192 protein-coding genes, 1 tRNA gene and 1 pseudogene (1 of these 194 cut by a window edge) are annotated in these 230,686 nt (G+C 55.1%); 99 read left to right on the plus strand and 95 right to left on the minus strand.

Features of this window, described 5'->3' with window-relative positions; genetic code table 11:
- Positions 1-41 precede the first annotated feature (41 nt).
- The 3 genes from H6F46_RS02000 to H6F46_RS02010 all read left to right on the plus strand — a co-directional run bounded on the left by H6F46_RS02000 (position 42) and on the right by H6F46_RS02010 (position 3,451).
- Positions 42-785, plus strand: a complete 744-nt coding sequence (locus tag H6F46_RS02000) for a restriction endonuclease subunit S (protein WP_190353369.1) — start codon at positions 42-44, stop codon at positions 783-785.
- 547 nt (positions 786-1,332) lie between these two features.
- Positions 1,333-1,884: a heme NO-binding domain-containing protein gene (locus tag H6F46_RS02005; RefSeq protein WP_099532412.1), complete on the plus strand. Its 552-nt coding sequence runs from the start codon at positions 1,333-1,335 to the stop codon at positions 1,882-1,884.
- Positions 1,885-1,888: 4 nt separating this feature from the next.
- A complete protein-coding gene (locus H6F46_RS02010) occupies positions 1,889-3,451 on the plus strand; it encodes a sensor histidine kinase (protein WP_255508882.1) in 1,563 nt (520 codons plus the stop codon).
- Between the two features lie 131 nt (positions 3,452-3,582).
- On the opposite strand, the gene H6F46_RS02015 is transcribed toward H6F46_RS02010, so the two are convergent.
- Together H6F46_RS02015 and H6F46_RS02020 are read right to left on the minus strand one after the other, a co-directional pair.
- Complete coding sequence (locus H6F46_RS02015) at positions 3,583-4,989, minus strand: DNA (cytosine-5-)-methyltransferase (protein WP_190353371.1); 1,407 nt, start codon at positions 4,987-4,989, stop codon at positions 3,583-3,585.
- 253 nt (positions 4,990-5,242) lie between these two features.
- On the minus strand, positions 5,243-5,839 hold the full coding sequence (locus tag H6F46_RS02020) for a hypothetical protein (RefSeq protein ID WP_190353372.1): 597 nt from the start codon (positions 5,837-5,839) through the stop codon (positions 5,243-5,245).
- 316 nt (positions 5,840-6,155) lie between these two features.
- On the opposite strand from H6F46_RS02020, the gene H6F46_RS02025 reads away from it, so the two are divergent.
- The gene (locus H6F46_RS02025) at positions 6,156-9,497 is read left to right on the plus strand and encodes a leucine-rich repeat domain-containing protein (protein ID WP_190353373.1); all 3,342 of its coding nucleotides are present in this window, start codon (positions 6,156-6,158) and stop codon (positions 9,495-9,497) included.
- A 649-nt stretch (positions 9,498-10,146) separates the two neighbouring features.
- Here the strand turns inward: H6F46_RS02025 and queC are convergent.
- Complete coding sequence (queC, locus tag H6F46_RS02030; RefSeq protein ID WP_190353374.1) at positions 10,147-10,902, minus strand: 7-cyano-7-deazaguanine synthase QueC; 756 nt, start codon at positions 10,900-10,902, stop codon at positions 10,147-10,149.
- A gap of 141 nt (positions 10,903-11,043) precedes the next feature.
- On the opposite strand from queC, the gene H6F46_RS02035 reads away from it, so the two are divergent.
- The 4 genes and pseudogenes from H6F46_RS02035 (at position 11,044) to ilvD (ending at position 15,466) form a co-directional block, all read left to right on the plus strand.
- Entirely contained in the window at positions 11,044-12,066 is a 1,023-nt protein-coding gene (locus H6F46_RS02035; protein WP_255407512.1) for a Gfo/Idh/MocA family protein, read from the plus strand.
- 58 nt (positions 12,067-12,124) lie between these two features.
- Positions 12,125-12,319: a hypothetical protein gene (locus tag H6F46_RS02040; RefSeq protein WP_190353375.1), complete on the plus strand. Its 195-nt coding sequence runs from the start codon at positions 12,125-12,127 to the stop codon at positions 12,317-12,319.
- A gap of 329 nt (positions 12,320-12,648) precedes the next feature.
- Positions 12,649-13,431 (plus strand): annotated as a pseudogene (locus tag H6F46_RS02045) (site-specific DNA-methyltransferase); the annotation flags it as partial.
- Between the two features lie 349 nt (positions 13,432-13,780).
- Positions 13,781-15,466, plus strand: coding sequence for a dihydroxy-acid dehydratase (ilvD, locus tag H6F46_RS02050; RefSeq protein WP_190353376.1), 1,686 nt, complete (start codon positions 13,781-13,783; stop codon positions 15,464-15,466).
- Between the two features lie 184 nt (positions 15,467-15,650).
- On the opposite strand, the gene H6F46_RS02055 is transcribed toward ilvD, so the two are convergent.
- The 5 genes from H6F46_RS02055 to H6F46_RS02075 form a co-directional block, all read right to left on the minus strand.
- Positions 15,651-16,022: a hypothetical protein gene (locus tag H6F46_RS02055; protein ID WP_190353377.1), complete on the minus strand. Its 372-nt coding sequence runs from the start codon at positions 16,020-16,022 to the stop codon at positions 15,651-15,653.
- Positions 16,019-16,696: a hypothetical protein gene (locus H6F46_RS02060; RefSeq protein ID WP_190353378.1), complete on the minus strand. Its 678-nt coding sequence runs from the start codon at positions 16,694-16,696 to the stop codon at positions 16,019-16,021. Before H6F46_RS02060 ends, H6F46_RS02055 begins: the two co-directional genes overlap by 4 nt.
- Positions 16,697-16,729: 33 nt before the next feature.
- On the minus strand, positions 16,730-17,596 hold the full coding sequence (locus H6F46_RS02065) for an ABC transporter permease (protein WP_190353379.1): 867 nt from the start codon (positions 17,594-17,596) through the stop codon (positions 16,730-16,732).
- An 84-nt stretch (positions 17,597-17,680) separates the two neighbouring features.
- Entirely contained in the window at positions 17,681-18,697 is a 1,017-nt protein-coding gene (locus H6F46_RS02070) for an ABC transporter ATP-binding protein (protein ID WP_099533043.1), read from the minus strand.
- A gap of 355 nt (positions 18,698-19,052) precedes the next feature.
- Positions 19,053-20,078: a DUF2325 domain-containing protein gene (locus tag H6F46_RS02075; RefSeq protein ID WP_099533045.1), complete on the minus strand. Its 1,026-nt coding sequence runs from the start codon at positions 20,076-20,078 to the stop codon at positions 19,053-19,055.
- A 259-nt stretch (positions 20,079-20,337) separates the two neighbouring features.
- Between H6F46_RS02075 and H6F46_RS02080 the strand changes: the two genes are divergently transcribed.
- On the plus strand, positions 20,338-21,546 hold the full coding sequence (locus H6F46_RS02080; RefSeq protein ID WP_190353380.1) for an aldo/keto reductase: 1,209 nt from the start codon (positions 20,338-20,340) through the stop codon (positions 21,544-21,546).
- A gap of 196 nt (positions 21,547-21,742) precedes the next feature.
- On the opposite strand, the gene H6F46_RS02085 is transcribed toward H6F46_RS02080, so the two are convergent.
- On the minus strand, positions 21,743-22,225 hold the full coding sequence (locus H6F46_RS02085; RefSeq protein WP_099533047.1) for a TerB family tellurite resistance protein: 483 nt from the start codon (positions 22,223-22,225) through the stop codon (positions 21,743-21,745).
- A gap of 168 nt (positions 22,226-22,393) precedes the next feature.
- On the opposite strand from H6F46_RS02085, the gene H6F46_RS19505 reads away from it, so the two are divergent.
- On the plus strand, positions 22,394-22,525 hold the full coding sequence (locus H6F46_RS19505; RefSeq protein WP_255508862.1) for a hypothetical protein: 132 nt from the start codon (positions 22,394-22,396) through the stop codon (positions 22,523-22,525).
- A 40-nt stretch (positions 22,526-22,565) separates the two neighbouring features.
- Positions 22,566-23,780: a M20 family metallopeptidase gene (locus tag H6F46_RS02090; protein WP_099533048.1), complete on the plus strand. Its 1,215-nt coding sequence runs from the start codon at positions 22,566-22,568 to the stop codon at positions 23,778-23,780.
- 122 nt (positions 23,781-23,902) lie between these two features.
- Here the strand turns inward: H6F46_RS02090 and crtB are convergent, their stop codons facing one another.
- From crtB to H6F46_RS02135, 9 genes are all read right to left on the minus strand, one after another.
- Positions 23,903-24,877 carry a cyanoexosortase B gene (gene crtB / locus H6F46_RS02095; RefSeq protein ID WP_190353381.1) on the minus strand — a complete coding sequence of 325 codons (975 nt, stop codon included), beginning with the start codon at positions 24,875-24,877 and terminating at the stop codon, positions 23,903-23,905.
- Positions 24,878-25,048: 171 nt separating this feature from the next.
- Positions 25,049-25,513, minus strand: a complete 465-nt coding sequence (locus tag H6F46_RS02100) for a CBS domain-containing protein (RefSeq protein ID WP_190353382.1) — start codon at positions 25,511-25,513, stop codon at positions 25,049-25,051.
- Between the two features lie 129 nt (positions 25,514-25,642).
- Entirely contained in the window at positions 25,643-26,419 is a 777-nt protein-coding gene (gene nth, locus H6F46_RS02105) for an endonuclease III (protein ID WP_190353383.1), read from the minus strand.
- A 51-nt stretch (positions 26,420-26,470) separates the two neighbouring features.
- Positions 26,471-27,736, minus strand: coding sequence for a gamma-glutamyl-phosphate reductase (locus tag H6F46_RS02110; protein ID WP_199291350.1), 1,266 nt, complete (start codon positions 27,734-27,736; stop codon positions 26,471-26,473).
- 4 nt (positions 27,737-27,740) lie between these two features.
- Complete coding sequence (locus H6F46_RS02115) at positions 27,741-28,133, minus strand: hypothetical protein (RefSeq protein ID WP_099533052.1); 393 nt, start codon at positions 28,131-28,133, stop codon at positions 27,741-27,743.
- Positions 28,134-28,938: 805 nt separating this feature from the next.
- On the minus strand, positions 28,939-31,095 hold the full coding sequence (locus H6F46_RS02120) for a polyribonucleotide nucleotidyltransferase (RefSeq protein ID WP_190353384.1): 2,157 nt from the start codon (positions 31,093-31,095) through the stop codon (positions 28,939-28,941).
- 305 nt (positions 31,096-31,400) lie between these two features.
- Positions 31,401-32,705, minus strand: a complete 1,305-nt coding sequence (locus H6F46_RS02125) for a hypothetical protein (RefSeq protein ID WP_190353385.1) — start codon at positions 32,703-32,705, stop codon at positions 31,401-31,403.
- Positions 32,678-33,106 (minus strand): DUF2203 domain-containing protein, encoded by a 429-nt coding sequence (locus H6F46_RS02130; protein ID WP_190353386.1) that lies wholly within the window; start codon positions 33,104-33,106, stop codon positions 32,678-32,680. Before H6F46_RS02130 ends, H6F46_RS02125 begins: the two co-directional genes overlap by 28 nt.
- A gap of 332 nt (positions 33,107-33,438) precedes the next feature.
- Entirely contained in the window at positions 33,439-34,032 is a 594-nt protein-coding gene (locus tag H6F46_RS02135) for a peroxiredoxin (RefSeq protein ID WP_099533057.1), read from the minus strand.
- 91 nt (positions 34,033-34,123) lie between these two features.
- Between H6F46_RS02135 and pip the strand changes: the two genes are divergently transcribed.
- Entirely contained in the window at positions 34,124-35,074 is a 951-nt protein-coding gene (gene pip, locus H6F46_RS02140) for a prolyl aminopeptidase (protein ID WP_190353387.1), read from the plus strand.
- Positions 35,075-35,161: 87 nt separating this feature from the next.
- Positions 35,162-35,380, plus strand: coding sequence for an NAD(P)H-quinone oxidoreductase subunit O (locus tag H6F46_RS02145; protein WP_099533059.1), 219 nt, complete (start codon positions 35,162-35,164; stop codon positions 35,378-35,380).
- A gap of 552 nt (positions 35,381-35,932) precedes the next feature.
- Here H6F46_RS02145 and H6F46_RS02150 read toward each other — a convergent pair.
- Positions 35,933-37,651, minus strand: coding sequence for a methyltransferase domain-containing protein (locus H6F46_RS02150; RefSeq protein WP_190353388.1), 1,719 nt, complete (start codon positions 37,649-37,651; stop codon positions 35,933-35,935).
- Between the two features lie 573 nt (positions 37,652-38,224).
- Here H6F46_RS02150 and H6F46_RS02155 point away from each other — a divergent pair.
- The 3 genes from H6F46_RS02155 to H6F46_RS02165 all read left to right on the plus strand — a co-directional run bounded on the left by H6F46_RS02155 (position 38,225) and on the right by H6F46_RS02165 (position 43,916).
- A complete protein-coding gene (locus H6F46_RS02155; protein ID WP_190353389.1) occupies positions 38,225-38,977 on the plus strand; it encodes a peptidylprolyl isomerase in 753 nt (250 codons plus the stop codon).
- A 250-nt stretch (positions 38,978-39,227) separates the two neighbouring features.
- Complete coding sequence (locus tag H6F46_RS02160) at positions 39,228-42,296, plus strand: ABC transporter transmembrane domain-containing protein (RefSeq protein ID WP_190353390.1); 3,069 nt, start codon at positions 39,228-39,230, stop codon at positions 42,294-42,296.
- 81 nt (positions 42,297-42,377) lie between these two features.
- Positions 42,378-43,916, plus strand: coding sequence for an HlyD family efflux transporter periplasmic adaptor subunit (locus H6F46_RS02165; protein ID WP_099532034.1), 1,539 nt, complete (start codon positions 42,378-42,380; stop codon positions 43,914-43,916).
- Between the two features lie 267 nt (positions 43,917-44,183).
- Here the strand turns inward: H6F46_RS02165 and psaB are convergent, their stop codons facing one another.
- Both psaB and psaA read right to left on the minus strand, forming a co-directional pair.
- On the minus strand, positions 44,184-46,397 hold the full coding sequence (psaB, locus tag H6F46_RS02170; RefSeq protein ID WP_099532035.1) for a photosystem I core protein PsaB: 2,214 nt from the start codon (positions 46,395-46,397) through the stop codon (positions 44,184-44,186).
- A gap of 74 nt (positions 46,398-46,471) precedes the next feature.
- Positions 46,472-48,730, minus strand: a complete 2,259-nt coding sequence (gene psaA, locus H6F46_RS02175; protein WP_190353391.1) for a photosystem I core protein PsaA — start codon at positions 48,728-48,730, stop codon at positions 46,472-46,474.
- Between the two features lie 630 nt (positions 48,731-49,360).
- On the opposite strand from psaA, the gene H6F46_RS02180 reads away from it, so the two are divergent.
- On the plus strand, positions 49,361-51,154 hold the full coding sequence (locus H6F46_RS02180) for a hypothetical protein (protein WP_190353392.1): 1,794 nt from the start codon (positions 49,361-49,363) through the stop codon (positions 51,152-51,154).
- Between the two features lie 138 nt (positions 51,155-51,292).
- Here H6F46_RS02180 and H6F46_RS02185 read toward each other — a convergent pair whose 3' ends face one another.
- The 7 genes from H6F46_RS02185 to H6F46_RS02215 form a co-directional block, all read right to left on the minus strand.
- Positions 51,293-53,182 carry a glycosyltransferase family 39 protein gene (locus H6F46_RS02185; protein WP_199291351.1) on the minus strand — a complete coding sequence of 630 codons (1,890 nt, stop codon included), beginning with the start codon at positions 53,180-53,182 and terminating at the stop codon, positions 51,293-51,295.
- Between the two features lie 40 nt (positions 53,183-53,222).
- Positions 53,223-54,104: a glycosyltransferase gene (locus H6F46_RS02190; RefSeq protein WP_190353393.1), complete on the minus strand. Its 882-nt coding sequence runs from the start codon at positions 54,102-54,104 to the stop codon at positions 53,223-53,225.
- 143 nt (positions 54,105-54,247) lie between these two features.
- Entirely contained in the window at positions 54,248-55,321 is a 1,074-nt protein-coding gene (locus H6F46_RS02195; protein WP_099532039.1) for a glucose-1-phosphate thymidylyltransferase, read from the minus strand.
- Between the two features lie 197 nt (positions 55,322-55,518).
- Complete coding sequence (gene rfbD, locus H6F46_RS02200; protein ID WP_190353394.1) at positions 55,519-56,397, minus strand: dTDP-4-dehydrorhamnose reductase; 879 nt, start codon at positions 56,395-56,397, stop codon at positions 55,519-55,521.
- A 12-nt stretch (positions 56,398-56,409) separates the two neighbouring features.
- Positions 56,410-56,967, minus strand: a complete 558-nt coding sequence (gene rfbC / locus H6F46_RS02205) for a dTDP-4-dehydrorhamnose 3,5-epimerase (protein WP_190353395.1) — start codon at positions 56,965-56,967, stop codon at positions 56,410-56,412.
- 252 nt (positions 56,968-57,219) lie between these two features.
- On the minus strand, positions 57,220-58,344 hold the full coding sequence (locus H6F46_RS02210; RefSeq protein ID WP_099532042.1) for a diguanylate cyclase domain-containing protein: 1,125 nt from the start codon (positions 58,342-58,344) through the stop codon (positions 57,220-57,222).
- A 1,059-nt stretch (positions 58,345-59,403) separates the two neighbouring features.
- Positions 59,404-61,083 carry an Hsp70 family protein gene (locus tag H6F46_RS02215; protein WP_190353396.1) on the minus strand — a complete coding sequence of 560 codons (1,680 nt, stop codon included), beginning with the start codon at positions 61,081-61,083 and terminating at the stop codon, positions 59,404-59,406.
- Positions 61,084-61,978: 895 nt separating this feature from the next.
- Here H6F46_RS02215 and H6F46_RS02220 point away from each other — a divergent pair.
- The 3 genes from H6F46_RS02220 (at position 61,979) to H6F46_RS02230 (ending at position 64,467) form a co-directional block, all read left to right on the plus strand.
- Positions 61,979-62,524: a thioredoxin family protein gene (locus H6F46_RS02220; protein WP_242027746.1), complete on the plus strand. Its 546-nt coding sequence runs from the start codon at positions 61,979-61,981 to the stop codon at positions 62,522-62,524.
- The gene (locus tag H6F46_RS02225; protein WP_190353397.1) at positions 62,521-63,237 is read left to right on the plus strand and encodes a flavin prenyltransferase UbiX; all 717 of its coding nucleotides are present in this window, start codon (positions 62,521-62,523) and stop codon (positions 63,235-63,237) included. The genes H6F46_RS02220 and H6F46_RS02225 overlap by 4 nt, the downstream gene beginning before the upstream one ends.
- Before the next feature lie 189 nt (positions 63,238-63,426).
- Positions 63,427-64,467 carry a hypothetical protein gene (locus tag H6F46_RS02230; RefSeq protein WP_190353398.1) on the plus strand — a complete coding sequence of 347 codons (1,041 nt, stop codon included), beginning with the start codon at positions 63,427-63,429 and terminating at the stop codon, positions 64,465-64,467.
- 203 nt (positions 64,468-64,670) lie between these two features.
- Here the strand turns inward: H6F46_RS02230 and petH are convergent, their stop codons facing one another.
- Positions 64,671-65,897, minus strand: coding sequence for a ferredoxin--NADP reductase (gene petH, locus H6F46_RS02235; RefSeq protein ID WP_190353399.1), 1,227 nt, complete (start codon positions 65,895-65,897; stop codon positions 64,671-64,673).
- 824 nt (positions 65,898-66,721) lie between these two features.
- On the opposite strand from petH, the gene H6F46_RS02240 reads away from it, so the two are divergent.
- From H6F46_RS02240 to H6F46_RS02265, 6 genes are all read left to right on the plus strand, one after another.
- Positions 66,722-67,723, plus strand: a complete 1,002-nt coding sequence (locus H6F46_RS02240) for a phosphoribulokinase (protein WP_099532239.1) — start codon at positions 66,722-66,724, stop codon at positions 67,721-67,723.
- 105 nt (positions 67,724-67,828) lie between these two features.
- Positions 67,829-67,975: a hypothetical protein gene (locus H6F46_RS02245; RefSeq protein ID WP_190353400.1), complete on the plus strand. Its 147-nt coding sequence runs from the start codon at positions 67,829-67,831 to the stop codon at positions 67,973-67,975.
- A gap of 136 nt (positions 67,976-68,111) precedes the next feature.
- On the plus strand, positions 68,112-72,095 hold the full coding sequence (locus H6F46_RS02250) for a PAS domain S-box protein (protein ID WP_190353401.1): 3,984 nt from the start codon (positions 68,112-68,114) through the stop codon (positions 72,093-72,095).
- Between the two features lie 444 nt (positions 72,096-72,539).
- On the plus strand, positions 72,540-73,325 hold the full coding sequence (locus H6F46_RS02255) for a hypothetical protein (protein ID WP_190353402.1): 786 nt from the start codon (positions 72,540-72,542) through the stop codon (positions 73,323-73,325).
- Positions 73,326-73,642: 317 nt separating this feature from the next.
- Positions 73,643-73,978, plus strand: coding sequence for a hypothetical protein (locus tag H6F46_RS02260; protein WP_190353403.1), 336 nt, complete (start codon positions 73,643-73,645; stop codon positions 73,976-73,978).
- Positions 73,979-74,097: 119 nt separating this feature from the next.
- Positions 74,098-75,039: a cation diffusion facilitator family transporter gene (locus H6F46_RS02265; RefSeq protein WP_099532243.1), complete on the plus strand. Its 942-nt coding sequence runs from the start codon at positions 74,098-74,100 to the stop codon at positions 75,037-75,039.
- A 280-nt stretch (positions 75,040-75,319) separates the two neighbouring features.
- On the opposite strand, the gene guaA is transcribed toward H6F46_RS02265, so the two are convergent.
- Complete coding sequence (guaA, locus tag H6F46_RS02270) at positions 75,320-76,927, minus strand: glutamine-hydrolyzing GMP synthase (RefSeq protein ID WP_099532244.1); 1,608 nt, start codon at positions 76,925-76,927, stop codon at positions 75,320-75,322.
- Between the two features lie 595 nt (positions 76,928-77,522).
- Between guaA and moaA the strand changes: the two genes are divergently transcribed.
- The 9 genes from moaA (at position 77,523) to rpoD (ending at position 88,257) form a co-directional block, all read left to right on the plus strand.
- Positions 77,523-78,515, plus strand: a complete 993-nt coding sequence (gene moaA, locus H6F46_RS02275; RefSeq protein ID WP_099532245.1) for a GTP 3',8-cyclase MoaA — start codon at positions 77,523-77,525, stop codon at positions 78,513-78,515.
- 318 nt (positions 78,516-78,833) lie between these two features.
- Positions 78,834-79,580 (plus strand): DUF928 domain-containing protein, encoded by a 747-nt coding sequence (locus H6F46_RS02280; protein WP_190353404.1) that lies wholly within the window; start codon positions 78,834-78,836, stop codon positions 79,578-79,580.
- Positions 79,581-79,638: 58 nt separating this feature from the next.
- On the plus strand, positions 79,639-81,981 hold the full coding sequence (locus H6F46_RS02285) for a CHASE2 domain-containing protein (RefSeq protein ID WP_190353405.1): 2,343 nt from the start codon (positions 79,639-79,641) through the stop codon (positions 81,979-81,981).
- A 144-nt stretch (positions 81,982-82,125) separates the two neighbouring features.
- Positions 82,126-83,589: a cyclic nucleotide-binding domain-containing protein gene (locus tag H6F46_RS02290; protein ID WP_190353406.1), complete on the plus strand. Its 1,464-nt coding sequence runs from the start codon at positions 82,126-82,128 to the stop codon at positions 83,587-83,589.
- A 263-nt stretch (positions 83,590-83,852) separates the two neighbouring features.
- Positions 83,853-84,185, plus strand: a complete 333-nt coding sequence (locus H6F46_RS02295) for a DUF2605 domain-containing protein (RefSeq protein WP_099532249.1) — start codon at positions 83,853-83,855, stop codon at positions 84,183-84,185.
- 64 nt (positions 84,186-84,249) lie between these two features.
- Positions 84,250-84,582 carry a DUF2973 domain-containing protein gene (locus H6F46_RS02300; RefSeq protein ID WP_099532250.1) on the plus strand — a complete coding sequence of 111 codons (333 nt, stop codon included), beginning with the start codon at positions 84,250-84,252 and terminating at the stop codon, positions 84,580-84,582.
- Positions 84,583-84,595: 13 nt separating this feature from the next.
- Positions 84,596-85,489 (plus strand): tetratricopeptide repeat protein, encoded by an 894-nt coding sequence (locus tag H6F46_RS02305; RefSeq protein ID WP_190353407.1) that lies wholly within the window; start codon positions 84,596-84,598, stop codon positions 85,487-85,489.
- Between the two features lie 92 nt (positions 85,490-85,581).
- Positions 85,582-86,367, plus strand: coding sequence for a polysaccharide deacetylase family protein (locus tag H6F46_RS02310; protein ID WP_190353408.1), 786 nt, complete (start codon positions 85,582-85,584; stop codon positions 86,365-86,367).
- A 729-nt stretch (positions 86,368-87,096) separates the two neighbouring features.
- Positions 87,097-88,257, plus strand: coding sequence for an RNA polymerase sigma factor RpoD (gene rpoD, locus H6F46_RS02315; protein ID WP_099532253.1), 1,161 nt, complete (start codon positions 87,097-87,099; stop codon positions 88,255-88,257).
- 255 nt (positions 88,258-88,512) lie between these two features.
- On the opposite strand, the gene H6F46_RS02320 is transcribed toward rpoD, so the two are convergent.
- Positions 88,513-89,601, minus strand: a complete 1,089-nt coding sequence (locus H6F46_RS02320) for an alpha/beta fold hydrolase (protein ID WP_242027747.1) — start codon at positions 89,599-89,601, stop codon at positions 88,513-88,515.
- Between the two features lie 199 nt (positions 89,602-89,800).
- Between H6F46_RS02320 and sat the strand changes: the two genes are divergently transcribed.
- Positions 89,801-90,985, plus strand: coding sequence for a sulfate adenylyltransferase (sat, locus tag H6F46_RS02325; RefSeq protein ID WP_190353409.1), 1,185 nt, complete (start codon positions 89,801-89,803; stop codon positions 90,983-90,985).
- 181 nt (positions 90,986-91,166) lie between these two features.
- On the opposite strand, the gene mutY is transcribed toward sat, so the two are convergent.
- From mutY to H6F46_RS02340, 3 genes are all read right to left on the minus strand, one after another.
- Entirely contained in the window at positions 91,167-92,294 is a 1,128-nt protein-coding gene (gene mutY / locus H6F46_RS02330; RefSeq protein WP_347278266.1) for an A/G-specific adenine glycosylase, read from the minus strand.
- 41 nt (positions 92,295-92,335) lie between these two features.
- Complete coding sequence (locus H6F46_RS02335) at positions 92,336-92,683, minus strand: DUF760 domain-containing protein (protein WP_190353660.1); 348 nt, start codon at positions 92,681-92,683, stop codon at positions 92,336-92,338.
- A gap of 277 nt (positions 92,684-92,960) precedes the next feature.
- The gene (locus H6F46_RS02340; protein ID WP_099532257.1) at positions 92,961-93,167 is read right to left on the minus strand and encodes a DUF2949 domain-containing protein; all 207 of its coding nucleotides are present in this window, start codon (positions 93,165-93,167) and stop codon (positions 92,961-92,963) included.
- Here H6F46_RS02340 and H6F46_RS02345 point away from each other — a divergent pair.
- The gene (locus H6F46_RS02345) at positions 93,162-93,326 is read left to right on the plus strand and encodes a hypothetical protein (protein ID WP_190404972.1); all 165 of its coding nucleotides are present in this window, start codon (positions 93,162-93,164) and stop codon (positions 93,324-93,326) included. The genes H6F46_RS02340 and H6F46_RS02345 overlap by 6 nt on opposite strands.
- A gap of 403 nt (positions 93,327-93,729) precedes the next feature.
- On the opposite strand, the gene H6F46_RS02350 is transcribed toward H6F46_RS02345, so the two are convergent.
- A complete protein-coding gene (locus tag H6F46_RS02350; protein WP_099532275.1) occupies positions 93,730-94,542 on the minus strand; it encodes an ABC transporter permease in 813 nt (270 codons plus the stop codon).
- A gap of 604 nt (positions 94,543-95,146) precedes the next feature.
- On the opposite strand from H6F46_RS02350, the gene H6F46_RS02355 reads away from it, so the two are divergent.
- From H6F46_RS02355 to H6F46_RS02365, 3 genes are all read left to right on the plus strand, one after another.
- A complete protein-coding gene (locus H6F46_RS02355; RefSeq protein WP_199291352.1) occupies positions 95,147-96,190 on the plus strand; it encodes a 1-acyl-sn-glycerol-3-phosphate acyltransferase in 1,044 nt (347 codons plus the stop codon).
- 295 nt (positions 96,191-96,485) lie between these two features.
- Positions 96,486-96,797 (plus strand): DUF433 domain-containing protein, encoded by a 312-nt coding sequence (locus H6F46_RS02360; RefSeq protein ID WP_099532259.1) that lies wholly within the window; start codon positions 96,486-96,488, stop codon positions 96,795-96,797.
- Between the two features lie 199 nt (positions 96,798-96,996).
- Positions 96,997-97,335: a DUF5615 family PIN-like protein gene (locus H6F46_RS02365; RefSeq protein ID WP_143472930.1), complete on the plus strand. Its 339-nt coding sequence runs from the start codon at positions 96,997-96,999 to the stop codon at positions 97,333-97,335.
- A gap of 110 nt (positions 97,336-97,445) precedes the next feature.
- Here the strand turns inward: H6F46_RS02365 and H6F46_RS02370 are convergent, their stop codons facing one another.
- The 6 genes from H6F46_RS02370 to H6F46_RS02395 all read right to left on the minus strand — a co-directional run bounded on the left by H6F46_RS02370 (position 97,446) and on the right by H6F46_RS02395 (position 102,302).
- Complete coding sequence (locus H6F46_RS02370; protein ID WP_143472931.1) at positions 97,446-97,718, minus strand: hypothetical protein; 273 nt, start codon at positions 97,716-97,718, stop codon at positions 97,446-97,448.
- Between the two features lie 112 nt (positions 97,719-97,830).
- A complete protein-coding gene (gene msrP, locus H6F46_RS02375; RefSeq protein ID WP_190353661.1) occupies positions 97,831-98,829 on the minus strand; it encodes a protein-methionine-sulfoxide reductase catalytic subunit MsrP in 999 nt (332 codons plus the stop codon).
- A gap of 226 nt (positions 98,830-99,055) precedes the next feature.
- Positions 99,056-99,613, minus strand: a complete 558-nt coding sequence (locus H6F46_RS02380) for a GNAT family N-acetyltransferase (protein ID WP_190353410.1) — start codon at positions 99,611-99,613, stop codon at positions 99,056-99,058.
- Positions 99,614-99,761: 148 nt separating this feature from the next.
- Entirely contained in the window at positions 99,762-100,742 is a 981-nt protein-coding gene (locus tag H6F46_RS02385; RefSeq protein ID WP_190353411.1) for an NAD(P)-dependent alcohol dehydrogenase, read from the minus strand.
- Positions 100,743-101,051: 309 nt separating this feature from the next.
- On the minus strand, positions 101,052-101,531 hold the full coding sequence (locus H6F46_RS02390; RefSeq protein ID WP_190353412.1) for a hypothetical protein: 480 nt from the start codon (positions 101,529-101,531) through the stop codon (positions 101,052-101,054).
- A gap of 420 nt (positions 101,532-101,951) precedes the next feature.
- The gene (locus H6F46_RS02395; RefSeq protein WP_190353413.1) at positions 101,952-102,302 is read right to left on the minus strand and encodes a 2Fe-2S iron-sulfur cluster-binding protein; all 351 of its coding nucleotides are present in this window, start codon (positions 102,300-102,302) and stop codon (positions 101,952-101,954) included.
- A 470-nt stretch (positions 102,303-102,772) separates the two neighbouring features.
- On the opposite strand from H6F46_RS02395, the gene H6F46_RS02400 reads away from it, so the two are divergent.
- Together H6F46_RS02400 and H6F46_RS02405 are read left to right on the plus strand one after the other, a co-directional pair.
- On the plus strand, positions 102,773-103,990 hold the full coding sequence (locus H6F46_RS02400) for an ABC transporter permease (RefSeq protein WP_190353414.1): 1,218 nt from the start codon (positions 102,773-102,775) through the stop codon (positions 103,988-103,990).
- A gap of 14 nt (positions 103,991-104,004) precedes the next feature.
- A complete protein-coding gene (locus H6F46_RS02405) occupies positions 104,005-105,126 on the plus strand; it encodes a glycosyltransferase family A protein (RefSeq protein WP_190353415.1) in 1,122 nt (373 codons plus the stop codon).
- Positions 105,127-105,472: 346 nt separating this feature from the next.
- Here the strand turns inward: H6F46_RS02405 and H6F46_RS02410 are convergent, their stop codons facing one another.
- Positions 105,473-105,793: a hypothetical protein gene (locus tag H6F46_RS02410; RefSeq protein WP_206753568.1), complete on the minus strand. Its 321-nt coding sequence runs from the start codon at positions 105,791-105,793 to the stop codon at positions 105,473-105,475.
- Here H6F46_RS02410 and H6F46_RS02415 point away from each other — a divergent pair.
- From H6F46_RS02415 to H6F46_RS02435, 5 genes are all read left to right on the plus strand, one after another.
- Complete coding sequence (locus H6F46_RS02415; protein ID WP_206753569.1) at positions 105,786-106,832, plus strand: Calx-beta domain-containing protein; 1,047 nt, start codon at positions 105,786-105,788, stop codon at positions 106,830-106,832. The genes H6F46_RS02410 and H6F46_RS02415 overlap by 8 nt on opposite strands.
- Positions 106,833-107,407: 575 nt before the next feature.
- Entirely contained in the window at positions 107,408-109,732 is a 2,325-nt protein-coding gene (locus H6F46_RS02420) for a Calx-beta domain-containing protein (RefSeq protein ID WP_190353418.1), read from the plus strand.
- A 44-nt stretch (positions 109,733-109,776) separates the two neighbouring features.
- Complete coding sequence (locus H6F46_RS02425; protein ID WP_190353419.1) at positions 109,777-111,033, plus strand: hypothetical protein; 1,257 nt, start codon at positions 109,777-109,779, stop codon at positions 111,031-111,033.
- A 78-nt stretch (positions 111,034-111,111) separates the two neighbouring features.
- Positions 111,112-112,623: a cobyric acid synthase gene (locus H6F46_RS02430; RefSeq protein WP_190353420.1), complete on the plus strand. Its 1,512-nt coding sequence runs from the start codon at positions 111,112-111,114 to the stop codon at positions 112,621-112,623.
- A 4-nt stretch (positions 112,624-112,627) separates the two neighbouring features.
- Complete coding sequence (locus H6F46_RS02435; protein ID WP_190353421.1) at positions 112,628-113,173, plus strand: hypothetical protein; 546 nt, start codon at positions 112,628-112,630, stop codon at positions 113,171-113,173.
- A gap of 47 nt (positions 113,174-113,220) precedes the next feature.
- Here H6F46_RS02435 and H6F46_RS02440 read toward each other — a convergent pair whose 3' ends face one another.
- Both H6F46_RS02440 and H6F46_RS02445 read right to left on the minus strand, forming a co-directional pair.
- Positions 113,221-114,123, minus strand: a complete 903-nt coding sequence (locus tag H6F46_RS02440; RefSeq protein ID WP_190353662.1) for a metal ABC transporter permease — start codon at positions 114,121-114,123, stop codon at positions 113,221-113,223.
- A gap of 63 nt (positions 114,124-114,186) precedes the next feature.
- The gene (locus tag H6F46_RS02445; protein WP_190353422.1) at positions 114,187-114,936 is read right to left on the minus strand and encodes a metal ABC transporter ATP-binding protein; all 750 of its coding nucleotides are present in this window, start codon (positions 114,934-114,936) and stop codon (positions 114,187-114,189) included.
- A gap of 462 nt (positions 114,937-115,398) precedes the next feature.
- Here H6F46_RS02445 and ilvN point away from each other — a divergent pair, with 462 nt between their 5' ends.
- Positions 115,399-115,917 carry an acetolactate synthase small subunit gene (gene ilvN, locus H6F46_RS02450; protein ID WP_099533066.1) on the plus strand — a complete coding sequence of 173 codons (519 nt, stop codon included), beginning with the start codon at positions 115,399-115,401 and terminating at the stop codon, positions 115,915-115,917.
- A 174-nt stretch (positions 115,918-116,091) separates the two neighbouring features.
- Entirely contained in the window at positions 116,092-117,399 is a 1,308-nt protein-coding gene (locus H6F46_RS02455; RefSeq protein ID WP_190353663.1) for a dihydrolipoamide acetyltransferase family protein, read from the plus strand.
- Positions 117,400-118,055: 656 nt separating this feature from the next.
- On the opposite strand, the gene H6F46_RS02460 is transcribed toward H6F46_RS02455, so the two are convergent.
- The 4 genes from H6F46_RS02460 to H6F46_RS02475 all read right to left on the minus strand — a co-directional run bounded on the left by H6F46_RS02460 (position 118,056) and on the right by H6F46_RS02475 (position 120,070).
- Complete coding sequence (locus H6F46_RS02460) at positions 118,056-118,430, minus strand: hypothetical protein (protein WP_190353423.1); 375 nt, start codon at positions 118,428-118,430, stop codon at positions 118,056-118,058.
- Positions 118,427-118,726: a hypothetical protein gene (locus tag H6F46_RS02465; RefSeq protein WP_190353424.1), complete on the minus strand. Its 300-nt coding sequence runs from the start codon at positions 118,724-118,726 to the stop codon at positions 118,427-118,429. The genes H6F46_RS02460 and H6F46_RS02465 overlap by 4 nt, the downstream gene beginning before the upstream one ends.
- Before the next feature lie 38 nt (positions 118,727-118,764).
- Positions 118,765-119,292: a hypothetical protein gene (locus H6F46_RS02470; protein WP_190353425.1), complete on the minus strand. Its 528-nt coding sequence runs from the start codon at positions 119,290-119,292 to the stop codon at positions 118,765-118,767.
- 130 nt (positions 119,293-119,422) lie between these two features.
- Complete coding sequence (locus H6F46_RS02475; protein WP_190353426.1) at positions 119,423-120,070, minus strand: hypothetical protein; 648 nt, start codon at positions 120,068-120,070, stop codon at positions 119,423-119,425.
- A 219-nt stretch (positions 120,071-120,289) separates the two neighbouring features.
- Here H6F46_RS02475 and H6F46_RS02480 point away from each other — a divergent pair, with 219 nt between their 5' ends.
- From H6F46_RS02480 to H6F46_RS02500, 5 genes are all read left to right on the plus strand, one after another.
- Positions 120,290-120,805, plus strand: a complete 516-nt coding sequence (locus H6F46_RS02480) for a hypothetical protein (RefSeq protein WP_190353427.1) — start codon at positions 120,290-120,292, stop codon at positions 120,803-120,805.
- 14 nt (positions 120,806-120,819) lie between these two features.
- Positions 120,820-122,496 carry a hypothetical protein gene (locus H6F46_RS02485; protein WP_190353428.1) on the plus strand — a complete coding sequence of 559 codons (1,677 nt, stop codon included), beginning with the start codon at positions 120,820-120,822 and terminating at the stop codon, positions 122,494-122,496.
- A 64-nt stretch (positions 122,497-122,560) separates the two neighbouring features.
- Entirely contained in the window at positions 122,561-122,863 is a 303-nt protein-coding gene (locus H6F46_RS02490) for a hypothetical protein (protein WP_190353429.1), read from the plus strand.
- Between the two features lies 1 nt (position 122,864).
- Positions 122,865-125,801, plus strand: coding sequence for a hypothetical protein (locus tag H6F46_RS02495; protein WP_190353430.1), 2,937 nt, complete (start codon positions 122,865-122,867; stop codon positions 125,799-125,801).
- A gap of 107 nt (positions 125,802-125,908) precedes the next feature.
- Complete coding sequence (locus tag H6F46_RS02500) at positions 125,909-126,310, plus strand: hypothetical protein (protein ID WP_190353431.1); 402 nt, start codon at positions 125,909-125,911, stop codon at positions 126,308-126,310.
- Between the two features lie 332 nt (positions 126,311-126,642).
- On the opposite strand, the gene H6F46_RS02505 is transcribed toward H6F46_RS02500, so the two are convergent.
- From H6F46_RS02505 to H6F46_RS02520, 4 genes are read right to left on the minus strand one after another with little or no spacing between them, the layout of a single operon-like run.
- Positions 126,643-126,915 (minus strand): hypothetical protein, encoded by a 273-nt coding sequence (locus H6F46_RS02505; protein WP_190353432.1) that lies wholly within the window; start codon positions 126,913-126,915, stop codon positions 126,643-126,645.
- Positions 126,912-127,121 (minus strand): hypothetical protein, encoded by a 210-nt coding sequence (locus H6F46_RS02510; RefSeq protein ID WP_099533984.1) that lies wholly within the window; start codon positions 127,119-127,121, stop codon positions 126,912-126,914. Before H6F46_RS02510 ends, H6F46_RS02505 begins: the two co-directional genes overlap by 4 nt.
- On the minus strand, positions 127,114-127,386 hold the full coding sequence (locus H6F46_RS02515) for a hypothetical protein (RefSeq protein WP_190404973.1): 273 nt from the start codon (positions 127,384-127,386) through the stop codon (positions 127,114-127,116). The genes H6F46_RS02510 and H6F46_RS02515 overlap by 8 nt, the downstream gene beginning before the upstream one ends.
- Positions 127,364-127,645, minus strand: a complete 282-nt coding sequence (locus tag H6F46_RS02520; protein WP_099533988.1) for a hypothetical protein — start codon at positions 127,643-127,645, stop codon at positions 127,364-127,366. The genes H6F46_RS02515 and H6F46_RS02520 overlap by 23 nt, the downstream gene beginning before the upstream one ends.
- A gap of 162 nt (positions 127,646-127,807) precedes the next feature.
- Between H6F46_RS02520 and H6F46_RS02525 the strand changes: the two genes are divergently transcribed.
- The 4 genes from H6F46_RS02525 (at position 127,808) to H6F46_RS19195 (ending at position 132,184) form a co-directional block, all read left to right on the plus strand.
- Entirely contained in the window at positions 127,808-128,014 is a 207-nt protein-coding gene (locus H6F46_RS02525) for a hypothetical protein (RefSeq protein WP_190353434.1), read from the plus strand.
- 20 nt (positions 128,015-128,034) lie between these two features.
- Positions 128,035-128,235: a hypothetical protein gene (locus H6F46_RS02530; RefSeq protein WP_190353435.1), complete on the plus strand. Its 201-nt coding sequence runs from the start codon at positions 128,035-128,037 to the stop codon at positions 128,233-128,235.
- A 63-nt stretch (positions 128,236-128,298) separates the two neighbouring features.
- A complete protein-coding gene (locus H6F46_RS02535) occupies positions 128,299-131,106 on the plus strand; it encodes a phage/plasmid primase, P4 family (protein ID WP_190353436.1) in 2,808 nt (935 codons plus the stop codon).
- Positions 131,099-132,184, plus strand: coding sequence for a site-specific integrase (locus H6F46_RS19195; RefSeq protein WP_190353437.1), 1,086 nt, complete (start codon positions 131,099-131,101; stop codon positions 132,182-132,184). Before H6F46_RS02535 ends, H6F46_RS19195 begins: the two co-directional genes overlap by 8 nt.
- Before the next feature lie 87 nt (positions 132,185-132,271).
- Here the strand turns inward: H6F46_RS19195 and H6F46_RS02545 are convergent.
- Positions 132,272-132,344 (minus strand) — tRNA-Met (locus tag H6F46_RS02545).
- 164 nt (positions 132,345-132,508) lie between these two features.
- Positions 132,509-132,685: a hypothetical protein gene (locus H6F46_RS02550; protein WP_158234469.1), complete on the minus strand. Its 177-nt coding sequence runs from the start codon at positions 132,683-132,685 to the stop codon at positions 132,509-132,511.
- 68 nt (positions 132,686-132,753) lie between these two features.
- Here H6F46_RS02550 and H6F46_RS02555 point away from each other — a divergent pair, with 68 nt between their 5' ends.
- Entirely contained in the window at positions 132,754-133,716 is a 963-nt protein-coding gene (locus H6F46_RS02555; RefSeq protein ID WP_099533996.1) for a protochlorophyllide reductase, read from the plus strand.
- Between the two features lie 124 nt (positions 133,717-133,840).
- Here H6F46_RS02555 and H6F46_RS02560 read toward each other — a convergent pair whose 3' ends face one another.
- From H6F46_RS02560 to H6F46_RS02590, 7 genes are all read right to left on the minus strand, one after another.
- Complete coding sequence (locus tag H6F46_RS02560; RefSeq protein ID WP_190353438.1) at positions 133,841-135,529, minus strand: glycosyltransferase family 39 protein; 1,689 nt, start codon at positions 135,527-135,529, stop codon at positions 133,841-133,843.
- Between the two features lie 25 nt (positions 135,530-135,554).
- Entirely contained in the window at positions 135,555-136,130 is a 576-nt protein-coding gene (locus H6F46_RS02565) for a Uma2 family endonuclease (protein ID WP_190353439.1), read from the minus strand.
- Positions 136,131-136,243: 113 nt separating this feature from the next.
- A complete protein-coding gene (locus tag H6F46_RS02570) occupies positions 136,244-137,242 on the minus strand; it encodes a zinc-dependent alcohol dehydrogenase family protein (RefSeq protein ID WP_190353440.1) in 999 nt (332 codons plus the stop codon).
- A gap of 44 nt (positions 137,243-137,286) precedes the next feature.
- The gene (locus H6F46_RS02575) at positions 137,287-137,964 is read right to left on the minus strand and encodes a TIGR02646 family protein (protein WP_190353441.1); all 678 of its coding nucleotides are present in this window, start codon (positions 137,962-137,964) and stop codon (positions 137,287-137,289) included.
- Positions 137,951-139,315 carry an AAA family ATPase gene (locus H6F46_RS02580; protein ID WP_190353442.1) on the minus strand — a complete coding sequence of 455 codons (1,365 nt, stop codon included), beginning with the start codon at positions 139,313-139,315 and terminating at the stop codon, positions 137,951-137,953. The genes H6F46_RS02575 and H6F46_RS02580 overlap by 14 nt, the downstream gene beginning before the upstream one ends.
- Positions 139,316-139,518: 203 nt before the next feature.
- Entirely contained in the window at positions 139,519-139,725 is a 207-nt protein-coding gene (tatA, locus tag H6F46_RS02585; protein WP_190353443.1) for a twin-arginine translocase TatA/TatE family subunit, read from the minus strand.
- Complete coding sequence (locus tag H6F46_RS02590) at positions 139,692-139,955, minus strand: hypothetical protein (RefSeq protein ID WP_190353444.1); 264 nt, start codon at positions 139,953-139,955, stop codon at positions 139,692-139,694. Before H6F46_RS02590 ends, tatA begins: the two co-directional genes overlap by 34 nt.
- A gap of 47 nt (positions 139,956-140,002) precedes the next feature.
- Here H6F46_RS02590 and ispG point away from each other — a divergent pair, with 47 nt between their 5' ends.
- The 6 genes from ispG (at position 140,003) to H6F46_RS19050 (ending at position 146,809) form a co-directional block, all read left to right on the plus strand.
- Positions 140,003-141,247, plus strand: coding sequence for a (E)-4-hydroxy-3-methylbut-2-enyl-diphosphate synthase (gene ispG, locus H6F46_RS02595; RefSeq protein ID WP_099532671.1), 1,245 nt, complete (start codon positions 140,003-140,005; stop codon positions 141,245-141,247).
- Positions 141,248-141,560: 313 nt separating this feature from the next.
- Positions 141,561-143,354: a translational GTPase TypA gene (gene typA, locus H6F46_RS02600; RefSeq protein WP_099532669.1), complete on the plus strand. Its 1,794-nt coding sequence runs from the start codon at positions 141,561-141,563 to the stop codon at positions 143,352-143,354.
- A gap of 171 nt (positions 143,355-143,525) precedes the next feature.
- Positions 143,526-145,025: an AAA family ATPase gene (locus H6F46_RS02605; protein ID WP_190353445.1), complete on the plus strand. Its 1,500-nt coding sequence runs from the start codon at positions 143,526-143,528 to the stop codon at positions 145,023-145,025.
- A gap of 12 nt (positions 145,026-145,037) precedes the next feature.
- The gene (locus H6F46_RS02610) at positions 145,038-146,063 is read left to right on the plus strand and encodes a hypothetical protein (RefSeq protein WP_190353446.1); all 1,026 of its coding nucleotides are present in this window, start codon (positions 145,038-145,040) and stop codon (positions 146,061-146,063) included.
- Positions 146,060-146,389, plus strand: coding sequence for a DUF29 domain-containing protein (locus H6F46_RS02615; RefSeq protein ID WP_347278267.1), 330 nt, complete (start codon positions 146,060-146,062; stop codon positions 146,387-146,389). The genes H6F46_RS02610 and H6F46_RS02615 overlap by 4 nt, the downstream gene beginning before the upstream one ends.
- A 105-nt stretch (positions 146,390-146,494) precedes the next feature.
- Entirely contained in the window at positions 146,495-146,809 is a 315-nt protein-coding gene (locus tag H6F46_RS19050; protein ID WP_199291354.1) for a hypothetical protein, read from the plus strand.
- A 115-nt stretch (positions 146,810-146,924) separates the two neighbouring features.
- Here the strand turns inward: H6F46_RS19050 and H6F46_RS02625 are convergent, their stop codons facing one another.
- Complete coding sequence (locus H6F46_RS02625) at positions 146,925-149,132, minus strand: Calx-beta domain-containing protein (RefSeq protein ID WP_190353447.1); 2,208 nt, start codon at positions 149,130-149,132, stop codon at positions 146,925-146,927.
- Positions 149,133-149,461: 329 nt separating this feature from the next.
- Here H6F46_RS02625 and H6F46_RS19510 point away from each other — a divergent pair, with 329 nt between their 5' ends.
- Positions 149,462-149,590, plus strand: coding sequence for a hypothetical protein (locus H6F46_RS19510; RefSeq protein ID WP_255508868.1), 129 nt, complete (start codon positions 149,462-149,464; stop codon positions 149,588-149,590).
- Entirely contained in the window at positions 149,587-149,724 is a 138-nt protein-coding gene (locus H6F46_RS02630; RefSeq protein ID WP_190353448.1) for a hypothetical protein, read from the plus strand. Before H6F46_RS19510 ends, H6F46_RS02630 begins: the two co-directional genes overlap by 4 nt.
- Before the next feature lie 473 nt (positions 149,725-150,197).
- Here the strand turns inward: H6F46_RS02630 and H6F46_RS02635 are convergent, their stop codons facing one another.
- The 4 genes from H6F46_RS02635 to trpB form a co-directional block, all read right to left on the minus strand.
- A complete protein-coding gene (locus H6F46_RS02635) occupies positions 150,198-150,869 on the minus strand; it encodes a hypothetical protein (protein WP_199309216.1) in 672 nt (223 codons plus the stop codon).
- 189 nt (positions 150,870-151,058) lie between these two features.
- Positions 151,059-152,555 carry a 4-alpha-glucanotransferase gene (malQ, locus tag H6F46_RS02640; RefSeq protein ID WP_199291355.1) on the minus strand — a complete coding sequence of 499 codons (1,497 nt, stop codon included), beginning with the start codon at positions 152,553-152,555 and terminating at the stop codon, positions 151,059-151,061.
- Between the two features lie 70 nt (positions 152,556-152,625).
- Positions 152,626-153,306 (minus strand): sulfotransferase family protein, encoded by a 681-nt coding sequence (locus tag H6F46_RS02645; protein WP_190353449.1) that lies wholly within the window; start codon positions 153,304-153,306, stop codon positions 152,626-152,628.
- Between the two features lie 213 nt (positions 153,307-153,519).
- A complete protein-coding gene (gene trpB / locus H6F46_RS02650; protein ID WP_190353450.1) occupies positions 153,520-154,755 on the minus strand; it encodes a tryptophan synthase subunit beta in 1,236 nt (411 codons plus the stop codon).
- Between the two features lie 429 nt (positions 154,756-155,184).
- Here trpB and H6F46_RS02655 point away from each other — a divergent pair, with 429 nt between their 5' ends.
- Both H6F46_RS02655 and H6F46_RS02660 read left to right on the plus strand, forming a co-directional pair.
- Positions 155,185-155,385, plus strand: a complete 201-nt coding sequence (locus H6F46_RS02655; protein WP_099532685.1) for a DUF2811 domain-containing protein — start codon at positions 155,185-155,187, stop codon at positions 155,383-155,385.
- A gap of 298 nt (positions 155,386-155,683) precedes the next feature.
- The gene (locus H6F46_RS02660; RefSeq protein ID WP_190353451.1) at positions 155,684-156,196 is read left to right on the plus strand and encodes a hypothetical protein; all 513 of its coding nucleotides are present in this window, start codon (positions 155,684-155,686) and stop codon (positions 156,194-156,196) included.
- 197 nt (positions 156,197-156,393) lie between these two features.
- Here the strand turns inward: H6F46_RS02660 and H6F46_RS02665 are convergent, their stop codons facing one another.
- The 3 genes from H6F46_RS02665 to H6F46_RS02675 all read right to left on the minus strand — a co-directional run bounded on the left by H6F46_RS02665 (position 156,394) and on the right by H6F46_RS02675 (position 160,786).
- On the minus strand, positions 156,394-156,966 hold the full coding sequence (locus tag H6F46_RS02665) for a Uma2 family endonuclease (protein ID WP_190353452.1): 573 nt from the start codon (positions 156,964-156,966) through the stop codon (positions 156,394-156,396).
- 282 nt (positions 156,967-157,248) lie between these two features.
- Positions 157,249-158,700 (minus strand): 9,9'-di-cis-zeta-carotene desaturase, encoded by a 1,452-nt coding sequence (gene zds / locus H6F46_RS02670; RefSeq protein WP_190353453.1) that lies wholly within the window; start codon positions 158,698-158,700, stop codon positions 157,249-157,251.
- 133 nt (positions 158,701-158,833) lie between these two features.
- Complete coding sequence (locus tag H6F46_RS02675; protein ID WP_190353454.1) at positions 158,834-160,786, minus strand: hypothetical protein; 1,953 nt, start codon at positions 160,784-160,786, stop codon at positions 158,834-158,836.
- Between the two features lie 751 nt (positions 160,787-161,537).
- Between H6F46_RS02675 and H6F46_RS02680 the strand changes: the two genes are divergently transcribed.
- The 7 genes from H6F46_RS02680 (at position 161,538) to proB (ending at position 168,337) form a co-directional block, all read left to right on the plus strand.
- A complete protein-coding gene (locus H6F46_RS02680) occupies positions 161,538-161,897 on the plus strand; it encodes an iron-sulfur cluster assembly accessory protein (RefSeq protein WP_099532656.1) in 360 nt (119 codons plus the stop codon).
- Positions 161,898-162,396: 499 nt separating this feature from the next.
- Entirely contained in the window at positions 162,397-162,876 is a 480-nt protein-coding gene (locus H6F46_RS02685) for a hypothetical protein (RefSeq protein WP_190353455.1), read from the plus strand.
- A 326-nt stretch (positions 162,877-163,202) separates the two neighbouring features.
- Complete coding sequence (locus tag H6F46_RS02690) at positions 163,203-163,397, plus strand: hypothetical protein (RefSeq protein WP_099532654.1); 195 nt, start codon at positions 163,203-163,205, stop codon at positions 163,395-163,397.
- 540 nt (positions 163,398-163,937) lie between these two features.
- Complete coding sequence (locus H6F46_RS02695; RefSeq protein WP_099532653.1) at positions 163,938-164,495, plus strand: DUF3727 domain-containing protein; 558 nt, start codon at positions 163,938-163,940, stop codon at positions 164,493-164,495.
- 12 nt (positions 164,496-164,507) lie between these two features.
- Positions 164,508-165,605: an endolytic transglycosylase MltG gene (mltG, locus tag H6F46_RS02700; RefSeq protein ID WP_190353456.1), complete on the plus strand. Its 1,098-nt coding sequence runs from the start codon at positions 164,508-164,510 to the stop codon at positions 165,603-165,605.
- 109 nt (positions 165,606-165,714) lie between these two features.
- The gene (locus tag H6F46_RS02705) at positions 165,715-166,281 is read left to right on the plus strand and encodes a YqeG family HAD IIIA-type phosphatase (protein ID WP_190353457.1); all 567 of its coding nucleotides are present in this window, start codon (positions 165,715-165,717) and stop codon (positions 166,279-166,281) included.
- A 946-nt stretch (positions 166,282-167,227) separates the two neighbouring features.
- Positions 167,228-168,337 carry a glutamate 5-kinase gene (gene proB / locus H6F46_RS02710; protein WP_190353458.1) on the plus strand — a complete coding sequence of 370 codons (1,110 nt, stop codon included), beginning with the start codon at positions 167,228-167,230 and terminating at the stop codon, positions 168,335-168,337.
- A 56-nt stretch (positions 168,338-168,393) separates the two neighbouring features.
- Here proB and H6F46_RS02715 read toward each other — a convergent pair whose 3' ends face one another.
- Positions 168,394-169,572 (minus strand): transposase, encoded by a 1,179-nt coding sequence (locus H6F46_RS02715; RefSeq protein ID WP_190353666.1) that lies wholly within the window; start codon positions 169,570-169,572, stop codon positions 168,394-168,396.
- The gene (locus H6F46_RS19735) at positions 169,475-170,050 is read right to left on the minus strand and encodes an IS607 family transposase (protein ID WP_190353459.1); all 576 of its coding nucleotides are present in this window, start codon (positions 170,048-170,050) and stop codon (positions 169,475-169,477) included. The genes H6F46_RS02715 and H6F46_RS19735 overlap by 98 nt, the downstream gene beginning before the upstream one ends.
- A gap of 229 nt (positions 170,051-170,279) precedes the next feature.
- Here H6F46_RS19735 and H6F46_RS02725 point away from each other — a divergent pair, with 229 nt between their 5' ends.
- The 6 genes from H6F46_RS02725 to H6F46_RS02750 all read left to right on the plus strand — a co-directional run bounded on the left by H6F46_RS02725 (position 170,280) and on the right by H6F46_RS02750 (position 176,486).
- Positions 170,280-170,474, plus strand: a complete 195-nt coding sequence (locus H6F46_RS02725) for an NAD(P)H dehydrogenase subunit NdhS (protein WP_099532648.1) — start codon at positions 170,280-170,282, stop codon at positions 170,472-170,474.
- 64 nt (positions 170,475-170,538) lie between these two features.
- The gene (locus H6F46_RS02730) at positions 170,539-171,270 is read left to right on the plus strand and encodes an HAS-barrel domain-containing protein (RefSeq protein ID WP_190353460.1); all 732 of its coding nucleotides are present in this window, start codon (positions 170,539-170,541) and stop codon (positions 171,268-171,270) included.
- Positions 171,271-171,557: 287 nt separating this feature from the next.
- Positions 171,558-172,304: a response regulator transcription factor gene (locus H6F46_RS02735; protein ID WP_099532646.1), complete on the plus strand. Its 747-nt coding sequence runs from the start codon at positions 171,558-171,560 to the stop codon at positions 172,302-172,304.
- Positions 172,305-172,647: 343 nt separating this feature from the next.
- Positions 172,648-174,174 (plus strand): ferredoxin:protochlorophyllide reductase (ATP-dependent) subunit B, encoded by a 1,527-nt coding sequence (gene bchB, locus H6F46_RS02740; RefSeq protein ID WP_190353461.1) that lies wholly within the window; start codon positions 172,648-172,650, stop codon positions 174,172-174,174.
- Positions 174,175-174,264: 90 nt separating this feature from the next.
- Positions 174,265-175,008 (plus strand): HAD-IIB family hydrolase, encoded by a 744-nt coding sequence (locus tag H6F46_RS02745; RefSeq protein ID WP_190353462.1) that lies wholly within the window; start codon positions 174,265-174,267, stop codon positions 175,006-175,008.
- A 326-nt stretch (positions 175,009-175,334) separates the two neighbouring features.
- Positions 175,335-176,486, plus strand: coding sequence for an NAD-dependent epimerase/dehydratase family protein (locus tag H6F46_RS02750; protein WP_099532643.1), 1,152 nt, complete (start codon positions 175,335-175,337; stop codon positions 176,484-176,486).
- Between the two features lie 123 nt (positions 176,487-176,609).
- Here H6F46_RS02750 and H6F46_RS02755 read toward each other — a convergent pair whose 3' ends face one another.
- Complete coding sequence (locus H6F46_RS02755; protein WP_190353463.1) at positions 176,610-177,917, minus strand: pitrilysin family protein; 1,308 nt, start codon at positions 177,915-177,917, stop codon at positions 176,610-176,612.
- A gap of 504 nt (positions 177,918-178,421) precedes the next feature.
- Here H6F46_RS02755 and H6F46_RS02760 point away from each other — a divergent pair.
- A complete protein-coding gene (locus H6F46_RS02760; RefSeq protein WP_190353464.1) occupies positions 178,422-180,593 on the plus strand; it encodes an ATP-binding protein in 2,172 nt (723 codons plus the stop codon).
- A 61-nt stretch (positions 180,594-180,654) separates the two neighbouring features.
- Here the strand turns inward: H6F46_RS02760 and H6F46_RS02765 are convergent, their stop codons facing one another.
- Complete coding sequence (locus H6F46_RS02765) at positions 180,655-182,289, minus strand: FAD-binding oxidoreductase (protein ID WP_190353465.1); 1,635 nt, start codon at positions 182,287-182,289, stop codon at positions 180,655-180,657.
- A gap of 117 nt (positions 182,290-182,406) precedes the next feature.
- Between H6F46_RS02765 and ftsE the strand changes: the two genes are divergently transcribed.
- Positions 182,407-183,144 carry a cell division ATP-binding protein FtsE gene (gene ftsE / locus H6F46_RS02770; RefSeq protein WP_099532638.1) on the plus strand — a complete coding sequence of 246 codons (738 nt, stop codon included), beginning with the start codon at positions 182,407-182,409 and terminating at the stop codon, positions 183,142-183,144.
- A 107-nt stretch (positions 183,145-183,251) separates the two neighbouring features.
- Here the strand turns inward: ftsE and H6F46_RS02775 are convergent, their stop codons facing one another.
- A complete protein-coding gene (locus H6F46_RS02775; RefSeq protein ID WP_190353466.1) occupies positions 183,252-184,526 on the minus strand; it encodes an FAD-dependent hydroxylase in 1,275 nt (424 codons plus the stop codon).
- A 259-nt stretch (positions 184,527-184,785) separates the two neighbouring features.
- The gene (gene psbA / locus H6F46_RS02780) at positions 184,786-185,868 is read right to left on the minus strand and encodes a photosystem II q(b) protein (RefSeq protein WP_099532637.1); all 1,083 of its coding nucleotides are present in this window, start codon (positions 185,866-185,868) and stop codon (positions 184,786-184,788) included.
- A gap of 148 nt (positions 185,869-186,016) precedes the next feature.
- Here psbA and cofG point away from each other — a divergent pair, with 148 nt between their 5' ends.
- From cofG to H6F46_RS02800, 4 genes are all read left to right on the plus strand, one after another.
- A complete protein-coding gene (gene cofG / locus H6F46_RS02785; RefSeq protein WP_190353467.1) occupies positions 186,017-187,159 on the plus strand; it encodes a 7,8-didemethyl-8-hydroxy-5-deazariboflavin synthase subunit CofG in 1,143 nt (380 codons plus the stop codon).
- Between the two features lie 42 nt (positions 187,160-187,201).
- The gene (locus H6F46_RS02790) at positions 187,202-188,332 is read left to right on the plus strand and encodes a GNAT family N-acetyltransferase (protein ID WP_190353468.1); all 1,131 of its coding nucleotides are present in this window, start codon (positions 187,202-187,204) and stop codon (positions 188,330-188,332) included.
- Between the two features lie 483 nt (positions 188,333-188,815).
- The gene (gene cimA, locus H6F46_RS02795; RefSeq protein ID WP_190353469.1) at positions 188,816-190,492 is read left to right on the plus strand and encodes a citramalate synthase; all 1,677 of its coding nucleotides are present in this window, start codon (positions 188,816-188,818) and stop codon (positions 190,490-190,492) included.
- Positions 190,493-190,960: 468 nt separating this feature from the next.
- Positions 190,961-193,381, plus strand: a complete 2,421-nt coding sequence (locus H6F46_RS02800; protein ID WP_190353470.1) for a CHASE4 domain-containing protein — start codon at positions 190,961-190,963, stop codon at positions 193,379-193,381.
- Between the two features lie 100 nt (positions 193,382-193,481).
- Here the strand turns inward: H6F46_RS02800 and H6F46_RS02805 are convergent, their stop codons facing one another.
- Positions 193,482-194,240 (minus strand): ABC transporter permease, encoded by a 759-nt coding sequence (locus tag H6F46_RS02805; protein WP_190353471.1) that lies wholly within the window; start codon positions 194,238-194,240, stop codon positions 193,482-193,484.
- 1,122 nt (positions 194,241-195,362) lie between these two features.
- Here H6F46_RS02805 and H6F46_RS02810 point away from each other — a divergent pair.
- A complete protein-coding gene (locus tag H6F46_RS02810; protein WP_190353472.1) occupies positions 195,363-197,828 on the plus strand; it encodes an ATP-binding protein in 2,466 nt (821 codons plus the stop codon).
- A 517-nt stretch (positions 197,829-198,345) separates the two neighbouring features.
- On the opposite strand, the gene H6F46_RS02815 is transcribed toward H6F46_RS02810, so the two are convergent.
- The 4 genes from H6F46_RS02815 to rpsP all read right to left on the minus strand — a co-directional run bounded on the left by H6F46_RS02815 (position 198,346) and on the right by rpsP (position 202,563).
- Positions 198,346-200,688 (minus strand): GUN4 domain-containing protein, encoded by a 2,343-nt coding sequence (locus H6F46_RS02815; RefSeq protein WP_190353473.1) that lies wholly within the window; start codon positions 200,686-200,688, stop codon positions 198,346-198,348.
- Between the two features lie 117 nt (positions 200,689-200,805).
- Positions 200,806-201,762, minus strand: a complete 957-nt coding sequence (locus H6F46_RS02820) for a PhoH family protein (protein ID WP_099533796.1) — start codon at positions 201,760-201,762, stop codon at positions 200,806-200,808.
- 2 nt (positions 201,763-201,764) lie between these two features.
- Positions 201,765-202,139 (minus strand): KH domain-containing protein, encoded by a 375-nt coding sequence (locus H6F46_RS02825; RefSeq protein ID WP_190353474.1) that lies wholly within the window; start codon positions 202,137-202,139, stop codon positions 201,765-201,767.
- 166 nt (positions 202,140-202,305) lie between these two features.
- Positions 202,306-202,563 carry a 30S ribosomal protein S16 gene (gene rpsP, locus H6F46_RS02830; RefSeq protein WP_099533799.1) on the minus strand — a complete coding sequence of 86 codons (258 nt, stop codon included), beginning with the start codon at positions 202,561-202,563 and terminating at the stop codon, positions 202,306-202,308.
- A gap of 413 nt (positions 202,564-202,976) precedes the next feature.
- On the opposite strand from rpsP, the gene bchM reads away from it, so the two are divergent.
- Together bchM and H6F46_RS02840 are read left to right on the plus strand one after the other, a co-directional pair.
- Entirely contained in the window at positions 202,977-203,681 is a 705-nt protein-coding gene (bchM, locus tag H6F46_RS02835) for a magnesium protoporphyrin IX methyltransferase (RefSeq protein WP_190353475.1), read from the plus strand.
- A gap of 1,326 nt (positions 203,682-205,007) precedes the next feature.
- Complete coding sequence (locus H6F46_RS02840; RefSeq protein WP_234406970.1) at positions 205,008-205,208, plus strand: replication restart DNA helicase PriA; 201 nt, start codon at positions 205,008-205,010, stop codon at positions 205,206-205,208.
- 114 nt (positions 205,209-205,322) lie between these two features.
- On the opposite strand, the gene H6F46_RS19740 is transcribed toward H6F46_RS02840, so the two are convergent.
- The 11 genes from H6F46_RS19740 to bioB form a co-directional block, all read right to left on the minus strand.
- Complete coding sequence (locus tag H6F46_RS19740) at positions 205,323-205,814, minus strand: SH3 domain-containing protein (protein WP_190353476.1); 492 nt, start codon at positions 205,812-205,814, stop codon at positions 205,323-205,325.
- A 343-nt stretch (positions 205,815-206,157) separates the two neighbouring features.
- Positions 206,158-207,669, minus strand: a complete 1,512-nt coding sequence (locus H6F46_RS02850) for an AAA family ATPase (RefSeq protein WP_190353477.1) — start codon at positions 207,667-207,669, stop codon at positions 206,158-206,160.
- Between the two features lie 246 nt (positions 207,670-207,915).
- Positions 207,916-208,578, minus strand: a complete 663-nt coding sequence (locus H6F46_RS02855; protein ID WP_190353478.1) for an ABC transporter ATP-binding protein — start codon at positions 208,576-208,578, stop codon at positions 207,916-207,918.
- A gap of 11 nt (positions 208,579-208,589) precedes the next feature.
- The gene (locus H6F46_RS02860; RefSeq protein ID WP_199291358.1) at positions 208,590-209,852 is read right to left on the minus strand and encodes an ABC transporter permease; all 1,263 of its coding nucleotides are present in this window, start codon (positions 209,850-209,852) and stop codon (positions 208,590-208,592) included.
- Positions 209,853-209,943: 91 nt separating this feature from the next.
- A complete protein-coding gene (locus tag H6F46_RS02865) occupies positions 209,944-211,494 on the minus strand; it encodes an efflux RND transporter periplasmic adaptor subunit (protein ID WP_347278269.1) in 1,551 nt (516 codons plus the stop codon).
- A 284-nt stretch (positions 211,495-211,778) separates the two neighbouring features.
- Entirely contained in the window at positions 211,779-212,429 is a 651-nt protein-coding gene (locus tag H6F46_RS02870; protein ID WP_242027750.1) for a TetR/AcrR family transcriptional regulator, read from the minus strand.
- Between the two features lie 161 nt (positions 212,430-212,590).
- Positions 212,591-214,354, minus strand: coding sequence for an N-acetylmuramoyl-L-alanine amidase (locus tag H6F46_RS02875; RefSeq protein ID WP_242027751.1), 1,764 nt, complete (start codon positions 214,352-214,354; stop codon positions 212,591-212,593).
- Positions 214,355-215,185 carry a thioredoxin domain-containing protein gene (locus tag H6F46_RS02880; RefSeq protein ID WP_190353480.1) on the minus strand — a complete coding sequence of 277 codons (831 nt, stop codon included), beginning with the start codon at positions 215,183-215,185 and terminating at the stop codon, positions 214,355-214,357.
- A gap of 173 nt (positions 215,186-215,358) precedes the next feature.
- Entirely contained in the window at positions 215,359-215,838 is a 480-nt protein-coding gene (gene lspA / locus H6F46_RS02885; protein WP_190353670.1) for a signal peptidase II, read from the minus strand.
- 124 nt (positions 215,839-215,962) lie between these two features.
- On the minus strand, positions 215,963-216,520 hold the full coding sequence (locus tag H6F46_RS02890) for a biotin transporter BioY (protein ID WP_199291359.1): 558 nt from the start codon (positions 216,518-216,520) through the stop codon (positions 215,963-215,965).
- Between the two features lie 137 nt (positions 216,521-216,657).
- A complete protein-coding gene (gene bioB / locus H6F46_RS02895; RefSeq protein WP_190353481.1) occupies positions 216,658-217,773 on the minus strand; it encodes a biotin synthase BioB in 1,116 nt (371 codons plus the stop codon).
- A gap of 110 nt (positions 217,774-217,883) precedes the next feature.
- Between bioB and H6F46_RS19515 the strand changes: the two genes are divergently transcribed.
- The 6 genes from H6F46_RS19515 (at position 217,884) to H6F46_RS02920 (ending at position 223,141) form a co-directional block, all read left to right on the plus strand.
- Positions 217,884-218,015, plus strand: coding sequence for a hypothetical protein (locus tag H6F46_RS19515; RefSeq protein ID WP_255508484.1), 132 nt, complete (start codon positions 217,884-217,886; stop codon positions 218,013-218,015).
- 108 nt (positions 218,016-218,123) lie between these two features.
- Entirely contained in the window at positions 218,124-218,528 is a 405-nt protein-coding gene (gene psb27, locus H6F46_RS02900; RefSeq protein WP_099532375.1) for a photosystem II protein Psb27, read from the plus strand.
- A gap of 319 nt (positions 218,529-218,847) precedes the next feature.
- Positions 218,848-220,425 (plus strand): ATP-dependent DNA helicase, encoded by a 1,578-nt coding sequence (locus H6F46_RS02905; RefSeq protein ID WP_190353482.1) that lies wholly within the window; start codon positions 218,848-218,850, stop codon positions 220,423-220,425.
- 235 nt (positions 220,426-220,660) lie between these two features.
- Positions 220,661-220,876: a DUF2839 domain-containing protein gene (locus H6F46_RS02910; protein WP_099532373.1), complete on the plus strand. Its 216-nt coding sequence runs from the start codon at positions 220,661-220,663 to the stop codon at positions 220,874-220,876.
- Positions 220,877-221,692: 816 nt separating this feature from the next.
- Positions 221,693-222,085, plus strand: coding sequence for a DUF1815 family protein (locus tag H6F46_RS02915; protein WP_099532372.1), 393 nt, complete (start codon positions 221,693-221,695; stop codon positions 222,083-222,085).
- Between the two features lie 312 nt (positions 222,086-222,397).
- Positions 222,398-223,141: an FHA domain-containing protein gene (locus tag H6F46_RS02920; RefSeq protein WP_099532371.1), complete on the plus strand. Its 744-nt coding sequence runs from the start codon at positions 222,398-222,400 to the stop codon at positions 223,139-223,141.
- Positions 223,142-223,243: 102 nt separating this feature from the next.
- On the opposite strand, the gene H6F46_RS02925 is transcribed toward H6F46_RS02920, so the two are convergent.
- Complete coding sequence (locus H6F46_RS02925; RefSeq protein WP_242027752.1) at positions 223,244-224,884, minus strand: Ppx/GppA phosphatase family protein; 1,641 nt, start codon at positions 224,882-224,884, stop codon at positions 223,244-223,246.
- A 156-nt stretch (positions 224,885-225,040) separates the two neighbouring features.
- Here H6F46_RS02925 and H6F46_RS02930 point away from each other — a divergent pair, with 156 nt between their 5' ends.
- Positions 225,041-226,621, plus strand: coding sequence for an NAD(P)/FAD-dependent oxidoreductase (locus tag H6F46_RS02930; protein ID WP_190353484.1), 1,581 nt, complete (start codon positions 225,041-225,043; stop codon positions 226,619-226,621).
- A gap of 12 nt (positions 226,622-226,633) precedes the next feature.
- On the opposite strand, the gene H6F46_RS02935 is transcribed toward H6F46_RS02930, so the two are convergent.
- From H6F46_RS02935 to H6F46_RS02945, 3 genes are all read right to left on the minus strand, one after another.
- On the minus strand, positions 226,634-227,224 hold the full coding sequence (locus tag H6F46_RS02935) for a biopolymer transporter ExbD (RefSeq protein WP_190353485.1): 591 nt from the start codon (positions 227,222-227,224) through the stop codon (positions 226,634-226,636).
- Positions 227,225-227,320: 96 nt separating this feature from the next.
- Complete coding sequence (locus tag H6F46_RS02940; RefSeq protein WP_099532368.1) at positions 227,321-227,731, minus strand: biopolymer transporter ExbD; 411 nt, start codon at positions 227,729-227,731, stop codon at positions 227,321-227,323.
- Positions 227,732-227,760: 29 nt separating this feature from the next.
- Complete coding sequence (locus H6F46_RS02945; protein ID WP_190353486.1) at positions 227,761-228,507, minus strand: MotA/TolQ/ExbB proton channel family protein; 747 nt, start codon at positions 228,505-228,507, stop codon at positions 227,761-227,763.
- Positions 228,508-229,879: 1,372 nt separating this feature from the next.
- On the opposite strand from H6F46_RS02945, the gene H6F46_RS02950 reads away from it, so the two are divergent.
- Positions 229,880-230,686, plus strand: partial view of a PstS family phosphate ABC transporter substrate-binding protein gene (locus tag H6F46_RS02950; RefSeq protein ID WP_190353487.1) — the 5' portion only. It continues 171 nt past the right edge of the window; the window shows 807 of its 978 coding nt (coding positions 1-807); the start codon lies at positions 229,880-229,882; its stop codon lies off the right edge, out of view.

A 230,686-nucleotide genomic window follows, 5' to 3' on the forward strand; every position in this document is an offset into this window, starting at 1 on the left:
GAGAATAGGTTTGACGATTTGAGAGAATGAGCGTAACATTGGTGTATTACTTTTTGATTGTTTGGGGTAAGAATTACATCTTCTTACCCCTTTTTTATAACCTGAATCTGTCATTCAACACTTCTGCAAAAAAATGTGACTATTTTCCTATTCATACGCCTGTTCTTCGCATCCCAAATATCGGTGATGGTCATGTCATTAAGGATGATCTAAAATATGCAGCATTCAACTCCCGAGAGATAGAAAATCTCCAGCTTTGCTCTGGCGATATTTTGGTAATTCGATCTAATGGCAGTTTAGATCTTGTTGGAAAAGCTGCAATTGCTTCAGACAAAGAAGAGGGATTTCTTTACGCAGGCTATTTGATTAGGATTCGCCCTGATTTAAAAGCAATACTACCCAAATATCTATATTTTCATCTAACCGAACCTCAGACTCGTGCTGAAATCGAGGCATTGGCTAAGTCAACAAGTGGCGTAAACAATATAAATAGCCAAGAGCTAAAATCTTTAAGACTATTTTTGCCTGACTTGACTGAACAAAAAGAGATTGTACGGCGCGTTGAAGAACGATTCAAAGCGATCGAGGCGATCGAACAACACTATCAGAAAGCAATCCAACTGCTCGATCGACTCGACCAAGCCACCCTCGCCAAAGCCTTTCGCGGTCAGCTCGTGCCCCAAGATCCCAACGACGAACCCGCCTCGGTGCTCCTAGAACGGATTCGCGCCCAACGGGCCAGCCAGCCCCCCGCCCGCAAACGCAAACCCAAAGCCACCAAATGACCCCAGCCGATCGGGGCATTCTGGGTGGCGTAAATTGGTGAAACCTTGAGCCAACCCCTCCGCCACTGAGTGAATCATCATCATCTTTAATCACTGATAGAGCATGAAGCGATTAAAGAATTCATCATTAAGTCATGCAGTGTCGCACGATCGCCCAGATCATTTATTTCTCAACTGGGAATGGATCCAGATCGCCAAACTTCGTTACCAACCCTCCCGTACCAAGCCAACCTAATGCCGCAATGTCACAGACACAAAACTTTTTGACGGAAATAATTAAGCTTTATTTTTAATTTATGTTCGATTGCTTACGAAAGTCCTCAAAAATAACCATGATTGGCTAGGCAGTTTCCGTAACTGATTTTGACCGTAGGCATTAATTTTAACCAAGTTAATCTCATAAATTCCTGAGCACCATTCAGATAACCAGAAAGATCCCTTGACGCTCAAAACTGCCGTCTTTATATAATGAACGTGATTAAGCAGAATTGCTGATCATGTGCTCAAAACTCCCTACTCCGTCAGATCAGGATTTCACGTTATTTTTATGTATGGCTTAATTAACAGCGCCTTGCGGATGATGATGTGCGAGCAATATGGCCAGGAGATTTGGGACGACATCATGGCCCATGCTCAGCTTTCGGAGGAGCATTTTTTTGTGATGAAGTCCTATCCTGACGACATCACCCACAACATTGTGCAAGCGGCGACCACTATTCTGGATATTTCTGCAACGGAATTGTTACGCAAATTTGGCCACTATTGGGTGGGTTACACCAAAACAGCGGGCTACCAAGAAATCATGAATATGTGCGGTGATAACTTGGTGGATTTTTTGGGCAATTTGGATGATTTGCACACGCGGCTAGGGGTGCAGTTTCCCGCGTTTCGTCCCCCGTCCTTTGACTGTGATCAGGTGGGCCATCACACGGTGGAATTACACTATCGATCGACCCGCCAAGGGTTGGGGCCGATGGTGGAGGGATTGATTGAAGGGCTGGGCGATCGCTTCGATACGGAAGTGGAAATTACCCAAATTGCCGATCGCGCCCAGGGTGACGAATGCGACACCTTCCTCATCCACTACACCACTGACTAGGGCTATGGATCAGTTGCCCTTACCCCCATTCCAGCTTTCAGCAGAGTTGCTGGTGCAGCTCTTTCCGTTTCATTTGGCTCTCAATCATCAACTGCAAATTGTTCAGGTGGGGCAGGCGCTCGATCGAATCTATCCCCACCCCTTGAGGGGACGCTCATTTGCGGATCATTTTTCGATTAACCGTCCTCGCATGTCTATTAACATTGAGGACTTTCTTAAAAAAAGACAATCCCTTTTTCTGCTGGAGTCTCGAGATTTATCTTTGGTTTTGAAGGGGCAGATGGTGGATTTGCTGGAATCAGAAATCTTTCTTTTTCTGTGCTCACCATCCGCGATCGATGCTAAAAAACTAACAGATGTAGGAATTCAACTGAAAGATTTTCCGCTTCATGATGTAACCCCAGACCTGGTTTTTCTGCAACAAACCACCCAGATGTCCGTGAAGCAGGTGGAAACTCTCAATCAGCAATTGATTGCTAGCCAAGAACAGTTAAAAGACGCTTTATCCATTCAGGAACATTTGCGATTTAAGGCGGAAAAACAAGCCCGCCAGCTTGAACAACAACTCAAGGAGCTAAAAGAAACACAAATTCAACTTGTACAAGCTGAGAAGATGTCCACTTTGGGGCAAATGATCTCGGGCATTGTTCATGAAATCAATAATCCTTTACATTTCATTTATGGCAACTTAGATCATTGCCTCAATTATGCTCAGGCTCTATTAGAGGCTTGTCAGGTTTTATTAAAAGCCTCTCCCCGAGCAAGGGAATGGCACGAGATATCCCATGCCAATTCATCCAGGGGTTGGTTGAGCGAAGCCACATTAGGCTCAAATACTGAAGATCAAGCCATTGATACTGAGCATTCTTTGGATGATGCTGTGGCTTTGGCTAGTTTGGACTTGGAAAACCTTGCTTTTGCTTTGGATGATTTTCCAAAGGTGCTTCAGTCCATGCGGATTGGCAGTCAGCGAATTCGTGAAATTGTGGAGGGGTTACGTCAATTTTCACGCTTGGATGCTAGTGCGCTTGATTGGTTTGATATTCATGAAGGTATTGATAATACATTAATGATTCTGAAGAGCCGACTCAACAAAGCTAAAGTTTCCTCGAACATTGAAATTATTAGAAACTATGGTAATGTGCCACCGATTTCTTGTTATGGGGGACAGATTAATCAGGTTTTTATGAATATTTTAGCGAATGCGATCGATGCCCTGGAAGACCATAATCAGGCTTGTGAGTTACCGGCGCGATCGGGCACAAAACGAGAATCACCCAAAATTTGGATTGAAACAGCTTTGATTAATTCTGGATGGCTGCGCATCTCGATCCGTGACAATGGGTGCGGAATGCCCAGGGATATTCAATCGAAGATGTTTGAGCCGTTTTTCACAACAAAGTCCGCCCATCGAGGCACGGGTCTGGGCATGTCAATTAGCTACAAAATTGTGACGGAACGCCACGGGGGCCGGTTGCGCTGCATTTCGGAACCTTGCCAGGGCACGGAATTTGTGATTGAGCTGCCGATCGAGCCGGCCCAACTGCAAGGCAAGAGCGCGGTTTAGGAATAGTCCCAAAATTAAGAATTAAGAATTGAGAATTAGGAATTAAGAATTGAGAATTAGGAATTGAGAGAGCTGGTTGATCCTAACTAGGAAATAGCTGGGAAGTAGCCGGGAAATTCGCAAAACGCAGCTCAGGAAAGTGCTTCCGCAGGGGCCTGATCCCTTTGACGACGACGCGGGGCGATCGCATGGCGGCTGACCGCATAAAAATCGGCGGCTTGGCTCATGGTGTAGCTCAACCACTGAGGATCGCCGATCGGGATGGGGCGATCGGGCAGGGTGGGTTCGCCCGGCAGGCACGATCGCACCTGGGCAGCCACAGCCCGCGCCAACAGGGGCGGCACTGAGTTACCAATTTGCCGCATTCCATGCCATTTCGTGCCGTGGAAACAGAACCAGTCGGGGTAGGAGTGGAGGCGGGCCGCTTCGCGCACGGTGATGCAACGCCCTTGGATGGGGTGAATGGGCCGGGGCGAGGTGAACGCACCGCGATTGCTGGGGGTTCCGGCCCGTAGGGTGTTGCAAATGCCTTCGGGATGCAGTTTTAAAAAGCGACTGATCCGATCGACTTCGCCGGGGGGCGTGGTTTGGAACCGGGCCACTGAGGCGGCGCTGTGGTCGGTGCGCAAACAACCGGACAGGCCCGATCGAGGCGATCGACGGGGATGGCTGAAATCAGCGGGATCCCGCAATGCGCCCCGTAACCAGCGGGCATAGTCGCCGGGGGGATCGGCCAGTTGGCCCAAGTCCAACCAATCGCTCGATCGCAGCTCGGGATATTGATCCACGTCGGGCAAATCCCCGATCGCCCCGGCCACGGTGGGGCAAATGGGCAAATGGGCCAGGGTTCGATCGCGCTTGGTGCTTTTGCAAACCGGCGGGCGGCGGGTTTGGGGCGCTGGATAGCTGGGCAGCGGCCAGCCCGATCGGGCCCCCAACAGAAACAAACGTTGGCGATCCTGCGGTACGCCGTAATGGGCCGCATTCAAAACCTGATAGTTGGCTTCCACTTGGTAGCCAAAATCGGCAAATAACTCAATTAATTCGCTCAAAAACGCCCGATGTTTGCCCAGGGTCATACCCCGCACATTTTCAATCACAAAATACTTGGGCCGCAGCTCATTCACCAACCGAGCAAAGTGGAACATCAAGGCATTTCGCGGATCATCAAAGGCCCGCTTTCCCATCATGGAAAATCCCTGGCAGGGCGGCCCCCCAAACAGCACATCAATTTCCAGCTCTGGTTCTTCTAGCCCTAGGTGGCTGGTCAACGCTGAATCACGAACCCGTTCGGAATCACTCGGGCGATCGCCCCGCAACACCGCCGCCAATTGCTGCCGAATTTCCGCCCCCGTCACCTCCGCCGCACTCCGACAAAGCACCGCCCCCTGCGGAAAGTTGTACTGATGGGTTAAACAGTGAATCGGGTCAATTTCCACCGCCACCGCCACATCAAACCCCGCCATCTCGAACCCTAAGGACATCCCTCCGGCTCCGGCAAACAGGTCAACGGCGATCGGGCGGCGGGAAACGGTCACGGCAAGGGGGTCAACTTTCAGCAACAGCGGTCAAGCGACCCATATGGTAGCGGAATTCCGAGCGATTGATCGATCCACTGCCCCTACCCTTTCTTGGGCGATCGGGCAACAAACTGATTACTCAATCAATCTTGTGGATATTTAATCTATAGGTTGAGTTGAGGGACGAAACCTAACAGCCACAAAGTTGATGCAGATCGAGTTGAGCTTCGCGCGGCTCAACCCAACCTACAGGGCTACAATTTGGGGAGACTTATCGTACTTGTCGATCGCATTGCCTCAGCAGTTGGTGCAACACTCCCAACAACTCAGCCGGGTTGCGATTGGAATAGAGGCCGGTTTCATAAACCTGACCTGACGAATCGAGCCGATAAAATCGCCAGCCGTCGCCATTGGTGACAATTCCCAACACTTCAATGGTTGGATCGCCGTTGCAATCTTGGCAGGCTTTCATTTCCACTAAGCATTGGGCTAATCCCTGCTCGAAGTCGTCTTTTTTGGCTTCGACAATGCACAAAAAAGGTGCGGCTACATAGTCTCGGCGCTCTGTGATTAAATAATCGACATTGCCGGTAACTTGTGCCGTTTCCAGCTTAACGCCTTTCCAAATTTTGAGATTTTCTAGATCAGTAATGGCTTCTTCGCAAAATGCATCAATAATCAGTTCTTTGGATTTTTCACAGTAGCGTAGATCAAAATGGGCCTGTAGGCGGCGGAGGCGTTCTTGAAAGAATGTGCTAGGCGATCGGGGTTGGCTTTCGAGTTCCCAGGGCTTGAGTTCTTTCAAGTTGAGATATTGATAGGCTTCTTTTAGGTTAAATCTGGAGAAGTTTTTGCGTTTTTTAGTCATTGAATTGGATCGCTGGACTCCAGATCTATTGATCATTATCGATCATTGCGAAATGGTCGATCGGCTGGTCTGGCCCTACTCCACCATCCACCGCTCGATCGACCCGTAGGGTGCATGGGAGAACGCTCGGAAGGAAATAACAATCTCAATTCATCTCCCATGTACCGCCACCCATCACGCATTCAACGACCATCATGCGGTTGGGTGGCGATCGCTCTGCGGTGCATGGGAGTACAAATGAGGCGTTTCGTCGCCATTGGAGGTTGCTCCCATGCACCCTACAATTGGGGGAGACACAACGGTGAGAGTCTGACCCATGAGCCTCGAAGTCGCCCAACAACGAATTGCTGCTGCCTTGGCTGAGGGTGAAACGTCTTTGGATTTGAGCGAGTTGGGCTTAACGGAATTACCTATTGAATTATTTGCATTAACGCATCTAGAAGAACTCTGGCTCTACAACAACCAACTGACGAGCATTCCTGAGGCGATCGCCCAACTGCAAAACCTGCAAACACTCTGGCTCTCCAATAACCAACTAACGAGCCTTCCCGAATCGATCGCCCAACTGCAAAACCTGCAAGAACTCCGGCTTGGCGACAACCAACTGACGAGCATTCCTGAGGCGATCGCCCAACTGCAAAACCTGCAAACACTCTCGCTCAACAACAACCAACTGACGAGCATTCCTGAGGCGATCGCCCAACTACAAAACCTGCAAACACTCTCGCTCAACAACAACCAACTGACGAGCATTCCTGAGGCGATCGCCCAACTGCAAAACCTGCAAGAAATCGATCTCGATAGAAACCAACTAACGAGCATTCCTGAGGCGATTGCCCAACTGCAAAACCTGAAAATTCTCTCGCTCGACAACAACCAACTAACGAGCGCTCCTGAGGCGATCACCCAACTGCAAAACCTGAAAATACTCTATCTCAGCGACAACCAACTGACGAGCTTTCCTGAGGCGATCACCCAACTGCAAAAACTGCAAATACTCTTGCTCAACAACAACCAACTAACGAGCATTCCTGAGGTGATCGCCCAACTACAAAGCCTACAAATACTCACGCTCGCCAACAACCAACTGACGAGCTTTCCTGAGGCGATCGCCCAACTGCAAAACCTGAAAATACTTTGGCTCAACAACAACCAACTGACGAGCATTCCTGAGTGGATAGATCAGCTATCAAGGCTTCAGGCGGAACCTTCAGAAAATTGGCAAAAACAGCTTTCCAATCTGAATTTACAAGGAAACCAGATTCAAGAAATTCCGTTAAAGCTAGTTCCTTTTTTGAAAGGTGTTTACAACGTTGCGATCGATCAAAATCCCTACTCTGCCTATCCGCCCGAAATTGTCGAGCAAGGACAGCAAGCGATCTTTGATTATCTCGATGAACGGATTGAAGGCTACGAGCAAAAATGGGTTTCTAAACTGCTCGTTGTTGGTCAAGGCGGCACAGGCAAAACCGCCCTGCTGAATGCCCTGCGTGGCCAAGCATTTGTCCCCACAGACACCACCCACGGCATGGCGATCGCCCCCTTGGAACTCGCCCACCCCACCCGCGCCGACGTGACCATGACCCTGAATGCTTGGGACTTTGGCGGCCAGGAGATTTATCACGCCACTCACCAGTTTTTTATGAGCGAGCGATCGCTTTTTGTAGTGGTTTGGAGCGCCCGATCGGGCCATGAAGAAGGCAAGCTCGACTATTGGTTAAACACGATCACCACCCTTGCCCCCAACGCCCCGATCGTCCTGGTGGCCAGCCACACCGACCAACACGCGGCCGCCTTTCCCGATCGCGCCTTCCGGGAAAAATACCCCCAAATCCAGGCGATCGCCCGTGTCAGCAACCGCACCAACGACGGCATTGATGACCTTCGCACCACCTTGGCCCAGCTCGCCGCCGAGCTGCCCCTGATGGGCGAAACCTGGCCCGCCACTTGGTTGCGCGCCGCCGACAGCCTGGCCGAGCTGCCCGACCCCTACATCGGCCCCAAAGCGTTTTATCGCCACTTGGCCGCCGCCGGAGTCGCCGAAACCAGCCGCCCCGTGTTGGCCCGCTGGCTCCATGAGCTGGGGCAAATTTTGTTTTTTCAAGATCGCCCCGCCAACAGCGATTTGGACTTAAGTGATTTGGTGATTTTGCAACCGGCTTGGGCCAGCCAAACCATCAGCCGCGTGATTGACGATCGAGAAGTGGAAGAAAAGCGCGGCATCTTTACCCATTGCTGCATGGAGCGGCTGTGGTGCGACCTCGATCGCCATGTGTGCGACCACCTGTTGCGGCTGATGGAACGGTTTGACCTGTCCTATCGGCTGCTGGACGATCGCGACGCGGATCGATCGCTCGTGGTGGAGCGCGTGCCCCACAATCCCCCGCCCTACGAAACCGACTGGGACGCGCTGGCCGACGGGCCGCAAATCGCCTTTCGCTACCATCTCAACTTCGTGCCGCCGGGGATTCCCACCTGGTTCATTGCCCGCCAATCGCGGTTCAGCATCGATCGCCACTGGCGCTACGGAGCCCTGTTTGCCTACGACGATGGCGGTGTGCGTCATCTGGCTCTGTTGGACTTGCCCCTCGGCGAGCGATCGTTACGGCTCACCGTGCGCGGCCCCCACCCCCAGAATTTTTGTACATTGCTGCACGACGGGATTACGCAACTGCTGGCGGAACGGTTTCCGGGGTTGCAAGTCACGCCCAAGGTGCTTTGTCCGGGCCACGACGGCCAGCCCTGCACCCACGAATTCGACTATCAGCAGTTGCGAACCCGCAAAAAACCGCTGATTGAATGTCCGAGCGCGGAAGAGGATTTGGTGGTCGATCGCTTGCTTTATGGAATCGATCGCCGCACCGAGCAGCAGGTGTTGCAACGAATTGAATCCCTCACCGAAACGGTGCTGAAAAATCAGGCAGAAACGCGATCGGAATTGCAATCCTTGCGCGAGCAAACCAGTCGGGAATTCACCAAACAATTCGCCGCCGACCAAAGCAAAGTCGATCGCTGCTGTCCGACCATTTTTACGATTCAACCCTGCTCTGGTGGCGATCGGTTCAGCAGCCTCAAGCAAGCGGTGTTGGGTCAAAAACTGGAATTGCAGCTCTATTGTGAGCATCCCGGCTGTTGCCATCCCGTGGAGCAATGCCGCTACGAACTCACCGACGGGGCCCGCTGGCTCAAGAGTCTCAGCCCCCACCTGAACAAACTGGTGACGCTGCTGAAGGTGGTGGCTCCCTTGGCCGGCCCCACGGCGGGACTGACGGCGGCGATCGACAACGAACGCTGGAAAGCCGGCCTGGAATTTACCAAGGAGCTAGCCGGCCAGTTACCACACCTGTCGATCGCCGATCTCGACCCGGACTTGGCCGAGGGCGATCGGGGCCGGTTCGATCGCCTAGCCGAGGAACCGATCGCCGCCGACGATCGCCAACTCTGGGCCCTGCGCCAATTCCTCAAAGACCGCGAACCCGACTTCGAGCGATCGGGCCTGGGCAAGGGCGAGCTGCAACTGGTGCTCACCCCGGAATATCACTACCTGTGGCTCTGCCCGGAACACCGCGAACCCTACCGCGGCCGGGAAACCTACCCCCACGCCACCTTCAATCCCTTCTCGTTGGACGAAACCAGCGAACGGGCGATCGGTCTGTAGAAATTTGAGCGGGCGATCAAGGAAGCTGCAAGCACAGGTATGGAGTAAGTCAAGGATGGATTTAAGGTAAGTTAGAAGCTATATTTTTTAGAGCATGAATCAAATGTGCGCGCTTATCATTGCTGCTGACTTTAATACGCTCTAGGATTTGGGTAATTAGAGAATCAGAACAAAAAACTGCTGGCCAAGTTGCCGAATAGATTAGCGCTGATCCAGATTGACAGTTGGGACATTGTACAGAGTCTGTATCTGATGTTGAACAACCATCTCGCTCAACAAAAACAGCTGTTAGTGATGTCTCACAAGTTTTACAAGTCCAGTGACAGTATGCATAGATTCGAAAACTAACTCCGTTAATCTCATCAGAGAAATAATTTTCTGTTAGTAGCTCGTGAGATTGTGGACGAGGTAGATTTTGTTTATTCATGCTTTTGTAATTAATATGCTTGCTTGGGCGGGGTATGGAGTCTAACTCTCGCATGGTTCATTTCGCTTCTAAGCAAGACTACCGCTAATCTCATTACTCACAACTTTTTCACCCAGGAAACTGCGGCAATCCTAAATAAACACCACGTCTTCACCGATCAACATCAGGGAAGTCAAACCCTAACCGCTCATAGGGGCACACGACGGTGTGCCCCTATGGGATCTATCCCCGCACCTCATAGGGCACTGGATCGGTCAGCCCCAACTCGGCAAAGGCCGCCAGCCGCAGCCGACAGGAATCGCAGCGGCCACAGGAGCGATCGCCCCCCGCATAGCAAGACCACGTATCCGCCCAAGGCACACCCAACCGATTGCCCAGCTCGATGATGTCCGTTTTGCGGAGTTCCACCAAGGGCGCGATGATTTCGATCGGCTGGCCTTCCCGGCCCTGGCGCGTGCCCAACTGAAATACCGATTGCATGGCCGCCAAGTAGTCGGGCCGGCAGTCGGGATAGCCGGAATAGTCCAGGGCATTCACGCCGATATAAACCCGTTGCGCGTCGATCGCCTCCGCGTAGGCCAGGGCAAAGCTCAGGAAAATCGTGTTGCGCGCCGGTACATAGGTGATTGGAATTTCTGCTGCCATGCCGTCCAAGGGGCGATCGCTCGGCAAATCAAGCTGATTATCCGTCAGCGCCGAGCCACCCCATTGGGTTAGGTCAAACCGCACCACTTGATGGGCCACCACGCCGGCCGCTTGGGCGATCGCCACAGCCGCTTGCAGTTCTCGACGGTGGCGCTGCTGATAATCAAAAGACAGGGCGTAGCAGTCGCACCCATCGGCCTTGGCTTGATAGAGCACCGTGGATGAGTCCAAACCACCGGAGAGCAACACAACGGCTTTGGGCGGTTGGCACTGGGGCGATCGGGCAGAGGGCGTTGGGGCGGCTTCCGGAGTTCCAGGCGGTACGACGGTCATGGGTCAAGAATTCTTGCGAAAATCCACCCTATGGTAGGATGTGGCCGGCCGACGCTGGCGGCATCACTCCTCGCCCCATTGCCCCTTCACTGCTGCTGTTAAACGCGCGTGCAATCCCGTAGCGAATCGCTCGATGCTCAAATTCGGCCTGCCCTTGCCCGGCCGAGCCACCATCCCATCCGCGTTGGCGCGATCGGGGTCGGCAACATGGGACAACACCACGCCCGGATCCTGAGCTTGCTTAAGGATGCCGAATTGGTGGGAATTTCAGATCTGAATGTGGAACGAGGGCTGGAATTGGCCAGCAAATACCGCGTTCGGTTTTTTGAAGACTACAAAGACATGCTGCCCTTGGTGGATGCGGTTTGCATCGCGGTTCCCACCAAGCTGCACTACACCGTGGGCATGGATTGCCTGCGGGCCGGGGTGCATGTGCTGATGGAAAAACCGATCGCCGCCAGCATCATTGAAGCGGAGGCCCTGGTGAATGCGGCGGCCGAACGTCAATGCATTTTGCTGGTGGGACATATTGAGCGATTTAACCCCACGTTTCAAGAATGCTTCAACGTTCTGAAAACGGAACGGGTGTTAGCGCTCGAAGCCCATCGCATGAGTCCCCACGCCGATCGCGCCAATGATGTGTCGGTGGTGTTGGACTTGATGATCCATGACATTGATCTGATTTTGGAAATTGCCAACTCCTCGGTGGTGCGTCTGTCGGCCAGCGGCAGCCGGGCCGCTTCCGGTCAGTTGGACTATGTGACGGCAACCCTGGGCTTTGCCAATGGGATTGTGGCTACCCTAACGGCCAGCAAGGTGACACACCGCAAAATTCGCCGGATTGCCGCCCATTGCCAGGATTCACTGGTGGAGGCGGATTTCCTGGCGCGTCAAATTTTGGTTCATCGCAAAACCTCCAGCTATCCGGCGGGCGATCGCGCCAGTCAGGCTTGCTATCGATTGGATGGGTCGATCGAGTCGGTGGCGATCGGGAACACAGAGCCGCTCCATGCGGAATTGGAGCATTTTGTGAACTGTGTGCGGGGCGAGATGCAACCCTCGATCGGCGGCGAACAGGCCCTGAAGGCCCTAAAAATTGCCAGCGCGATCGAACAAATGGCCCTGGACGAACCCTTGGGCAAAGGCGACGATCGGTGGGGTTAATCAACCGTTAGACCATCGAGCATCCCCTTCGTGACGGGCCCAGCGGCCCAATTTGCCCGTGAAGTTTTGGTGCGATCCGTTGGCTCGGCTCGATCAGATCGATCGGCCCAATCGGATCGATCGGCCCAATCAACTGAACCGGCCTGTTAACCGGCGATCGCTACTCACTCGGCGGGCGATCGCCCATCAACCGGTGGCCATGGATGCCCTCCGACCACAACTTGGCTCCCGTTCCAAAATTTTCAGGCCGTGAACAGCGGCATCGGTCTTAATTTGTCGTTTCCCAAAAGCCCTCAAGCGCTGGCCCAGCGTCAAGATTAGCCCATTGATCCGTAAACAAAGTTGGCAAATTACCTAGCCAGATTGTTATTTTCTGGCTAACCTAGCTACGGTTCCCTGCATTAGATTAGGGTTGATAGTAGAGTTAACCAACGGTTTAGATTAGGTTTGCGACTAAGTTTAAGCAGCGGATTTAGCTAGCCACAATCTTGCTTTCTCGATAAGCTGATCTTTCTATGTCGATCGGGGCGTGGTTTTGTCCCGTTCCAGCCTTCCTTTTGGTGTGTCGTTTGGCCTAGAACCATGTCCGAGCCTTCTGTGGCAGTCCAGCCGTTCTACCAGCGCGATCGATGCACCCTTTACCAGGGCGATTGCCTTGAAATTTTGCCCCTGTTCCCGGCCAATAGTGTGGATCTGATCTTTGCTGATCCGCCCTATAACCTGTCTAATAACGGGTTTACCTGTCATGGCGGCCGGGCCGTCAGTGTCAATAAAGGCGATTGGGATCGCAGCAATGGCATTGAACAGGATTTTGAATTTCACCGCGCTTGGATTCAGGAATGTCGGCGGATCTTGAAACCCAATGGCACGATTTGGATTTCAGGAACCTATCACAATATCTACGCCTGTGGCTTTGCACTGCAATGTTTGGATTTTCATGTTTTGAACGAGATTTGTTGGTACAAACCCAACGCTAGTCCCAATTTATCCTGTCGCTTTTTTACGGCCAGCCATGAAACCCTAATTTGGGCCCGCAAAAGCAAAAAAGGAAAACATGTCTTTAACTATGAAGCCATGAAGCTGGGAGATTTTCCCCGCGATCCCCTCAAGCTTTCTGGCCGACAAATGCGGAGTGTTTGGTCAATTCCCACCCCACCGGCTTCGGAGAAATTGCAAGGCAAACATCCCACCCAAAAGCCTCTGGATTTACTCGATCGAATCATTTCCGCCAGCACCAATCCGGGAGATTTGGTGCTCGATCCCTTCAGCGGCAGCGGCACAACGGGCCTTTCAGCCCTACGAGTCGATCGCGCCTTTATTGGCATTGAAAAAGAAGCGGCCTATCTGCAATTGGCGGTCGATCGCTTCACCACCGCCCCCCTCCCAGGCTCCGAGACCAGCGCGGGCGATCGCGTTCTGGCCAATGGCAAATCCAGTTCTCAACCGGGCCATCAACCCAGCCAGCAACCCGATAACCAGACCAACAGCAAGGCCAGCGGCAAGGCCAACAACCCAGCCAGCAGCAAAACCAGCAATCAACCGGCGGGAGCGTCAATTATGGAACCAAACAGCTCCTCAGCAAGCTATTCCAGTCCCCCAAACCATCCAAACCATTAAGAAACCAGGCGATCGAGATTTGTTCAGCTTGATTCGACAGACCCAGTGCGACAATTAAAGATCGCTTTTCTGGATCGGCTAGAGAGAGCAAAACCCCATGTCCGACAATTTCCGCAGCCAACAGATCACCAGCGGTGTGCAGCGATCGCCCAACCGCGCCATGCTCCGTGCAGTGGGCTTTGGTGACAATGACTTCAGCAAACCGATCGTCGGCATCGCCAGCGCCTACAGCACCATCACCCCCTGCAACATGGGCATTGCCACCCTGGCCGACAGCGCCATGGCCGCAGCCCGTGAAGCTGGCGTGATGCCCCAAATTTTCGGCACGATCACGATCAGTGACGGGATCTCCATGGGCACTGAAGGGATGAAATATTCCCTGGTGTCGCGGGACGTAATTGCCGACTCGATCGAAACCGTCTGCAACGGCCAAAGTCTGGATGGCATCCTGGCGATCGGCGGTTGCGATAAAAACATGCCCGGAGCCATGATCGCTATGGCCCGATTGGATATTCCCGCCATCTTTGTCTATGGCGGCACGATCAAACCCGGCCATCTGCACGGAGAAGATCTCACTGTCGTCAGCGCCTTTGAAGCCGTGGGCCAATTCAGCGCTGGCAAAATTGACGAAGCCCGGCTGATGGCCGTGGAACACAACGCCTGTCCCGGTGCGGGTTCCTGCGGGGGCATGTTCACCGCCAACACCATGTCCAGTGCCTACGAGGCCATGGGCATGAGCCTGCCCTACTCCTCAACCATGGCCGCTGAGGATGACGAGAAGAACGCCAGCGCGGCCGAGTCTGCCCGCGTGTTGGCCGAAGCGATCAGAGCACGCCGCACACCGAAGCAAATTTTGACCCGCAAGGCCTTTGAAAACGCCATTTCCGTGATCATGGCCGTGGGTGGTTCCACCAACTCGGTGTTGCACCTGCTGGCGATCGCCAACACGATCGGGGTGCCCCTCACCCTGGACGACTTTGAAGAAATCCGCGCCCGCGTGCCCGTTTTCTGTGACCTGAAGCCCAGCGGTCGCTATGTGGCCACCGACTTGCACAAGGCCGGCGGCATCCCCCAAGTGATGAAAATTTTGCTGAATCAGGGGCTGCTGCATGGGGATTGCTTGACAATCACCGGCAAGACGATCACGGAAACCCTGGCGGAGATCCCCGACGAACCGCGCCCCGACCAAGATGTCATCCGTCCCTTCGACAAGCCCCTTTATCAACAGGGTCACTTGGCCATTCTGAAGGGCAACCTGGCCAGCGAAGGTTCCGTGGCCAAAATCAGCGGCGTGAAAAATCCCGTGATCACCGGCCCGGCAAGGGTGTTTGAGTCGGAAGAGAATTGCTTAAAGGCGATCTTGGCGAATCAAATCAACCCCGGTGATGTGGTGGTGATTCGCTATGAAGGGCCCAAGGGCGGCCCCGGAATGCGGGAAATGTTGGCTCCGACGGCGGCGATCATCGGTGCGGGTTTGGGCGACTCGGTGGGGCTGATCACCGATGGGCGCTTCTCGGGTGGAACCTATGGCATGGTGGTGGGTCACGTGGCTCCCGAAGCGGCCGTGGGTGGCACGATCGCCCTGGTGCAAGAGGGTGACAGCATCACGATCGATGCTCCGAACCGCAAGCTGCAACTGAATGTGTCCGATGAGGAGCTGGCGGCCCGCCGGGCTAACTGGCAACCGCCGGAACCGCGTTACAAACGAGGCACGTTGGCAAAATATGCCAAGTTGGTCTCTTCCAGCAGCCTGGGAGCCGTGACGGATTTGAACTTGCTGTAGGGTTTAGGGCTGGGTCAGGTCAGCAATTCAGCTCAGCAATTCAGCCCAGCAATTCAGCGCGACCCAATCCACCCAGTTATTTCCGATCGTTATTCAGATCCGCATTTCGATCCGCATTTCGATCCGCAAAACCCCGCCCGATCGCGACTCGATCGAGCGGGGTTTTTGTAGACCGCATCGCGAATTAATTGCGAGTTGGGCTACTGGGGGTCACGCTAGCACCGCCTTGGCCGTTTTGTTCCAATCGCTGCTGGCGCTGGCGCAAAAACTCACTGGCAGCGTTGTCAATCCGTCCCGACTGTTGTTGATTGAAATCATCCAGGGTTTGCCCCGGGGCCAACATGATGTTGCGAATCAAGTCTTGGGCAGAAACGCCGGAGCCTTGAAACACTTCATTGGGGCGCACATCACCGGACGATCCATTGGCATTTGGGTCACCCAGAGCCGAGGATTGGGCGATCGCGGGGTTGCTGCCCAAGGCCAGAATGCTCAAGACGGTGACGATCGAGGATCCCGACAACCAGGCGATCGAGGGAGCGATCGAGGGATGGCTCATGATTCAGCTAACTCCAATTCAGGGATATTAACGGGTTCGTTAGAATGCACCAGCAAATCGGACAGGGGAACCGCAAACAGCGAATCCTGTTGAGGGTTGCCGGAAGTGGCGCGAGCAACCATGGGCGATCGGGACTGGTTTTTTTCGTAGCCCACCAACAGCAGAGGGGTGCCCCCCACATCGCCAATCACCCGCCTTTCACTGTGAGGCAAAAAGTCCGCCTTCGGTTCCCAGTGGTTGCGATTCACGATGTTGTCGCGACGGCCGGAAACCGCCAACCCCGATCGCGGTGGATGGGTTGATGCCAATAGGCTAGCGTCTTCGATCGCATCCTGGCTGAGGTCAAGGCCCGGGCGATGGAGTTCCAAGGTCTGTCGCAGTCGGCCGCTGGTTTGGGCCAACAGGGGCCCCCTCCGCTCCAGCAACAGGGACATGGTTTTGCGATCGGTTTCCAGGGTTCCGGCATCGGTCAAACTCGCGAAAATCTCCGCCGACTCTTGCCCCAACTCCAACAGGAGGAGCAACCAATCCGGCAAGTTCGCCATTGCGCCGGCCGCTTCGCAATATTGTTGCAACCATTCCGAGGCATGGAGGTAAGCGTATTCCCCCAGCATCGTGCGTCCATAGGGGGATGCTAAAAAGCAATCCAGCTTGTCTTTTAGATTCTGCTCCATGCCACGTCTAGCCTGCTCCTGCGATCCAGCGCCCTATGCCATCCGCCGTTGCAGCAATGGCCGCACAAGCCCGATCGCCACCAAATCAAAAATGAATAGAACCCCGAGGGCCATACCAAAACTAACCGATCCAAAGGGCGCTTGCATGACAATGCTGCTAAAACTCCAGTCCGGATGCAGATAAAGATAGCGAATGGGTTCGATCGCGTAGCTCAAGGGATTCAACACCGCCACCCACTGCAACCAACCGGGCATGAATGACAAGGGAGCCAAGGCCGTGCTGGCAAAGAGCAGGGGCAAGTTGGTGATAAAAATGGCGGCAATTAATTCCACGTGGCCCGGCAGCGCAAAGGCCAGACCCAAGCTGAGGGAGGTGACCCCCGCCACCAACAGCAGCACGATCGCCCCGACCACGGCCAACCCCGCCACCCCCGGCAGCCCAGCCCCCAAAACAGCCGCCGCAATCACGATCGCCACGGTTTGGATCAAGGCCAGCAAGCCAATATACAGGGCTGAGGCGGTGATGATCGAAAAGCGCGACACCAAGGGAGCCACCAACAGCCGATTCAGAAAGCCAAATTCCCGATCGAACATCACCGGCAAGCCCGCATTCAGCGCCCCGCTAAAGGCCGCAAAGGCGATCGTCCCTGCCCCCAAAAACTGCCCATAGCCCACATGATCGCCAAACAAATCAGCCGGGACATTTTGGAACAGGGCCCCAAACAAAACCAACCACATCAGGGGCTGAATAGTGCCGGCCACCAAGGTCACCGGCCGCCGTTGCAGTTGAATTAACAACCGTCGCAGCAGGGCCGCCGTTTCTTGCCAAAATTCCGCCAGGGGCGAGGGTTCCAGGGCGGGCGATCGGGTGGGACTGTCCGTGGGCAAAGTCGTGCTCATGAGGCTTAGGGGAATCTGGAGGGTAAGGGTGAATATGGAGAACTAGATGGAGAACTGGAAACTCTGGAAGGAATGGTCTGAGGCCTAGCGCATATTTTGCTTGCGGGCCAGCTTAGGATCCCGATCGCCCGCTGCCAAATCCGCATCGAGCAATGTCCGGCCCGTCGCCGCCAGATAAACATCATCCAAACTCGGGCGCGATTGGGCAATGCCAAACACCGGCAACCCCGCCTGTTCCAAGGCCTGCTGCACCAGGGTCAACCCCCGATCGAGATCATCCACCACCAAATTCAGCGTATTTCCCTGGCTCCGGTTGATCATCGCATCCTTGACACAGGGCAGCGCCGTTAGCAGGGTTTGGGCCGTTTCCGCCTCGGCAGCGGGGGTAAACTCCCGAATGCGCAGGGAAATGCGATCGCCCCCCAACCGAGCCTTCAACTCCGACGGTGTGCCCAGGGCAATCACCTGGCCCTGATCCAAAATCGCCACCCGATCGGCCAGCGCATCAATCTCTTCCAGGTAATGGCTGGTGATCAAAACCGTTGTCCCCCACTGGGGCAACTTCCGCAAAAACTCCCACACGGCCATCCGGCTTTCGATATCCAGCCCCGCCGTGGGTTCATCCAACACCAGCACATCTGGCTCGTGGAGCAGCCCCGTGGCCAAGTCCAGGCGCTTGCGAATGCCGCCGGAATAGGTTCCCGTTTTGCGATCGAGCCAGTCGCCCAGCCCCAGCAGATCCGCCATGGCTGCAATCCGCTGCCCGATCGCCTCGCGTCGCAAGTGATAGAGCGCACCATGCAACTCCAGCATTTCCCGCCCGGTCAACACCTTGTCCAACGCAGCATCCTGAGCCACATAGCCCAACCGCTTACGGGCCGATCGGGGTTCCCGCAACACCGACACCCCCGACACAAAAATTTCTCCCCCGTCCGGCTGGGCCAAGGTACAAAGACAGCGAATCGTGGTGGTTTTGCCCGCGCCGTTGGGCCCCAACAGGCCAAAAATCTCGCCGGGTTTCACCTCCAGCGATACGTGATCAACGGCGGTAACATCGCCATAGCGTTTTTGTAGGTTCCGAATCGCAATTGCAGGGGTCATAGGCCGCGCGAGAGTCAGGGGCGATCGCCCGGCCCCAGGGTCTGACACCGTTGGATAGCAACCAGAACAGAGACCGGGGCTGGCAGGTAGCTAAAACAGCAGCCGAAAACCGGAGCAAGGCAAGACGAGCAGGATTTCTCAGGAGCCGTCTTCCAGGGAAAAGCTCTCCAGGGAGATTGCGCAGGAAATTCCTTGGATCATCGGCAGGGGCTAGATCCTCCCCACTCCGGCGATCGCACCCCCTCGCCATTCCTCAACAAATCTTCAAACTGATGCGCAATCCATTCTAAACCGCCGGGCAACGGCCGGGGCCGCCGGCCCGCCAACCAACGCTGAACCCAAGGGGCGATCGCCCCTAACCCCCCAAGCGCTTCGCCAGCAACTTCGCCTTCAGCCCAAACTCGATCGTCTCCAGCAGCTTGGTCATCCCCGTGGTGTTCACCATCTCCGGTGAAATGCCCATTTTCTTGGCTGACTGAATCGCCTTTTCCGTCAAGGAATGGCTGGCATAACCGGTCACGATGATCACCAAGTCCGCGCTGGAGATGTGGCTTTCCCCCTGCTGAGCCATGTTCAGACCCGCCTGAGCCGTACACCAAACCAATTCCACCTTCGATTCCCGCAAGCGATTGCGCACCGCCGACTCCAAGCGATCGTGGCCCCCAAAAACCACCACCTTACCCGCCAACTCCGAGTAGGGATTGGGACGGCGCTCAGACGATCGATGCCGCGTTTGGGGCCGCACATCGGGACTGCGCTCCACCCGCGCCCGATTCTGCATCGCCTTTTCATAAATAAACATCAGCGTCTGTTCATCATTGCCCCGACGCTTGGCCACCGGCCCTTCTTCACTGTGTTGGTTAATTTGATCCATCAAGGCTTCCAGCACTTCCGTGAGGGCATCGATCGCCTTCAGGTCATGCATATAACCCCGAATCGCCACGGCCGCGTCCGTTGCGCTATAAAAATCCTGCTGGTCGCGAATCATGTCCAGCAGGTCTTCCCTTAGCTCATAGCGCCACCGGTTTGTTTGATCCAGTAAGCGTTCCTCAATCAGTCGTTCTTCTTGCAAAATCAACTGCCGATCGGCCGCTTCTGAAGCCAAGCGCGGCGCATCGGCCAGTTGCTGCAAAATATCCGCTTCCTTCTCTTGGAGTTTGCGGCGGGTTATGCTGTCGCCAAACTCATCGGCCGGCAACTCTTTGAGGGTGGTTTGCACTTGCGCTAACACCGCGTTCAACCGGGCTTCGATTTCCGCAAGGGCATGTTGATAGTATTCGTCTCGCTGCTTTTCTAGGCGTTTCGCTTCTAGCTCGACCTTTGCCGCCGAAATCAGGTCTTGGACGGAACTTTCGAGTTCATTCAGTTCTGTGATATCCATGGGAAGACTCCTAACACAAGGGGTTGGGGATTAGGAAATGGGCGGCCATTTTAAACATGACTTAATCCTATCGCTTCCCTTCAACGGTGCGTTATGGGCCACGGATCCAGTCCGCCCCAGCCAACATGGCTGAACTGGCGATCCGGCGCGGCATTCAGCATCGCTGTCTAGCATGGGGTATGGCTGTCTAGCATTGGGTTATTGAACCTTGCCACGCATTCCCTTGTTTCTAAAACAATTCCTCAGATCCCAAAAACCCATGCTTTATCGACGGTTTGGGCGCACAGAGCTATCGATGCCGGTGTTTTCCTGTGGTGGAATGCGCTACCAACAGGCCTGGCAAGACCTCTCACCCACACAAATTGACGCGGCGGGCCAAGCCAATTTGGCCGCCACGATCGAGCGGGCCCTTGCTTTGGGCATTAACCACATTGAGACGGCGAGGGGCTATGGCAGCTCCGAGATGCAACTCGGTTGGGTGCTGCCGCAATATCCCCGCCAGGATTTGATTGTGCAAACGAAGGTGGGGCCTGCTGCCCAGGTGGCCGACTTTGAGCGGGACTTTGAACAGTCCATGGGCTACCTCAAGCTCGACTATGTGGACTTGCTGGGCATTCACGGAATTAACACCCGTGAGCATTTGGACTGGACGTTGCGGCCGGGGGGCTGCCTCGATCGCGCCAGACGCTGGCAGGCGGAGGGGCGAGTGCGGTTCATTGGATTTTCCACCCACGGGCCCCTGGACGTAATTATGGAGACGATTCAGTCCAACCAATTTGATTACGTCAATTTGCATTGGTATTACATCAACCAAACCAACTGGCGGGCGATCGAGGCGGCCACCCAGTTGGATATGGGCGTGTTTATTATCAGTCCAGCCAATAAAGGGGGGCTGCTATACGAGCCATCGCCCAAATTGGTGGAACTCTGCAAGCCCCTGAGTCCGATGGTGTTTAACAATTTGTTTTGTTTAAGCCATCCGCAGGTGCATACCCTGAGCCTGGGGGCCGCTCGGCCTAGCGATTTTGATGAGCATCTGAAAACCCTGTCCTTTTTGGATCAACCGGGTCAGTTGCTGCCCATGATTACGCGACGGTTGGAGCAAGCGGCGATCGAGGCGTTTGATCGCGAGTTTGGCCCCGGAGAAGGGAAGGCCTGGCTGCGCACTTGGGAACAGGGGTTACCAAAGCCGGAAGAAGTGCCGGGCGAAATCAGTGTGCGGACGATCGTGTGGCTTTGGAATTTGGTGAAGGCCTTTGACATGGTGGCCTATGGCAAGATGCGCTACAACCTGTTGGGCAATGGGGGCCACTGGTTTCCGGGGCAACGGGGCGATCGCCTGTCGGAGCTAGATTTGCGCCCCTGTTTAGCCCGCAGTCCCTATCCCGATCGGGTCTTGAATATTCTGACGGAGGCGCACCAGTTACTGGCGGGCGGGGCGGTGAAGCGCCTTTCGCAATCGTCTTAGCTGAGGTCTTGGGGGAGATCTTGGCGGAGGTCTTTGTTGAGATCTTGGCGAAGGTCTTAGCAGAGGCCTGATCAGTATTTTGGGAGACTGATCAAGCACCAACCCTCGCGGGGACAAGGGGCTTAAGCCCCTTGTCTGGGTCAGATCTGGGGGGCAGGCGGCGGATCGTTGCTTCCGGTCTGCTCCCGATCGAGCCTTAGGACAGGTCGGTTTCTGCGAGCTTTTGAGCCAAGAACTCAATTAGGTCTTGCTTGGAAGCCCCGGCCTGATTGCTGTTCGATTCAATCCGTTTCACCACGTCCGGCGACAGGGCCAACAGCCGCACCAATTCACCATAGGCGGCAGATTCTTCGGCATTAATCACCGCTTCATCGGGCGTGCGGGCGCTGGAGGCAATGGTTTCATAGGCCAATTCCAGGGCCAATTCTTTGTCAGCGTCGTTGGTGAGCTTAGGCACAATTTCTGCCAGGGGCAGATTTTGCACCAAATATTCCCGCAAGTCTTGTTTCAGTTCGATCGATTGTTGGCCGTCGCGGGCAAACAGTTGGCTGAAGCGATCGAGCATCACTTCAATTTCTTCGTCGGCCAAATGTCCGTCGGCCCAGGCCATGGCAGCAACCACCCGCAGCAGGTTCATTTGCTTGGGGGCGATCGGGGGAGGTGGTGGCGGTTTTAGCATGGTGGCTCCCTCCGGTTTGGGATCCGGTGATTAGCGCTGAATTCTCTTTTCGATCTAGCCAATGGCCAGGGCGATCGGGGCGTTCTGGATCAATTCGCGATGGAAGTTGATGAAAGTCCACAATTGATCGTCACCGACCGTCACCTTGGGATGATTGCATCAAGATTTATGGCAGATCTCAGGGTTTCCAGACCGAGTACTTTCCGCATTTTCAAGGCGATCGCGCTGTTTTGGATTCTGCCCCTGTCCCGATCGCTCTCCCGATCGCGGTTCGTACAAGGCCCAACGGAAAAACTCTAAGCTAAGGTCTAAGGAAAATCTAAAAAGTATCTGAACTTCCGTGATTTCCACCTTACCCACCGCTCCAGGAATTGACCTATCGAAGTTACGGTTAGATGTGCGAAATTTGTTGCCGCAGTTGGTGTCTTGGCGGCGACAGTTTCATCAATACCCAGAGTTGGGATTTCAAGAGGCCCTGACGGCCGCTTTTGTGTGCGATCGCCTGCGAGAGTGGGGTATTGATTACCAAGCGGGCATCGCCAAAACCGGCATTGTGGCAGTCATTGAAGGCAGCCAACCGGGCCCAACCATTGCCTTGCGGGCCGATATGGATGCCTTGCCCGTGCAAGAGCAAAACGAAGTGCCCTATCGATCGCGCCACGAGGGCAAAATGCACGCCTGCGGCCACGACGGCCACACGGCGATCGCCCTGGGCACGGCCTATTATTTGGCCCACCATCGATCGCAACTGGCCGGAACCATCAAGCTGATTTTTCAGCCAGCCGAAGAGGGGCCCGGCGGCGCAAAGCCGATGATCGAAGCCGGGGTGCTGCACAATCCCGATGTGGATGCCATCTTTGGGTTGCATTTATGGAATAACTTGCCGCTGGGTACGGTAGGCGTGCGGCCGGGGCCATTGATGGCGGCGGTGGAACTGTTTGCTTGCACCCTGTTTGGGAAAGGCGGCCATGGAGCCATGCCCCACCAAACGATCGACTCGGTGTTGGTGGGGGCGCAAATTGTCACGGCCCTGCAAACGATTGTGGCTCGCAACATTGACCCGATCGATTCAGCAGTGGTGACCGTGGGCGAATTTCACGCGGGCACGGCCAAAAACGTGATCGCAGATCAGGCCCGCTTGGCCGGCACGGTGCGCTATTTCAATCCGGCCCTAGAAGGGGTGATTCGGGAGCGGGTGGAGTCGATTATTGCGGGCATTTGCGCCGCCCACGGGGCCCGGTACGAACTGGACTATCGATCGATTTATCCGGCCACGGTCAACGATCCGGCCGCAGCCGATCGGGTGCGACGGGTGGCCGAAACGGTGATTGAAACGCCGATCGGGGTTGTGCCCAACTGCCAAACCATGGGCGGTGAGGATATGTCCTTTTTCCTGAAGGAAGTCCCCGGCTGCTATTTCTTTGTGGGGGCGGCCAATCCCGATCGGGGCTTAGCGTTCCCCCATCACCACCCCCGTTTTGATTTTGATGAAACGGCGCTGGCCATGGGAGTGGAGTTGTTTTTGCGGATCATCGAATCCTTTAACACGCCCTAAACTCAAAGTCCTAGGCCCAATCTCTCCACTCCCGATCTCGCCACGTCCCGATCGGGGGGGCAAGGGTCTGAATCCCTTTTTCTAGGGTTTATCTAGGGTTTTGCAGCCCCAGGAGCCGATCGCTAGAAATCGGGATCTCGTTCTGCGGCTTCCGATTCATCCTCCGGCGCGATCGGGTCAGGTCGGGGCGCAACCTTCGAGGGCGATGGGGCCAGGGCAGCATCCGGCCCTTCGCCCACAAACCGCTCAATGATTCGGAACCAAAGCACCACAGTCAGCAACATCACGGCTGAATACAGGTCGCCGCCGGTTCCCTCATGCATGAAGTCGAACAGGCCATCCTGACCCGTACCGTGCAAGTAGGCCAAAATCGTGTTCCGAAAGACATTCATCAACACGCTGATGACCGTGGTTCCCACCAAAAACAGGGCGATGGGCGATCGCCCCCGCACCGTGCCGCACCAATAGATGGCCATCAGTCCCACATACCAACAGGTCAGGAGCATTTTCAGGCCCGCGCAGTGGGGAGCCACTTCCACCGCCCGATCGCGCACGTAGAGATAAATGCCCTCCACCTGCGCTTCCAGTCCCACTTGGTTCAGCAAAAAACCAGCCATGGCGGCAATGAACCGCTGCAACCCCACCACGTAGGGCGAAATGAGGTAGGGAACCTCGTTGGGCGTGGCCAGGGTGGTGAAGACCAAGGGGGCCGCCATCAACCGCCAACCGGCAGCCCCTTTCCAAACACCACAAAGCCCCCAGAGGGCGATCGGGAACGACAGGTTCACCCAATCGGCCACGCCGCTCAGGTAAAACGCCACGCTCAACCCCAATAGCCCCCAGCCCACCGGGTGCGATCGATCCGCCAATCGCTGCCAGCGCGATCGCTTTTCCCATGCCAAATAGGCCGCAAAGGGCAACCCAATCAGGCCGTAGCTGAAATATTCATGCTCAATGCTGATGTCTTTGGTGAGCCAACCGCGCACCCAATGCACCAACAGCGGCCCATAGGCCAGGGCCAAGCAGGCCGCCCCCGCTGGCAACAGGGCCCGATCGAGCCAGTCAGAACGATTTGCAACGGGGCGATCGGCAGTCATGAACTTCAACCTCAGCGATCAGCAAATTCCAGCGGCCTCTTCCAAAATGCCACAGCCGCCGAACCCTAACCACTGTTGATGCTGGGCGATCGGCCACAAATCCGGCTCGATCGGCCCAAACGGTTCAAGATCATGCCTCAGCCATCACTCAACAGCCCAGACAATGCTGGCCTATTGCAGCCCGTTGGCCATGGCTCGAATGATGTCGCCCCGAGTCAGGATGCCCACGATCGCCCCCGCATCATCTACCACGGGCATTCGGTGAATATTGCCTTCCAGCAAATGCCGCGTGGCATCGCGCAGCAATGTATCGGGCTTGGTGGTTTTCACCCGATCGCTCATCACATCGGCCACCGTACTGCCCAAGGCCTTGTGCAATTCCTTTTCAAATTGCAGGGGATTTTTGAGATAAATCACACTGTCCAAAATGGTGATGAACGGCGGCACATCCACGCCGGTCTCTTGCCACATCAGATCGCTTTCCGACACGACCCCAATCAACTGCCCCGCTTCATCCACCACGGGCACGCCGCTAATGCGCTGTTCCGCCAGGAGTTTGATGACCTCGACGAGGGAGGTGTCACGACGGACGACGATCGGATCGCGGCTCATTACATCGGCAACCGTTGCAGCCATTCGCTCGATCCCTAAATGCTTCTGCCCTCATTCTAGGACAGGCGATCGGTTGGAGAGCGCAACTGGTAACGATTTGACACGCTCTGTGGCCCCAGCTCGGAAGCGAAGGACTCGATCGCTGAACGGAGGCTAGGGTTTGGGGGGCGTTTTGGTCTTAGCTGTGCTGGAACTGGCTTTGCTATTAGATTTGCTGCTGGTTTTGCCGGTCGATCGGGCAGTGGATTGGGGTTTGGCCTTGGTTGTCGTTGCACCCAGTCCCTTTTGGGGACACAGATCCGCCAACTGGCAGCGATCGCAAGCCGGTTTCCGGGCATCGCAAACGGCCCGCCCGTGATAAATCAGCCGAATCGACCAATTTTCCCAGTCCGGTTGGGGCAACAGCCGCATCAAATCGCGCTCAATCCGCACCGGATCCTGATGCTCAGTCATGCCCAAGCGATAGGCCAGGCGCTTCACATGGGTGTCCACCGTCACGCCCGCATTGATGCCAAAGGCGTGGGCCAGCACCACATTCGCCGTTTTACGCGCCACCCCCGGCAGCAACAGCAGTTCCTCCATCCGCTTGGGCAGTTCGCCGCCAAATCTGTCCAGGATCATTTGGCAAGCGCCCTGGATATTCTTGGCTTTGTTGCGATAGAAGCCGGTCGATCGCACCAAGGCTTCCAACTCGGCCCGATCGGCCCCGGCCAGGGCCACCGCGTCGGGAAACCTTGCAAACAGCGCTGGTGTGACCAGGTTCACCCGCTCATCGGTGCATTGGGCCGACAGAATTGTCGCCACCAACAATTGCACGGGGGTTTCATAATTCAGGCTGCATGTGGCATCGGGATAGAGCACTTTCAGGCGATCGAGAATTTCGATCGCCACCTGTTGTTTGGCGGCCCACTTACGAGTGCTTACCGGCATGGTTGGGAATCAGTTGAAAGGAGCCTGAACGAGTCAAACCAAGGGGCCAAATTAGCCGTCCCCTTGGACAATTTGCTTGATGGTGGTCAACATGTCCAGGCCGATCGCCCCGCGTCGATAGCCCTTTTGATTCGACATACCCAAAAACACCGAAGCACTACCCCGGGGATTGCGCTGGAATCGGGGTGAGGCATTGATGTAGGTGGAGGCGCTGTCGAGGCGGGAAGCAAATTGGTGGGCTTCTCGATAGGATTCGGTGGCGATGCAGTCCGCATGGCCGCTGCTTTGGGTGTGAATCACCGCGATCGCCTCTTCCACGCTGGCCACGGTGCGAAACGCAACGGTTTTGGTTAAATAGGGCCGATTCCACTCATCATCGGCCGCCAAGGGCAAGTCGGGAAAATCCTGTTGCAAATGGGCATCGACCCGCACTTCAAACCCATCCGTTTGCAAGGAGCCAAAGAGCACCCCCAGCATCGATCGATTGTGGCGCTCGTGAACTAGCACCTTTTCGATCGCGTTCACCGCTTCCGGATCGCCCTGGTGGCTGTCGGAAATGGCCCAACGCACCACATCTAACTCGCCGGACAGGGCCCAGTAGAGATAGCAATTGCCGATCGCTGCGCCCAGAATAGGCACGGTGGCAAACTGACTGGCCTGTTGCACCAGCTTTGGCCGGCCATAGGCCACAATCAGGTTCAAGTAGCGCTCCTGGGCCAGCAGGTCGCGCATGGAAATATCCCGATCGGGCGGAATGGCTGTGACACATTCGGGCGGCAATTCTCCAGCCGTCAGCCCATCGGTGAGGGCCGCCGCGATCGCCGCGTTGGTGTGCTTGGTGTCGCTGCTGCCATACAAAATCATGCTGTTGCCGGTTTTGATGCCCATGCCCGCCGCGATTGCCCCCAGTTCCGGCAGGCCCTCATGCACCAGGGCGATCGTCCCCAGGGGCATCAGTTGGCAATAGCTTTGTAGGTATTGGGTTTGGTGGGTGGCGCGAATGGCCTGTCGGGTGGGGTCGGGCAAATCCGCCAGCCGATCGAGCATATCGGCCACCTGTTGCAGTCGATCGGGCGTGAACTTAATCCACAGGGACGGCAAGCCGCTGTTGGCCTTTTCGCGGCTGGCTTCCAAGTCCAGCGTGTTGGCTTCCAAAATTTCGTTTTGGGCGGCTCGCAAAGCCTTGGCCATCACCTTCAGCGCCCGCGATCGCTCGCCACCACGCATGGCCACCAGGGCCGATCGCCCTCGGGCCGCCGCCGCCAATGCCCCAAATAAATCCAGCGCTCCCGAATTAACCAGGGGATTTCCAACCATAATCTCAGCGCCGGTATGCCAGCCATAACAACAACAGCGGTAGCCCAATCACCAGCAATCCCGGCAACAGCCAAGCCGCCGTGCCTGCCAGTCCTTTGACAATCAGGGGCAACCAAGCCAACACCAAGACAAATCCAGCCCAAAGGGTAATGGGCAAATAATTTTCACGCAAGGGTGGACGCACGGAGAGCCAGCGCGTTCCTGTCCATCGCCACAGCCGTCGGTAGATTGCCCCAGAAGACACCTGCTCAATTTGATCGCCCGATTCGGTCACCACAAAAATTTGCTGGCAGCGATCGCAGCCAAATGCGTCCATGAGTGCGATCGGCCGCAGGGTGCCCCGTTGCCGACAGGGACAAGGGTAGGACTCCGTTAGCTCAATCTGAGAAGTCTTCAACGATCGCCCGATCGCCCGGTGGGAATAAACGACTTGGCCAGGGGTTTCTCATGCTCTTAGCTTAACAGGGCCGCCCCAGCCGCAAGGAAACACCCCTGATCCAAACCCCAATCACCCGCGGATCCCATCCGAATTCCATAGGAGTTCCATAGGCGTTCAATACGAATTCAATCTTGATTCAAGACTCAAGACTCAAGATTTAAGATCCAAGATTCAACCGGCTTCGGTTTTGTTTCAAGTTGATTTCAAGGCTACAAAAGGCGGCTCATGTCCGCATTTCACCACAATTCGAGCCGAATACCAACCGTCAAAAGGCCACGCGCTGGCAAAGTCGGGCTTGAGCAAATTCTTTGGTTAATATGGAGGCTTGACCCCACCCATGGGGAACATTCCCACAAGGATGAGGTCAGGCATCGAGAGATTGGTAACAGCGGAGGGAAGCGTCACAACGAAGATTCCCTCCGTTCTGCTAAGGAGCTATGGTCAAGGATTTCGGGAGCTGAGTCCTGCGATCGCCATCATCATTCCCTGTGATTCTGGTTAACCTCGCTAGTGATTTTTGCCTAGAGGCCTGACGGCATGGGGCGATCGGCGTTTTTGTTCGATCGCCTGCAATTGTTGAGCGCCGTTCTGCAAACAATTCAGAACCAATTCAGAACAATGCCCACAAAAAACCGGAGATCGAACAGTCGATCTCCGGTTTCAGGTTGGTTAGCCCTCATGCAAGAGCCATGGAATTGGCCCCATACCTCTCGCCACTGGACTAATAGGAGAGGACGGGGCGGGGGATTTCAGCCCAAGTTCCTTAGGTGGCCGCCGCTTCGGCCGCATCGCGGGCCGCCGCCGCTTCGTCGGGGTGGATGCCCAAACGGGTCAGGTTAATCCGGCCGCGATTGTCGATTTCGCGCACCTTGATAATCACCTCATCACCCACGGCCACCACGTCTTCGACTTTGCCCACGCGCCGATCGGCCAGTTGGGAAATGTGGATCATGCCTTCTTTGCCGGGCAGGAATTCCACAAAGGCCCCGATCGGGATCGTGCGGGTGACTTTGCCCACAAACACGCTGCCCACTTCGATCTTGCGGGTCATATTTTGGACAATTTGGGCCGCGCGCTTGGCCTTTTCGCCATCGTTCGAGGACACAGTGACTAAGCCGCTGTCTTCGATGTCGATTTTCGCGCCGGTTTCTTCGACGATGCCCTTGATCGTTTTGCCGCCGGGCCCGATCACCATGCCGATGTCGCTCGGGTCGATCCGGAAGGTCAGCAGGCGCGGGGCAAACTTCGACAGGTCGCCACGCGGTTGATCGATCGCCGCCATCATCTTTTCCAGGATGTGCAGACGCGCCGGGCGGGCCTGTTCGATCGCCTTGGCGATCGTGCCCATGTCTAACCCGGTGATCTTCATGTCCATTTGCAAAGCAGTGATGCCGCTGTCGGTGCCCGCCACCTTGAAGTCCATGTCACCCAGGAAGTCTTCCAGACCTTGGATGTCCGTCAGGACGCGAATTTCGTCGCCTTCCTTAATTAGGCCCATCGCTGCGCCGCTGACGGGCTTGGCGATCGGCACACCGGCATCCATCAGGGACAGGGTAGAGCCGCAAACCGACCCCATGGAGGTGGAGCCATCGGAGGACAATACTTCCGACACCACGCGCAACACGTAGGGGAAGGCATCCTTGGGCGGCAACACGGGAACCAGGGCCCGTTCTGCCAAGGCCCCGTGACCGATTTCCCGGCGACCGGGCGATCGCATCGGGCGGGTTTCCCCAACCGAGTAGGGCGGGAAGTTGTAGTGGTGCAGGTAGCGCTTCTGCTCGTCCGGGTGCAGATCGTCCAGTTCCTGGGCATCGCCGGGAGTTCCCAGCGTCACCACGGACATCACCTGGGTCAAGCCCCGTTGGAACAGGCCGCTGCCATGGACGCGCGGGGGCAACACCCCAGCCCGGCAAGAGACCTGGCGCACTTCGTCCAGTTTGCGCCCATCGACGCGCACGCCATCTTCAACAATTTGGCGACGCATCAGGGATTTGGTGACGGCCTTGAAGACCTTGGGCAGGGCCTTGGGGTCGGCGGTGGCGGCCACTTTGATCGCGTCATCGTCGGCCCGATCGGCAATTTCCTGGGCCACGGTGGCTTGCAGGGCATCTAAGGCCGCGTCGCGCCGGGTTTTGCCCAGCTCAAATTGCGACAAGATGCCTTTGATTTCGCTTGTGGTGCGCGATCGAATGAAGTCTTCGAGGGTGGTGTCGATCGCGGGGGGTTCCGCCGTCACCAGCTCTAGACCCAATTCAGCGATGATGTCCCGTTGCGCTTGGATCAGGTCGCGCACGGCTTCATAGCCAAAGTCGATCGCCTCGATGATGTCCGCTTCGGGCAGTTGATTCGCCCCCGCTTCCACCATCACCACGCCATCGGGCGATCCGGCAACCACCAGATCCAATTCACCCTTTTCAATTTCCGCATAGGTGGGGTTGATGATGAACTCGTCACCCACCAAACCCACGCGCACCGCCGCCATCGGCCCCTGGAAGGGAATTTGGGCCAGCAAGGTGGCGATCGAAGCACCCGTCACGGCCAGCACATCCGGCGGCACGTCGGGATCGAGGGACACGGTGGTGGCCACCACTTGGATATCGTCGCGCAACCAATTCGGGAACAGAGGGCGCAGGGGGCGATCGATTAAGCGCCCGGTCAAAATTGCCTTTTCGGGCGGCCGGCCTTCGCGGCGTTGGAAGCTACCCGGAATGCGACCGGCGGCATACAGCCGTTCTTCGTAATCAACAGTGAGGGGAAGAAAATCAATGCCCTCGCGCGCTGAGGAACGGGTGGCGGTTACTAACACTGCGGTATCGCCCGACCCAATCAGTACCGATCCACCAGCTTGGGGTGCGAGCAAACCGATCTTCAGCCGAATATCCCTTCCATCAAAGGATATTGACTTGTCAATTTCTTGCATGAATGATGATGATCCTTGGAGATTCTTTCTATTACTGTGGCAATCCTAACACCGTTTGTTAGATACTAGACCGTTTGTTAATTCACGGCCAACTGTCTCGACAAAACAACGTAAAACAAGACTCCATAAGGATTTAGACCCGATCGCCTCGGTGGCTCATTCAGCCGATCGTTCCCCTTCGGGTTCCACTCACCTACCCGATCACGGTTCATGATCCCGCCCCCGATCGAAGCGTTGATTCCAAGGGCAATTTCCCACAATAATTTCCCAAGACAATTCGGATTTCTAACGCAAAAGCCAATCCTTTAAGGGGCTGGCCGCAGTGGCCCCGATCGCCCATTGTTCCCCCGATCCGGCGCTCCATTCAAAACCGGTGAGGGCCAACCGGCGATCGGGGTTAAATTCCAACGCAGCCAGGCATCCTGGGCCAAGTCCAGGGCGATCGCGGCGGCTCCATAGCGGTTGATGTGGCTGGGGTCTGCGAAATAGTCGTGGCGATCGGGCCAGCGCAACAACCAATCTTGAACGGTTAACCCCTGATCCCGCAGTTGTGCCAAATAGGTCTGGAATTCCCGTTCATAGGTCAGCCGGGCCGGATCCAAATAATCCTGACTGAGGGGCAAGTTCACAAAACTCAGGCGAATGCCGCGCGATCGAGCAAAGGTGATCAACTGGCGCACTGCTCGATCTTGAACACCGCCTGCCAACTGAAAACCGCTGTACATATCGTCATAGCGACCGGGCACTTTCGGAAATTGTTGGTAGTAGCGATCGGGCGCAAAACGGCGCAAATCAGCCAAAAATCCCAGCCGATCGAGTTCTGGCTCTGGGCGCAGTGGCAAGGGTGGTTGTCGTTGAAGCCAACCGGGCATCAGGCCGGGCATCAGGGCCGCGCCGGGATAGGTGCTGCTGTTGAGGGTCAGGGATGGCAACCCGTTGACCGATCGCCCCCAAGGAGATTCCCGCCACCGCGCCACAGACCAGGGGTGACCGCCCCGGGCGCGGGCCATGGCCAGTTGTCGAAAGCCCTCGGAAGCCGCAATGCTGGCAAAGGTGCGATCGATCCGACCACTGTTAAAGGCCCGCGAGCCATCGCCCCAAACCACCACCCGAGGCAACCAGTCCGGCGGAAACAAATCCATCAGCAACCAGCGCACCACCTGGGCCGTTGCGCCGTTAATGCCAAAGTTAAACACCCGCACGGGCCGCCGCAGGGTTGTTGACAACGAACGGGCCAAAACCGTCGGGTCAATGCCCTGGAGCGATCGGGAACTGCCCACAATCAACAAATCCGGCGGCTGGCCATGGGTCGCCAAATATTGCCGATAGAGCCGCAACTGCGATTCCAACCGAGGACTCCCCCACCGGGCGCGATCGAGCGAAACCGGCGATCGCGGAGTCAGGGGCCACAGGGGCCGCCGACGCTCCGGGGGCAAGGGCGCTTCCCAGTTTTTGAGCAAGGTTTGCGCATCCAGGGTTTGCGCATCCACGGGGGGTTGAGGCGGCTCGATCAGCCGATCGGCATCAGCTCGATCGATCCCCAAACCCAACAGAACCGCCCACACCAGCGCCCCACCCGCCATTAACCGGCCCATAGCTTGAGCAACCAACCCAACACCACTCCCAAACTGCCAAACCGCACCGCTTGCCAAAACACTTCCTTTAAACCGCTGTCCGCAAAGAGGCGACTTTCCAAGGCCAAGTCCAACTCTTCCAGCTCCCGCTGCAAGGTCTGGATTGTTTGCGTTAATTCGCTGCGAATTTCTCGATCGCGCGCCCGGGCCAAATCCGCCCGCACCACTTCCACCTGATGGCCCAAACTGGCTCGCCGCTCCCGATCGGCCCGTACCTGCTCCAGGCGCGATCGCACCTGGCCCATGGCGGTTTCCGTTGCCGCTAACCGATCGCTCAACTGGGCTAAAAAAGCCGAAAACTCCGCCTCCTCAGACAAAGGCTCCTTAGGCAAAGGATCCGGGCGATCGGCAGATGATGGGGATGGGCGACGACTCATTGGACAGCCTTGAGACCATTCAGCAGGGCAATTCATCCCAAAGTCTACCGAATCGATCGAACCCCAATCCCGAACGCCCAACTAACAAAAAAGTCGCCATCTTGCCAAAAGATAGCGACCCTCTCTCAGGAGTCAGTTCAGCCAACCTCGAAATGATGTCCAAGAAATAATCTCCAACCCTACAGGTCGATCGAGAGGTTTTGGCTCATCAGTCGATCGGGTTGGGTTCCTAGGAAGGAGGAGCTTGAGCCACCATTACCCAAGCCTGAGGGCAATCGCAACGGTGGCCATCAGCCGACCAATTCCGGCCAAAACGCCGAAATTTGCGTCAATTACAGGGCGGCGAAATAGTCCTTCGACTTCACAGGATCCGGATTCATCGTCTTTTCGCCCGGTTGCCAACCAGCGGGGCACACTTCATCGGGGTGAGTTTGCACGTATTGAATTGCTTGCAGCACGCGCAAGGTCTCATCCACGCTGCGGCCGAAAGCCAGGTTGTTGATGGTGGCGTGTTGAATCACACCTTCCTTGTCAATAATGAACAGGCCGCGCAGGGCAATGCCTTCTTCGGTCAGCACGTTGTAAGCGGTGCTGATTTCCTTCTTGATGTCCGAAACCAACGGGTAGCTCAGATCGCCCACACCGCCGGACTTGCGATCGGTTTGGATCCAAGCCAGGTGCGAGAAGGCGCTGTCCACCGAAACGCCCAATACTTCGGCGTTCAGTTGCGAGAACTCAGCGTAGCGATCGCTGAAGGCCGTGATTTCCGTGGGGCAGACAAAAGTGAAGTCCAGGGGATAGAAAAATAGGACTACATACTTGCCACGGTAGTTCGACAGCTTAATTTCTTTGAACTCTTGGTCAGAAACGGCCGTAGCGGTGAAGTCAGGGGCAACTTGGCCCACACGGAGGCAACCTTCGGTCATGGGAGTGAGTCTCCTGTTGCGCTGTTTTAGACGAATTACGAACTGTTACGAGAATATCATAGTCATTACGATTTTGACATGACGGATTGCCATGAGTTTATTTCCGCCGATCGACCCCTATCGCCAAGGGACACTGCCCGTTTCCGATCGCCACACCCTCTACTTTGAAGAAAGTGGCAATCCCACCGGCAAGCCGATCGTGATTCTGCATGGCGGGCCCGGCGGTGGCAGCCAACCAAGCTATCGGCAATATTGCGACCCGACCCAGTGGCGAATCGTGCAATTTGACCAGCGCGGTTGTGGCCGCAGCCAGCCCCATGCGGACTTGACCGACAACACCACTTGGGATTTGGTGGCGGATATTGAGCGTTTGCGGGAGCATTTGGCGATCGAGCAATGGGTGGTGTTTGGGGGCAGTTGGGGCAGCACCCTCGCCCTGGCCTATGCAGAAGCCCATCCCGATCGCTGTTTGGGGTTGATTTTGCGGGGAATTTTCATGCTGCGGCCCCAGGAACTGCGCTGGTTTTATCAAGAGGGAGCCAGCCACTTGTTTCCCGAAGCCTGGGCCCAATACCTAGAGCCAATTCCCCCGGCCGAGCGACATGATCTGATGGGGGCTTACTACCGTCGCCTGACAGATAAAAATCCAGCGGTGCGACGACAAGCGGCCAAAGCCTGGGCCGTGTGGGAAGCCAGCACTAGCAAGCTCATTCCCGATGCGGATTTGCAGGCGGCCTTTGCCGATCCCTTTTTTGCGGAGGCCTTCGCCCGAATTGAGTGCCACTACTTTGTCCATGGGGGCTGGTTTGACCCGGCCGATCAACTGCTGCAACGGGTCGATCGGATCCGCCATTTGCCCGCCGTCATTGTCCACGGCCGCTATGACGTGGTTTGCCCGGTGGTTTCCGCCTGGGAATTACACCAAGCCTGGCCGGAAGCCGAGTTGCAGATCATCCCCGACGCGGGCCACTCCATGGCGGAGCCGGGAATTCTGAAGGCATTGGTGGCGGCAACCCAACGTTTTGCCCAACTGAAAGTCTGATCTCAGCTTTAAAATGGGACAATCTGCATCAACCTGAAAACGGTTGTTCTCAGTTAACAATTACGTGCGATCGCGCCATTAACTCCTATGCCCGTCAAAAAAGGTTCCTTTGTTCGTGCCATTCGCGAAAAGCTAGAAAACAGCGTCGAAGCAACCGCCAGTGATCAGCGCTTTTCTTCCTACCTATTTGAAAGCAAAGGAGAGGTGCTAGATCTGCGCGGTGACTATGCCTTGGTGAAGTGGTGCAAAGTGCCAACCCCCAATATTTGGCTCCGCTTGGATCAACTCGAAGAATTTTCAGGTTAATGCTCTAATTGTCTTAAGTCAATCTTGGCTTATTTCATTTCAAAAACTCTCTAAAGTGTCCGATCAGAAACCTTTTGGCTACTGATCGGGCATTTTTCGTTGATCTTAATTTCAAGATAAATCTGGTTTTTCTCACGCATTTTTATTTTTTCAGTGAATTAGATATTTTTGATTTAAATCTTCAATTTTTTATCAAGATCTATCTAGTATTTTAGAGATTGATTTTTTTCATACAGAGCATTTATCGATCATAAATTGAATTTCAAATTTATTGCAATGAGTCAATACAGATAGCAAGAATTTAGAAATTCCTAACTAAGTTTTTATCAAATTCAGATTCATTTAAAGATTATCAAAATCCGAATCTTTAATTCCTCAATTCAGCTCTTTAGCTAGTTGTCGAGATGATCTCAGAAAATTTGAATTATTTATCTTTTCAATTAACAAAATCCAATCAAATAATCCAGCATTCACCCTGGAATCAGTTGCGCTAATGCAGGATCCAGGCTGACTGAAACGGCGGGGACAAGCGAGAGGTCAATAGCCCTGGGGTCAGCCTGCAAATAGATCGGGAATTCGGCGCTGCAAGGCCGCGTTCAACTCCGGCAGGCGATCGCGCAGGGATTGATACCACTCATATCGTTGGCGATAGTGCTGGCACATCAGCCGGTTTTGGGACACCCACTGATAGGCGTTTTGGGTCAGGGTTTCGCGTAATTGGGGGTAGTCAACCAGGGCAGCTAGTTTTTGCTCAAAGTCCGCTGGGCTGTAGTAGAGCAGGCCCGTTTGACCATCGATCAGGGTTTGTTGATAGACCACGGGGCTGGCCAGGGCGGCGGTGCTGTGGGCGGCACACTCAATGAACTTCAAGTCTGATTTCATGCCGTTGAAGCGGGTGCGTTCCAGGGGCAACAGGGCCACATCGCTTTGGTGCAACAGCTCCGCATATTCCTCATAGGGACAGAAGGGGCGGAAGGTTTTGTGGGGCGTTTGCAGGGCTTCAAAAAAGCGGCGATCGTGAATCACATGCACCAGAATTCGATCGCCCCGTTGATTGAGTACGCGGTTAATGCCGTCAATCAGCGGTTTCCAATCGTTTTCCCGGTTTAGGGCCCCAAAAAAGAGGGTGACCGGTCGTTGTGGATCGATGGCGGCGGGTGGCGGCAATTCCGCCAACTGATTGGGAAACACGGCCACATAGGGGTTCACTTGGCGCAGGAAGGCGGCCAGGGGTTCCGTAGAGGTTTGGATGGCGTGGACGCTGCGATAGGCAAAAAAGTCGGTTTTTTCGGTGCGGGCCCAGCGGTAGGGGTCGTCGTCCACTTCCAAGATGATCAGATAACCTCGGGCCAGGAGTTTGCGCTGCTGCACCAAGTCCTGTTCTCGGTTCAAAATTGCCCGTTGCCAAATAAAAATTGGCTCTTCGTGGGCTTGCACGGCTCCGGCGGTGGCGGTGCGATCCTGGGCGATCGCCCGCATTCCGGGAATTCGATTTAAAAACTCATTCGGTTCGGTCACTCGCACTCGTTTGCAAACCTTGGCTTCCATCACCAGGGTTTGGGCAAAGAAGTGTCGCTGGGGCCGATCGCCCGGCCGCATGGCTCGCACCAGGTATTGCACCGAAGCACTTTGCTGATTAAACCGCTGCCGATCGACCCCCAACCGATCCAGCAGCGGCCCGATCGCCTCTTGGAATTTGTCGCGCATTTCGTCGGGGCGACTGCGACCCCGAATTTCTTCAATTTCTAACCCCGCCTGCTGAAAAAGCTGGGTAATGGAATCCTTGGTGAAGAAGCGCAAATGGCCCCGATCGAAAATGCCGTAATCCGCATATTCCCAACGGCCCGACAGCAAATCCACAATGGCTCCCCAATATTGAATATTGGGAATGCAGGCAATCACTTGGCCACCGGGAGCCAGCCAGCGTGCATGGTGGGTCAGGGTTTGCCAAGGATTAATGAAATGCTCCAGCACATCCCCATAGACCAGGCAATCCATACTTTCCGAGGAAATCTCTGCCCCCAGTTGGGGATCTTCTGCATTGCCCACATAGACGCGATCGAGCCGGCCCGCCGCGATTTGGGCCGCCGCTGGATCTTGCTCTAAACCGATGTATTGGGCAAAGGGGTTAATTCGTTTGTAGGCCTGTCCCAAGGCCCCTGTGAAACAGCCCACTTCCACAATCGATCGGGCATCTCCGGGCAGCAGTTTCAACAAATCGGCATTGTGGATGTCGCTGTAGGCCAGGGATGCGGCGGGTTCAGAAGTCATCGGAACAGGAAGATGGCGAGCGATTGAGTGAACAGATCACCGCCCTAGGCTATCGCGCCCGATCGCCCGACACAAGCTACAGCCGCCACCGTCCATCAATGGAACCTCCCCCGGGGGCCCTGCGTCCACAACCTTAGTCCGCCCTTGTGATCTGAATTCGTGATCCAAATTCGTGATCCAAATTCGTGACTCGTGGTCTGATCCATCCCCGCGTTCCGATGCATTCTAGTCAAAGCTTGCGCCCTCTCTTTGCAGTCCCCAAGGCATCTAGCACCCGTTTTTCCAACGCAACAACCCATCCGGCTCGATTCCAGGCGCGATGGTATTCTTTGGAAGACTCATGCTCCAGCCCTTCAGTCACGATTGAATGAGCGGCTTAACCGACCGGGCAACCCAAACACAAAACCGATGCGCACCCCAAAGTGCCACACCACCCCTGTGATGGTTCCCCGATCGCTGCTTAATGGTTAGTTGATGACTGACTGAATCAATTGGCCAATCACCAGTTAGTTGTTAACGTTTCGTTTACACTTTTCGTTCGTTTTGCCTGCAATCGCTGCAAATCAATTCACCATGGCAGGTCTCTTCCAAATTGGTCCGAATGTTATCCAAGCGCATGAGATGCTCTCGCTGCTCAGTCGCTATCACCTGATGCCGCAATTCCTGCGCGGATTGGTGATCGATCGGGCGATCGCCGATGTGGAATTCACCGAAGAAGAACGGCAGCAGGCCGTCATTAACTTTCGGAAGCAACATCGGATTATTGAAGACGCAGACATTGCCCGCTGGATGCAGGAAAACAACCTCTCCATTGAAGGGCTTGAAGAGCTGGCCATTCGGCCCATGCGGCTGGAAAAGTTCAAAGAGTCCCAATTTGGGCGCAAAGTAGAAAACTATTTTGTCAGTCAAAAGAGCCGCCTAGATAAGGTGGTCTACTCCCTGATTCGCGTGCAGGATGAAGGGCTGGCCCAGGAAATTTATTACCGCATTGAAGAGGGCGAGTCTTCCTTCGCAGAAATGGCTCGCACCTATTCCCAAGGCCCAGAAGCTCAAACCAATGGCATTTTGGGGCCCGTGCCTCTGAACCAACCTCACCCCTTCATTGCCCGCATGTTGGAAGTGAGCCAGCCGGGTCAATTGTGGCCCCCGCGCGCCCTGGTGGAATGGTTTATTATTGTGCGGCTGGAACAGTTTTTGCCGTCGCAGCTTGATGAAGCCATGCGCCGACAAATGATCGATGAAATGTTTGAAAACTGGATGCGCGAACAAATTCAAGCCCTCGGTTCGCCCCAGTTACTTTGGGCCGCTTCCGATTCGGGAAGTTGAGGGCGATCGGGATGAGCCAAGGCGATCGCCCGCTACGGTTAGTTTGATCAGGGTCAATTTGACCCATCCAATTTGACCAATTTTGATTCAGCTCCTGACTCCGCAAATGATCCATAAAAACGATCCATAATTTGCGCAACCGTTAGCTAGCCCTGAACCCATGCGCTGATTTGGCTCTCAATCCCAATCGCTTCCCATCTCGATCGCCTCGCCTAACTGCTTTGACCTGTTTTTGCCCGTGCCTGGAGTTATGACTCAAGCTGCTAGCCATCAGCCCATTCAAGTGTTTCTGGCGGAGATCGATCCGTTCAGCCGCCTCAGCTCCGCCAGTTTGGAACGCTTACTCCAGGGGGCCCAGCTACTGCGCTACCGGGTGGGGCAACCACTGCTCGATCGCCAAACCTTGCCGGCCCAAGTCTTGGTTTTGTTCCAAGGACAAGTGCGGGTTCTGGGGTTTGACGAGCGATCGCAACGGCCCGTCAGCCTCAAACTAGCCACTCCTGGCGAAATTCTCGGTTGGGCTGGGCTGTTGCGGGGCGTGGCCTGCGAAACGGCGATCGCCTCCACCGAAACCACCTGCATCAGCATCCCCGCCGCCGATTTTCTGGCCGTGATGGCCGAAGAAGCCACCTTCCGTCAAGCCTGGGAGTCGCGCTGCAACATCTGTGAACTCTTCGGTCTGCTCAGCCAAGAGCTACAGCGCCAAGCCGATCGACGCGGCAACCTAAAAGACATCACCCTGCGGATGCTCGATGAAGTACAGGTGATGGGCATTCCCGAAGGAATTGTCGATGAGGCCACCCTTGAGCGACTCATTGATCCGCAACTCGTCTGGCTCCTGAGCGGTGGCCAAGCGGAAACCGTCAGCGGCAAACTGATCGCGGGCGATCGACTGCAATGGGCCGGCAGCGGCTCCGTTACCATCACCGGCGGCCATGCGGCCCGCGTCGTTGGGTTTACCCAAGACTGGCTCCGGCAGCGCACCCCCCAAACCGAAGCCGCGATCGCCGCCCCGCCCCCACCCCCGGTTGATATCGTCACCGGCAACGCCGCCCCCGTCACCGAACCGGCTCCCGTTGCGGCAGCTCCGGTTCCCGTTCCCGAAATTCCCTTCGCCCCCGAAAAGCCGCCCGAACTTCCCCGAGAAGCCCTGCTAACCCAGCCCGCCACCTATCCCCATGTGCGGGGGCGGGGGCCCGTCAACGGCACTCTGGCCTGCTTCCAGATGCTGAATGAATTCGTGCCCGGGTTGCAATTCCGCAAAGATCGGATTCGGCGGCTCCTGGAAGATCAACTGCGGGCCACCGGGCAAATCTCCATGCAGGTTTGCGGGGCGATCGCCCAAACCATCGGCTTTCGGCCCCAACTGATCCAAATTTCCGGTGTCCTGATCAATCGGCTAAAAGCACCCGCCCTCACCCCCTGGAAAGATAGCTTCGCCGTCATCTACGACATTTCCGAAACCCGCATCATCCTGGCCACCCCCGAAGAAGGCGTGATGCGCAAGACCCCCCAGCAGTTCCTAGAAAGCTGGGGCGAAAGCGGCATGGTGTTGCTTCTCGAAGCCCCCGTAGAAGAACTGCCGGAAAAATTCGGTCTCAGTTGGTTCGTTCCCTGGATCCTGCCTTACAAACGCGCCCTGATCGAAGTTGTCGTCGCGTCCTTCTTCGTTCAAACCTTCGGGTTGGTGCAGCCGATCATCACCCAGGTGATCATCGACAAAGTGTTGGGCCAAGGCAGCATCGAAACCATGGATGCCCTCGGCTTCTTCATGTTGGGTGTGGCCGTCTTTGAAGGGATCCTCAACATCCTGCGGACTTACCTGTTTGTCGATGCCATGAACCGAATCGACATGAACGTCGGTTCCGCCATCATCAGTCACCTGATGCGCCTGCCCCTGGGCTACTTTGACGTGCGTCGGGTGGGTGAACTGGCGGGTCGGGTCAATGAGCGCGACAGCATTCGGAACTTCCTGACCGGCACAGCCCTCACCGTTTTCCTGAACGCCATCTTCTCGGTGATCTACATCGTCGTGATGGTGGTCTACAGTTGGCTGCTCACCTTGGTAGCCCTGGCGGTCGTCCCCATCTTGGGCGGGATTATCGTCTTTGCCGCCCCGATCATCCGCCAACTCATTCGTCGCCAAGCGGAACGCCGCGCCGACGTGGACTCCTACATGGTGGAAGTGATTTCCGGGGCCCAAACCGTCAAGGCCCAAAACATCGAAACCAAGGTGCTGTGGCAGTGGCAAGAGCGCTATGCCCGCATGATCCAGGCAAACTTCAAAACGATCATGACCGGCACCACGATCGGGGGGGCCACCTCCTTCCTGAACAGCCTGTCTACCCTAGCCCTGCTTTGGGCGGGAGCCTATTTGGTGATTGGCAACCAAATCACCCTGGGGCAATTGATCGCCTTCAAAATCCTGGCCGGAAACGTCACGGGTTCCCTCCTCAGCCTGGTGGGTGCTTGGCAACAGGTGCAGGAGATTTCAATTTCCGTGGAACGTCTGGCGGATATTGTTGACAGCCAACCGGAGTCCAGCGATGCCGATCGCGACAATATCCCCATGCCGGAATTGGTCGGCTCCGTCAAGTTCTCCGATCTCTCCTTCCGCTTTGCAGAAACGGGACCCTTGCAGCTAGCCAACGTCAATCTCGACTTTGCCCCGGGCACTTTTGTAGGAATTGTGGGGGAATCCGGTTCCGGGAAATCCACCCTCATGAAACTCCTCCAGCGGCTATACGCTCCCACCGCTGGCTACATCCAAATTGATGGCTACGACATCAGCAAGGTAGAACTCTACTCCCTGCGCCGACAAATTGGGATGGTGCTCCAAGACACCCTTCTGTTTACGGGCACGGTGCAAGAAAACATCATGCTGGCCAACCCGGATGCCACCACCGAGGAAGTGATTCACGCCGCCAAGGTGGCCGCCGCCCACGACTTCATCATGCAGTTGCCCAACGGCTACAACACCGTAGTTGGGGAACGGGGAACCGGGCTTTCTGGGGGACAACGACAGCGGATTGCGATCGCCCGTACCGTTTTGCAACAGCCCAAACTCCTGATTTTGGACGAAGCCACCAGCGCCCTGGACTACAACTCAGAACGTCAGGTTTGTAATAACCTGGCCGTTGAGTTCCGAAACCGCACAGTGTTCTTCATCACCCACCGCTTGAACACGGTTCTGAACGCAGACTCCATCATCCTGATGGATAAGGGGGCCGTGGTTGAACAGGGAACCCACGAGGAATTGATGGCTATGAAGGGTCGCTACTATTGCCTGTTCCAACAACAGGAGGGGTCGTTTAGCTAGCGATTCCCCCCGTCCTCACCCCGTTTGTTTGTAACCCGTCAATCCTTTCAGTCCTTTCAGTCTGCTATTTGGTGAAACTCAATGCTAAAGGCCTTTATCGAACGGGAAGAGCAACCGGTCTTGCTACAACGGCCGGCATTGCTCGCCAGTGGATTTATTTGGTTGATTGTGACCTTTGTGGTCGGCGGCATCACTTGGGCCGCAGTGGCCCAGATTGACCAGTCCGTCCCGGCGGCCGGTAAGTTGCAGCCCAAGGACTCCACAAAACCGATCAAAGCACCGGCCGGCGGGGTGGTGCGGGAAATTGTGGTCAAAGACGGCGAACGGGTCGAAAAGGGCCAATTGCTCGCCACCTTTGACCCCACGGGGCAGGCGGCGGATGTGCAATCCCTGAAGGCCAACCAGGACTCTCTCGAACGCCAAAAGCAACTGATTCGAGCGGAGGCCGCTGGCTTGGGCTTAACCCGCGAGGGCCAGGCTAGTATTATTGACCTGCAACGCAACCGAGCTGTGCGAGTGGCGGAAAATATCTATCTGCGGGCGCTGCTGCGGGGCGATCGCGCGGCTCCGGCCGGCCAAGCCGGTCGTTTGGCAGAAAACCGCGCGGCCCAAGCTTCTCGACTGTCGCAACTGCAATCGCGCGTGGCGGAACTGAACTCGCAAATCAACGAATTGCGCAGTGATGTGGCCAACACTCGCGCCCAACGACGGGCCATCCAAATTCGATTGGGACAGGCCCAAGAACGCCTGAATATCAATGAGGGAATCATCGCTGATTTGCAGCCCCTCGTTGAAGAAGGGGCCGTTGCCCGACTGCAATTCAAGAACCAACAGCAGGCTGTGTTGTCGAATGCTGATGCGGTGGCAACCCTGGAGGGGCAAATCGCCAGTTTGAATGAGCAAGAAGCTCGCCTCATGGCTTCCATGCAAACCAAGCAGGCGGAAATTGGGACGCAGTTGGCGGAAATTCGCACCACCCAAACCAGTTGGGCGGCGGATTTGGAAAACCGCATTGCAGACAACGATCGGGCGATCGCCGATATCGACACCCAGTTGGCGAAGTCCCGTCTGGATAACCGCCGCCAGGATGCCAACGTGGTCGGCCAGCTTGCCCAGGTGCAAAGCCAATTGGTGAAAGCAGAGCAAGCGGTACGCTATCAAGAACTACGCGCCCCCATTGCTGGCACGGTTTTTGATATTAAGGCTAGCGGTCCGGGCTATGTGGCCAGCCCCACGGAACCCATGTTGAGCATTGTGCCCGATGGCGAGTTGGTGGCATCGGTTTATGTAACCAACAAGGATATCGGGTTCGTGGAAGTGGGAATGCCAGTGGAGGTGAGTGTGGACACGTTCCCTTCACTGGAATTTGGCAGCATCAAGGGGAAATTAGTCTCGATCGGGTCGGATGCCCTAGCACCCACCCAAGAGCGTCCCACCTATACGTTTCCCATTCGGATTGAGCTGGAACGGCAGACCCTGAAAACCAATCGGGGCTTGGAGTTAAAGATTCAAGCCGGGATGTCGGTTTCGGCGCGGATCAAGACCCGCAAGCGATCGGTTTTGGATATCTTCCTAGGTCAATTCAAGTCGCGTGCTGACAGCTTCGAGACGGTGCGCTAAGCTTCATCCTCTTTCAAACAATCAGGACTGCAATGGCAAGCGGGGCGAAGGCAGGGCAACCTGTGCGCCCCGCTTTTGCATGGGTCTTTTCTTGAGTCACTGGGGACTTGCATCATCCAAGCAATCAAGCGATCCTGAGTCGATCGCCCCAGGTCTCCAGAGATTGCAGCGCCATACCAAGCGAGCTATTGGAACGAGCCATAGCAAAATCCCCCAATCTCAGCGAGACCGGGGGATTTTTGCTAGTTACCTAGGAGGCAATCAGATTTAGCCGAACTTGCTCGAAGTCGAGGCGATCAAGAAGGCTGCGTAGGTCACGAAGTAGCCAACGGTGAAGTGGGCCAAACCAACCAAACGAGCTTGCACGATCGACAGGGCCACCGGCTTGTCCTTCCAGCGAACCAGGTTCGCCAGCGGAGTGCGCTCATGCGCCCAAACCAGGGTTTCGATCAATTCTTGCCAGTAACCGCGCCAGCTAATCAGGAACATGAAGCCCGTTGCCCAGATCAGGTGACCGAACAGGAACATCCAAGCCCAAACAGCGAGGTTATTCATGCCATAGGGGTTGTAGCCGTTGATCAACTGCGACGAATTCAGCCACAGGTAATCGCGGAACCAGCCCATCAGGTAAGTCGAGGACTCATTGAATTGAGCCACATTGCCTTGCCACACGCACAGGTGCTTCCAGTGCCAGTAGAAGGTGATCCAGCCGATCGTGTTCAGCATCCAGAACATGGCCAGGTAGAACGCATCCCAAGCCGAGATGTCGCAAGTACCGCCACGGCCGGGACCGTCGCAAGGGAAGCTGTAACCAAAGTCCTTCTTGTCGGGCATCAGCTTGGAGCCACGGGCATCCAAAGCACCCTTGACCAGAATCAAGGTGGTGGTGTGCAGACCCAGAGCGATCGCATGGTGAACCAGGAAGTCGCCAGGGCCGATCGTCAGGAACAGCGAGTTAGCGTTGCTGTTGATTGCTTCCAACCAACCGGGCAGCCACACATCGCCATGGTTCGGCCAAGCCGTCGCCGCCAAGCTATCGGGGTTCGACAGCAGCGTATCGAAGCCGTAGAGCAGTTTGCCGTGAGCCGCTTGAATCCATTGAGCGAAAACGGGTTCGATCAGGATTTGCTTCTCAGGCGTACCGAACGCCACAACCACATCGTTGTGAACGTACAGACCCAAAGTGTGGAAACCGAGGAACAGCGAGACCCAGCTCAGGTGCGAGATGATCGCTTCTTTGTGCTGAAGCACGCGATCGAGCACGTTGTTCTTGTTCTGGGCGGGATCGTAATCACGCACCAGGAAGATTGCGCCGTGGGCAAACGCACCCACCATCAGGAAGCCAGCAATGTACTCGTGGTGAGTAAACAGGGCAGCCTGGGTCGTGAAGTCCTTCGCAATGAAGGCATACGACGGCATCGAATACATGTGCTGAGCCACCAACGAGGTCACAACACCCAGCGAAGCCAGGGCCAGGGCCAGTTGGAAGTGCAGCGAGTTGTTCAGCGTATCAAACAGACCCTTGTGAGCGTCGCCCAGCTTGCCCGAAGGCGGCTTGTGCGCTTCCAAGATTTCCTTGATGCTGTGACCAATACCAAAGTTGGTACGGTACATGTGACCGGCGACGATGAAGATCACCGCGATCGCCAGGTGGTGGTGGGCAATATCCGTCAGCCACAGGGCTTCCGTTTGGGGGTGGAAACCGCCCAGGAAGGTCAAGATTGCGGAGCCAGCCCCTTGAGCCGTGCCAAACACATGGCCAGCCGTATCGGGGTTCTCGGCATACACGCCCCAGTTACCGGTGAAGAAAGGAGCCAAACCAGCCGGGTGAGGAGCCACCGACAGGAAGTTATCCCAACCCACATGCACACCGCGCGATTCAGGAATCGCCACGTGCACCAAGTGACCCGTCCAAGCCAGCGACGACACGCCGAACAGACCCGCCAAGTGGTGGTTCAGACGCGATTCTGCGTTCTTGAACCAGGAGAGGCTGGGGCGGAACTTGGGTTGCAAGTGCAGCCAGCCGGCAAACAGCATCAAAGCCGCCAACACCAGCAGGAACACAGCGCCTTGGTACAGGTCGCCCACAGTGCGCATCCCGATCGTGTACCACCAGTGGTAAACGCCAGAGAACGCAATGTTCACGGGGCCCGAAGCACCACCTTGGGTGAACGCATCCACAGCCGCTTGGCCAAAGTGCGGATCCCAAATTGCGTGGGCGATCGGACGGACGTTCAGGGGATCTTTCACCCACTGCTCAAAGTTGCCTTGCCAGGCCACATGGAACAGGTTGCCCGAAGTCCACAGGAAGATGATTGCCAGGTGACCGAAGTGCGACGCGAAAATCTTTTGATAAAGATTTTCTTCCGTCATGCCATCGTGGCTTTCAAAGTCGTGGGCTGTGGCAATCCCGTACCAGATCCGCCGCGTCGTGGGATCAGCGGCGAGATCCTGGCTAAATTTTGGGAATTTGGTTGCCATAAGTCCTGTTTTTGTCTTAATCCTCGTTGCCGAAGTCGCGTCTCGACCTCAGATGCAATCCGGGGCTAAAGGGATTAGCCGCTGACCGAAATAATTCGAGCCAGGAAGAACGACCAAGTGGTCACAATGCCGCCAAGCAGGTAGTGAGCAACACCCACCGCACGACCCTGAGTGATGCTCAGAGCACGGGGTTGGATCGCCGGAGCCACCTTCAGCTTGTTGTGCGCCCACACGATCGACTCAATCAGTTCTTGCCAGTAGCCGCGACCGCTGAACAGGAACATCAGGCTGAACGCCCACACAAAGTGAGCACCCAGGAACAGCAGACCATAGGCCGACAGAGCCGAACCATAGGAGGTGATCACCTGCGAAGCTTGCGCCCACAGGAAGTCACGCAGCCAACCATTGATGGTAATGGCGCTTTGAGCGAAGTTGCCCGCCGTGATATGAGCCACCGACCCATCAGGGTTCACCGTGCCCCACACATCCGATTGCATCTTCCAGGAGAAGTGGAAGATCACGATCGACAGGGAGTTGTACATCCAGAACAGACCGAGGAACACGTGATCCCAGCCCGACACTTGGCAGGTACCGCCACGGCCCGGACCGTCGCAAGGGAACCGGAAGCCCAAGTTCGCCTTATCGGGGATCAGACGCGACGAACGCGCATACAGCACGCCCTTCAGGAGGATCAACGCCGTCACGTGAATCGTGAATGCGTGGATGTGGTGAACCATGAAGTCAGCCGTGCCCAGGGCGATCGGCATCATGGCCACTTTGCCACCCACCGCCACGACACCGCCGCCAAAAGCGTGGCTGACGATTTCCAAGGCATTAGGAGCCGTGTTACCAGGCGCAAGGGCGTGCAGGTTTTGCACCCATTGCGCAAACACCGGCTGCAACTGAATACCGGTATCCGAGAACATGTCTTGGGGACGACCCAAAGCACGCATCGTGTCGTTGTGGATGTACAGACCGAAGCTGTGGAAGCCCAGGAAAATGCACACCCAGTTCAGGTGCGAGATGATCGCATCGCGGTGACGAATCACGCGATCGAGCAAGTTATCAACGTTCTTCGCCGGATCGTAGTCACGAACCATGAAGATCGCCGCGTGAGCGCCAGCACCCACGATGCAGAACGCGCCAATCCACATGTGGTGGGTGAACAGCGAGATCTGCGTCGGGTAATCCGTCGCAATGTAGGGGTAAGGGGGCATCGCGTACATGTGGTGCGCGATCACAATCGTCAGCGAACCCAACACAGCCAAGTTAACGGCCAGTTGCGCATGCCACGAGGTATTGAAGATTTCGTAGAGACCCTTGTGGCCTTGGCCGGTGTAAGGGCCCTTGTGGGCTTCCAGGATTTCCTTCATGGAATGACCAATGCCCCAGTTCGTGCGGTACATGTGACCAGCCACGATGAAGAGCACAGCCAAAGCCAAGTGGTGGTGAGCCGTATCCGACAGCCACAGACCACCAGTGACGGGGTTCAAACCGCCCTTGAAGGTGAGGAAATCGGCGTAAGCGCCCCAGTTCAGCGTGAAGAAGGGGGTCAGACCCTGAGCAAAGCTCGGGTAGATCTCCGCCATCAGATCCTTGTTTTGGATGAATTCATGGGGCAGCGGAATATCCTTCAGCGCCACACCCGAATCCAGCAGGTGGTTGATGGGCAGAGAAACGTGGATTTGGTGACCAGCCCAGCTCAAGCAGCCCAAGCCCAGCAAGCCTGCCAGGTGGTGGTTCATTGCCGATTCGACATTTTGGAACCATTCCAGCTTGGGTGCTGCTTTGTGGTAGTGGAACCAGCCAGCAAACAGCATCAGGGCAGCCATCACCAGCCCACCGATCGCGGTCACATAGAGTTGATCGCCATTGGTGAAACCGGCGGCCCGCCACATTTGGAAGAGACCGGAGGTGATTTGAATACCGTGGAATCCACCGCCCACGTCGCCATTGAGGATTTCTTGGCCCACAATCGGCCAAACCACTTGGGCGCTGGGTTTGATATGAGTCGGGTCGCTCAACCAGGCTTCGTAGTTCGAGAAGCGTGCACCATGGAAGTACATGCCGCTCAACCAAACGAAAACCACGGCCAAGTGGCCGAAGTGAGCGCTAAAAATTTTGCGCGAAACGTCTTCTAAGTCGCTGGTATGGCTATCAAAATCGTGAGCGTCAGCGTGGAGGTTCCAGATCCAAGTCGTCGTCTTGGGACCCCGAGCCAAAGTTCGATCAAAGTGACCCGGCTTGCCCCACTTCTCGAAAGAAGTCGGAACCGGATTCTTATCAACCGAGACCTTGACTTTTGCCTCTCGCTCTGGAGGGCTAATCGTCATCGAGATTCTCCTCTCTCAAGACAGGAAACGAGGACTATCCACCCGGCTGGCCTTCGCAGCGCCCCAAACAGGGGGGTACAGCGGGTCAGCGATGGTGTTGATCACGGCTTGGATAGCAGGGATCAAGACACGCATCACAGCCAGATTGCCTGGAATTCCCGTCGCATCTAGCTCGCAGTGAACGACCGGGGTGGCTTCTCTCTTGAAGATTATAGACGTGGGTTTTCAAGGGACTTGAGGGGGTTAACAATATTTCAAAATCCGTAAAGCCTCATCCCATGAGGCATTGGAGCTTTTTTATTCAGTAGTAAGATCCAGAAAGTTAGGTTTATAAACTTTACAAACAGTTTGATTAAGAATTGCAAAGCATCTGAGGTCGAGTTGGGTAGTTCTTTGTGGTAAAGGCTGGAAACCGCGGCCCGGCTATGGTTCTCGGATACACTGGACTCGATTTCAAATCGCCTTCAGATCGCAAATTTCGCAGATTTCGCAAGTTTTCCAAATTCTGCATTACCTAGGTTTGCTTAGGATCGCCTAGGTCATATCAGTTCCTATACCCATTACTGAAGATTGCAAAGAGGTAACGAGATGAGGTGGCTCGGGGCGCTGGGTCGAGGGCTAGGGCGGCGAATGGCCTGGGGATGCGTGGTGTTGGTCTGGGGATGCCTCCTGTTGCCGATCGGGGGATGCACCAAGGAGCCACCGCCGCTGGCGACGGCCACGCCGCCTAAACCCAATCAGGGCAAGGTGGTGGGGGCCATTGATGAGGTAGCCCCACCATCGATCGTGCAGCGATTGAATCGGGAGTTGGATCGCTATCAACCCCAGGTGCAGATCATTGCGCCAAGGCCCGATGAAACCCTGACGCAAACACAGGTGGCGGTGCAGTTGCGGGTGCAGGATTTGCCGCTATTTAAGGATGAAGCGCTGGCCGCCGGGCCACATTTAAAGCTGATGTTGGACGATCGCCCGGTGGCAGAGATTTTTGATGTCACGGATCCGATTACGATTAGCGACTTAACGCCGGGAACCCACACAATCCGGGCCTTTGCGGAACGTCCCTGGCATGAAAGCTTTAAGAATGATGGGGCCTATGCTCAGGTGTCTTTCCATGTGTTTGCAAAAACTCAAACCCAGGTTCCCGACTCGGGCCGGCCACTGCTGACCTATAACCAACCGATCGGGACGGTGGGTACGGAGCCGGTGTTGCTGGACTTTTACTTGACCAATGCACCGCTGCATCTGCTGGCTCGGGAGCGGGATGATGATGAGATTGTGGATTGGAAGGTGCGGGTGACGGTTAATGGCGACAGCTTTTTGCTGGATGATTGGCAGTCTATTTATTTGAAGGGATTCCGTCGGGGCAAAAACTGGGTGAAGTTGGAGCTGATCGACGATCGGGGAGAGCTACTGGAGAATGCGTTTAATGAGTCGGTGGCGCTGGTGGAGTTTGACCCCAACCAGACGAGCGCGATCGATCGACTGCTGAAGGGTGCGTTGCCGGAGTCGGAAGCTCGGGCGCTGATTGACCCAACCTATGAGCCACCGGCCCCGGAACCGAAGCCGGCGACCGCGCCTGAGCCGATCGCGCCGTTGCCGCAAGACCTGCCGGCCGTGACTGAAGAATCAAAGACCGAAGCGCCAAAGACCGAAGCACCGGAGGCGATCGCCCCAGCATCAGAACCGGCGGCCCCGTCGATGGAAGCGGTCGAGCCAGAGGACACAGGCGACGAGAAGGCAACAGATAACGACACGATCGACCCGGGTGAGACCCTAGCTCCACAGCCCAGTGCTGTGACTCCGGCGGAGGCCACCGCTCTGGCTCCAGAACCGGAAACGGCCGAGGAGTCAGCGATCATTAACCCGCCTGCGGCTCCGGAACCGGAGCCAATGCCGGAACCCAGTGCCGAGCCAGCTAGCCCAGAGCCAGCTAGCCCAGAGCCACCGGATGCAGCCCTGCCTCAAGCAGAGGCCCAGAGAATCGACCGTTCCCTGAGCGAAGACCGCGAAGAGTCTGCTTCGCCAGCATTGGTGAGCGAACCGGAGCCGGAAGCTGCTCCACCGGATGTGATTGCACCAGCGGAGGCAACAAAGCCGGAACCAGCAGCAACGGAAGTTCCCGCCACGAAGCCGATCGAACCGGCAACCCAACCGGAACCGGCAGCGGTGGCTACACCCAAGTCAGCACCTCCAACAGAAGAAAAACCGCCGATTGTGCTTGAGTCGATCGAGCCGGTGACCCCGGAGCCGATCGTTGAGCCAACGCCATCGGAAACCCCATCGGCCACGGCAACGCCCGATCGCCCCCTCAAGGGCTTGCGCAAACAATTTCTGAAGTGGCTGAAACAGACTCAACAGCAGTTGCCGGATGATTTGAACCTGCCCTTCGACATCAAGCAAGTGCCGATTCCGTCGGGTGATTAGGCAACAATCCCAATCCAGACAGCCCCCAGCTAGGCAGGTCAAATCTAGACAAGGGGCAAAACCAAGTCAGACAAGGGGTTTCACCCCCTTGCCTCATCAAGCGCTTTCTAGCGTTGAACCTTCGTTGAACCTTGCGGGTTAATCGTCTGGATCGGTGGGCGGTTGGTGGTTGGCGAAGGCACGCCGATCGACCCGGAATAATTGATAGGAACCCGCGGCGGCGATCGGTTGACCCACTTGGTCTAAACCGGTTTCCGCCAATTTTTTGCGATCGCCCAACAACAACACCGTGGTCGGTTTGGGGTTGGGGTTAATTTTGAGCGCTTCCCGCTCTCCTTCAATTAACGGAGTCGCCCGTTGGGAGAAGTTAACGATTTGCTGGGTGTAGAACACCACACTCGGTTTGGCAAACCCCACCATCATCAACTCTTCCTCCGGTTGCCGCACCCGAATTACGTCCGCCGACAGGATCCGCAGGGGCAATTGACGTTGGGAATCGAGGGCAAAGGTCACCGGCACGATCGTGCCCACGAAAAACAGCACGCCACCCACCCACGTGATCAGCCACAGCCAGCGATAGCGTCGCCGGTAAATTATCACTGCACCGAAGACAGCAGCGATCGCCCAATCGATCGCCCCCCGCGTAATGGCTCCGGATTCGATCAGCACCTCCCGAATTCGGGGCATGGTTGGATCCTTGATCAACGGCAGCCAGAGGTTTTGGGCACTGAGGGCGATCGCTAAAATGCCCATCACCATGACCGCCGCGATCGCCGTGCGGTGGAATCCCGGCGACACCACATCTTCCGTGGCGATCGGCGGTTCGCTCAATCCCGGTCGGGGCATCGATCGACGCGGGGCCAAGTCTCCACTCAGCAAGTCCCGCCACAGCAGCGCCACCAACAAGCCACCGGCCGGCATCAAGGGCACCACGTAGCTGGGCAACTTGGTCACGGCGATCGTGAAAAAGCCAAACACCCCCAAAAACCAAGCGCCCGCAAACAGGGGCAACCGTTCCACGCGCGATCGCCGCAGCCACCATTTGCGCCGCCAAATTTCCAGCCGCCCCAGGGCGATCGGTAGATACACCGACCAAGGCGCAAAGCCCCAAGCCACCACAATGAAATAGAAAAACCAGGGAGCCGAATGCTGGTTGACCACGCGGGTGAAGCGATCGATGTTGTGGTAGCCAAAGAAGGATTCAACGTAGGCATCCCCATTGGCCAAAATCACCAGCACAAACCAGGGCACGGATAGCAGCGCCACCAGCAGCAAACCCCAGAGCAGCTTCGCTTCTTTCCAGAGCAGCTTGAATTCTCCGAGATATAGCCCAAAAGCCAGAATAATCAGCCCCGGTAGCACCACCCCGATCGGCCCTTTGGTGAGCACGCCGAGGGCCATGGACAGATAGCAGCCCCCATAGGCCAGGGTTTTGACCTGGGGACGATCGCTGGCATAGCCCCAAAAGAAGGCCAGCAGGGCAGTGCTGATGCAGCCGGTGAGCAACATATCGGATACGCCAACCCGGCCCCAGATGATCATGTGGGGTGAAAAGGCGATCGTCCCGGCCCCGATCGCCCCGACTAGCCAGGGTCGCCAAGGGGCTTGTTGACGCGCCTCGCCAGTGACGGAAAAGCGCCAGAGGGTGGCAAAGGCCAGCCCGATCGTGGCCAAGGCCGCCAACCCCGAGGGCAACCGCACGGCCCACTCATTCACGCCCAAAATTTTGTAGGCGATCGCCGTCAGCCAATAGATCAACGGGGGCTTGTCGAAGCGAGTCGCTCCGTTGAAATAGGGCGTGATCCAATCGCCGGTGACGGTCATTTGGCGGGCTGCTTCCGAAAACATCGGCTCCGTTTCGTCCACCAGCCCCACGCTGCCCGAGTGCCAAAACAGGGCGATCGCCCAAACCAGCAGCACCCAAGCCAGGCCCAGCCAGCCCCGCCCCCGATCGTCCAAAGCCGCCAGCCGCCCCATCCAAGAGCGCAACGGCTCCGGCAGCGATCGAGTTAAGCGCAAGTCCAGCATAGGTTTCCGAAAAAGTGGGCCAAGCAAGTCGAGCTTTACTTTAGCGCCGTGGGGAGCCGTTGCGTGTGGATCGCCAACTTTGCCAAGCATCGGCCACACCTTGGAGCTTGGCGCGCGATCGGGCGGGATGCTGCGGCCACTGAGCGATCGCGCTGATCAGAATCCGCGCCAACCGATAGACCAGGGCCCAACGGCTGCCGTGAATCGCCAGGGCCAACAGATAGCCCCCGATCGACCAGCGCAGTTTTCGCTCCGGTTGGCGGCCCGTGACGGTGGAGGTGGCATGGATCACCCGCAAGCTCGGGTCGATCGCCACTGGGTAGCCTTGGCGGGCATAGCGGCGGCAAAACTCGAAATCTTCGTAATACAAAAAGAAGCGGCGATCGAACTGGGGCAAAACTCGAAACGCCGCCAAATTAATCAACAAGCTGCATCCGCTGACCCAATCCGTGGGCTGAATTTTGGGATCGGTGAGGGCTTCTTGGGCGATCGGCTCGATTAAGCCCGATCGCCGATCGAACCGGCCGCCCCGAAACTCCGGCCGGCCGTCGGGTTGGTCGATCGCCGTGCCCAAAATCGCCCAATCAGTCTGGCTCAGGAGCGATCGGGCCGCCGCGATCGTCCCCGCCGATAGCCAAGCATCGGGATTAATCAGCCAAACGATCGCCCCTGGATCGCGATCGGCCACCCAGGCGATCGCCCGATTGCAGGCCCGCCCAAATCCCAAATTCTCGCCGGTTTCCAGGATTGTGCAATGGGCAAATTCAGCGCTGAAGGCATCAAGCGATCGATCCTCCGGTGAATTATTGACGATCAGGATTTGGTAATTCTGATCGGGGCTGTCTTGGGCAAGCGATCGTAATAAATGGGCGATCGATTCCCCACACCAATAATTCACAATCACGAAATAAAAAATCGGCATTTCGCCCCATCAAAATCCAACCCCAAATCCATAACCCTGCCAACCAATCCTGTAGGTTGGGTTTCGCAAGGCTCAACCCAACGCGATCCATGCGAGGCTTGCAGGTGTTGGGTTTCGTGCCTCAACCCAACCTACTGTTGTTGTTAGGTTAATTCGATGTGGGAGTCGTCGCCGATCATGAAGCGGAGGGCTTTCGGGCGTTTTGGCCCCACATGGAGCTTCACCCGTTGACCAATCACGCTGTCGATAATTCGCTCCGTTACGCCCACAATTTCCGCCCCTTCCAAGACCACGCTGTGATCCAAATCCACATCCACCAAATGGGCGCGATCGCTGATGCTGCTGTAGGGGCCAATGTAGCAATTCTCGATCGTGCAATTCTCGCCAATCACCGCCGGGCCGCGCACCGTGGAATTAACGACCTTTGAGCCTTTACCAATTTCCACCCGCCCGATAATTTTGCTCGATTCATCGACTTCGCCATAGTTCCAAGGCTGCAAATCGGTGTCCAGAATAATCCGGTTGGTTTCTAGCAAATCATCCTTTTTACCGGTGTCCAACCACCAGCCTTCAAGGGTGCAGGCCTCAACGGTTTTGCCCGTGTCAATCAGCTTTTGAATCGCGTCCACAATTTCCAATTCGCCCCGGGCTGAGGGTTGAATTTGGGCGATCGCCTCATGAATCACGGGCTGAAAGAAATAAATCCCCACCATCGCCAAATTCGAGGGGGGATTTTTCGGTTTTTCCACCAACCGAATCACTCGCCCCGCCGCGTCCACTTCCGCCACCCCAAAGGCACGCGGATCGGGCACTTCACGCAGGATAATTACCGAATCCACACCGGGCTTTTTAAATTGGTCAATAAACTGACCCAAATCCGCTTGGATGACGTTATCGCCCAAATACATGATGAATGGCGAGTCACCAAGGAATTCTTGCCCCACCGAAACTGCATGGGCTAGCCCCGATGGATGCTCTTGCAAAATATAGGTAATGTTTGCGCCAAACCGACTGCCATCGCCAGTTTTTTCGCGCACTTCGTCGCCGGTTTCCGGGCTAATAATAATCCCAATATCGGTAATACCTGCCGCCACAATTCGCTCGATGCCATACCAAAGAATTGGCTTATTGGCAACCGGCACGAGCTGTTTTGCACCCGTATAGGTCAGGGGTCGCAGGCGGGTTCCTTTGCCACCCGAAAGAATCAAGGCTTTCATGTTATTAACTCGCTGCGATCGCGGTTGATTTGTGGATAACTGATCGAGTCAATGGGGATTCAATCACAGAGTCAGTAGGTTGGGTAGAGCTTTGCGAAACCCAACGTGATTTTGGCAAGGTCTGCTGATGTTGGGTTTCGTGCCTCAACCCAACCTACGGGGCTACGGGGCTACGGGGCTGGGATTCGGGGAGCCATTTAGCGGTTCAGCAGTTCTGGCAGCATTTTGCGGAGGCTGGCCCGCCAATGGGGAGCCGGACTGCCGAGCAACGCCGCCAACTTGCCGCCCCACAGCACCGAATAGGATGGGCGCTGGGCTGGGGTTGGGTAATCCTCCGTGGCGATCGGGACGATCCGTTCCACCGCAAGTTCCAGCCCCAGGGCGCGGGCCTCTTCGATGATGGCTACGGCAAAGTCATACCAGCTAACGGCCCCGCTGTTGGTGTAGTGGTAGACCCCGGCGGTGTCGGCATCCAGGCGGCCGGCAAGCTGCCCGATCGCCCCGGCCAAGTCTCGCGTCCAGGTGGGCGAACCGATTTGATCCGCCACCACCCGCAGTTCCGGGCGATCGGTCGCCAGCCGAATCATCGTTTTCACAAAGTTGCCGGTTTTGCCCGCGCCATAGACCCAGGCGGTGCGGACGATCGCGCTCTGGCCTGGAGCCGTGGCTAAGATCGCCGTTTCCCCAGCCAACTTCGATCGCCCGTAGCTGCCCAGCGGATCGGTGGGGTCGGTTTCCCGGTAGGGTCGCCCCTGCTGCCCGTTGAACACGTAATCCGTGGACACATGGATCAGCCGTCCGCCCAAATCCTTAGCCGCTTGGGCCAAAATCCCGGGAGCCGTGCCGTTGACGGCGATCGCCAAGTCGGCTTCGGTTTCCGCCTTGTCCACGGCCGTGTAGGCGGCGGCGTTCACGATCAAATCCGGCTGAAGCGCCATCACCGCGTCGTAGAGCGTGGCGGTGTCGGCCAGGTTGACCCGATCGCGCCCGGCCGCCGTCAGCTCCCCGATCGCCCCCAACACCGGTTGCAGGGCCTCGCCCAACTGTCCTTGTGCGCCCGTCAATAAAATCCGCATGGTTCCGCGATCCTAGATTTGCCCGTACTCAAACAGATCCGCTTCCGCCAAGGGTTTGGCCGCCTGGTCTTTGCCCGACAGGATCGGTTCGCCATCCAGGTTCCAGGCAATATTGATTTGCGGATCGTTCCACAAAATCGAGCGATCGCCCGCTGGGCAATAGAAATCCGTCGCCTTATAGAGCAATTCCGCCGTCTCGGTCAGGGTGAGGAACCCATGGGCGAATCCCGGCGGAATCCAGAGTTGGCGCTTGTTTTCGGCACTCAGCTCATAGCCCACCCATTGACCAAAGGTGGGCGACCCGCGCCGAATATCCACCGCCACATCAAACAGCGCCCCGGCTCCGGCCCGCACCAATTTGCCCTGGGGCTGTTGCACCTGGTAGTGCAAGCCGCGCAGCACGTTTTTCACGGACTTGGAATGGTTGTCCTGTACAAAGTCCACATCAAGGCCGGTTTTTTCAGCAAAGGTGCGACTGTTGAAGCTCTCATAAAAAAAGCCGCGATCGTCTCCAAAGACCCTCGGCTCAATCAGCAAAACATCGGGAATCTCGGTCGGCGTGACGTTCATGGCGCTGGGGATCGCTCAAAACCGGCCTGAGACTACCACAGACCGGCAACAGAACCGATCGCAAATTGCGAGCGATTAACTCTGGGTGGTTAATTCTGGGCAGCGAATTCTGAGCCGCTGATTTTGGGCGGTTAATTCTGGGCAGCAAGTTCTGAGCAGCAAATTCTGAGCCGCTGATTTTAAGTCGTTGATTTTGGGGGATGAATGCTCAGGGATCGAAGCACCCAGCCTTTGGCAACTGGTTAGCTGGCCCTAACTCTCCAAGAGATAGCGCTTGCAGTAGGTATTGCGCCCTTGCTGTTTGGCCTCATAGAGGGCCGCATCGGCGGCGGCGATCAGATTTTGGGGAGTATTGCCCATTTTGGGAAACTGACAGGCTAAGCCCAAACTGATCGTGACCCAGGGGCTAGCTTCCGATCGCTCGTGGGGAATTTTTAAATTCTCGATCGCCCGTCGCAGTCGATCGATCACCTCCACTGCCATCGTCAAGTCCGTGTCTGGCAACAGAATCGCGAACTCTTCCCCCCCATAGCGAGCCACCAAATCCGTCGCCCGGCGTGTGCCATCCTGCAAGGTGCGGGCCACTTGAATCAAACAATCGTCGCCCGCTTGATGACCGTAATGGTCGTTGAAGCGCTTGAAATAGTCCACATCACAGAGCACCAACGACATTGGGCGATGATCCTGGGCCAGACGTTGCCACTCGCGATTAATCGTGGTGTCAAAGCAGCGACGGTTTGCCACCTGCGTCAGGCCGTCGCTGGTGGCCAAGCGCTCCAGTTCCAAATTCACCGTCAACAGCGTGGCTTCCACCCGCTGCCGCTCCGCCACCTCCCGCTCCAGTTCTTCATTCTTGGCGCGTAACTGCCGGGTCAAGTCCAAAAGCCGCAATTGCAGCTCAATGCGGGCCAAGACTTCTTCTTTTTGGAAGGGCTTGATAATGTAGTCCACTGCGCCTAGTTCCAACCCTTCGAGCTTGCTGGACAAGTCCGAAAGGCCCGTCATAAAGATCACGGGCACATCCCAGTCAGGGTAAAGGGTTTGCAAAGCGCGATAGGTCTCAAACCCGTTCAGCTTTGGCATCACCACATCCATCAAAATCAGGTCAGGATGATCCTTAGGTGGCACATTTTGCAGATATTCAAGGGCCAGTTGACCGTTTTCAACACTTTGAATGCGAAATTTCTTGAAGCGCATCAGGTAGCGCCGCAACAGATCCACGTTGTCGGGAGTGTCGTCAACGATCAACAGTGAGTAGTGTTTGCGGCTGGACTCCATGTCTGGCGATGCGATCGGGTGGGAGAGAGGACTGGATGAGAGTGATGGGTAACTGGCCGCAACATTGGCATCGGTGCGGGCGGTGATCGAATTGCGCATTCTGACAGGTGATCCTCACTCAGCACGACTGGATTCTGCTGCACTGGAGTGATGCAACTAGGGGGGCGATTCACCCCGCTTCAGCACTCCAGAGCGCTGTTGGTTACCCCCTAACTCAAACTCCTGAATAGCACTATTTTTGGCAATCGATCGCGTTTCGAAAGCGATCGCGGTCAATGGACAGGAATGATATGCACCAAGAGACAACTAGCTCCGATGGGTGATGAGCGCACTGGGATTGGGATCCATGGGCCAAGGACTAGTGGTGATCGATGCTGAAAAATTTCTAACCCCCCAAATTCCTAAGACCTAAAGCGCTAGTGGTTGATATCAGTCGGGTTGCAGGTGGAGTTTGTTGAATCTTTCATCCTGCTTCAGCGACTTTCAGGTCAAATTTCCCTCAACTAAGTCAGGTTGGCTGGATCAAGCGGCGACAACAATCGAAACAATAGTCGGAAATTGATTGTAAAAAATGACACAACCAGACCCCGGGAAAGCCCTAAAGACACCCTAGGTTTAGCCATGGCAATTTCGGTTCCCCAACCCAAAATCGAGGACGCACGATCGGGATCAGGGCGATCAAAATTGGGAGACCAGTCAACAGTTACAACGTGAGCAAGGGATAGGCAGAAACCGTCAATTGTTGTTGATCTTGGGTTGGGGTTGGAACTTCTGAAGTTACCCTTACCCACCCCAAGTACCTAATGGTTTGCTAACGGCCTTTTGGGATCTAGCTTACCCATTAGAAGTTGCGAGGTTTCAAACTATCCCGAACTCAGGTGAATTCAGCATGGGGGCTTAGACCACATCGGAGTTCTATTGCATCCAATAGCACCCAATGAAGCCCAATGCAGCCAAGACTGAAGTTGAATGTTTTATCTTGCTCATGCTAACGAATACGAGTCAATACTCGCCAACCCTTGCACATCGTGCCCCAATGTGGCCTGTCAGTTGGGGGAGCTGCGAGCTGGCGAAACACCCCTTGGGCAGCCCATGGCGCTGGTTCAGGGATGAATAGGGATTAACAGCAAGTTCAGAAATGGCGGGACTTACCAGAACTTAACTTAGTTGGGCGATCGGGCATTGGTTAAGCAGGGTGCGATCGCTCAGCAGGTCTTCAACGGTGACTCGCAAGGTGCGATCGGCATCCACTTCAAAGGCCACCCGAATTCGGTCAATTCCAGGCATTCCAGGCGGATCCAATTGAGCCAAACTGCGCGCGCCATCCCGATCATTTAGCGGTTGCACTGAGGCTTGGCCACCGATGGTTTTGGTGACCAATCGATCGCCATCAAAAAAGATTTCGGTGCGCTGTTCTTCGTCGCCCAACTCTCCAAGGATCAGTTCAATTTGGGGCTGATTTTCAATGGAAGCTCCCAAGAGCAATTCAACGGGCTTGGCGGTGGGATAAGGCTGACCTTTGGGGATGATGGGATGCCAACTGTGGCGTTTCTCCCGTTGGTTCCAATAGCGAATTCCGTAGCCGTGATAGAGAAAATCGCGCACTTCTAAGCCGCTGGCCAGTTTCAAGGCTCCTTGGGCGATCGCTTCAAAGGGGCGATCGGTGGCGACTTTTTCGGCAGGGAAATAGTTGCGAATCCAGGACTGAATGGCAGGAATTTGGCTAGTGCCACCTACTAATAACACCGCTTCGATCGACTGGGGTTCTAGTCCCTGGCGAATGGCTTGCTGAAAAATTTGATCTAACGCGCGATCGAGTTGTTGAAACAGACCCCGATCGCGCAAAATGGTTTCCAATTCCGTGCGTGAAAGGCTTAGTTCTAGACTATTAAACGTCGCGTCATCAAAATAGACTTCCTGGGCTGTTTCCTGATGCGAAAGGGCAATTTTGACCCGTTCCGCCAATCGCAGCAAAATTGGCGTTTTCTGGAAAGAATGACCCGCGAGATTGCCCGAGGAATTACCCAAGGCATTGCCTGGCAAATCCACCGCAGATTGCTGTTGACTCCAATAGTCCACAATCCAGTTATCCAAATCGGATCCGCCCAAGTTTAAGCCTGCTTTGGCCAAAACCCTGGCGGTTTTCACGGTTTGTTGGGAATCCTCGATGGCACGGTTCCCCCACTTCAACAAAAACCCCAAGGGCCGGCCAGCACTAGTGGCACTGGGGCGATCGAGCCGCACCAGGGACAGATCCAACGTGCCGCCACCAAAGTCCACCACCAACACCAAGTCCCGATCGCCTGCGCCATAGCCCAAAGCCGCCGCCGTTGGCTCATCCAGCAAACGCACCTGTTCAATTTGCCCCAAGGCCGACTGGGCAATCGCCCGGGTTAACCAATTGCGGTATTGCTCAAAACTATCCACCGGCACGGTCAAAATCAGTTGTGACCCAGCCCCTGCACCGCCCAAAAACTGCTGCTCTGTCAGGGCGCGGGCGATGGCATCTAAAAACCACTGCCCCGCCTGCTCAAAATCCACCGATCGCCCGTCTAACTCGGGCACAAATCCTTGGACGGCGGTTCCGATCCCCCGCTTGAATCCCCGAAATAAGCGCCCATCGGCCAATTGATCCAGCCCCCGGTCGCGCACCGCCTGGCCGGCCACCACCTGACCTTCGGCCGCCTGGGCCACATACAACAGGCTGGGAATGAGCGGCGGGTTGGGAGACTGTCGCACCGAAAGTCCACTGAGATCCAGGGTTTCGGGATTGCCGGTTACGGGGTTGAGATAGGTCACCACCGTGTTGCTGGTTCCAAAGTCGATCGCAATGGTCATGGCAGTGGCAAAGGTGCAATAGGGTGCGTTGGATCATGAATCCATGGCTCAGCCAACAACCAGCCAACCAACCGGGAGCAAGCCATGCCAGGAATTCAGAACTCCAATTCGGTATTGTGCCAGTTTCCCAACGGGTTTCCCAATGGCCTTTTGCCGCTGCCTTTCCCCACTGCTTTCTCCAAATTTTGGTCTCAAGCATGGCCTCAGGTGCTGCCCAAACCCCGATCGCCCCAATTTTCCGAGCCATTCGCGATCGGTTTCTGTTTTCCGCATCCCTTGGCCCGATTCTTGCGGAGTGCGATTTAATGCCAAGACTTGCGAATTAATTACGTAATTTCACGCAGATGTTTTACAAAGCACCCGATCGCCCGGCAAATCCTGACAAATTCCGACGAATTGTCCATCCCATCCTGACTTGCAACCCCTTACTGAAATCTCGCAATCCGAAATTGAGATCTTGCAGAGAGCTTGCATGGCATGGCCGATCCATGACTTGCCAAGGCTTGCCCATCCTGAGCCTTACTGAGCCGCTGATTTCGGAACTAGAAACCAACCGATTGCGCCCGCATGGCAGGTGAATCTAGGGCAAATTCGTAGTCAATCCTGAGCCAAGCCGGAATCTCAACGACGACAGCCGATCGCACCCCGCTTCAAGGTCGCTTTAATATTGCACACCCCGCGATCGACCACAGATCGCAAGTTCATCAATTCCCATCCTGGCGCAAACGGCTTAGGGTTCTTGAGGTTAAATGATTCCAGCGCACGAATCTGGCCGAATCCTCGTAGAATCAATGGAAGTGTGCTTCCGGATAGACGGCTCTCGGCGAAGTGGCACCCCTTCGCTGAGACCCCCAGCAAACTAGCCGTCTGAGCGCGGCGCAACTGGCTTACCCCCATGCTTATGGAACGTATCGGAAAATACGCCCCCGATTTTGAAATTCCTGGGGCCGATGGCAAAGTACACCACTTTGCGACCTATCTCGGTCAATACAAAGCGGCGGTGGTGATTTTCATGTGCAATCACTGCCCCTACGTGGGGATGTATCTCGATCGGCTGAAGGCTCTGCAAGCGGAATTTGAGCCACAGGGCGTAACGCTCATCGGGATCAATGCCAATGATGCCAATCAGTTCCCCGAAGATAGCTTTGATGCGATGAAGGTCTTTGCTCGGGAGCGGGGGCTGAATTTTCCCTACCTGTGGGATCCCACCCAGGATGTGGCGGACTGCTTCGGGGCCAAGAAAACGCCCCAGGCTTTTTTGGTGGATGCCAACAGCGTGATGCGCTACATTGGCGCGGTGGATGACAGCCCCCAGGATCCATCCGTTGTCACGCAGGCTTATTTGCGGGATGCGATCACCAGTTTTTTGGATGAACAGCCGATCGCGATTGCCTTCACGGAGGCGATCGGTTGTTCTGTGAAATGGCGGCCCGGCCGATGACCGGCAGCGTTGAGCACACAGAACTTAGCCCCAACATCTCCCCAAATCTTGATCAATCTCAATCGCGCGATCGAGCGGATCAGCGACCGTTGATTTTGGGAGTTTCGGGAGCTTCGGGCTTGATCTATGCGGTGCGGGCCCTGAAGTGGCTGTTAACAGCGGGCTACGCGATCGAACTGGTAGCTTCCAAGGCGGCCCACATGGTTTGGCAGTCAGAAAACCAAGTGCAGATGCCCCTTGAACCCTTGACCCAGGAAGCTTTTTGGCGATCGCAGGCCGGCGTGCCCACCGGAGGGCAGCTCATCTGCCATCGTTTCGGCAACGTGGGGGCGACCATTGCCAGCGGTTCCTATCGCACGTTGGGCATGGTGGTGATGCCTTGCAGCATGAGCACCGTGGGCAAATTGGCAGCGGGTTTAAGCAGCGATCTCCTGGAGCGGGCCGCCGATGTGCAACTAAAGGAGGGGCGACCGCTGGTGTTAGTCCCTCGGGAAACCCCTTGGAGCTTGATTCACTTGCGGAACCTGACCCAGTTGGCCGAGGCTGGCGCGGCGATCGTGCCGGCCATCCCCGCTTGGTATCACCAACCGCAATCGATTGAGGACTTGGTGGATTTTGTGGTGGCCAGGGCACTCGATCGCCTGGCGATCGACTGTGTGCCTCTCCGGCGCTGGCAAGGGGGCAACGAAACGCCCGAAGACTTGCCGGGCTAAACCCCCTTGTTGAACTTTTTGCAGCCATTCTCATTTTTCAGGCATTCCCAATTACCAGCCCAAGGCCAGACCGCTCCGCATCCCTCCTCCAGCGGAAGCACTCCCATCGGCCCCAATCCAAGCTAGGTTGGTTGAACGGCCAGGTCACGAAACAGCTAAGGTCGTCCGGAGAAGGAGAGAGAGCGGGTAATGGCGCGCCTGTTGGGATTGCTACTGTTGGTGGTGGGGTTGCTGTTGTTAGCAGCTCAAAACCCCTTGCCCCTGCTGCCTTTGGTGGTGTTTGGCCGGCCGATGGTGGCTTTGCCGTTGGGGTGGTGGCTGGCGGGGGCGGTGGCTGCGGGGGCCGCAACGATGGGCCTGATTGGCCTGTTGGTTCAATTGGGCCGGCCGCCTCGCCGTCCGGTGATCGATCGACGGCCAGCCCCTGAATCCGAGCAGTCTCGATCGCCCCGTCAGCGTTTGATTAATCAGCCCTTAGGCGATGAGTTGGAGGACGAGTGGGGCAGCGGGGAATCGGCCAACGAGGGCCAAGCGAAAGGTCAACCGGGCAACGCCTCTTGGCGATCGCGCCTGTTTTCCTTGCAAGCGGAACCGCGCCCTTCCGCCACCGCCGCCGAACTGGAGCAGGAATTAGCCGATTGGACTGTGCCCGATCGCCCGCAGAAGGGTTGGAATCACGATCCAGAGTGGGATGAATGGTCAGAAGCGGCTCCCGACAGCAACCGAACCCAGCCGAGTCCACCCCGATCGAACCCATCGCCGCCTCAGGATCGTCCCCGATCGACCAATCGGATCGATCGCCCCTTTGACCCCGACCCGGCCCCGGCTCGCCCCCAAGCCCCTCAGGCCACCAGCTCAAAACCAGAACCTAAGCCCCTTGAAGCGCCCGCTCGCCCCGCTGCCACCCGCCGCGAAGGAACCAGCTACTCCATTCGCTATCAACGGGACGAGGATAATTTAGAAGAACCAGCAGCAGAAGCGCCAAAAGTAGAAGTGCCCGAAAAGCCAGCAACATCGGCAGCAACGCCCAAGGCCGATCGCGCCGCAACGGCCCAAGGCACAGAATCTTCAAAGCCAGAATCAGAATTGCCACCGCCCGCCGAGCGATCGCGCTCCGTCACCGATGCGGAATATCGCGTTCTGACTCCCCCCGCCCCCCAATCCGCCGCCCCTCAGGTCAACGATTGGGATCGATCGGCCCCCGATGATGACTGGGACGACAATTGGTAGAGCTTGCACTCGCCATTCAACACCCATTCAACCCAAAGCCAATCAAACTCAATACCCAATACAAACTCAATACCCAATACAAACTCAATACTCAATACAAAGGGGCCGTTGCGATCGCAACGGCCCCCTCAATTTCGTGGCAATCCCTAAACCAACTCAGCCATTCCAGCCCAAAACCGGGGTAGGAGCTGAATCCTCAAGGTTTAGTAGGTTTCCACGTGCCAGCGCTCTTCCTTGCGCATCTGCTTCTGATAATCCGCCCAGTTCACGCCAAACTTAGACGCGGCCGCCGACATCCCCTCATCAATGCCCGGCTCCATCCCGCGCAGACCGCAGATGTAAACATGGGTATTGGGTTGTTGCACCAACGCCCACAGCTCATCCGCATTTTCCTTAATGCGGTCTTGGATGTACATCTTGCCGCCTTGGGCGTTCTTCTGTTCCCGGGAAATGGCGTAGGTAATCCGGCAGTGGTCAGGGTTTTCCGCCTGCATTTTTTCCAGATCGTCCTTGTACAGGATGTTGCCGGTATAAGCCACACCAAAGAACAGCCAAGCGAGGCCCTTGAATTGGTAATCCGGGTTGTTTTCCTTAAACATCCGCCACAGGAAGGCGCGGAACGGTGCAATCCCGGTTCCAGTCCCCATCATGATGATGTTGGCATTCGGATCCACGGGCAACAGCATTTCCTTGCCCACGGGCCCCGTGATGGTCACGTCATCGCCGGGCTTCACGTTGCACAGGAAGGTGGAGCAAACCCCTTCAACCCGCTCGCCCGCATCGTTGGTGTAAACCAATTGGCGAACACAGAGGGAAACCGTTTTGTCATCGAGCAAGTCACCATGCTGCGTCGAGGCGATCGAGTACAAACGCAGCTTGTTGGGTTTGCCGTTCTTGTCCGTTCCGGGCGGGATAATGCCGATGCTTTGGCCTTCCAAGTAGCGCAGGTTGCCGCCGCTCAGGTCAAAGGTGATGTGTTGCACCACCCCTTCGCCACCTTCGCGCACCAGACCTTCATTGGAAATCACCTTGCCCGTGAAGGGATTTTTGGGCTTGTAGGTGTTGACCGGTACATTAGTGGGGAAAATATGCTCATGGCTGACGGCGGCGGGCGGCTCGGCCGGAGCACTCGGGGTCGGTTCCGGAGCGGCGGCGGCGGCCACCGGAGCGGCTGGGGTCAAGCCATCATGGCCCGAATCCACGGTCACCGCCACAATGTTGACGATTTTGCCCCCGAGCCGAGCGATGCGACGCATGAAATCATTCATGCGGCTGTAGGGCACGTTAAAGAACACGCTGCCACTCTTGCGAATCGCGTAACCGTTTTTATCGGATTCACTGCTTTGACGTAACCCGGTTACTTCGTAACGAAATACGCGGTTTCCGGCAGTTGTGTTGCTGGCGCTCCCGGCTGCACTGGGACTATACATGACTTGCTATGACTCTAATCAACGTTTAGGAGTGGGTTTCGATCTGCAAAGATTTTAGCCCCTCTGATGCAAGGCCTTCGCTGGGATTCGAGAAACGGTTGCGCTTGCGGGGGCAATGGCAGCTCGCTGGCCAGGTAAAGAATGGGGCGATCGGCCAGGCAAGACCCCCATTAACCTAAACTTGCACGAACGATATCAGTCTGATACGCTACTGACGGTTCGCTTGGTAAAAATACTTAACGAACTATTAATTTTAGACAACGTGCTCGTTAAACAACTTGTGCGATCGCAACGTTGCGGTTAACGCTTGCGGAAGTTGCTTGGGGAGCACTGGTTTCCATTAATCCTTTGGTCACCAATCCCCTAGTAACCGGCTTCCGGTAATGCCTTTCGGCAATGCCCTGCTTCCGGTAATGCGTTGATGACCGATCGCGGTTTCGTTATTTCGCAACGGTAACTTCGCAACGGTCACCCAGCAATTGACGAAATATTCGATCGGCCCCGGCCCTGCACATCGCTGGTTGCAGCGATCGCGACAGGTCAATGGCCGCTTCATTGGGGTCTCGAATCAGCACTTGCTGCCCTCTCCTTTGGAGATCATCAATGGCCGATTCATTTCCCAAAGCAACGGTTCTCGGTGTAATTCATGCCCTTGGGGTTCATGCCAAATAGAGCGCAGACCCGATGTCGTGCATGATTTTGATCGAGTCGCTTTGATCGTGCATCAATTGACTGCGATAATTGCAGGGATTTTCTTAGGCGTTGTTCGCTGCCGAGCACGCCACACATCCCAGCCAAAGTGTCTAGTGATATAGAGGAAACTTATGACCAGCAAGCCAGATCGCGTCGTCTTAATTGGTGTGGCCGGCGATTCCGGGTGCGGTAAATCGACCTTTTTGCGTCGCCTAGAAGACTTGTTCGGCGCAGAGTTAATGACCGTGATCTGTCTGGACGATTACCACAGTCTAGACCGCAAGCAACGTAAGGAAGCGGGTGTGACGGCTCTGGATCCGAGAGCCAATAACTTTGATCTGATGTATGAGCAGATCAAAGCCCTTAAGAATGGCGAAACCATCAATAAGCCCATCTACAACCACGAAACCGGCCTGATCGATCCGCCGGAAGTGGTACACCCCAACCACATTGTGGTGATTGAGGGCTTGCACCCGCTCTATGACGAGCGCGTTCGCAGTCTGTTGGACTTTAGCGTCTACCTCGATATCAGCGATGAGGTGAAAATCGCTTGGAAGATTCAACGCGACATGGCTGAACGGGGTCACACCTATGAGGACGTGCTGACCGCGATCGAGGCCCGTCGTCCGGACTTTGAAGCCTACATTGACCCGCAAAAGACCCACGCCGATGTGGTGCTGCAAATTCTGCCAACGCAGTTGATTGCCAACGACGAAGAGCGCAAGATCCTGCGGGTGCGGATGATGCAGCGCACGGGTGTTGAAGGATTCGAGCCGGTGTATCTGTTTGATGAAGGCTCCACGATCCACTGGACTCCCTGCGGCCGCAAGCTGACCTGCTCTTACCCCGGCATGAAGCTGTTCTATGGGCCTGACACCTACTACGGCAACCAAGTTTCGGTGCTGGAAGTGGATGGTCAGTTCGAGAATCTCGAAGAGATGATCTACGTAGAAAGCCACCTGAGCAACACCTCTGCGAAGTACTACGGCGAAATGACGGAGCTGTTGCTGAAGCACCGTGACTACCCCGGTTCGAACAATGGTTCGGGTCTGTTCCAAGTGCTGACGGGTCTGAAGATGCGGGCGGCCTATGAGCGTTTGACCCAAAAGACGCTGGTGGGTGTGGGTCTGTAAGCGTTCTGAATTCTGGCCTCGAAGCTGGTTCGAGACTAGGCTGAGGAAACAGATAGAAACCCGCCTCGAAGCAGGTTTGGAAACTCAATTTCTGGATCCTTTTCGTTGAAATCCGGGGATCTGAAACAATTTGAAGATAATGGTGGGGATGTTCCATGGGGACATCCTCCTTTTTTGTCGATCGGAATGTCGATCGGGGTGGAGATCGAAGTGGCGATTGAGGTGGTGATCGAGGTGGTGATATTGGATTGATGATTTTGTTGATTAAGCTAGGACATGAGCGCAGGACAAACTGGACGCAGCGAGGCTGATGGGCTGACCAAAGCCTGATAAAAGGGGTTGGGGCCGCGCGATCGGGTTGCCCAACGGCCACAAAGGAACGAAGCGAATGGGTTTGGTGGGAGGACAGACAGGCGATGGCATCGGCGGCAGCCCAAGGCGGTTGTCGTTGCGTTGGCTGCTGGGGCTGGGGGTGGTGCTGCCGGTGGGGGTGGCGTTGGTGATTAGCCAGGGGATCTATGGCTGGCAGGTGCGCGATTTAAGCGATCGCACGGCCCAACGATGGCAGCAGGTGTTGGGGGCCCGGGCTAGCGATCGACTGGTGAGCCACTTGCAGGGTGCAATTCAGCTTAATCAATCCTTGGGTGATGGGGCCCGCTGGGGCCAGTGGGCCCAAAGTCCCCAAGACCTGGAGCGTTGGCTGTGGCAACAGTCCCAGCGATCGCGAGCCTTGCGATTTGCGGCTTTTGGCCGAGACAATGGGGCCCTGACGGCGGTGGAGCGCACAGACACGGGATCTTTGCTGCTGTGGGCTGTGCCGCCGAAGCCGAATCAAGGACTGGCGATTTACAACACCAATAGCCAAGGGGATCGATCGGGTCTGCTGCGCAGCCAGGGCGATTTTGCGATCGAGCGGGAGGCTTGGTTTCGGGCAGCCACCTTGGCGGGCCGGCCCACTTGGTTTCTGTGGCCCCTGAGCGAACAGACGGCAACCCCGATCGCAGCGATCGCGGAGCCGGTGGTGGGAGCCGATGGCCGGCGCTTGGGGGTGTCGGTGTCGGCGGTGTCTTTGCAACCGTTGGGGGTGGAACTGGCCCAGTTGGGGGATGTGGATGTGGCGGTGGTGGATCGATCGGGGCAACTGTTGGCCCTGAGTGAGCGATCGACCCAGGCCGGTCAGCCGCCAGCCCGCAATCGCTGGCCCCTGTTGCTGGAGCGTTGGCAGCAGGCCAGCGGCCCCTTGGAACAGTGGGATGGGGAGCGATCGACCACAATTCGCCTGGGCAACCAAACCTATCGCCTTTGGGCCCAACCCCTGAAGAATCCGAATTTACCTAACTGGGTGGTGTTGGTGGCCGCCCCGATCGATAGCCTCAGCGATCCGGGCAGCAATGCCCTCACCGTCGCCGTTCTTTTCCTGTCCCTGGGCTGTGCCCTGGGTGTGGCCTGGTTGTTGCTGCGGCTGATTGAGCAACCATTGGCTCGGTTTGCCCAAACAGCCCAAACCATGGCCAGCGGTCACATTACGGGACCCATTGAACCCACGGGTCTGCGAGAGCTAGATGAAGCCGCCCGCCAAGTGCGGCTGATGATGCGGGAGTTGCGGGCGGCCATGGCGGCCTTTGAGCGCGATCGGGACACCCTCCAAGAACGCATCCGTGAACGCACCAGCGCCCTCAGCCTTTCCGAAACCAAGTTTTCCAAAATCTTTTACGCCAGCCCCAGCGGCATTTGTCTGATGCAACTGGATAACAGTTGCGTTTTGGACTTCAACGACAGTTTCCTCGACATTTTTGGCTATAGCTTCGAGGAAATGATGGGCTTTGCCAGCATGGAATTCAACATCTGGCTGCGAGCGGAAGATCGCCTGGCCGTGATGCAGGCCCTGCAACGGGGCAGCAGCATCCGCAACCAGGAAATTCCAGTCCGCACCAAGGGCCGAGATATCCGCACGGTGCTGCTGTCGGCGGAGTTGCTCTACCTCCACGGGATGGAATGCGCCCTGTTGGTGGTCCATGACATCACGGACTACAAAGGCCTAGAAGAAGACCTGCGCTATTCTCAACAGCGCCTGGAGGAAATGGAGCGGCGGCGGGCCTTGGCGCTGTTGGAGGTGTCCCGCGATGAGTTGCGATCGACCCTGGAGAAGCTGGAAACGGTTCTTGGCTCCGTACGCGATGCCCTCGTTTGGACGGATCCAGCGGGCAAGGTGCAATGGTGTAATCCTGCCTTTGAGCGGTTAGTCCAGCAGTCCCATGAGCAAGTCATTGGCCAAGATTTAATTGACTGCTTGCCTCTGATCCATCGTGGCAAACAACTGCCCGCACCTCTGCATCCGGTCACCCGGGCGTTGGAAATCGGTTCGGGCAACACAGCTTATGAATTTCACAACTCAGCGGGCGATCGCTATTCCCTGGAAATTGCTTGGTCTAATGTGACGCTGCCGGATCCCGACGGCGCACCCAACCACAACCAAACCAGTGCCGTTCTGGCGATTCGAGACATCACCGAGCGCAAGCGGCTGATTGCCGAGGTGCTGCGGGCCAAGCGCTTCATCGACGGCATTATTGAACATATTCCGTTGGCGGTTTATGTCAAGGATGTGCGGCAGAATTTCCGGTTTGTGCTCTGGAATCGAGCCAGTGAAAAGCTCTTCGGTATTCCGCGCGATCGGGCATTGGGCAAAAACGCCGATGACTTGTTTCCCATTAAGCGAGCCACCACCATCCTGGAGCAGGACGTGCAGGCCGTGGAAGAACGGCGCGAGCTGGAAATTCCCGAAGAGCAGGTGACTGGGCCCAATGAATCCCTGGTGTTGCGCACGGTGAAAGTGCCGCTGTTTGATCCCAACGGAGGCGTGGCCTATCTGCTCTGCATTACGGACAACATCACCCAGCGCAAACAGGCGGAACAGGCCCTCAGTGAAAGCCAAGCTCAATTCCGAATGCTGACGGAACAGGCCAGCGGCGATCTGATGTTGGTGCATGACGTGCATGGGCAAATTTTGGATGCGAACCAACAGGTTTGCACCGTGTTGGGCTACTCCAAGGCGGAGTTGCTGCAAATGAATGTGCGGGCGATCGACACCCTGGCTTCCTTGGATCAGCACGATCGAATCTGGGCCATGATGAAACCGGGGCAACCCGTGACCGTGGAAGGCATGTATCGCTGCAAGAGCGGCCGCACTTTGCCCGTGGAAACCCGGGTGGGAATGCGCGAATCCCAAGGCCAGAAAATTTTCCTGGCGATGGCCCGGGATGTGACCGATCGCAAGCAAATGGAAGAGGCCTTGCAACGGGCCGAAGAAAACTACCGCAGCATCGTGGAAAACGCAGTGGAAGGGATTTTTCAGTGCGCCCCCCATGGTCAGTTTTTGGGGGGTAACCAATCCTTGGCCAAGATGTTTGGCTTTGACTCGATCGAGGAAATGCTCGGCCCCTTGGGCTTAAACCGCACCCGCCGATTCTATGTAGATCCAGAACGATGGGGCAGCTTCCTCACGGTCATTGCCGATCGAGGCACGATCTATAACTTTGAGTCGCAAGTGTTCGATCGCGATGGCGATACCTTTTGGGTTTCCGAAAATGCCCGCACAGTGTTCGATGGGGATGGGCGACTGCTGTATTACGAAGGCACGATCCAAAACATCACCGAGCGCAAACAGGCGGAAGAAGCCCTGGTGATGGAGCAAGAAAAGTCCGATCGCCTGTTGCTGAACATTTTGCCCAAGGCGATCGCCGAGCGCCTCAAACAGGGCGAAGGATCCTTGGCGGAACAATATGCCGAAGCAACTATTCTGTTTGCCGATTTGGTTGGTTTCACGCCCGTTTCTGCCCAAATGCGCCCGATCGAGCTGGTGAACCTCCTCAATCAAATCTTCTCCACCTTTGACCAACTGGCCGAAAACCACGACCTCGAAAAAATCAAAACCGTCGGGGATGAATACATGGCCGTCGGCGGCTTGCCCGTCCCCAAGCCCGACCATGTGCAAGCCGTGGCCCAACTGGCCTTGGACATGCAAGCGGCCATTTCCAAATTCACCACCCCCAGTGGCAAGCCTTTCCAAATTCGGATTGGGATCAACACCGGCTCCGTGGTGGCCGGGGTGATTGGCATCAAGAAATTTGCCTACGACCTGTGGGGCGACACGGTGAACGTGGCCAGCCGCATGGAAACCCAGGGGGAACCCGGCAAAATTCAGGTTACCGAAGCGGTTTACGAAATTTTGCGCCAAGAATTCCTCTTAGAGCCGCGCGGTGAACTGGAAGTCAAAGGACGCGGCATGATGACCACCTATTGGCTCTTAGGTCGTAAGCCCCAATCTCAAAGCGAAACGGATGAGGCCGAGGCCATGTCTATTTTCAGTAATTAGCAATGAATGGCAAACAAGCGGGTTGGCCAATGGCAAATAATGAATAGATCATTGGCAAATCATTGGCAAGTTAATCACTAGCAAATGGCTGGCGATCAAGGCGCTAGTCATGAGTCGATGATCGCTGGTTCATGCTTGCAATGTTGCTGTCACGAATGAATCGCAATCATGGTTACCAGCAAACGGCAATGATTAGCAGTTATGCAGCCAGGATTGAGCAATTCTGAGTGACAGTTCATGAACTTGAGTTTTTCTTTTCAAAGAATTTGGGTTATGAAGGATAAGGAACGGTAGTCTGAGTGATCACCGAGGTATTTTTAGCCATCTCAGGTATTGATCAGCACCGATTCTGATGGGCGATCAATCCATAGGTAATTTCCCTGATGGCCCCGATCGCCCCAACGCTTCCCCTCCCCAGAACGCTACTTTCTAGAAGGCTTGCCCATGTCTTGTGTTGCATCTCGTGAATACAAAGTGATTTTGCAGGCTAATCAATTTACCGATCGGGCGGCTGGAGTCGATCGATTTTGGTTAGTTGTGCGCAACCTCGCAGAAGGTTTGGGTTTGAAGGTGACAGGCGAACTCAGCGAATTGGTGAAGCGGGAAGTGGTGTTTTTGGACACACCAGAACATGACCTGCTCGACACCGGCTACATCGTGCGCCGTCGGGTGGAACTGAAGGCCGGCAAACCCGCCCGCACGAAGGTGATGCTGAAGTATCGATCGCCCGATCGCTACATTGCCTGGGGTGCAGATGTTTCCACCCCCACGCTCAAGGGCGAAACCAAATTTGAAGAGGACATTGTTCCCCCCTTCCGCAGTCAGTTTTCCCATTCCACGAGTGCCGTTGTGGAATCAGCAAATTGGACAACGATCGGGGACTTGGCCACCAACTTCCCGGGGGTTGATTCCCTGGAGCTATCGGCCAGCAAACCCTTGACCGTTGTGAATCAGTTTGTTGCCAAAGAGTTTGTGCAACGCGGGGCAATCATTGACTTTGGCAAACAGGACGCAGAAGTGGCCCTCACCGCCTGGTATGTAGACCCCGAGCGCCAAAAGCAGCCTTCAGTGGTTGAGTTTTCTTTTGCTTACGGAGAAGACGCGGAAAACTTCTCCGCCCGCAGCGCTCTCCGGGCCAAAAAACTGTTTGATGGACTCCAAGCCCTCACCGACTGGTATGACCCAAAGGCGATTACTAAAACACAGTTTGCCTACCAGTTTTCGGGCTAGTTTTCTGGTTGGCTTTTGGTTGTCTGGTTGGTTTTCTAGTTAATCTTCTGGTTGGTTTTCTAGTTAATCTTCTAGTTAATCAGCCAAATTCATTCACCAGCAAGATAATTGGTTGGCAAATCAGTTAATTCATATCAGTTAATTCACCCTGAACTGGTGCTGAATTGATGGTGATTTATTCTGAGTTTGCACTTGTGAATGAGTTACCGATGAACTAGCTGACAATAGACTAGTTACTAACCAACAAGTTGCCAACCAACAAGTTGCCAACCAACAAGTTGCCAAACACCCCATCTTTCCAATCACTGACAAGGCTCATGGAAACGCTCGATGCTGGTTTGCAGTTCCTTTATGGTTGGATGCCCATCCTAGCGGCCCTCGCAGGCATCTGGATTTGGCAACGCTATGGCCAATTGGGCTGGGGTTTGTTTGGCACGATCGCCCTGTTGCAATTCGTTGCTCCCTACGTTTGGCCAGCGGTGGCCCTGGGCGCTTCTAACGATCGCGTGAACTGGTTTGCGATCGCCCTGGTGTCGTTTTGGTCTGCTGGCATTTGGCAACAGTTCCAAGAACAACGGGCGAAAAAGTTGGATGTTGAATCTGCTCCCGATCGCCCCACCCTCGATGTATCCAGTCACTCTGATGAGTCTTGATGCCCAGAAGCAATGCCCAGAAGTAATGCCCAGAAGCAATACGCAAAAGTGATGCCCAAAAGCATCGATCCTTTTTCAACCTCCCTCGCGGTCCCTTGGCTTGACCACCGCCTAACACCATGTCTGCCTCTGCCAGTTTCCTTAGCCCCGATAAACGTCAGCGAAAGATTCGGTATATCCTGTGGCTGACGCTGCTGCTGAATCTTTTGGTGTTGGTCATCAAAGCCCTCGTGGGTTGGGCCACCGGTTCCCTGAGCCTGTTGGCCGATGCTCTGCACAGCGTGACAGACAGCGCCAGCAACGTGCTGGGGTTGGTTACTAGCCAGCTCGCCGATCCTCGCCCCGATCGGGAACATCCCTACGGTCACCAGAAATACGAAGCCCTGGGAGCCTTGGGGATCGCTGCGTTTTTGGGAGTGGCTTGCTTTGAAATTACGCAAGGGGCGATCGAGCGATTAACCGGCCAGGGCGAGGCCGTGAACGTCTCCGGCCCGGCGATCGGGCTGACCGTGCTGGTGTTGGGGATCAATATTTTGGTGGCCCTCTACGAACGCCATTGGGGCCAAAAGCTCCACAGCAACATTCTGCTAGCCGACGCTCGCCACACCATGGGTGACGTATGGATCACGATGACCGTGATTGGGGGGTTATTGGGCGTTTGGTGGGGACAGCGCTGGCTGGATGTGGCCCTGGCGTTCCCCGTGGCGCTGTTGGTGTTCAAGAGTGGCTGGGACGTGTTGCGATCAAACCTGCCTTGGCTGATTGATGCCATGGCTGTTCCCCCCGAAGAAATTCACAGCCTGGTGATGAGCGTGCCGGGTGTGGTCAACTGCCACGACATCGCCTCACGGGGCGTATTGGGGCGGCAAGTCTTTATGGAAATGCATTTGGTGGTGGAGGCGGAGGACGTGCGCCGGGCCCACGACATCACGGAAGCGGTGGAGTCAGCCCTTTGCGATCACTACCATCCCGTGCGCATGACCATCCACGTGGAACCCAATGGTTATCAGAGTGATCAGTTGACCTACAGCATGGACTCACTCACCCATAAGGAAGTTTAAAGAAGATTTAATAATTGGTTAAAAATCCTGAGTTTTCCACAAGAGCGGCCGAGTTTTCCACAGAAAATGTTTAGTTTTCCACAGGATAACCGTCCCCGCATCAACGAATTGAGCGGGGAAATCAGAGGGCGATCGGTTTAATTGGGGAAATTTCGTTAAGCTGAAGGGTTTGCTTTGGAGAGCACCTGGTTCGATCGACCTCAAGGGATCTCGATCAAGCTCCGTGAATCGAGGTCAATCGAGATTAATCAAGGTCGATCGAGCTAACCCCTAATCAGCCCTATTCCCACTCGATCGTGCCCGGCGGCTTGGAGGTCACATCATAGACCACCCGGTTGACCCCTTCCACCTCATTCACAATCCGGTTGGAAATGGTCTCCAGCAAATCGTAGGGAACCCGGGCCCAATCGGCGGTCATGCCGTCTTCGCTGGTCACCATCCGCAGCACGATCGGGTAGGCATAGGTGCGCTTATCGCCCATCACCCCCACACTACGCACGGGCAACAACACCGCAAACGCCTGCCAAACGTCGTTGTAAAGGCCAGCGCGGTTAATTTCTTGCCGCACAATCAAATCCGCATCCCGCAGAATATCCAGCCGCTCATCGGTGATTTCGCCCAAGATCCGAATAGCCAAGCCCGGCCCGGGGAAGGGCTGCCGCTTCACGATCTCTTCGGGCAAGCCGAGGGCCCGGCCCACCTTGCGTACTTCATCTTTGAACAGCTTCCGCAGCGGTTCCACCAGTTTGAAGCGCAAGTTGTCTGGCAACCCGCCCACGTTGTGGTGGCTCTTGATTTTCACGGCAACGCGCTCGCCGGTTTTGGGATCCATGTTGGTGTCCGCCGACTCAATCACATCGGGGTACAGGGTTCCCTGCGCCAGGTAATCGAAGGGGCCCAAGCGGGTGGATTCTTCTTCAAAGACGGCAATGAATTCATGGCCAATGATTTTGCGCTTCTGCTCAGGATCGGAAACTCCATCCACAGCATTGATGAAGCGGCGACGGGCGTTGACATATTCCACGGGAATGTGAAATTCCTCTTGGAACAGCTTCAACAGTCGCTCTGGCTCGCCTTTGCGCATAAAGCCCTGGTCAATGAACATGCAGGTGAGGTTGTCCCCGATCGCCTTGTGCAGCAAAAAGGCCAAGGTGGAAGAATCAACCCCGCCCGACAGGGCCAACAGCACCCGCTTATCGCCCACGCGGGCCCGCACTTCGCGCACGGACTCTTCCACAAAGGCTTCCGTGGTCCAGGTGGGTTGGCAATGGCAGATGTGATAAACAAAGTTGCGAATTAGGGCCGCCCCTCCAACGGAATGCACCACTTCCGGGTGGAATTGCACGCCGTAGAGTTTGCGTTGGTGATCGGCGATCGCGGCGCAGGGGGTGTTGTCCGTGTGGGCCAAAACCTCAAACCCGCTGGGCAACTGGGTGCAAGAATCGCCGTGGCTCATCCACATGGTGGAACCGTCTTCCACGTTGGTGAGCAAGTCGGTGGGATCATCCACAAACAGGGCCGCTTTGCCATATTCGCCCCGATCGGCTGCTTCCACGAGGCCGCCCAACTGCTGCACCATCAACTGCATTCCGTAGCAAACGCCCAGCACAGGAACGCCCAGGTTCCAGAGTTCCGGGTCGCACAGGGGCGCACCATCGGCATAGACGGAACTGGGGCCGCCAGACAGAATGATGCCCTTGGGGCTAAGTTGCCGCAGTTGTTCTGCGGAGGTGCGATAGGACAGAACTTCGGAATAAACCTGGGTTTCGCGAATCCGACGGGCAATCAGTTCGGAATATTGGGAGCCAAAGTCCAAAATGGCGATGAACTGGCGATTGACTCGGGAGTCAGGCGCAGCGACGGTGGGCGATAGGGTTTCGGTAGTCACGGGTCGTCAGCGAGAAGGTAGACGGAATAGCATATCGGACAGCCTCGCTGCCAGCGGCCATTTTTTTGATGAAGAAATCAATAGGGGCGATCGGGCTAGGCCAGTCAGTTACCGTGACTGCCAAGGCAGAGTGCTGCGGCCCGACGCTAGGTTATGAAAACTGGTTGATCCGAAAAATCCGCAAAGTCCGAAAGATTGGACTCAGGATTGGACTCAAAAATTTATAAATTGCGGCGGCTGAATGGAAGGCCCTGAGCTGGCGAATCGTTGGCTGGCAACGAAGACACCAAGCGCGATCGACCAAACCGAATGAAGCGGGCGGGCGATCGGCGGCGGCTCAGTCCACGGCGGACAGCGCGGGCACAGCCAGCCCTGAGGGGCTAACGAGCCAAAAGAAGTGTACCAACCTAGATGGCCGTTGAATGCCCCGATGATAACCCATGGGGCGGATGAATGAACCAAGTAAACCGGTTAAGGATAACCCATTAGGTATGAACGAACCCGTCAAGAAAAAGCACGGATTTTGGTCGAGATCCTGAATAATGATTGGCCACATCGCCACGAACAAGTTCGTCAGGAACTGGGTTGGGCACTTATGGCCGCTGAAACGATTGATTATCTGCGCATCAGTTTGATTGACCGCTGCAACTTCCGCTGCCAGTACTGTATGCCCGAGGGAACAGATTTGCAGTTTGCGTTGCAACAGGATTTGCTGACCGATGGGGAGTTGCTGCTGTTGTTGCGGGAAGTGCTGATGCCGGCGGGGTTTCGGCGCTTTCGACTCACGGGGGGAGAACCCCTGTTGCGGCCGGGGGTGGTGGAAATTACCCAGGCGATCGCGCAGTTTCCAGAAACCCTAGACCTGTCCCTCACCACCAATGCCTTTTTGCTGAAGGATTTGGCCCAACCGCTCTACGACGCAGGATTACGACGGATTAATATCAGCTTGGATTCCCTAATTCCAGAAACCTTCGATGTCATTATTGGGAATCGGGGGCGATCGCGCTGGCAACAGGTTTGGGATGGAATCCAAGCGGCTCACCGGGTGGGCTTCGATCCGCTGAAGCTGAATGTGGTGGTGATCCCGGGCATCAATGACCAAGAGGTGGAAGCCTTGGCCGCCCTGACGCTCGATCGCCAGTGGCATGTGCGGTTCATTGAGTTCATGCCGATCGGGAATCAGGATCTGTTTGCCGATCGGGGTTGGATTGATTCAGAACAGTTGCGCCAACGGATTCGATCGCGCTGGGGCCTGACCACGGGTTGGGTCACCGGCAATGGCCCCGCCGATGTGTTCCAAATTCCGGGGGCCAAGGGCACGATCGGCTTCATTAGCCAAATGTCTGAATGCTTCTGCGATCGCTGCAATCGAATGCGCCTTTCGGCCGATGGCTGGTTGCGCCCCTGTTTGCTGAATGAGTCGGGGCAAATTGACCTCAAAAGCCAACTGCGATCGGGCGTTGACCTCCAGGACTTGCGGGCCCAAGTTAGCCACCTGATCCAAGCCAAACCAGAGATCAACTTCAAAAATCGCGAATCAGGAACCACCGGACGCTACGCCCGCACCATGTCCCAGATTGGTGGCTAGGGGCAAACTGAAAACAGCCAGCTAAGATTGGAATCAGCCATTACTAAGATTCCATTTCCATTGCCCAGAAGCGGCGAGATCCAGGGCAGTCAGCCCATTTCAGGGCGCTGGCTCCCCGTCGATCTCACCGTTGCCAACCTTGCCCTTGGAACCTGTGGCACTCATTCTCTCGTCCAAAACTCCTATCGCAGGGTGTAATCAACCCGTCAGGCAATGCAGGTGCAAGCCAGTGCAACACACGCTGGAGAACCAGTCATGAGCGACCCTCAGAATAAAACGCCCACTCGGAACCCATTGGCAACCCGAAGCGCAGTTGCCATGCTGCTATGCGGTGGCATTGCCCTCTCCCTGGCCCCTGCCCAGGCCGCCTCGATCGCAGGGCCCGCTTTCCCCAACACCGAAAACCGGGGCGGCCCCAACCGCACGATCGGGGGTGGCACTCGCTTTGGGGCACCTCGCTCCGGGCTGCGGTTTCCCCAAACGGAGGATCGCGGCGGCCCCAACCGCACCACTGGCGGCGGCACTCGAGGCGGTGAATGTATTGCAGCCACGGGGCCCAACTTGACCCTGTTGTTGCCCCAAAACCAGTCAGGCCAAGCCACCAGCGCCAACCCAACAGTTTTTGTTTACGTGCCCTCCACGGTGGTCAAAACCGCAGAGTTGGTGGTGGCCGATCAAGACGGCAATTTGATCGATCGCCAAGCCGTGCCGCTCACCGGTCAGGCAGGGATTTTAAAAATTTCCCTCCTCAGTCCTGGCAAGGCGCTGCAAACGGGCAAAACCTACAATTGGGCTTTTTCGATTGTTTGTGACCCCAGCGATCGAGCCAGCGATGTGGCCGCGATCGGGGAAGTGAAACTCGTGGCCCTGCCGGACAGCGTTAACCGCCGTCTCAGTGCGGCCCGCGATCCCTTCCAACGGGCCCAAGTCCTGGCAGAAGCACGCCTGTGGTACGACACGTTGGCCACGGCCATTGCCCTCCAAACCACCCAACCGGATCAATGGCAAAGCCTGTTGGAATCGGTGGGACTGCAAAGCCTCGCCAGCGCTCGACTCCTGAATTAGCCTGAATTAGGTTGCCCATGCCGCTTCCCCCATCCGGTTCTATGGTTAATCGGTAGTCATGAAATCCTGGGCCAAAATGCTCAAACGGTGGGTTTGGCAGTGGCGGGGCGTGCTGCTGGCGGTTCCCACGGCCACCGGCTTCGTTTTGGGAATGCGGGAGGTTGGCCTCCTGCAAGGGCTGGAATGGTTGGCCTATGACCAAATGCTCCAAGCCCGGCCGGCCGAGGCTCCCGATCGGCGCGTGGCAATTGTGGGGATCACCGATGCCGACTTGCAACGGTTTGGCACCACAACCCTGCCCGATGGGGTCTATGCCCAGGCGATCGAACGGTTAAAGGCCATGGGCCCCCGGGCGATCGGGCTGGATATTTACCGCGACTTGCCCCAGGAACCGGGTCACGCCAACCTGGTGCGCCTGTTTAACAACACGGATTACCTGGTGGGCATTGCCAAGGTGCGGGGGGAAACCGCCGCCGATCGGGTTGCCGCGCCCCCCGCCCTGGCCGCCAGAGGGCAAGTGGGCACTAATGATTTTGTGGTGGATGCGGATGGCAAAGTGCGGCGGGTTTTGATTGATACCCAAGACACCGAAAACAACAAAATCTACGGTTTGGGTCTTTACCTGGCCCTGCTTTATCTGGATCCAGAAAACATTGCGCCCGAAACCGTGGCCGCCGAACCCGGAGCCTTTCAGCTCAAAAACGCCATTTTTCGGCGGTTTCGGAGCCATGACGGCGGCTATATTCGGGCCAACGATGCGGGCAATCAACTGCTGCTGAACTATCGCGGCGGGAGTGGCTCCTTTGAAATCGTTTCCTTGCGGGATTTGGTGGATGGCAAACTCCCCACCAACTGGGCCCGCGATCGGGTGGTACTCATTGGCAACATCAGCGAAAGCGGCCGCGATCTATTCCTCACGCCCTACAGCGGCAAACCCCTAGAACTGCCCCAAAGAATGGCCGGGGTTGAAATCCATGCCCACTTCACCAGCGAAGTGATTGCCGCCGCCCTCGACAATCGCCCCCTCCTCACCACCTGGCAGGAGCCGATCGAGTGGTTGTGGATTGTGGGCTGGGCCGCCATTGGTTCCACCCTGGCCTGGTTATTACGACTGCCAGACTCGCGCCGCTGGATTGCCATTTGGGGCATTGGAGGTTCCGGCGGTCTGGTGTTGCTGTTGTGGGGAATTTGCCAAGGAGCCATGATCCAAGGCCTGTGGGTTCCCTTTGTGCCGCCCCTGTTGTCTTGGTTGGTGGGAGCGACCATGGTGGCCCTTTACCTGGCCCGCACCGCCGGCCAGATCCGCAACACCTTTGGCCGATACCTGAACAATGAAGTCGTCGCCAATCTGCTGGAAGATCCCGAGGGCCTGAAAATGGGCGGGGAGCGGCGCAAAATCACCATCTTGACCTCCGATTTGCGAGGGTTCACGGCCACCGCCGAACGGTTGCCCCCAGAAAGGGTGATCGAAATCATTAACCTCTACCTGGAAGCCATGGCCGATGCGATCACGGACTTTCAGGGCACGATCGATGAGTTTATGGGGGATGGGATTTTGGTGCTGTTTGGGGCCCCCACCACCCGATCGGACGATGGCAAACGGGCGATCGCCTGTGCGATCGCCATGCAGCAAGCCATGGGCGGCGTGAACGCCAAAATGCGCGAAATGGGCTACCAACCCTTGGAAATGGGCATTGGCATCAACACGGGCGAAGTGGTGGTCGGCAACATCGGTTCCTACAAACGAGCCAAATACGGCGTGGTGGGGGCCCAAGTCAACCTGACCTATCGCATTGAGTCCTACACGATCGGGGGGCAAATTTTGATTACCGAATCGGCCCTTGAAGAAGCTGGCGGCTCCGATTACGTCAAAATCGCCGCCACCCAACAGGTACAGCCCAAGGGTGTTCCTGAACCAATCACCATCTATGACGTGGGTGGCGTGGGTGCGCCCTATCACCTCACCCTGGAACGGGCCCAGGAAACCTACTACCCGATCGCCCCCCTCCAATTCACCGCCCAGCCCCTGGATGGCAAACATGTCAGCAGTCAGGCTTGGGCCGTTGCCTTGGTGGAGCTGTCTACCAAAGGCGGTTGGCTGAAAATCCAAGGGGCAATCAACCCGGCCAGCAAGGCCCCGGCCCCGAACCCCCAGGCCTTAACCAAGCCCCTAACGAATCTCAAGCTGAACCTGGCGGAAGCCTCGGCCCCAGATACCTTGCCCCCAGGCCCGGAAAACCGCGAAGTTTACGTCAAAGTGCTCCCCAGTCCCGATCGCCCGGATCACGTTTTGGTGCAATTCACATCCAAGTCTCCGGCCCTGGGCCAATGGCTGCAATCCCTGGGCGATCGGGCCCAGGCCACAGCCTCAGAATCGAACACCACTGCCCCTCAAGCTTAAAAATCACCGGTTCCCGGCTGAAAAATCACATTATTTTTGCTTCAGCATCAATTCCTCACCCGAGCAACTCAACTACAGTAATGCGGTCAAATAACGGCTAGTCTGGCTTGATTTCAGCCTCTAGGTTGCTCACCTCTCCCTAACATGAACTGGTTCAAACCCCTTCAGCAAGGCCTTCTGGATTTGCTGCAAACGCCCCTGTTTCAATTGGGCGAAACGGTTATTTCGCTCGGGTTTTTACTGCAACTGGTGCTCTACAGCGCCCTGGTTTATGGCGGTGCGCAAATCATTAAGGGATTTCTGCAAAACCGCCTGCTTGCCAAACTCCGCATTGATGAGGGCAATCGCGGCCCGATCGCCGGCATTGTTAGCTACGGCATCGGCGTTTTGATTTTCGTTGCGCTCTTACAAAGTGCCGGATTTAATCTCAATTCCCTCGCTGTGCCGGCCGGCGCTTTGGGGGTGGGCGTGGGTTTGGGCCTGCAAAACATCACCAAAAACTTTGTGGGCGGCTTGAACCTGTTGTTGGAGCGCAAGCTGAAGGTGGGGGATTTCATTGAATTCGATGGGCTGGCGGGTCATGTGGTGGAGGTGGCCCTGCGATCGGCCGTGATTCGCACCCTGGATGGGGCCCATGTGATCGTTCCCAACAGCGATTTAGTGGAAAAACGGGTCATTAATTGGCACTACAACGACCTGGCCGCAAGGCTGCATATCAAAGTCAGCGCGGCCTACAGCAGTGACCCGTTGGTGGTGACGGAATTGCTGTTGGATGTGGCCTATTCCGAGTCCATGGTGCTGGATGATCCGGCTCCCACGGTGATTTTGCTGGGGTTGGGCGATCATGGGCTGGACTTTGATCTGCGGGTTTGGATTCGGGGCTATGAACGGGAGTTTGATGCTCGCCATGCCCTCAACTGCGCGATCGAGTATCGATTTCATCAACAGGGCATTGAAATTCCCTTCCCTCAACGGGATTTGTGGCTTCGGAACCCGGAAGTGCTCTATCCCCTCGGGCGCGGCAGTGATCCAACGGCTGCTATATCCCCTGCACCCTTGGCCCAACGCCAAATTTCCAGCGAAACGCGATCGAGCCTGCTGACGGAATCCCTGAAACGGGTTCACTACTTTTCGCATTTGAATGATTTGGATCTGCGGCGGGTGATTGAGTGCGGTTATCGTCAGCGCCTCAAACCAGATGAGCTACTGTTTCGGGAAGGGGATCCGGGCAATAGTTTTTACATTGTGCTGTCGGGATCGGTGAAGGTGTTTGTGGCGGAGTTGGATAAGCACCTGACGGATTTGGAGGCGGGGAGCTTTTTTGGGGAGTTGGCGCTGATGCTGGGCATTCCGCGCACGGCAACGGTGAGCGCCAATGAGGAAACCTTGCTGTTTGCCATTAATCAGCGGGGGTTCACGGAGTTGTTGCGAAAGCATCCCCCGATTGCGGAGGTGATTGTGCGGGAACTGTCCGTGCGCCAAGAGGAATTGCGCGATCGACAGGCCCAGCTTCGGGCCTTGGGTTTGATTGCGGCCGATGAAGATGACAGCAACCCGGTGCAGTGGGTGCGCAAGCGGATTGCTCGCCTGTTTGATTTGGGGCTTTAGGGTTGGTTGTCCAATTGCCCGAAACCCTGATTCCACCGTGACGAGTCGTGGGGGCAAGGGGCTTCAGCCCCTTGTTTAGGACAGTTAGGGCATGGACAGTCAACCGTTTTCGCGTGATCCCCGGAAATGATGATCGGCCCTAGTCCTGAATCATGGTTTTGCCCTTGGCGCGGCAAGAGCTGATGCGAAATCTTTCAAAAAAATGTTACGAAAGATGAATAGCGTTAAGCTTGTATGTAGATTGGTTAGTTTCTACTTTGCCTATGTCGGCTCCTACCCCTCCCGATCCCAATCTGCTGAAGACCGTCTTGCAGCCGCTGCTTGAAGATTTTCAATATTGGTTTGGGCGATCGCGCACCTTGCTGGAATCGGAGCGCTTGTCGTTTCTGAGCGATGAGCAACAGGAAAGCTTGCTGGCAAGGGTCAAGCAGGCCCAACAGGAAGTGAGCAGCACTCAGTTGCTCTTTGAGGCCATGGGGGCCCAGGTGGGTGTTGAAACGTCAACCCTCATGCCTTGGCACAACCTAGTTCAGGAATGCTGGCATGTGGCAATGCGGTTCCGGGCTGAACAGAATCCTTCGGGTTCGGCGGGGTAATCGCCTTCTCAGATCATGTTAGAGACTATTTATTTAGAGATCATCCGTTAGGGAGACGACGGCCGTGCTACAGGTGTTGTATATCCTGGCCTTTGCAGTGTTGGCATTCTTGGCGATCGGGAATTTAGTCCGCAATCTCTTCACACTGGGAACTGAGGCGGGCCGCACGGCCGATCGAGTGGATCATTCAGCGCGGGCGGTGGCTCCGGCCCAACCACCCATCTCGTTGCACCCGGAAATGTTGGACGATCGGGGGCAGCCGATTCGTGAACCCCTGTTGGTGATGAAGTCAATCACGGTTGAAGATGCCCGCAGCCGTCTGGATGCGTTGTTTGATGCTTCGCCGGGAGATTCGTCTAACCCTTCTTCTAACTCTCAACCGACGGATGAGGCTTAAGGATCCACAACGCTTGACTCCACCGGTTCTCGGGCAATTTCCGGGCGATCAGAAAGATCGGCCTGGGGTTGATCGATCTGGGTTCGATCAGTCTCAGTCTGATCGGTTTGGGTTTGCTCGGTCTGGGTTCGATCGGTCTCAGTTCGGCTGGAAGCCATTCAACGGACAGGGGCGGCGATTTTGGGCACTTTTGGGGGCGATCGGGCTGCTTGGATTGTTGATCGCGCCGGCAGCTCAGGCCCAAGGGCCATCCCAGCCGCGCCGTCCCCAACCGACCAACCCGACCCGCTCCCGATCGCCCCAACCAGCCCGCAATGCGCCACCGGGCCCGGCACAACCCAAACCAGCCCAGCCCAATGCAGCCCGCAGCCAACAGGCCCAAGCGGCCTATGCCAGGGGAACCACCTTGGCGGCTGCGGGCAAGCTTCAGCAGGCGATCGAGGCTTTTTCAGAATCCCTGCGGCTGAATCCGGCTTTGGTAGAGGCCTATAACGATCGGGCGACGGCCTACGCGGCCCTGGACAATTCCTTGGCGGCCATGGCGGACTATAACCGGGCGATCGAGCTGGATCCCCAATACGCCAACGCCTATTTCAATCGGGCTAACTTGCTGGTGCAACAGCAGGCCTATTTCCGGGCCATTGAGGACTACGATCGCGCCCTGGCGATCGCGGCGGACGATGCGGAAGCCTTTCACAATCGGGCGATCGCCCAAGCGGCCGTAGGCAATTTGCAAGAGGCCGTGGATAACTTGCAACAGGCGGCCCGGTTATTTGCCCGTCGGGGTGATCGCGAGGGCTACGAACGGGCCCTCAACACGCTGCGGCTTTTGCAACCGGCCGAGGCGCTGCCCAATGCCAATCCTACGAACGCGAATCCTTCAAACACCAATCCTACGAACCCGTAACGTTCAGGCGGCACAACCCCTCGCCCCCGTCCGGCGAGATCGCCAATTTAGCTCGCCAACCTAGTTTGCTAATTTAGCTGGCCCATTCAGCAATGCAATTTGCTTGGCTCTATCCACGCCTCTATCCAGCCTTGGCGGCCAGCTTTCCCTTGGGTCTGTGGGCCGGCAATCCCGATCGCCGGGAAATTGCTCTCAGCTTTGACGACGGGCCCCACCCGGAATATACGCCAGCCCTGTTGCGCCTGTTGGATCAAGAACAGGTGACCGCTAGCTTTTTTTGGTTGGGCTGTTGGGTCGATCGGGCCCCTGCCGTTGCCAAACAAGTTTGGGATGCGGGCCACTGGCTGGGCCTCCATGGCTACCATCACCGATCGTTTCCCCGCCTCAGCGCAGACGAACTGCAACGGGATTTAAAACGCACCCAACGGGCGATCGCCCAGGCCTGTCAGCTTGATCCGGCTTGGGTGCAACACCATGTGCGAGATGTGCGGCCACCCAACGGGCTATTTTTGCCCGGGGCCTTGGCTCAGTGGCGCAGTTGGGGATATCGACCGGTCATGTGGAGCGTTGTGCCGGAAGATTGGACACATCCTGGGCCGGCGGTGGTGCAGCGGCGGGTTTTGGATCAGGTGCAAAACGGTTCGCTGATTGTGTTGCACGATGGGCCCTGTGGCGGGCGGGATGTGGTCAAAACCGTGGCGCAACTGATTCCGGCCCTGCGCGATCGGGGGTGGCGGTTTGTGACGGTCGATCGGCTGTGGGATTCGATCAAGCAAGATGCTCTCAACCCGGCTTCCCCAAAACCAACGGCTCGCGAGATCGATCGGGCGATCGATCAAATGCCCAAACAAATGCCCAAACAAATGCCCAATGAATAAATAATCATTGAATACTTGCTCAATCCTGGGTTGATGACCGCGCGATCGACTGACCAATCACCCAATCCACAGAACTGTTCTTCACGCCCTGAAGGATGAGCCAATTCAAATCCCAAACATGAAAATTTGAAAAATGAAAACCAAATGAAATCAATAGCCCTGTGATTTAGAAAAGAGCGTGTTACAACAGAGGAAGGCACATGAGAACGCGGAAGCGTCACCTTGGAGGTCTGTAAATCAGCCCCAATCGAGCCTGTCTAGGGAGACAAAATCGCTGGAAGTATTTCAGCGACAATGACCGGGGCGATCGCGAGGAAAAAAGACCGTTCCTCTGCTGACAACATTTGCCGCTTATCCAGGGAAATATCAATAACTCATAACTTAAACCCTAGCCAAATTGCCCACTTCAGCCGACACCAGATCGGTCATGGGCGGCAAATCAGCGTCAAATCAGTTGTTTCGTGCCCGTTTCTTGCCTGTTTGTTGTGATTTTTGGAGTTAATTGCCAGCAAATTTTCGATCGTCCCGGCAAAATTTCGTAAGACAGGCTACAGTTTATTGGGACATTTCAAAAATCTGGGGCTAATCTGGATCTCGGCAAAAAATCCAGCCCAGACTGCGGCGTTGCCAGCCCTTCAGTGCCTGTTTCCGCAACCGTCGCAGTTTCCAACTTCCCACCGATCACTGCATATCTACCCTACTTCGTTGAAAGGAGCGAGAGGACTCGGCATGACCCAGGCCAAAACCGTACTCGAAGAAATGAATGTATTGACTGATGCTGTGGATGATGTAGAGGTCGAACTAGAGCTACTCACCACAGAGGACGAAGATGAGGTCGATATTGATGAGTATGATGACCCGTCTGCCGAACTCGACGAGGAAGACGAAGAGCAGCCTGGCAAAGCGGCCGCATCTCGTCGCCGTACGGCTGCTAAGAAAAAGCACTACACCGAAGATTCAATTCGGCTATATCTTCAAGAAATTGGTCGGATTCGCTTGCTGCGCGCCGACGAAGAAATTGAACTGGCCCGTAAAATTGCTGACCTGCTAGAAATCGAACGGGTTCATGAAAAGCTGCTGGATCAACTCGATCGCGCACCGAACGATCGGGAGTGGGCCGAAGCGTTGAATATGGGCTTGCCGGAATTCCGGAAGCGGCTGTATGTGGGTCGGCGTGCCAAGGACAAAATGGTGCAGTCGAACCTGCGCTTGGTGGTTTCGATCGCCAAGAAATACATGAACCGCGGCCTGTCGTTCCAGGATTTGATCCAAGAAGGTAGCTTGGGTCTGATTCGCGCCGCCGAAAAGTTTGACCACGAAAAGGGCTACAAATTCTCCACCTATGCCACTTGGTGGATTCGGCAGGCAATCACCCGGGCGATCGCTGACCAATCTCGGACAATTCGCCTACCGGTGCATTTGTACGAAACCATTTCGCGGATTAAGAAAACCACCAAGTTGCTGTCTCAAGAAATGGGTCGCAAACCCACGGAAGAAGAGATTGCAACGCGGATGGAAATGACGATCGAGAAGCTACGGTTCATTGCCAAGTCGGCTCAGTTGCCGATTTCGCTGGAAACCCCGATCGGCAAGGAAGAAGATTCGCGCCTGGGCGATTTCATTGAATCTGACGGCGAAACGCCGGAAGATCGCGTTTCCAAGAACCTGCTGCGGGAAGATCTAGAAAGCGTGCTCGATACGCTCAGCGCCCGCGAGCGTGATGTGCTGCGGTTGCGCTACGGCTTGGATGACGGTCGGATGAAAACCCTGGAAGAAATTGGGCAAATTTTCAACGTGACCCGCGAGCGAATTCGCCAAATTGAAGCGAAGGCCCTGCGGAAGTTGCGCCACCCGAACCGCAACAGCATCTTGAAGGAATATATCCGCTAGGAAGCTGGGTTCAATTCATCTCGCATGGGGCGATCGTCTGAGGGCGATCTCCCTTTTTTGGGCCCGTCAATCTGAACCGCGAGGATACGGCCTTTATCTCAAATAATTGGCACACCATATCGCAGATGCCATGAAGCAACGATTCGGTGGGCAGTGCCCACCCTACGGACTACTACTGAGAATTGCGATGGGGAAACATCTGAAAAGCCGAAACTGATCCCTGATTGATCCCATTATTGAAGTGATTCACAGACCCTATGTTTCCAAGAAATTTTGAATCGCTTGGGCTGTGCGATCAGGCTGTTCTAAGTGGGGCACATGGCCGCAATTTTCCACCCAAATAAATTGACTTTTGGGCAGCGCTGCTTGGAATTTTTGGGCCGTGGCTTTGGGCAAAATTTGATCTCGATCGCCCCACAAAATCAGGGTTTCTTGGGGCAGTTGGGCAATGCGATCACCCGTAATGGTGTAACCACCGTTGCGAGTGAAGGAAATGAGCGCCTCACTCCATCGGGGCATTCCCAAATGCAACGCACCGCAACGATAGGCCTCTTCGGTGGCACAACGATCGGGGTCGGCGTAGGCCTTGCGCCCAATGCCCGATCGCACCTTTTTATTCGCCAAAAATTGCGTGGCCCATTGTCCCAAGGGCGGAATCAAAAACCGACTGGCGATCGGTTTGCCCACAAATCCAGCACTATCCAGCAACACCACTTTCTGCACCGCCTCCGGATAGGAGAGGGCAAAATCCATCACGGCTGCACCCCCCATGGAAGCCCCCACCAACACCATCGGCCGCCCAATGATTTGCTGCCAAAAGCAATATAAATGGGTGCGAATTGCTTCAGCGGTAAATTCCAACTTTTCAGGGCGATCGGTGAACCCAAACCCCAACAAGTCCACAGCCCAAGTGGCAGATTGCTGAACTAGGCGTGGGAACAATCGACGATATTCCAGCAGTGAACTGTCAAAGCCATGAACTAGCAAAATAGGCGGCGCATCGGGCAATCGATCGCGTGATTCTGGCGGTTGACCCGTGACAAAACTGGTTTCGATCGGCAATACACTATAGGGATAGGGCCAGGAAGTCTGGATCGTTTGGCGCTGAATTTGACGCACAAAGTCGATCGACTCTGATTCCGTTAAATTGGCCACTGCTTCAGGTAAAAATTCCGGAAATTCACTCATGGCTTCTTGATGAGTTCCCTGACCAGATTCCTGATTGGTGTCCTGATGAACTTCCTGATTAACTTCCTGATTAGTATTTTGATTAATATCTCCCTGCACAATCACCACCTCAAATGAAAATTCAGTCCAAACCCAATGCGCCAAACCATGGATCATCCACCTACCCATCATCGTAGGGCAACACCCCAAAAATCAAATCGCCCTCGTTGGTTTTTGTTGCTCGCAATCTCTCTTTTTAACTAAAAAGTGGTTGGAGATAAAAATCCCTGGCTATCCCCTAGCCGGCCACAAGGCGACCATTTTAGTGTTGAATTTTTACTGATTATTGTCTTGAAGCAACCTCACCCCGAGTTCCATGACCCGTATAGCCGACGCGATCGCCCCTCACGGCGGCACGCTGATTAACCGCATTGCCAGCCCTGAGCAAAAGGCCGAATTCCTGAGCAAGGCCGACCACCTGCCGCGCATTTCCCTGGACGATCGCGCCGTCTGTGACCTGATCGCGATCGCCATTGGTGCGTTCAGCCCGATCGATGGCTTCATGGGCCAAGCGGACTACAAGACCGTGGTTGACGACATGCGCTTGGCCAACGGGCTGCCCTGGGCCATTCCCGTGACCCTGCCCGTGACCGATGAGCAGGCCAACACCCTCAGCGAAGGGCAATTGGTGCGCCTAGACGATCCCACCGGTCACTTCATTGGCGTGCTGGAGCTGACAGAGAAATATCACTACGACAAAACCCGGGAAGCCCTCAACGTCTATCGCACCAATGAAGAGAAACACCCCGGTGTGGCGGTGGTTTATGGCCAAGGGGCGACTTATTTAGCTGGGCCCGTTTGGTTGCTGGAGCGCGAGCCGGATTCTCGCTTTCCGCTCTATCAAATCGACCCGATCGACTCGCGCCATGCTTTCCGCGACAAGGGTTGGAAGTCGATCGTAGCTTTCCAAACCCGCAACCCAATCCACCGCGCCCACGAATACATCATCAAGTGCGCCTTGGAAATCACCGATGGCCTGTTCCTGCATCCCCTGGTGGGAGTGACCAAAAGCGATGACATTGCCGCCGATGTGCGGATGCGTTGCTATGAAATCATGCTGGAGCACTATTTCCCCCGTGGCCGGGTGATTTTGGCCATCAACCCTTGCGCCATGCGCTATGCGGGCCCCCGGGAAGCCATTTTCCATGCCCTCATTCGCAAGAACTATGGCTGCACGCATTTCATCGTGGGTCGTGACCATGCGGGCGTGGGTGACTATTACGGAACCTACGATGCGCAGTACATTTTCGATGAGTTTGCGCCGGGTGAGTTAGGAATCATGCCGCTGAAGTTCGAACACGCGTTCTACTGCAAGCGCACCCAAAGCATGGCCACCACCAAGACCAGCCCCAGCGAACCGGACGAGCGGATTCACCTGTCGGGCACGAAGGTGCGCGAAATGCTGCGTCGGGGCGAGTTGCCGCCGCCGGAATTCTCGCGGCCTTTGGTGGCGGCTGAGTTGGCCCGGGCAATGAAAATCCCTGAAAGTTACTCAATCTAGAGCTACTCAATAGACCTCTTGCGCGAATCAGCTAACAGCCCTCATCCCCCAACCCCTTCTCCCAAGGGGGGCTGATGGATGCAAGAGATCTCGTGAACTGGTTTTCATCGGTTCAGATCAAGCAGGGCGCACGATCGTGTGCCCTTGTTTTTAGAGCCTGATTTTTTTGGAGCAATCTTCTCTAGGCATCAGGAAAGCGCTGTTTCAGGGCTTCGATGATGGTGGTGTTGGCCTTGGGGAAGGGAAATTGATCAATTTCGGCAAGGGTGACCCAACGCACTTCATCACACGCGATCGCCTGGGGTTCCCCTTGCAGATGCTCGCAAAGATGCACATGCAGCGACACTTTGAAGTGGGTGTAGGCATGATCCACCACAATCAGTTCTTCACCGACGGCAATTTCAATGCCTAATTCTTCTTGAATTTCCCGGCGGATGCAGTCGGCGATCGACTCATTGGGTTCCACTTTGCCGCCCGGAAATTCCCATAGGCCGCCCAATAGCCCTTCGGCGGGCCGGCGATCGATCAAGATTTGCCCCTGGGGATTGCGGATCACGGCCACGCCAATCACTTTGTGGGGAATCGGTGCTTTCGGTTCGCTCACGGGAATTTGCTGCTGCTGGTTGGTTTGGTACGCCTGACAGTATGCCATCCACGGACAAACCAAACAGGCCGGTTTTCGGGCGGTGCAAACCGTGGCCCCCAAATCCATGAGGGCTTGGTTGAGGTCTCGGGGGCGATCGAACGAGACCACCGCTTCGGAGGCGGCCCAGAGGCGATCGAGCGCTTTGGCTGGCGCAACGGGCAGCGCAATCAACCGCGCCAACACTCGCTTCACGTTGCCGTCCAAAATGGGCAAGGGCAAATTAAAGGCAGAACTTAGGATGCCGCCGGCCGTGGTGCGGCCAATGCCAGGCAGGGCGAGCGCCTCGGCCAGGGTGCGGGGAAATTGTCCCCCATGCCGTTCCATCACCAACTGGGCAGCCCGGTGCAGATTGCGGGCCCGGCTGTAGTAGCCCAGGCCTTCCCAGGCTTTCAGCACCGCTTGCAAATCGGCCTGCGCCAAATCAGCGATCGTGGGAAATCGATCGAACCACCGTTGGTAGTAGGGCAAAACGGTTTTGACTTGGGTTTGTTGCAGGGCAATTTCCGAAACCCAAACCCGGTAAGGATCCAACACGTCCGGGGGGGTTCGCCAAGGCAAGTCGCGGCCGTGGCGATCGTACCAATCCAGGAGCGATCGCTGTAAAACCGCCGCCGAAACCGGCAGCGGTTCTAAGGTTTCAGCAATTGAAGAGCGCAAAATCACCCAAAGTCAATGGAACAACCGGCTACTGAACCGAATCGGGCCTAATCTGCCGTCGGCGCGTCGCCAGCCAAATCACCCGACCAGTTTTGCAAGGACTTTTCAAAACTCATCCGTTGCTCAGCATTCCGCAAAAAGTAGCCACTCATCATGGCCGAAGCCAACAGCCGCCCCAAATGTTCGCGGTTGGTGGTGATGGACACATCAAACTGCTCGCCGGGCAACACGCCCAGCAAACCCACGATGTTGTGCTCCATCATCCGAATCGTTTCCGGGGAAGCCGGCCGCGACAGGTGGGCGATCGTTTCCGGATTGAGGGATTGGATGTATCGCATCAACGATTCGCTCGGTTCGCGATCGGTGGTTGGCTCGCTTTTCCAAAAGTTAGACATGGGGTTCAGTTCTGGGGCCACGATTCAAACCTCGCGGGTGGACGGTGCGCATGGTCTCCGATGAACAAGCACAATCTAACAAGCAAATGAGCAACTGGGGGTCGTCAGAACCGAACCGCCTTGGCGCGATCGCCCAACGCTCTTTTGAACCTTTGGCCCTGAATTTGCTCTGAATCGGCTTTGCATCGGCTTTGGCTTGGCTCGGAGCTACTTTGCGCGGCTCCGAGCTGGGCCCAATTGCCCCAACCGCATGTTCACAACCGCGCACCGCCAGCCGTTAAATTCCTTCGGGCGACATCCACCGTTCCAGCCAATCGAACACCCGATCAAGCTGTTGCGTGGTAATTGCCCCGTATTGCCACAAAATCGTTGGCAAATTGTTGCCACTGTCGGGGTGCTTGAGGGCCAGCGCCAAATCTGCGGCACTCAACTGCAAATCTTCTTGCAAAAACCGAACCAGACCTTCTAATCCCTGACGTTGCATAGCTTTTTACCTCCTAGCCACCGTCGTCAACGGCTGGATTGGATTGGCAACAAGTGCCTGATTCTGATCGGTCTCGATCGCGCCTTGGTTTCGGCGGCAATTAACAGGGTTCACACTGCGATCGAGGCGGGGCTGAATCACCATCCAGCGGTTTTCTGACTCTCTGTTTCGGGGCCCTGGCTCAGGCTCAGGATCACGTTGTCCAGTTTCTGAGCTGTCCTGTGTTGAGGAATGGAAGCACCGGGCGCACCCAACCCAAGCACTGGGTCAAGAGTTGCGAGAGTACAGGGTTAGAGACTATGAAGCGCTCTAGCCTTAAGTTTCGGCCGCAAACCCGTTAGAGTCTGCGATCGCGATCGCCTGATGTTGCGATCTTGATCCCCGTTGACCGGGTATGGCTTCTGGCGGTTCCGGCGAACCCATAACGGCTCAGCCAATTACGACCGATCGCCACTGAGGTGCTACCAATCAAGATCGATCGAAACCCAAGCGCGATCGACTGCTGCGAAACCATGGCAACCGATTCCCAGCAATCGCAACCCATTAACCATGCGGACAGTCGCTAATCTTGCTGCTGAGAAAACCGCTGGGCCCCCAAAAACGCCAACACCGTGGCCACCGCCAGCAAAATTGGGATGCTGTACCAGGGAAACTCGCTCAGGGGAAGGTAAGCAGCCGATCGCAGGCCAATGCTGGTGTAGGTCAAGGGCAGGCAATAGACGATCGGTTTCAGCAGCGGCGGCAACTTGGCCGGGTCAAAAAACGTGGCCCCCAAAAAGGACATGGGCACAATCAGAAAATTGTTGTACAGCCCCACCATTTCCAGGGACTGCACCGAAAGGCCCACAATCACCCCCAAGCCCGCAAACACAGCACAGTTGAGCACCAGCAACAGCAAAAAGAGCGGATTTAAAAAGCTCCAAACCTTGCCCGTAAACAACACCGCCACCAAAATCACCGAACCAGCCGTCAGCAGGCCGCGCACAATGCCCGCCATCATCCGTCCCAGGTGCATAGCCAAGGGATGCACCGGCACAAGCAGCATTTCCTCAAAGGTCTTGGTAAACAGGCGATCGCCGCAAATTGAAAATGTTGTGCCCCCAAAGCTAATGGCCATGGAAGACAGGGCCACCATCCCCGGCAAGATAAATTCCAAATAGCTATCGCCTGCGGAAGGCTTGGCCACGGCATCAAGGGAGGTTCCCAACCCCAACCCGAAAGCCAGGATATAAATCAGCGGGGACACCAGCCCCGAAGCGGCCACCTGCCCAACCCGCACCCGCAATTTCAGCCAGTCGCCCCAAAATACGGATAGGGCATCGGCCCAAAAGGTTTTGAAAAGGGCGGGCTGGGGTCGATCGCCCTTGGGAGTCATGACAGGGCGATCGTTCGATCGGGCAGTAGCTTCGTACATAGGGTTTTGGCAAAGGATTTAGCAAAAGATTCAGACAGCGCTCCGAAAAAGCCCAACAGGCTCAGGGTTTGCGCAAGCTTGGCTGGGAATCAACTTGGGGATCAGCTCGGGAATCAACTTGGGAATCAACTCAAGACCAGTCCAGACCCGCGCAAAAAACTTAATTCAGAAAGATTGAACCAACAGGAGCGCGGGATTGAGCCAAGATTTCGCAGGCATTTCGCAGAGATTTTGCAGAAATTGAGTAGAAACCTGGCGGCCATGAGCTGGTAATCGCGATCGGGGTGAAATTCCATAGGGGTGAGATCCCATAGAATGATTATTAAGGATTTGTTACAAAAAGCAATCCACCCATCAACGTACCTGGTCAACAAAGCTGCGATCACTGCGGGTCTGCGCCAGTTCGCCCAAGGCTTGTGGTGGCGAGAACGCCGGCCCCCAGCCACCGATCCCCGCCCCGGCTCTTGTCCAGACGGTGCATGAACTGGCCAGCAGAATCAACCTGGTATTGTTAGCCTCAGAAACCATGAAGAATATCCAACCGGTCGGGGAACTCTAGCTGCCCATGATGCGTCTAAACTCTGCTTCTACTGAGGTTGTGCCGAACGCCCCGACTGTCCAAGGGCCATCCAGACCGGCCAGCAGCACCGTCACCATGTCGATGGTGAGTGATTCGGTGCCAGGGACGGCGCGGGGGACAGTGATGCAGCTAGACGACCCGCTGAATGCGGAACGCAATCTTTCCTCCAACAACGGCGATCGGGCAGATTCTCCCGGCGGACAGCAGTCCGCACCCCCAGCAGCGCCGGGGCCAACCCATCAAGCCATAACTCAAGCCCCGACTCACCCAACCCAGGATTGCCAAACCCCGACTCATCAAGCCACGACTCATCAAGCCATGGATCATGTGGTTGATTCTGGGTCGATTCGCTCCTGTGTGTTGCCTTGGCTCGCGCGGGTGCTCTATCCCCTGGCCCGACGGGTTGTGTTGCCAACCTATTTTGGTTCCGTGACGATCGAGGGCTTGGAAAACCTGCCCCAAAACGCTCGATCGCTCCTATTTGCCCCCACCCATCGATCGCGCTGGGATGCCTTGGTGGTTCCCTGCGCCATTGGCCGGCCCATTTGCCCCGCCGATTTGCACTTCATGGTTTCGGCCAACGAAGCCTCCCGAGGCCTCCAAGGCTGGTTTATTCAGCGCATGGGTGGATTTCCCGTAGACACCACCAACCCCAGCATTGCCAGCGTTCGCCATGGCATCAAAGTGCTGGAAACGGGCAAGGCCCTGGTGATTTTCCCGGAAGGCGACATTTTCCGCGATGGCCACCTGCACCCCCTCAAACCCGGTTTGGCGCGGATGGCAATCCAGGCGGAACGCAGCCATTCGGGTGTGCATATCGTGCCGATTCATGTGGAGTATGGTTCGCCGGAGGTGGGTTGGCGTTGTGGTGTGCGGGTGATGATTGGGCGATCGCTCCCGTTGGCACAATATCTCGATCGCCCGGCTAAGGTGGCCGCCCCCACCCTGACCCAAGATTTAGCTGATGCCTTGAATCAACTGGCACAGTCTCCTACGGAGCCACTGAACGGCAGTGATTTGCCCCGCTAGTCTCGCTAGTTTGCCCTCCGAATTAAGGGCTTGACCCTGACCGGCAAAGATCCCCGCGCTCTCTTAAAATCAAGGCTTGAACCAGCAATCCAATCACCCGGATTTTGGCCATACTCCTGGCCATGTCATTGGCGGCCCAAAAGCTGACCAAAGTGTGACAATCGCGACGGGGCCGCATCGGAACAGCCTCTCAAAATTTGAGCCAAGTTCAACCTCGATGCGCCGCCAGTACATGTCAAAACATACATGTCAGAAAATACACGTCAAAATGGGTACTCTTGCACAGCCCAGTTCGATGAGTAAAAGCTTGTCACGCCATATTGAAACCACACCGGGGATTCGGGGCGGTCGTCCGCGGCTGGCCGGAACCCGGATTACCGTGACCGATGTGGCCCTGATGCATCTACGACTTGGCCAATCGATCGAGGAAATCGCTGGGCGCTATCAACTGCCCCTGGCGGCCCTCTATGCAGCCATGGCCTATTACTTTGACCACCGCAGTGAAATGGACTTGGCCATTCACGAAGACCTGGCCTTCGTTGCCGGATTTCAGCGAAGCCAAGTCTCCGTCCTTCAGGAGCGCCTCAGTGAGCTACGCGGAGATTAGGGCTGAGTGCGTCTTTAACTGAGCGTTTTTTGGTCAAGTGATTGAGTGCCGATCGAGCCGGTAGCCCACCTCATCCCTGAGCGTTGTGGCGATCGCTCCGGAGCGGCTGCGAAAGGGTGCGGAAAGTTTCAGGAAATTGCAATCGATCGCGCTTCAGGCTATATCCAATCCTGAGATGCTCTTGACACCCCCGCAACCCGTGAGCCAACCACGCTTGGGATTTTACCTAGACGACAGCCTTGATCCCGCCGTCAGCGCAGCCCTGCGCGGCTATGGGGTGCGGGCCACCCGGCCCACAGAGGTGAAGCTCCAGAACCAGAGCGATGCCACCCAGCTTTTGTTTGCCTATCGCCACCAATTGGTTTTCGTGACAGCGGAAGTGACGCTGGTGAAGTTTGCCGGATCGCAAAAAGATCATGGGGGCGTGGTTTATAGTCCGCTGGCCCTCCCGATCGGGCGGATAGTGCGTCAATTGCTGTTGCTCTATGAGACCTTTCAGCCGACGGAATTAGCTGGCAAAATCGAAATTTTGAGCTAATTTTTCAGCAATATGAGCTAATTCTTCAGCAATCAGCGATTCATGCGGCACGGTTCACCAATTGTCAGAAATTCACCTTGGGATCAAGGGCAATTAATAAGGGCAATTGATTAGGAATCCGTAGCCGTGGCTTGCCAGGGCGATCGCCAAATTTCACCCCGCACCCGCAACACCAAGCGCTCAATGCCAAGCTGACAGGCCGCTTGATTAAGTTGGGCCCGCTGTTCCCAAAGCTTGTGGGCCGCACTCTGGGCCCGGCAATCAATGGCCAAGACCGATCGCCCCTCCAATACATCCAAATACATGGCATACCCCGCAACGGGTCGGCAGCGGGCCAACTGCCAAAATCGCATCACCAAAGCTCTTTGAAAGTCGATCGGCATTGGATCGCCTCCTCTGCTGGCCGGTAAATCCTGAACTTTGGCCATTGTGGCTTGTGGAGAATTCAGCGGTCGAGGCGATCGTTACAGCTTGATGATCATTGCAATAATTAACCTACGCATAAAGACCAGAAACCCATTGTCCATAGCCGTTGTAGGGACGGGTGGGAACCGTTTTCCAGGCGAGCGGCGGGCCCGATCCCAATAACCGCTCCGTGGCCTGCGACCAGCGGGGGTGGGGAACCAGGGGATCCACATTGGCCTCAAAGCCGTATTCATCAGGAGCCAGAGTGTTCCAAAAGGTCAGGGGCTGCCGGGGCAAAAACTCAATTTTGACGATCGACTTAGCCCCTTTAAAGCCATATTTCCAAGGCAGGACAGCCCGAATTGGTGCGCCATGCTGCTTCGGCAAAATTTGCCCATAGTTACCCACCGCGAAAAAGGCGAGGTCGTTAGCCATTTCCGCCAGCGTGAGGCCTTCGGTGTAGGGCCAAGGGAGGTCGCGATAGGCCCAGGCCGGCCCGATCGCGATGTCTTTGTTGTAGTAGGAGGTGAAGCGGACAAATTTGGCATCGGGCAAAGGATCGACGGCTTCGATCAGTTTGCGCATCGGAAACCCGAGCCAAGGCACAACCATCGCCCAAGCTTCGACGCAGCGAAACCGATAGATGCGTTCTTCAATCTCAAAGGCTTTGATTAAATCCTCGATCGCCCAAGTTTTAGGCTGCTTGACCAATCCCGACACTTCCACGGTCCAGGGATTGGTGGGCAACCGTTGGGCCCGTTGGGCAATGTCCTTTGTGCCGCCAAATTCATAGAAATTGTTGTAGCGGCCGGCCAAGTCTTGGGGCGTGACGGCTCGCTGCGGATCGGCAAATTGGGAATTGCGCTGCACCCCAACGAAGGGCGATCGCATGGTGGTGGGGCCGGGGGGTGGGGCCGCTTCCAGCTCGCCAGTCGGTGTATTTTGGCAACCCGTCAGCGACAGAACACCACCGGCAATGCTGAACCCGGCGAGGGATTGCAAAAATCGGCGGCGATTGAGAAACAGGGCTGGATCCGTTGCTTCGCGATCGCGCAGTTGCCAGTCGGGGCGCAGATTAAAGAAGGTCATGGGATAGACAGGGCGGGCAGTCAGTGCGGTGAGTCGAGCACAGTCGATCGGGTGCGATCGCGGCGGCAACTAGGGCAGGCGATCGCTAGGATTACAGCTTCTCAGGAGAACACTCAAGCCAAAATTATATTCTTCCTCAAGAATACTCAGAACCTTTTTTAGTCTAACCCTGATTTAACTTGCAATTTTGTTCCAAAATCATCAAGTTAAAGTCAATGTTGGGCGGCTATTTCTTCTCCATATCGATGTCTTTCGTTGAATCCCATTCTTTGCTTAAAATTGCAAATTGCATTGTATTCTCGTATCTCGGCGTTCCGTCATCGTTATTGATGAACGTGATGAATTCCTTGAAACATCCTTCCTTTCTCATGCCCAGGCGTTCACAGACCTTCTGAGAGCGAATATTATCTTCTTCCACATAAGCGTAAATTCTTCTTGCACCTCTATCCTTAAAAAGATAGTCTAGCAGCGCCTTAGCGCTCTCAAGAGCATATCCTTTTCCCTGATAGTCCGCGTTAAAATTCCAACCCACACTGTAAGTGTCTGGCTCCTCTTTCTGGAGAAATAGGTCTCCGATCAGTTCATCAGTTTCTTTCAGGCAGACAGCAATGAACTTATCAGTTCTCTGTCGTTCCTCCACAACCTTCATTGCCTGATCCATTGTCTCAATTTTGTCTGAAGCGAAGCAATTCACTTGCTTTCTCGACAGGTAGCGGAACAATCCCTCGGCATCTCTCTCTGAGAACGACCTCAACACAAGCCTATCTGTCAACTTTGGTTGCACCAAATTCTCCCAAAATATAAAAAGCTTCCAGTGCGACAATTGATGACTATCTTCACAGATTCTTGTTCGCCCAACGATTGCGCTCACCCAGCACAAACAGGTTTTGCAAATCAATAGACCCGATTAAACATTCTGGTGCAGCGCGTTGTTAGGTTTTGTTGCTTTGCGCCACAGTAATGACAACATTCCCTTTCTTATGTCCTTGTTCAACATACCTGTGCGCTTCGGCAGTCTGTTCCAGTGAATAACGCCTGTCGATGACTGATTTCATTCTGCCCATTTCAATTAACTCTTTCAGGAAAATTAGATCTGCTTTACGCTCGATCGCTACCCCACCTATGACTTTCTTGCTGCTGGTAATTGAAGTCCACAGCCCTCGAAGTATCGGCAATAGATTGATATGAACAGCTCTAAGATAGATGCCATTATTTTTTAGCGAGCTGAGACAGCCTGAAAATGGACTTTTGCCACTTGTGTCAAAAATAATATCGTAGGTTTTACCATTTTGAGTGAAATCCTCTTTCGTATAGTCAATAACGTTGTCAGATCCGAGAGATTTCACCAATTCTAACTTCGCTGTACTACACACTCCAGTCACTTGTGCGCCAAAGAATTTGGCAAGCTGTACGGCAGCCATCCCTACTGCTCCAGAAGCGCCATAGATCAAAACTTCCTGCCCACTCTGAATCTTTCCCTTATCTCTTAGGAAAATCAATGCAGTTGTTGCACCAAAAGGAATGGCAGCAGCTTCCTCATAGGTCATATTGGTAGGCTTGATCGCCACCGCTCCTGCTTCAGGCAAACAAATATACTCAGCATTTGCACCGAGGCTGGTTCCTGCACCAGCAAATACTTGGTCACCTGCTTTGAATTGTTTTACATTTTCACCAACTGCTTCGATTTCTCCGGCCAGCTCCGACCCGAGGATCGTGTTGTTTTTAGGTCTTGCGAAACCGTAGAAAAATCTTACAGGGAATGGGTCAGCCTTTCGGATGCGAATGTCTGCTGACGTTACTGTTGTTGCATAGATTTTAATTAGCACCTCGTTTGCTTTAGGAGTTGGTTTCTCTACTTCTTTAAGCTGCATAGCATCAGGAGATCCATACTTTACACATACAATTGCTTTCATGAATTTTCCTCAAAGATAGCTTTAGTTTGCCATATTTTTTATTCATTGACTTTGCGAAACCCAACGTTTCTGGTCAGCGACTTTAATCCTCGTCACGTTTCTTATAAATCAATTTTCGACAGCCTGCCGCACTAGAATTCCTAGATCATGCCGCTTCGTCAATAACTTGAGGACAATCATCTTACAGCCTTTACCTAAAATAATTGGCACGTCATATCGCACATGCCATGAAGCAACGGTTTGGTGGGCACTGCCCACCCTACAAGCGACTGTGCTTAGTAATCGAAGTAAGGGCTGTATTAGGAGGTATTACTGAAAAGCGCCCTCATTTGATTGACGAATTTTATTGATAACTTTTAAAATAGCTTCTCGGTTCTTAGCTGATTGAATCCATTTCGGCAAGCGTGAAAATAAGCTGCGATTCGACCAAAGATCATTTTCGTCGCGTTGGCTTTCTCGCAATCTTGCGCTGACAAATGCTTCAATAAAATCTAAGTGTTCAAAATTGTAAGCCCAAAGCGTTTGACCGCAACAAGGTGCTTGCAACCATAAAGGGTAATGAAAATAATCATCTACTGGTGGCTCATTTTTCCAAGTTCTTGAAATTGTACTTTCAGCCCAATCCTTGTAGGAACCACAGGCTTTGCAGGAAAACCTGCGAGGAGAAAATCGGAAATTTTCAGGAGTGGTGCAGCGCACAACAGCACATGAAGCACAATGAGGACAGCGCACAAGAACTTGATCTTGAAATGATTGAACTGTCTCTCCTGTGTCCTGAAATCTTTCCATCATTTAAGTTGAAATACTTGATTTTCTAGCCCAGAGTCTAGCGGTCTAACTCCGGCATTATGGGCGTTGTCCTGTCGCTGCGGAATATGCTCTCATTTACGGGACGTTGACCGCAACTCGTAGGGCGTGGGTCAACGTTGCGGAGGTAGTCGTGGTGATCAGGAGATTAATACCTTCGCTGCCTACCGATCGGGTAGCGGCAAAGAAACGCGCACTACAAGATCAGCGATCGCGCTGAGCGTTTTTGGAATCAGATACCGCAAGGGGCTACCTTTGCTGATGCCTTTCCAACTCACCCTCTGGGCGCTCTCGCCAACACAACCAAGATTGGAAGCACTGCCTCAGCAACCGATATTCTGGGCGTTTTCGAGAAAATAAGAAACCTTGAAGAACGAGTGCAGGAACGTTCTGCGGAGCCAGCTAACGACTAGAGAGACTGGTATTACGGTTATTGCTAGGTATTGTAAAGATTGCTCCCTCTAACTGTTTTGTCAGTTTCACTTGGCAACCAAGACGAGATGTCGCAGTTACTTTAGGAGCCAAGTCAAGCATGTCATTTTCTTCGTCCGAGATTTCTCCTGTCATGGGATAGTGAATTTTGTCTACTATGACATGACAAGTTGAGCAAGCAAGTGAACCTTCGCAAGCACATTCCAAATCGTTAAGTTCACTAGGATAGGATTGTTTTAATTGCAGGAGTGACTCCCCCTCTTCTCCACTAAGTAGAAAAGTCTCTCCACTGGGCAGCACAAATTTAATGTTGACACTCATTTCTTGCCTCCTTGTTTGGATATTAATTTATAAGAGTAAGATCTTTGTCAAAAGAAGCTAGCTACTAAATCATCAGGCAAGTTGCCGCCTAACTATGTATTAGATCGCATGTACAGGATAACTCTCTTCAGCAGAGTGTTGTCAAGGATGCGCAGTCTAACTCCGACACTGCGGACGTTATCCTGTCACTGCGGGATATGACCTCATTTACGGGACTTTGATCGCAACTCGTAGGGCGTGGGTCAACGTTGCGGAGTCAGTCGTGGTGATCAGGAGATTAATACCTTCGCTGCCTACCGATCGCCTAACAGCAACCATCATTTGACCTGACCGATCGAACTAAAACAGCCGCGCTACTAGGCTCAGTGATCGCCGCAGGGTTTTGGGAGTTCGCTAGGATTAACTCTGAAAGCAAAGTCCAAAGCAAATTCCAGTCCCCTCGTTGATCGCCCGGACGATCGCCCTTACCGATGAACCTCTGGGAAAGCCTCAAAATGGCGATCGCCACCTTGGCCGCCAACAAATTGCGCAGCAGCCTCACCATGCTGGGGATTGTGATTGGTAATGCTTCGGTGATTGCCACGATCGGGGTGGGCGAGGGGGCCCAACGGTTTGTGACCGCCGAGGTGCAATCCTTGGGCCCCAATACATTGTTTATTCGCCCCGGCAGCCCGGAGGCCGATCGTCGGCCCCTTTGGCCCCCACAAACCCTGGTGTTGGAAGATGCGGAGGCCATTTCTACGGAAGTGCCCACCGTGGTGGCCGTGGCTCCGGAGCTGACCGGGAACGAGGTGGTGAGCTACCGGGGCCGCAACGCCAGCGTCACCGTCATTGGCACCACGCCGGACTATACCGAAGTGCGAGATTTCCAGGTTGATCGGGGCCGGTTCATCACCAAGCTCGATGGCCAACGGGTGCAGCGGGTGGTGGTACTGGGGTCTGAGGTGGCGCGGCAATTGTTCAACGGCCAAGACCCGATCGGGCAGTCTGTGCGCGTTCGCAACCTGCGGGCAGAGGTGATTGGGGTGATGCAGCCCAAGGGATCCAGCTTCGGTATGGATATGGACATGACTGTATTTCTGCCACTGCGCACCATGGCGAACCAGTTGGTGGGTCGTCGATCGCCCTATGGAACCAGTGTTAGTTATATTTCCCTGTCGGCGCGGGATGAAACGGTGATGCGAGCCGCCCAATTCCAGATTGAAAACCTGCTGCGCCGACGACACAAAATTGTGGGCGAGGATGATTTCACCGTTCGTAACCAGCAGGACTTGCAAAACACCCTAGGGGCGATCACCGGCACGTTGCAGGTGATGTTGGTGGCGATCGCCAGTATTTCCCTGCTGGTGGGCGGCATTGGCATCACAAACATCATGCTGGTGTCGGTGGCGGAACGCACCCAAGAAATTGGGCTGCGCAAGGCGATCGGGGCTTCCCAACGGGATATTTTGATGCAGTTTGTGATTGAAGCGACGATTTTGGCCAGTTTGGGCGGGGCGATCGGGACGGCCGTTGGCGTGGGCGGCTTGGCCTTGGTGAGCGTGGTCACGGACTTGGAAGCGGCCCCCTCCAGCACCGCGATCGGGGTGGCTGTGGGTGTCTCGGGCGGGATTGGTCTCTTTTTTGGCGTAATTCCAGCCCAACAGGCGGCCAAGCTGGATCCGATCGTGGCCCTTCGCAGCGCTTAGGTAGCCCCTAGATCATGGCCACGGAAGCCACCAAACCCGAAACCAGCAGCACCGAAACCAGCAGCACCGAAACCAGCAGCACCGAGGACAGCCACCGGCCGCAAGTGTCGATCGTGCTGCCGGTGTTCAATGGGGCAGACACCCTGGCGGATACGGTGGCCTCGATTTTTGCCCAAACGGAACCCGATTGGGAACTGTTGATTATTGACGACGGCAGCCACGATCGCTCCCGGGCCTTGGCTGAGTCGATGGCGGCCGCCGATGGCCGAATTCGGGTTTATGCCTTTGCCAACGGGGGACAGGCGATCGCTCGGAATCGTGGGATCGATCGGGCGCGGGGGAACTGGATTGGGTTCATTGATGCGGACGATCGCTGGCATCCCGACAAGTTGCGGGCCCAACTGGCGGCCCTGGCGGCCAACCCCGCCGCCGGTTGGGTTTACAGTTGGACTCAACTCACCGATGATTCGGGCCGGGCGATCGGGCAGCCGGTTACCAGCCCCTTCAGCGGTTGGATCTACGGGCCCCTGTTGGTCACGGATTTTGTTTCCAGCGGGTCTAATGTGCTGGTGAGTCGATCGGCCTTGAACCAAGTGGGCGGTTTTCAGCCAGACTTGGTTCCCTCAGAAGATTGGGATTTGTGGCTGCGATTGGCTTGGCAGTTTCCAGCGGCCCAAGTGCCCGAATGCCATGTGTTCTATCGCCAACGGCCCACCTCCTCATCGGAAAACGTGTGGCGACAGGAGCGCGTCAGCCGGCAAATTTTGCAAACGGCGATCGCCCGATCGCCCAACCAGCTCACCCCCCATCGGGCGATCATTTGGGGTAACCGCTACAAATATTTGCTCTTTAAGGCGTTGGACGGCCCTGCCCAACCGCGCCGCGCCAAAACCGCCGCCCGCTTTGCCTGGCAAGTGTTGCAGTGCCATCGTGGGGTCTTGAAGCAATGGCCCTTGGTGGCGCAAATCTTGCTCAAGATGGGGCTGATGGGGCTACCGGGGGCGATCGGGCAAAGGGCGATCGAGCAACTAGGGCTACAGCGCATCCAGGATCGAATCTTGGCCCTGACCCTCGTGCCCCGCTTTCAGGAGCCAATTCATTGCCAGCTCGATCAGCTCGATCGCCCCAAAGGCTGATCGCTCCTTGGCGTTTGTCTATCCGGCTATCAATACCCCTTCCGTAAGTCAAAGCAACCGATTTGACACACCGTGGGTAAAAAATTTGACCCAAAGATTGCTCAAGGCTGCTGCGAGGCTCCAACTTTGCGCCAAAGCCACCATTGATTCAATTATTTTCAATCGAGGCCAGGGGTCTGATCTAATTGCAAGGTTCCAAGATTAACCCAAGCTACTGATTGAATTCAATTGAATCAATTGCACTTTTCTATAAGTTATCAATGATTTTTGCATAATCAAAACTCATTGGAATATAGACTTCTTTTATTGGAAATAATTTTCATGAGTTCGATTTAATACCTGATCTTTACAAAAGAAAACTATCTATCAGATCCGGTTCTTGCTTTGAATTCCTGAAGAAAAAATTATATTCCCTAAAAATCAGCCACGACTGACGGAGTTTTCCCATGAACTTTAGCGAGTTTGGTGTGGCAAATTTTGCTTGTCGAGAATCAAATCCTGGGGCGCAAACGTTTGAAATCAGCCGCTCCTCGAACCCAAGTTTCCCAAAATTCAGCTTCTGGCACTTGGCATCCAACAATTTCCCAGTCAACCAGGTTTCTAGAAGCGAAAACCCTGTTTCCAAAACGGTTTCAGCAGCGGCTTCAACAGCAGATTTCTTGCTCAATGCGGCAGCGAGCAATTTAGTCGTCAATTCTGCAATTCTGGCCACCACGCCTGTCTCCCCATCCAACGGTGAATTAATCCCCCCGATCGCCCCAGGAACCCGGGAACGCCGCAGCGCCAATGATGGTTTTTATCGTGTGGAGCTAACCACTGGAAGCGCCGATTTGGTTCTTGGGGGCATTGGACGGGACTGGATTCAAGGCTGGGGTGGTGATGACGAATTACACGGCTTGGATGGGGACGATCGCCTGCTGGGCAACCAAGGCCGCGATCAGCTATGGGGCGATGATGGCCATGATTGGATCCAAGGGGGACAAGGGGCAGATAGCCTGTGGGGCGGCAGCGGCAACGATCAGTTACTGGGGGATTTGGGAGACGATTGGCTCGCGGGCGAATTGGGTCTTGATACGATGACTGGCGGCTTGGGGGCCGATCGCTTTTTGATTGGGATGGCGATGGATGGGGGCACGATCGACCAAGCGGATTTGATTTTGGATTTCCGAACCAGCGAGGCAGATCAGTTGGTGCTGCCCAGCGGTCAACGGTTTGAAAATTTGGACTTCATCGCCGGAACGGGAAACAACAGTGGCGATACGATCGTGCGCGATCGGGCGACGGGCCGAAACTGGGTGATCCTGAAGGGAATCAGCCCCAGCAGCTTCAACGCTAGCAATGTGGTGTCCCAAGACAGCTTGGCTCCAACCCCGGCCGTGATTCGGTTCAGCAAGGGTAATTTTCTGGGCGTTGAGCTGGACGGCAAGGCGACCATTACCCTAGAGCGATCGGTGAACACGGCAACGGACGTGAGCGTGAGCTTCAGCACCAGCGGCGGCACGGCCACCCCCAACCAAGACTTCGCCCCCATCACCGGCTCGATCGCCTTTGGGGCCGACGAAACCCGCAAAACAATCACCATCCCATTAACAGACGATCGGCGCACGGAACCCAACGAAACCGTGATGCTGCTGCTGTCCAATCCCGTTGGAGCTGAGCTGGATTTGGCAACCGCTACCCTCACCATCAGTGATCATGGTCTTTGAGCAGCGTTGAAGTGGGCCGAGTGGTTGCCCATCGTCAATTTCGCATTTGAATCCAGAACGATCGGGCATGTCGATCGGCGTGCCCCTGCTCCATTAAGGTTGGTCAAAAATTGATTGATCAGAAAATTGATTGATCAGAAATGGGTCAACGATGCCTCAAAAACATCTCGAAAAAGCGATAGAATCTCAACCCATTTTTGTTATTGATCGATGAAATTAATGATGAAATTTGCAAGTAGTCATCTTAGTTTTCTAGACATTCTTGATAAATTCTCTTTGGAATCATTTTTGCAGTTCCTTTGATTTCCAAAAGGCTCACCTAGTTTGGCTTCGGAGCGCAATTCCGGTTTCTCAGGAAAACTTTTGAAAAGAAACGTTAGGGTCTGTCATCAAATCCTCGCAATCTTGATCCTGTCCTGATCCGAGGGCAGGAGGCCAAAAACTGGAGCCTTAGTGAAAAACCGGTTTCAGCGGTCAGGGCCCACGGTCGATCGCACCGGCATCAGGGATTCAGTGAATGCGATGACAGCTCCTACCCTTCCCTGCGAGTCAGTTTTGCTAGACGGAGCCGATCTATGGATTTCACCGGTTTTGAGGTGGCGAGTTTTGCCTATCGTGAAGCGGATTATTTAGCCCGAAATCCCGATGTGAGCCTTGCGGTGAGCGGTAATTTGCTGCGATCGGGCTTTGCACATTTTTCACAGCATGGTTTCAGCGAAGGCCGCAGCCCCAGCGGTGATTATGAAATTTTGCAAGCGGTGTTGCCGCTTTACAACGAAGCAAACTATTTAGCCCAAAATCCCGATGTGCAAGGGGCAATCGGGCGGGGTCAACTCACTTCGGGTCTGGAACATTTTGCGCGATCGGGATTTCGGGAACGGCGCGAACCGGGCGGCGGGTTCAACCGCTTCAACTTTGGCAGCGAGTCCGCCGATTCGCTCACGGGGGGCGCTGGTCGCGATTTGCTGTTGGGTTGGAGTGGTGATGATCAAATCCAGGGGCTAGCGGGCGATGACCAATTGGCTGGCAACCGTGGCCGCGATTTGATTTTTGGCAATGAGGGCAACGATCGACTGCGCGGCGGCAAGGAAGCCGATACCCTCTGGGGCGGTGCGGGTGATGATCAACTGCTGGGCGACCTGGGTGATGATCTGCTGTCGGGGGATTTGGGAGCCGACACCCTGGCCGGTGGCGCTGGGGCTGATCTGTTTTTGATCAGTGCGGTGGCGGGTGGCAGCTCGATCGCCTCGGCCGATGTAATTTTGGATTTTTTGCAGGAAGGAGCCGATCGGCTGGTCGTGCCCAGCGGTCAACGGTTTGAAGATTTGGACTTCACGGCCGGCATTGGTGTTAACAGCGGTGACACGATCGTCCGCGATCGGGCAACGGGCCGCTATCTGGCCGTTCTCAAGGGCATCAACCCCAATAGCTTCAGCGCCAGCAACGTGATCTCCCAAGAAAGCCTGAATGCCAACACCGCGATCCTGCGCTTCCTGGGCAGCGGCTTTGTGGGCAACGAGCAAGATCGCAGCGCCGTGATTACCATTGAGCGCTCCGGCAACCTGCAAACCGCCGCCCAGGTCACCTTCAGCACCGGCAGCGGCACGGCCACCCCCAACCAAGACTTCACCCCCGTAAACAGCGCGATCGCCTTTGCTCCCGGCGAAACCCGCAAAACCATCTCAATTCCCCTAACAGACGATCGCCTCACGGAAACCGATGAAACCGTGGCCCTGCTGTTGTCGAATCCCGTGGGGGCCCAGCTCGATCGAGCCACCGCCACCCTCATCATCCGCGACGGCAGCGGCGGCAGCAGCAGCACGAACCCCACCGGCCCCACCGTTTCCCTGGATGGCAACAGCTACAGCATCAACGAAACCGGCGGCTCCCTCGCCATCCCCGTGCGACGGACTGGCGACCTGTCCCAACCCCTGTCGGTGACCTACGCCACCAGCAACGGAACCGCCCTGGCTGGTCTCGACTACAGCGCCATCAACGGCCAGCTCACCTTCGCCGCCGGCCAGAGCGTCGCCAACCTCACGATCCCGATCCTGAACGACAGCCTGGCCGAGCCAACGGAAACTTTCCAACTCAACCTCAGCAATCCCACGGGCGGACAACTGGGCAGCATCAACGCCGCCACCATCAGCATCATCGACAGCGCCGCCAGCGGCCCCAGCGCGACCACCACGCCCACCAGCGGCCCGGTGCAATCCTCCGTGGCCAGCGCCGTTGCCTTCAGCCCCAGTGATTCGGAAGCCGCGATCGCCGCTAAAAATGGCCCCAAAATCACCCTCGGCAACACCAACATCTATATCGGCTATCAACAGGTGTCGGCCCTCAATCAAGATCCGATCTTGGTCAGCTTCACCAACGGCGTGCGCAATTGGGTACGCACCGACTACGAAACCACGGTCGATGATGGAACAGGCACGGGCTTGGCTTGGGATGGCTCCAATCTCTATGCCGTCTTCACCTCCACCGGCAACCAACCGGGGAATAACCTCAGTCGCTTCACGGGCAGTGGCTGGCTCACGGGCTACACAGACGGCAGCCCCAGCGGCGGCGGCGGCGGCAAAGTGGGAATTTTGGCCAAGGTTGACCCCACCACAGGCAACATCCAAAACGCCACTTACCTGACGGCCCGCAATGACAAGGGAACCGCCACCCTCGGTGACGACACCACCAACTCCCTGTTTGTGCGGGGCCTCAGTTTCACGGGCGGCAATGTGCTGGTGCAAGCGGATTCGGCCTATGCGCCGCGTCGTCCCGACAAAACAGCCATGACCCAAAGTGTTGGCAATGGTGCGCTGCCCGCCAGCACGGGCTACAACTACGAAGTGGTACTCTCAGCCAATTTGGGATCTGCCCTGTCCACGCGGGCCAAAGATTTCATTTGAGGCCTAGGATGCCAGGGCCCGCTCACGATCGTCTGGAGTTCTTGATGGCATCTACTGATTTTGAGGGAGGAAGCTTGGCCAATTCGGCAACGGCTGTTCTGGGCCAAGGCATTGAGCCACGTTGGACGATGGGTTCCAGTTGGGTTGCATCCTACTTTCCGCCCACCCATGCTCATAATTCCGGAGGCGGCTTCAGCACCCATCACGCGATCAAGACCCAAAATTCTGAGATCAAAAACTCTGAGATCAAAAACATTGATCACGTTTCCGAATTTCTCAGTACAAAGCAGCTTCTTTCTGGAGTTGATTTGCCTGAACATTCTTCGGTTGATGCTGGAGTGAATGATCAGGTTAATTTGGGTCAGATCGGTTTGGGTCAGATCAGTGATGATTTTTGGTTGAATTCCTGGGGACAAAATCGCAACCTGAGGCGCGGTGGAACGGGTGGCGATTTCAATCAGGATTTGGATCATTTTGGTCGTCTTGGTCGTCGATCGGGAACCGATGCCCCCGATCGCCCGCTGGATCCCCTGACCGGAGCACCTCAGGAGGAGGCCGCCGCGATCGCCCCAGACCTGCCCCGATCGGTCAATGTGCCTCGCAACGGTGTGCAATCTTCGGTGAAAAACGCCGTTACCTTCGGGATCAACGACTCGGAAGCCGCGATCGCCGCGAAAAACGGCCCCAAAGTCACGATCGGCACCACCACCGTCTACATCGGCTATCGCCAAGTGACCTCCGCCAACAAGGATCCGATCCTGGTGAGCTTTAATAACGGGGTCAGACGATGGGTGCGCACGGACTACGAAACCACCAACGATGACGGCACGGGCACGGGCTTGGCTTGGGATGGTTCCAACCTCTACGCCGTCTTTACCTCCACGGGCACTCAGCCGGGCAATGGCTACAGCCGATTCACGGGCAGTGGTTGGCTGCGCGGCTACACGGATGGCAGTCCCGGCGGAGGCGGTGGCAGCCGGGTCAGCATTCTGGCCAAGGTTGACCTGGCCACGGGCAACATCCAAAACGCCACCTACCTGACGGCTCGCAACGATCGGCGCACGGTCAGTGTTGCGGACGATCGAACCAATTCCTTAACGGTCAAGGGGTTGCGGTTCTCGGGTGGGACTGTGATTGTTCAGGCCGATTCCACCTATGCCCCTCGCCGGCCCGACAAAACCTCCATGACCCAACGGGTGGGCGGTGGCGCGTTGTCGGCCAACAGCAGCTACAACTACGAGGTGGTGTTGGCGGGCAATTTGGGATCTGCCCTTTCAACCAAGGCGAAGGATTTTGTTTAATCGCCAATCCAGCGCTAGAGTGCTGAGGGGCAAGGGTTTTGACCTTTTCCCTCAGCATTTCGACCCGAATCAGAACCCATGAAGTCGATCGCAGTTTTAGGAACCTCCTCCAACGCGGGCAAAAGTTGGGTAACCACGGCCCTCTGCGCTTGGTTGCGGCGGCAAGGTCTGCGGGTTGCGCCGTTCAAGGCCCAAAACATGTCTAATAATTCCTTCGTGACCCTGGAAGGGGGCGAAATTGGGCGGGCCCAGGCGGCCCAGGCGGAGGCTTGCGGGTTGCGGCCCGTGGCGGAGATGAATCCCATTTTGCTGAAGCCTTCGGGCAATAGCCGATCGCAGTTGGTGCTGTTGGGCCAGGCCGGGGAACATATTGCGGCGGCGGACTATTACCAACATATCGATCGCCTGTGGGAGGTGGTGGCGCAAACCCTGGCGGACTGGCGCGATCGCTGTGATGTGTTGGTGCTGGAGGGGGCGGGCAGCCCGGTGGAATTGAACTTGATGCACCGGGATTTGGTGAATTTGCGCCCGATCGAGCATCTCCAAGGGCGCTGGCTGTTGGTGGGCGACATTGAACGAGGCGGCATTTTCGCCCAAGCGGTGGGAACCTACCAACTGATGCCCCGATCGGCTCAGGCTCTGGGATTGGGCTTAGTGGTGAATAAGTTTCGGGGCGATTTGCGGCTATTTGCCGATGCCGATCGCTATTTTCAGCAGCATTTGCCCCACTTGCCCTACTTGGGAACCTTGCCCTACGCGGCGGAGTTGCAACCGGAAAGCGAAGATAGCCTCTGTCGATCGGCCGAAGAGGCCCCCATGGAATGCGATCACCCTGTGATTGCCTGGGTTCGGTTTCCGTTTTTGTCCAATTCCCAAGACAGCCAACCTTGGTCGATCGATCAAGGGGTGGCGGTGCGCTGGGTGACCCGGCCGGCCGAGTTGGCCACCGCCCGGGCGATCGTGTTGCCGGGCAGCAAAAACACCCTGCGGGATTTGGCTTGGCTCCAGGAAACGGGCCTGGCAGCGGCCATTCAACGGGCTGCCGCCCAGGGTGTGCCGGTGGTGGGCATTTGTGGGGGCTATCAAATGTTGGGCCGATCGCTGGTCGATCGCACGGGCATTGCGGGGGCTGCGGGCGAGATGACGGGGTTGGGGCTGCTGCCGGTGGAAACGGATTATTTTCCACAAAAAACCGTGCGCCAAGTGACAGCCCATTGGCCCAGCCAGGCCGGTGCAACCTCACAGCACGACATTCCGCAGCTCGATCGCTGGCAAGCCTATGAAATTCACATGGGCCAAACCCGCCCGATCGCCCCTTGCGATCCATTGTTGACCCTGGAGCCGATCGGGCAACCACCGGAACCGGAAGGGGCCCGATCGGCCCAAGGCTGCGTTTGGGGAACCTATGTCCATGGTCTGTTTGAGTCGGCGGCGGTGCGCCAAACCCTGACCCGCTTGGCCGGCATCACCACCCATCGCCCCAACCCCCAATCCTGGCAACAACATCGGCAACAGTTGTACGATCGAATGGCCGACCTTTTGGAAACATCCTTAACCCTGGATCGGCTGTGCGACTACCTGGAGGTTTGAGCCAATGGTGTTCGATCGACTGATGGTTTCTCAGTGGCAACTCGCGATCACCACCGTGATCACCAGGGGTGTAGGGGCGATCGGGCTGTTGGCCCTTGTGACCTTGGGCACGCCTACCGCCCAGGCCCAAAGTCCCGGTCTGTTGGACTGTATGCGCCGCGCGGGAAATGATCCCTATGCCTTGGCCCGTTGCCGCAACCCCAACGCCCAGGCTCCCAACCTCGAAGAACCGATTACGCCCTCGCCCGGCAGCGGCAACTCCAGCGGGCCGCCGCCCAGCCAACCCAATTCCGCCAGCGGCCCCAGCAGCAACCCCAATCGTGGCAGTGGCTCCGCCGCCACCAGCACCGGTGTTCCGGCCAGTCGCTACAACTCCGCCAATCGATCGAGGATCACGATCGACTGTATGAGTGCCTACAGCGACCAACCCAGCGCCCTCCTAACTGAATGTGGTGCTTGGGCCCCCAGACGCAACACCCCCACTCCTTCCGCAACGCCCCAATTCCCCACCTCTCCCAACCAAGGGCCACCCGCGCAAACCATTCGCTAGTTGAGATTCACTGAAACTCACTGAGATTCGCTGGCTCAGATTGGCTGTTAGTCCAGGTCTGCGGTCGGTTTGGGATCTGCCGATTCCGCAACCTTGCCCGATCGCGGACGGGTCGCCTTGGGGCGGGGACGGGTCAAAATTCCCTGGCTCGGGCTAAACAACAGGGCCATCAAAAACAACCCAAAAATCACCAGGGCGATCGCCGCGCCCGAGGGCAAATCCCAATAGAAACTGCTGTACATGCCCCCGATCGCGGCCAACACCCCTAAGCCAGCACCCACTAACATCATCATGTGCAGCTCTTTGACCAACAAATAGGCTGTGATGGCCGGGCCCACCAGCATTGCGATCGCCATAATCACCCCCACCACCTTCAAGCTCGTCACGATCGCTAAGGTCACTCCGGCCATCAGGCTGTAGTGAATCCAAGTGGTGGGTAATCCGGCCGCTTCGGCTCCCAAGGGGTCAAAGGTATAAAACAGTAATTCTTTATAGTGCAGCTTAATTAAAACTAATAAAATCACCGCCACAATTACCCCATGGAGCAAGTCTCCTTGGGTGACATTCAAAATATCGCCAAAGAGAAATCCTTCCAAATCGAGCTGCGTTTTGAGCAGTGAAATCAGGGCAATTCCTAAGCCAAAAAAGGTGGAGAAGGTTAGGGTCATGGCCGCATCAACCCGCACCCGCGATTGCTGTCGAATCCAGGCAATGACGAAGGTGCTGCACATGCCGGAAATGAACGCCCCGATCGATAAATCAATGCGCAGCGCGTCGGCGATCGCCAAACCGGGCATCACCGCATGGGCAATCACATCACCCAGCAGAGACATCCGCAGCACAATGAGATAACTGCCCACCACGGGACAAATTACGCCCACGATCATCCCGATCGCGATCGCATTGCGCACAAACTCATACTGCAAAGGATCAAGCAACCAGTCCAAAATTAGCCCTCAGCATTCGGGTGAATCAAATTTAGACCTCCAATCAGGATAGTCTCACGGGATTTGCTAACAGGCTAAAACCGATTCAAAGGGACTGTGGCGATCGGTCGTTTGCATATTTTCGCCATAGGCTCGCCGGATATTATCCAGGGTCATCACGGCCTGGGGCCGATCGTTCGCCAGGAGCGATCGATTCAGCAACAGCAGTCGATCGTATCGTTCCAGAGAGCTGCCCCACTCGTGAGAGCAAACTAACACCAAATGGCCTTGGGCGCGGAGTTCGGCAAACAGATTCAACAACACCAGTTCCGTTTGCTTGTCCACACCGGTAAAAGGTTCATCCAACAGAAAAAATTCTGCCTTTTGGGCCAGGGCCCGAGCCAAAAAAACCCGTTGCTGTTGCCCGCCGGAAAGGGAGCCGATCGGGCGATCGCGCAAATCCCAAATATTCACTTGCTCCATGGCCGATCGAGCTGCGGCCCGGGCTGCTGGGCCGGGCGATCGCCACCAACCCGCCGCCTTGGCAAAGGCCATCATCACCACCCGTTGCACCGTAATTGGATAGTCCCAGTCGATTTGTGACCGTTGGGGCACGTAGGCCACGCGATGGCGCAGTCGCCGCAAGGACACACCCCGAAAGGTAATCATGCCCGATTCGATCGGCACAAGGCCCAGCAGGGCCTTGATCAGGGTGCTTTTGCCCGCGCCGTTGGGGCCAATCAGCCCCACCAATTCACCGGGCGCGAGGTCAAGCGAAACATCGTCCAGAACCGAGAGTCCGCGATAGCGAACACACAGCGATCGAACTTGCAGCATGGAGGCGATGGGTTCCAACCTAGGAAGGCCAACAAAACCGCCAGCCACCACCGCGCCTCAACAGCGCCGCACAATGGTGGTGGCTCACGGAAATGTCGAAGATTAGTTTGAGAATGGTTCTCAAAAAAATTCTAACACCCCCCTGAGTCCCCGTCGCCCCCGGAATTGCCAAGCTCGATCGATCCCTGGGCGATCGCTTGGCCCTGCTGAATTGTCGTCGAATTGCTGCTGAATTACCGCTGATTAGCCCCGATCGCGCCTTCTGCCGTCCCTGGGTTGGTTACCTGAGTTGGGCAATCGGAAGACCGCCAAATCGCCTAAACTGAAAGGCTGTCGCAAGATTTGGAATGCGATTGGGAATTGGGATCAGCATTGGGTGCGATTCACCTTAATTGGGTGTGATTCACCTTTGGGATGCACCCGATCGATCGCCCGCTCTGGCCATCAGCCTTTCACCGAACCATGAAACACACCCTTTCTGTACTTGTCGAGGACGAAGCCGGCGTTTTGACGCGCATCGCGGGTCTTTTTGCCCGCCGGGGATATAACATCGAAAGCCTGGCCGTCGGCCCTGCCGAGCAAGGGGGCGTATCGCGAATCACGATGATCGTGTCCGGCGATGACCGGATCATTGAGCAAATCGTTAAACAGCTCTACAAACTGATCAACGTGATCAAAGTCCAAGACATCACCGAAGTGCCCTGTGTGGAACGGGAGTTGATGTTGGTGAAGGTGAATGCGCCGAGCAGTGCCCGATCGGAAATTATTGAACTGGCGCAAATTTTTCGGGCGCGGGTGGTGGATGTGTCTGACGACTCCCTCACGATCGAGGTGGTGGGCGACCCGGGCAAGATGGTAGCCATTCTGCAATTGCTGGAAAAATTTGGCGTTCGCGAGCTGGCCCGCACCGGCAAAATTGCCCTCACCCGTGAATCGGGCGTGAACACGGAATATCTGAAATCTGCTGACCTCCGCAACTAGGGCGCTTCCGGGGCCACCGACCGGTGAGCACCCGGCGTGACACGATCGATCCCTGACTCCGACGGCTCGATCGCCAACCAACGCCACCACCGTCCCCAACAGACGGTAAAATCTGACTTTGGCGAATTGCAGCCCAACCATTCAAGTCCTAGCGTTCCCCGGTACGATCGGCCCATGATTCACGAAGTCTTCATGCCTGCCCTTAGCTCCACGATGACCGAAGGCAAAATCGTCTCGTGGGAAAAAGCGCCGGGCGACAAAGTAGCCAAAGGCGAAACGATCCTCATCGTCGAGTCCGACAAGGCAGACATGGACGTGGAATCCTTTAACGAGGGCTACATGGCCGCGATCGTTGTTGATGCCGGTGGTTCCGCCCCTGTGGGTTCCACGATCGCCCTGATTGCCGAAACCGAAGCGGAAATTGAAGCCGCCAAGGCCCAAGCGGCCGGCCTGTCCGGTGGCGCAGCCAGCGCTGCCCCGGCCGCCGCTTCGGCCCCAGCCGCCACACCCGTTGCCACCCCGGTGGCCGTGGCCGCTGTCCCCAGCAATGGAGCCAGCGCCCCCGCAGCCAGCCCCAGCGGCCGCACGATCGCCTCGCCCCGTGCCAAGAAACTGGCCAAAGAACTGAAAGTTGACCTGAGTGGCCTGACCGGTTCGGGCCCCAACGGTCGGATCGTGGCTGAAGACGTGGAACGGGCCGCCGGTCGCACCCCGGCCGCTGCCCCTGCCCCGATCGCCGCACCCGTGGCCGTGCCCGCCGCTGCTCCCGCTCCGGCGGCCGCTGCTGCTGCACCCTTGCCACCCATGCCCGGTCAAGCCGTGGCCATGACCACCCTGCAAAAGGCCGTGGTCAACAACATGATGGTCAGCCTGAGCGTTCCCACCTTCCGCGTGGGCTACTCAATCACCACCGACAAGCTGGACGCACTTTACAAACAAGTGAAGTCCAAGGGCGTGACCATGACCGCCCTGCTGGCCAAGGCCGTGGCCCTCAGCCTGCGCAAGCACCCGGTGGTGAACGCGGCCTATGCCCCTGACGCGATCGCTTACCGCAGCGACATCAACATCGCCGTGGCCGTGGCCATGCCCGATGGTGGCCTGATCACCCCCGTGCTGAAGAATGCCGATCAGGTGGATCTCTATTCCCTGTCGCGCAACTGGCAAGACCTGGTGACCCGCGCCCGCAGCAAGCAGTTGCAGCCGGATGAGTACACCACCGGCACTTTCACCCTGTCGAACTTGGGCATGTTCGGAGTCGATCGCTTTGATGCAATTTTGCCGCCGGGCCAAGGGGCGATCTTGGCGGTGGGCGCATCCAAGCCGACTGTGGTGGCCACCGATGACGGTTTGTTGGGCGTGAAGCGGGTGATGCAAGTGAACCTGACCGCTGATCACCGGATCATCTACGGTGCAGATTCGGCAGGCTTCCTGCGCGACTTGGCCGCCCTAATCGAAGGCGATGTGCAATCCCTGACGCTGTAGGTTTTCCTTAGCGCATTTTTCCGGCTGGCTCCAATTTTTCGTTGAGCATCATTAGCGCGATCGACTGTTTAGGTCGATCGCGTTCTTGTTGGAGGCTAAATTTCGATCGCTTGCAGTTCTCCGGTAGGTTGGGTTGAGCTTTGCGAAACCCAACTCAATCACCACGAACCTTACTGTTGTTGGGTTTCGTGCCTCAACCCAACCTACAAAATGACCGTTGATCAGTCCATTTTGGGAAAGGGGTTAAGGATCAGAGCTTCTAACTGATTCGTGAAAGAAGTCTACTGACCTAGTGCTCCGCTTCAAGCTTGCTAGTGCGGCAAACAGGGAGTCTGACCATTTGAAAATCAGCTCGATGGCCAATGATCTTAAATGGATCTTATTTTTACAGTTCTAAATACTGTTGCAAGCAATCTAAAAGTCTCGCAACGCAAGCGTTTCAGCGATGGCTCAGGCGGGATTTGAACCTGCGACCTTGGGCTTATGAGTCCGCAACCTGTTTGATCGGAAACCCGCGCGGTGTAAGGGTTTCAGCAGAACCGAAGGGATCCCGTGATCTTAAATTGCGATTAATTGCCCGGTGCATCTACCGGGTTAGACGATCGCTCGATCGCCCAAGCGATCGTCTAAGCATCCCCCCAAAGTCCCCTGTCCCCCTAACCCCCCAATCCCAAAAACGCCCTCAGCAGGTCAGCGGGCCCCATCAGGTCGATCGCCAGAGCGATCGCCAAGTCGATCGCCACCAATCCCCAAATCGCCCCCCACAGTCCCCCCGGTAGTCGTGTGAGCCACAGGGACAGGTTTTTTAGGTGGGCCAGTTGCTTGGCGGGGTGTGCTTGCGCCTCAATCAGGCTCAATCGCGACTCGATCGTCGCCAACTGGCTCCGGCTGATGCTGTTCTGCTCCACTCCGGCGCGAAGTGTTTCCAGTAGCCCCACCACTGACTCACCAGCTCCAAAGATTTTGATTTCGAGTTCCCCTACCCGTCTCGTTAGATCGCCTAACTGGATTTCCACGCGATCTCGGTTCATCTCAAAGCTTGGAAAAATTCCAAGTCGGATGGGTCTACTAAGCGCCCAAAGTCGTTAGCAATATGGAACTCGATATCGTCACAAACTGTATCGATGTACTGGTCAACGTCATACTCTTGATCGTTTAAACAATCGAGCAAGTCGTCAACAGGAGTCGTCCCCGCGACAACCTTATCGATCAGGCGATGCCGCTCAAAAAGTCGCTCCATTTCGTTTAACTCATCCGATTGGTTGTAGTCGGAGTCATCACGAAAAGTCGTTAGAAACGGATGTGTCGGATCGATAAAGTCGTACATACGAGGATTTTTCAAATTAACCAAAATCAGCCAGTGAGTTAATCACCCCGGTTGCGTTCAGGCGTAATCGAAACACTATTGACCGCAAAAGTTGTGATGGATTTCAGGGCCGACTTGATCGACTGCCCAACAACAAACTCGCGATCAGTTCCGTTTTTCTGCCCGAAGGGCATAGAAAGGCGCTCCCCTTCATACTTTCGATAGCGCTGTCCCGTGAACTTCGAGGTTTCCGTAGAAACGGTTTTCGTGGCGTTGCGGAACCAAACTACCCGAGCTGGGGTAAATCCACTCAGCTCACCCGCATTAGATGAGGCCGCCTTCACTTCCGTAGCCGCTGCCACTTCCGGGACTGCGTTGATGGTCAGCCAAGACGCATTGCCGTTGACTCGAGCAAATGTCGAGGAAGGCAATGCAAATCCGAATGGGGTGATTTCAAGCGGAATCACTGCGGGGCGGGCCTTGTAAGTCGGGAGTGCGGTCGAGACCGGCCGGGCCAAATAAGCCTGGTAATTGGTGAGGGCCTCGTTTAGCCGCGCCCCACGCCGGATATCGGAAAAACGGGACATGCTCGATACCTACGATTGTTGGGTCTACTGATAACTCGACCGTAGCACCCTCAAATCGCCAGTTAACCCCCCTGGAACGTTTAAACGTTCCAGGAAATTCCCGCGAAAAGCTCGTTAGCTCTCCTTCCCCTCATGGCTCAACCAAGGCTCTGCTAAACCGCCCTGACAGGTCGTAGAGACAAACCGGTAATGGATCGCCCCAAACGTGGGCGATCGCATACCGAAACTCAACGGAGGCGTTGGGCCGCTGCCGTGGGAGCCGGCGAGTCTTGCCTAGCACCACTGCTGTCCTTTCCGCTTCAGGGAACGCGCTACTTGAGTCCTCGTTTTCTTTCCAACTGGCAAGCTCCCAATTAGGCGTTTCTCCTATCAAGCTAAGGACTTCTGACACCAAGTCTCGCCCGTCACTGCGATTTTTTACTAATACCTGAAACTTGTGCCCCTTTTCCTTGTCGTAGTAAATAAAGTAATTCTTTCCTTTCGCCCAACGCTTGGGCGTAGTTCCTCCAAATTTAGACTTAATTAATTGTCCCAAGGAGCGCAACTCACTCTCGGAAATCGTGTCAAATTCTTCAGTCCTAAGACGCACAGAAATCTCGCCGGTTACAGGCGACATTCTTTCCCCATTGAAAACTTCACGCTCTGCCCACGGTTGCTCAAAATAGAGCATTACCTGAGGCTTAAATCTAACCCTTGCTTGATACTCTTGAATCGGAATTCCATACACTTTTGACCCAAAGCGTTGTTCCCCTGAAACTACCAGCCAGAACAGGAACATTCTCAGGATTGTCTGATTAATCGAGTCCTGTTCCTGGTGCAAGCAACCCAGCTTTAGGCTCGCCCTTGGGGCTTGAAGATTGGTTTCGTCGTCAACGTCCCGAAACCAGTCGTTAACCTCCCGGTTCGCAAATCGCCTCACGAGATCTTGCAGGTGCTCCGTAGAGGAAAAATTTAGCGGAAGTGCCATAATTAAAGAAATCTGTACAGAATCGCGTCTGTGAATTATCTTAAGGCTGATATCACCAATACAGCCAACTGGAATAACGTCTGGGGAACCACCCTAGAAGCTAACCGAGTCATGCCCGGAGCTTTTGAGCCAATCCCTGATGTGGTCTTGCCTGTGACCCTCAGCAGTCCCCTGGTAATTGTTGGTTGCTTTTGCCCACCGGAGGCGATCAAACCCACCTGGAGCCATGCCGGAACAATCCAGGCCGCCTGCAATTTGAACCTCTTTGGAGGGCTGGCGCTCAGTCGATCAATTTTCGCGACCTATTCCGCACTGATTAATCGCTCCCGCCTGGTTTCAATTCCCAGAGTTGTCAGCAATTACCAACTCTTTTTTCGCCCCGCAAAGTGGATTCCTAAGATTGAAATTGGAATTTTCGAGTATGTAGGAGAAAGTAGCGACGAAATTATCAACGAACTCAGAGTAATTCAGAACCTTGAAGCGCTGCAAAACACCGCAATTCAGGACATTCAGCTCACACAGTCCGAAATTCTCGCAAAGCTCTAAAAACAGCCCAAAGCATGACCGTCTCAATCATCGGCGCAAACGTCTTAACCGAGCAATGGCGCGTTGTTGCCGCCACCAAAACCAAAACAATCTTGGTGCAATCCAAGAGCGACGATAACTCAATTGGTTGTCAATTTAACCTGCGTTTACGCTATGGAGTCGAAGGTGTCGAAACTCCGATTTACTCGCAAGAAACGACCACATTTCTGGAGCCTAATCAAGCGCGTCTCATTGATTTCCGTGAACTCGTACCGGGCGATTTTCAGGATTCTTATCCTGTTGGTGCGTGGCAAATTGAAGCGCAAATTGCCTACAACTTCGCGCCGATTTTAGTCAGGTATTACGAAGTCGATCTTCGCGACGCGGATAAGGCGTTTTACCAGGGGCAATTGAACTCAAAAGCCGACTCAGATCATGAGCACGTGCCAAGCGACATCGCCAACCTGGAGACCCTGCTGCTGGCCAAGTTAAACGCCCCAACCACCCCGCCCACCCCAGGCCAGATCCTCCGGGCCACCGGGCCCGACACATGGACGTGGCAAACGGTGGCCAGCGGCGACGGCGGCGGCGTGGTCTTGCCCGCTGAAATAGTGACGACGGTTAACGGCGAAAGCGGGGACGTGATCCTTGAGCCGCCACCGCTGGCCACCGCCACCCAGTCCGGCTTGATCAGTGCCCAACTCTTTGCCCTGCTCACGGGGCAAAACGCCACCAACGGGCAGGTATTGCAGTTCACTGGCGGAACCCCCACTTGGGGCAACTTAACCGTTTCCGCAACCCCGGTTCAGTGGCAAAAACTGACTGCCAACGCCACCCTCGAAACGGATAAGCACTACTTTTTAAAAGGCGGCTCAGAATTCACCTTACCCGCCACAGTTTCCGGGTCAATTGAAGTCAGCAACCAAACCACCACAACCGTCACGGTCATCGCCGCCGGAACAGCCCGAATCAACGGAATCGGAACCGACAACTCAACCGCAATCAGTCAACAGGAACGGGTCAGAATCAAACCTGGAAAGAGTGCCAAACTGATTGCCGATAGTGGCAATTGGGAAAGCCAAGATTGCGATAATTTGTTTTTGCGTTTTACCTATAACGGAAACCCACTAACTCCGAATCTTGAAAACCCTGAGGGAGCGGGAGACTTGTTTGAGTTTCTGGGAATCCAAGCGGCTAAAGGTACTAGCAATCGTTGGGTGAATCCTGCGGGGACAAGTTGGCTACAGGCTGTGCAAAGTAGTGGGCCTGTAGGGTCTAGTGGCAACGTATTAGTTCTTTCTAACCGAAACGCTCCCAGCGGAGCCGGTTCTGAAGTCTGTCACACGGCTGATGCGCCCAATAGCTTTTTCGCTTGGCAATTACCCGCAGGTTATCAATTTGAGCCAACCGGAGTCTTATTTCTTTTGCGAGGCGACTTCGCCGGGGCTGTGCCCCGGAATTTTGATTTTAGAGTCAGCAACGGAACGTCTTTGAGTGCCTTGTCACAGGTGACAACCTGGGCAATAGCTCAGTCCTTTGTTAATCAAAATCAAATAACAAACACCGCTTCTACTTGGTGGCATGTTTCCGGCAATCCTATGGCCAGGGGCCGACAGCTCGCTTTTTTGCAAACAGCAGCAAATTCAGGAGGATCTGGACTCTTAGTAGCTCAAGAATTTTGCTGGTTTGGCAATCTCTATACGCCCTTATAGTCCCTTTATCTGATTTCGTTCGTCTTGGTTATCGCTTCTCACTTTTCTTTTTGAGGATTCAGAAATGCAACTGATTCGTGAACAGGTTCCTAGCGATATTTCGACCGTGGAACAGCTTTGGGTTTGGGCGACTTTGCTCCTAGACGAGCAGGCTCGCGGGATGACGGTCAAGGAAGACGCGGGCATTATTCCTACGCCTGCTTCTCAGGTGCAAGTTGTGACGGTTGCCGACAATACGACTCGGCTAATTGGTCGCGTTTCGATTGAATTGCAGGATGACTGGGCGATCAACCGATCGGTCAAACTTTGGCGGCGGGTCAAAGAGTTGGTAACGACTTCTATCCCGGCTAATTTCACGACTAATTAGTATGGCGATCCCCTTTTTTCGGCGGACGGCGCTGAATCCTACGGGGTTGATTTCGTGGGGTTCTGCTAAGTGGGAATTCAGTCAACCGATCGCCCAAACGGCCGTTAAGCCGCCTAGTGACGTTGGTTCGGTGAAAATCCCGGCTGCGGGGTTCAAACTGCCTGATCCGCCGAAAGATTGGGGGAGCCGCACCATTGAAATCACCCCGGGGTTCATCAATGCCTTAAATCGCTTGCAATTTGAGCGGAACCAGATCCGCCCTGAGGCGATTTTTGAGCAGATCGAACCCGCGCCGATCGGGGAAAGTTTGACCCCTGAATATTTCCGGCGACTCTATGGCTTGGACACGCCTGAAAAGGAGCTGACCACCGAAGAGCTAGACCTGCTTGAGGCTGAGTTGATTTGGCAGGAAGCACAGGAGCTTACGGCCCAGTTTGAGCGGGAAGAGAAATTAGCCAACGATCGCGCCGATCGAACGCTGGTTCCTGACTACACCTTGGATGGCGGTGGCGGCGGTGGCGGTGGCGGTGGTGGCGGCGGTGTGCCCCGTGCAGGCAGTCCCACACGCTCTTCCTCTCCCCCGGGCGGCCGTGGCTGGTCGCCACCATCGCAACGATCCTCACCACCTGGCGGCGGTCGATCGGGCACGGGGGCAAATCGCCCAACCTGGGATTGGCGATCGGGTGGCAACAGTGGAAACCAGTCCCTTTCCAAAACCAACGCCTCTCGGAACCCATCGAGGGGGTTTGGGCAGCAATTCCAAAACCCCAACGCGAACCTCAGGGACGTTTACAACCGCCATCAACGGGCGGCTCAGGCAGCCCAACGGGCAGCTCAGGCAGCCCAACGGGCAGCGGATGCGGCTAATCGGGCGGGACTGTCGAACCCTGGGCGGCTGCCCAAGCCAGGATCTTTGCGGCCGCTGCCTTCAGCGCCCGCCCCAAGCCGTGTGCCAGGCTCTTGGCTCCCAAACCTCTTTCGCGGTGTGGGATCTGGGATATCGCTCCTGGGCGGGCCGCGGCTGCCAATAGCGGCGGCGGGCGCGGCGGCGGGAATCGGTTTGACCGCGCCTCCTGTTGGCGACTTAACCCCTGAGGCGGTGGCCAAGGCCAAGGGCATTCGCCCGCCCGCCCCATCGGGACAATCGCCCGCTGGCACACCCCAGCCGCGAACGCCAGCACGGCGGCGAACCCCTGAGGAAGTGGGAACCCCTTGGCTCGATCGCGCCTGGTGGTACAAGGTCAAAACTTGGTTCAAGCACGGCTCACGAACCCGCACGATCCTGACGACCAATGCCGCAGGAACGACCGACATCAAGGTTGAGCACTTGGATTGGCTGGTCACGGGTAGCGCTGAGGTTCAGCTTATGGGGCCACTCAGCTTTGTCTACCAGCGGGCTGATCCGGCCTATGTGGTCAACTACATCAACCCCCCGTCGCCGTGGCAATGGATTGGGATTCGCCATGCTGACGGGATCTACTACCTCACGGGCACATCGGGGGCAACCTTTGCAACCGCCGATTTTTGGGTTGGGTTGGATGAAGAGGACTACCCCGAACTAATCCCGCCTGGTGACCCGTTTTGGGTCGATCCACCCCCGGAGCCGCCCGTGGTGGATCAGCCCCCCGCTCGAACTCCACCGGCGCGATTTCCGCCTGCGTTGCCAGGGGTTACCACCACGCCAGAAATCCCCTTTATTCCTGGGTTGACTCCGGTTCCTCCACCGATTCCTGGGTTAATTCCGCCCCGGGCCCCAAACCGAGGCCGGAGCAATCCGTTCAACCCCAATGAGCCGATTAGGCCCACGCCGATCGCGCCGCCTGGTTTGAACCCCCCGGCGCTAAAGCCGCCCACTCGGAACCCGCCTGTTCGAGTGCCGCCCAAGGCTCCGCCGATCGCACCAGCCCGAAGCCCCTGCACACCCAAAGGAGAGATTGAACAGCCTATGCCCTGCCGTGCAGCGCCTGATATGGATGCCTTGACCAAGGAAATCCTGAGAAGACTTGGTGATCCGGGCAAGAACCCGAATGGACTTTCGGGGGTAATCGTGACCGATCGCGACTCTTTGAAAAACACGATTGGCAAGCCGATCGAGTATTTACCTGGAAAGGTAACCGGCATCACCGATCAATTGAAAAAGATGAGGACAACGCAACTGCTTGCTCAGGCTTTTTCGATGCTCAACATGGTGGTTTTGTTGCACAATGCTGCGATGCTTTCTCGCAATTTGGTTGAGTCGGTTGGTGACATGTTGAGCATGTCAATTCAGGCAATCAAAAAAGTGGCAACGGGGGGAACCACTGAAGACGAACCAATTGACGTAAACGAATTAGTTGGTCAGGGATTTCAGGGCTTAATGACTGATATCTTTGGCAAGGCAGCTTGGACGGAAATCCAGGCGAAATGGATCAACATCAACAGAATTCTTACGAGTGCCGCAAATGTTGCATATACAATTCAGGGCATCTTTGATGGTGCGAGAAATGTCATTGAGATTACTTCAACTAATGTTGCTCGAATTGGCAACGCTCTTAGAAACTCTCGGATCGTTAATCAGGGAGCATTCCCGTGGATGAATCCGAACATCAATTCAGCCACGGGACGTTTTGAGAAGTTGCGGCAAATGCTGGATAACTCAACTGAGGTTGCCGATTTGGGAACTTCAATTGCGGGTGAGGTGGTGAATATTTCTGACGAAAGTAAGGAGCTGGCCGACAACACAACTCGGTTCAATGAAGCGGTGACCGAGGGGCAAACTCTGGTTAATGATGCGGGTCAACTTGTCGATAAGGATGGAAAGATTATCCGGGATTCTAATAAGCAACAGGGGGCTTTGGCGGAATCGGCGCGGCGGGTTTCGCAGGGGTCTGAGTTCAGCTTTTTAGACATGGCCCAAGGGGAGCGGCCGTCGGGTGGATCGGGGTCTGAAGGGGGATAAAAATAAGCCAGCCCTGCGGGTGAGGGCTGGCTTATTTTGTGCGTCCGATCGCCTCGGTCTGTGCACTGCGTGGGGGAAGATCCGATCGCACTGTTCGAGGTAGCGCAATGGATCACCCAATTGTAACGGACTTACGCATGGCTAGGGAAAAGGGATGGGAACGACTGAGGCTGTTGGTTGGGCAATGGGCCTACTGGCGTAGAAACCCGCGTCCGCCAGCAGAAGAGGTGGCCCGTTTGCGCCCAGCAGATGAGATCCAGGCGGAAATCCTTGAGCTAATGAAGCTGTTGGTTCCGGGGCAAGAATTGGAGTTTGTGGCCTATGGCGAGGATAGTATCTTGCCCAATGCGATGTACATCAAATTTTCGCCCCACGGGGTAGGGGCAGTGCAGGACAAGCCATGGATCGGAACGCCGATCGTGCCCCCGATCGCACAGCCGATCGAACAGCCAGGGGCAGCGGATGACCTGGACGATCCGTTGGATCAACTGCTGAACCTGGGGGATTGAGTTGTTGCGATCGCGCTTGGCGCTCGATCGATCAAACCCAAAAGGCGATCGCTCAGGAGCTGCTGAGGGCGATTGCCTTTTTTTGGGCCACTTGGGCCAACTCGGGGCCACTTGGGCCAGCTCAGGGCCGCTTGGGCCAGGCGGGGAGAATTGTCCCCCAGGAACGATCGCCCCTCAACAGAAAGGCGATCGCCTCAGGTGCGCTGAGGGCGATCGCCAAGCCTGTCTATAAGCCTGGGTTTTTTCGGGTTTTGGCAGTTTTGAAAAAACCCCAAACGTCCATTAAATTCCCCCCTTTAGGCGGGGTGGCCGCGTAGGCCGCCCTACTAAGGTCAGAAAGGGATTTCGTCGTAATCAGCATCGGGAACCTCAGCATGAGGGTAGCCAGGCATCTCATAGAGGCGGCGGATCCACAGTTGAGGCCAGCGCACGGTTAGATAGCCCTGAATTAGCCAAACCGCCTGATTTCGCTCATAAACAGACTCATCGCTGATGCTTCCGCTCCATTCGATCGGCCACAGCAAGACCACCAAGCCCCTGTGCTGGAAATCGCGATCGTGCATGGCCATCCAGCAGACCGCCCGGAGCCAGCGCCAGTAGCTCATGCGGTGCGCCCTCCGTTGAATCGGTCTTTGCGAGCTGAGAGCCGATCGCCTTTATCGAAAGCGTCTTGGGCTAGAGCCAAGTGCTCCAAAACACGCCGGTAGTATGACCGCTCCAATGGGGTGTAGTTGCCTTCTTTGAGCGATCGGGCGAGTTGGCATTGGGCCCGATAAATATTGACCCGGGCCAGGCGGCGATATTTAACCATTCGGAACCTCCCAAAGCTCTGCCCAAGCTTTATCGACATTAGGAAGGTTGTAATCCCAATCCAGGAGCACGTGGCCTAGAGATGTCCATTCAAGCCCGAAATTCCGGGCGGCAAGGCAGAGCAAACAGACGGCCCGCGAATGGTAGCCGCGATTTTTCGCCTCATGGGCTTGTAGGTAGAAATCAAGCTCATGGACATGGCCAACGATGGTCGGGCGATCGCCCTCAGCGGCAACAGGTTTCTCAGGCGGCAAAGCGGTCAACATAAGCCCTCCAAAGGTAATTAACGAGCTTTTCAACGACTTGCCCGTCGTAGGGGCTTTCCGAAACCACCAACCAGCCGAACTCTTTGTGGTAGCTCAGGCGTGTAGTGAAGCCTGAGCAGGACTTAATCCACCAGACCGACTGTTTCGGTTGCTTGCGCCAACGGAACCCGGCTCCTTTCAGGGAGCGCTTGAGGCGACGGGTCACCGCGCTGATGGCACAGCCAACGGAAAAGCCGATCGGGAATTCGGTCTGGGCCATGGTCTAGAAAAGCCCGCACACGGCGGGCCGACTCTTTCGCTAGGAGATCCAATCTCTCGACTGATCTTTGTCGAGTATGACACCACCATCCATCTTTGTCTAGTAAGATGGTGAGAGAAAGTTCATCGAGTAAGATTGAGCCAGCAGAGATGATTGAGGAACATGGCCGGAAAACCGACATACGGGGAACGAAAGAAGACGGTCGGCTATTCGCTCACGCCGACAGCGATCGCCCGACTGGAGGCGATGGCGGAAGCGATGGGGTTGCGGAGTCCGAGCGAGGTGATCGAACAGTTTGCGAGGGGGCTGCTGTCACCAGACCAACCAGACCCAGACCTGTTACGCATGGGAAAAATACACGCCATCTGATCCGCTCCGTTCAGAGTCGGATGGCCCGCAACTTGCGCAAAATTGCCCAACTGGAGCAAGAAATCCTAGAACTGAGAGAGGAGAACGCCTGGGGAGAGGAGGAATTGGCCTCTCTCCAAAAGACCCTAGAGGAATGGGAGGAACGGGTAGCAAGCCTGAAGGTAATGAGCACCGAGTCAGAGGTTGAATCTTTCGACCCTGCTGAAGAACTGACCGCTTAAAACCTTTGCCCCTGCTGGCTCCGAGCTGGCGGGGGCTTGCTATTGCCCTAGGAGTTCCCCCCAATGATGACGGCAGAAAGATCGGCGCGTGTTGCGCCCAAGCATTTGACCGAGTGGGTAGACGGCAGCGGCGTTGATGAGGCGATCGCCCGCGCCAATTTGGAGAGCCTGCCCAAAAAAGAATTCAATTTGAGGGTCAAACCCGCATCCGAGATTCGATCGGGCGGATGGTGGGTTCGAGGCGTTAACTGGCGAGATGGCCGCCCATTGGGCCCACGCGACGGACAGGGAAAACCCGATATTCCACATGTTGTGGAAAAAGACAAAAAACCCGCCAAATACCTCACAGCATCAGGGATTGAGCCTGACGCAATGTTTTTAGCCATCCCAGGGAACCCCGACTACTGGTTAAACGCCTGGAGCGACACCAGCCAAATTCGCTACTGGACTGAGGGAGCCAAAAAAGCAGCCTCACTGCTGACTCATGGCTATACCGCCATCTGCCTCAGCGGGGTTTGGAATTGGGGCAAAGACCACCAACTCAGCTTTGAAACCGAGAAATGGGCCACACCGGGCACAACTCACGCCCTGGTGTTCGACTCGGACTATCAGGAAAACCCCAAGTGCCTGCTAGCCCTCAAACGGTTCGGCAGCTACCTACAGAAACGCGGTTGCACAGTCATCATCGTGACCTGGGACACCGCATGGAAAGGGGTCGATGACCTGATTGTGGCGCAAGGCCCTGATGCCTTTGCCGATCGGGTTCGATCGGCCCAAAAGTTTGAGGATTGGCTCAAGGGAATTGAGAAACAGGTCAAAACCCAGGAAGCCAAACCCAAAAAGCCTGAATCCTCAGAAGTCGCCCGATCGCTCGCAGAACGCTATCGGCCCTTTCTGGCCTACGACCCCAACATCGGACAGTGGTATCGCTACGAAGCCCTACACGATGGCGTTTGGAGTCCTGAAACCAACGACCAAATCAACGCCATGATCCAGGGAGAACTTGACCTGCGATCCGAATGCTCCGGCTATAACTCGAGCTTCGTTGATTCCGTCCGCAAGCTGCTCCAAGCCTATTTGCTGGTCACCGACTGGGAAGAGCCAGAGGGAATCCTGCCATTCACCAATGGCGTGTTGAATCTCGAAACCATGGAGCTAACCGGCCACGCCCCCGCCAACCGGTTGCTCTGGTCTCTTCCCAGGCCATACGACCCCACCGCCACCGATTGGGACACGATCGCAGAGTGGATGGACTTTGCGACCAATGGCGATCGCGGCCTGCAAAAAATCCTGCTGTGCTTCTTAAATGCAACATTGAAGCGCCGCGCCGATTTGCAGCGATTCCTGCATTTGACCGGGCCCGGGGGCACGGGCAAAGGTACATTTACCCGACTGGCGATCGCACTGATTGGGCAGCAAAACACCCACAGCACAAGCCTTTCCGCAATTTGCTCCGATAAGTACGACCTAGCCAACGCCTATCGCAAACGCCTGGTAGCCTTGCCCGATGAAGACACCTTCCATGGCGGGCTGTCTAAATTCAAATCCCTCACAGGCCAAGACCCATTGCGGGCCGAATTCAAATTCAAGGCCGCATTCAGTTTCACATTTGACGGCATGGTCTTGGTGGGCAGCAATTTCCCCATCTTTTCAGGCGATCACTCATCGGGGATGTCGCGCCGCGCCCTGGTCGTGCCCTTCACCCGCACCGTCCCCCCTGGGCAGCGCAAAAACCTCGATCGCGCCTTTGCCCCCGAACTGGCCGCCCTCACCAACTTTGTGTTGAGCATTCCCGATCGCGAGGTGACGGACGTGCTGTTGCAGCTCTCGGATCCAGCCCCAGCGGCGATCGCTCAAACCTGGGATTACCGGATGCGCTCCGACAACCTCGCGAGCTGGGTCAACGATCATCTGATTCCCACCGGCGACCTGAATGATTGGGTGTTTGTTGGACAAACCCGCGATGACTCAGGTAGTCTATACGCAAGCTACTCAGCAATCACGTTAGCCACAGGTGGCAAGCCGCGATCGAACCGCGAGTTTTCCCCGGCGCTAATGGATCTACTGAGCAACCAATTGGGCTGGAAAGTAGAGTTGGCCCGCTCCACAGACAGCACCTCGCGACGAAAAGTCCTACGCGGGGTGCGAATTCGCATGGAATACGACCAAGCGCCCTACCCGATCGAGGCGCTCGGTGAAACGCCCGCCCACGCAAAATCAAGCTTTTCAAACACTGAATCTATAAGAGTTGGCAGTGATCGGATCACCGGATCACCTCAAGCCCAGAGCGGGTTTGAGGTCGATCACCATCGGATCAGTGATCCGATCACTCTCAGCGATCGCCCGATCGCCCAAAAAAGTGATCCTGAGACGCACCGGATCACTGATCCTCAAAAACAGCCCTCAAACCCTTACGCAGCAAGCGGTGATCCGGTGATCCGGTCAAACCACCCAAATTCAGAAAATTTTTCCAGCGAAAAAAGCGCCCATTTAACGGCCGAAAACTTTGCAACTCAAAACGCCCCAAACCATGGACAACAGCGACTTTCCAGCGATCATCGTGCTCCTGATCATGCTGCTGTATGCCGCATGGAAGGTGAAATAAACACCGCGATCGCACCACCGCCCAACGCCCCAAACCCAGACAGCGCAAGCGGTGATCCGGTGAAATCGCCATCACCCCCAACGGGTGGCAAAAATTTCAATTTCGACTACAGCCGTAAATTTCGGGTAAACGCCCCCAATCACAAACACAACGGCGCGATCGTCCGAATTGTTGGCATCCCCAGCGAAAAAACGAGGGTCGAGAGGGTCGGCAAATTCGGCAGCTTCATCGTTGACTTCGCACACCTGGAGCCGATCGATGAGTGATGCAGCGATCGCCCGGTTGGCCCAAGCCAACGGCCGGCTCAAACGCGACAAAGTGAAATGCTCGATCGTGCTGATTCGCGGGCTGCTGAGCTTGCAAGCCACCTTGCCCCCCTTGCCCGATTCCCTCAGTACCGAATTCAAACAGCGCAAAATCGCCCTCGGCGCACCATGCACCACCGAAGGCGTGTCCTATGCCGAACGGCGGGCCCGTGAGTTGGGGCGATCGCTCCGGGACGGCTCCTTTAACTGGGGAGATTGGCGGCCAAAATTTCGGCGATCGTCCCCAGGGGATACCTGTGGCGAGTGGATCGATCGGTTCGAGCAGGATTATTGGCAACGCAGGCCCAAAAACCCAAAGAGCTTAACCACCTGGCGTTACGACTATCAGAAAGTGTTCGATCGGTTGCCCGCAGCCGCACCGCTCACCGCCGAAACCCTCAAAGCGCTTGTGCTCTCCACAGAGCCAGACAGCCGCACCCGACAGCGCACCGTCCGAATTTTGCAGGCCCTGGCCAAATTCGCAGACCTGGCGATCGACCTCAAACCCTACCAAGGGGGCTATTCAATCCACCATGCAGCCCCCCGCGATCTGCCAACCGATCGCGAAATTGAGGCCGCATTCGATCGCATCCCCTCAAAACCCTGGCGCTGGGTCTTTGGCACAATTGCCGCCTATGGACTCAGGCCTCATGAGGTCTTTCATCTCAAACTGGCCTATCCCCCGCGCCTGGACGTGCTCGACGGCAAAACCAAGAGCCGGATTGCTTTTCCGCTGTTGCCTGAATGGTTTGACCGTTGGGATTTGGCAACCATCCTGTTGCCAAAGTGCTCAGGCCGCAACAACACCGACCTTGGCAACCGCGTAACTCACGCATTCAAACGGTATGGCGTTCCGTTCCCGCCCTATTACCTACGGCACGCTTGGGCCGTCAGGGCGATCGGGCAACTGGACGTGAGCCTAGCCGCTCAACAGATGGGCCATTCCTTAGAAGTCCATGCCCGGGTTTATCAGCACTGGATTAGTGCAGAGGTTCACCGTCAGGCCTGGGAAGCGATCGCCCAAAAAATGCCTCGCTAGCCCATGATCTTAAATGGATCTTATTTTTACAGTTCTAAATACTGTTGCGGATAATCTAAACGCTTTGTGGCGTAAGGGTTTCAGCGATGGCTCAGGCGGGATTTGAACCTGCGACCTTGGGCTTATGAGTCCCCTGCTCTAACCTCTGAGCTACTGAGCCTTAATGCGTCTTCAAATCTCTAGGTTACGGAGATTGCTTGAGTGGTGATCGTTTGGCTAACGGAACAAAACTCAATATTTTTGACGCGAGTATGTATTATACGCCATGGATGAAAAATCGCAAGGGTGCTAGCCAAATAATTTGGATGCCACCCTGCAAAATTCTCAACAACCGGCCAAGATTTTAAGATTGGTTGAGGTTTTCGCCTTTCGCGACGCGCAATTAGGCGATTCTCGATAGGATGCGATCGCCTGGCCCCGTTTGGGCCCGGTGGCATCATTCAACAGAGCAAAGCGTTCCCGATCGCGATCGAGGCGATTACCGTCGGTTTCGATCGGCATGAGGCGCAAGAGCCAGTTGCTCTGCCCCCTTTTTTAGTAACCCATCACGATAAAACCGCACAACAGCAATGGCAGAACAGCAAAAACCCACCGTCCTCATCACCGGTACTTCCTCGGGAGTCGGGCTGTACGCCGCTAAGGCCCTCGTCAATCGTGGCTGGTATGTGGTGATGGCTTGCCGGAATTTGGAAAAAACCCACGCGGCGGCGGCCGAGGCGGGTATTCCTCAAGATAGCTATACGGTGCTCCAAGTGGACTTGGGGAACCTCACCAGCGTACGGATGTTGGTCAGTGCTTTTCGATCGCTGGGTCGATCGCTCGATGCGCTGGTCTGTAACGCTGCCATTTATATGCCCTTGATTAAGGAACCGCTTTGGAGTCCTGAGGGCTATGAACTGACCATGACCACCAACCATCTGAGCCACTTCCTGTTGTGCAATCTGATGTTGGATGACATGAAGCTCTCGAACTATCCCGATCGGCGGATGGTGATCTTGGGCACGGTGACCCACAACCCCGACGAATTGGGGGGCAAAATTCCGCCTCAGCCCGATTTGGGCAATCTGGAAGGCTTTGCACAGGGCTTCAAAAATCCGATTTGCATGGCCAATGGCAAGAAGTTTGAGCCGGTGCGGGCCTACAAGGAAAGCAAGGTTTGCAATGTGCTGACCATGCGCGAGTTGCACCGTCGCTTCCATGAGTCCACTGGGATTACGTTCTCTTCGCTCTATCCCGGTTGTGTGGCCGATACGCCCCTCTTCCGCAATCACTATCCCCTGTTCCAAACCATCTTCCCCTGGTTCCAAAAGAACATCACTGGGGGCTATGTGTCTCAAGAGTTGGCGGGCGATCGAGTGGCTCAGGTGGTGGCAGATCCTGACTTCAAGCAGTCGGGGGCTTACTTTAGCTGGGGCAACCGCCAGAAGAAGGGTCGCGAAGCCTTCCTGCAACGGGTCTCGCCTCAGGCCCGCGATGAGCAACGGGGTCAAAGAATGTGGGATCTGACCCTGAAGCTGGTGAATTTGGCCTAGAAACTGCTAGCAATTAGCAATTTGCGGTCAATGGCAATCGTTCAAAGGCAAGGGGTTTAAACCTCTTGTCTTTTTTGTTCTGATCTTTTTGATTCTTATCTTTTTTGTGGAAGTTTGAATTTCGTTAAAGTTTGAATTGCTCAAGGTTTGAATTTAACGGCATGGGCTTTTGGGCGGCGATCGGGGAAGGCAGTTGCAATCGATCGAGCCAGGCCATGTTGTCACCGCCGAGGGGTTGAATTTGCCCTTTTAATTCTGCCTCGATCGCCTCGCGAAACGGGGGCATCAGGTTCAGGACGTACAGATCGCTAATCGGTGGAGTCATTTGCCCGATCGCCGTTTTCAACAATTGCAAATCACCGGGGTTGACCTGTCGAAAATCTGAGACCAAATAGAACGGCACATTGGGCCGCAGACGTAGGGCCAGGGCGATGGTGTTGCCAACTCGATAGCCAAATCCATCCGCAATCACCAAGGGGTTCGCGGCGGCGTTAATCTGTTCCGCAAAAGCAGGCAAGCTAACACTAATTCCCTTGGCCCAATTGGTGGTAGAGGTGATTAATTGCCAACTACCGTTTAGGCTAATGGTTAATAACAGGCTGGCCCCGATCGCGGCGAGACTGCGGCGCAGGGTTTGCCCTTGGGTCAGGGATTGGGCAATCAGAATCGCGAGGGCAATTTGCAGCCCCAGATAGGTCGGCGTCCAGTAGCGCGTTGAGATGGAGCGCAGCCCGCCATCGAACAGATCGGGGATCACCAATAGGCTGGTGGAGACCAACGTGAGGGTCAGCACCCAACCGCTCACCCGCAGGGGAAACTGCCGTTGTAGCCAGATCAAGACTCCCAGGGCGATCGCGCAAAACAGCCCCGCCCCCCACCAACCAGCGCCCACGGGAACCCAATCCGTGAATCCTCGCAACACTTGGGTGACCAATCGGCGGAGCACTTGAATGCGCGGCTCTTCATAGGCGGTCATCCAGGCGGTGAGCTGGCGAGCGGCTTCCCAATGGTTCAACAACACCAGCGCCCAAGGCAAGAACAGCAACCCACCGGCCAAGCCGGCCAGAATGAGCGATCGCACCCGCCAGCCCAGTCGCCCCCGATCGAGCCACAACACATACAACCCTTGACCTACGGACACATAAACCGTCAACAGGGAGGTGTATAGCCCCAGCGCCAAAACCAAGCTGTAGGGCCACCAGGCCCGCACCCGATCACCCCAAGTGGCCGCCCGTTCTGTTAACCGCAAAGCACGCAGCAGCAGCGCCCCCAACACCAACAGCAACGCCGCCCACAGGCTATATTCCCGCACCTCTCGCCCATACAGCACATGAAACGGGGACAGGGCCACCAGCGCCATGGCCACCCAACCCACCAAGGGCGATCGGGTTAATTCCCAACAGACCCAGTACAGAGCAGGAAAAACCGCCAGCCCAAAGATCGTGGGCAAGCTCCGAAGGGCAAGGGCACTGCTGCCAAAGCATTCCATCCAAAACCGCGTTAACAGGTAATAGAGCGGTGGATGCTCTGGATTGCCAATCACGGAAGCAAAAACGGTGTGCCAAGGCTGTCCCTTGGGCCCCAAATAGGCGACCAACTCCGGCTGCATGACCAGTTTGTTGGCAAATTCACGAGCCTGGAGCACCGGCAAACGATGGCCGGCGGCACTGACAGCCGTTAGTACTTCGTCATGCCAAAGGATATTGTGATCAATGGCCCAAAGACGAAGGCCAATGCCCAACACAACACAGCCGATCGCCACCCAACGGATGACGGTTTGCCAAGATGAGGCGCTCGATCGAGTCGGGTTCATGGGCAATGCTGATGGGTAACCGAATTTAAAAGCTAACCGATCGATAAATTTTGGACAGGGGTAACGCTAAATTGCCGGTGGCGATCGAGCAGGTTTCTGTCAATCCTTCGGTTCTTCGCCAACGCCAGTCGCCGTCTTCACCCAACCAGAATCGATCAATTGCCGGTTCTTCCTGAGCCACCAACAGATATTCCCGAAACTCAGGAATGGAGCAATATTTACTAAACTTTTTCGTGCGATCGTAATCCGCCGTTGAAGGCGACAAAACCTCAATGATCAGCGTGGGATTTAACACTTCATCTCGCCGTCCATCGGAAAAGCTGGGGTCACCTTCAATCACCATCAAATCAGGATAAGTTCCGTGATTGTAGGTCGGCAACCAAAGGCGCATATCCAATGCAAAAACCGTGAAGGGTGGATCTAGATCTAGAAGCCGAATCAGGTTCAGACCAATTTGGTTATGACTTGAAGTACCACCGGTCATGGGGATTGATACTCCATCGCAATATTCATGACGGGTTTCGCTTTTTTCTTCAAGGGCGCGATACTCGTCGGGTGTGAGGCTGGCAGCAATTAACTGGGCGGCAATAGAAGCAGTCATGGCAGGACGATCGCAGGAACTCTCTCCAGCATAGCCACTGAATTCAAATCCCATTCAGGGATGATTCCACACGATCGCCCAGCCGTTCAAAGTCGCAAACTTGCAGTCTGAAATTAGGGATCGATCGCCAGGGCCAGCTTGCCAATCAAACCGCCCCGCTCCAGCAGTTGGTGGGCCTCAGCGGCGCGATCGAGCGGGAAAGTTTGGTGCAACTGAATTTTGAGTTGACCGGCATCAATCCAGGCCGCGCATTGACGCAGAATCTCCGCCTGATGCCGTAAGCCCGCATCCCAATGCTTCAGCAGCGGTGTGAGCATCAATTCCAGCCCAATTCGCAAGTTGTGATTGCGAGCAACCTTCCAATTCGTGTTGGCGGCAGGTTCCAAAATCGTCACCACGTCGCCGTAGGGCTTCACCGCCGGAAAGGTAGCCGTCAGCAAGTCGCCACCCACCGTGTCAAAGGCAATATCTACGCCTTGGCCGCCCGTCCAGCCCTGCAAGGCGCTGACGAAATCCTCTTGGCGATAGAGAATCGGGCGATCGCAACCCAACCCAGCCACAAAATCCGCCTTCTCGGGCGTGCTGACCGTGGCGGCCACCTCCGCGCCCCAGAGCTTGGCCAACTGAATCGCCACATGGCCCACGCCGCCAGCCCCGGCATGGATCAGCACCTTTTGACCAGCGGTGATGCGTGCCCGATCGCGCAGGGCCTCCCAAGCCGTGATCAACACCAAGGGAGCCGCCGCCGCTTCCGCAAAACTCAGGCGATCGGGCTTGGGGGTCAGGCAGCGGGCATCCACCGCCGCCCATTCCGCATAGTTACCCGCCGGGCCACCCAACCCGCCATAGCAAAAATAAACCGCTTGGCCCGGTTGCCAGCCCGTCACCTCGGAGCCGATCGCCTCGATGATCCCCGCACCATCACACCCCAACACCTGGGGCGTTGTGTCGGGGTAAAACGTGCCGCGCGATCGCAACTTGGTGTCGATCGGGTTAATGCCGGCCGCTTTGAGCTTCACCAACACCTGACCCGCCGTAATCTCCGGTTGGGGCAAATCCTGTGGCTGCAAATTTTCCGGCCCACCGGGCTGACTCAGGGCGATCGCTTTCATCAAATTGCTCTCCAGTCCATATCATCGAGATATTTTCAAGGCAATTACTTACTTTTCTTAGCTGGATTTTTACGATTCAGCCAACTTCGGATAATGCTAACGGCCACCGGAGCAAAGGCATCTAACTTCTCTCCTTGAGGTTTTTGTAAATCATGAAGTATCTCTTCGTAGAAGTCATATAAAAACTCATCATCTTCCAAGTCTTGCATTAGCCCTTGATCAGGATTGATGCCATGCTCCCACAATAAGGCATTAACGAGTTGTCGGCGCTTCTCAATCAGAGCTAGGTTGGGCTTGTTGCGATCACCTAGATTTAGAACTTGAATAGTTGTACAAGCACGCTCAGTTAGTCCCTCTACGCGACCACTAATTTTAAATAATAGTTCTGTTTCGCACTCATCCATAACTGGAGTTAAAGGTAATGGTTGCGACTGATGTGATCTGCCGCACTGGCCTAGCGTATCGCAACTGGCAACAATATTTTGAAAATCAAGTGTTCGCTTCGGATTGAGGCTCTGCGCTTCTAAATGTTCATTATGACAGTCACCAATATCTTTGATTCTCTGACAGCAATAAGCGCAGAGATAGTATTGCTCTGATAAGCTCTTTTGCCGGATGTCCCTACGAACACTGGAATCTAAATCTTCATAACGTCCTTGGGGGTGCTTCTTTTTCCAAATCGTTAAGCTTTCAGGCTCGGTGGTTTTTCTAATGACTCGCATGACGAATTTCTTGCTTGCGTAAAAGTAGTTTTGCCTTGATTAGTTCAATATTGTTCTCAGGAAGCTCCTGACTTAGTTGTACCAGTAAGCTTCGGGCAAGATCTAAGTCCACATCCTGGATAGCATCCAGTAAATCACCTAACCGCTCGTCAATAGTTTGATTACGAATGCTAGTGCCCATAATCTCAAGCAACACTGTATTGACATCTTGTCCATACTGCGGAGGAAGCTCTTGAACTTCGCCATCACTCAACGCATAAAGTAAAACATCTTTGTAATCGCTGATTACTAGTGATGAATGAGTGGTCAACACAAATTGGCAATTAGGAAACGTTGCCACAAGGTGCTTACAGATTGTTCGCTGCCAAGAGGGATGGAGGTGTAAATCAACTTCATCAATTAAAACAATACCCTTGCCCGTCAGGGGGTTATCAAGAGCAGGATTCAGCATAGCTAGGCGACGAGCAATATCGCCTACTAGTGCCATCAAGGATTTTTCACCCTGCGATAATTGAGCAACATTAAGTGTTTCACCATACTTATCAATTGTCATATGAAGACGCGGCTTACGGCGTACTCGTAAATTTTTCATATGGGGCATAAACTGGCTAATAGCTGTACGAACTGCCATTAGTTGCCGATCTTTCGCAGATGCATTGAGCTGTTTGAGTTTTTCCCAAAAGTCAGGTTCCAAGTCAAATAATGGTGGTTGACTGAAAAAGTCTTCGGAAATAGTTGACTCATTTTCTGCGTCTTCTCGTTCACGAAACCATTCAAAAAATCGACGAAAATCGACTCCTTGATTTAAGGAATTATCATAGGCATCTAATTGAAAGAATGTATGTTTGGTCTTAATTTTTAAGGGGATATCAAGTACGATCCGTTCGACGGGGTAAAATGCAATTAATGGCAAACTCGCGGCTTCATCATCAGTCAGAAAATTTCGATAAATTTCTGCTAACCGAGTACAGGCAGTGAGATTACTAGCAAATGATGAATTACGACCTCGCCTCAGCTTTGCGAGTGTCCATTGAAAGCCTTCATCTTGACTATGGTCTTGGTGCTGAACTTGAGATTCATCAATCTCCACTTTTACTTCAATCAAACCAGCATTAGCTTTGTTTAAAATCTCCTCTTCTAAAATTGAGTTACCCACTCCTTTTTCAGTTCGCAGTCGAGAGATGAACCAACTCAAAGAAGTTGCTATTGCTTTTAGAATTGACGTTTTTCCAGCACCATTGCTGCCAATAAAAATTGTAATGTTACTGTGATTTTTAAGTGTTGGAGCAATGGGAATTTCTTGATCTTCAAACAATCCAATGTTTTTTAATTTGATTGACCTGAGTTGCATAGTAGAAGAGAAGTATTTGAAATACCTGTCTATGTTTTATCAAAAATTTCAAGGTTGAGCTATGGTCGCTTAGAAATCAACTGCCTTCGTAAACTTTGTGCAAAATATTTTTTATGCGAAATATTTTCAATGGAGCGGATAATGCCTGGCTTACCCAGGCACGACTGATTGAGGCTGCTAGTCTCAAGGAACTAATAACTTAACTATCGATCGCCCTTGATCACTTCTCCGTCCACGTCCGGCGGGCCAGCGGGGCGATCGAGTTCTTTTTCATCGGGGTTCAGCTCATCCCGAAAACCGCGCAGGGTTTTGCCCAAGGCCCCGCCCAACTGCGGCAACTTCTTGGGGCCAAAGATCAGGATCGCCACCAACAAAATCAACAGCACTTCCGGCCAGCCCAGTCCAAACACGATCGCGCCTCTCCTAAACGACGAATGCCCGCGATCTCAGTTGCGATCGCCGCATGATTGTCGATCGCTGCCTGTACCGCTGCCCCCATAGATAGCACCAATTGTCGGATCTGACTGACTCCATCACTAGCGCAAATCGTCAAATCCGCCACAAACTCCAAGCGATCGCCCAAAGTATGGCAACCTAAAAAACTGGGAAACCCATTTATTTGGGCAACCCCTTGAACCATCCGCGCCTTCAGACATACCCCGCGCCATCCGCGATCGGAGCGAAGCCATGCAAACCCTGCCGAAACCCCCCGTTCCCAACGGCAGCATCGCCACCAACCTAGACGATCGACTGTTTGACACCACGATCCATCGTCGCCAAACCCGCCCCGTGCAAGTGGGCGACATTACGATCGGTGGCGGCCATCCGGTCGTGGTGCAGTCGATGATCAACGAAGATACCCTCGACATTCCCGGGTCTGTGGCCGCCATTCGTCGCCTCCACGAAATCGGCTGCGAAATTGTGCGCGTCACCGTCCCCAGCCTGGCCCACGCCAAGGCCATGGAAAGCATTCGCAAAACCCTGGAAGACACCTATCGCCCTGTGCCCCTAGTGGCCGATGTTCACCACAACGGCATGAAAATCGCCCTGGAAGTGGCCAAGCACGTTGATAAGGTGCGGATTAATCCGGGCTTGTATGTGTTTGAAAAGCCCCGCGCTGACCAGGACTACAGCGCCGCCGAATTTGAGGCGATCGGTAAGAAAATCCGCGAAACCCTGCAACCCCTGGTGGAAACCCTGGGCGAGCAAAACAAATGTATGCGGATTGGCGTGAACCACGGCTCCCTGGCGGAGCGGATGGTGTTCACCTATGGCGACACGCCCTTGGGCATGGTGGAATCGGCGCTGGAATTCCTGCGGATTTGCGAAGATATGCAATTCCAAAACCTGGTGATTTCCATGAAGGCCTCGCGCGTGCCCGTGATGCTGGCGGCCTATCGGTTGCTGGCCAAGCGGCTGGATGAAGCCGGGATGCCCTACCCGATCCATTTGGGCGTGACGGAAGCGGGCGACGGCGACTATGGCCGGGTCAAGTCTACCGCCGGGATTGCCACTCTGCTGGCGGAAGGGATCGGCGACACGATTCGCGTTTCGCTGACGGAAGCCCCCGAAAAGGAAATCCCCGTTTGCTACAGCATTCTGCAATCGCTGGGCCTGCGGAAAACGATGGTGGAATATGTGGCCTGCCCGTCCTGTGGGCGGACGCTGTTTAGCCTTGAAGAGGTGCTGCACCAAGTGAGGGAAGCGACGAAACACCTGGTGGGCTTGGATATTGCCGTGATGGGCTGCATTGTGAACGGGCCGGGCGAAATGGCCGATGCGGACTACGGCTATGTGGGCAAAACGCCGGGGACGATCGCCCTGTATCGGGGTCGCGACGAAATCAAGCGCGTGCCGGAAACCGAAGGCGTATCGGCGCTGATTGAGCTGATTAAGGCCGATGGCCGTTGGGTGGATCCGCCCACCAGTTAAACCGGGCGATCGACTGTTTTTGATGCGACCCTAGCCCCAAACCAGCTTCCCAGACTGTCCCTCAAGCTCGCCTTTGCGCTTGGTGGCCAAACGCTGGCGAGCTGGTTTGGCATAGCCATTTGGCATCACTGTTTGGCACATTTGGCTGCAAAAGTCAGTGGCCAATCACACTTGCCAATAACATTGCCCATGCGAATTGGCAATCCTGGGCTAGAATCATTACAGATTTTTACAAAAATCGTCTTTCCGAGACCCAACCTGCTGGACTGCTTGCTGTCAGCGGGGCCCGTGTGAACCCATCGCTAATCAACCTATGAGCCTCCCGATTCGTAACGTTGCCATCATTGCCCACGTTGACCACGGTAAAACCACCCTGGTTGACGCGCTGCTGAAGCAATCTGGCATTTTCCGCGAGGGCGAAGAAGTGCCCACCTGCGTGATGGACTCCAACGACCTCGAACGGGAGCGCGGCATCACGATTCTGTCAAAAAATACTGCGGTTCGTTACAAAGAAACACTGATCAACATCGTTGACACCCCTGGCCACGCGGACTTCGGTGGCGAAGTGGAGCGGGTGTTGGGCATGGTTGATGGCTGCGTGCTGATTGTGGATGCCAATGAAGGGCCGATGCCCCAAACGCGCTTCGTGCTGAAGAAAGCGCTGGAAAAGGGTCTCCGCCCGATCGTGGTGGTCAATAAGATCGATCGCCCGCGTGTGGAACCCATGACCGCCGTGGATAAGGTGTTGGATTTGTTCATCGAGCTGGGAGCCGATGACGACCAATGCGACTTCCCTTACCTGTTCGCTTCGGGGATGGCTGGCTTTGCCAAGAACGACTTGGCCGACGAAAACAAGGATATGCAGCCCTTGTTTGAAGCGATTCTGGAGCATGTGCCCGCGCCCGTGGGCGACCCCGAAAAACCCTTCCAACTGCAAGTGACCACCCTGGACTATTCCGAATATCTGGGTCGGATTGTGATTGGCCGGATTCATAACGGGACGGTCACCGCCGGTCAACAAGCGGCTTTGATTAAGGAAGACGGGTCAATCACCAAGGGGCGGATTACCAAGCTGTTGGGCTTTGAAGGGCTGCAACGGGTGGAAATCGAGCAGGCTTCGGCCGGTAACCTGGTGGCCATTTCCGGTTTTGCCGATGCCAACATTGGGGAAACTTTGGCCAGCGCTGAGAATCCCGAAGCGCTGCCGCTGATCAAGGTGGACGAGCCGACTCTGCAAATGACCTTTGTGGTCAACGATTCACCCTTTGCCGGTCGTGAGGGCAAGTTTGTGACCTCGCGGCAAGTGCGCGATCGCCTGATGCGCGAGTTGGAAACCAACGTGGCTCTGCGTGTGGAAGAAACGGACTCGCCCGATCGCTGGGCCGTGTCCGGTCGGGGTGAACTGCACCTGGGCATCTTGATCGAAACCATGCGCCGCGAAGGCTATGAATTCCAAGTGTCGCAGCCGCAGGTGATCTTCCGCGAAGTGAACGGCCAACCCTGCGAACCCTATGAATTGTTGGTGTTGGATGTGCCCGACGATGCATCCGGCAGTTGCATCGAAAAGCTGGGGACTCGTCGCGCTGAAATGCAGGACATGCGTGTGGGCGAAAACGGCCGCACCCAACTGGAATTCATCATCCCGGCGCGGGGTCTGATCGGGTTCCGGGGCGAGTTTATGCGCATGACCCGAGGCGAAGGGATCATGAACCACAGTTTTCATGACTACCGCCCGATCGTGGGAGACATCGACACCCGCCGCAACGGGGTGATGATTTCCTTTGAAGAAGGCGTGGCCACCTTCTACGCCATGAAGAACGCTGAAGATCGCGGTGTGTTCTTCATTGAACCGGGCACGAAGGTTTACAAGGGCATGATTGTGGGTGAGCACAACCGCCCGCAAGACATTGACCTGAACGTGTGCAAAACCAAGCAGCTCACCAACCACCGCGCGGCCGGCGGCGATGAATTGGTGCAGTTGCAAGCGCCGGTACAAATGACGCTGGAACGGGCGCTGGAATATATCGGCTCCGATGAAATGGTGGAGGTCACTCCCGAATCGATTCGGTTGCGGAAGCTCCCGGCAAAAAAGCTCGCTAAGCGCTAAGTCGTGTTAGGGCGATCGCTCCGGGGCGATCGTCTTCCCCACCTGGCAGGAGAGGCACTGATCTCTCCTGCCTTTTTGCTGTCTAGAATTTTGTGCTAGCCTCGATGGGTAGCTCTCCAGCAGCTCGCAACGCCAGTCTATTTTTACTGATCTATTAACCGATTCAAAACTATGTTTCTCAAAAAAGTTCATGTTAAAAATTTTCGTGGACTACAAGACGTAGAGCTTGAGTTCAATCAAGCTCTATCGCCTTCTGTTTTTCCAGTCGGCAGCTTAAATGGCGGTGGCAAAAGCACCCTACTACAACTTATTTTTATTCTCCTTCGCTGCGCTGCCGACCCGCAAAAACATCACTACATTCAAAATATTCTTAAAGTCAACCTAAGTAACTTTAACTCAGGTGTAAATGAAATTGCTCGCTTCTTAATTCATCATCAACAAGAAGATATCGATCTTCTGTTCCTGACGATTGATCGCGAATTGGCTAATTACAACCTAGAGGGCTTCTATCAGTATGAGCAATATCGAAATGAAGTTTCTCAAGAATTCGGATCGGAGAGTGTAATTAAGAATAGCTTAGATATGATCAGTGAAAAAAATATAGAACTAAGAAGAATTATACAGTCTCTAAGATCGAATGTTGGTAACGAAATAAAAACTTCTCAAAATCGAGAACTTGAGAAATTTATTAATGATTTACTTTCCTCGATTTACGACTCTCAATCAAGACTCGTAAATCATTTGTCAGAAGATGAGATTGAAAAACTTTCAGTGCGAATTTTACGGGCAAAAGATGATATAAAGCTCATGATCGAGAGACTTAATGATCTTCTAGAAAATCTAACAGAAATTGAATCTAGTCTCTATAATGTTCTGAAAGTATTAAATCAAAAGGAATCTGAAATTTCTACAGTTCGAGAACAGTTGGAAAATAATGGCTATTATTACATAACAATTTTATCTGATCATCATCTCTTATTTTCTCAGACACTATCTGATAAATCTATTTTTGAACTAATTGCCAGACAGGTTTATCTAGCCTGTCCTTTGGCACAAGTTTTTCTTTTTTTGGAAGAAAAAGTTCGTATGCAGCTTTTGGGCAGTAGTGAAGGTCTCCTATCCTACGTGGAAATTGTAGATCGCACTAAGCAGGCAATTGGAAACTGGTATACCTACGAATTTTCTCCAGTCAAAGCATTAGCAGAAGTTTTTAAACGCTGTATCAAAGAAGACACAAAGCTTGGTTTGGTATCTGATAATTATGGAAACTCATTGATGAGGCTCAAAGAAGAAGTGAATCAGTTCTTCACAGATAAAACCGTATCAATTGAAGATGAGTTTCAGTCCATAACATTCAGAAAAAAGGGATCTGATCAAGTCCTACTGCCTGAGGATTTGAGTCATGGTGAATTGAAAAAGTTTGGAGTCTATATCTGGTTGAAATATACAGAGATTAAGGATTCGATCGTTCTGATGGATGAAGTAGAAGTTGGCTTTCATCCTGATTGGCAATATGAAATCATTCATGAGCTACTAGAATGGTCAAACAATAACCAATTTATTTTGGCAACCCATTCCTATGATCTATGCAATGCAGTCACACCTGCTCATATCAACGATATTGAGCCTCGTTTAATACCTGAAAATAAAAACAGTGAGAAGGAATCATAAACTTGAATAACTATGAGCTTAAACAGTACTGAAATTGAAGATATGGCGCAGATGATTTATAGTTCATCTGCAATTAGAAAAAAAGCAGTCGTCCTATGTGAAGGAGCACCATCATGGGATAAGCTAAAACGAACTCCTCGTTCTCGGAAGGAGGCAGGGTTGGCTGAAGAAAAAGAATATAAGAAATCAGGAAAACTCTCCGATAGCAGCTTTTATTTGAACTGCTTACCTCGCTATCTCCGTGCAGAGAAATGCCCACAATTTTTTAGTTGTGGTAGTCGATCTAACGTAATAGATATTTTTCATCAACTACTTGATCTGCACTGCGAAGATCCTCCATCTGACAGTTACCTAGATATTAATAAGCTCTTTGCTATCGTTGATCTAGACTTGGAAGAAAAGCCAATTCGGGGTTCCATACATCAAAGCATTGAAGCAATTTATCAAAGTATTTATGGCAATAGATCTGGAAGCCTTAATCTGATCGATCATAGAATATATACAACCGGCTTAATTCATAAGGAAGCATATTTTATGCTACCAGAACTAAAACATGAAGTTTTTGATGTTTGCGCTGGATTGAGGTATTGCAATGGCGTATTCGATTTAAATAAAATATATCTAGATCTGATTCAGAGCATTTCTAAAGACAACAGAATCAAAAAGCATTTTTCAATAGTAAGAGAAAGACTTAAGGGATATCTATCACCTCAAGAGATAGAAGAATTAGACCCGATCAAACTTCAAGAAATTCTTGAAAATAAATTCCAAGAACACCTTCCATTTGACTGGTCTAATCTTGATTCTAATGAAGATTTCAGAAAAATATTGACTAGCGCTGTCTTGTTGATTGCAAAAGCCAAAGATGAAGCTTGGAAAAAAATTACTGATGATTCTGGCAGTGAGGATTTTTATTACTTCCGAATATCCATGGAAGGAAAGATTGCAACTTATTTTTCCACACATCACGAAACTGTCAAAGATTTTCACATCATGGAAATTCTAAAATTTATATGTGAAAAATCTAGAGAACCGTGAGAATCTTGAGAACTAATTTTTTATTATGGTTGAAGGATAAGAGGTTGTGCAATATCTCCCGATTGATTTATGAAGCGGATTTTTACGCTTGGATGCAGGAGCAGGTGAAACTGATGGAAAGCCAGGCATGGGATCAATTAGATCGTTGGCATTTGATTGAGGAAATTGCTGCTTTGGGTAAGCAACAGCGTCAAGAGTTGCGCGATCGACTGGCAATTTTGACTGGGCATTGGTTGAAGTGGCAATACCAAAACAACAAATTTAGTCGCAGTTGGTTGGCAAGCATTCGGGTGCAACGGCGCAATATTCAACCACCCAAATTCTGATTGCTGAATTTTAAACAAGAATACTTTGTGAGATTTTTGTTCAAATTACAAACTGAGCTGAGACTCTGTGTTTAAATAGAGTCCAGTAGTTGCTTGGTGATCTCAATGCTTCATCAGCTTTTAGGCGGTGCGATCGCCCTGGTTATCGGCTCCACGGCGATCGCACCGGCCCAGGCCCAACAGCGACCCAACACCCAATCAGCCCCCAGCAGCCGTTCCACCACCCCACCCGATCCCAACTGCCCGATCAAAGGCAACATCTCCCAAACCACGGACGGCCAAAACACCGGGCGACGGCTATATCACCTGCCAGGAATGCGGGACTATGAGCGCACCGTGATCGACCTATCGCGAGGGGAACGCTGGTTCTGTTCGGAGGCGGAGGCGATCGCGGCTGGCTGGACAAAGGCCCCGCGCTAACCACCAAAGAAAGGGGCCAGGTCGATCGACCCAGCCCCCCATCGAGTTCAGAAGTGAAATTTTTGGCAGTCTTCGCAGGACAGAATTTCTCCGTCCTGTCCTAGCCCGTACCGAACTAGATTGTGAAAGTCGCAGGATCAACGTTGGTGACGGCAGCAGGATTGAATGCCGTCGGCAGCACGTTTTGCAGCACAGCCAGGTACTTGATCGTTCCGCCGTCATTGAAGCCCAGAGCAGTAGACTCTAGCGAGCCATTACCATCAGCGTCATAGCCGATCGCCGTCAAGTTTGCACTAGCCATATCACTAGCCACGCCAATCAGGTCATCCGCTGCTACTAATGCGCCAGGGGGTGCAGTGTTGGTATAGCCAACGATCACGTCAGCAGTTGCAGGAGTCAAAGCCAGGTCAGCACGACTGTAGGCAAATGTGTCTCGAACAGCAGCATTACCAGTCAGGGTATCTCGACCAGTTCCACCCACTAAGGTGTTCGTTCCAGTACCAGCACCACCAGAAATAACATCATCGCCAGCGCCCCCCAACAGCTTGTCACTGCCATCTCCACCAGAGAGCACATCATTACCATCTCCGCCATCAGCAGTAATTGCCGCAACAGCAGGGCCAGCACCCCCGTTGATGGTATCGTCACCAGCTTCTCCACGTGCCTTAACAGGAACTGTGGTAGCAGCAGGAACCGTTAACAGATCGTTGCCAGCACCTCCATTAATCCCACCAGGGAAGGTACTCATGAGACTGTTGTCGATCGTCACTGAGTTCGGATCACTGCTGAATTGCAACGTGTTACCAACGATCGAGCTACCAGGCAATGGGCCGGGAGTTACCGTGCCAGATGCCACATCCTTAATCGTCAGCACCGAAGTAGCCTGAGTGCCCAGCGTCCCACCGGTCGGAGCCGTCAGAGTCAGGTTTACGGTTTCATCCGCTTCCGGGGTGATCGCGTCTGACAGTACGGGCACGTTCACGATTTTCACCGTTTCACCCGCCGCGAAGCTCACCACTTGGTTTGCAACCGCCGTGTAGTCCGAGCCAGCCGTCGCCGTGCCGCCTGTACCGGTCGAGAAGGTGACGGAGCCAGCTTGGGAAGTGTCGCCCGTGCGGGTGATGTTGATGGCCGCTTGTACCGTGGCCGTGCCTTCCGTCGCCGTGTAGGTTGCGCCGCTGAATTGGAAAGTGGAAGAGCCAGTGGTTCCGCCGCCGCCCGTTGCGCCCTTGTCCACGATCGTCAAGATTGCCGAATCCTGCTTGCCCAAGATTGCGCCGCCCGTGGGACGAGACAGCAACATCCGAATCGTTTCACCGCTGTCGGCCAAAGGCGCATCGTCAATCAGATCCACCTTGAAGGTTTGGCTAATTTGACCCGGCGCAAAGTTCAAGGTTTGGTTGAAGGTTTTGTAGTCTGCGTTGGCCGTTGCCGTGCCGCCCAACACACCCACATCCACAGAAACCGCGCCCGCCGATTGGTTCACATCCCGCGTCACGGTCACTTCCACTTGGGAACCTTCCGTGCCGGTCAGGTTGGCCACCGAAAATTGCAGTGCGCCTTGGGGCGGCACAGATCCAGGTTGCACACCATCGGAACTGAACGTGCCGGGGGTGTTCATCAGTTGGTTGGCGCTGACCCCTTTCACCACCGCCAAAATTTGGTTGTTGCCTTTGTCGCGAATGATGGCGCTGCCAGCGGTTTGACCGGAACCATCAAAGATTTCCAGGTCAGACATGGTGACTCCGCCAATCAGCCGAATTTGGTCTTGGCCAAATTGGTTGAAGTCTTCAATCACGTCGGCTTCCAGAATGGTGGAACCGCCGGTGGAAATTTGACCGGTCTGGGCCGAGAAGCTGTCGCTGCGGCGACCGATCACAAAGGTATCGTTGCCTTGACCGCCGCGCATGGTGTCTGCGCCCAGATCGCCGGACAACACATCGTCGCCGTCTTCGCCAAACAGCAGGTCGTTGCCTTTGCCGCCATACAGCTCGTCGCCGCCGCTGCCGCCATACAGTTGGTCGCTGTCCATGTTGCCGAACATCAGGTCATTGCCGAGTCCGCCCAACAACAGGTCATTGCCAGCACCGCCGAGCAATTCATCGTCGCCGGATTCCCCTTCCAGGGTATCTACGCCTTGGTTGCCAAACAGGCGATCGTTGTCGTTGCCGCCCAGGATGCGATCGTCTCCGTTATAGCCCCGGATGATGTCGTTGCTATCCAAACCGCTGATCACATCATTCCCGGCCAGGCTGTCGAGGGCGGCTTGGGTTTCAGTAATGGGGATGACATCGGGAAAGTTGGTTCCGTTAATAACAGCCATTGACTCCTCCAGTGGACTTGAGTTGCAAAAGGTGAGCTGTTGAGTTGAAGAGGCGCGGGCGAACAGCCGCAACCATTGCGGTCACGAGTTCGAGTCCCAAACGCTGGTGCAAGTCCTGCATTCTTGGGTGCTTAGGGGCCGGTGGAACCGGAACCGCTATCGAGGTGCAAGTGAATTGCTGTTGCGTTCCCTGTGCGGGTTGGTGAACTGTGGTTCGCTGCCTATTCCTTCGGGAAGCGATCGAAGAATCCGGAAGTGGGGAAATTTTTTTTGGGGAATTTTGCGGGAACAAAATGTTCTGAAAAGTTTTCAAAAAGTTCCCGCAATTCTTGATTTTTCTAGAAAATAATCGGGAACGATCGCCCTGTCTGGTTCGTCTGGGGAGCGACTGTTGGGAACCGGATTTTCAGGATCGGCTGGATGGCGATCGCGTCTTGGCCAACGCTCGGGTGGAGTGATCGCTCAATCCGCCCAATCCCATCGGGGCGATCGGCTCGGGTTGTTTGGGGATAGCAATGGCGTGGGGTTGGGGCCTAAGGGGCGATCGAGCCAAAAGGAAGGCATCCCAGGCGGATTAATCCTGAAGGGCTGAGGAGATTGATGGGCGATCGATGGCCGATCGATCCCGTCCTTCGGTTAGGGATCATCAACCGCAATCCCCCCAAGCCTCCTGCCCATGCCTGGGGAATGCAGCTTAAGGCTAGGGTTTTCTATTAATAGTTTTCTGGTGGTTGAAGCTTAGAAATTTTATCTAATTAATTCAGTTAGTTTCTTGATTTTAAGAGTTATTGAAAACAAAACCCAGTGGTTGGGTTGATTTTAAAAGCAGGTTTTGATAGTGACTGAAATTAGAACCCAGGAGCTTGATTCTTTTCAGTAAATCGTGGCCATGGGCTATTTTTCGATGGCTCCTCAGTTAAGGACGTAACCAGTATCACCAGGTTCCCAAGGGCTGGCCCGGTTCCTCAGGACAATTAGGGTGATGCAGGATGATTAGGGTAATTTGGGAAGGTTCGGGCAACGGTTACGCCATAGGCCAGACATCGATCGCAAGGGGGATGGCGCTTAGGATCCGTCCGACTCCAGCTCATCGGGGCCGCTGTGGATGTAGTCCCGCTCAAAGGCTAGTTTTTCGGCATATTCGCCCAAGGCAACGATTCGATCGAGATCGAACACATCAAAGACAAAATCCATCACCTCGGAATGATCGAGGCTGGGCCGCCGATAGTAGTGATTACCGGATGGATCCCGCGTCACCACCCGTTCTCGAACTAACTTGTCGCGGATGGGGCGAATGTAGTGATAAAACAACAGGGCTTGGGTGGAATATTTTCCTTGCAGTTCAAAGAAGCGCTGCTGCTCCATGAAGCTCATGCAGAAAATCATGATGATGAGTTCAATGCCCACAATGAACTTCATCAAAAAGTTTAGATAATCGGGCGTTAGGCGCTCCGGAATCGTACCCGTGAGGATGTAATAACGATAGTAATATTCACGAATATCGTTTTCACCCAGATTTTTTTGCAAGTAGAACCGCTTCAGCAAGCCTTGCACCCGTCGCCGCAAAAATTCCCGCGAGCGATCGGACAAAATGATGATTTCAAACTGAATCAGATCGTTGATGGCTTGGTGTTGTTGCTCGGGGGAAATGGCGGCAAATAGGGTGAGGGCATTGAGCAAAAACCGTCTTGTGCCCGCGTCTTTCTGCCCGAATTCTTCAAGGAATGATTCGGGCATGATTCGCGCCAGATCAAGACGGCGATTGGCAAAGTTTCTGCTCATGCGGGGCGATCGCCTGATTTCATACACCCGAGTCGATCGGGTGGGGGTTATGCTCCAAAATCTGATCCTTCGTGTCCTCAGGCCGGTTTTGTGGCCTGGCTGATGATGACGACTATCAGGCGCTCGATCGTGGCAAGGTTGCCCCTAGCCCCAGCGGCCATACAAATCCACCAACTCCCGGAGTCGATCGGCCATCCAAGGGGCAAAGGATCCCTCTAAACAGCGCCACTCCCAATTACTATCGGCCTGGCCGGGCACATTCATGCGGCAATCGCTGCCAAAGCCCAAGCAGTCTTGCAACGGAACGATCGCCCAGTCGGCCACCGAGGCCATGGCCATCCGGGTGAGATCCCACTGAATGCCATCGGGGCCCGCATAGCCAGCGTAGCGGATTACGCGCTGTTGCTCCTCGGGCGATCGGCCATTAAACCAACCCACCGTGGTGTCATTATCGTGGGTTCCCGTATAAACCACATAGTTGGGACTGCGGTAATTGTGGGGCAAATAGGGGTTACCGCTGCCGGAGTCAAAGGCAAATTGCAGAATCTTCATGCCGGGAAATTGGAACTGGTCGCGCAGTGCTTCCACCTCGGGCGTAATAATTCCCAAATCTTCCGCAATCACCGGCAACTTGCCCAAGGCCCCCTGCACCGCTTCAAAAAATGCAGCGCCCGGCCCCGGAACCCAGTCGCCATTGATGGCGGTTTCTTCCCCTTGGGGCACGGCCCAAAAGGACTCGAACCCTCGGAAGTGGTCAATTCGCACCCAATCCACCATGGTGAACAAATGGCGGAATCGGTTAATCCACCAGTGATAGCCCGTTTGGGCGTTGGTCTCCCAGTCATAAACCGGGTTCCCCCACAGTTGCCCCGTGGCGCTGAAATAGTCCGGGGGTACGCCGGCCATTTGAGCCGGATCGAGGGTGTCCGGATCCAGAGCAAACAACTCGCGATTGGCCCAAACGTCGGCGCTGTCGAAGGAGACATAGATGGGCACATCGCCCACCAATTGCACGCCCCGTTCGTTGGCAGCGGTCTTCAGTTGTTGCCACTGTTCAAAGAAGACGAATTGTAAAAACCGTTGCAGGGCGATCGGCTCGGCCAGGGTTTGGCGGGCGGCGGCCAACACGGCCGGATCTCGCTGGGCAAATCCCACATCCCAACGGTTCCAAACAATTTGGCCAAATTCCGCCTTCAGGGTCATGAACAGGGCAAAATCATCGAGCCAGGTGGCCTGCTCGGCGCAAAATTCCTCAAAGGCGGTGCGTTGTTCTGCGGTGGCATGAACTTGGAACCCAGCCCAGGCTTGGACAAACAGGCGCTCTTTGTAGGCCCGCACCGCCGCAAAGTCCACCCGATGGGGATTGAAGTCGGGCACTTGTTCGAGGGCGGCGGCAGGCAGCCAGCCAGCTTCCACCAGGCGATCGGGGCTGATCAGCAACGGCTCCCCGGCGATCGCAGAAAAACTCATATAGGGCGAATTGCCAGCACCCACCGGCCCCAAGGGCAACATTTGCCACACCCGCTGGGCCCCCGCTTGCAACCAGTCACAAAAGGCAATGGCCTGGTCACCCAGATCACCCACTCCGTAGCGACTGGGGAGCGAAGTGGGGTGCAGCAAGATTCCGCTGAGTCTGGCCATGGGAATTGTTTAAACCATCCGGATCGGGTCGGAATGACTCTAACACAGGGTCAGTCTTGCTTTTTGTTGATCAGCGTTTGTAGGCTTGGTGCTCGGTTTTGTAGGCGTGGGGAAAGGGTTGATCGGGAATTGGCACACCCAAAAAAGGGCAGAGTTTTTCCCAACCATCCCCGGCGGGAATATTCATTACTAGCAGTCGATCGGGCGGAATTTCTGCCATCACCCGATCGTTATGCTCCAGATACTTCTTCTTATAAAGAAATTCGGTGGCGATCGCCGAGCCATAAACACAATTGCGCAGGTCGCGGCGAAACTGTTGCGATGCGCTTTCTTGCCAAAAGTTTTGCCAGCCCGCTTGCCAATCCGTCGGCCAAAGCTCGTGGCTCAACCAGCGATCGAGCTGCCAACGCTGGGCAAGCTGGGCCCGAATCCCCAAGCTAGGTGACACGGGAAAGCGGTGATTGATGTGAAATTCCACACTGCGCCACCAGGCATCCACATCGCGCACGGTCAGGATGATTTTGCTGTCGGGATAGGCGGCCGCCAACTCCCGATAAAAATAGGCGCTGGGCAAATCCGTCACCACATCCACATCGTCATAGCAGCGGAAATTGGGTTGGGTGACCTTGCCGCTGAGGATCTCGTTCAGGCGATCGCGATCGAAATGCAGCCCACACAACCCCAGAATCTGCAAAGCCGCATGAAGTGAAGAAGTGCCCGTTTTGCTGAGGCCCGCGCCCAAAATTTTCATAGTTGTTGCAACTCTCGCCCTCGTGCGGTTTTGGCGGTGGCGATGCTCCCCTGATTTGGCCGTCGCCCTTTGCAAAATCTCGGGGCAAAACCTCGGGGCAAAACCTCGGGAGTAGCAAGCATCCGGGTAGGGGCGTACCGCTGTACGCCCCCACGGATGTGGCTCAGAAAATCAGCCATTCCCGTCCCAAGCGATCGGGAGTGCCAACCAGGCCTAAGGCATCAACACCTTAGCCACCGTTTGCACATCTTTATCGCCTCGGCCCGAACAATTAATCACAATTTTGGGGCTACCTTCCAAGGTCGGGCAAAGTTTTTCCAGATGGGCAAAGGCGTGGGCCGTTTCCAGTGCCGGAATAATTCCCTCCAGACGCGACACCCGTTGGAATGCATCCAACGCCTCCTGATCCGTCACGCTGTAGTATTCCGCACGTCCCGCATCCTTCAAGTAAGCGTGTTCCGGGCCAACGCCGGGATAGTCCAACCCAGCGCTGATTGAGTGGGCCTCAATGACCTGGCCGTCGCCATCTTGCAGCAAATAGCTCATGGCCCCATGCAACACGCCCACCCGGCCTTTAGTCAAGGTAGCCGCGTGCTTTTCGGTTTCGGCTCCCTCGCCGGCCGCTTCCACACCAATCATCCGCACCGTTGGCTCCGTCACAAACTCATGGAATAGCCCCATAGCATTGGAGCCACCGCCGACGCAGGCCAGCAAAATATCTGGCAGTCCGCCCCACTTGGCTTGGCACTGTTGGCGGGTTTCCTGACCAATGATGGCGTGGAAGTCGCGCACCATCATCGGGTAAGGGTGGGGGCCAGCCACGGAACCCAGGATGTAGTGGGTGGTTTCCACGTTGGTCACCCAGTCACGAATCGCTTCCGAGGTGGCATCCTTCAGCGTGCCGGTTCCCGCTTCCACGGGTCGCACTTCTGCACCCATCAGCTTCATGCGGAACACGTTCAGGGCCTGGCGCTCCATGTCATGGATGCCCATGTAAATCACGCAATCGAGGCCGAAGCGGGCGCAAACGGTGGCCGTGGCCACGCCGTGTTGACCGGCTCCGGTTTCGGCGATGATCCGCTGTTTGCCCATCCGCTTGGCCAGGAGGGCTTGGGCGATCGCGTTGTTGATTTTGTGTGCGCCCGTGTGGTTCAGGTCTTCGCGCTTCAGGTAAATTTGCGGGCCGCTGCCGTCGGGCCGGGCGTAGTGCTGCGTCAGTCGCTCGGCAAAGTAGAGCGGGCTAGGGCGACCCACATAGTCCTGAAGCAACCCTTGCAGTTCCGCTTGAAAGTCTGGGTCGTGCCGATAGTGCTCGTAGGCCCGCTCCAACTCAGCCAGGGCGGGCATCAGGGTTTCGGGAACGTATTTGCCGCCGAACTGGCCAAACCGGCCGAGGGCATCGGGCACTTGGGCATTGAAGGTGGCGGAACGGAGCGGGGTTACGGTCACGACTAGCTGGGCTGAATTCAACACCTCCATTATCGCATTGGGCGCTGGGCTGACGATCCGAGGCCCCCGGTCAGGATTTCTGAGGATGCAAATCATTTTGCAAAGGGGAAATTCTTATCTTGGGGGAAAGTTTTCCACAGGTTTTCCACAGAAGACCCCCAAGTTTTCCACAGAAATGACGGAGTTTTCCACAGGCTATGTCGCCAACGATACGGTTTGTCGTTCAGTTGGGGATTGTTTTGGGCGATCGCCCACTTTCTCATAAAAGGCAATTTTTTATGACTTTATGTAAATTAAATGAATAAAAATATATGCTATCCAGAAAAAATTCTGAGTTTTTGAGCTGGATCGCAATATTTCGCAGCATTGACATCGCCGGGAGCCTGGCGCACAATGTTGCCGCTTACCAATGTGGCTGGGGTTTTGCCGATGAGTGGCACAGTTAGCATCGTGGCGGAAATTCCTGAAGAACTCCACGAAGCCCTTAAGGATTATTTGGAAGTGCATCCCGACTGGGATTTGAACCGGGTGTTTGCAGCGGCGTTGTCGCTTTTTCTGTTGCAAAACGGGGAGAGCGATCGGCGGGTGTCGCGGGTTTATCTATCAACGCTGTTTCGCCAACCAGCTTAGGGGTTTTGGCTCGGCTTGGCCTGCGCTAGGGCGATCGGGAAGGCAACAGCATCAACCATCGCAATCAGCCTTCAATTGAAAAGTTGAAGCTCCAGTGATAAAGCTCCAGAGATGAAACTCAATATTGCAGAGCCAAGGGAGGATCGAGTTATCCCTTGGCTCTATTCGTTTCTGATTGGTTTTAAACTGATTAGAAATTGGTCTATGGAACCGACGAATCAGATCCGTTCGTCAAATTCAGCAAATTCATCCATCAATGATCATAATCGGGGTAATGACAGCAGTGATAACAACACTCATGACAGCACTCACGGCAGTGGTTGACTCCCCATTGCTCGATCGCCTGGGCTTGGAGTGGGGAGACTTTGCCCTTTGGTTTGGCGTAATTGGTGCGGTGTTGGGTGGCTCTTTAGGGATTATGATTTGGGCCTATCGCGGACAGGGTAGCCGATCGATTTTGTTCACGGAGGCGGTTCCCTTGCCAACAGAGAACGGCGATCGAATTCCTAAGGCGATCGCGGCTTTCAATCAAGGACAAACGCTGTTTACGCAAGGGGACTATCGGACAGCCGGTGAGCGATTTGCAACGGCCCTAGAATTAGCACCCAACTGGCCGGAAGCTTACCATAACTGGGGTCTGGCCTTGGCCAATTTGCTCAATGACAATGAAGCCGTTCCTCGGTTGGTGAAGGCGGGAGATTTATATTTAGAAAATCAGAATTTGCAAGGTAGCGCTTTGTTGCGACGGCATTTATCGGCCATGGTGGAACGCAAAAAGCAACGGCAAGCCCAACAGAAACTGGTGAATTAATAGTTAATTAACGGTGAGTTAACTAATGGTGAACCTTAGCCCGTAGGGTGGGCATTGCCCACCGAATCGTTATTTTATGGCATCTGCAATCTGGCGCACCAATTGTTCTAGGCAAATGGTTCTAGGCAAAGGCTGGACAAGAAATCGCAGAAGTTGAAGAATTTGAATTTTTGACATTCTTGGCATTTTTCGCAGTTTCAGAGTGCTAGCCAACTAAATAAAACTTCTGAGGTGAGGGTCAGCTCTCCAACAAATTCTGGAATGGGCAAGGGGCGATCGGGCATTTCTTCTAGATCAAACAAAAGTGCCTCTTGACCCGGCCGATAGATCATCACCGCTTTGTTTGCAGGATCAATAATCCAACCAGCGATCGTTCCGTGCTGAAAGCAATGGCGTAGTTTTTTAAACAATTGGGCATGGCTTTGATCAGGAGACAGAATCTCCACCACCCAATCGGGAGCCAGCAGAAATCGATCGGCAATTTCACCCGATTCATCTTTGGGAATCCGTTCCCAAGAAAAGACAGCAATATCCGGCACGATCGAGCGCCCATCAAAGGTGCAACGCAATTCAGTAAATGCCAGCCCCCGACGGCGGGAACGAACTACGGCATTAATGGCGGCAGCTAGTTCAGCTTGGATGATGCTATGTTTTCCTTTGGGCATGGGTTTTTGCAGGATTTGCCCGTCGATATATTCACTCGCTGGTTGGGTTTCTGGCAACTCCAAAAAGTCTGCCAGGGCGATCGGGGCGGTCAGGGTTTCTAGCATGTGAACATCACCGTGCTTACAACCAATTGATTCATAACCAATTGATTTATTTTGACACCGGAATTGTGGGATGCAGAAAAGTGGGTTCAGAACTGGCCTGAACTGGTTTGAATCGTCTGCACAATCAACACTTCTGCACGATCAACACTGTTGAACCTGGAGGGTGGCCATTAACCACCCCACACGCTGCTGCGATCAGCACTTGAAGATATGACCCGATCACCCGGTTACCCCCGGTTGCCCGAGGATGACCCCATCAACCCCATCATGGGCAGCCGATGGCTAGGCCGCGATCGGGAGTTTGGTGCTTAACAGCGCCTTCGCGGCCTGTTTGCCCGAGAGAGTTGCGCCCTCCATGCTGTCGATGTAGTCCTGCATGGTGTAGCTGCCGGCCAAGAAGAAGTTCTCGATCGAGGTCTTTTGGTTGGGGCGGTAGGGATCCATGCCCGGCCCTTCGCGGTACAGCGATTGGGCCAGCTTCACCACCCCTGACCACACCAGATTCAGGCTGCGCGATGAGGGAAACAGGTCATGGACTTGCTTGAGGACATGCTGCACCGTTTCCTCATTGGACTTTTTGATGAACGGGTCGCCGGGAGTCAACACCAATTGCAGCAGGGAGCCTTGGCCCTCACGGTAGTAGTCTTTGGGGCTGGTGAGGGCCAAGTCCGCAAAACAAGAAAAATCCGCATCGGCCGAATAGAGCAAGTTATCCAAGCCCCGTGCTTTGCTCAGATCCTTCATGGCTTCGGGATTTTGCATTTCTGTGACCCAGCCATCGAACCGCAACTGCACCGTGGCCACGGGCACGGCTTCCAGCTTGTAGATGTTGTCGAATTCGGGAATTTTGCGCCAGGATTCCGGCAACAGGCGCTGAATTCCGGGAATGTCGCAGGCGGCCACATAGGCATCGGCCGTGATGCGCTCGGTGGCTTCCCCGTCGGCCACGTCAAGGCCCGTGACGCGGATTTCGCCGTTGCTGCTTTCGGTGTATTGCACTTCCCGAATGCGGCGACGCAGGTGAATTTTGCCGCCGCGATCGGTGATGTATTTCACGATCGGCTTGTGCAAATATTCATCGGGCGAGCCGGCCAGCATCCGCAACACCGAAGCTTCGGTCTTGGCGGCGAAGAATTGGAAGATGGTGAGCATACACCGCGCCGAAATATTTTCGGTGTCAATGAAGCCAAGGGCGTAGGCGATCGGGTTCCACATCCGCTTCAAGCTGCCGTCGGAGCCACCGTGGCTGCGAAACCAGTCGGCAAAGCTGACCCGATCCAGCTCACGGATCGTTTTCATTGCGCCCTTGAAGTCCACCAATCCCCGGACGATCGGGCTGGTTCCCAGGGCGATCGAGTTAGCCAGCTTGTCGGCAACCGACAGTTGCGAAGTGGTGAAAAAAGCCTTCAAACCGTTGAAAGGGGCCCCGATCGGGAAGCGAAAATCCAGCTCGCCCAAATTGCCACCCCGATTCACGAAGGTGTGGGTATGCTCCTTCAGCAACAGATTTTCAAAGGCTCCCACCTTTTTCATCAGGCCGAACAGGTTTTCATAGCAGCCAAAGAAGACGTGCAAGCCCATCTCCACATGGTTACCGTCTGCATCAACCCAACTGCCAACCTTGCCGCCAACAAAGTTGCGGGCCTCAAAGATTTCCACTTCATGGCCCGCATCGACTAGATCCACGGCGGTGGCTAATCCGGCTAATCCGGCTCCCACGATCGCGACTCGCATGGCTGCCTCAAATCCTTCTGTGCATCGGGTGAGTAGGGGCGATCAGGCGGCGGGTTCCTGGAACGGTTAACCCAACTCGATCGCCCAAAATATTAACGGATTGTAACATCGCAGTTGCCCGCTTCCGTCGCCCCTAGGCCTTCTCCCTTGCAATTTGAGCCTGCACTGCCGATCGGAGCAAATCTTCCATGCTCAACACATGGATATCCCACAACCGCATCAGATCTAATGGATCAACCATGCCGCGATTCTTGCCCGTGGCTCCCTTAAACACCGCCACCGAGCAGCGATTTCCCGCCGCCTTAGTTCGTTTGTGCCAGTCTTCAATCAATGCGCGATCGAACGGGTCATCTTGCCAATAAACATTCACCCCCAGCAAACGACCTTGCGCCGTGTAAAGCACCAATAAATCGTAAGCCTGATCAAACTGGTCATAACTCGACATTACCCCCATCGCGATCGGGCGATCTTGACTCAGCACTTCATCAATCAACGCCTTGGCTTTGGGCTGGGAGGTTTGCAAAGCCAGTAGCGGGAAACTCTGGGGCGATCGCTTCGACGACTGAGCAGCAGTCTTTCCAGCAGCCTTTCTAGAACCAGCTTTTTTCTGCTGGCCTTCTTGCACCGAACCGCCATCAGTCAAACTATTTGGCGTGAAGGGATAGTCCACCAAGGGCGATCGAAAAGTATCCGGGATCATGTCATAGGTCACCCGAGGCAAATTGGTTTCCAAATTGACCAACGTTCCCTCCGGCAACCAATCCATCTCAATTTCCTGAGAATAGTGGCGTGAACCCGATGACAATTGTTGAGACGATGCCGATTTCAGCGCCCTGGGAACATAGCCAGGATTCAAGTTAGGGTTGCCCAATCCCAGAGGAACATCCCGTCCCGATGCAAGGGACAGCAATTTTTGGATCTGCTCCAAAGCGGCCATGCCCTCCGCATCCTCATCCAAGTCATCCATAAAATCGGGCATCAGCAAATGAGCCGCCAGGGATTCCGGATCCGCAACGGATTCCAGCAATCGCAGGGTCACGTCAGGGCGCGTCTGAATCGTGACAGCAATGTTGTCCTGTTTACGCTTCTGGCCAGGATTAGGATTCGCTAAGGGATTCAGAATCCGAAATTGGTTTTTGAGGCTTGGGAAATCGTCAGCATCGTAAAGGATTTTGTTGTTGCGCTTGATGAACTGATTGAGCGCTTCCAAAATTACGACCATCACCATCAATTCATCATCCGATAGATGATCTCGCATTCCTTCAAGGGGATGAATGCTGCCCAATTCTGGCCAAGCCGATTCACTCAGAATGGGGCTTTGGGAGGATGGTGCTTCACTCTCTTCAAGATCATTGAAGGTGAGGAAGAAACAATCTTGATTCAGAAAGATTTCTTCCATCTTGTGCGGCTCTGCTCGATGGGGGCTGCTAATGATATCTTTGCGGAATTTCTCCAACGATTCCAGCGATCGATAGAGCAACAATCCCAGCTCCAACCCCTCCATGCCCAAAGTGGATAGATAGAACTGGTGTGGCTCATCCAGCTCAAATTTAATTTCCACCACTTCGTATTCAGCCAACAACATCCAAGGGGCCGATCGCCAGGTGGTCCGAATTGCTTGAACCAGCCGTTTGGCGTGGGGCGAATCCCAAATGTCTCGCACTTCCAATTCTGGGTTATAGGCTTCCAGCGATTGCACCACATCATCAACCAGAGGCAGCTTCGCGCCGTATTCCACCTTGATGTCTAGCCCTTGCAGTGCGCCGCGCAGGAAAAATTGCAATTCTCGGTTGCAAACCACCAACCGCTGGGGCCGTCCCGGCGGCTGTTGTCCTCGGGGTTGTTCAATGGCCTGCAGCAAAACCCGCACCACCGCTCCGAACCCCGCCTCTTCTGTCACCGGCTCCAAAGCACGCAACGAGGGTTGACTAACATCCATCCACAACACACAGAGCCTTTGGGCATCATGGTTTGCGCGGGTATTGAGGGCACGGCTATGAACCGGTCTCAGGTCTCCCTGCCAAGTGGTTCGCAACAACGGAAGTTGTGTTAACCGTTCGATCGTCGCCTTTGGCAAACTTTGCATATCCCAGATCCCCAACAACACAGCGCATTGGAAAGAGCAGTGCGCACCCCATTTTCACGTTCTGACACAGCTTTTCCAGTTCCATTATCGCAATTCTTCCCAACTAGCACTTGCCAAACCCAGCATCAGCGCTAGCCTGACGAAACGGTGGCTTAACCATACGGTAGGTTTTAGGGGCGGTTGTGATGTCTTGGGATTAGGCAGGAACGGTTGATTTTCCATGCCCCGATCGTCGCAACAGGGGGCTTGAGGGCCTTGGCCTTCAAGAACCGTTAGCGGTGGAATCAGGGTTTCAGAGGATTTGACGACAGACCCTACTAGCGTGGCTGCCTCAATTTGTTGGGCTAAATTACATGGCTGTTACCGTCACCTGATCGTTAAGCAGCAAGGGGCTTAAGCCCCTTGTTACCACGACTGGCTTCGCAACTTTGACCCAATGTATTAAGCCTGTCATGCCACTACGGTGTGGCGATTGTGCTGTGATTTCCTGCGGCGGGCTGATTTTACCGTGGTTATTTTGCCGTGGTTTCAGCCCAGAGCATTCAGGAAGAGGACGATCATTAGATGATCGTTAAGTGATCGTCACATCGCCAGAACCTATAGCCTCCTGGAATTACTGAAAATTAGCTGGAGGAGTTGCTTACAATAGATTTCATCAGATTTCATCGATTTCACAGATTCCGCGAAACTCTGGGGCCTTCCTCCACGGAGCCATCCCCAGGCAGTTGCTAGTCCCAGCCCTTTGAACCCTATGACTACTTCAACCATTCCCGCCAAGCAAGGCATTCAAATTAGCGAGTCGGCCCGCCAACACCTGCTCAACCTGCGCCAGAGCCAAGGCCAAAGCGACCTCTGCTTGCGAGTTGGCGTTCGGGGAGGCGGTTGTTCGGGTTTGTCTTACACGATGGACTTTGAGACGGCAGCGAATATTCGCCCCGATGACGATGTGTTTGATTACGGCGATTTCAAGGTGATTTGTGATCCGAAAAGCCTGCTGTATCTCTATGGTTTGGAACTGGACTACAGCACGGCTTTGATTGGCGGCGGGTTCCAATTCCGCAACCCGAACGCTACCCAAACCTGCGGCTGTGGGAAGTCTTTTTCGGCCTAGTTGGGATTGAACCTACAGCCTTTACCCAAAATAATTGGCACGCCAGATCGCAGATGCCATGAAGGAACGATTCGGTGGGCATTGCCCACCCTACAAGCTACGAGCTACTGGGTTTTGGTTGAGTTGATTTAGTTTGAGTTGATTTAGTTTGAGTTGATTTAGCTTGAGCTGATTTAGTTTGAGTTAGGTTGGCTTGAACTGGGCCTCCTGTCCTTAACTGGGTTTCATCAGTTTGGTGGAGCCCATTGGGGGGACGATCGATCGCCCTTCTGTCAGCGGCGGCAGTCCTTCGGGATTGCCGTTTCGCGTTTGCTGGTATCGTTAGGATTCGGAATTATCCCTGCCATTCCGTTTTCGGGGCGATCGCGACTTTGTGCGCGCAACGCAACCCTTCAACAGTGGTCAAAGACCAAGCCTTTGGGCGATCGGTGCTGGCGGGTTGCTTCCCGTTGGCGATCGTTCGTCAGGACTGACCCTCATTCTTTTTCGTGGTTGACCCATGGCCGAAACTCCTGTTGTCACTTCAGAACTTGCGGATGCGGAAACCACTGACTCCGCGACGTTAACCGCCGAAGAACTGTTCTTGCAAGGCATCGATCGCTATCAAGCCGGTGAAGATCCCACTGTGCTGATTCCGCTGTTCAAGTCCGTGTGCGATCGGGCCCCCAAAAGCAGCCCCCCTTGGACTTGCTTGGCATGGCTGTATCTGCTGACTGACCAAGCGGGATTGGCTTTCAAAGCTGCTAAAAAAGCCGTGAAACTTAATCCCCAGGATGCCCAAGCCCGTGTAAATCTGGCTGTTGCCATGATCGAAGACGGCCAAAAAGGGGTGCGCGAACAGGTGGAAATCGCCAGCCAGTTGGTTTTGATTGACCAAGACGCGGCCGAAGAAGTTCAGAAAAATTTGGAAGAGGCGATCGCCCAAAAACCCAACAGCAAAGGCTTTCAGCGGATCAAAGCTTGGATCTTTGATAGTTAGGGATCGCGCTGGGATCGCTTCTTATTGATTTTTTGGCATTGGAGTCAGGTAAAAACTGGCTCCATTTTTAATTGTCAAAAAACTTTACACTTTCTCGAACGATTGTGACCCCAAAAGGCCAAATCTCCGACAGGTCAAACCCTCGAAAAAACAGGGTTCAGCAGCTCCCTGGTTACAGCGTTTACATTTAACAAGGGGTTGCAAGATGTCACAGAACTTTACTGGACAATCAAAAATTGAATGATAGGATTTTGCGATACAAGTTATTAGACTTGCTTTACCCGACCAGTTCAGTTCGTCGTCACACCGTTTCAGGAGTTAGGGAAATGTCTGCGAACAACGTTACTGTTAAGCCGGAAACCCGTAATCATAAGGGCTTTTTTGTCCAAGAAGCCTCCTACAAATTAATGGATATTGATGCATCGGGCTGGGCTTTGATTTGTGTTGATGATGCGGTTTGCCATTATGTGGATCCCGACAATCTTCTAGAGATGCTGTCTGAAGAAGATGCCATTGGTTAAGGGTTCCGTTGGTTGAATGGCTGAATCAGCGATTAGGCAACGACCATTCATGAAGTTTGCTAGATTCGCTGAATTGAGATGTTGGGTTGAAGGTTGTTCACTGAAACAATCGCTTCAAAAGAGAATGTTCAGAAGTTTGCAACCGGTTTTTCCCAATTCATTTTTCAAGTACGATCAATCCCATCTTGATTCTCAATGATGCCCCTGAGGCTGAGAATACCGGTGCGATCGCCCTTTCTTTTTTTCCCTTCAATTGGTGGCCCAGTGTTCGGCACAATTCACGGCACTCGGAACAGCACTGTTATGGGTTTCTCGATCGGGTATAGGCACTGAGTGAAAGATGGGTATTGAGGGTGAACTTACTCCTCTAGTCCGCAATGGGCCTCCTGTGCAGGGGGCTTTTTTGTGGGTGAGCCAATGGCCTGGCCATTCTGCTGTCAGTCCGGTGGTTGAGAGCAGGGCGGGAAAATCCTAATTATTCCCTGCGGCAACGCTGCCCTCATGGGGGATACTTTTAAGGTCTCGATTCCCATCGCGCGCATGACCCAAGAAGATACTGCGTGGGACGTTCCCACCATCACCCTGTCCGATGCCACGGGTCGGACATTGGAGTGTTTTGTTGAGCACTCGATCGAGGTGGAAGGCTCCGAGTATGTGCTCTTACACCCGGTGGATTCCCCGGTTGAGATTGTGACCTGGAAGGGTGACGACGAGGACGAGGAAGCCGTCCCGATCGAGAACGAGCAACAGATCGATCTCCTGTTCAACACGGCGAAGGCGGTGTTGGCAGAGGAGAACTTGAAGTTGAAGCGCACGGCGATCGTGCTGACCGTTGAGGGCGAATTACCCGAAGAACCGGAGGACGATGAACCCTGGGAAGGGAACGGCTCCGGCGAAGATGTGGATGAGTTCCAGTGGTTAGCTAGCTTTTTTCATAATGAAACGGAGTATGCGGTTTATACGCCGCTGGATCCGTTCTTCATTGTGGCCCGCATGAATGAGCAGGGACAGCCAGAATTACTGGATCCCGAGGAGCTGGAGCAGATCGAAGATTTGCTACCGTCGATCGAGGAACAACTATTTAATGGGTTGGAGTAGTTCGATCGAGCCATGCAACGATTGGGTCGCGTGATATTTACTCTCCTCGTGCCCACGGCGGCCTTGGTTGGTGCTTGGCAAGGATGGCAATGGTGGAGCTGGGCCAACCGTCCCATGGACTTGGCCCAGGGCGACACCGCCATGAAAGCAGTACAAGTGCAAATTGAACGGGGAACCAGCGCCCGGCAAATTGGCCGCGATCTGGAACGGTTGGGGATTATTCGCTCCAGCGCGGCTTGGGAACTGTGGGCCCGATGGCTGACTTGGAATGACGACAATGGCGGCTTCCAGGCGGGAACCTATGAACTATTACCCACGGCCCCGATGACGGACGTTGCCCAGCAACTTTGGCAGGGCAAGACCATTCAACAGAGCCTGACGATTCCGGAGGGCTGGACAGTGCGGCAAATGGCCGACTATTTCCAGTCCCAAGGGGTGTTTCGGGCGGAGGAGTTTTTGGCCCTCACGCAAAAAATTCCGCGCGATCGCTACCCCTGGCTGCCCCAGCGAATTACGTCCTTGGAGGGGTTTCTTTTTCCGGATACTTACCAGTTTCCGGGAGACACGATTACCCCGCAGGCGGTGATTGATTCGATGCTCGATCGCTTCGAGAAGGTGGCTTTGCCCCTGTGGAACCAAAATCGCGGCCAAACCAAGCTGGATTTGTTGGGGTGGGTGACGCTTTCCAGCATTGTAGAAAAAGAGGCGGTGATTCCCCAGGAGCGATCGGTGATTGCGGGAGTGTTTAGTAATCGGCTGAATCGGGGGCAAAAGCTAGAATCAGATCCAACGGTGGAATATGCCCTGAAAATTCGGCAAACACCCGATCGTCCTCTGACTTTCACGGATATTCGCCAGCCTTCGCCCTACAATACCTATCTCAATCCTGGGTTACCGCCGGGGCCGATCGCCGCACCGGGCAAGGCCAGCCTAGAGGCCACCTTGGCTCCGGCCAAAACAGACTATGTGTTCTTTGTGGCACGGTATGACGGAACCCATGTGTTTAGCAAAACCTTGGCGGAACACGAAGCCGCTGTGAAGCGCATTCGGGCCGAGCGCAACGCCAGGACTCGATCGACCCCTCAACCTGCGGCCAGCCCCAGCCCCTAGGCACAATCGCCCCGATCGCCCTGATGATCGCCCCTTCATCAGTTTGCCGCTCAGTTTCGCTGCTCCGTTTCGCTGCTCAGTTCGATCGCCACAAGTTTGTGAGGTTCCCGTGACGTTTGGTGTCCTGCTTCAGCCCGACTTAATCCTAGGCGACTGCATTTTGGCCCTCACGCCGGAAGTGATTGTGCAGCACGGTTTGCAGGGCTTGATTCTGGATGTGGATGACACCCTGGTTCCCACCACCACCGACGCGGTTTCACCGGAACTGGTGACCTGGATCCAAGCGGTGCGGCCCCATGTGCAACTGTGGCTGGCCAGCAACAACCTGAGCGAGTCGCGAATTGGCAGCATTGCCCGATCGCTCGACTTGCCCTACTTCACCGGAGCCGCCAAGCCCTCTCGCCGCAAGTTGCGCCAAGCGCTCCAAGAAATGCAACTGCCGCCGGAGCGGGTGGCCATGGTGGGCGATCGCCTGTTCACCGACGTGTTAGCCGGTAACCGTCTGGGGCTGTTCACCGTGTTGGTGCAACCGATGGTGAATCCCCTGTCGGCCCATCGGGGCTATCCGATTCACTCCCTCGAAGTGTGGCTCTCAAAACTGATTGGTGCATCGTTCTATCGCGATCCTTCGCCCCTGCCCACAGCAACCTCCTCGCCCGATCGCCCCACCAGCTAACTCAATCAATGGCCAACTCGAAGTCATTCTGAGATTGAGTTAAAAATGGCCGGTGCTCATGGATCTCGACTGGGTGGATCCCACCTGAATAGATGAGCACACAATTAAGCAGTCTTGGCCCCAAAAAACCAACAGAGCACCATTGACAACCGCCCCCAAAGATTCGGAATCCAATCCGAGGATTTAGGGGCTAACTTTAGGAGCGATTAGTCATGGTTTTTGCCATCATTAATCGTTGCAATTTGCGGTGTAACGCACAGATTCATGGTGAAAATCTAGGGAATAGGGCACTTAATAATTTTTTGTCAATCCCGATACAGTTTTTATTCAAATCGTCTTAGCTTTCTGGTCTGGGGGGATTTCTCTATCAAGTTGCCGCTATGGCTGAAACATTTTTTAAAGAAAAGATACTGATCCCGTGATATACCGCTTGCTAGAATACAAAATCTCGCCTTTTTGATTAACTTTTATGAAGAAACAAATATAAAAAAAATATAAGGAAATAAAACACCATCCCAAAAATCTGCGATTCTAATAACAGTTCAAATGGGGTCAGCCAATAAAGACCCTAACCATAAAACCAACTTTTTTAAACACACAAAGTGCTGGGGTCTCCGGATCCCGGCACTTTGTTTTTGGCCCTGCTGTTTTGGGGCCCTGTTGCTCAGGGTTTTTGGGATCACGGTGCTGGAGATCGCCGTTTCGCCCAGGATCTGGGTCGGGATCGGGGGCGGAGGTCTCGCGGTAATCTCAAGCATTCCGGTGGGGGATCCGCACGAAGGCGAGTCGATCGCCCAGAATTAGCCCCACGCATTACCCCCATACCTCAACTGTTTGATCCCCATCAACCTCGATCGCCCTGGGGCCACAGCCTGGGCCACTGGGGCCATTCGCTGGTTTGATAATTGGTTGCCCCTTGCAACCCTTCCAGAAGTGGTGGTTAGTTATGCGCCCGATCGTCTTGAAAATTGGCACTTCCAGCTTGACCCAACCGGACAGCGGCCGGCTGGCCTTGTCCACGATCGCCACGCTGGTGGAAGTGATTTGTGATCTGCGCGATCGGGGCTATCCCGTGGTGCTGGTGTCGTCGGGAGCGGTGGGGGTGGGCTGTGCGCGGTTGGGGCTGACGGAACGGCCCAAGGCGATCGCCCAGAAACAGGCCGTGGCCGCCGTGGGCCAAGGGCGACTGATGCGGGTCTATGACGATCTGTTTAGTCAGTTTGACCAGCCGATCGCCCAAGTGTTGCTGACTCGGGGAGACTTGGCCCAGCGCAGTCGCTACATCAACGCCTACAGCACCTTTCAAGAACTGCTGCGGATGGGAGCCATCCCGATCGTCAATGAAAACGATACGGTGGCCGTGGACGAGTTGAAATTTGGCGATAACGACACCCTTTCGGCCTTGGTGGCCAGCTTGGTGGAAGCGGAGTGGCTGTTTTTGCTCACGGATGTCGATCGGCTCTATTCCGCCGACCCGCGCCAAAATCCCGATGCGGAACCCATTCGCCTGGTGGAGCAAATGTCTGATTTGGAGGCGTTGGAGCTGGACATTGGCGGCCGTGGCTCCCAGTGGGGAACCGGCGGCATGGCCACCAAAATCACCGCCGCCCAAATTGGCACCAGTGCCGGGGTTCGCGTGGTGATCACGGACGGCAGCCAACCGCGTAACTTGTTGAAAATCTTGGAGGGGGCGGATATTGGCACGCAGTTTGCCCCCCAACCCCAGGCCACCAGCGCCCGCAAGCGGTGGATCGCCCATGGCCTGATTCCAGCGGGCAAGCTTTATCTCGACTCCGGGGCGGTGCGGGCCATCTGCACGGGCGGTGGCTCCCTGTTAGCAGCGGGCATCCGGGATTTGGAAGGGGAGTTTCAACCCCAAGATGCGGTGCAGCTCTGTGATTTAGAAGGGCGGGAGGTGGCTCGCGGCCTGGTGAATTTCAGCCATGAGGCGCTGGAGAAAATCTGTGGCAAGCGATCGGACGAAATTGCCGCAATTTTGGGGCATGACGCGCCGGAAACGGTGGTGCATCGGGATAACTTGGTGCTGGCCAGCTAAAAACGCGGGGCACAGGATTCAGCCATATTCAACCGATACTTTTTTGCTAACGGATGCTAACAAATGCATAAGTTGAGGTGGTCTCTCAACCAAGGCGTATCAACCAATGCCCGTAGGAAAATCCCACGAGCACCATTTAGATCCCGATTCATTGACCGCCCATCGATTTTCGACTTGATGACCCGAGAGCCGCCAATCTTGACGATTTCACCTGTCCACGAAACGGTTTTAGAGGTGTAGGCTTCATTGATGTCGGTCAAGGCAACCTTGCCCAACTCCCAGGCTTTCCACTCCAGATGTTTCTTGAACTGGTAATGCGATAGGGTCAACATCTGCCGCACGGTTTTCGACTTGATCTTGCGACGTGATTTGCTCACCATTTGAGAGGACTCAAAGCTGGGCAACAAGATCACATCAAAGTTTTCAGTCAGGAACCGTGCGGTTTTGTGGTGAAGTTCTTTCACTAGGTGTTGTACCTTGGAACGCAGTCGATCGGCGGCTTTCTTGAGGCGGCGCTTCTGGGCTGATTTGGACTTGGTGATTTTGGAAATCAGGCGATCCAGCTTGAAGCACAGCTTTTGAATCAGCAAGTTCGAGTCATTGCCAATCCATCCATAGGATGACTCAGCAAAGAAGGTCATGAATGTGCGAACACCGGGATCTAAGGCAACCACTCGCCCTTGGTTTTCGGACTGAATGGGTTGCACTTCTGTTGAGGTGATCAGGTAATACTCACCATAGGCGAGTGTCAACCGACCATCACTGAAGCCATCAGGAATTGATTCTCTCAGGGCTGCTTTCCCCAAGATGGTGTAATAGACACCGTTTTCACTGATGGCTGATTTGGGGATGTAGATCGTTTGCTGTCGATCTTTTCGACTGCGGAAGCGACATTTGCGAATCTGACCATCTTTTTTGAATCCCTTTTTAGCTTCTCGAACGGCCGTGCAAGCGTCTTTGACCGCAATCTTTTTGATCTGGTAGGGAACTGGCTTGGCCCATTCGGGAAGCGCACCCAGGATGATGGGTGCAACTGCCATCCAATTGGCTTTGGTTCCCGGTTCCTGAAGATGTTTGATCGTGGCGTTGTAGACGTATCTCGAAACACCAAACCATTGCTTCAGGAGTGCTTTTTGATCAGGGCTTAGGAAGATTCGGATCTTCCTGGATCGCCTTGCGGTAGCTTCTGAGTCCGTGCATTCGGCACGAGAAGACGTGAAGGATGGCGAGCAGATCCGCTGTGAGTTCGGATTCTGGGCAGTGAACAGATTGGTCGAGAACCATGAGTTCGCCACCGTTTTGTTGAACCATGAACTCGAACAGCTCGAATCCGAATCGACACAATCGGTCTCGACAGGCAACCACAATTTGGAGCTGATCGCTGCGCATGAGTCTGACCAGTAGGGATTGCAATCCTTTTCGCTGGAAATTGAGACCCGATCCGATGTCTTGGATGATTTCGGCATTGGGGTAGCGATCACGCATGAACTGGACTTGTCTTGCGAGATCATCTCGTTGCTTGGCTGAACTGACGCGGCAGTAGCAAACGACAGTAGATCGAGTTGCCTTGCGTCCATATGACTCGACGTTATAAAGCCGCTGGCCCGCTTCGTTTCGGATGGTTTCGATCTTCCCTTCATCTGCGTACTTCCTTAGCGTGTTTGGATGCAATCCCAGAAATTCGACCGTTTTTCTGAGAGGGATGTATGCCATATCTAAATATTGGCATACGTTAGTGAACGTTAGTAAATTAATTACTGTTGATCAACCGTTCAACTGATTGGGGATATCAAAAATTTTGGGGGCGATCGGGCGGGATTGGGCGATCAAAGCAGCTCGATCGCACGCTATCGTAAGGGCTGGGCATCGGTTGACTGCCCCCGGGGCCCCAAGCCCTAATTCCCAAGCCAATCCCAGTCCCTGTTGAGTTCAGGCTAATCCTATGATCCTGCCCGGTTCCGCAGTCCGTGTCATTAACCCCAACGACACCTACTATCAGTTTCAAGGTCAAGTGCAGCGCGTGACCGATGGCAAAGTGGCCGTGCTGTTTGAGGGCGGCAACTGGGATAAATTGGTCACCTTCCGATTCTCGGAACTGGAGACGGTGGATGCCACGGCTGGTCGCGGCAAAAAGTAACGCATTGGTTCAAGGCCGTCAAGCCCCTAACCCTTGCTCCCCTTAGCCCCGCTTTGGTTCGGCCATGCGTTTACCCCTGCCGCAATTTGCCCAGCGCGATCGCCCGTCCCATCACCTGGCGGAAGTGATTGAAACGGCCACGACGGAATATTTAGCCCAATGTTTGGAGCCAGAAACCCTTAGTTTTCCGACCATGCCGCCCTTTGGCAGTTGGGTGCGATCGCGCGATGAGGATTCCGGCAATCAGATCTATGGGGTGGTTTATCACGCCACCACCGCCCCGATCGACTCCGTACACCGGGCCCAGGCCTTGGGGCTGTCCCTGGAAGATTTGCGCGAACAACAGCCGCAGATTTTTTCCATGTTGCGCACGGAGTTTCGGGTAGCGATCGTGGGGTTTGTGCCGCTGGAGTCCTTGAATCCCGACGCGATCGGGACAGAAGGCGTGAACCCAGGGGCGATCGCCAACCTCCTGCAAGCGGGGGCCAAACTGATCAACGGCCCGATCTATCAACACTTGCCCCCTCGCCCACCCCAAATTCACCAGGCGGTGTATGGGTGCGATCGCCAAGAGGTGGTGGAATTCACGGCCAAAATGGACTTTTTGCGGACTTTGTTGCAAATGAGCGGCACGCCCACCGATGCGCTGATTGCCGCCACGCTGCGGGAGGTTTATCGGCTGCGACAGGGCGATCGGCCCTGGTTGGTGCAGGCGGGCCGCGCCCTCAGCGTTCTGCTCAAGGATGATTACGATCGCCTGCGAGCGATCCTCGGCCAAGTTCATCTCAGTCCCTAATCCTTACAATCCCTAATCCCTGCAATTCCTAAACCCCCAAGCGGTCGGCATGGGGGCGATCGAGCAGCAGCCACAGCAGCTACGCCACAGCCCGATTAGCCCCGGCCCGGTTAGCCCCAGCCCGATTGCGAATCATGGCAATATTGCGAACTGTTACCGTCAGTTGCGAACGATTGCTAAAACAAAATAGTGATTTTCCAGCCTTCTTCTCAGCCGCTTTATAATCCGATCAGGGATATGCAGTTGTTTGCCTGTCCCCGATCGCACGTTTTTCGGAGCCAAAGGCCATGCCGCGCATTCTCGTTATTGACGACGATCCAGCCATTTCCGAACTGGTATCCGTCAACCTAGAAATGGCCGGCTATGACGTGAACCAAACCACCGATGGCATCAAGGGCCAAGCCCTAGCGCTCCAACTCATGCCCGACTTGATCTTGTTGGACATTATGTTGCCCAAGGTTGATGGGTTCACCGTTTGTCAGCGGCTGCGACGCGATGAACGCACCGCCGATATTCCAGTGCTGATGCTGACGGCGCTGGGGCAAACACAACATAAAGTTGAAGGCTTCAATGCAGGGGCAGACGATTACTTAACCAAGCCCTTTGAAGTGGAAGAAATGTTGGCGCGGGTGCGGGCCCTGTTGCGACGCACCGATCGCATTCCCCAAGCCGCCAAGCATAGCGAAATCCTGAGCTACGGCCCCTTAACCCTGGTTCCTGAACGGTTTGAGGCCATTTGGTTTGACAAAACCGTGAAGCTCACTCACCTGGAATTTGAGCTGTTGCATTGCCTGTTGCAGCGCCACGGCCAAACCGTTGCCCCCAGCGAAATTCTCAAGGAAGTTTGGGGTTACGATCCCAACGATGACATTGAAACCATTCGAGTTCACGTGCGACATTTGCGCACCAAGCTAGAACCCGATCCCCGCCATCCGCGCTACATCAAAACCGTTTATGGTGCGGGTTACTGTCTGGAATTGCCGGCCCAGGACGATCGCGCCGTGGAAACCGTGGCCGACACAGCTTCGGTTTAAGCACCAGGTTGGGCGATCGCTTCGGCTCTCCAACCCTAAATTGCCTCCAGCCCAATTGGCTCCAGCGTCCAATTGAATTCAAGTTTGCTCAAAAGAAGACAAAGCCAAAACAGGGTTAATTCTCGAAAAGCCAATCCCAAACAAGGCAAACGCCATTCATTCGTCTGCAAGGGTTGTTAGGTCTCGCAACACTTGCAGACTTTTGTTTACGTTGCAATGCTTCATGTTTAGCGGGGATCAATTATTCGTCTGCGAGAATCAAACTTGGGCTTAGATTTAGATGCAAATTTAGACCTGATTCAACGTCAATGCGTCGGGCTATTGGGCCCAAGTTGAGCAGCAGATGAAATTAGCCTATTGGATGTATGCCGGGCCGGCTCACATTGGAACGTTGCGGATTGCCAGTTCTTTTCAAAAAGTCCATGCCATCATGCACGCCCCACTAGGGGACGACTATTTCAATGTGATGCGATCGATGCTGGAACGGGAGCGAGACTATACCCCCGTCACCACCAGCGTGGTCGATCGCAACGTTTTGGCCCAAGGCTCCCAAGAAAAAGTTGTTGATAATATTGTTCGCAAAGATCGAGAAGAAGCGCCCGATTTAATTGTGCTGACTCCCACTTGCACTTCGAGCATTTTGCAAGAGGATTTGCAAAATTTTGTGGCACGGGCTCAGTTGGATGCTAGGGGCGATGTGCTCTTTGCCGATGTAAATCACTACCGCGTGAACGAATTACAAGCGGCGGATCAGACCCTTCAGCAAATCGTCAAGTTCTACATTGAAAAAGCCCACAAAGTGGGTGATTTGCAAACCCAAAAGACCGATCGCCCTTCGGTGAATATTTTGGGAGTGACCACGCTAGGATTTCATAATCGCCACGATTGCACGGAATTGAAGCGATTAATGGCGGATTTGGGAATTACAGTGAATGCGGTGATTCCCGATGGGGCTTCGGTGGAAGAACTAAAACAGTTGCCCCGGGCTTGGTTTAATTTGGTTCCTTACCGCGAAATTGGCGGGCTGACGGCGCAATATTTGCAAACGGAATTTCAGATGCCGCTTGTGGATATCACGCCGATGGGGATTGTGGAAACGGCCCGCTGCATTCGATCGATCCAAGCCGTGCTGAACAGCCAGGGCGAGCCGGTGAACTATGAAGGGTTTATTGATGAACAAACCCGATTTGCTTCGCAAGCCGCTTGGTTCACTCGTTCGATCGATTGTCAAAATTTAACGGGTAAAAAAGCCGTGGTGTTTGGTGACAACACCCACGCGGCGGCCATGACCAAAATCCTGGCCCGGGAAATGGGAATTCAGGTGGTTTTGGCGGGCACTTACTGTCAGTATGATGCCGATTGGTTCCGGGATCAGGTCAGTGAATATTGCGATCGGGTTTTAATTACCGATGACCATACCCAGGTGGCCAACGCGATCGCGGAAATTGAACCGGCCGCCATCTTTGGCACGCAAATGGAGCGCCACGTGGGCAAGCGATTAGATATCCCTTGTGGTGTCATTGCGGCTCCGGTTCATATTCAGAATTTCCCCGTTGGCTATCGACCCTATTTGGGCTACGAGGGAGCCAATCAGGTGGTGGATTTGGTTTATAACTCCTTCACCTTGGGCATGGAAGATCATTTGCTGGAAATCTTTGGCGGCCACGACACCAAGGAAGTGATTACCAAGTCTGTTTCCACGGATTCGGAGCTGAATTGGAGTCGCGATGGGCTGACGGAGTTGAACCGTGTGCCGGGTTTTGTGCGGGGCAAGGTGAAGCGCAATACGGAAAAATTTGCGCGCGATCGGGGGCTGACGCAAATTACCGCTGAAGTGCTCTATGCCGCCAAGGAAGCCGTCGGCGCATAGCCCAGCCAGGAACCCATCTCCCCCAGGAAGCAGGAAACGCCTTGGTACAATGCCCAGGGATTGATCGCATCGGTGGGGGACTGGTGATCTATGGTTTTTGCAACGACCGCGCCCCGTTGGGTGCTGGCAACGGATTTGGACGGAACCTTTCTGCACGGCTCCCAGGCCGATCGCGCTGCGTTTTATCAACGGATTGAACAACAGCGCGATCGGCTGATTTTGGTTTTCGTGACCGGTCGCCATTGGCAGCTCATTGAACCGCTGTGGTCGGGCGATTGCCCAGTGCCCCAACCAGATTTTGTGATTGGCGATGTGGGCACAACGGTCTATGACGGTCAGGGCCGCCCGATCGAAACCATCCAAACGGAAATCGCCAATCGCTGGAATTGCGCGAACGATCGGGTCAAGCGCTTGCTGGCGGGGGAGCCGGGTCTCTCGTTGCAGCGCGGGGAATTTGCCTACCGCGTGTCCTATGACTACGACCCGCAATTATTGCGGCAAGCCACGCTGAACCTGATCCAGGCGGCCGGTTTTGATGTGATTATGTCCGCCGATCGCTATTTGGATGTGATGCCCAAGGGCGTTGCCAAGGGATCTACCCTGCAACGACTGGCCAAGCTGGAGCGCTGGCCGGGCGATCGAATCATCACCGCCGGAGACAGCCTCAATGATTTGAACCTGTTGGCGGCGGGCTACCGAGCGATCGCCGTGGGCAACAGTGAACCCAAGCTGCTGGCGGCATTGGGCGATCGACCTACCCTCTACCGCAGTCCCTATCCTGGCCTCTTGGGCATTATGGATGGGTTCCGCCATTGGCAAGTGGACTTGTTTTGAGCCATCGGTTTGCAGCAAGGACTTGCAGAAAGTACCTGCCCAGAAAATATTTGCAGACAATCACAAACCGGCAACCGCTGCTCAGTCAGCGATCAATTGCTGATCAATACAACGATCAATCAACGATCAACCGACAACCAACCCGCAACCAACCCGCAACCAATCAGAACTCGAAAGCGAGATCTTAGTGCTCGAAACGCCCAGCCCATCAGGAGCCTATCAGGATCAATCGGGATCCAGCGCCCATCCTTCGGTGGAAGGCCTAAATTTAACCAAACCCTGATAGATTGAGCGAAACAATCGGCAAGCGCTAGCTCCAAGAAGTTATGAGAGTCCTCGTCATTGGCGGTGATGGTTACTGCGGTTGGGCAACGGCTCTATACCTGTCCGATCGCGGTCATGAAGTTGGCATCCTGGACAGCCTGGTTCGTCGGCACTGGGATCAACAACTGCAAATTGACACCCTGACCCCCATCGCCCCGATCAAGCAGCGCATCCAACGGTGGAAAGACCTGACCGGCAAGCACATTGACCTCTACGTTGGCGACATCACCAACTATGCTTTCCTGGATCAGGCTCTGACCGAGTTTCAACCTGAGGCGATCGTTCACTTTGGGGAACAGCGATCGGCTCCGTTCTCGATGATCGATCGCGAACATGCCGTGTTGACCCAAACCAACAACGTTGTCGGAACCCTCAACCTGCTCTACATCATTCGTGAGAAGTTCCCCGACTGTCACTTGGTCAAGCTGGGCACCATGGGCGAATATGGCACGCCCAACATCGACATCGAAGAGGGCTACATCACGATCGAGCACAACGGTCGCAAAGATACCCTGCCCTATCCCAAGCAACCCGGCAGTTTCTATCACCTCTCGAAAGTCCACGACTCCCACAACATCCACTTTGCCTGTCGGGTTTGGGGTCTGCGGGCCACCGACCTCAACCAAGGGGTGGTTTACGGCGTGTTGACCGACCAAACCGGCATGGACGAATTGCTGATCAACCGGTTGGACTATGACGGCGTGTTCGGCACAGCACTCAACCGCTTCTGTATTCAGGCCGCCGTGGGCCATCCGTTGACGGTGTATGGCAAGGGCGGCCAAACCCGCAGTTTCCTGGACATTCGCGATACGGTGCGCTGCGTGGAACTGGCGATCGAAACGCCTGCCAAACCCGGTGAATTCCGAGTGTTCAACCAATTCACGGAACTGTTCAGCGTTTTGGACTTGGCCAAGAAAGTCCAAGAGGCCAGCGCGGCCATGGGTCTGAAGGTGGAAATCAACAACATCGAAAACCCCCGCGTCGAAGCCGAAGAACATTACTTCAACGCCAAGAACACCAATCTGCTGGATTTGGGCTTGCAACCACACTACCTGTCCGATTCGCTGCTGGATTCCCTGTTGAACTTCGCGGTGAAATACAAGGGGCGGGTGGACAACTCGGAAATTTTGCCGAAGGTGAAGTGGAAGGGTTAATCAACAGCTAAAACCACTAAAAGGTCAAGAACAAGGGCAAGGGGCTGAAGTTCCTTGCCCCTAATTTTCTGATTTTCTTGGGACTTTTTGGCTTTGGCCTGTTTTGGTGCTCGCTGGCTGCACTTAGGGGGTCACCAACAGGGCCGGCTCCACGGCGGCGGCGGGGCCCGTCAAAACCATGTGCGGTGCGGCAAAGTAGCGATCGGCCACCGTTTGAATATCTTGGGCACTCACTTGGGCGATCGCGGTTTGAAAGGTGCGATCGAACTCGCGACCCAAGCCCAACACCTCATACCAACCATAGAGTTGAGCCAACTGGGCGTTGGTTTGCTTACCCAGGGCATATTGACCCAAGAGCTTATTTTTGGCGGCGGTTAATTCTGCCGCTTCGATCGGGTGATGAATCAAGCGTTCCACCTCCGATTGCAACCCGGCAATCGCCTCGGGCACGTTCTGAGGCGCAGTGCCCATGTAAACCACAAAGTGCGACGGGCCCAAGCGAGTGGGATAGAGGGCCGAAACTTCATAGGCCAAGCCGCGTTTTTCCCGCAGCTCCACAAATAGGCGACTCGAAAGGCCATTGCCCAAATAGGTGCTGGCCAACTTCAGCGCCGCATAGTCCGGGTGATGTTGTTGCTCGGTTGCGGTTGAATCCGTTCCCAACACCGATGCGGCCCCATAACCCAACATGACGATCGCCTGCTGAGTTTCCTGGGCGATCGCCCGTTGCTCAATGGTGTTGGGCAAGGGCGGAAACTGCGGCTCCACAATGACTTGATCGCTCACCTGCCAATCGCCAAACACTGCTTCGATCGCCTTCAAAGCTTCCTGGGTGCTCAGGCAACCGGACACCGCGATCGTCACCCGATCAGGCTGGAAGTAGGTTTGATGAAACGCCTGCAAATCCGCTGGGGTCAGTTGTCCCGTGGTGGTTTCCGTGCCCAAGGGTGAAAACGCATAGGGATGCTCTGGCCCGTATAGCACTTGGCGCAGTTGATCAAACCCCAGGGAAAACGGCTGCTCGCGTTGGGAACGAATCCCCTGCAACATCAGCGATCGCTCCAGTTCCACCTCCGACTCCGGAAACGCGGGCGATCGCAACAACTCTCCCGCCAAGGACAGCAGATCCACAAAATCGTGGGACACACTCTTGAGGCTAACCAGAAAGTAATCGGTGCTGGCATCCGTGCCCAGGCTGGCCCCGATCGATTCCACCCGCTCCGCAATTTCCATCGATGACAGGCGTTCCGTGCCCTTCGTCATCACCGCTGCCACCAAGTTGGCTAGCCCCGCTTTCGATCGCGCCTCCCACAGACTCCCAGCCTTAATGAAGATACGAGCCGCCACAATGTCCGCTGCCGGATTTTCGATCGCAATTGCCGTCAAACCATTGGGAAAAACATGGTGCTGAACTGGGGGCGCAAACGTCATGGCGAAAGAAACGAGAAATTGTTTTGCACAATACATTCTCACCCCTTTTAACCTGTTTGGGGGCGATCGTACTGTTCATCTTGATCGCTTCCGGCCACCCATCCACAGGTCTGCTTCCCCAAATCATTCAGTCCAGGAATCCGGTTGGTTGCCCTTGGAATCCGTAAAGCTCCAAAGGCTGCGATCGGGGCGATCGCCCAATCCCCACCGTTTCATCGATTACTTAAAATTCTGAAAAGAAGATGCCAAAATAGGGGCACTGGCAGATCAAGAATCAGCACTCAATTGCAATTATTTATAGCTAAAAACAGATTTCCAATCAATTAAGAAGCCGATTCTGATTATCCTCAATCCCATTTCCTCCAAATGAAGCCCATTTAGTCCTAGCAAATACCTCAAGAGTCCCTTAACTTCCTGAGGAATAGCCACAATTGTTGATCACCAAAGCCAAGCCCAGAGCGCATTCCCTTCGCAACTCACTGCTCTTTCCAACTATTGATCCCTATGCTGGCCAAGTGGCTCCAGAGATTACGAGATCGCCTGCTTGTTCGATCCATCAGCACCCAACTTTTTCTCTACGTTTTGGGTGGGGCCCTCGTGGCCTTGGGAACCATGGCCGCCGTCTTTTATCGCTCCATTGAACGGGAATCCCTTGGGCGAATTCGTGCGGAACTGAACGCCCAAGTTGAATTTACCCGAGGGCAACTATTAGAGTCGCAGCGCTACATTGAAATTCTGTCGGCGGCTGTTTTGACCAATCGCGATCGAAATATTCAAGATCCAGAATTCTATAAGCAACTAACTTTAGAATTTTTCAAACAACGTCCCAGCTTAGTGTTGGGAGTAGGCTTCGGCCAAAATGCCTTTCAGGTTTTGCGCGATCGTCAGTGGTTTTATCCATATTTTTATGTCGATCAAGGTCAGCCCAATCCGATCGGTGAGCGCCTACCGCCTCCCCACTCCGACTGGATTTACTCAGAGTTGTATAAAGACGATCAATATCCTGACCAACATTACTGGCGAATTCCTGTGGGTAATCAAAAGGGAATTTGGATAGAACCCTATGAGTGGTCAAATATTGTCATGACCAGCTACTTAGTTCCCTTCTATGACAGTCAAAAAAACCTAGTTGGTGTGGCAGGAACAGATTTCAGCGTAACCGAACTCAGCAAACGAGTCGATCGATCCGTCATCAACGATGAAGGCTATTTTGCCATTCTCAGCAGATCTGGCAAATTACTGGCTTACCCACCGAAGCGCAAGTCTCTTCAAGCCAATTCCAGCTATCGAGATTTGCCACTCTTGCGCGAACTGTGGCCCATCTTGCAGAGCAAAAATTCCGATATTATTTATCACCAAGATCAAATCATCGCCTATGAGCGAATTCCCAGTGCCAACTGGATTGCGATCGCCATTGTTCCCAGTGATGTAGTGTTGGGGCCCCTTTGGCGCATTTTAATCATCAGTGTCAGCATCGCCGCCATTCTGCTAGCGATCGCCGTATTGGGTTTTGTGCGCCGTCTCAATCGCCAACTTAAGCCGATTTTAGAAAAATGCAATACCTTGGTGGCCACGGAGAAAATCATGCCCATGGCCACCCCAAAAGCCACCACTTCAGAGGCCGTCTTCGCTTTTGCGGTTCGCGATCGGCAGCACATGGATGAGCTGACTTTTTTATGTCATTCCTTTGATCAAATGGCCGCCAAAGTGGAGGCAACCTTGCAATCTTTGGCCGAAACCAACCAAACCCTGCAAGCCACCGTTCAAGACCGCAGCGAGGCCCTAAACCAATTGCAACAAACGCAATTGCAACTGATTCAAAGCGAAAAAATGTCAGGGTTGGGGCAGCTTTTGGCAGGAATTGCCCATGAAATTAATAATCCCGTGAATTTTATTCATGGCAACTTAGATTATGTGCGGGACTATGTTCACGAATTACTCCAAGCCACAACGCAAGTCTATGCAATCCATGCCGGTCAAGCCAGCCAATCTAACGGTCAAGCCTCGATCGACTTTGAAGAACTGGCATTTATTCAAGCTGACTTGATTAAAATTTTGGATTCGATGACCGTGGGCACCGATCGAATTCGGCAGCTAGTTTTATCCCTGCGCACATTTTCCAGAACTGATCAAACCAAAGATTGTGTCACCAATTTGCACCATGGCATTGAAAGCACCTTGCTGTTGCTCAAACATCGTTTGAAAGCAACGTCTGATCATCCAGCCATTGAAGTAATCACAAAATATGGCGATTTGCCACCTGTGGAATGCTATCCAGGCCCGCTGAATCAGGTGTTTATGAATTTGCTGGTTAATGCGATCGATGCCTTGGAGCAAAAAACAGCCGGCTGGAGCGAGGCAGAAATTGAGGCTAATCCTAGCCGAATTGAAATTACCACCCAGTTTATCGCTAGTGAAAATGTGGTTGAAATCAGCATTGCTGATAATGGCCCCGGCATTCCAGAATCCGTGCAGGCAAGGATTTTCGATCCATTTTTCACCACAAAACCCGTTGGCAAAGGCACAGGCTTGGGACTGTCAATTAGCTATCAAGTTATTACGGAGCGACACCAAGGGAAAATTTTCTGTCGCTCTCAACCCAATCAAGGTACTCAATTTATGATTCATTTGCCTGCTGGTATCAATCAGCAGAATCCGCCATTCAATCATCGGTAAAGGCTGTCACTAACTAAGCATTAACTAACCCAGCATTAACTAGCCAAGTATTAACCAACCGTTAGGGATGCCAATCGTTGCCAGAACCGTAGCGCCAAGCCGATCGCACCGGTTTGCGAGCGGGCAAGGCCAGGCGATCGCCCGCGTGATATAGCCCCAAGGCGAGATAATGCCGCATCCAGTCCAACAAGGCAGGCAAGCCCAGTTGGGGAATGAGTTGAGCCACCAAGGCCGGCTGGGCGATCGCCACACGGGCCAGGGCAATGGAAAGGGCGGGAAATTGCACCACGTCTTGCAGGAAGGGCCGCAGTACCCGATCGCCCGCTGCGGCCATTTCCCCAAACACCGCATCCAACAATCGATTGATGCGATCGCTCGGTAACTGTTGCCCCACAGCCACGCGCATGGCCTGCTGAAATAACCAGGTAACGGAAAGATTCGGTTGATAGGGCAGCAACAGGCTCAGGTGGGATCGATCGAGCCGATCGGTTTGCAGGGCGTTGGTGATGCCATCCAAGAGCCGATCGAGGTGGCGCAACAGGGCCCCAAAGCCGCCAAAACTGAGGGGGGATTGCAAACCGCTGCTATCACCAATAAACAGCAGGCGATCGACCGTTGGTTGCAAAGGGCTTTGGCGAAAGGCAGGGAAAAAACCAAACAGGGCCCGCTGAAATTGCAACCCCTCCAGGGAAGGCAAGTTTTGGTAGGCGGGCAACAGCCGGAAGTAGTCCTCAAACAAATCGTGCAAACTGGGACGGCTGGGGTGGGCATCCCCATAGCAAAACAGATAGGTGGTGCGGCCCGCTTGGGCGGGGAACGCTTCCCAAAAATATTGGCGATCGTCCTGAATGCCGGTGGTCGTGGCAATGAGATCAGCGCTGTCGTTGGCAGGATAGCCCGTGGCGCAAGTACCCACCACCAGACAAACGCCATCGGGTTTGGCGGGGCCGCGAGTTTGCCGAACAATCGGGGACTGATGCCCCATAGCATCCAGCACCAGCCGTGCCCCGATCGTGACCGTAGCCTGATGGGCGGTGACCCAATCCCCATAGGCAGCGTTGCCCCCGGCTCCGGTGGCTCCGGTGGGGCCGCCCAGGAGCGATCGCCCCTGCACCCAAACCCGATCGGGCTGCACGGTCAAGGAAACAAACTGGGTTTGCTCCAGCAGGATGCCCCCAGCGGCCAAGAATTTTTGCCGCAATTGGGCGACCAAAATGGCGGGACTGACTCCCAGATTCAGCACATCCCGCACCCATCGCTCCTGACCACCCGCAAAGGCAATCCGCACGGGATTAAATTCCGAGGCGATCGCCCGCTCCAGTTCCGCCGCCGTCAACAACCCCCGTTCAACCAAAACGGCCAATTCCGATCGGGAAATGTTCCATTCCTGATCTCGCCCTTGCAGTTGTCCCCGTTCCATCAACACCACGCGCCAACCGGCCTGGGCCAGAGCCGTGGCCATCACAATCCCCAAGGTTCCCCCCAGCACCACCAAATCAACCATGAGGGCATTGGCCGGCGGCAAGTTGTCAGGATCGTCCGCCAGATTTTGTGAAGATTCGTAAATCACCGAAATGGGGGGTTTGCCCCCCCGATCATCCAGCCCCCGGAGTTGTTGCCACAGGCGATCGGCTCGCGCTAAACCCGCCAACGGTTGGCCGGGGATGGTGGAAAGGAGATCGGCGGTTAAACTCATAACGAACCAAAACGAACAATTGGGTGGAACAGGGCGATCGATTCAGGCGATTGCGGGCCCAGTGGCCCAAGCTTGGCATCCTGACGACCCCCACCCTCCACAAAGGACAGAACGGCCATGGCTGGTGTGAGGTCGAATGCGGCGGCGATCGTGCAATTGCGCGAGGTGGTGAAAATCTATAACCGCAGTCAGCGCGGCCTGTTGGGGGCTAATTTACGGGTCGATCGCGGCGAATTTTTGATGATTACGGGCCCCTCCGGCGCGGGCAAGTCTACCCTGCTGAAGCTGCTCTATGGCGAAGAACTGGTCGATCGGGGCGAAGTGATCATCGATGGGCAACGGGTTAGCGATCTCAATCGCAATCAACTGGCGCTCCTGCGGCGCAAAATCGGCATCGTTTTTCAAGATTACAAACTCATTCCCCGCCGCACCGTCGCCGAAAATATTGCCTTCGTTTTGTTGGCCCAGGGCTATCCCCAGGCGGAAATTCGCCGTCGTCTCACGCCCGCCCTGCGGTTGGTGGGGCTGCTGCACAAGGCAGACCACTTCCCCGAACAGCTCTCCGGCGGCGAACAGCAACGGGCCAGCATTGCCCGGGCAATTGTCAGCACGCCCCCCTTAATTTTGGCCGATGAACCCACCGGCAACCTCGACGGCGACAACTCCCAACAGATCATTGCGATCCTGGAGCGGCTCAACGAATTGGGAGCAACCACGATCGTCACGACCCATGATGAGTTGTGGGTGCGGCGCAGTCATCACCGAGTTTTGCAACTGAATGAAGGCAAGCTTTACGAGGTGCGGCCCGCCGGTCGATCGACCGCCCGGCCCGCACCAGCCGCCTGGTTAGGCTAGCAGCTTGCCAATTTGCGATCGGCCAATCTGCGATCGGCCAATCTGCGACCGCGCGTCTGTAACCACCATCTGTAACCACCAATTGACGCGGGGCGATCGCCCAACGCTCAAGGGTTGGAATCCGCCAGGCGACCCAAGCTCGGCATTTTCCCCAGCAGTCCTGTCATCAACCTCAGGGCCAGGGACTTCAGGGGCGGAACCCGCTTGAGGGCCGCCAAGCCCAGCCGCCGCCCCCAAACCACGGGCCACAGTTGGGTGGAAAAGAGTCGATCGAGCAAATCGGTGAACGCCAAGATCACCCAATTGCCCCAACGCCGCCAGCGATCGTAGCGCCGCAACACCGCCACTTGCCCAAAGTCTTCACCCCGGGCGATCGCCCCCTGGATCACATCAACCAGGGCCGCCGCGTCGCGAATGCCCATGTTCAAACCTTGTCCCCCCACGGGATGGCAACAATGGGCCGCATCCCCCGCCAGGGCCAACCGATGCCCCACGTAGCGATCGCACTGCATCAACCGCACCGGAAATAGATAGCGATCGCCCACCAATTCCAATTGCCCCATCTGGGGGCCAAACCGTTGGCTCAGGGCCCGCAAAAATGCTGGGTCATCCAACGCCAACATCGCCTGGGCTTCCGCGTGGGGAGCCGTCCACACCAAACGACAAACATCCCCCAAGGGCAAAATCGCGAAGGGGCCGCTGGTCTGAAACCGCTCGTAGGCAATGTTTTGGTGATGCTGTTCAGCCTTGACGGCGGCCACAATGCAGGATTGCCAATAGGCCCAACCGCGTCTGGGAATGCCGGCCGCTTCCCGCAGGGGCGATCGGGCCCCGTCCGCCGCCACCACCAGTTTGGCCCGCAGTCGCGACGGAACCGTCACCCCCTCGCCATTGGGCGCAATCACCAACTCAGCCCAATCGGCCCCGTAGTCCAAAACGGTGGCCGTGGCTGGGCCAATCCAAGTGCAATGGGGCGATCGATTCACAGCCCCTTGCAAGGCTTCCAGCAGGGTATTGTGGGCCGCCACATAGCCCAACTCCGTCTGCATTCCCGCATCTTGGGGCCAAAATTCCACCACATCGGGCCAATCACAATCGGAAAGCCGAATGCGCCGGAAGGGTTCCAGACTCGATCGCACCTGATCCCACAGGCCCAATCCCTGAAAGATTTTGGCCGAAGACAGGGAAAAGGCATAGGCCTGGGCTTGTTTTGCTGCCGTGGCCTGGGTTAGGGCTTCAATGATCGCCACTTTCAACCCCGTTTGGCGCAACCCACAGGCCACGACCAATCCCACAATCCCACCCCCAACGATCGCTACGTCATAGGTGGGAATTGCAGCCGCTTTCGCTTCCGCCACTGCCACGTCAGATTCGCTATGCATGTCTGGGCGATCGAGCAACATAAACCTTCAATTCCTCAAATCTTGAATTCCTACGAATTCCCCGGGAGCCGCCGCACAACCAGTACCGATAACCCAATTATCGGGCGATTCCAACCGTTCTGGATCCTGCGGATCACTGCCCGCATGAGTTTCTCAGGATCACCAATAGCAAGAGGGGAGACGATTCAAGATCGTCCCCCCTCCACTGTGTCGCTTAGACTGATTTGCTCAGGCTAGCAGGCACTCACAACCTTCAGAATTAACCGTTGATTGCGGGAGCTTGCAGAGCTACGGGAGCAGCTTCACCGGCAGCCAGATCCAGCGGGAAGTTGTGAGCGTTACGCTCGTGCATCACTTCCATACCCAGGTTGGCGCGGTTGATCACATCAGCCCAGGTGCCGATCACGTGACCTTGCGAGTCAACAACCGATTGGTTGAAGTTGAAGCCGTTCAGGTTGAATGCCATCGTGCTCACGCCCAGGGCGGTGAACCAGATACCCACAACCGGCCAAGCACCCAAGAAGAAGTGCAGCGAGCGGCTGTTGTTGAACGAAGCGTATTGGAAGATCAAGCGACCGAAGTAGCCGTGGGCTGCAACGATGTTGTAGGTTTCTTCCTCTTGACCGAACTTGTAGCCGTAGTTTTGCGACTCAACTTCGGTGGTTTCCTTAACCAGCGAGCTGGTCACCAAGGAACCGTGCATTGCGGAGAACAGCGAGCCACCGAACACACCAGCAACGCCCAGCATGTGGAAGGGGTGCATCAGGATGTTGTGCTCAGCTTGGAACACCAACATGAAGTTGAAGGTGCCCGAGATGCCCAAAGGCATACCGTCAGAGAACGAACCTTGACCGATCGGGTAGATCAGGAACACGGCGGTAGCAGCAGCCACAGGAGCGCTGTAAGCCACGCAGATCCAAGGACGCATACCGAGGCGGTAGCTCAGTTCCCACTCACGGCCCATGTAGCAGAACACGCCGATCAGGAAGTGGAACACAACCAGTTGGTAAGGGCCACCGTTGTACAGCCACTCATCCAAGGAAGCAGCTTCCCAGATGGGGTAGAAGTGCAAACCGATGGCGTTCGACGAGGGGATCACAGCACCAGAGATGATGTTGTTCCCGTACAGCAACGAACCAGCCACGGGTTCGCGAATGCCGTCGATGTCAACCGGGGGAGCGCCGATGAAAGCGATAACGTAGCAGATGGTAGCAGCCAGCAGGGTGGGGATCATCAGGACACCGAACCAGCCCACATACAGGCGGTTGTTGGTGCTGGTTACCCACTCGCAGAACTGATCCCACACGGAAGCGCCTTGGCGCTGTTGCAGGGTTGCAGTCATGGTTGGATGAATTGCTTTGTAGAAGAATGATTTGGTGGGTTTTGTTTCCCACGTGAATATAGATTAACTGCTGTGTTTAGTTTTGTAAAGAGGTTTTGACGATGATTTACACAAATTCCATTTTCCTTAACGTTTGAGGTCAAGGGCCATGGCCGATCGCACAGAGGCGGATTGCCGTACCCGTCAGCCTTTGGGGTCTCTGGTAACCTACAGCGCTGCCTACACGCTGGTTCCCACCTATGAATGTTTCAATCGCTGTCAGTACTGTAATTTTCGGGTGGAGCCGGGGGCCGATCGCTGGCTGGGCCTGGCAGAAGCAACCGTTAAGCTTCGATCACTCACCAATCCATTGCGGGATTGTTACAAACCACAATCGGGGCAATTCCCGATCGCCCCGACCAGCCCCCCCAGCTCCGGGCCGATTGAGATTCTGATTCTGAGTGGGGAGGTGCATCCCCGCAGTCCCCGGCGATCGGCCTGGATTCGGCGCATTGAGTCCCTCTGTCGGTTGGCACTGCTGGAAGGGTTTTTGCCCCATGCCAATGTGGGGCCGCTCGATCGCGAAGAGATGGCTTATCTGAAAGCGGTGAATGTTTCGATGGGCTTAATGATTGAGCAGGTGAGTCCTGCCCTGGCCCAAACTGTCCATCGCCACGCCCCCAGCAAGGATCCATCCCGACGGTTGGCACAACTGGCCCAAGCGGGGGAGTTACAGATTCCCTTCACCACGGGTCTATTAATTGGGATTGGCGAAACCGAGGCTGATCGCCTGGACAGCTTACGGGCGATCGGGCAAATTCATCGCCAGTACGGTCACATCCAAGAAGTGATCGTGCAACCCCACAGCCCCGGTCGGGATCAAGTCTGGGAAGGGGAGGCCTGTTCGGCGGCCCTGTTGCTGGAAACGGTGGCGATCGCCCGGGAACTGTTACCACCGGAAATTGCGATTCAAGTGCCGCCCAATCTATTGAAAACAGCGGAATTGCTGCAACGGGCGATCGAGCTGGGGGCAAGCGACCTGGGGGGAATTTGCCCGATCGATGAGGTGAACCCCACCTATGAACACCCGAGCCTGGCCCAACTCACCGATTGGGTGGCCGCAGCGGGCGGGCAACTGCGCCCCCGGTTACCGATTTACCCCGCCTTTGACGACTGGTTAAGTGATCCAATGCGATCGCTCGTGCAAAGCTGGCGCGATTTCCTCGGTTCCTCCCCAGATTCGCGAGATTTCCCCGAGCGATTCGACCCGAAACCAGGGCCTACAATGCAGAAGTTAATCAGCCGGCCCTAAGTCCGGTGTTCACGCCCGTTCCCATCGTCTGGTCTTGCTGCTATGTGTGCTTTGGAAATTCGCCCCGTCAATACGCCGGCTGATTTGGAACAGTTTTTAGATGTGCCCGATCAGGTCTATCACCAGGATCCCTATTGGGTTGCCCCCCTACGCAGCAGCATCGCTCGGCAATTGTCGCCGGAGAATTCATTCCGCACCTATGGCCAATTACAAGCTTTTGTGGCCTTGAATCCTGAACCGGTGGGGCGGATTGTGGCCACGGTGAATCAACGATTGGTGGAAAAGGAAGGGGAAGCGATCGGGCTGTTTGGCTATTTTGAAACCATCAATGATTTCAGTGTAGCCCAAGGGTTGTTTACGGCTGCTGAAACTTGGTTAAAAGCACAGGGCATGACTAAAGTTCGCGGCCCCATTGATCTGTCTACCCACAATAATTGCTTGATGCTGATTGATGGGTTTGATTCCCCACCCATGGTGATGATGCCCTACAACCCTTCTTACTATCCTGAATTGGTGGAGCAAGGGGGATTCAGCAAAGCAAAAGATGCCTATGCCTATGAATATCCGCTCGATCGCCCCTTGCCCACTGAATTTGAAAAAGCCTATAAAATTGCCACCAAATCCGGCGTGAGCTTCCGCTCCATTGAAACCAAGGGTGAAGCCTTTGAGCGAGATGCCAGGATTTTATATCGTCTATTCACCGAAGCTTTTTCAGGAAATTGGAGTTCCACCCCACGCACCGAAGAAGAGTTTTTGGAAGAAGCGCGATCGCTCCAACAATTGGTTGATCCCGATGTGGTTTTGATTGCAGAAGTGGACGGCAAAGCGGTGGGATTTTTCATGGGCTTGCCAGACTACAACATCCCGCTCAAGGAAGTGAAAGGCAAGCTGAATTGGTGGGGAACGTTAAAGTTTCTTTGGTATCGGCGGCAAATCGATCGGGGGCGGGTGGTTGCCATTTGTTCTTTGCCGGAATATCAACGCAAATTGGTTCCCTTGGCCTTGATTTATTTGGGGTTGCGAGCTTGTCAGCAAAAGGGCAAACCCTACCGCACCTCTGAGTTAGGTTGGGTTTACGAGGACAATTCCCGATCGCGCCGTCTGATCGAAGCGGCCGGCGGCAAAATCTATAAAACCTATCGCATTTATGAAAAGTTCCTATCTCTAGCCTAGGCAATCTCTGAGCAGTAACTTAGGGTACTTGCCAAGCACCAGTCGTCGTTGGGGCAAGGGGCTTAAGCCCCTTGTCGTAATCGATCGATGAGGCCCGCAGGCATCGGTCAACAAGCCCCACAGGCATCGATCAATAAGTCCCGCAGGTATTGATCAGTAAGCCCCATAGGCATCGATCAGTAAGCCCCGCAGGCATTGGTCAATAAGCCCCACAGGCATCGATCAATGAGGCCCCCAAGATAGCGGTTTTAGCTCTTCAGACATCCATATTCAAGCTGGATTCAATCCGGGATTAAAACCCCTGAAAAACTTCAATCGCAATGCCCCAGAAAAGGCGCGATAATAGCATCATTGGCACTATTTCGCGCCTCTTCGCATGGCTGCCCAGTAAGTTCATGGGCCCTGAGCGATCGGCAATAGGCGATTCAGTTAATCGGCCATTTACTAGGCCCTTGATAGGCGATCGGTTTAGGCACTGCAACCATGGTTTTCTCCGCCCCCGCGCCGGATGCTGCACCCAGCAACGACCCCGCCCAGCCCAGTTCTCACCAGGCAAGTCCTCAACTGTGGCTCTATGACACCACGTTGCGGGATGGGGCCCAGTCGGAAGGTCTCTCATTTTCCATTGAGGACAAGCTACGGATTGCCCGCAAGCTCGATCACCTGCGAATTCCTTTCATTGAAGGGGGTTGGCCCGGGGCCAATCCCAAGGATGTGCAGTTTTTTTGGCAACTTCAGGAAGAGCCGCTGGAATTTTCCGAGGTGGTGGCCTTTTGCTCAACCCGCCGACCGGGCATGAGCGCCGAGGAAGATCCGCTCCTGAAGCCGATTTTGGCCGCTGGGACACGTTGGGTAGCCATTTTTGGAAAATCTTGGGATTTGCATGTGACCGAGGGCCTCAAAACCACCCTCGATGAAAACATCGCCATGATCCGCGACTCGATCGCCTTCCTAATCAGCCAAGGGCGACAGGTGATCTACGACGCGGAACATTGGTTTGACGGCTATTTGGCGAATCCCGACTACGCGATCGCCACCCTCAAGGCAGCCCACGAGGCCGGGGCCGCTTGGTTGGCCCTCTGCGACACCAATGGCGGCACGCTCCCCCACGAGGTGGCTCGGATTGTGGCTGAGGTGCGGGAATGGCTGCCCGCGGCCCAATTGGGAATCCACACCCACAACGATTCCGGGACGGCGGTGGCCAACGCGATCGCCGCTGTCCAAGGGGGCGCAAGGATGGTGCAAGGCACGATCAATGGCTATGGCGAGCGCTGTGGCAATGCCAACCTCTGCACCCTGATTCCTAATTTGCAGTTGAAACTGGGGCTGAACTGCATTCCCGCCGCCCAGTTGGCGGAGTTGACGGCCACCAGTCGCTTTGTCAGTGAGGTGGCGAACTTGGCTCCGGACGATCGCGCGCCCTATGTGGGTTTGTCTGCCTTTGCCCACAAGGGCGGGATCCATGTCAGCGCCGTGGAACGCAATCCCCACACCTATGAACATGTCTCGCCCGATCGGGTGGGAAACCAACGCCGAATCGTCATTTCTGATCAATCGGGTTTGAGCAATGTGTTGGCCAAAGCCCGCTCCTTTGGCTTAGATCTCGACAAACAAGACCCCGCCTGTCGGCAGATTTTACAAACCCTCAAAACCCTGGAAAATCAGGGCTATCAGTTCGAGGCCGCCGAAGCCAGTTTTGACCTGCTGATGCGAACGGCCCTCGGTCAGCGATCGAGCTTTTTTGTCCTGAAAGATTGCCGCGTTCACTACGACTTTGGTGAACCGAGCGATCGGGAATCCTTGGCCACCGTCAAGGTCACCGTGGGCGATCGCACCCTGTTGGAAGTGGCGGAAGGTAACGGCCCCGTGGCGGCCATGGATGCGGCCCTGCGGCGAGCGCTGGTGCAGTTTTATCCAGTGGTGGCTCAGTTCCACCTCACCGATTACAAGGTGCGAATTTTGGATGGCGGCGCGGGCACATCCGCCAAAACCAGAGTCCTGGTGGAATCCAGCGACGGCCACCAGCGTTGGACAACCGTGGGAGTCTCCGGCAACATTTTGGAAGCTTCCTATCAAGCCGTTGTGGAAGCGATCGAATATGGCCTGATTCTTCACGGTATTCAGACTTTGCAACCACTACCCCTAGCTTTGGAGGTCTAAAAAGTCACATCTTTGGCAACCCTATGCCACGGAGGTGTTGCGCCAAAGTGCCATTCTTGAAGCAGGATTTTAGGGCTAAGAAATAGAATTCCCGATCGCAAAAGCAAGGGTTCGATCATGAACCTTTGCTCATCTTTAGTACCCCAGATTCCAGCGATCCTACGGATTTTCCCTGAACTTGCGCCCCCCTGAGACCACATGGGGCCAACCGGAATCGGGGCTAATTTTCCGCCCTGGCCGCCCTCTGGTTCTGAGTCGCGGCCGCTCCCATGCCCACCCATCGGCTGGGCAATCTCCCTGGCAGTTTGCTCCCCAAGATATTTACCATTAACTCAAAAACGAGTTAACCCGAAAGAAAGTTATCTAAATTGGATCCCAGAGGAAAAAATTTAACAATAATTGAAGTTGCGACCCCTCTATTTGTGATAACTCTGAAGGAAAGATGGAAAAGGATCTTGAGGCAGTTCTGTGCTGAAATCAGCTTCGTCTGAAGGTGAGCAGGTGCGACGCGGCTTTCGGCAGCTCGTGGTGACCATTTTGTTGGTATCAGGGTTGCTTTACACGGGCGTGGCGAGTGTCCTGCTGAACACCATCACCAGCCTCGAACAAAGAACCATCGAAGAACATACCAACCGCTTTACTCGGTTACTTTACCGGCGATCGGCCCAGCTTTTGCCATCGGCCTGTGACTATGGCTATTGGGATGCAACCCATCAGTTTCTAAGGCAGCCCAATGAAGACTTTATTCGCAATAATTTTAGTCCAACCAATTATCAAAGTTTTGATTTAACCATCATGGGCGTGGTGGGTCGTGATGGCAAAATTCGCTATGCCCGAGAGCGACAAGTTTCAAATCAGTCCGGCAGCACCGCCAACGATCGCTATCATGAACCCTCCACAACCCTGACGTATTTTTTGCAATCCCTGCCGAAAGGATTTCAATCAAACCCAGACCAAAAGCGGCTGGCGGGTGTGGTAGCCATTGACAATGATTTATTAAGCATTGCCATTTGCAGCATTCCCAATCCTCAAAAACCAGATCAAGTGGATGGTTGGTTTGTGATGGGTCAGCGGCTGGATGCTCGGTTGCTTCAAGATTTAAGCCAATTGGTTCCGGGGGCTTTGGAAATTAAGGTCAGCCGTCATTCCAACAATTTGCCTCTCTATGGAGCCTTTGATTTTACGGGTCAAGCCAGACGAAATCAGCGCACCGAAGTAACTGATTCATCGCGCAATTTGGTGGGTTATCGCTACTTAGTGGATGTGTATGGCAAACCCAGTGCGATCGCCCGGGTCACCATTACGCGCACCCTACACCAACATAGTTTGTATGGACTCTTGAGCATTGGCGGCATTTTGGTGCTGCTCAGTTTGGGATTCATTAGCCTGGCTTGGCAGGCCCTGCAACAGGCTTTGCAGAACTTGGATGAGCGCGATCGAGCGGAGGCCGCCCTAATTGAATCGGCCACTCAAAATCTCGATCGGGAAACCTATCGCGCTCGCATCATGGAACTGGAGTTAATTCTTCAGGATTTGCGGGCTTCTCAGGCTCAGTTGATCCACAGCGCCAAGATGGAAAGCTTGGGCAAAATGGTGGCGGGCATTGCCCATGAAGTGAATAATCCCGTGAGCTTTATTCAGGGTAATTTGCGACACCTTAAAAAATATCAGCAGGATCTTTGCGACCTAATACGGCTGTATCAAAAATATTATCCCGTTGCCTACGATGAAATTTTAGATCGCTCTCGAGAAGTGGATTTGGCTTTCATCTTAGAAGATAGCGATCGGGTCATTCAGTCCATCGATCGCGGAGCCGATCGGATCTATCGGATTGTGAATGCCCTGCGCAATTTTTCGCGATTGGATGAATCGGATTTGAAATCGGTGGATCTCCATGCAGGCATTGACAGCACGATCGAACTCTTAGACCACGCCTTAGAAGAACGCTCATTCCGACCAGCGATTGCGATCGAGCGAGTCTATGGCGAATTACCCCTCGTTGAGTGTTATGCACGCCAGCTCAATCAAGTTTTTATGCATTTACTCATGAACTCGATCGACTCCCTCGACGAGACCATGAAAAAACACTATCAACGCATTCACGGCAAACCGGCAGACTCAGCCCCGAGCACCCCAACCACCGCTCCCGTCATTTTGGGGGCGGAGCCAGGAACCGAAATTGACCTTAGCAATTCAGAACCCATTGATGGAGAAAGTTATCGTTCACCGGTCTTGAAAACCTCCGCTGACCTACCCGCAAAGGCCCCCCGAAATTCCGGTCAGCCAACGAGCCAATCAAAGCTGGAAAATGCGGGTGTCGGCAACCTAAATTCCGGAAATGCTAGCACGAGCAATAATGCCAACAACACCAACAATAATCGTCGAAATCGAGGGGCTTCCTTTGCGGAGCAACTGAGATCAAAATTGCAGACCTTTGATGCTAATGGTTCAGGATTTGAGGCGGCTAAAGCTCCATTACAACCCACTATCACAATTCGCACCAAAGTGGATTTAAACCGCTGGGTTTTGATTTCCATTGCTGACAATGGCTTAGGCATTGACAAACAAGTTCAATCGCGATTATTCGACCCCTTTTTCACAACCAAACCCGTTGGGCAAGGCGCTGGACTAGGGTTATTTATTAGCCATCAAATTATTACGCAGCATGGTGGACAACTTCGCTGCATCTCTGAGCCGGATCAAGGTAGTGAATTTATTATTTTGTTGCCCCTGAAGCAGATTCGCGAAACCAAACCCCAGGAGGAGTTGGCGATGAAGTTGCGATTTAACCAGCTTCAGCGGGGCTTGAGTCATAGTCACGATCGATCGCCCCATTTGGCTTCGGCTCCGGTAGTTTCTGGCACCGAGGAAGAAGCGTCCAAAGGTTAACCACGCCACGGGAACTCTGTCCCTTGTAGTCTGCCCCCAGTGGCAAGTTGGTACAAGGTGGCTCAATTCGGCCGAGCGTAATCGGCCTAGCACGATCGCTCTAGCGCAATCGTTGGGCGATCGGGTCAAAACACAAACGACCAGCCCCCCAGGCCACCACCAGCGCACCAACGGAGACAGCCAGCGCTGCCGCCACCATCACCAAGAGCTGCACCGACACGGCCATCAACGGATCCATGCCTGCCAGCAGGGCCCCACTCACCAGACCTGGCAAAGTGAATAGTCCCGCACTGGTGAAACCGTTCAAGGTGGGCACAAGGGCCGATCGCAGGGCGGCGCGACGATGGGGGGCGATCGCCTGTTGGGCCGTGGCCCCCAAACTCAATCGCTGTTCAATATCGTTGCGGTGCGATCGGGCCGCCATCATCACCTGTTCCCCCGCGATCGCCGCCCCATTGGCCGCCGCCCCCAACACCACAGCCCCCACGGGAACCCAAACCCGAGGCTCAAACCACTGCCCCGGCCGCAGCACCAACAGCACCACCGGCACACTGGCCAACAGTCCGGCCCCCAACAGCCCGCCCAACAGCCAGGGCAAGAGTTGGGGCCATCGTTGCCCCATCTGTTGGTGGGCGGAAACCACCGCCAGCCCCCACAATCCCCCCAGGGCGATCGCCAGGCTGCCCGGAGACGGAGCCGCCCAAACCAAGGCCAACAAGCTGCCCACCGCCGTGAGTTGCAACAGGGCCCGCCCGATCACCCGGCCCCAAGCCCGCGTTAGCCCCAAGCCTTGACTGGCACAGAGGCCCACTGTCCCCAACGCCAATCCTCCCAGCCACAACAAATCCACTGGTTCCATGAAAGAACCCAACTCAAAAAGACCTTAACGCCATCCTAAATCACGCATTAATTACGTATTTCTCCACAATTTCTCCCCAATCCCTTCGCCATTACCACGTTGCCACCCTGTTGGGACTGCGTAGTTGATCTGAAATTAATCTGAAATTGATGTGCAATTAATACACCATCAATGCGTCATCTAACGATCCTGATGCACCATTGCTACGAAATAAATCTGCAATTATCATGTCGTTAACCTAGGATTAATTGAGCCTCCAAGTTAGATTTTCTTGAATAATTGATCGCAGTTATTGATTGCAATGATCAATTGTAATGTTTTATTTCATTTCAAAAAGTTTTGAACATTTCTTCTATTGAAAACTACATGAATAATTTTATGAATCTTGAGAACAATCTTGAGATTTAGTTGAAAAACCTCAAGAAAGTCACACTGACCACCCATTTCTTGAACAAGATTTTTGTCATGATTTCAGAATTTTTCATTCCTTAAGTGATCCGGATTGAATTTGGAAGAGCCAGATTTAATTACAGAATTAGAATCCAGAAACTTTTTAGATTAATTTCCTCGTAAATTGACTATCTTAGAATTATTCAAGTAGAGAACATTGATGCGAGATGGCTCCATCAGCCATTGGGCTTAGTGATCGTTGCTATTGCCCAAAGAGGCGACCACAGGGCATTTCTCATCTTTTTAGCGATTCTCTTTTGATGTTTTTGTCAATGCCCTTGGCCCTATTTAGTGTTGGCTACCAGGAAAGAAGGCATTTTTCGGCGGCTTTGGGTTGGGTGAGTGATTTCAAAATAATTCTCATTCCCTGGCCCCATTGAAAAAACCTCTCGTCAGGACGAGTTAGCGCACTGTTTCACTTTGACCCCGCATCTGCCGGAATCAAGTTCTGGATTAGTTGGCTGCCATTAAGCTTTCACTGCCGGAATGACCCCAGTCGTCAACGCCTCAAACAACGGTCAAATGTGTCATGACAATCTGAATAGTGTGGCTGAATTTGGTGATTGAGGTTGAACCGTTTATCCGTTACAGGCTGCCTGAATTTACGCAAATCTACGTCGAATTTGGGAGTTTCTGCCATCCCCTAGAACGCTGTCTGCCAGCGTACCGATCATGAGTGGCTCGTTTGCGCAATCACTGCAATGGACCTTGACGGCGGAGGGCTGTCAACAGGTGCGATCGCTGCTCTGGCAGTCAACGTTGGATTGTCTCCAGGAATTAGGGAATTTGCCGGAATCCGGGGCGATCGCCACAGAGGGGGACGCGACGATCGGGAAGCGACAGCAGCCCGCTTTTGCCCTGGTGACGGGGCCGGGGCTGGCTTGGTTGTTGACCATGGAGCGATCGAGCGAGGGCGAGACCCCAACCGGGATCGCAACGGAAGCGCCGGAATCATCGATGCGACGGGGGCGGGGCCGAGGCCACAAGGCCAACGGCCGCGGGCCGATCGAGGATCCAGCGGCCACCACTCACCAAACCCTACGCCAGGGTTTAGATCAGACCACGCTCCATCCGGGGATCTATCACCTGCGGCTGACGGACGATCGGCGGGCCATTCAGGCGCTAATGAAAGAACGGGGACTGTTGAAAGTACCCCAGGGCTGGCATAAGGCCAATGCATCGCTGCAATCGGCGGTGCTGGTGCGGTGGCTGGCCACTTGGACGCAGACCCTGGCGGCTCCTTTGTTGACCCAGGCCCCGGCCCCTCGGCCCTCCCCAACCCGATTGGAGGGCGATCGCCACCTGATTGATTTACTGGTGGGGATTGTTCAGGAACAGGAATTGCCCGTGGTGATTGACCGCGCCTTGCAAACTCTCTGCCAAGGCTTGCGGGTCGATCGAGCGCTGATCTACCAATTTCAGGCGCGGTTACAGTCCATTCGGCTCTGGCGACAGGCGGATCAGGCGGCGGGGCTGCCCTCCCCTTGGGACGATCCGAACTGGCAAATGACTCGCGATTGCGTGACCTACGAAGCGCGTTTGGACGACCAGGTGGGTTCGGTGCTCTATGAGGGGGCCGATCGCTGCTTTGTGGATGACTTTGAACCCCAATGGCGATCGCAGGAACAGGAAACTTGGATCGTCAACGATGGGGGGCGCGATCGGGCGGCGCGGGCCCAACTGGCCGTGCCAATTTTGGCTCCCATGCGCGGATCGGTGGGGTTATGGGGATTTTTGGTGCTCCATCAGTGCGATCGGGCCCGGCTTTGGACTCCCGAAGAAGTGAGCCTGGCCCAACAGATTGCCCAGGGCTTGGCTGTGGCCGTGCGGGCGGCTCACCTGGATGCCACCTTGCAGCAGCAGCAACAAACCCTCGGTCAGCAAATCAGCACCCAAACCAGGGTTTTGCAGGAAGCGCTGCTGGCCGCCAAATCGGCGGCCCGGGCCAAGAGTGAATTTTTAGCCACCATCAGCCACGAGCTGCGCACCCCCTTAACCTGCGTGATTGGCCTGTCGGCTACCCTGTTGCGCTGGTCTTTCGGGCAACTGAACCAAAAACAGCGCGACTATTTGCAAACCATCCACGACAGCGGCGAGCATTTGCTGAAGCTAATTGAAGACTTGCTGGAAATGTCGCAGGTGGAAGCCGGGCGCACCGTATTGAACGTCAGCGATTTTTCAATTACCCAACTGGTGTACTCGGTGGTGAATGGCGAGCGGCCCCACGCCATTGAGCGCGGCATTGAACTGCTGTTGGAAGTGCAAATTTTGACCAAAGACGATCGCTTTTCGGCCGATTGTCATCGCGTGCGGCAAATTCTTAGCAATTTATTGGGCAATGCGATCAAGTTCACACCCGAAGGTGGCCAAGCGATCGTCCGAGTTTGGCGCGAACAAGACCTGTTGATGTTGCAGGTGGAAGACACGGGCATCGGCATCCCTGAAGATTGGATCCCGCAACTTTTTGAGATGTTTCACCAGTTCGATCCGTCCTACGGGCGGGTCTACGACGGCTTGGGTTTGGGCTTGGCCCTGACCAAGCAGTTAGTGGATCTGCACAAGGGCTGGATTGAGGTGGATTCTTTGCCCGATCGGGGATCGACTTTCACGGTGGGAATTCCCTCCCAAGCCCCCGCCGCCGAGCAACCCACCGCTCCCAACGGAGAAGAACCGGTGGATTGGCGACCGTCAGGCTCGGTGATTCTGATCGATGCCCAAGAGGAGCGGGCGATCGCCGTTTGTGAGCTGCTGATGGCGGCCGGCTACCAAGTGGTTTGGACTCCAGACGGGGCGATCGCCCTCTCCCAGCTAGACGTGTTGCAACCCCAGGTGGTGATCGTCAGTTTGCGGCTGCCGGGCATGGATGGTTGGGAAGTGGTGGCCGGATTGCGCCGCCAAGCGCCCCGAGTGCAAGTGCTGCTGTTGGGCGATCGCGCCGAGGCCTCACCGATTTTGGTCGATCATCCCAACCTGACCGTGGATGTGGTGCTGGGGGAAAAGTTTGACCCGGAACGGCTTTTGCACGAGGTGAACACCCTGTCCCAAGCTGCCGCCCGCGCCGTGCGCATGAACAGCCAAGCCACGGGCGTGATGACCCGTGCCCGATCGCCCCTCGCCGATCGCTCAAACGAGCGATAACCGACGATTGAGCGTGGCCCAACCGATCGGGGATTGTCGTTGCTTCGGGATGGGTGGCGGTCAATCGACAAACCGTAGGGTGAGTGGGAGAACGTTTTCGGGGTGATGGCTTGGCTGGTTTGTCTCCCACGCACCGTCGATCGCCTTTCGGGATCGCGAGATCGTTTTTCTGCGTCAATGGCAGCGGTGCGTAGGGCACAAACCCAATGATGGGTATCTGCGAAGCATTGCCCTACGCACCCTACGACTGTGGCAAACCTGTTAATTCTCAGGGGAGGTAGGGTGCATGGGAGAACGCCCCAACGGTCACGAAATGATTGATTGGCACTCTCATGCACCGAGGATTGAGCACGGCCCAACCGATCAGGGATTGTTATGAATACGTCACGGGTGGCGGTGCATGGGAGGTGAGGAGTAATGGTCGTTGATAACCAAGATTGCTCCCATGCACCCTACAGCCCATCATGGACAATTAACGCCTTTACAAATCGCAAAAAACCGCTAGAACTGTGGCCTGCTACAGTTCACAAGTCTCGATGCGAGAGAAGAGACCGCCACAACCCCAAACACAAAAAAAACCCCAAAAAACCGGAAATTCTCCTTTGGGTGAGAAGCGGGGGTTCATCTTTAGTTCGTCGCGTCGCGTCCGGTCATTCTCTCGCCATCCCACTCGCGTGCAAAAGTCCTGCCAAATCTTATCACCCGGAAACGCGCCATCCAGCTTGGCCCCACAGGCCACGTAAATCCCCTTTTGCACCGAAAAGCCGAACTGACCTTGGCTGTGTTTCACCCACAGGCGATCAATGGCCAACAACTCCTCGCAGGGAAAGTTCAACAGCTCCTCACTCGTGAAGTAATCCCCCTCTTCCTTGCCCACCGTCGTGATCATCAGCCGATAGGTTTCGTCGTCGGCCCCTGCCCAGTCGCCCGCAATCATCAGGGCTTCTAGGGTTTCGTAGCGCGAGCTGGCTACGGTTTTTTTCAGGCGCTCCAGCTCCGCCCGTTCCGCACTGCTCAAGTCCAACCGCTTGACCGTGGTTTGGTAAATTTTATAAGCCAAATCTGGGTGCTGCTTCATGGCTTCCCGAATCAAATTCGAGGGATTCACCAACTCCCCATAGAGCAAAATTGTGGCTTCCCAAGCAGGAATCACAAACTTGTCATACAACATCGATTCTTGGCGCAGCCGCACAAGTTCACTCGCCGCCAAAAACTCCTGAAAACTCAGGTGCGAAAACTCATAGATCCCCTTTTCTGGGGTTTCTACTAACAGTTCGCTCACCTCCACCATTTGCCGCAAAAAGTCCCGCGCCGAAACCTCCGGGTCACGCTCCCCGATCGGCTGCACAATCACATCCAACAAGTCATCTTCTGTGATTTGCTTGTGGCCCTGGTCATCCCCTGGCCTAGCCCGCAACATCATCGTCAGCGCCAGAATTTGCAGCACCTCCAAACGTTCAGCCGGCCGCAAACCTAGCGTAATTCCTCGCCCCTTGGGTCGCCGCGCCGTTTGCACCTCGCAAATATCCTGATATAGCTCCACCCGCCGTTGGGGCAACTGTTGGCCCTCATGTTCCCGATGGAACCGACACATCATGTTGAGCAGCAAGGGATTGCCCGCCAAGTCTGCTAACTCGGGTCTGGCTTGTAACTGATCGATCAAAGACTGCGATCGCCGCTGAACTCGATCTTTCACTTCCGGGGTATTGCGCCGAGTATCCTTGATCTCTTGAGCGCTATACCACTTCTGAATAAATTCCTGTTGTTGTTGCTCTGAAAAGTTCCGCACCCACAACAGGGTATTGGGCAATGGATGTTCATAATCGGCACGGGCATCGGGCCGCGAAGTAACTATAAAAATCGCCTTGGGAAAATTCCACATCTGACGATTAATCCATGCGCTCACAGCCGATCGACGATCCAACGGCACTTCATCAAACCCATCAAACATCACTAGTGCTTCACCCCGACTCAACAGCCCCAAAATCCAATTCGGTGGCAGCTTCAATTGCTTACCTTCCGGCAAGTTGAGTACATGAATTTTGGTTAAAAAGTCAGGCAAATCTGGTGCATTGTCTGCAGCCAAATCGCTCCAAGAGGTTGCCAAAATCGTCAAAAAGGGAACCAACTTAGGCGCTTTATAGCGTTGGTAAGCGCCCTGACTGTAAACATAAGCAATGTGCTTGAGTAGGGTGGTTTTGCCATAGCCCCCTTTGGCACAGATCAACATTTGACGATAGGTGGCAGAGTGCTTGATCTGTCGGAGCACATCCCAAATGGATTGAATACAAGGTTCATCACTGCCCGCTTTTAGGCGCTGTTTTTTGTAGCCACCAAGCTGTGGAACGCCTATGAGTTCCAAACGCACAATAATTTTTTGCAGCAGGGGTTTAATTGCCGCGTCCCCAACGCCATCCAACCCGATCGGGCGATCGCTCTCACAAGCCGATCCTTGGCACTGCAAATACTTGCCTTCAAAGCCCGAAAGCTGCCATTTCATCGCCTCATCAGCGATTTTCAGCCAGCCCACCCAAGTATTCACATGGGCCGTTCCTCGCGCCGCCGCAATTTCCGAGAGGCGATCGATCACGCTTTGGGTATAACGCGCCCAAAATGCTGCTCCTGCTGCAAACGGAAAAGTAAACAGCGCCAGCGCCCATTCCTGCTTCGCCGCAAAAAAGAGGAATGCCCCGCCACTCCCCCCGATCGGCGCAAATCTGGCTAGGGATTGGATCGCCTGCACCACAAACCGTTGCTCGGCCGTTGGGCGGCCCTTCGCGTCCGGTGCGGCCGACTTTGAATCGGGGGCTTTTTCGTCCTGCTTGGGTTCCGGCTGAGGCGCAGCAGATTCGTTCGGCATCACGAGTGAGAGAGGCGAGACTTAAGCCAATTATGCCGAATCACGGATTTTGATGAGAGACAGGCGCTCGGGAAGACTTGTGAGCGGCGAAGTGGCTGCGGTGTGCGGAAAGTTGACCTACTGACCGGCTTCGTGGCGTTCGTAGGCGGTGACGATCCGTTGAACCAGCGGATGGCGCACCACATCGGCGCGGGTCAGTTCACAAAAGGCGATCCCCTCAACATTTTTGAGAATCCGTTGGGCGATCGCCATGCCCGAGGTTTGGTGCTCCGGCAAGTCGGTTTGGGTAATGTCGCCAGTCACAACCATGCGCGATCGAAACCCCAGCCGTGTCAACACCATCTTCATTTGGGCCGGCGTGGTGTTTTGGGCCTCATCCAAAATCACGAAGGCATTGTTCAGGGTGCGACCGCGCATATAAGCCAACGGAGCCACTTCCACAATGCCCCGCTCCATCAGGTTGGCCACCTTTTCCGGGTCGATCAGCTCGTACAGCGCGTCGTAGAGCGGGCGCAGATACGGATCAATTTTTTGTTGCAGGTCGCCGGGCAGGAACCCCAGCCGCTCGCCCGCTTCCACGGCGGGACGGGTCAGAATCAAGCGCTCAAATTCACCAGCCAGCAACGCTTGCACCGCAATCAGGGCAGCGAGGAAGGTTTTGCCCGTGCCCGCCGGGCCGGTGCAAAAGATCAGGTCGTGATTGCGGATGGCTTTGATGTAGCGCTGTTGGCGAAAGGTTTTGGCGCGGATGTTGTCGCCACGTCGGGTGCGGGCGATCGAGTCCTGGTGCAAGTCCGCCAGCTCACCGAGCCGATCGGTTTCGATCGCCCGTTTCGCCGTCAGCACATCTGCTTCATCAATCCGCTGCCCGGCGCTCCAATAGATTTCTAAGGCCTTGACGATTTGTTGGCACAGGGCGATCGCCTTGTCGGGCCCAGTAATTACCAACTCTTGGCCGCGCATCACCAGAGTTGTGCCCGTGTGTTTGGCCAGGGCCTTGAGGGTTTCCTCGCGATGGCCCGCCAGGGTGACGGCGCTGGTGCTGCTGCCCAGGTCGATCGACAGGGGAGCCACCGCTACCGCCCTCGGTTGGGTCGATCGGGTCGCGATCGCCGCCGGTCACCCCCGCGATCGCCCCGGCCCCGGCTGTTGCCGTCTTCTGAGGGGCCCTCGCCCAAGCTGTAGCCGCCATACACGTCCAAAAAGGCCGCGCGACCTTCATGGTGGGCCGCCAAGTCCAAAACCGTGCGGATTGATTGAATAGTTTTGCCGCTGCGCCCAAACACCCGTCCCCGATCGGCCGGGTCAAAGGCCACCCGCAGCCAAACATTGTTGCCCGTGTGCTCGCAGTCAATCCGCAAAGCATCGGGCACTTCCAGCAACGGTTCAATCAGGTATTGCACAAGCCCCTCGTAGTCGATCGAGGGGCTTGGATTCGTCGAAGTTGTCAAGCGGAACTCCGGCTACTCGAAAATGATTAGGGGCAAAGCCACCGGGGCGATGAACGCGATTCAGTGGGGCGATCGCCCGAGCCTTGCCAAACAACAGGGGCAGGCTGCCGGCCAGTCGGGAAGGGAGAGGAATCTCGACAGACCAGAAAACTGCACCTCCAACCCACTAGGCGTTAGCGGCCTTCAGTTGCTCAAAAATGTTGGCCTTTTCAAAGATGCTGCGCACGGTGTCGGTGGGTTGAGCACCAGACTTCAGACGCTCGATGATCCGAGGCACTTCCAAGCGCGTTTCGTTCGTGCGGGGATTATAGAAACCCAGTTCTTCCAGGGCGCGACCATCGCGGCGCGAGGTACTTTGCATCACCACGATGCGATAGCTGACTTCGCGTTTTTTGCCGAGGCGCTTGAGGCGAATCTTAACCATGGGGGCTGTTGCAACCGAATCGAGTGTAACGACTGTCGTTTTTGGGAGCAAACGACAAAAGACAAAACTTGATTCTACGCGCTGAAGCCAGATCGAGGCTAGGGGGTGGCCAGGATTTTTTCAGCGATCGCGGCTGCGGGTCTCTCTATAATCAAATGCGGCAATGAATTTTGCTCATTTGCGGCAATGAATTCGGTGCAGCCGTCGTGCAATGCAGCGGTCAATGATGGCGATGATGGCGATCTACGGCAGTTGCCATTCGGCCATAGTTGCCTTGCTCATCAGCGCCCATGGGTGACCACCCGTGCCACTGGTGACGATCCACGCCGACCCACGGCCAGGCCCTGGCGACCATCCTGGCCCTTAGCATCCAACTTTTGAGATCACTCTACCCAAGATTTACGCAATTCCCTATGAGCAGCGCCACCAGCAACAAGGGCAACGACAAAGCCATCGTCAAGGACTATTTCAACACCACTGGGTTCGATCGCTGGCGGCGCATCTATGGCGACGGCGACGTGAACAAGGTGCAACGCGACATCCGCGAAGGGCATCAACGCACGGTGGATACGGTGGTCTATTGGCTGAAGCAAGGGGGCAAACTGGCGGGCCAAACCATCTGTGATGCGGGTTGCGGCGTGGGTTCCCTGAGTGTGCCGTTGGCGGAGTTGGGGGCGATCGTTTCGGGTAGCGATATTTCCGAGGCGATGATCGGTGAGGCCAAGGAGCGTGCGGCCAAGCTGAACTTGGGCGATCGCCTGAGTTTTGAAGTGCAGGATCTTGAGGCGATCGAGGGTTCCTACGACACCGTAATTTGCTTGGATGTGTTGATTCACTATCCCGACCAAGACATTGAAAAAATGATTGGGCATTTGGCCAGCCTTGCCCAGTCGAAGCTAATCCTCAGCTTTGCGCCCAAGAGTCCGGTTTATGTGCTGTTGAAAAAAATTGGCGAGCTGTTCCCCGGCCCCAGCAAAACCACGCGCGCCTATTTGCACCCGGTGCGGGATGTGGTGCGGATTTTGCGGGCCAATGGGTTTGAGGTCAATCGGCGGGAGTTCATTGGCTCCCAGTTCTATTTCTCGCAAATTCTGGAGGCTGTCCGCCCACAGGAATAGGCGCAAGGCATAGGCGCAAGGCATAGGCGCGAGCAATCCGTGGGGCAACAAACGTGGATGCGGAGTCTAGCGCGGCTCGATCGGGATGTAATCCACCAGTTACATCCCACCCAGTGGCGTTCCAGCCGCTCAACCCCACCCACTACAACCCAGCAACCCGATCGCAAATCGGAGTGGGGCAAGGGGCTGAGGGTTTGTTGTCCAATCGCCTGAACCCCTGATTTCACGGCGACAATCTCGTGAGGGACAAGGGGCTTAAGCCCCTTGTTACGACGACTGTGGGTGACGACTGCGGGCATGGAAAATTAACCACTTCTCACTGATTCCAAATTGCAAACTTTTTGCCAAAAACTGATCGTTCATCCACAAAATGCTTCACGGCCCTTTTGGGTGGAAATTCCCTAGAAAAGCTTAAGAAAACCAAAACTTTTAACAGAGATAAACAGAATTGAAGTTTCATCAAAAGTAGGTAAAACAATATTAAGTAGAACACCAATCCCAATCTTGATCAGATCCCAACATTGCATTGACCCAGATCACAGATTTTTAGCTGCACCTTTGCCATGGCCACCCGATCGAGTCAGTCATAGTTGCCGTCTGAACAGTTGCAGACCGCCGCTTCTCTTAAGGGGAGAGTTTGCCGAAATACCGACTGAGTTTTGATTGGGACTCACTTGGTATCAGAGGTAACCAATTAGGGATCGCGTCATTCGGAGGAACCGATGTCTTTAAATTGAAAGGAATTGTTGCTAAATTCCCCCGATCCCCGATCGGCTATTCCATAATGCTAAGAACGAGAATGAATTAACCCCTCGATTCCATGATTGGTTTTGATCACCCTTGTTTCCTGCTCTCAAAACCAGTCGCATCGCCTCTGAAATTGCTTTTTAAGGCATTCTTCCGCTGAGGTTTGTGGTCGGTTGGCTGCCGGCCATTTACTGAATTTGTTGAAGTTATTGACAGTGCTATCTGCAAGGTCGTGAGGAGTCGAAAACGACGGAAATGCTCGAGAACAGCCCTTTCAGTCCCCTACCGCTTGAACTGGACTAATTGAATTGGGTGAATGGAGATCGCGCTCAAATGGATTCCGTCGTTTTTTGAGTTTTCTTGGTCAACGGGATAACTCGGCTCATATCTGTGTTGTTTTTCGTTGTTTTTCGTTGCTGATCGCGTTTTTTTATCACTGGATGTGAAGGATCGATCGCCCAGATCCGGTGCTCCCGCCGCAAATGCTCCTTGCCTTGGGGGGGCGATCGCACCTTCAGCCCATCCGCCGTTTAGACAAGCCCGTCGATGCCTCGGTTTAGTTCCTCAAATTTTTGCCAGATGGTGACCACAATGCTGACCGTAGAAACGATTTACTGCCCCAACTGTGGTTCGCGTGCAGAGCGTCATCGGATTCGCACGAGCAACGTGATTCGCACCCAGTGCCATGCCTGTGACTATTTGATGGTGACTTGCTCGCTCACGGCTCGGGTGCTGGAAGCCTACGCGCCGGGCATTGCGATCGCCCAACGATCGGCTTAAGTTTTTGCCCAATTCATCATTCGCCCAATTCATTCAGCCCAGAACTGGGTGGATTGGGCTGGTGAATCGGGATGATTCATCCAGGGTCTTAATTCAGCGCCTTAATTCAGCTCATTAATCCAGTCGGCGGGTGTTGCCGCTGCGAACCCAGCCCTCGGGGCCGCTTTCGCCCAGGCGCACCCGCTGCCAACGTCGATCGGGACTGTCTCCCAAGACAATGACCCGATCGTTGTAGTCCACACTGCCCAGCCTTGCGCCCGATCGATTGGGAGTCGATCGCAACACCAGCCCGATCGGTTGGGTCACCCGGGCCCGATAAGCACCGGGGGGCAAGGGCGACGGCGGCGGCAAAACTGGGGCTGGGGCAACTGCGCTGCTGGGCGGTGGGGGCGGGGTCACCACTGCGCCGGGTTTGGGATCGTTGGCAAAGCTGGGACGCGGCGGGGCCGTGGCAATTTGGGTGACGATGTAGCGAACGGCAATCACCCCACCGGCAGCCAAAAAGGCGATCGCGATCGCGATGCCACTAATGAGGCTGACCAGCCCGCGCAATAGTTTCCACAGCCAACGCACGATCGTTTGCGACTCCCGATGAGGATCAACCACCAACCCGTCCAAAATATTTCGCTAACCGATCTAGCCCAGAGATTTAGCCCAGATACAGCCTTTACCTAGAATTATTGGCACGCCATATTGCAGATGCCATGAAGCAACGGTTTGGTGGGCAGTGCCCACCCTACGGGCGACTATGCTTAGTAATTGAGGTAAGAGCTGTATCTAGTCAGCCTATCTAGCCAGAGATTTAGCCAGATAGCCAGTCAGCTATCTAGCCAGGATATCCTGCGATTCAGCCCGTATTTTCCCCTAGAACCCGTTCTGATCAGGGCGGAAATTCGGCTAATTTGGCTAATGCAGCTCGTTCAGCCCATTCAGCCCGATCGATCCAGAATTAGCCCGAGAAGGAAGACAAGCCGCCTAAGGTGGTCGATCGGGATGCTAACCGCGCTTTGCCTGCGGCCGCCCATTGCTGAAGCGCTTCGATCTGCTCGCGGGCCGTGCGAGCCAGGGGCACAATTTGGCTAACGGCGGCCACGATGTCATCGGTGGTGAAATCGCGGTTTTCGCTGAAGCCAATGTGCATCGCTTCCACGATCGCCTGTTCAATTTCGGCCCCGGAAAAGTCCGGTGTTTCGTAGGCCAGGCGATCGAGGTCGTAGGTTTTGAGATTGTGGGGGCGCAGTCGGCTTAAATGCACCTCAAAAATTTCGCGGCGCTCCGGCTGGCTGGGCAATCCCACAAAAAAGATTTCGTCAAATCGCCCTTTCCGCAACAGTTCTGGCGGCAAGGACTGGATATCGTTCGCCGTGGCCACCACAAAGACCGGCGATTGCTTTTCCGCCATCCAGGTGACAAACGTGCCAAAAACCCGCGAGGCCGTGCCGCCGTCGCCCTTGCTGCCCAATCCGGCGAAGGCCTTGTCGATTTCATCGATCCACAGAATGCAGGGGGCGAGGGCTTCCGCAAGCTGAATGGTTTGGCGAGTGCGGGATTCAGACTCACCCACCAAGCCGCCAAACAAACGTCCCACATCCAACCGCAGCAAGGGCAAGTGCCAATGGTGGGCGATCGCCTTGGCCGTTAAGGATTTGCCAGTGCCTTGAATCCCCACCAACAACAGCCCCCGAGGATGGGGCAGGCCATATTGGCGGGCCCGCTCCGAAAATGCGCCCCCGCGCCGCAGCAGCCAGGCTTTCAGGTTGTCTAGGCCGCCAATGTCGGACATTTGTTCCGTGGCGGGGCAAAAGTCCAAAATTTGGGTTTGGCGGATCGATTGGCGCTTTTCTTCCAGGATCAGATCCATGGTTTCGGGGGGGAGGTTGCCGTTTTGGGCGATCGCCCGGCCCAACACCCGCCGCACCCGATCGAGCGAGAGGCCCTGGCTCGATCGCACCAAGTCTTCTAAGTCTCGCCCTTCCAAGGTTTGGCCCGTGGCGGTCGCTATCCGTTGCACCTCCTGGCGCAGTTCATCGGCGGCGGGCAGGGGAAATTCCAACACCGTCAGCACTTCGCTGAGGTCTTCGGGAATTTGTACCTGCGGGGAAAGGAGCACAATATTTTTGGGTTGGGCCTTGAGCGATCGCGCCAAGTTACGCAATTTGCGGGCGATCGCAATATCATCCAAAAATCGATGAAAATCTCGCAAAATAAAGACCCCCGCCGCTGAATCGGGGAATTTCTCTAAAAATTCCAGCGCTTGCAGCGGATTGCGCTTAGCTGCTCCTAAATCGTTGGGACTGCCGCTGTAGCCTTCCACAAAATCCCAAACATAAACCCCGCGATTGCCTTGGCTTTGGGCACATTGGGCGATCGCCTTTTCCACCCGCTCCTCTTCGGCGGTGGGGATATAAATCAGCGGATAACGGGCCCGCAATAGCAGCGAAAATTCCTGAAAAAAATTCATATTAATGACCTACTCGCCAGCGGCCGAGTCCGAAATGCTGAAATTGGCTCTAGGGCGCTTGCACGGCTTCTCTGCCCGCAATTCAGCATACCGCCTCTATTGTTGAGGCGTGTATTGCGGCATGTGTTGCGGCCTGGGTAGGCGGCCCAATCCTGAGGTTGGTTGTCAAATGGCTCAAAATCCCAACTCCACCGTTAGCGGATCGTGGCGGATGAAATCGTTGAACCCGATCAGGACTGCTATCAGCTAGTCCACAATTAAACCGTCGCGAATTTGAATTTTGCGTTGGGTGCGATCAGCGATCGCTAAGTCGTGGGTAATCAGCACAATGGCAATTTGTTGCTGATGCAATTGATCAAATAAATTCATCACCTCTTGGGTGGTTTGGCTGTCGAGGGCACCGGTTGGCTCGTCCGCTAACAGCAGGGATGGCTGATTGATCAATGCTCGGGCGATCGCCACCCGTTGTTGTTGTCCCCCCGACAGTTGATTGGGCCGGTTATGGAGTCGATCGCCCAACCCCACACTCACCAAGGCGGCTTCGGCGCGGGCCCGGCGATCGGCTTTGGGAATGCCAGCATAGACGGCCGGCAGCATCACATTTTCCAGGGCTGTGGCGCGGGGCAACAGATTAAATTGCTGAAAAACAAAGCCAATTCGTTGATTGCGAATGTAGGCTAATTCTGTCGGATTCAGCGCGGTTAGGTTGCGATTTTCAAAGGTATAGGTTCCTTCAGTGGGGCGATCCAAGCAGCCAATAATATTCATCAGGGTTGATTTGCCCGATCCTGAACTACCCACGATCGCTAAATAGTCATTGGCGGGAATATCCAGATCAATTCCTTTCAAAATGGGCACGCTGCTGTCACCCAGTTGATAGGTTTTGGTGATGTTTTGAAGGGTAATCATGGTGCTTGACCTCACTCGCTGCGGAGGGCAGTAATTGGATCGAGTCGGGCAGCATTCCGAGCGGGAATTACCCCCGCCGCCAAGCCCACCAGCGTGGACAGCCCAAACCCGATTACCACGGCGCCCCCCGAAATCACCAAGGCAAATTGAAAGGCCGTAGCCGCCACCACGGTTACACCGATGCCCAACACAATCCCGATCGTGCCGCCTAGGACAGAAATGGTGACGGATTCGACTAAAAACTGACTGAGAATGGCGCGATCGGTTGCCCCAATTGCTTTGCGAACCCCAATTTCGCGGGTTCGTTCCACCACCGAAACCAACATAATATTGGCGATGCCAATGCCACCCACCACCAACGAAATTGCCGCAACGGCCACAATGGTGGTTGTGAGTAATCCCAAAATGGTGGTCAAGGTTTTGAGGATATCAGCCTGGTTGGTGACGCGAAAATCATCATCAGCAGGCGACATGATTTTGTGGCGCAGTCGCAAAATATTGGTGACTTGAAATTTCAGGGTTTCTAACTGCGATTCATGCTGACTTTTAATAAAAATGCCATTCACAGAAATGCCTGTGAGCGCATTCCTACCGATCGTGCGGGCTGACATGGTGGTTAGGGGAATATAAACCGCATCATCACGATCTTGCGGCCCCTGGGAACCCTTGGCTTCCATCACGCCAATTACTTTGTATAGTTCACCGCGAATGCGAATTTTTTGACCAATGGGATCGATATCTGCCGGAAACAAATTCCGTTGCACCGTGGGGCCAATCACGACTACTGAAGCCGTTTCATCGAGTTCCGATTGGCGGAAAAAACGTCCCACTTGCGGATAGGTATTGCGTGCATCCGGAAAGCTCAAATCCGCCCCATAGGCTGTGGTGGATGTGTTGGTTTGGTTGTAAACCACCTGCACGGGCCGTTGTAAATAGGCCGCAACAACGGTGGCTGAGGGGGCTTGTTTGGCGATCGCCTTGGCATCTTCCCAGGTGAGGGTGCTGACTGAGCCCATGGCTTGCACCACGCCGCCACTTTTTGCCGAACCAGACATCACTTGCAATACATCAGTCCCGAGGCTGCGAATGCTGTCTTCCGTTGACTTTTGCACACCCTGCCCGATCGAGGTAATGGAAATTACGGATGAAATCCCAATAATCACTCCCAACATCGTCAAGGCGCTGCGGAGCTTGTTATTCCAGAGGGATTTGATCGCCATTTCCATAATGTCGATCGCCGAAATCGTTAAGCGATTAGGCTTTGCTTGGGTCATGGCAAAATTCACCAGCCATTGGATCGGATCAGTCGCTATCAGTTGGTTCAGACTTGTCGAATTTCAGCAGCCAAAATTGCAGCCAAAAATCCTAGGGAGCTGGTGGCGCTTTGGGCAGAATACTGAAGCCTTTTGAGCCAGCGTCCAAATTACTGGGCGGGCTGACCAAAACCTGCTCATTGCCCTGTAACCCGGTTTTTACTTCGGTGGAGCCTTCTACCGTCAAACCCGTTTCAATCTTGCGAAAAACAGGATTGCGATCGGCTCCTAAAATATAGACACCTTCACCTTCTGCGCGGCGCACAACAGCTGCATTCGGCACAAGCAGCGCGCTGGCAAGTTGCCCAATTTCAAACTCCGCTTCGACATTCATGCCTGCTTTCAACTGGTTCGATCGGGCATCGTCGATCGCAATGTAAACTTCAAAGCTCGTCACATTTTGCGAGACCGTTGCCTTCGGCGCAATTCGGGCAACACGACCCCGAAATTGCTGATCGGGAAAGGCATCTACTTGAATGCTCACGGGTTGATTGAGACGAATATTGCGAATTTGCGCCTCGGCTAAATTCACCACCACCTCTTGGCGATCGCTGGCCAAAATCAAAATTGAAGAAGAAGAAGCCGATTCGCTGCCGCCCGCGACCGATGGGCTAACGAATGAACCCACATCGGCATATTTCTTAATCACAATTCCATCAAACGGAGCGGTGATTTTGGTGTCTTGTAGTTGGGTTTGAATCGATCGCAAATCGCCACGCGCCGACTGCACTTGGGCCTTGGCTTGGGCAACATCTTCTACACGGCTGCCTGCTTTGAGCAGCGCAACAGCTTGTTGTTGTTGACGCACGCGGGCGATCGCCTGGGCGATGTCCTCTTGGCGATTGCCGGCCTGCTGGAGTGCCAGGGCTTGGGTTGCCTCGCTTGCCTGTCGTTGCGCCACCTCATAGTCCGTGCGTTTTTGGTCGAGGGTCTGAGCCGAAATCGCCCCATCCTGAAAGAGTTCCTGATAGCGCTGGTAGTCGGACTCGCGCTGCTTGAGGGTGGCTTGGGCTTGCTGCGATCGCGCCACCGCCTGGGCAATTTCCTGGGGGCGATTCCCCGATCGCAACATTTGTAGCTGGGCCTGACGCTCTGCCAGTTGGGCCTCCGCTTGGGCAATGTCTTGGGGGCGATTGCCCGCCAATAACCGCGCCAAGTTCGCTTGCTGCTGGGCGAGCTGACCCTGGCGCTGCATGAGCTGGCCTTGTAAATCCGCATCGTCCATGAAAGCGATCACTTGGCCCTGACGCACCCGATCGCCCTCCTTCACCAGCAGCGCTTTGACAATGCCTGCCGTTTTGGGGCCGAGGTTAATCGATCGCTCCGCCGCGATCGTCCCATTGGCGGCGATCGTCACGGTCACGGTTTGGCGGCGCACCGGCTGCGTCAACATCACTGTGGTTGAGCGATTGCCCCCCGTCAGTTGAGCCGCCACATTTCCCCCGCCAAAGAGCAGCAGCGGCACGATCGGCAGCCCCCACTTGAGCCAGCGCCCACGATCGGAGGGCTGCTGAGGCGTGGCGGTGGGCCGGTTGCCAAGGAGGTTGGCAGCGCCGGACAGTCGAACAAGTCTAGAACGGAGATTGGATAAGACGTTTGACACAATTGGGTTCTCCAGATAAGCGCTGGGGGACTGTCTGAGGGGCGGCCTCAATCACGGCCTTGAATCGTCAAAAAGTAGGCGGAGCGATCAGGGCGGGATCCTTGAGCGATCGCAAGGCGATTAAGCGCGATCGCAAAGCGTTTTGAGCGGTTGGTTGGGGACGGACGTTCATCAAAAGTTAGTACTTACTTATTAATTGAGCAAAAAAAATTGCCTTGAAAATGCTTCTATTGCCTGAGATTAGGTGTTGATCGGGAGACTAAAAGGCGATCGCTGTTCTGGGTTCAGCCCGCTGGTGAGTTCTCCGGTGCGATGCCCGCCCAAAGGATATTGATTAGACTGGCCACAAACTGTGATGGTTCAATTCGGCTTTCTGGTTTCACCTCGGGTTGTTGGGACTCTGGTTGAATCGCTGTGGGCCGTTGCGTGAACGGCGGCATCTGGGGCATCGACTGAACCATTGGGGGCAGCTCATGGGCAATCACGTAGTTGATGATGCTGCCCACGAGCAGGTGAGCCAGCGCCATCGAGTCGATCGCCCGCAACCAGCCCCCCGCCACGGCCCGTTCCAGAAACAGGGCCAACAAACGGCTATCGCGCACCGGGGGCGGTGGCAAGTGGGGGGAGTGCGGCGGATGAGGCATCTTTTTTTGCGCCATCATCATGAACACCCGTGGCAGGCCTTCTTGATAGAACGCCAACATTTCGCCACAGATTTCCGTCAACTCGGCTTTGATGTTGGCGGTGGGCTGGCGATCGGACAAGCGCTTCACCCAGTCGGGCGTTTCTGTCACCCCCATGGCGGCTAAAAACAGGGCTTGCTTGGTAGGAAACCGTTTAAACACCGAGGCTTCCGAAATGCCGGCGCGCCTGGCAATTTCCACTGTTGAAGCCTTCAAGCCTTGCTCCAAAAACACCTGACGAGCGGCAGTCAAGATAGCTTCGTTGGTGATTTTCGGTGGGCGAGGCATAAAAAGTAAGCACTTACTTACTCAACAGTTTGAACAATTCCCCAACCATCGTCAAGACTCCAAGGGCGATCGCACCCGCCTAGCCTGCGGAGATGAACGACGAGTGATGACCGACGGTTCTTCGCTCAGTTCGGTGCGAGGCGATCGAACCAGGTTTCTAAGCTCGCGGCGATCGCCTCCGCCAACCGATCCTGCTCGGCTGGATTGGTAATCCACTCGGATTCGGTGGGGTGGCTCATAAAGCCCAACTCCATCAGCACGGCCGGGGCGATCGTCGGGCGCGCCAGGGCCAAGTTGCCCCAAAACACACCGTAGGACGGGCGATCGAGTCGGCGGGTCAGCTCGTCATGCAAAAACTGCGCCAAGTCCTGGGCTTGGGCGTGATACCAAAACATGCCGATTCCTTGGGTGGTTTCGGCGTTGCCATCATCGGGCAAGGCGTTGTAGTGCACCGAGAGGGCGATCGTCGGTTCCAGTTCGGCAATTTGGGCCAGGCGATCGGGAATGGGCAAATCTTGATCGGTCGATCGGGTCAGCACCACCCGCGCCCCCCGTCGCTCCAGGGCTGCTTGCAGTTTCAGGCTGGTTTGCAAGTTGGGGGTCTTTTCGGGGATGCCCGCCGCATTAACCGCGCCCGACTCCCGGCCCCCATGGCCCGGATCCAACAAAACCGTGATCCCTGAGAGGGGAGCCGCCCCCGATCGCACGGGTGGATGCTTAATTCGCCAATGGAGCACATTGCCTTCGTAGCGCAGAGTCCAGCCCCAGGCCTGGGCGGTGGCCAGTCGGGCCCGATATTCCAGGCGATTTCCCGGTAACACCTGCCAGGTGAGCTGACTGATCGCCGGGTTGCGTTGCAAAAAGACGGTATCGGTTTGGGCGATCGCCTGATGCAGCGTCAACACTAAGTCTTGATTCTCTTGGCGCACTTCCACGGGCACCGGCTCGCTCAGGGGCAACTGTACTTCCACCGCCGTTCCCTGATTTTGGGCCCGAATCCCTTGCACCACCGCTTGCAGGGGGGTGGAGCTGGGTTCGATCGCCACTTCACTGGCCTGGATCCAAGCCCCATAGCTGAGGCGCAACCAATCGCCCTGGCGGCCGGTGATGGTGGCTTGGCTGCCTTGGGGCAAGGGGGTGAGGCGGCTGTGGTCAGTGCTGGGGCCCGTGCGCGCCACCCCCCAAGGAACCGTCACCCGGGCCCGATCGCGTCGATCGCGCGGCCAAACGGTGATCCGACCGCGAGGGGTCATGGGCATTTCGCCATCGATGTAAAACCGCACCTGACCCCAATCGTCGGGGCGATCGGGCGTGAAGCAGCCCTCATAGGTGGTCAACGATGGTGGCGGGGGATCGCTGCCCGTCAAGACTGAGGCGTTGGGTAACGGCGATCCAGCGGATGGACGGGGCAACATCGGAAACGTCCGTTCCGCCACCCGCGCATCAATGGTCAAGTTGGGCCGCCCCGTCACCCGCAGGCAAATTGGCTCCCCGATCGGCCAGCCCCAATCGGCCATCGGCTCCAGGGTGGCCAGGGGCGTACTCAACAACGGCTGATTGGCAATGCGGGTAATCGTGCGAATTTCGGTGCGATCGCCCCAGCGGATTTCAAATCGGTTGGGGCCAAGCTGTAGCGGAAAACTGGGGGCAAAATGCCCAAAGGCACTGCGATTCACCCCTTGGCCATTGATCGTGACCGAACCGGTGGGTGGCGCAGTGCCTAGAAAAAAGATGCGATCGCTCGAGGTTTGATGACCCTCCGGCGGATAAACCAGCCGTAATTCCGAGGAACTGGGGGCCGGCTGGGCGATCGCCACCCCCGCCCATAGCAACGGCGCGATCGCCCCCACCATCAGCCGGGAAGCGCCCCCCAGTTCCCACGGTCTCATTTACTTGCTGGCCCGCTCAAAGGCGGCCTTGAACGCCTCAGGACTGGGCGCACCCTGCACCGGTTCACCGGCCATCAGAAAGGTGGGAGTGCCTTCCAAACCCAAGCTTTCTGCCAACTCAGCATCGGCGGTCACGGCTTTTTTGGCCGCCTCGCTGTTGCGATCTCGCTCAAATCGGTTCAAATCCAATCCCAACTTCTTAGCCAATTCCCCATACAAGCCATCGGCCAAACGCGATTGGTTGGCAAACAGTTCATCGTGATATTCCCAGAACTTGCCCTGTTGCTGGGCAGCCCAAGCGGCCTGGGCGGCGGGAACCGCCTGGGGATGGATGCTGGTGAGGGGGAAATGCTTAAAGGTCAGAATCACCCGGTCTTGATAGTCCTCCATGAACTGCTTCAGGGGAGCCAAGGCCCGACCGCAGTAGGGACATTGAAAATCGGAAAACTCCACCAACAGCACCCGTCCCTTGCCAAGGGTGGGAGAATTGCCAATCACCTTTTTCGGGTCAGATTTGGCATCGCGGGCGAAGTTTTGCCGCAATTCCCGCTGCTTTTGGGACTGCTGTTGGTTATAGTCCGCCACGGATTCCAAAATCACTTGCGGATTTTTGCGGATCACGTCCAGCACTTTGGCTTCAAAGTCCGCATCCACATTGCCCCCAGCGGACAGGGCGATCGGCTGGCAAGCCACCAAGAAGACGGTGGTGGACAGGGCTAAGGCTCCGGCTCCGGCCCAAAAGCGCAGGGAGGATGCCCGAAACAACCAATGGGCCAGGGTTTGAAAGAAGGTTTGAAAAAGGGTTTGGAGGGTCTGGAATGCCTTGAGCATGGGCCTGAGCCTAAATGAAAGATCCTGAGAGCGATTAAAAAACAAACGGAGCAACCGCCAGCGGCGCAGACGACCCGACGGAGGCAGGGTGACCCAATCAGCAGCCCAAGCGCTGTCCTGGGGCCATGATCTGTCCCCGCCAAGACGGATCGGGGAGGCCATTGGCCAGTTCCTTAGTCGGCGGTGTTGGGGCGATCGGGTCGTTGCAACATGGCAATCAACAGACAAATGATGCCCACATTAATCGACACATCCGCCAGGTTAAACACCGGGAACCGAATCAGCCGGAAATCCAGAAAATCAATCACATGGCCCAGGGCAAAGCGATCGATTCCGTTGCCCAATGCGCCCCCCAGCACGAACCCATAGCCCCACTGTTCCCAGCGGTTCATGCGTGGGCTGCCCAGGGCCAGGGCCATCAGGGCCGCGCTGACCGCCAACGAGAGCCACCGCAGCCAGCCGCTGCCCTGGAACAGACTGAAGGCCGCGCCGGAGTTGACCACGTAGGTGAAGTGAAACCAACCGGGGATCAGCGGGATGGTCTGGGGCGGAATCGTGAGGGCGAAGGTGCTGGCGACCCAGGCTTTGGTGATGCGATCGACCCCGACGCTGGCAACGGCCACCACCCAAAACCAGCCATTCTTGGAGACCAGGCGGCCACAGGATTTGGCCCAGGCGGGAATCGGTTTGGATCGAGACTCTGGCACCGGACTATCCACAAAATTCAACGGTGGCGGTTCTCTGGGGGTGATGGGATGCCCGCAGGATCGCCAACTTTCAGTAGAACACGAGATGTCGAAAAACTGAAGCGATCGTGGCGGCGGCACAGGCGGCCACCAGTTGCCCCGGCAAGACCGCCTGGGAGTAGGTGGTGGCGATCGCCTCAAATTCGTTGGCTCGCAGGGCCATGGCATACAACAGCCCCACCCCATGGAGCACCACCAACCCGATCGCACAGCCGATCGCCAACTGCTCCACCTTGGGCGGCCCCAAAAAGGCCCAGCGCCCGCAGAGCCACCCGGCCGGCACAAAGCCCAAGAGATAGCCAAAGCTGGGTTCTTGGATATATTGCCAACCGCCGCCCCCTTCAAAGATGGGCAACCCCGCCAACCCCAACAGCAGGTAGGCAATTTGCGAGAGGGCCGCCGCCGTGCCCCCACCCAAGCAGGCCACCAGCAACAATGCCGCCACTTGGTAGCGCGTGCCCAAAGACACCACCCGCACCCCCTCTTGGAGCCAATCCCAAGGAGCCGTGGGCACAAAGACTTCCACAAAGGAGGCGGCGATCGAGAGTAAGACCCCGATGGCCGCCCACAGCAAGGTTTCTAGGCGCATGACGATCGCCCCATTAACGCCCCATTAACGCCCTATGAATACCCCATTAACGCCCAAGGGAGCGCAACCGCCGGGGTCACCCTCCGGGCGATCGCACTCCCGATCGTTCACTTAACCCGATCGTTCATTTGAATCATTTAAATCGTTGCGGCCGTTGCGCCGACGACGGGCGCTTCGCCACCCACCAGGCCCAATTCCGCCAACATTTCATGATCCTTCTCGGGGGGTTGGCCCATGGTGGTCAGGTAATGGCCAATCAGCATGGCGTTCAACCCGGCTTTCAGACCCAGGGCTTGTAGCTCACCCATCACCACTTCTCGGCCACCCGCATAGCGCAGAATGCGATCAGGCAAAATCATCCGGAAAATGGCGATCGCCTTGGCCGCTTCGTAGGGATCCAGCTTGGGGCGATCGCCCATGGGCGTGCCAGCTCGGGGGTTCAGCAGGTTCAGCGGAATCGATTCCACCTCCAGATCCCGCAGCGCCAGGGCCAAATCCACCCGGTCTGCCCAGGTTTCGCCCATGCCCAAAATGCCCCCGGTGCAGGCTTGGATGCCCGCCGCCTTCAGGGTTTTGATGGTGGCAACGCGGTCTTGCCAGCTATGGGTGGTGGCCACGTTCGGGAAAAAGGCCTCCGACGCTTCCAGGTTGTGGTTGTAGCGCGTCACGCCCGCTTCCTTGAGGGCTTGGGCCTGATCCGCATTCACTTCACCCAAGGCGCAGCAGGGCTTGATGTTGGTTTCCGCAATAATTTGCCGCACCGTTTCCAGAATTTGTTCAAATTCGCTTTCCTGGCGACCGCCATACTTGGGGCCGCGCCCTTGGCTCACCAGACAAAAGCGCTTGGCTCCGGCGGCTTCGGCGGCCTTGGCTTGGGCCAAAATTTCTTCGGGAGTCCGCAAACCATAGATCGGGGACTCCTGACCGGGGTGATGAGCCGACTGGGCACAGAAGGAGCAATTTTCCGAGCAGGAACCGGATTTCACGTTGCCGATGCTGCACAGGTCAACCACGTTGCCGCAACGGGCTTGGCGCACGCGATCGGCGGCGGCACAAAGGGCCAAAATATCTGCCTGATCATCAATTTGGGTCAGGATCAGGGCCGTGGCTCGATCGATCGCCTCGCCTGCAATGACTCGATCGGCCAATTGATCTAACCACTGGCCGAGCACCGCACCCGTGAGACCCTCAGACACAGCAGGCGGCTGCCAAGGGGTGGCCGATCGAACCGAAGACGGAAGCGCTTGAACCACGGCTGACTCCTCCAACAAAGAAACCCAAAGAACCCCCAACGGCCCCATCCACCACCAGATCCATTGCGCCAGATCCATATTCGGAGTTGGTCATCAGCACAGGACAGCCGATGCCCTTCCCGAGTGGCGGAAAACAGGCCACGGGTGACTCCAAATTGTACACGGTTGATTCGCTGCCCACCCTTGGCCCTCCGGGGCGATCGCCTCGATGGGGCGATCGGGCTGGCCATCCAGCACGGTAGGATAGGGCTTAGTTTGTCAAGCGCTCGGTCTGTGGCAATGGCTACCATCGATTCAGCCCGTGGCTCAAAGTCTTGGCATTAAAAGCACTAGCAGGTTTTTAACGTTTTATGAAGCGATTTCTCTCTGGGCTACTGGCGCTGGTGATGGTGGTGTCGATCGGCCTAACGGGCTGTGCGGCGGGTGACTCGGCCAACGGCATCAGCGGCAACTACCAAGCTGATACCCTCGCCTTGGTCGGCAGCCTGCGGAATGCCATCACCATGGCCGATAGCGATCCCGCAAAACGAGCAGCCCAAGCCGATGCTCGCGCCAAAATCAATTCCTATGCTTCCCACTACCGCCGGGATACCCGCGTGGCTGGGCTAAATTCCTACACCACCATGCGCACGGCTTTGAATTCACTGGCGGCCCACTATTCGGCCTATCCCAACCGCCCCGTGCCTGAAAAGTTACAAAAGCGTTTGGAAACTGAGTTCCGGCAAGTGGAAGCGGCCCTGAATCGAGGCGCTTAGGAAAGTTTCGATACACTCAATACACTGAGCATGGGGCGGTTCGATCGCCCCATTTTTGTCGCCTTCGTTGGCCTAGTAGCGTTACAGGTTTAATCGATTGGGTCAAAGTCGCGAAGTCAGTCGTAGTAACAAGGGGCTTAAGCCCCTTGCTGCCTAACAAGCTGGTGACGGCAACAGTCATTTGATTTGACCTATCAAAATAAGCTTGACGCGCTACTAGCTCAATCAAAGGCCTAGCTCAATCAAATTCTGTGGATTAACCCCCTAGTTGCATCCTGGGGGGGGTGAAGATGCCCGCCCTGGGTCGTGGGAGCTGAGAATGCTGGAAGTTGAAGTCCACCAACAGTTACGCGCGTTTTTGCGGGCCTGTGGAGATCGCCCCTGGCTACATCACCTAACCCTGGCGCGGTTGGTGGCGCGGGTCTTGCGATCGGGCCGCAGTTCCCTGATCCAAGGGGGCACGGCCGTGGCCGCCGGCCGCCATCGCCTCAGCTATCTGGCTCCGGCCCTGCTCTGCGAGCAGGCGGTGGTGTTGGTGGTTCCCCCAGCGGTGCAACAGCGGCTTTTAGAAGTGGACTTGGCTCGGTTGCGGTTGTGGCTGGCCCAGAGTGATCGCCCTTTGCCTCCGGTGCATTGCCTGGTTGATCAGCCCCCGGAAGCCGCGCAGACCCTGGCGGCCACCTTGCGGGCCGATCAACCGGGTCTCTGGATTTTGTCCCCCAGTCAATGGCTGGCCGATCGCCTGGAACTGTCGGGCCAGCGATCGCGCTTGGCCGGCCTGCCCACCCTGATTGATGGGGCCGATGATCTGGAGCGCTGGACGCAAGAAACCCTGCGACTGGACATTAGCCCGGCCGATTGGCATCGGTGGCGTTTGGCCTGTCCCGATCGCGCCCAGGTCATCCATGACTTGGAAGTGGCGATCGCCCATGGACTGCTGCAACATCCCCCCAATCCCTACGGCGCTTGGCTGTTGGATGAGCCGGAAGCGGCGGTCTTGCTGCAAACATTGCGATTATTAGCGGCCCAACTGCCGCCCCTGTGGCGAGCGCTGCTGCACCGGGCCGGAAACCAGCAATGGCCGATCCTGGCCCAGCCCGATCGCCAAACGGGGCAGTTTCACCTGCAATGCCAACCGATCGACGTGGCCGAAATCTTGCGCCCCCTCTGGCAAGCCCAGCCGATCGCCCTGATTGGCAGCTTCCTGGATTTGGAAGTGGAAGCTCCCTTATATCAAGCGCGGTTGGGGCTGGACAACGGCGATGAGCAGCGGCTGACCTGCTTGAAATTCACGCCCGATCGACAGCAAGAGGCGATCGGGTTCTATTTACCCGAGCAGTTGCCCCTCCCCAACACCCCGCAATTTCAGGCGGCCCTGATTCAGCAGCTCTATGCCCTGTTGGCTTGGCAAGGGCCGACCGGCTTCACCGTGGTGTTGGTGGGGGATGTGCCCCTCAAGGGCCGACTGGCGGCTCAACTGGCGGCGGAATTTGGCTCCCGCGTCCAACTGGAACGCACCGCCCCCGATGACAACGGCATTTTGGTCACCGGGTGGGACTTTTGGCGTAACCACAGCGATCGGCTGCCCGCTCCCCACCTGCTGGTGATTGCGGCCTTGCCCATTCCCTCTCTCGAAGATCCCCTGGTGGCCGCCCGGGTCAGCGCCTACAAGCGCCAGCGTCGGGACTGGTTTCGCTGGTATCTGTTGCCCTCGGCCCTTAGTGATCTACAACGGTCGATCGCGCCGTTACGGGAGCGATCGACCCCTGATCCCAATGCGCCCCCACTGTTGGCCCTGCTGGACACCCGGGTGGTGCGCCGCAGCTATGGCTCCCAGGTCTTGGCGGCCTTGGATCCCGTGGAGCGGATAAACGACCTTGAACCCCGTTGGCTTTAAATTTCCAGAAATTTCCAGAAATTCCCAGGGCAGCGCCGACGGGCTAGAAATCTGAATCCAAAGTTGAAGAATTCTTGCGAAATGTTCGTCTAAGCTCATTTCCCTCGGGGGCGATCGGGCGAATTTTTGATCGCTCTGCTCCCCAATCGAACTGCCAGCCCAACCATTTCGCGATCGTTTCAGGGTTAATTAACAGATATCCTTTATCTACAAAAAAACTGGGTGGAGATGAACAATGGGTGAATCCAAACGCCGCAAATCCCTCCTTGGGGACGACTACGGCAAGGCTCAAGAAACGATTTTGCCCAACGTGCCAATTACCAAACAGCAAGCCGATCGGTTCGTGAAGATCACCAGTCGCGGGGCTTGGATTGGGATCGGTACGCTGTTGGCCGCTTGGCTCACCATTCGATTTGTGGGGCCGGCCTTTGGCTGGTGGCAGGTTAACTAAAATCAGTGGGGCGATCGTCCAATAATCGCGCCATCATCGCGCCATTATTGATACCCTTGGGAAATCTTTGGGAAGCGTCTGCTCTGCTCAATTGGGCAACCGGCCCCCTGTGACCTGTTGCGATCGAATCCTAAGAATTCTCAACGGTTGTTCCTATCCCCCCGGATCCGAATCAAACCATGGGAAGATCGCAATAGTCCCCGTCATGTTGGACTTTGGGCGCTTCCTTGGCTTAAAACATCCGTGCCAAGATCCGCGCCAATCCGTTGCGAAGAAACCCCCAGGCAGTTCCGCATCCACTGCCATTCACCCCCTGACCTGCCATCCCGATCATCCATTCCCCGGGGACGGTCAATGTAACAATCCGAACAACGTAGCCAAAAGTTTGGATCAGGGTTTTCAGGGGCAATTTCTAAGGGCCCAAGCTCCAGGATCCTTGGAAATTGATGAGCGTTTCTTCAGTGATTTTTCAGGAAAATCTGCTCAATGCTGGCCAAAGTTTGATCCCGAAACCACTCGAAGCACTGTGTTCTTTCATACGGACTGGTGACACAGATTAGTGGGATCTTGCCAGCAGTTTACAGGTCACCGATGCCGCCCTTGCACTAGGGATAACCATCCCAAACCCAGCATTGGGCAGACTAGGGCCTTTGTCGCCTTCCATTGTTAAGGGGCAGCCCAGGGCGATCGCCCCAAGCATCACATCAATCGAATCAGCGAAACCAATCAATCCGTTGATTGCTTGCTGAAATTCTTAAGAGACTATAAAAATCGTAATCAGCCTCTACAATGAAACCAGAAGATCGAGGGTAAGCCGTGTTTCTCAGACTTGCCGAGCAACATCGCCAGTTTGTCAGGGATCTCGTCATGAGCCTGCAGGCCTTGGCCAATGTTCTAGAACGCCGGGGCTATTTGGCCTCGTGCTATACCTGTGGCGATCGCATGAACAGCGCATCGTTTATGGTTAGTCTCGGCGATAATCACCTGATCCGGTTCCTGGTGTCCGATTATGGAATTACCTGGACGGAGATGCGCGATGATCGCGAACTCATGAAAATTGAAGGGGCTGAGGCGATCGGGCAGCTCCAGGAACTGGCCAAACTGCTGAAGGTTTCTGAAAATTCCCCATTGGCCGATCGTTCCGTTCCCCAATCCCCCGTCATGGGCACAACGGCTCCAAACGCTTCAACCCAGATGTTGGTGGGCTAAGGTTAAACAGCAAACCGCGCTTGGTGGCCGGTACGCTGGGACATTGCCAACGTTGCACCATGCAAACGTTGCACTATGGATGAGTCCTATTTCCCCCAGTGCGCCATCAAGACCGGTGGCTGACCTGCGCGATCGCCCAGTCAGCACGCAGTCATGACTCAGTAATTACTCGGTCGCTCAAAATGCAGGTGGCAACTCGGGGGTGGTTGTGTGTATCGTTGGAATCCTCATGCCCCTAAGCTGAGGAGGGTGTCAAGTGTCTACCTCAACCTCTGCGCTTCGCGGTTGATTGCGTTTTAACATCCTGCCCCTATGAACCCCCGCGCTGTCGATCCTCGCACTCCCGATCGCCCCCCGATCGATGCTGACGAGCATCGAGAGCAAGCCTATGAGCTATTTCTAAAGCTTTACAACAACCATCGCGACTTCTTTGATGAGCTGCTGGATGCGGATCAGCAACAGGTGGGTGAACACCTCCGCAGCAGCCGTTATGTCCAGGGCATGGTGCGCGGTCAGCAGGCCTATCTGATTTCCAACCTGATCAATGGCAAAAGCCAATCTCTGCTGCAATACCAAATGATTTGGATGATGGGGCGCGATCCCCAAGCAGCATTGCCGATTCCCGATCAGCGTCTTTCCCGTCGTCACGCAGTAATTCAATACATTCCGCGCCGGGGTTTTTATTTGGTGGATTTGGGCAGCACCAACGGCTCGTTCATTAACGGTCGGCTGGTGAGGGGCCGCCACCGGTTGCGGGATGGCGATCGACTGCGGTTGGGGGGCTTTTCGTTTGATTTCTTTATCTGCTACAGCTCCCAAACGGTGAATTCGGCCCCGGCCGATTTGATTGCCCAGCTCCAAGCCATGCCGATTCCCGAGGAAACGGATTCCAGCTTGCGCTACAAGGATGCGTTATCCGTGCCGCTGGCGGAGAAGTTGGCGGCGGAGGAAACGATGCTGGCCAGCGGCGAAGGGGCCGGCGAGAATAATGCCCCGGTGGATGGTGAGGATGATTTGGGGCCGCCGTTGCCGGATCCCGAGGGATTTGCGTTTTAGGGTTTTACTGTTGGTTTTTTCGGTTGGTCGGTTAGTTGGTTGGTCAGTTGGATTAGTCAGTTGGTCGGTCGGTCAGTTGGATAGGTTGCAGCGGCTCCAGGGCTAGCAACCGCTGGGTTCCATGATCGTCACCAGATCCACGCTGAATTGGGTCTCGAAAATGGGACATTCACAGTCCAGACTCCACCGCTCGATCGCGCAGTCATCGTGGCGATCGGCCGGTTCCAACAACAATCGAAATTCGCGACTGGGGGGCCGAAACTGGCATTGCACCCGGCGCACCGCTTGAATTTGACGGCGATCGAGGGCTGCGGCCAGGCGCAAAATGGCGCTCAGCTCGTCCACCATTTGCCGATAGCGCTTGCCAGCCAGGGCCTGATAGCCCTCGTGTCGTTTTTTGGGAGCGCTCTTGCGGTGGTAGCGGGCCAGGTTGGCAATCACTTCAATTTCCGTTTCCGTGTAGCCCAGCAGTTGCCCGTGGCGGATCAGGTAATAGGCGTGCTTGTGGTGAGCATCATGGCCCACGTGATGGCCGCATTGGTGCAGGACGGCGGCGGCCCACAGCAACTCGCGGCTATTGTCATCCCAGTTGTGCAATAGGCCTTGGGTTTGGTCAAACAGGGTGAGGGCCATGGCGGCCACATGCTCGGCGGAAGGCAGGTTCACCTGATATTTTTTGGCCAACGCCAGAACGCTGCGTTCGCGCACGGAGCTTTGGAACCGCAGGCGATCGTCAATCAGTTGGTGCTGCAACATCCAGTCAACGATTACGCCTTCCCGGAGCGATCGCTCACACACCACCAGTCGATCGACTCCCAACAGATCCATGGCCTCTTGCAACACCACGGCTCCGGCCAGGATAATTTCCGCCCGCCGATCGCTCATTTCCGGCAGGGTCGATCGCTCCTCAATGTCCATGCGACGCAGCCGATCGACCCATTCTCGCAAGGCCGCCAACGGCAACTCACAGCCCTGCAACGGGGAGGGAACATAGCCCGTGGTGTCCGCCGCATGGATGGCCGCCAAGCATTCTGCCGTGCCCGACGTGCCCACCAGGGTCAGTTGATCTGCGAGGGGATGTTTGACCAGTTCCCCATGCAATTCTTCCACCGCCCGCTCCAACATGCCCCGGGCATAGGCCCGCAGCGCCTCATAGTCCATGTCCGTGATCGGGTCGGTGCGGACAAATTCCGTGGTGAGCCGCACGGCCCCCACCTTGGTGCTGCTCAGGTAAAGGGGTTCACGCCCATCCCCCAAAATCAACTCCGTGGAGCCACCGCCAATGTCGATGATGGCGTGGGGCTTGCCATCCAACTCCATGGCCGACAACACCCCTAGATAAATGCGGCGGGCTTCTTCGGGCCCGGCGATCGCATTCACCTTCATGCCCACATCCCGCGCCACCCGTCGCAAAAAGTCTCGGCCGTTGGGAGCTTCCCGCACGGCACTGGTGGCCACGGCAATCACTTCATCCACTTGCAGGCTCAGGGCCAGGTCATAGCACCGTTGCAGGGCAGCGATCGCCCGATCCATGGCTGCCTCTGTCAAATCACCGGTTTTGGGATCGCGCTCACCCAACCGCACCGTACTTTTCTCGCGGGAAATGATGTCGAAGGCGGGCAAACTGGGATCCACCTGCACAATGGCCATGTGAATGGAGTTTGTGCCGATGTCGATGGCGGCCACAACGGGACGGCTCGATCGAAAAGCGAGCGGGGCAGGCGAAGGAGACAGGGTTTGCATGGTTTGCATGGCGGGTCTAGGCCGATTTTAATACCGCAGTTGATCAGATGCGCATTCCAGTTTGTGGATTGGCTGAACAGCAGAGAAACTCCGGATTGGGCACTTGATTTTGCGAAGTGTATTGCAACGCTGCTTTACACCCTGCGAGTGCGTCCGATGCTGTTGTCTACTCTTCGATCGATTACAGCCCATAGCCAATTGTGGATGAATCCGGTGATGGATCAGGCGGCGGCCACCCACTCGCAGCCCGATCGCGCCATTGTCCTCGGAGGAAGTTTGGCGGGTCTGTTGGCCGCGCGAGTTTTGGCCGATCGCTTCCAAACCGTCTTGGTTTTGGAACGGGATCCCCTGCCTACCCCCTGGGAACGACCCGAAACCCCGGACGAAACCTGGTGCAATCGCCGCCCTGGCACGCCCCAGGCTGACCATGTGCATGTGCTGTTGGCGCGGGGACAGCAGATCTTGGAATCGCTCTTTCCTGGGTTCGCCAATGATTTGGCCACATCCGGAGCAGTGGAAGTGAACTGGACAGCCGACTGCGCCATGATGGGCCTCGGCAGTTGGAATCCACGGGTTTCATCGGATTTGGTGACCCGCACCAGCAGCCGATCGCTCCTGGAAAACTTGGTGCGGCGACGGTTACAGGCCATTCCCAACGTGATTTTTATGTCGGGGGTTGCGGTTCAAGGGCTAGTGGTGGCGGGCGATCGGGTCACGGGAGTGCGCCTAGAAGGGAACTCTGCCCAAAACCTGGTGAGCACCTTGGCCACGGAAACCCTCTTGGGGGCCCAATTGGTGGTGGATGCCATGGGACGCAATTCCCAAATGCCCCGCTGGCTGCAACAGTTGGGCTATGGCTCCGTTCCGGAAGTGACGATCGATGCCAAGTTGGGTTACGCCAGCCGTTGGTATCAAATGCCCGCCGACTATTTGGCCCAGGTGGCCCAGGATCCGGAAAACACCTGGAAATCGATTTTGCTGTGGGCCAAGCCGCCCCACCAACCCCGCGCCGGGGTGCTCTATCCGGTGGAGGGTAACCGCTGGGTGGTGACGGTTTCGGGAACCAATGGCGACTATCCCCCGGCCGATGAGGAAGGGTTTCTGGCCTTTGTTCGCAGCTTGCGGGATCCGGCCATTGCGCGGGCGATCGCCTCGGCGCAACCGATTTCAGACATCAAGCTCTATCGGGGCACGGCTAACCGCTGGCGACATTACGAACAGTTGGCCACGTTCCCGATCGGGCTGGCCCTGTTGGGGGATGCGGTTTGCACCTTCAACCCAATTTATGGCCAGGGCATGACCGGGGCCGCACTCGGCGCGGTGACCTTGGGTGATTGTCTCGATCGGGCCCAATCGGAACTGGGCTTAGATTGGGGACAATTTACCCACCTGTTCCGGCAAGAGTTGGCCCGCGTGATTCAGTTGCCTTGGTTGATGGCCACGGGGGAAGACCTGCGTTGGCCCGCCACCGAGGGGCCGCGACCCGATCGCCCCACGCGCTGGATGCAAGCTTATCTGGAGCGAGTTTTGCATCTCACCGATGCCCACAAGGACATCCATGAGATTGTCTGGAAAATCCAGCACATGATCCTCTCTCCCCAAGCTCTATTCCATCCCTCGATCATGATGCGGGTGGGGGGCGCTTGGCTCTATCAACGGCTGCTGGCCAATTGGTTTCCCGCCTGGGGGCCCGAAAACCTGAACCTCACGCCCTCGTTCTTGGGGGCCCGACGTTAGGGGCCGATTCTCCTAATCGTTCGTTACGTCCGGCACATCCGAGAGCACTCGGCCGGGAGTCGAAGCCGCTGGGGCTGTTTCTGCCTCGGTGGCTTCGTTGTTGGCGGCATCTTCCGCCGGGGCAGCCGCTTCCGCATTCGATGCGGCTTCGCTTTCCGGGGCATTCTCCGCAGGTGCTGCCCATTCTTCCCCGATCGCCAGGGTGACCCGATCGGGGCCGGCGGCCCGCAGCTCACTGACCAACTGCAACACCTTTTCGTAGGGCAAGTTGCGATCGGGCTGAATCAACACCACGCCCTTGGGATTCTTGAGGTAGTTCTGAATATCCGCCTTGAGTTGATCCTTGGGAATGGCGCGATCGAGCACCACCGTTTGTCCCTGGCGATCCAGCTTAATCAACAAGGGCGGTGGCGGCGGCCCCTGGTCGGGTTCCGCAGGCGCATCCTCACCGCTGGCGGGCAGGTTCACTTCCAGGCTGTTTTGGCTGCCCAACACCATGGACAAAATGATGAAAAAGGTGAGCACCGTCATCAACACGTCCAGCATCGGCACAAGGTTGACTTCCGGGGGTTTGTGGTGAGTCTGTCGATTGCGCGATCGCATGGTTGAGAATCCACTTCGGTTGAGGGGGGCATGAGCGCCAAGGAAACAAGGCAGCGGCAGGCAACGGCCGCAAGAACTAACCAGCCTAGCGGTTGATTAACCCTGCTCGAAGGAAAGACCGACCCGATCGCCCCCCACGGCTTTCAGGAGCGTCAAGACTTCTTCAATCGATCGAAACGGCAAGGTGCGATCGGCCTTCAACACCACCATCCCATCCGGCTGTTTGGCAAAATAGTCCGCCACGGCTTGATCCAGTTCCGCCGGGGTCACCGGTTTGTCATTCAGCAAAATCTGCTTTTTTTGGTCTAACCCCACCAGCAGCGGATCCTTGGGAACCGTCGCCGCCGCTGAGGTTTTGGACTTGGGCAACTGCACGTTGGGCATCTGCGCCCCGGTCAGGGTCATCGACACCAAAATAAAGAAAGTGAGCACCGTCATCAACACGTCCATCATCGGCACGAGGTTGACATCTGGGAGCTGATTGGCCGATCGGGTCTTGGGTCGCATGGGGCCTGGTTTCCTGTCCTAATCCACTCCTAATCCACCAACGACGGCGGGCGATCGGCATAGGGCAAGGGGTCGAACCCATGGGTTGGCCGTTCTCCACCGGGCGATCGACCGCCACCGCTGGGCAAGTCCGGCGTGGGGAACAGGGGTTCATACCAAACCTGGCGATAGATCAGCTCCAAACGACTGCCCACCTCGGTGAAATAGTCAATTTGCTGAGATTGCAGCACCACCAACACCCGAAACACCACCAAAGCCATAATCGCCACAATCATGCCAAAGGCCGTGGTCAACAGGGCTTCACCGATCCCCGCTGCGGCGGCCGTGGCGGCCTTGGTGTCGCCGCCGCCACCAATGTTCAAGTTATTGAAGGTGGCAATTAGCCCCGTCACCGTTCCCAGCAGTCCCAGCAGGGGGGCAACGGCCACGATCGTCTCCAGCAATTTATCGCCCCGTCGCATTTTCACGAACTCCCGTTCGGCGGCCGTTTCCAGCGCCAAATTAAACGTTTCCGGGGTGGCTTGTTTCAACATCAAGGGAGCCAACAAAAATCGCCCGATCGGGAGGGTTTGGGCCTCGCGAGCCGTGATCGCCGCATCCTCCAGGCTATACTTTGCCGCCGCCAATACATCATGGACAATGCGATCTTCCTGGGCCATTAACCGCACCCAAAACACTGCCCGCTCCAGGGTCACGGCCACCGTCGCGATCGACATTCCCAGCAGGGGCCACATGACCGGCCCCCCTTTCACCAGCAAATCAAAAACCTGAGACATGGCCGCCCTAAAACCCAAAAGCGTTGTGATACCTAGCGTTGCCGATTCCCATTGATCCCGCTCGATCGCCCCTACCAGCCCCAAGCATCCCATTGGTTAGTCGATTTGGTCAGTCGATCGATGTCCTAACCGATCCCCGGGTAGCTGCAAGGTGCGATCGCACCCTTAACTCACGGCCTTCGCCTGATCGGTTCAGTGCGATGGCAGAGTCCGTAATCAATCACAAAATATCAGAAAATACCAATTATTTATCAGTTCATTCGTGTCATTGATTCACAGGTCAATCAATTCACTGATCAACTCGTCAATACAATGCAAGAAAAACCAGGAAATTAATGCAAGAAGAAAAATAAAAGGAGCCAGAATTAATCTGGACTTTACCAATACAGTTAAATTAAATTCTGAAATTGGCTTGCAATTTTTCAGCAATTCTTAGAAGAGAAATTTTTGAAAAGATGCTCTCTAGAATGCTTTTTAAAAATACTTTCTAAAATGTCTTCTAAGAATCATACAGCCTTTACCTAGAATTATTGGCACGCCATATTGCAGATGCCATAAAGCAACGGTTTGGTGGGCACTGCCCACCCTACGGGCGACTGTGCTTAGTAATCGAAGTAAGGGCTGTATGGAAGCTTTAGAAGCGCTCTGCTTCGGAAGGATTTTGAAAGAAGCCCTCGAATCTGCTTCGACAGTCGCCCGTGAACTGCTCTTAACTTAGGCGATTCTATTTGGTCGTGCAGATTTTTAGCTTGAAATGTGACTGTTGAGAACTAATGAGGGCTAATTGAGCACCTTAATCAATCCATTTAGGCGTTCAAAGCTGTTTTTAATTGCTCCTGCCTAAAGTCAATCTTGCTTAAATTAAGAAAAGTTTAAATGTAATTAAATTTTTGCGTAAGACGCAAAATTGCACGATTTTTGGTCACTTTGTTAGAAGTTCACGACGAACCAGAATGAGCTTAAATTTTCTTTAACCCATTCTTAATTCAATAGCAGACTTCTAATAACCGCTTTCCGAAATAATGAGGCTGCTAAGTTGGAATTTTTTAACAACTTCTTGAAGTTTGTTTGTTTTTGATCACCCACTTCAGGCAGACAAGTGTTGAGTCGGTGATTCAATTGCCAGCAAATTTTCAATGAATCGCAAGCCAATCCAAGGCAATGTCGATGCTCTGTTGGCATCACACAAAAGACTGCATCGATTCCGCACCAATTGAGTGCGGCCAAGATCTGAGCCAGCAGTTTCAATCGCCAATGGTTTTAAGGTTTCGCTATTGGGCCAGAGCTTGAACATTGACTGACGGCTGCGGGCTGGGTCTTGGGGTGGGTTGCTGGTGTTCGTAATCAATCTTTGTGCTGGAGTGAAGTGTTTATGATCTCTACGAAGTTGCGTCGTCGGAGCGCGATTTTGGCCGGAGCAGTGGCAGCGCTGGCATTTGTTACGAACTGGGGTACCCAAGCCGCTCAGTCCCAGAACAATACGATCGCCATTGATGGGTCGAGCACGGTGTTCCCCATTACGGAAGCGGTGGCCGAAGAGTTCCAAGCTTCCAAGCGGGGCGCTGTGCGGGTGACGGTTGGGATCTCGGGAACCGGCGGTGGTTTCAAGAAGTTCTGCAACGGTGAATTGGATATCAGCAACGCATCGCGGCCGATTAAGGAAAGCGAGCAACAGGCTTGCGCTGCTAAGGGAATTGAGTACGTGGAGCTGCCAGTTGCCTACGATGCGCTGACGGTGGTGGTGAACCCCCGCAACACTTGGGCCGCCAGCATGACCACCGCAGAATTGAAGGCCATGTGGGAAGGGGCTGCGGAAGGAAAAATTACGAAGTGGAGCCAAGTTCGTCCCGGCTGGCCGGATGTGAAGTTCACGCTGTTTGGCCCCGGTGCAGATTCGGGCACGTTTGACTATTTCAATGAAGTGATTTTGGGCAAGGACAACAAGAGCCGCACGGACTACACGCCTAGCGAAGATGACAACGTTTTGGTGCAGGGCGTTTCGCGCGATCAAAATGCCTTGGGCTATTTTGGCTTCGCCTACTATGACCTGAACAAGAGCCGCGTGAAGGCGGTGGCCATTGACTCGGGCAAGGGTGCTGTGATGCCGGCCGTAGCAACGGTGAATGACGGAACCTATAAGCCGCTGTCGCGCCCCATCTACATCTACGTGAAGAAGTCG

The organism is Limnothrix sp. FACHB-1083 (assembly GCF_014696485.1).
Lineage (GTDB): Bacteria > Cyanobacteriota > Cyanobacteriia > CACIAM-69d > CACIAM-69d > CACIAM-69d.

Coding starts and splice junctions, on each gene's coding strand:
- H6F46_RS02005 (WP_099532412.1), top strand. CDS start 1,333: ATGTATGGCTTAATTAACAGCGCCTTGCGGATGATGATGTGCGAGCAA.
- H6F46_RS02010 (WP_255508882.1), top strand. CDS start 1,889: ATGGATCAGTTGCCCTTACCCCCATTCCAGCTTTCAGCAGAGTTGCTG.
- H6F46_RS02020 (WP_190353372.1), bottom strand. CDS start 5,839: ATGACTAAAAAACGCAAAAACTTCTCCAGATTTAACCTAAAAGAAGCC.
- H6F46_RS02025 (WP_190353373.1), top strand. CDS start 6,156: ATGAGCCTCGAAGTCGCCCAACAACGAATTGCTGCTGCCTTGGCTGAG.
- queC (WP_190353374.1), bottom strand. CDS start 10,902: ATGACCGTCGTACCGCCTGGAACTCCGGAAGCCGCCCCAACGCCCTCT.
- ilvD (WP_190353376.1), top strand. CDS start 13,781: ATGTCCGACAATTTCCGCAGCCAACAGATCACCAGCGGTGTGCAGCGA.
- H6F46_RS02055 (WP_190353377.1), bottom strand. CDS start 16,022: ATGAGCCATCCCTCGATCGCTCCCTCGATCGCCTGGTTGTCGGGATCC.
- H6F46_RS02060 (WP_190353378.1), bottom strand. CDS start 16,696: ATGGAGCAGAATCTAAAAGACAAGCTGGATTGCTTTTTAGCATCCCCC.
- H6F46_RS02065 (WP_190353379.1), bottom strand. CDS start 17,596: ATGAGCACGACTTTGCCCACGGACAGTCCCACCCGATCGCCCGCCCTG.
- H6F46_RS02070 (WP_099533043.1), bottom strand. CDS start 18,697: ATGACCCCTGCAATTGCGATTCGGAACCTACAAAAACGCTATGGCGAT.
- H6F46_RS02075 (WP_099533045.1), bottom strand. CDS start 20,078: ATGGATATCACAGAACTGAATGAACTCGAAAGTTCCGTCCAAGACCTG.
- H6F46_RS02080 (WP_190353380.1), top strand. CDS start 20,338: ATGCTTTATCGACGGTTTGGGCGCACAGAGCTATCGATGCCGGTGTTT.
- H6F46_RS02085 (WP_099533047.1), bottom strand. CDS start 22,225: ATGCTAAAACCGCCACCACCTCCCCCGATCGCCCCCAAGCAAATGAAC.
- H6F46_RS19505 (WP_255508862.1), top strand. CDS start 22,394: ATGGCAGATCTCAGGGTTTCCAGACCGAGTACTTTCCGCATTTTCAAG.
- crtB (WP_190353381.1), bottom strand. CDS start 24,877: ATGACTGCCGATCGCCCCGTTGCAAATCGTTCTGACTGGCTCGATCGG.
- H6F46_RS02100 (WP_190353382.1), bottom strand. CDS start 25,513: ATGGCTGCAACGGTTGCCGATGTAATGAGCCGCGATCCGATCGTCGTC.
- nth (WP_190353383.1), bottom strand. CDS start 26,419: ATGCCGGTAAGCACTCGTAAGTGGGCCGCCAAACAACAGGTGGCGATC.
- H6F46_RS02110 (WP_199291350.1), bottom strand. CDS start 27,736: ATGGTTGGAAATCCCCTGGTTAATTCGGGAGCGCTGGATTTATTTGGG.
- H6F46_RS02120 (WP_190353384.1), bottom strand. CDS start 31,095: ATGCAAGAAATTGACAAGTCAATATCCTTTGATGGAAGGGATATTCGG.
- H6F46_RS02130 (WP_190353386.1), bottom strand. CDS start 33,106: ATGAGTCGTCGCCCATCCCCATCATCTGCCGATCGCCCGGATCCTTTG.
- H6F46_RS02135 (WP_099533057.1), bottom strand. CDS start 34,032: ATGACCGAAGGTTGCCTCCGTGTGGGCCAAGTTGCCCCTGACTTCACC.
- pip (WP_190353387.1), top strand. CDS start 34,124: ATGAGTTTATTTCCGCCGATCGACCCCTATCGCCAAGGGACACTGCCC.
- H6F46_RS02145 (WP_099533059.1), top strand. CDS start 35,162: ATGCCCGTCAAAAAAGGTTCCTTTGTTCGTGCCATTCGCGAAAAGCTA.
- H6F46_RS02150 (WP_190353388.1), bottom strand. CDS start 37,651: ATGACTTCTGAACCCGCCGCATCCCTGGCCTACAGCGACATCCACAAT.
- H6F46_RS02155 (WP_190353389.1), top strand. CDS start 38,225: ATGGCAGGTCTCTTCCAAATTGGTCCGAATGTTATCCAAGCGCATGAG.
- H6F46_RS02160 (WP_190353390.1), top strand. CDS start 39,228: ATGACTCAAGCTGCTAGCCATCAGCCCATTCAAGTGTTTCTGGCGGAG.
- H6F46_RS02165 (WP_099532034.1), top strand. CDS start 42,378: ATGCTAAAGGCCTTTATCGAACGGGAAGAGCAACCGGTCTTGCTACAA.
- psaB (WP_099532035.1), bottom strand. CDS start 46,397: ATGGCAACCAAATTCCCAAAATTTAGCCAGGATCTCGCCGCTGATCCC.
- psaA (WP_190353391.1), bottom strand. CDS start 48,730: ATGACGATTAGCCCTCCAGAGCGAGAGGCAAAAGTCAAGGTCTCGGTT.
- H6F46_RS02180 (WP_190353392.1), top strand. CDS start 49,361: ATGGCCTGGGGATGCGTGGTGTTGGTCTGGGGATGCCTCCTGTTGCCG.
- H6F46_RS02185 (WP_199291351.1), bottom strand. CDS start 53,182: ATGCTGGACTTGCGCTTAACTCGATCGCTGCCGGAGCCGTTGCGCTCT.
- H6F46_RS02190 (WP_190353393.1), bottom strand. CDS start 54,104: ATGCCGATTTTTTATTTCGTGATTGTGAATTATTGGTGTGGGGAATCG.
- H6F46_RS02195 (WP_099532039.1), bottom strand. CDS start 55,321: ATGAAAGCCTTGATTCTTTCGGGTGGCAAAGGAACCCGCCTGCGACCC.
- rfbD (WP_190353394.1), bottom strand. CDS start 56,397: ATGCGGATTTTATTGACGGGCGCACAAGGACAGTTGGGCGAGGCCCTG.
- rfbC (WP_190353395.1), bottom strand. CDS start 56,967: ATGAACGTCACGCCGACCGAGATTCCCGATGTTTTGCTGATTGAGCCG.
- H6F46_RS02210 (WP_099532042.1), bottom strand. CDS start 58,344: ATGCGCAATTCGATCACCGCCCGCACCGATGCCAATGTTGCGGCCAGT.
- H6F46_RS02215 (WP_190353396.1), bottom strand. CDS start 61,083: ATGACCATTGCGATCGACTTTGGAACCAGCAACACGGTGGTGACCTAT.
- H6F46_RS02220 (WP_242027746.1), top strand. CDS start 61,979: ATGCTTATGGAACGTATCGGAAAATACGCCCCCGATTTTGAAATTCCT.
- H6F46_RS02225 (WP_190353397.1), top strand. CDS start 62,521: ATGACCGGCAGCGTTGAGCACACAGAACTTAGCCCCAACATCTCCCCA.
- H6F46_RS02230 (WP_190353398.1), top strand. CDS start 63,427: ATGGCGCGCCTGTTGGGATTGCTACTGTTGGTGGTGGGGTTGCTGTTG.
- petH (WP_190353399.1), bottom strand. CDS start 65,897: ATGTATAGTCCCAGTGCAGCCGGGAGCGCCAGCAACACAACTGCCGGA.
- H6F46_RS02240 (WP_099532239.1), top strand. CDS start 66,722: ATGACCAGCAAGCCAGATCGCGTCGTCTTAATTGGTGTGGCCGGCGAT.
- H6F46_RS02250 (WP_190353401.1), top strand. CDS start 68,112: ATGGGTTTGGTGGGAGGACAGACAGGCGATGGCATCGGCGGCAGCCCA.
- H6F46_RS02255 (WP_190353402.1), top strand. CDS start 72,540: ATGTCTTGTGTTGCATCTCGTGAATACAAAGTGATTTTGCAGGCTAAT.
- H6F46_RS02260 (WP_190353403.1), top strand. CDS start 73,643: ATGGAAACGCTCGATGCTGGTTTGCAGTTCCTTTATGGTTGGATGCCC.
- H6F46_RS02265 (WP_099532243.1), top strand. CDS start 74,098: ATGTCTGCCTCTGCCAGTTTCCTTAGCCCCGATAAACGTCAGCGAAAG.
- moaA (WP_099532245.1), top strand. CDS start 77,523: ATGGCCGCTGAAACGATTGATTATCTGCGCATCAGTTTGATTGACCGC.
- H6F46_RS02280 (WP_190353404.1), top strand. CDS start 78,834: ATGCTGCTATGCGGTGGCATTGCCCTCTCCCTGGCCCCTGCCCAGGCC.
- H6F46_RS02285 (WP_190353405.1), top strand. CDS start 79,639: ATGAAATCCTGGGCCAAAATGCTCAAACGGTGGGTTTGGCAGTGGCGG.
- H6F46_RS02290 (WP_190353406.1), top strand. CDS start 82,126: ATGAACTGGTTCAAACCCCTTCAGCAAGGCCTTCTGGATTTGCTGCAA.
- H6F46_RS02295 (WP_099532249.1), top strand. CDS start 83,853: ATGTCGGCTCCTACCCCTCCCGATCCCAATCTGCTGAAGACCGTCTTG.
- H6F46_RS02310 (WP_190353408.1), top strand. CDS start 85,582: ATGCAATTTGCTTGGCTCTATCCACGCCTCTATCCAGCCTTGGCGGCC.
- rpoD (WP_099532253.1), top strand. CDS start 87,097: ATGACCCAGGCCAAAACCGTACTCGAAGAAATGAATGTATTGACTGAT.
- H6F46_RS02320 (WP_242027747.1), bottom strand. CDS start 89,601: ATGATCCATGGTTTGGCGCATTGGGTTTGGACTGAATTTTCATTTGAG.
- sat (WP_190353409.1), top strand. CDS start 89,801: ATGACCCGTATAGCCGACGCGATCGCCCCTCACGGCGGCACGCTGATT.
- H6F46_RS02335 (WP_190353660.1), bottom strand. CDS start 92,683: ATGTCTAACTTTTGGAAAAGCGAGCCAACCACCGATCGCGAACCGAGC.
- H6F46_RS02340 (WP_099532257.1), bottom strand. CDS start 93,167: ATGCAACGTCAGGGATTAGAAGGTCTGGTTCGGTTTTTGCAAGAAGAT.
- H6F46_RS02350 (WP_099532275.1), bottom strand. CDS start 94,542: ATGACTCCCAAGGGCGATCGACCCCAGCCCGCCCTTTTCAAAACCTTT.
- H6F46_RS02355 (WP_199291352.1), top strand. CDS start 95,147: ATGATGCGTCTAAACTCTGCTTCTACTGAGGTTGTGCCGAACGCCCCG.
- H6F46_RS02360 (WP_099532259.1), top strand. CDS start 96,486: ATGAGTAAAAGCTTGTCACGCCATATTGAAACCACACCGGGGATTCGG.
- H6F46_RS02370 (WP_143472931.1), bottom strand. CDS start 97,718: ATGCCGATCGACTTTCAAAGAGCTTTGGTGATGCGATTTTGGCAGTTG.
- msrP (WP_190353661.1), bottom strand. CDS start 98,829: ATGACCTTCTTTAATCTGCGCCCCGACTGGCAACTGCGCGATCGCGAA.
- H6F46_RS02385 (WP_190353411.1), bottom strand. CDS start 100,742: ATGAAAGCAATTGTATGTGTAAAGTATGGATCTCCTGATGCTATGCAG.
- H6F46_RS02390 (WP_190353412.1), bottom strand. CDS start 101,531: ATGGAAAGATTTCAGGACACAGGAGAGACAGTTCAATCATTTCAAGAT.
- H6F46_RS02395 (WP_190353413.1), bottom strand. CDS start 102,302: ATGAGTGTCAACATTAAATTTGTGCTGCCCAGTGGAGAGACTTTTCTA.
- H6F46_RS02400 (WP_190353414.1), top strand. CDS start 102,773: ATGAACCTCTGGGAAAGCCTCAAAATGGCGATCGCCACCTTGGCCGCC.
- H6F46_RS02405 (WP_190353415.1), top strand. CDS start 104,005: ATGGCCACGGAAGCCACCAAACCCGAAACCAGCAGCACCGAAACCAGC.
- H6F46_RS02420 (WP_190353418.1), top strand. CDS start 107,408: ATGGATTTCACCGGTTTTGAGGTGGCGAGTTTTGCCTATCGTGAAGCG.
- H6F46_RS02425 (WP_190353419.1), top strand. CDS start 109,777: ATGGCATCTACTGATTTTGAGGGAGGAAGCTTGGCCAATTCGGCAACG.
- H6F46_RS02430 (WP_190353420.1), top strand. CDS start 111,112: ATGAAGTCGATCGCAGTTTTAGGAACCTCCTCCAACGCGGGCAAAAGT.
- H6F46_RS02435 (WP_190353421.1), top strand. CDS start 112,628: ATGGTGTTCGATCGACTGATGGTTTCTCAGTGGCAACTCGCGATCACC.
- H6F46_RS02445 (WP_190353422.1), bottom strand. CDS start 114,936: ATGCTGCAAGTTCGATCGCTGTGTGTTCGCTATCGCGGACTCTCGGTT.
- ilvN (WP_099533066.1), top strand. CDS start 115,399: ATGAAACACACCCTTTCTGTACTTGTCGAGGACGAAGCCGGCGTTTTG.
- H6F46_RS02455 (WP_190353663.1), top strand. CDS start 116,092: ATGATTCACGAAGTCTTCATGCCTGCCCTTAGCTCCACGATGACCGAA.
- H6F46_RS02460 (WP_190353423.1), bottom strand. CDS start 118,430: ATGAACCGAGATCGCGTGGAAATCCAGTTAGGCGATCTAACGAGACGG.
- H6F46_RS02465 (WP_190353424.1), bottom strand. CDS start 118,726: ATGTACGACTTTATCGATCCGACACATCCGTTTCTAACGACTTTTCGT.
- H6F46_RS02470 (WP_190353425.1), bottom strand. CDS start 119,292: ATGTCCCGTTTTTCCGATATCCGGCGTGGGGCGCGGCTAAACGAGGCC.
- H6F46_RS02475 (WP_190353426.1), bottom strand. CDS start 120,070: ATGTTCCTGTTCTGGCTGGTAGTTTCAGGGGAACAACGCTTTGGGTCA.
- H6F46_RS02485 (WP_190353428.1), top strand. CDS start 120,820: ATGACCGTCTCAATCATCGGCGCAAACGTCTTAACCGAGCAATGGCGC.
- H6F46_RS02490 (WP_190353429.1), top strand. CDS start 122,561: ATGCAACTGATTCGTGAACAGGTTCCTAGCGATATTTCGACCGTGGAA.
- H6F46_RS02495 (WP_190353430.1), top strand. CDS start 122,865: ATGGCGATCCCCTTTTTTCGGCGGACGGCGCTGAATCCTACGGGGTTG.
- H6F46_RS02500 (WP_190353431.1), top strand. CDS start 125,909: ATGGATCACCCAATTGTAACGGACTTACGCATGGCTAGGGAAAAGGGA.
- H6F46_RS02505 (WP_190353432.1), bottom strand. CDS start 126,915: ATGAGCTACTGGCGCTGGCTCCGGGCGGTCTGCTGGATGGCCATGCAC.
- H6F46_RS02510 (WP_099533984.1), bottom strand. CDS start 127,121: ATGGTTAAATATCGCCGCCTGGCCCGGGTCAATATTTATCGGGCCCAA.
- H6F46_RS02515 (WP_190404973.1), bottom strand. CDS start 127,386: ATGTTGACCGCTTTGCCGCCTGAGAAACCTGTTGCCGCTGAGGGCGAT.
- H6F46_RS02520 (WP_099533988.1), bottom strand. CDS start 127,645: ATGGCCCAGACCGAATTCCCGATCGGCTTTTCCGTTGGCTGTGCCATC.
- H6F46_RS02525 (WP_190353434.1), top strand. CDS start 127,808: ATGGCCGGAAAACCGACATACGGGGAACGAAAGAAGACGGTCGGCTAT.
- H6F46_RS02530 (WP_190353435.1), top strand. CDS start 128,035: ATGGCCCGCAACTTGCGCAAAATTGCCCAACTGGAGCAAGAAATCCTA.
- H6F46_RS02535 (WP_190353436.1), top strand. CDS start 128,299: ATGATGACGGCAGAAAGATCGGCGCGTGTTGCGCCCAAGCATTTGACC.
- H6F46_RS19195 (WP_190353437.1), top strand. CDS start 131,099: ATGAGTGATGCAGCGATCGCCCGGTTGGCCCAAGCCAACGGCCGGCTC.
- H6F46_RS02550 (WP_158234469.1), bottom strand. CDS start 132,685: ATGCCGATCGAAACCGACGGTAATCGCCTCGATCGCGATCGGGAACGC.
- H6F46_RS02555 (WP_099533996.1), top strand. CDS start 132,754: ATGGCAGAACAGCAAAAACCCACCGTCCTCATCACCGGTACTTCCTCG.
- H6F46_RS02560 (WP_190353438.1), bottom strand. CDS start 135,529: ATGAACCCGACTCGATCGAGCGCCTCATCTTGGCAAACCGTCATCCGT.
- H6F46_RS02565 (WP_190353439.1), bottom strand. CDS start 136,130: ATGACTGCTTCTATTGCCGCCCAGTTAATTGCTGCCAGCCTCACACCC.
- H6F46_RS02570 (WP_190353440.1), bottom strand. CDS start 137,242: ATGAAAGCGATCGCCCTGAGTCAGCCCGGTGGGCCGGAAAATTTGCAG.
- H6F46_RS02575 (WP_190353441.1), bottom strand. CDS start 137,964: ATGCGAGTCATTAGAAAAACCACCGAGCCTGAAAGCTTAACGATTTGG.
- H6F46_RS02580 (WP_190353442.1), bottom strand. CDS start 139,315: ATGCAACTCAGGTCAATCAAATTAAAAAACATTGGATTGTTTGAAGAT.
- H6F46_RS02590 (WP_190353444.1), bottom strand. CDS start 139,955: ATGGTTCAAGGGGTTGCCCAAATAAATGGGTTTCCCAGTTTTTTAGGT.
- ispG (WP_099532671.1), top strand. CDS start 140,003: ATGCAAACCCTGCCGAAACCCCCCGTTCCCAACGGCAGCATCGCCACC.
- typA (WP_099532669.1), top strand. CDS start 141,561: ATGAGCCTCCCGATTCGTAACGTTGCCATCATTGCCCACGTTGACCAC.
- H6F46_RS02605 (WP_190353445.1), top strand. CDS start 143,526: ATGTTTCTCAAAAAAGTTCATGTTAAAAATTTTCGTGGACTACAAGAC.
- H6F46_RS02610 (WP_190353446.1), top strand. CDS start 145,038: ATGAGCTTAAACAGTACTGAAATTGAAGATATGGCGCAGATGATTTAT.
- H6F46_RS19050 (WP_199291354.1), top strand. CDS start 146,495: ATGCTTCATCAGCTTTTAGGCGGTGCGATCGCCCTGGTTATCGGCTCC.
- H6F46_RS02625 (WP_190353447.1), bottom strand. CDS start 149,132: ATGGCTGTTATTAACGGAACCAACTTTCCCGATGTCATCCCCATTACT.
- H6F46_RS02635 (WP_199309216.1), bottom strand. CDS start 150,869: ATGCCCGAATCATTCCTTGAAGAATTCGGGCAGAAAGACGCGGGCACA.
- malQ (WP_199291355.1), bottom strand. CDS start 152,555: ATGGCCAGACTCAGCGGAATCTTGCTGCACCCCACTTCGCTCCCCAGT.
- H6F46_RS02645 (WP_190353449.1), bottom strand. CDS start 153,306: ATGAAAATTTTGGGCGCGGGCCTCAGCAAAACGGGCACTTCTTCACTT.
- H6F46_RS02655 (WP_099532685.1), top strand. CDS start 155,185: ATGAGTGGCACAGTTAGCATCGTGGCGGAAATTCCTGAAGAACTCCAC.
- H6F46_RS02660 (WP_190353451.1), top strand. CDS start 155,684: ATGACAGCACTCACGGCAGTGGTTGACTCCCCATTGCTCGATCGCCTG.
- H6F46_RS02665 (WP_190353452.1), bottom strand. CDS start 156,966: ATGCTAGAAACCCTGACCGCCCCGATCGCCCTGGCAGACTTTTTGGAG.
- zds (WP_190353453.1), bottom strand. CDS start 158,700: ATGCGAGTCGCGATCGTGGGAGCCGGATTAGCCGGATTAGCCACCGCC.
- H6F46_RS02675 (WP_190353454.1), bottom strand. CDS start 160,786: ATGCAAAGTTTGCCAAAGGCGACGATCGAACGGTTAACACAACTTCCG.
- H6F46_RS02680 (WP_099532656.1), top strand. CDS start 161,538: ATGACTACTTCAACCATTCCCGCCAAGCAAGGCATTCAAATTAGCGAG.
- H6F46_RS02685 (WP_190353455.1), top strand. CDS start 162,397: ATGGCCGAAACTCCTGTTGTCACTTCAGAACTTGCGGATGCGGAAACC.
- H6F46_RS02690 (WP_099532654.1), top strand. CDS start 163,203: ATGTCTGCGAACAACGTTACTGTTAAGCCGGAAACCCGTAATCATAAG.
- H6F46_RS02695 (WP_099532653.1), top strand. CDS start 163,938: ATGACCCAAGAAGATACTGCGTGGGACGTTCCCACCATCACCCTGTCC.
- mltG (WP_190353456.1), top strand. CDS start 164,508: ATGCAACGATTGGGTCGCGTGATATTTACTCTCCTCGTGCCCACGGCG.
- proB (WP_190353458.1), top strand. CDS start 167,228: ATGCGCCCGATCGTCTTGAAAATTGGCACTTCCAGCTTGACCCAACCG.
- H6F46_RS19735 (WP_190353459.1), bottom strand. CDS start 170,050: ATGGCATACATCCCTCTCAGAAAAACGGTCGAATTTCTGGGATTGCAT.
- H6F46_RS02725 (WP_099532648.1), top strand. CDS start 170,280: ATGATCCTGCCCGGTTCCGCAGTCCGTGTCATTAACCCCAACGACACC.
- H6F46_RS02730 (WP_190353460.1), top strand. CDS start 170,539: ATGCGTTTACCCCTGCCGCAATTTGCCCAGCGCGATCGCCCGTCCCAT.
- H6F46_RS02735 (WP_099532646.1), top strand. CDS start 171,558: ATGCCGCGCATTCTCGTTATTGACGACGATCCAGCCATTTCCGAACTG.
- bchB (WP_190353461.1), top strand. CDS start 172,648: ATGAAATTAGCCTATTGGATGTATGCCGGGCCGGCTCACATTGGAACG.
- H6F46_RS02745 (WP_190353462.1), top strand. CDS start 174,265: ATGGTTTTTGCAACGACCGCGCCCCGTTGGGTGCTGGCAACGGATTTG.
- H6F46_RS02750 (WP_099532643.1), top strand. CDS start 175,335: ATGAGAGTCCTCGTCATTGGCGGTGATGGTTACTGCGGTTGGGCAACG.
- H6F46_RS02755 (WP_190353463.1), bottom strand. CDS start 177,917: ATGACGTTTGCGCCCCCAGTTCAGCACCATGTTTTTCCCAATGGTTTG.
- H6F46_RS02760 (WP_190353464.1), top strand. CDS start 178,422: ATGCTGGCCAAGTGGCTCCAGAGATTACGAGATCGCCTGCTTGTTCGA.
- H6F46_RS02765 (WP_190353465.1), bottom strand. CDS start 182,289: ATGAGTTTAACCGCCGATCTCCTTTCCACCATCCCCGGCCAACCGTTG.
- ftsE (WP_099532638.1), top strand. CDS start 182,407: ATGGCTGGTGTGAGGTCGAATGCGGCGGCGATCGTGCAATTGCGCGAG.
- H6F46_RS02775 (WP_190353466.1), bottom strand. CDS start 184,526: ATGCATAGCGAATCTGACGTGGCAGTGGCGGAAGCGAAAGCGGCTGCA.
- psbA (WP_099532637.1), bottom strand. CDS start 185,868: ATGACTGCAACCCTGCAACAGCGCCAAGGCGCTTCCGTGTGGGATCAG.
- cofG (WP_190353467.1), top strand. CDS start 186,017: ATGGCCGATCGCACAGAGGCGGATTGCCGTACCCGTCAGCCTTTGGGG.
- H6F46_RS02790 (WP_190353468.1), top strand. CDS start 187,202: ATGTGTGCTTTGGAAATTCGCCCCGTCAATACGCCGGCTGATTTGGAA.
- cimA (WP_190353469.1), top strand. CDS start 188,816: ATGGTTTTCTCCGCCCCCGCGCCGGATGCTGCACCCAGCAACGACCCC.
- H6F46_RS02805 (WP_190353471.1), bottom strand. CDS start 194,240: ATGGAACCAGTGGATTTGTTGTGGCTGGGAGGATTGGCGTTGGGGACA.
- H6F46_RS02810 (WP_190353472.1), top strand. CDS start 195,363: ATGAGTGGCTCGTTTGCGCAATCACTGCAATGGACCTTGACGGCGGAG.
- H6F46_RS02815 (WP_190353473.1), bottom strand. CDS start 200,688: ATGCCGAACGAATCTGCTGCGCCTCAGCCGGAACCCAAGCAGGACGAA.
- rpsP (WP_099533799.1), bottom strand. CDS start 202,563: ATGGTTAAGATTCGCCTCAAGCGCCTCGGCAAAAAACGCGAAGTCAGC.
- bchM (WP_190353475.1), top strand. CDS start 202,977: ATGAGCAGCGCCACCAGCAACAAGGGCAACGACAAAGCCATCGTCAAG.
- H6F46_RS02840 (WP_234406970.1), top strand. CDS start 205,008: ATGGTGACCACAATGCTGACCGTAGAAACGATTTACTGCCCCAACTGT.
- H6F46_RS02850 (WP_190353477.1), bottom strand. CDS start 207,669: ATGAATTTTTTTCAGGAATTTTCGCTGCTATTGCGGGCCCGTTATCCG.
- H6F46_RS02855 (WP_190353478.1), bottom strand. CDS start 208,578: ATGATTACCCTTCAAAACATCACCAAAACCTATCAACTGGGTGACAGC.
- H6F46_RS02860 (WP_199291358.1), bottom strand. CDS start 209,852: ATGACCCAAGCAAAGCCTAATCGCTTAACGATTTCGGCGATCGACATT.
- H6F46_RS02875 (WP_242027751.1), bottom strand. CDS start 214,354: ATGAGACCGTGGGAACTGGGGGGCGCTTCCCGGCTGATGGTGGGGGCG.
- H6F46_RS02880 (WP_190353480.1), bottom strand. CDS start 215,185: ATGCTCAAGGCATTCCAGACCCTCCAAACCCTTTTTCAAACCTTCTTT.
- H6F46_RS02890 (WP_199291359.1), bottom strand. CDS start 216,520: ATGCGCCTAGAAACCTTGCTGTGGGCGGCCATCGGGGTCTTACTCTCG.
- H6F46_RS19515 (WP_255508484.1), top strand. CDS start 217,884: ATGCCCTTCCCGAGTGGCGGAAAACAGGCCACGGGTGACTCCAAATTG.
- psb27 (WP_099532375.1), top strand. CDS start 218,124: ATGAAGCGATTTCTCTCTGGGCTACTGGCGCTGGTGATGGTGGTGTCG.
- H6F46_RS02905 (WP_190353482.1), top strand. CDS start 218,848: ATGCTGGAAGTTGAAGTCCACCAACAGTTACGCGCGTTTTTGCGGGCC.
- H6F46_RS02910 (WP_099532373.1), top strand. CDS start 220,661: ATGGGTGAATCCAAACGCCGCAAATCCCTCCTTGGGGACGACTACGGC.
- H6F46_RS02920 (WP_099532371.1), top strand. CDS start 222,398: ATGAACCCCCGCGCTGTCGATCCTCGCACTCCCGATCGCCCCCCGATC.
- H6F46_RS02925 (WP_242027752.1), bottom strand. CDS start 224,884: ATGCAAACCCTGTCTCCTTCGCCTGCCCCGCTCGCTTTTCGATCGAGC.
- H6F46_RS02930 (WP_190353484.1), top strand. CDS start 225,041: ATGCTGTTGTCTACTCTTCGATCGATTACAGCCCATAGCCAATTGTGG.
- H6F46_RS02935 (WP_190353485.1), bottom strand. CDS start 227,224: ATGCGATCGCGCAATCGACAGACTCACCACAAACCCCCGGAAGTCAAC.
- H6F46_RS02940 (WP_099532368.1), bottom strand. CDS start 227,731: ATGCGACCCAAGACCCGATCGGCCAATCAGCTCCCAGATGTCAACCTC.
- H6F46_RS02945 (WP_190353486.1), bottom strand. CDS start 228,507: ATGTCTCAGGTTTTTGATTTGCTGGTGAAAGGGGGGCCGGTCATGTGG.